General features: G+C 62.8%; 220 protein-coding genes and 1 riboswitch (1 of these 221 cut by a window edge). Of the genes, 109 read left to right on the forward strand and 111 right to left on the reverse strand.

Annotation, left to right across the window (positions count from 1 at the left end; genetic code table 11):
• Positions 1–504 carry the beginning of a glutamate decarboxylase gene (locus ACIQH5_RS06810; protein WP_400401443.1) on the reverse strand. 897 nt of this gene lie to the left of the window's left edge, so the window shows 504 of its 1,401 coding nt (coding positions 1–504); its start codon is at positions 502–504; the stop codon falls past the left edge of the window.
• 135 nt (positions 505–639) lie between these two features.
• Here ACIQH5_RS06810 and ACIQH5_RS06815 point away from each other — a divergent pair, with 135 nt between their 5' ends.
• The gene (locus ACIQH5_RS06815; protein ID WP_400401444.1) at positions 640–1,410 is read left to right on the forward strand and encodes an IclR family transcriptional regulator; all 771 of its coding nucleotides are present in this window, start codon (positions 640–642) and stop codon (positions 1,408–1,410) included.
• Between the two features lie 21 nt (positions 1,411–1,431).
• On the opposite strand, the gene ACIQH5_RS06820 is transcribed toward ACIQH5_RS06815, so the two are convergent.
• Genes ACIQH5_RS06820 through ACIQH5_RS06845 form a run of 6 tightly spaced genes read right to left on the reverse strand, consistent with a single transcriptional unit; the run spans position 1,432 to position 7,261 of the window.
• The gene (locus ACIQH5_RS06820; protein WP_400401445.1) at positions 1,432–2,385 is read right to left on the reverse strand and encodes a sugar kinase; all 954 of its coding nucleotides are present in this window, start codon (positions 2,383–2,385) and stop codon (positions 1,432–1,434) included.
• Entirely contained in the window at positions 2,382–3,062 is a 681-nt protein-coding gene (locus ACIQH5_RS06825) for a bifunctional 4-hydroxy-2-oxoglutarate aldolase/2-dehydro-3-deoxy-phosphogluconate aldolase (protein ID WP_400401446.1), read from the reverse strand. The genes ACIQH5_RS06820 and ACIQH5_RS06825 overlap by 4 nt, the downstream gene beginning before the upstream one ends.
• A complete protein-coding gene (locus ACIQH5_RS06830; protein ID WP_400401448.1) occupies positions 3,059–3,835 on the reverse strand; it encodes an SDR family oxidoreductase in 777 nt (258 codons plus the stop codon). The genes ACIQH5_RS06825 and ACIQH5_RS06830 overlap by 4 nt, the downstream gene beginning before the upstream one ends.
• Positions 3,832–4,896: a zinc-binding dehydrogenase gene (locus ACIQH5_RS06835; protein ID WP_400401449.1), complete on the reverse strand. Its 1,065-nt coding sequence runs from the start codon at positions 4,894–4,896 to the stop codon at positions 3,832–3,834. Before ACIQH5_RS06835 ends, ACIQH5_RS06830 begins: the two co-directional genes overlap by 4 nt.
• Positions 4,893–5,909, reverse strand: coding sequence for a C-terminal binding protein (locus ACIQH5_RS06840; RefSeq protein ID WP_400401450.1), 1,017 nt, complete (start codon positions 5,907–5,909; stop codon positions 4,893–4,895). The genes ACIQH5_RS06835 and ACIQH5_RS06840 overlap by 4 nt, the downstream gene beginning before the upstream one ends.
• Entirely contained in the window at positions 5,909–7,261 is a 1,353-nt protein-coding gene (locus tag ACIQH5_RS06845) for an MFS transporter (protein WP_400401452.1), read from the reverse strand. Before ACIQH5_RS06845 ends, ACIQH5_RS06840 begins: the two co-directional genes overlap by 1 nt.
• A 290-nt stretch (positions 7,262–7,551) precedes the next feature.
• On the opposite strand from ACIQH5_RS06845, the gene ACIQH5_RS06850 reads away from it, so the two are divergent.
• Complete coding sequence (locus ACIQH5_RS06850; protein WP_400401453.1) at positions 7,552–7,761, forward strand: hypothetical protein; 210 nt, start codon at positions 7,552–7,554, stop codon at positions 7,759–7,761.
• Here ACIQH5_RS06850 and ACIQH5_RS06855 read toward each other — a convergent pair.
• Positions 7,730–9,589 carry a glycoside hydrolase family 15 protein gene (locus tag ACIQH5_RS06855; RefSeq protein ID WP_400401454.1) on the reverse strand — a complete coding sequence of 620 codons (1,860 nt, stop codon included), beginning with the start codon at positions 9,587–9,589 and terminating at the stop codon, positions 7,730–7,732. The two genes, ACIQH5_RS06850 and ACIQH5_RS06855, sit on opposite strands and share 32 nt — an antisense overlap.
• A gap of 99 nt (positions 9,590–9,688) precedes the next feature.
• Entirely contained in the window at positions 9,689–10,354 is a 666-nt protein-coding gene (locus ACIQH5_RS06860; protein WP_400401456.1) for a TetR/AcrR family transcriptional regulator, read from the reverse strand.
• Between the two features lie 149 nt (positions 10,355–10,503).
• Between ACIQH5_RS06860 and ACIQH5_RS06865 the strand changes: the two genes are divergently transcribed.
• Complete coding sequence (locus ACIQH5_RS06865) at positions 10,504–11,556, forward strand: NAD(P)-dependent alcohol dehydrogenase (RefSeq protein WP_400401458.1); 1,053 nt, start codon at positions 10,504–10,506, stop codon at positions 11,554–11,556.
• Between the two features lie 69 nt (positions 11,557–11,625).
• Here the strand turns inward: ACIQH5_RS06865 and ACIQH5_RS06870 are convergent, their stop codons facing one another.
• Positions 11,626–12,555 (reverse strand): EamA family transporter, encoded by a 930-nt coding sequence (locus ACIQH5_RS06870; protein ID WP_400401460.1) that lies wholly within the window; start codon positions 12,553–12,555, stop codon positions 11,626–11,628.
• On the reverse strand, positions 12,552–13,154 hold the full coding sequence (locus tag ACIQH5_RS06875) for a helix-turn-helix domain-containing protein (RefSeq protein WP_400401462.1): 603 nt from the start codon (positions 13,152–13,154) through the stop codon (positions 12,552–12,554). The genes ACIQH5_RS06870 and ACIQH5_RS06875 overlap by 4 nt, the downstream gene beginning before the upstream one ends.
• Before the next feature lie 117 nt (positions 13,155–13,271).
• Between ACIQH5_RS06875 and ACIQH5_RS06880 the strand changes: the two genes are divergently transcribed.
• Together ACIQH5_RS06880 and ACIQH5_RS06885 are read left to right on the forward strand one after the other, a co-directional pair.
• Positions 13,272–14,168, forward strand: coding sequence for an SDR family oxidoreductase (locus ACIQH5_RS06880; protein WP_400401464.1), 897 nt, complete (start codon positions 13,272–13,274; stop codon positions 14,166–14,168).
• Positions 14,169–14,283: 115 nt separating this feature from the next.
• The gene (locus ACIQH5_RS06885) at positions 14,284–14,514 is read left to right on the forward strand and encodes a DUF6458 family protein (protein WP_400401466.1); all 231 of its coding nucleotides are present in this window, start codon (positions 14,284–14,286) and stop codon (positions 14,512–14,514) included.
• A 76-nt stretch (positions 14,515–14,590) separates the two neighbouring features.
• On the opposite strand, the gene ACIQH5_RS06890 is transcribed toward ACIQH5_RS06885, so the two are convergent.
• Positions 14,591–15,493: a carbon-nitrogen hydrolase family protein gene (locus ACIQH5_RS06890; protein ID WP_400401467.1), complete on the reverse strand. Its 903-nt coding sequence runs from the start codon at positions 15,491–15,493 to the stop codon at positions 14,591–14,593.
• Positions 15,494–17,062, reverse strand: coding sequence for an APC family permease (locus tag ACIQH5_RS06895; RefSeq protein ID WP_400401469.1), 1,569 nt, complete (start codon positions 17,060–17,062; stop codon positions 15,494–15,496). It abuts the gene before it with no gap.
• Positions 17,063–17,195: 133 nt separating this feature from the next.
• Here ACIQH5_RS06895 and ACIQH5_RS06900 point away from each other — a divergent pair, with 133 nt between their 5' ends.
• Together ACIQH5_RS06900 and ACIQH5_RS06905 are read left to right on the forward strand one after the other, a co-directional pair.
• Positions 17,196–17,840, forward strand: coding sequence for a TetR family transcriptional regulator (locus tag ACIQH5_RS06900; protein WP_400401471.1), 645 nt, complete (start codon positions 17,196–17,198; stop codon positions 17,838–17,840).
• Positions 17,841–17,857: 17 nt separating this feature from the next.
• Complete coding sequence (locus ACIQH5_RS06905) at positions 17,858–18,142, forward strand: hypothetical protein (protein ID WP_400401473.1); 285 nt, start codon at positions 17,858–17,860, stop codon at positions 18,140–18,142.
• Positions 18,143–18,208: 66 nt separating this feature from the next.
• Here the strand turns inward: ACIQH5_RS06905 and ACIQH5_RS06910 are convergent, their stop codons facing one another.
• The 5 genes from ACIQH5_RS06910 to ACIQH5_RS06930 all read right to left on the reverse strand — a co-directional run bounded on the left by ACIQH5_RS06910 (position 18,209) and on the right by ACIQH5_RS06930 (position 24,038).
• Complete coding sequence (locus ACIQH5_RS06910) at positions 18,209–18,928, reverse strand: hypothetical protein (protein WP_400401475.1); 720 nt, start codon at positions 18,926–18,928, stop codon at positions 18,209–18,211.
• A gap of 111 nt (positions 18,929–19,039) precedes the next feature.
• Entirely contained in the window at positions 19,040–19,633 is a 594-nt protein-coding gene (locus ACIQH5_RS06915) for a histidine phosphatase family protein (RefSeq protein ID WP_400401477.1), read from the reverse strand.
• Between the two features lie 108 nt (positions 19,634–19,741).
• The gene (locus ACIQH5_RS06920) at positions 19,742–21,361 is read right to left on the reverse strand and encodes an amidohydrolase (protein WP_400401479.1); all 1,620 of its coding nucleotides are present in this window, start codon (positions 21,359–21,361) and stop codon (positions 19,742–19,744) included.
• Positions 21,358–22,581, reverse strand: coding sequence for a serine hydrolase domain-containing protein (locus ACIQH5_RS06925; RefSeq protein WP_400401481.1), 1,224 nt, complete (start codon positions 22,579–22,581; stop codon positions 21,358–21,360). Before ACIQH5_RS06925 ends, ACIQH5_RS06920 begins: the two co-directional genes overlap by 4 nt.
• On the reverse strand, positions 22,578–24,038 hold the full coding sequence (locus ACIQH5_RS06930; RefSeq protein WP_400401483.1) for a purine-cytosine permease family protein: 1,461 nt from the start codon (positions 24,036–24,038) through the stop codon (positions 22,578–22,580). The genes ACIQH5_RS06925 and ACIQH5_RS06930 overlap by 4 nt, the downstream gene beginning before the upstream one ends.
• A gap of 112 nt (positions 24,039–24,150) precedes the next feature.
• Between ACIQH5_RS06930 and ACIQH5_RS06935 the strand changes: the two genes are divergently transcribed.
• Positions 24,151–24,792, forward strand: a complete 642-nt coding sequence (locus ACIQH5_RS06935) for a TetR/AcrR family transcriptional regulator (RefSeq protein WP_400401485.1) — start codon at positions 24,151–24,153, stop codon at positions 24,790–24,792.
• Between the two features lie 229 nt (positions 24,793–25,021).
• Complete coding sequence (locus ACIQH5_RS06940) at positions 25,022–26,452, forward strand: serine/threonine-protein kinase (RefSeq protein ID WP_400401487.1); 1,431 nt, start codon at positions 25,022–25,024, stop codon at positions 26,450–26,452.
• An 82-nt stretch (positions 26,453–26,534) separates the two neighbouring features.
• Here ACIQH5_RS06940 and ACIQH5_RS06945 read toward each other — a convergent pair whose 3' ends face one another.
• Positions 26,535–27,854 (reverse strand): polysaccharide deacetylase family protein, encoded by a 1,320-nt coding sequence (locus tag ACIQH5_RS06945; protein WP_400401489.1) that lies wholly within the window; start codon positions 27,852–27,854, stop codon positions 26,535–26,537.
• Between the two features lie 252 nt (positions 27,855–28,106).
• Positions 28,107–29,336, reverse strand: a complete 1,230-nt coding sequence (locus ACIQH5_RS06950) for an ATP-binding protein (RefSeq protein ID WP_400401491.1) — start codon at positions 29,334–29,336, stop codon at positions 28,107–28,109.
• 78 nt (positions 29,337–29,414) lie between these two features.
• Here ACIQH5_RS06950 and ACIQH5_RS06955 point away from each other — a divergent pair, with 78 nt between their 5' ends.
• Positions 29,415–30,830 (forward strand): MFS transporter, encoded by a 1,416-nt coding sequence (locus ACIQH5_RS06955; RefSeq protein WP_400401493.1) that lies wholly within the window; start codon positions 29,415–29,417, stop codon positions 30,828–30,830.
• 4 nt (positions 30,831–30,834) lie between these two features.
• Here ACIQH5_RS06955 and ACIQH5_RS06960 read toward each other — a convergent pair whose 3' ends face one another.
• Positions 30,835–31,473 carry an isochorismatase family protein gene (locus ACIQH5_RS06960; protein WP_400401495.1) on the reverse strand — a complete coding sequence of 213 codons (639 nt, stop codon included), beginning with the start codon at positions 31,471–31,473 and terminating at the stop codon, positions 30,835–30,837.
• Positions 31,474–31,585: 112 nt separating this feature from the next.
• Here ACIQH5_RS06960 and ACIQH5_RS06965 point away from each other — a divergent pair, with 112 nt between their 5' ends.
• From ACIQH5_RS06965 to ACIQH5_RS06975, 3 genes are all read left to right on the forward strand, one after another.
• Positions 31,586–32,548, forward strand: coding sequence for a GlxA family transcriptional regulator (locus ACIQH5_RS06965; protein ID WP_400401496.1), 963 nt, complete (start codon positions 31,586–31,588; stop codon positions 32,546–32,548).
• Between the two features lie 135 nt (positions 32,549–32,683).
• Positions 32,684–33,091 carry an STAS/SEC14 domain-containing protein gene (locus ACIQH5_RS06970; RefSeq protein WP_400401498.1) on the forward strand — a complete coding sequence of 136 codons (408 nt, stop codon included), beginning with the start codon at positions 32,684–32,686 and terminating at the stop codon, positions 33,089–33,091.
• A 51-nt stretch (positions 33,092–33,142) separates the two neighbouring features.
• A complete protein-coding gene (locus tag ACIQH5_RS06975; protein ID WP_400401500.1) occupies positions 33,143–33,640 on the forward strand; it encodes a hypothetical protein in 498 nt (165 codons plus the stop codon).
• Positions 33,641–33,689: 49 nt separating this feature from the next.
• Here ACIQH5_RS06975 and ACIQH5_RS06980 read toward each other — a convergent pair whose 3' ends face one another.
• The 9 genes from ACIQH5_RS06980 to ACIQH5_RS07020 form a co-directional block, all read right to left on the reverse strand.
• Positions 33,690–34,094, reverse strand: a complete 405-nt coding sequence (locus tag ACIQH5_RS06980; RefSeq protein ID WP_400401502.1) for a hypothetical protein — start codon at positions 34,092–34,094, stop codon at positions 33,690–33,692.
• Entirely contained in the window at positions 34,091–34,780 is a 690-nt protein-coding gene (locus ACIQH5_RS06985; RefSeq protein ID WP_400401504.1) for an Asp23/Gls24 family envelope stress response protein, read from the reverse strand. The genes ACIQH5_RS06980 and ACIQH5_RS06985 overlap by 4 nt, the downstream gene beginning before the upstream one ends.
• Positions 34,771–35,367, reverse strand: a complete 597-nt coding sequence (locus tag ACIQH5_RS06990) for an RNA polymerase sigma factor (protein WP_400401506.1) — start codon at positions 35,365–35,367, stop codon at positions 34,771–34,773. Before ACIQH5_RS06990 ends, ACIQH5_RS06985 begins: the two co-directional genes overlap by 10 nt.
• Positions 35,368–35,495: 128 nt before the next feature.
• A complete protein-coding gene (locus ACIQH5_RS06995; RefSeq protein WP_400401508.1) occupies positions 35,496–35,726 on the reverse strand; it encodes a CsbD family protein in 231 nt (76 codons plus the stop codon).
• Between the two features lie 71 nt (positions 35,727–35,797).
• A complete protein-coding gene (locus ACIQH5_RS07000) occupies positions 35,798–36,403 on the reverse strand; it encodes a hypothetical protein (protein WP_400401510.1) in 606 nt (201 codons plus the stop codon).
• Positions 36,400–36,981, reverse strand: a complete 582-nt coding sequence (locus ACIQH5_RS07005) for a hypothetical protein (protein ID WP_400401512.1) — start codon at positions 36,979–36,981, stop codon at positions 36,400–36,402. Before ACIQH5_RS07005 ends, ACIQH5_RS07000 begins: the two co-directional genes overlap by 4 nt.
• Entirely contained in the window at positions 36,978–37,352 is a 375-nt protein-coding gene (locus ACIQH5_RS07010; protein WP_400401514.1) for a hypothetical protein, read from the reverse strand. Before ACIQH5_RS07010 ends, ACIQH5_RS07005 begins: the two co-directional genes overlap by 4 nt.
• Positions 37,349–37,540 carry a DUF2273 domain-containing protein gene (locus ACIQH5_RS07015; RefSeq protein ID WP_062072541.1) on the reverse strand — a complete coding sequence of 64 codons (192 nt, stop codon included), beginning with the start codon at positions 37,538–37,540 and terminating at the stop codon, positions 37,349–37,351. The genes ACIQH5_RS07010 and ACIQH5_RS07015 overlap by 4 nt, the downstream gene beginning before the upstream one ends.
• Positions 37,537–38,019: an Asp23/Gls24 family envelope stress response protein gene (locus tag ACIQH5_RS07020; RefSeq protein WP_400401516.1), complete on the reverse strand. Its 483-nt coding sequence runs from the start codon at positions 38,017–38,019 to the stop codon at positions 37,537–37,539. Before ACIQH5_RS07020 ends, ACIQH5_RS07015 begins: the two co-directional genes overlap by 4 nt.
• 192 nt (positions 38,020–38,211) lie before the next feature.
• Between ACIQH5_RS07020 and ACIQH5_RS07025 the strand changes: the two genes are divergently transcribed.
• The 4 genes from ACIQH5_RS07025 to ACIQH5_RS07040 all read left to right on the forward strand — a co-directional run bounded on the left by ACIQH5_RS07025 (position 38,212) and on the right by ACIQH5_RS07040 (position 40,816).
• Positions 38,212–38,529 carry a hypothetical protein gene (locus ACIQH5_RS07025; RefSeq protein ID WP_400401518.1) on the forward strand — a complete coding sequence of 106 codons (318 nt, stop codon included), beginning with the start codon at positions 38,212–38,214 and terminating at the stop codon, positions 38,527–38,529.
• Positions 38,530–38,675: 146 nt separating this feature from the next.
• Positions 38,676–38,879 carry a hypothetical protein gene (locus tag ACIQH5_RS07030; RefSeq protein ID WP_400401520.1) on the forward strand — a complete coding sequence of 68 codons (204 nt, stop codon included), beginning with the start codon at positions 38,676–38,678 and terminating at the stop codon, positions 38,877–38,879.
• Between the two features lie 120 nt (positions 38,880–38,999).
• Positions 39,000–39,803: a DUF1206 domain-containing protein gene (locus ACIQH5_RS07035; protein ID WP_400401522.1), complete on the forward strand. Its 804-nt coding sequence runs from the start codon at positions 39,000–39,002 to the stop codon at positions 39,801–39,803.
• 77 nt (positions 39,804–39,880) lie between these two features.
• The gene (locus ACIQH5_RS07040) at positions 39,881–40,816 is read left to right on the forward strand and encodes an SDR family oxidoreductase (protein WP_400401524.1); all 936 of its coding nucleotides are present in this window, start codon (positions 39,881–39,883) and stop codon (positions 40,814–40,816) included.
• 50 nt (positions 40,817–40,866) lie between these two features.
• Here the strand turns inward: ACIQH5_RS07040 and ACIQH5_RS07045 are convergent, their stop codons facing one another.
• The 3 genes from ACIQH5_RS07045 to ACIQH5_RS07055 all read right to left on the reverse strand — a co-directional run bounded on the left by ACIQH5_RS07045 (position 40,867) and on the right by ACIQH5_RS07055 (position 42,486).
• Positions 40,867–41,730 (reverse strand): helix-turn-helix domain-containing protein, encoded by an 864-nt coding sequence (locus tag ACIQH5_RS07045; protein ID WP_400401865.1) that lies wholly within the window; start codon positions 41,728–41,730, stop codon positions 40,867–40,869.
• 233 nt (positions 41,731–41,963) lie between these two features.
• Positions 41,964–42,224: a hypothetical protein gene (locus ACIQH5_RS07050; RefSeq protein ID WP_400401526.1), complete on the reverse strand. Its 261-nt coding sequence runs from the start codon at positions 42,222–42,224 to the stop codon at positions 41,964–41,966.
• Entirely contained in the window at positions 42,217–42,486 is a 270-nt protein-coding gene (locus ACIQH5_RS07055; protein WP_309075078.1) for a GlsB/YeaQ/YmgE family stress response membrane protein, read from the reverse strand. Before ACIQH5_RS07055 ends, ACIQH5_RS07050 begins: the two co-directional genes overlap by 8 nt.
• A 594-nt stretch (positions 42,487–43,080) precedes the next feature.
• Here ACIQH5_RS07055 and ACIQH5_RS07060 point away from each other — a divergent pair.
• On the forward strand, positions 43,081–43,506 hold the full coding sequence (locus tag ACIQH5_RS07060) for a hypothetical protein (RefSeq protein ID WP_400401528.1): 426 nt from the start codon (positions 43,081–43,083) through the stop codon (positions 43,504–43,506).
• 107 nt (positions 43,507–43,613) lie between these two features.
• Here ACIQH5_RS07060 and ACIQH5_RS07065 read toward each other — a convergent pair whose 3' ends face one another.
• Positions 43,614–44,318: an alpha/beta fold hydrolase gene (locus ACIQH5_RS07065; protein WP_400401530.1), complete on the reverse strand. Its 705-nt coding sequence runs from the start codon at positions 44,316–44,318 to the stop codon at positions 43,614–43,616.
• 42 nt (positions 44,319–44,360) lie between these two features.
• Positions 44,361–44,930 carry a YdeI family protein gene (locus ACIQH5_RS07070; RefSeq protein ID WP_400401532.1) on the reverse strand — a complete coding sequence of 190 codons (570 nt, stop codon included), beginning with the start codon at positions 44,928–44,930 and terminating at the stop codon, positions 44,361–44,363.
• A gap of 196 nt (positions 44,931–45,126) precedes the next feature.
• On the opposite strand from ACIQH5_RS07070, the gene ACIQH5_RS07075 reads away from it, so the two are divergent.
• From ACIQH5_RS07075 to ACIQH5_RS07100, 6 genes are read left to right on the forward strand one after another with little or no spacing between them, the layout of a single operon-like run.
• The gene (locus ACIQH5_RS07075; RefSeq protein WP_400401868.1) at positions 45,127–46,599 is read left to right on the forward strand and encodes a fumarylacetoacetate hydrolase family protein; all 1,473 of its coding nucleotides are present in this window, start codon (positions 45,127–45,129) and stop codon (positions 46,597–46,599) included.
• Entirely contained in the window at positions 46,592–47,299 is a 708-nt protein-coding gene (locus ACIQH5_RS07080; RefSeq protein ID WP_400401534.1) for a GntR family transcriptional regulator, read from the forward strand. Before ACIQH5_RS07075 ends, ACIQH5_RS07080 begins: the two co-directional genes overlap by 8 nt.
• A gap of 48 nt (positions 47,300–47,347) precedes the next feature.
• Positions 47,348–48,859 (forward strand): 5-carboxymethyl-2-hydroxymuconate semialdehyde dehydrogenase, encoded by a 1,512-nt coding sequence (gene hpaE / locus ACIQH5_RS07085; RefSeq protein WP_062072561.1) that lies wholly within the window; start codon positions 47,348–47,350, stop codon positions 48,857–48,859.
• Between the two features lie 37 nt (positions 48,860–48,896).
• Positions 48,897–49,991, forward strand: coding sequence for a 3,4-dihydroxyphenylacetate 2,3-dioxygenase (hpaD, locus tag ACIQH5_RS07090; protein ID WP_062072563.1), 1,095 nt, complete (start codon positions 48,897–48,899; stop codon positions 49,989–49,991).
• A gap of 3 nt (positions 49,992–49,994) precedes the next feature.
• Complete coding sequence (gene hpaH, locus ACIQH5_RS07095; RefSeq protein ID WP_400401538.1) at positions 49,995–50,780, forward strand: 2-oxo-hept-4-ene-1,7-dioate hydratase; 786 nt, start codon at positions 49,995–49,997, stop codon at positions 50,778–50,780.
• A complete protein-coding gene (locus ACIQH5_RS07100; protein ID WP_400401541.1) occupies positions 50,765–51,568 on the forward strand; it encodes an aldolase/citrate lyase family protein in 804 nt (267 codons plus the stop codon). Before hpaH ends, ACIQH5_RS07100 begins: the two co-directional genes overlap by 16 nt.
• 57 nt (positions 51,569–51,625) lie before the next feature.
• Here the strand turns inward: ACIQH5_RS07100 and ACIQH5_RS07105 are convergent, their stop codons facing one another.
• Positions 51,626–51,997: a nuclear transport factor 2 family protein gene (locus ACIQH5_RS07105; RefSeq protein ID WP_400401544.1), complete on the reverse strand. Its 372-nt coding sequence runs from the start codon at positions 51,995–51,997 to the stop codon at positions 51,626–51,628.
• 53 nt (positions 51,998–52,050) lie between these two features.
• On the reverse strand, positions 52,051–52,593 hold the full coding sequence (locus ACIQH5_RS07110) for a hypothetical protein (protein WP_400401547.1): 543 nt from the start codon (positions 52,591–52,593) through the stop codon (positions 52,051–52,053).
• 307 nt (positions 52,594–52,900) lie between these two features.
• On the opposite strand from ACIQH5_RS07110, the gene ACIQH5_RS07115 reads away from it, so the two are divergent.
• Positions 52,901–54,109 (forward strand): aspartate transaminase, encoded by a 1,209-nt coding sequence (locus ACIQH5_RS07115; protein ID WP_400401550.1) that lies wholly within the window; start codon positions 52,901–52,903, stop codon positions 54,107–54,109.
• 26 nt (positions 54,110–54,135) lie between these two features.
• Positions 54,136–54,810 (forward strand): 4-carboxy-4-hydroxy-2-oxoadipate aldolase/oxaloacetate decarboxylase, encoded by a 675-nt coding sequence (locus tag ACIQH5_RS07120; RefSeq protein ID WP_400401552.1) that lies wholly within the window; start codon positions 54,136–54,138, stop codon positions 54,808–54,810.
• A 230-nt stretch (positions 54,811–55,040) separates the two neighbouring features.
• On the opposite strand, the gene ACIQH5_RS07125 is transcribed toward ACIQH5_RS07120, so the two are convergent.
• Positions 55,041–55,262 (reverse strand): hypothetical protein, encoded by a 222-nt coding sequence (locus tag ACIQH5_RS07125; RefSeq protein ID WP_024818582.1) that lies wholly within the window; start codon positions 55,260–55,262, stop codon positions 55,041–55,043.
• A gap of 124 nt (positions 55,263–55,386) precedes the next feature.
• Entirely contained in the window at positions 55,387–56,331 is a 945-nt protein-coding gene (locus tag ACIQH5_RS07130) for a LysR substrate-binding domain-containing protein (RefSeq protein WP_062072577.1), read from the reverse strand.
• Between the two features lie 300 nt (positions 56,332–56,631).
• Here ACIQH5_RS07130 and ACIQH5_RS07135 point away from each other — a divergent pair, with 300 nt between their 5' ends.
• The 6 genes from ACIQH5_RS07135 (at position 56,632) to ACIQH5_RS07160 (ending at position 61,796) form a co-directional block, all read left to right on the forward strand.
• On the forward strand, positions 56,632–57,420 hold the full coding sequence (locus tag ACIQH5_RS07135; protein WP_400401556.1) for a LamB/YcsF family protein: 789 nt from the start codon (positions 56,632–56,634) through the stop codon (positions 57,418–57,420).
• 1 nt (position 57,421) lies between these two features.
• Complete coding sequence (locus ACIQH5_RS07140) at positions 57,422–58,189, forward strand: allophanate hydrolase subunit 1 (protein ID WP_400401558.1); 768 nt, start codon at positions 57,422–57,424, stop codon at positions 58,187–58,189.
• On the forward strand, positions 58,186–59,199 hold the full coding sequence (locus tag ACIQH5_RS07145; RefSeq protein ID WP_400401561.1) for a biotin-dependent carboxyltransferase family protein: 1,014 nt from the start codon (positions 58,186–58,188) through the stop codon (positions 59,197–59,199). Before ACIQH5_RS07140 ends, ACIQH5_RS07145 begins: the two co-directional genes overlap by 4 nt.
• 56 nt (positions 59,200–59,255) lie before the next feature.
• Positions 59,256–60,596, forward strand: a complete 1,341-nt coding sequence (locus ACIQH5_RS07150) for an MFS transporter (protein WP_105692593.1) — start codon at positions 59,256–59,258, stop codon at positions 60,594–60,596.
• Positions 60,597–60,679: 83 nt separating this feature from the next.
• Positions 60,680–61,429, forward strand: coding sequence for an SDR family oxidoreductase (locus ACIQH5_RS07155; protein WP_024818576.1), 750 nt, complete (start codon positions 60,680–60,682; stop codon positions 61,427–61,429).
• 133 nt (positions 61,430–61,562) lie between these two features.
• Complete coding sequence (locus tag ACIQH5_RS07160) at positions 61,563–61,796, forward strand: hypothetical protein (protein ID WP_400401565.1); 234 nt, start codon at positions 61,563–61,565, stop codon at positions 61,794–61,796.
• Positions 61,797–61,819: 23 nt separating this feature from the next.
• On the opposite strand, the gene ACIQH5_RS07165 is transcribed toward ACIQH5_RS07160, so the two are convergent.
• The 4 genes from ACIQH5_RS07165 to purB form a co-directional block, all read right to left on the reverse strand.
• Positions 61,820–62,254 carry an acyl-CoA thioesterase gene (locus tag ACIQH5_RS07165; protein ID WP_011776502.1) on the reverse strand — a complete coding sequence of 145 codons (435 nt, stop codon included), beginning with the start codon at positions 62,252–62,254 and terminating at the stop codon, positions 61,820–61,822.
• A 70-nt stretch (positions 62,255–62,324) separates the two neighbouring features.
• Complete coding sequence (locus ACIQH5_RS07170; RefSeq protein WP_024818574.1) at positions 62,325–62,828, reverse strand: GNAT family N-acetyltransferase; 504 nt, start codon at positions 62,826–62,828, stop codon at positions 62,325–62,327.
• A gap of 257 nt (positions 62,829–63,085) precedes the next feature.
• Positions 63,086–63,742, reverse strand: a complete 657-nt coding sequence (locus ACIQH5_RS07175; RefSeq protein WP_400401569.1) for a histidine phosphatase family protein — start codon at positions 63,740–63,742, stop codon at positions 63,086–63,088.
• Between the two features lie 297 nt (positions 63,743–64,039).
• Positions 64,040–65,446 (reverse strand): adenylosuccinate lyase, encoded by a 1,407-nt coding sequence (gene purB, locus ACIQH5_RS07180; RefSeq protein ID WP_062072592.1) that lies wholly within the window; start codon positions 65,444–65,446, stop codon positions 64,040–64,042.
• Between the two features lie 575 nt (positions 65,447–66,021).
• Here purB and ACIQH5_RS07185 point away from each other — a divergent pair.
• On the forward strand, positions 66,022–67,266 hold the full coding sequence (locus ACIQH5_RS07185; protein ID WP_400401572.1) for a hypothetical protein: 1,245 nt from the start codon (positions 66,022–66,024) through the stop codon (positions 67,264–67,266).
• Positions 67,267–67,299: 33 nt separating this feature from the next.
• Here the strand turns inward: ACIQH5_RS07185 and ACIQH5_RS07190 are convergent, their stop codons facing one another.
• Complete coding sequence (locus ACIQH5_RS07190; RefSeq protein WP_142937549.1) at positions 67,300–67,728, reverse strand: phage holin family protein; 429 nt, start codon at positions 67,726–67,728, stop codon at positions 67,300–67,302.
• Positions 67,729–67,800: 72 nt separating this feature from the next.
• On the opposite strand from ACIQH5_RS07190, the gene ACIQH5_RS07195 reads away from it, so the two are divergent.
• The 5 genes from ACIQH5_RS07195 (at position 67,801) to ACIQH5_RS07215 (ending at position 73,643) form a co-directional block, all read left to right on the forward strand.
• Complete coding sequence (locus ACIQH5_RS07195; protein ID WP_400401576.1) at positions 67,801–68,919, forward strand: histidinol-phosphate transaminase; 1,119 nt, start codon at positions 67,801–67,803, stop codon at positions 68,917–68,919.
• 151 nt (positions 68,920–69,070) lie between these two features.
• Positions 69,071–70,264: a pyruvate dehydrogenase (acetyl-transferring) E1 component subunit alpha gene (gene pdhA / locus ACIQH5_RS07200; RefSeq protein ID WP_400401579.1), complete on the forward strand. Its 1,194-nt coding sequence runs from the start codon at positions 69,071–69,073 to the stop codon at positions 70,262–70,264.
• Positions 70,264–71,244 carry an alpha-ketoacid dehydrogenase subunit beta gene (locus ACIQH5_RS07205; RefSeq protein ID WP_062072602.1) on the forward strand — a complete coding sequence of 327 codons (981 nt, stop codon included), beginning with the start codon at positions 70,264–70,266 and terminating at the stop codon, positions 71,242–71,244. The genes pdhA and ACIQH5_RS07205 overlap by 1 nt, the downstream gene beginning before the upstream one ends.
• 100 nt (positions 71,245–71,344) lie before the next feature.
• Positions 71,345–72,925, forward strand: coding sequence for a 2-oxo acid dehydrogenase subunit E2 (locus ACIQH5_RS07210; protein ID WP_400401582.1), 1,581 nt, complete (start codon positions 71,345–71,347; stop codon positions 72,923–72,925).
• A 121-nt stretch (positions 72,926–73,046) separates the two neighbouring features.
• On the forward strand, positions 73,047–73,643 hold the full coding sequence (locus tag ACIQH5_RS07215; protein WP_400401872.1) for a phosphatidic acid phosphatase: 597 nt from the start codon (positions 73,047–73,049) through the stop codon (positions 73,641–73,643).
• 11 nt (positions 73,644–73,654) lie between these two features.
• Here ACIQH5_RS07215 and ACIQH5_RS07220 read toward each other — a convergent pair whose 3' ends face one another.
• Entirely contained in the window at positions 73,655–74,752 is a 1,098-nt protein-coding gene (locus ACIQH5_RS07220; RefSeq protein WP_400401585.1) for an amidohydrolase, read from the reverse strand.
• Positions 74,753–74,964: 212 nt separating this feature from the next.
• On the opposite strand from ACIQH5_RS07220, the gene ACIQH5_RS07225 reads away from it, so the two are divergent.
• Positions 74,965–76,395 (forward strand): APC family permease, encoded by a 1,431-nt coding sequence (locus ACIQH5_RS07225; RefSeq protein WP_400401588.1) that lies wholly within the window; start codon positions 74,965–74,967, stop codon positions 76,393–76,395.
• On the opposite strand, the gene ACIQH5_RS07230 is transcribed toward ACIQH5_RS07225, so the two are convergent.
• From ACIQH5_RS07230 to ACIQH5_RS07240, 3 genes are all read right to left on the reverse strand, one after another.
• A complete protein-coding gene (locus ACIQH5_RS07230; protein WP_400401874.1) occupies positions 76,376–76,687 on the reverse strand; it encodes a hypothetical protein in 312 nt (103 codons plus the stop codon). The genes ACIQH5_RS07225 and ACIQH5_RS07230 overlap by 20 nt on opposite strands.
• A gap of 173 nt (positions 76,688–76,860) precedes the next feature.
• On the reverse strand, positions 76,861–77,289 hold the full coding sequence (locus ACIQH5_RS07235; RefSeq protein WP_062072606.1) for a universal stress protein: 429 nt from the start codon (positions 77,287–77,289) through the stop codon (positions 76,861–76,863).
• Positions 77,286–78,593 (reverse strand): PLP-dependent aminotransferase family protein, encoded by a 1,308-nt coding sequence (locus ACIQH5_RS07240; RefSeq protein WP_400401591.1) that lies wholly within the window; start codon positions 78,591–78,593, stop codon positions 77,286–77,288. Before ACIQH5_RS07240 ends, ACIQH5_RS07235 begins: the two co-directional genes overlap by 4 nt.
• Positions 78,594–78,703: 110 nt before the next feature.
• Between ACIQH5_RS07240 and ACIQH5_RS07245 the strand changes: the two genes are divergently transcribed.
• The 3 genes from ACIQH5_RS07245 (at position 78,704) to ACIQH5_RS07255 (ending at position 81,262) form a co-directional block, all read left to right on the forward strand.
• Positions 78,704–79,552, forward strand: coding sequence for an isocitrate lyase/phosphoenolpyruvate mutase family protein (locus ACIQH5_RS07245; protein ID WP_400401594.1), 849 nt, complete (start codon positions 78,704–78,706; stop codon positions 79,550–79,552).
• Between the two features lie 101 nt (positions 79,553–79,653).
• Positions 79,654–80,742, forward strand: coding sequence for a hypothetical protein (locus ACIQH5_RS07250; protein WP_400401596.1), 1,089 nt, complete (start codon positions 79,654–79,656; stop codon positions 80,740–80,742).
• Positions 80,723–81,262: a hypothetical protein gene (locus ACIQH5_RS07255; protein WP_400401598.1), complete on the forward strand. Its 540-nt coding sequence runs from the start codon at positions 80,723–80,725 to the stop codon at positions 81,260–81,262. The genes ACIQH5_RS07250 and ACIQH5_RS07255 overlap by 20 nt, the downstream gene beginning before the upstream one ends.
• Before the next feature lie 30 nt (positions 81,263–81,292).
• On the opposite strand, the gene ACIQH5_RS07260 is transcribed toward ACIQH5_RS07255, so the two are convergent.
• Together ACIQH5_RS07260 and ACIQH5_RS07265 are read right to left on the reverse strand one after the other, a co-directional pair.
• Positions 81,293–81,991, reverse strand: a complete 699-nt coding sequence (locus ACIQH5_RS07260) for a GerMN domain-containing protein (RefSeq protein ID WP_400401600.1) — start codon at positions 81,989–81,991, stop codon at positions 81,293–81,295.
• 364 nt (positions 81,992–82,355) lie between these two features.
• Positions 82,356–82,925 carry an NAD(P)H-dependent oxidoreductase gene (locus tag ACIQH5_RS07265; RefSeq protein WP_400401603.1) on the reverse strand — a complete coding sequence of 190 codons (570 nt, stop codon included), beginning with the start codon at positions 82,923–82,925 and terminating at the stop codon, positions 82,356–82,358.
• Between the two features lie 123 nt (positions 82,926–83,048).
• Between ACIQH5_RS07265 and ACIQH5_RS07270 the strand changes: the two genes are divergently transcribed.
• From ACIQH5_RS07270 to ACIQH5_RS07295, 6 genes are all read left to right on the forward strand, one after another.
• Positions 83,049–83,654: a TetR/AcrR family transcriptional regulator gene (locus ACIQH5_RS07270; RefSeq protein ID WP_400401605.1), complete on the forward strand. Its 606-nt coding sequence runs from the start codon at positions 83,049–83,051 to the stop codon at positions 83,652–83,654.
• A gap of 334 nt (positions 83,655–83,988) precedes the next feature.
• Positions 83,989–84,972, forward strand: a complete 984-nt coding sequence (locus tag ACIQH5_RS07275; protein ID WP_400401607.1) for an ABC transporter permease — start codon at positions 83,989–83,991, stop codon at positions 84,970–84,972.
• Positions 84,972–85,931 (forward strand): ABC transporter permease, encoded by a 960-nt coding sequence (locus ACIQH5_RS07280; protein ID WP_400401608.1) that lies wholly within the window; start codon positions 84,972–84,974, stop codon positions 85,929–85,931. Before ACIQH5_RS07275 ends, ACIQH5_RS07280 begins: the two co-directional genes overlap by 1 nt.
• A complete protein-coding gene (locus ACIQH5_RS07285; protein WP_400401610.1) occupies positions 85,928–88,087 on the forward strand; it encodes a dipeptide ABC transporter ATP-binding protein in 2,160 nt (719 codons plus the stop codon). Before ACIQH5_RS07280 ends, ACIQH5_RS07285 begins: the two co-directional genes overlap by 4 nt.
• 79 nt (positions 88,088–88,166) lie before the next feature.
• Positions 88,167–89,894 carry an ABC transporter substrate-binding protein gene (locus ACIQH5_RS07290; protein WP_400401612.1) on the forward strand — a complete coding sequence of 576 codons (1,728 nt, stop codon included), beginning with the start codon at positions 88,167–88,169 and terminating at the stop codon, positions 89,892–89,894.
• Positions 89,895–90,129: 235 nt separating this feature from the next.
• On the forward strand, positions 90,130–91,176 hold the full coding sequence (locus ACIQH5_RS07295) for a Gfo/Idh/MocA family oxidoreductase (protein WP_400401614.1): 1,047 nt from the start codon (positions 90,130–90,132) through the stop codon (positions 91,174–91,176).
• On the opposite strand, the gene ACIQH5_RS07300 is transcribed toward ACIQH5_RS07295, so the two are convergent.
• Positions 91,160–91,642 (reverse strand): hypothetical protein, encoded by a 483-nt coding sequence (locus tag ACIQH5_RS07300; protein WP_400401616.1) that lies wholly within the window; start codon positions 91,640–91,642, stop codon positions 91,160–91,162. The two genes, ACIQH5_RS07295 and ACIQH5_RS07300, sit on opposite strands and share 17 nt — an antisense overlap.
• A gap of 33 nt (positions 91,643–91,675) precedes the next feature.
• Entirely contained in the window at positions 91,676–92,881 is a 1,206-nt protein-coding gene (locus ACIQH5_RS07305; protein ID WP_400401618.1) for a WXG100 family type VII secretion target, read from the reverse strand.
• A gap of 332 nt (positions 92,882–93,213) precedes the next feature.
• On the opposite strand from ACIQH5_RS07305, the gene ACIQH5_RS07310 reads away from it, so the two are divergent.
• From ACIQH5_RS07310 to ACIQH5_RS07320, 3 genes are all read left to right on the forward strand, one after another.
• Positions 93,214–93,924, forward strand: a complete 711-nt coding sequence (locus ACIQH5_RS07310; protein WP_400401620.1) for a hypothetical protein — start codon at positions 93,214–93,216, stop codon at positions 93,922–93,924.
• Between the two features lie 92 nt (positions 93,925–94,016).
• The gene (locus ACIQH5_RS07315) at positions 94,017–94,568 is read left to right on the forward strand and encodes an RNA polymerase sigma factor (protein ID WP_400401622.1); all 552 of its coding nucleotides are present in this window, start codon (positions 94,017–94,019) and stop codon (positions 94,566–94,568) included.
• Positions 94,565–95,434, forward strand: coding sequence for a hypothetical protein (locus tag ACIQH5_RS07320; RefSeq protein WP_400401624.1), 870 nt, complete (start codon positions 94,565–94,567; stop codon positions 95,432–95,434). Before ACIQH5_RS07315 ends, ACIQH5_RS07320 begins: the two co-directional genes overlap by 4 nt.
• A 138-nt stretch (positions 95,435–95,572) precedes the next feature.
• Here the strand turns inward: ACIQH5_RS07320 and ald are convergent, their stop codons facing one another.
• Positions 95,573–96,691: an alanine dehydrogenase gene (ald, locus tag ACIQH5_RS07325; RefSeq protein ID WP_400401626.1), complete on the reverse strand. Its 1,119-nt coding sequence runs from the start codon at positions 96,689–96,691 to the stop codon at positions 95,573–95,575.
• Between the two features lie 210 nt (positions 96,692–96,901).
• Here ald and ACIQH5_RS07330 point away from each other — a divergent pair, with 210 nt between their 5' ends.
• Positions 96,902–98,116, forward strand: coding sequence for a PucR family transcriptional regulator (locus tag ACIQH5_RS07330; protein ID WP_400401628.1), 1,215 nt, complete (start codon positions 96,902–96,904; stop codon positions 98,114–98,116).
• A 231-nt stretch (positions 98,117–98,347) separates the two neighbouring features.
• On the opposite strand, the gene ACIQH5_RS07335 is transcribed toward ACIQH5_RS07330, so the two are convergent.
• Both ACIQH5_RS07335 and ACIQH5_RS07340 read right to left on the reverse strand, forming a co-directional pair.
• Positions 98,348–99,664: a hypothetical protein gene (locus tag ACIQH5_RS07335; RefSeq protein ID WP_400401630.1), complete on the reverse strand. Its 1,317-nt coding sequence runs from the start codon at positions 99,662–99,664 to the stop codon at positions 98,348–98,350.
• A 2-nt stretch (positions 99,665–99,666) separates the two neighbouring features.
• Positions 99,667–99,813: riboswitch (cyclic di-AMP (ydaO/yuaA leader) on the reverse strand.
• A 129-nt stretch (positions 99,814–99,942) separates the two neighbouring features.
• Positions 99,943–100,176 carry a hypothetical protein gene (locus tag ACIQH5_RS07340; RefSeq protein ID WP_400401632.1) on the reverse strand — a complete coding sequence of 78 codons (234 nt, stop codon included), beginning with the start codon at positions 100,174–100,176 and terminating at the stop codon, positions 99,943–99,945.
• 45 nt (positions 100,177–100,221) lie between these two features.
• On the opposite strand from ACIQH5_RS07340, the gene ACIQH5_RS07345 reads away from it, so the two are divergent.
• Positions 100,222–101,292 carry an ATP-dependent DNA ligase gene (locus tag ACIQH5_RS07345; RefSeq protein ID WP_400401634.1) on the forward strand — a complete coding sequence of 357 codons (1,071 nt, stop codon included), beginning with the start codon at positions 100,222–100,224 and terminating at the stop codon, positions 101,290–101,292.
• Positions 101,293–101,353: 61 nt separating this feature from the next.
• Here ACIQH5_RS07345 and ACIQH5_RS07350 read toward each other — a convergent pair whose 3' ends face one another.
• The 6 genes from ACIQH5_RS07350 to ptsP all read right to left on the reverse strand — a co-directional run bounded on the left by ACIQH5_RS07350 (position 101,354) and on the right by ptsP (position 105,794).
• Positions 101,354–101,617 (reverse strand): DUF6480 family protein, encoded by a 264-nt coding sequence (locus ACIQH5_RS07350; RefSeq protein ID WP_024818537.1) that lies wholly within the window; start codon positions 101,615–101,617, stop codon positions 101,354–101,356.
• Between the two features lie 113 nt (positions 101,618–101,730).
• Complete coding sequence (locus tag ACIQH5_RS07355; protein ID WP_400401636.1) at positions 101,731–102,540, reverse strand: alpha/beta fold hydrolase; 810 nt, start codon at positions 102,538–102,540, stop codon at positions 101,731–101,733.
• A complete protein-coding gene (locus ACIQH5_RS07360) occupies positions 102,537–103,202 on the reverse strand; it encodes a maleylpyruvate isomerase family mycothiol-dependent enzyme (protein WP_400401638.1) in 666 nt (221 codons plus the stop codon). Before ACIQH5_RS07360 ends, ACIQH5_RS07355 begins: the two co-directional genes overlap by 4 nt.
• A gap of 17 nt (positions 103,203–103,219) precedes the next feature.
• Positions 103,220–103,642: a helix-turn-helix domain-containing protein gene (locus tag ACIQH5_RS07365; RefSeq protein WP_400401640.1), complete on the reverse strand. Its 423-nt coding sequence runs from the start codon at positions 103,640–103,642 to the stop codon at positions 103,220–103,222.
• Between the two features lie 142 nt (positions 103,643–103,784).
• Positions 103,785–104,063, reverse strand: a complete 279-nt coding sequence (locus ACIQH5_RS07370) for an HPr family phosphocarrier protein (RefSeq protein WP_089596564.1) — start codon at positions 104,061–104,063, stop codon at positions 103,785–103,787.
• A 30-nt stretch (positions 104,064–104,093) separates the two neighbouring features.
• Complete coding sequence (gene ptsP, locus ACIQH5_RS07375; RefSeq protein WP_400401642.1) at positions 104,094–105,794, reverse strand: phosphoenolpyruvate--protein phosphotransferase; 1,701 nt, start codon at positions 105,792–105,794, stop codon at positions 104,094–104,096.
• A gap of 129 nt (positions 105,795–105,923) precedes the next feature.
• Between ptsP and ACIQH5_RS07380 the strand changes: the two genes are divergently transcribed.
• The 8 genes from ACIQH5_RS07380 to ACIQH5_RS07415 all read left to right on the forward strand — a co-directional run bounded on the left by ACIQH5_RS07380 (position 105,924) and on the right by ACIQH5_RS07415 (position 118,096).
• On the forward strand, positions 105,924–106,646 hold the full coding sequence (locus tag ACIQH5_RS07380; protein ID WP_014923084.1) for a TetR/AcrR family transcriptional regulator: 723 nt from the start codon (positions 105,924–105,926) through the stop codon (positions 106,644–106,646).
• A gap of 64 nt (positions 106,647–106,710) precedes the next feature.
• The gene (locus ACIQH5_RS07385; RefSeq protein ID WP_400401644.1) at positions 106,711–108,774 is read left to right on the forward strand and encodes a PTS mannitol transporter subunit IICBA; all 2,064 of its coding nucleotides are present in this window, start codon (positions 106,711–106,713) and stop codon (positions 108,772–108,774) included.
• Complete coding sequence (locus ACIQH5_RS07390; RefSeq protein ID WP_400401646.1) at positions 108,774–109,922, forward strand: mannitol-1-phosphate 5-dehydrogenase; 1,149 nt, start codon at positions 108,774–108,776, stop codon at positions 109,920–109,922. Before ACIQH5_RS07385 ends, ACIQH5_RS07390 begins: the two co-directional genes overlap by 1 nt.
• A gap of 171 nt (positions 109,923–110,093) precedes the next feature.
• Positions 110,094–111,044 (forward strand): siderophore ABC transporter substrate-binding protein, encoded by a 951-nt coding sequence (locus ACIQH5_RS07395; RefSeq protein ID WP_400401648.1) that lies wholly within the window; start codon positions 110,094–110,096, stop codon positions 111,042–111,044.
• 26 nt (positions 111,045–111,070) lie between these two features.
• On the forward strand, positions 111,071–112,078 hold the full coding sequence (locus ACIQH5_RS07400) for an ABC transporter permease (RefSeq protein ID WP_400401650.1): 1,008 nt from the start codon (positions 111,071–111,073) through the stop codon (positions 112,076–112,078).
• Entirely contained in the window at positions 112,071–113,117 is a 1,047-nt protein-coding gene (locus ACIQH5_RS07405; RefSeq protein WP_400401652.1) for an iron chelate uptake ABC transporter family permease subunit, read from the forward strand. Before ACIQH5_RS07400 ends, ACIQH5_RS07405 begins: the two co-directional genes overlap by 8 nt.
• A gap of 25 nt (positions 113,118–113,142) precedes the next feature.
• Entirely contained in the window at positions 113,143–113,901 is a 759-nt protein-coding gene (locus ACIQH5_RS07410) for an ABC transporter ATP-binding protein (protein ID WP_400401654.1), read from the forward strand.
• A gap of 199 nt (positions 113,902–114,100) precedes the next feature.
• Positions 114,101–118,096, forward strand: a complete 3,996-nt coding sequence (locus tag ACIQH5_RS07415) for an LPXTG cell wall anchor domain-containing protein (protein ID WP_400401656.1) — start codon at positions 114,101–114,103, stop codon at positions 118,094–118,096.
• Positions 118,097–118,196: 100 nt separating this feature from the next.
• On the opposite strand, the gene cycA is transcribed toward ACIQH5_RS07415, so the two are convergent.
• From cycA to ACIQH5_RS07440, 5 genes are all read right to left on the reverse strand, one after another.
• A complete protein-coding gene (gene cycA / locus ACIQH5_RS07420; RefSeq protein ID WP_400401658.1) occupies positions 118,197–119,657 on the reverse strand; it encodes a D-serine/D-alanine/glycine transporter in 1,461 nt (486 codons plus the stop codon).
• 163 nt (positions 119,658–119,820) lie between these two features.
• The gene (locus tag ACIQH5_RS07425) at positions 119,821–120,582 is read right to left on the reverse strand and encodes an ABC transporter permease (protein WP_024818521.1); all 762 of its coding nucleotides are present in this window, start codon (positions 120,580–120,582) and stop codon (positions 119,821–119,823) included.
• Positions 120,579–121,388, reverse strand: coding sequence for an ABC transporter ATP-binding protein (locus tag ACIQH5_RS07430; protein ID WP_400401660.1), 810 nt, complete (start codon positions 121,386–121,388; stop codon positions 120,579–120,581). Before ACIQH5_RS07430 ends, ACIQH5_RS07425 begins: the two co-directional genes overlap by 4 nt.
• Complete coding sequence (locus tag ACIQH5_RS07435; RefSeq protein WP_400401662.1) at positions 121,385–121,750, reverse strand: DUF1048 domain-containing protein; 366 nt, start codon at positions 121,748–121,750, stop codon at positions 121,385–121,387. The genes ACIQH5_RS07430 and ACIQH5_RS07435 overlap by 4 nt, the downstream gene beginning before the upstream one ends.
• 1 nt (position 121,751) lies before the next feature.
• Positions 121,752–122,081 (reverse strand): PadR family transcriptional regulator, encoded by a 330-nt coding sequence (locus ACIQH5_RS07440; protein ID WP_400401664.1) that lies wholly within the window; start codon positions 122,079–122,081, stop codon positions 121,752–121,754.
• Positions 122,082–122,194: 113 nt separating this feature from the next.
• On the opposite strand from ACIQH5_RS07440, the gene ACIQH5_RS07445 reads away from it, so the two are divergent.
• The 3 genes from ACIQH5_RS07445 (at position 122,195) to ACIQH5_RS07455 (ending at position 124,526) form a co-directional block, all read left to right on the forward strand.
• Positions 122,195–122,701 carry a GNAT family N-acetyltransferase gene (locus ACIQH5_RS07445; RefSeq protein ID WP_400401667.1) on the forward strand — a complete coding sequence of 169 codons (507 nt, stop codon included), beginning with the start codon at positions 122,195–122,197 and terminating at the stop codon, positions 122,699–122,701.
• Positions 122,702–122,816: 115 nt separating this feature from the next.
• Positions 122,817–123,257: a MarR family winged helix-turn-helix transcriptional regulator gene (locus tag ACIQH5_RS07450; RefSeq protein WP_400401669.1), complete on the forward strand. Its 441-nt coding sequence runs from the start codon at positions 122,817–122,819 to the stop codon at positions 123,255–123,257.
• A 30-nt stretch (positions 123,258–123,287) separates the two neighbouring features.
• Entirely contained in the window at positions 123,288–124,526 is a 1,239-nt protein-coding gene (locus tag ACIQH5_RS07455) for an MFS transporter (RefSeq protein WP_024818515.1), read from the forward strand.
• 52 nt (positions 124,527–124,578) lie between these two features.
• Here ACIQH5_RS07455 and ACIQH5_RS07460 read toward each other — a convergent pair whose 3' ends face one another.
• The 3 genes from ACIQH5_RS07460 to rraA form a co-directional block, all read right to left on the reverse strand.
• Positions 124,579–126,048, reverse strand: coding sequence for a sugar porter family MFS transporter (locus ACIQH5_RS07460; RefSeq protein WP_400401672.1), 1,470 nt, complete (start codon positions 126,046–126,048; stop codon positions 124,579–124,581).
• Positions 126,049–126,399: 351 nt separating this feature from the next.
• Positions 126,400–128,052: an MDR family MFS transporter gene (locus tag ACIQH5_RS07465; protein WP_400401675.1), complete on the reverse strand. Its 1,653-nt coding sequence runs from the start codon at positions 128,050–128,052 to the stop codon at positions 126,400–126,402.
• A gap of 132 nt (positions 128,053–128,184) precedes the next feature.
• Positions 128,185–128,658 (reverse strand): ribonuclease E activity regulator RraA, encoded by a 474-nt coding sequence (gene rraA, locus ACIQH5_RS07470; RefSeq protein WP_400401678.1) that lies wholly within the window; start codon positions 128,656–128,658, stop codon positions 128,185–128,187.
• A 157-nt stretch (positions 128,659–128,815) separates the two neighbouring features.
• On the opposite strand from rraA, the gene ACIQH5_RS07475 reads away from it, so the two are divergent.
• Positions 128,816–130,120 carry an MFS transporter gene (locus tag ACIQH5_RS07475; protein ID WP_400401681.1) on the forward strand — a complete coding sequence of 435 codons (1,305 nt, stop codon included), beginning with the start codon at positions 128,816–128,818 and terminating at the stop codon, positions 130,118–130,120.
• Between the two features lie 2 nt (positions 130,121–130,122).
• On the opposite strand, the gene ACIQH5_RS07480 is transcribed toward ACIQH5_RS07475, so the two are convergent.
• The 6 genes from ACIQH5_RS07480 to ACIQH5_RS07505 form a co-directional block, all read right to left on the reverse strand.
• Positions 130,123–131,313, reverse strand: coding sequence for an FG-GAP-like repeat-containing protein (locus ACIQH5_RS07480; RefSeq protein WP_400401684.1), 1,191 nt, complete (start codon positions 131,311–131,313; stop codon positions 130,123–130,125).
• Between the two features lie 76 nt (positions 131,314–131,389).
• The gene (locus ACIQH5_RS07485) at positions 131,390–133,150 is read right to left on the reverse strand and encodes an FG-GAP repeat domain-containing protein (RefSeq protein WP_400401686.1); all 1,761 of its coding nucleotides are present in this window, start codon (positions 133,148–133,150) and stop codon (positions 131,390–131,392) included.
• Between the two features lie 121 nt (positions 133,151–133,271).
• Complete coding sequence (locus ACIQH5_RS07490) at positions 133,272–135,410, reverse strand: FG-GAP-like repeat-containing protein (protein WP_400401688.1); 2,139 nt, start codon at positions 135,408–135,410, stop codon at positions 133,272–133,274.
• Positions 135,411–135,647: 237 nt separating this feature from the next.
• Complete coding sequence (locus tag ACIQH5_RS07495; protein WP_400401690.1) at positions 135,648–137,507, reverse strand: FG-GAP-like repeat-containing protein; 1,860 nt, start codon at positions 137,505–137,507, stop codon at positions 135,648–135,650.
• 62 nt (positions 137,508–137,569) lie between these two features.
• Positions 137,570–138,718 carry an FG-GAP repeat domain-containing protein gene (locus ACIQH5_RS07500; RefSeq protein WP_400401693.1) on the reverse strand — a complete coding sequence of 383 codons (1,149 nt, stop codon included), beginning with the start codon at positions 138,716–138,718 and terminating at the stop codon, positions 137,570–137,572.
• Between the two features lie 50 nt (positions 138,719–138,768).
• On the reverse strand, positions 138,769–139,896 hold the full coding sequence (locus ACIQH5_RS07505; protein WP_400401696.1) for an FG-GAP repeat domain-containing protein: 1,128 nt from the start codon (positions 139,894–139,896) through the stop codon (positions 138,769–138,771).
• A 203-nt stretch (positions 139,897–140,099) separates the two neighbouring features.
• Between ACIQH5_RS07505 and ACIQH5_RS07510 the strand changes: the two genes are divergently transcribed.
• Together ACIQH5_RS07510 and ACIQH5_RS07515 are read left to right on the forward strand one after the other, a co-directional pair.
• Complete coding sequence (locus tag ACIQH5_RS07510) at positions 140,100–140,708, forward strand: TetR/AcrR family transcriptional regulator (RefSeq protein WP_400401698.1); 609 nt, start codon at positions 140,100–140,102, stop codon at positions 140,706–140,708.
• Between the two features lie 280 nt (positions 140,709–140,988).
• Positions 140,989–142,179, forward strand: a complete 1,191-nt coding sequence (locus tag ACIQH5_RS07515) for an NADP-dependent malic enzyme (RefSeq protein ID WP_400401700.1) — start codon at positions 140,989–140,991, stop codon at positions 142,177–142,179.
• A gap of 84 nt (positions 142,180–142,263) precedes the next feature.
• Here ACIQH5_RS07515 and ACIQH5_RS07520 read toward each other — a convergent pair whose 3' ends face one another.
• Positions 142,264–143,871 (reverse strand): alkaline phosphatase family protein, encoded by a 1,608-nt coding sequence (locus ACIQH5_RS07520; protein WP_400401702.1) that lies wholly within the window; start codon positions 143,869–143,871, stop codon positions 142,264–142,266.
• Positions 143,872–144,096: 225 nt separating this feature from the next.
• Here ACIQH5_RS07520 and ACIQH5_RS07525 point away from each other — a divergent pair, with 225 nt between their 5' ends.
• Positions 144,097–144,600, forward strand: a complete 504-nt coding sequence (locus ACIQH5_RS07525) for a DUF456 domain-containing protein (RefSeq protein ID WP_400401704.1) — start codon at positions 144,097–144,099, stop codon at positions 144,598–144,600.
• A 107-nt stretch (positions 144,601–144,707) separates the two neighbouring features.
• Here the strand turns inward: ACIQH5_RS07525 and ACIQH5_RS07530 are convergent, their stop codons facing one another.
• On the reverse strand, positions 144,708–145,655 hold the full coding sequence (locus ACIQH5_RS07530) for a polysaccharide deacetylase (protein ID WP_400401706.1): 948 nt from the start codon (positions 145,653–145,655) through the stop codon (positions 144,708–144,710).
• Positions 145,652–147,211, reverse strand: coding sequence for a purine-cytosine permease family protein (locus ACIQH5_RS07535; RefSeq protein ID WP_400401708.1), 1,560 nt, complete (start codon positions 147,209–147,211; stop codon positions 145,652–145,654). The genes ACIQH5_RS07530 and ACIQH5_RS07535 overlap by 4 nt, the downstream gene beginning before the upstream one ends.
• Before the next feature lie 108 nt (positions 147,212–147,319).
• Here ACIQH5_RS07535 and ACIQH5_RS07540 point away from each other — a divergent pair, with 108 nt between their 5' ends.
• Entirely contained in the window at positions 147,320–148,795 is a 1,476-nt protein-coding gene (locus ACIQH5_RS07540; protein ID WP_400401711.1) for a PucR family transcriptional regulator, read from the forward strand.
• A 95-nt stretch (positions 148,796–148,890) separates the two neighbouring features.
• Here ACIQH5_RS07540 and purU read toward each other — a convergent pair whose 3' ends face one another.
• The 7 genes from purU to glyA are packed head-to-tail and all read right to left on the reverse strand — an operon-like array spanning position 148,891 to position 157,808.
• The gene (purU, locus tag ACIQH5_RS07545) at positions 148,891–149,790 is read right to left on the reverse strand and encodes a formyltetrahydrofolate deformylase (RefSeq protein ID WP_400401713.1); all 900 of its coding nucleotides are present in this window, start codon (positions 149,788–149,790) and stop codon (positions 148,891–148,893) included.
• A 2-nt stretch (positions 149,791–149,792) separates the two neighbouring features.
• Positions 149,793–151,184: an L-serine ammonia-lyase gene (locus ACIQH5_RS07550; protein WP_400401715.1), complete on the reverse strand. Its 1,392-nt coding sequence runs from the start codon at positions 151,182–151,184 to the stop codon at positions 149,793–149,795.
• The gene (locus ACIQH5_RS07555) at positions 151,184–151,828 is read right to left on the reverse strand and encodes a sarcosine oxidase subunit gamma (RefSeq protein WP_400401717.1); all 645 of its coding nucleotides are present in this window, start codon (positions 151,826–151,828) and stop codon (positions 151,184–151,186) included. The genes ACIQH5_RS07550 and ACIQH5_RS07555 overlap by 1 nt, the downstream gene beginning before the upstream one ends.
• Positions 151,821–154,766 carry a sarcosine oxidase subunit alpha family protein gene (locus tag ACIQH5_RS07560; RefSeq protein WP_400401720.1) on the reverse strand — a complete coding sequence of 982 codons (2,946 nt, stop codon included), beginning with the start codon at positions 154,764–154,766 and terminating at the stop codon, positions 151,821–151,823. Before ACIQH5_RS07560 ends, ACIQH5_RS07555 begins: the two co-directional genes overlap by 8 nt.
• 2 nt (positions 154,767–154,768) lie before the next feature.
• A complete protein-coding gene (locus ACIQH5_RS07565) occupies positions 154,769–155,185 on the reverse strand; it encodes a sarcosine oxidase subunit delta (RefSeq protein ID WP_400401722.1) in 417 nt (138 codons plus the stop codon).
• Positions 155,186–155,202: 17 nt separating this feature from the next.
• A complete protein-coding gene (locus ACIQH5_RS07570) occupies positions 155,203–156,423 on the reverse strand; it encodes a sarcosine oxidase subunit beta family protein (protein ID WP_310207258.1) in 1,221 nt (406 codons plus the stop codon).
• Positions 156,420–157,808 (reverse strand): serine hydroxymethyltransferase, encoded by a 1,389-nt coding sequence (gene glyA / locus ACIQH5_RS07575; RefSeq protein WP_400401724.1) that lies wholly within the window; start codon positions 157,806–157,808, stop codon positions 156,420–156,422. Before glyA ends, ACIQH5_RS07570 begins: the two co-directional genes overlap by 4 nt.
• A 150-nt stretch (positions 157,809–157,958) precedes the next feature.
• Between glyA and ACIQH5_RS07580 the strand changes: the two genes are divergently transcribed.
• From ACIQH5_RS07580 to ACIQH5_RS07595, 4 genes are all read left to right on the forward strand, one after another.
• The gene (locus ACIQH5_RS07580) at positions 157,959–158,630 is read left to right on the forward strand and encodes a GntR family transcriptional regulator (RefSeq protein ID WP_091463598.1); all 672 of its coding nucleotides are present in this window, start codon (positions 157,959–157,961) and stop codon (positions 158,628–158,630) included.
• Between the two features lie 581 nt (positions 158,631–159,211).
• Positions 159,212–160,591 carry an MFS transporter gene (locus ACIQH5_RS07585; protein ID WP_400401728.1) on the forward strand — a complete coding sequence of 460 codons (1,380 nt, stop codon included), beginning with the start codon at positions 159,212–159,214 and terminating at the stop codon, positions 160,589–160,591.
• Positions 160,592–160,619: 28 nt separating this feature from the next.
• Complete coding sequence (locus ACIQH5_RS07590; RefSeq protein ID WP_400401731.1) at positions 160,620–161,876, forward strand: aminopeptidase P family protein; 1,257 nt, start codon at positions 160,620–160,622, stop codon at positions 161,874–161,876.
• A gap of 90 nt (positions 161,877–161,966) precedes the next feature.
• Positions 161,967–162,782 (forward strand): IclR family transcriptional regulator, encoded by an 816-nt coding sequence (locus ACIQH5_RS07595; RefSeq protein WP_400401734.1) that lies wholly within the window; start codon positions 161,967–161,969, stop codon positions 162,780–162,782.
• 158 nt (positions 162,783–162,940) lie between these two features.
• Here ACIQH5_RS07595 and ACIQH5_RS07600 read toward each other — a convergent pair whose 3' ends face one another.
• Positions 162,941–163,417 (reverse strand): DUF4383 domain-containing protein, encoded by a 477-nt coding sequence (locus tag ACIQH5_RS07600; protein ID WP_062072723.1) that lies wholly within the window; start codon positions 163,415–163,417, stop codon positions 162,941–162,943.
• Between the two features lie 156 nt (positions 163,418–163,573).
• Between ACIQH5_RS07600 and ACIQH5_RS07605 the strand changes: the two genes are divergently transcribed.
• From ACIQH5_RS07605 to ACIQH5_RS07615, 3 genes are all read left to right on the forward strand, one after another.
• Positions 163,574–164,545: a hypothetical protein gene (locus tag ACIQH5_RS07605; protein ID WP_400401736.1), complete on the forward strand. Its 972-nt coding sequence runs from the start codon at positions 163,574–163,576 to the stop codon at positions 164,543–164,545.
• A 109-nt stretch (positions 164,546–164,654) separates the two neighbouring features.
• Entirely contained in the window at positions 164,655–165,026 is a 372-nt protein-coding gene (locus tag ACIQH5_RS07610; RefSeq protein WP_400401738.1) for an ArsR/SmtB family transcription factor, read from the forward strand.
• Entirely contained in the window at positions 165,023–165,490 is a 468-nt protein-coding gene (locus ACIQH5_RS07615; protein WP_105692520.1) for an SRPBCC family protein, read from the forward strand. Before ACIQH5_RS07610 ends, ACIQH5_RS07615 begins: the two co-directional genes overlap by 4 nt.
• Here ACIQH5_RS07615 and ACIQH5_RS07620 read toward each other — a convergent pair.
• On the reverse strand, positions 165,487–166,134 hold the full coding sequence (locus tag ACIQH5_RS07620) for a LysE family translocator (protein WP_400401740.1): 648 nt from the start codon (positions 166,132–166,134) through the stop codon (positions 165,487–165,489). The genes ACIQH5_RS07615 and ACIQH5_RS07620 overlap by 4 nt on opposite strands.
• 103 nt (positions 166,135–166,237) lie before the next feature.
• Here ACIQH5_RS07620 and ACIQH5_RS07625 point away from each other — a divergent pair, with 103 nt between their 5' ends.
• The gene (locus ACIQH5_RS07625) at positions 166,238–166,693 is read left to right on the forward strand and encodes an Lrp/AsnC family transcriptional regulator (protein ID WP_400401742.1); all 456 of its coding nucleotides are present in this window, start codon (positions 166,238–166,240) and stop codon (positions 166,691–166,693) included.
• A 4-nt stretch (positions 166,694–166,697) separates the two neighbouring features.
• Here ACIQH5_RS07625 and ACIQH5_RS07630 read toward each other — a convergent pair whose 3' ends face one another.
• On the reverse strand, positions 166,698–167,156 hold the full coding sequence (locus ACIQH5_RS07630; RefSeq protein ID WP_400401877.1) for an Lrp/AsnC family transcriptional regulator: 459 nt from the start codon (positions 167,154–167,156) through the stop codon (positions 166,698–166,700).
• A gap of 365 nt (positions 167,157–167,521) precedes the next feature.
• Here ACIQH5_RS07630 and gluQRS point away from each other — a divergent pair, with 365 nt between their 5' ends.
• Together gluQRS and ACIQH5_RS07640 are read left to right on the forward strand one after the other, a co-directional pair.
• Positions 167,522–168,409 carry a tRNA glutamyl-Q(34) synthetase GluQRS gene (gene gluQRS / locus ACIQH5_RS07635; RefSeq protein ID WP_400401745.1) on the forward strand — a complete coding sequence of 296 codons (888 nt, stop codon included), beginning with the start codon at positions 167,522–167,524 and terminating at the stop codon, positions 168,407–168,409.
• A gap of 25 nt (positions 168,410–168,434) precedes the next feature.
• The gene (locus tag ACIQH5_RS07640; protein WP_400401748.1) at positions 168,435–169,553 is read left to right on the forward strand and encodes a serine hydrolase domain-containing protein; all 1,119 of its coding nucleotides are present in this window, start codon (positions 168,435–168,437) and stop codon (positions 169,551–169,553) included.
• Here ACIQH5_RS07640 and ACIQH5_RS07645 read toward each other — a convergent pair.
• A complete protein-coding gene (locus ACIQH5_RS07645) occupies positions 169,550–170,167 on the reverse strand; it encodes a TetR/AcrR family transcriptional regulator (RefSeq protein WP_400401750.1) in 618 nt (205 codons plus the stop codon). The genes ACIQH5_RS07640 and ACIQH5_RS07645 overlap by 4 nt on opposite strands.
• 102 nt (positions 170,168–170,269) lie before the next feature.
• Here ACIQH5_RS07645 and ACIQH5_RS07650 point away from each other — a divergent pair, with 102 nt between their 5' ends.
• Positions 170,270–171,061: an SDR family NAD(P)-dependent oxidoreductase gene (locus ACIQH5_RS07650; protein WP_400401753.1), complete on the forward strand. Its 792-nt coding sequence runs from the start codon at positions 170,270–170,272 to the stop codon at positions 171,059–171,061.
• Positions 171,062–171,172: 111 nt separating this feature from the next.
• Complete coding sequence (locus tag ACIQH5_RS07655) at positions 171,173–171,709, forward strand: HD domain-containing protein (RefSeq protein ID WP_400401756.1); 537 nt, start codon at positions 171,173–171,175, stop codon at positions 171,707–171,709.
• A 96-nt stretch (positions 171,710–171,805) separates the two neighbouring features.
• Here the strand turns inward: ACIQH5_RS07655 and ACIQH5_RS07660 are convergent, their stop codons facing one another.
• Positions 171,806–173,050, reverse strand: coding sequence for a low temperature requirement protein A (locus ACIQH5_RS07660; RefSeq protein WP_400401758.1), 1,245 nt, complete (start codon positions 173,048–173,050; stop codon positions 171,806–171,808).
• A gap of 114 nt (positions 173,051–173,164) precedes the next feature.
• Positions 173,165–174,463 carry an ATP-binding protein gene (locus tag ACIQH5_RS07665; protein ID WP_400401760.1) on the reverse strand — a complete coding sequence of 433 codons (1,299 nt, stop codon included), beginning with the start codon at positions 174,461–174,463 and terminating at the stop codon, positions 173,165–173,167.
• Positions 174,464–174,723: 260 nt separating this feature from the next.
• Between ACIQH5_RS07665 and ACIQH5_RS07670 the strand changes: the two genes are divergently transcribed.
• Positions 174,724–175,845: an FG-GAP-like repeat-containing protein gene (locus ACIQH5_RS07670; protein ID WP_400401762.1), complete on the forward strand. Its 1,122-nt coding sequence runs from the start codon at positions 174,724–174,726 to the stop codon at positions 175,843–175,845.
• An 18-nt stretch (positions 175,846–175,863) separates the two neighbouring features.
• Here ACIQH5_RS07670 and ACIQH5_RS07675 read toward each other — a convergent pair whose 3' ends face one another.
• Both ACIQH5_RS07675 and ACIQH5_RS07680 read right to left on the reverse strand, forming a co-directional pair.
• Entirely contained in the window at positions 175,864–176,625 is a 762-nt protein-coding gene (locus tag ACIQH5_RS07675; RefSeq protein ID WP_400401765.1) for an SDR family NAD(P)-dependent oxidoreductase, read from the reverse strand.
• A 7-nt stretch (positions 176,626–176,632) separates the two neighbouring features.
• On the reverse strand, positions 176,633–177,547 hold the full coding sequence (locus tag ACIQH5_RS07680) for a fumarylacetoacetate hydrolase family protein (protein WP_400401767.1): 915 nt from the start codon (positions 177,545–177,547) through the stop codon (positions 176,633–176,635).
• Positions 177,548–177,687: 140 nt separating this feature from the next.
• On the opposite strand from ACIQH5_RS07680, the gene ACIQH5_RS07685 reads away from it, so the two are divergent.
• From ACIQH5_RS07685 to ACIQH5_RS07705, 5 genes are read left to right on the forward strand one after another with little or no spacing between them, the layout of a single operon-like run.
• Positions 177,688–178,992 carry an L-fuconate dehydratase gene (locus ACIQH5_RS07685; RefSeq protein WP_400401769.1) on the forward strand — a complete coding sequence of 435 codons (1,305 nt, stop codon included), beginning with the start codon at positions 177,688–177,690 and terminating at the stop codon, positions 178,990–178,992.
• The gene (locus tag ACIQH5_RS07690) at positions 178,989–180,278 is read left to right on the forward strand and encodes an alpha-L-fucosidase (RefSeq protein ID WP_400401771.1); all 1,290 of its coding nucleotides are present in this window, start codon (positions 178,989–178,991) and stop codon (positions 180,276–180,278) included. Before ACIQH5_RS07685 ends, ACIQH5_RS07690 begins: the two co-directional genes overlap by 4 nt.
• Entirely contained in the window at positions 180,271–180,585 is a 315-nt protein-coding gene (locus ACIQH5_RS07695; RefSeq protein WP_400401773.1) for an L-rhamnose mutarotase, read from the forward strand. Before ACIQH5_RS07690 ends, ACIQH5_RS07695 begins: the two co-directional genes overlap by 8 nt.
• Positions 180,570–181,535, forward strand: coding sequence for an aldo/keto reductase (locus ACIQH5_RS07700; protein WP_400401775.1), 966 nt, complete (start codon positions 180,570–180,572; stop codon positions 181,533–181,535). The genes ACIQH5_RS07695 and ACIQH5_RS07700 overlap by 16 nt, the downstream gene beginning before the upstream one ends.
• Positions 181,532–182,401, forward strand: coding sequence for an amidohydrolase family protein (locus ACIQH5_RS07705; RefSeq protein WP_400401777.1), 870 nt, complete (start codon positions 181,532–181,534; stop codon positions 182,399–182,401). The genes ACIQH5_RS07700 and ACIQH5_RS07705 overlap by 4 nt, the downstream gene beginning before the upstream one ends.
• On the opposite strand, the gene ACIQH5_RS07710 is transcribed toward ACIQH5_RS07705, so the two are convergent.
• The 5 genes from ACIQH5_RS07710 to ACIQH5_RS07730 form a co-directional block, all read right to left on the reverse strand.
• A complete protein-coding gene (locus ACIQH5_RS07710; RefSeq protein ID WP_400401779.1) occupies positions 182,398–183,069 on the reverse strand; it encodes a FadR/GntR family transcriptional regulator in 672 nt (223 codons plus the stop codon). The genes ACIQH5_RS07705 and ACIQH5_RS07710 overlap by 4 nt on opposite strands.
• Positions 183,070–183,281: 212 nt before the next feature.
• Positions 183,282–184,790, reverse strand: a complete 1,509-nt coding sequence (locus tag ACIQH5_RS07715; protein ID WP_400401780.1) for an amino acid permease — start codon at positions 184,788–184,790, stop codon at positions 183,282–183,284.
• A gap of 138 nt (positions 184,791–184,928) precedes the next feature.
• Complete coding sequence (locus ACIQH5_RS07720; protein ID WP_400401782.1) at positions 184,929–186,344, reverse strand: aspartate ammonia-lyase; 1,416 nt, start codon at positions 186,342–186,344, stop codon at positions 184,929–184,931.
• Positions 186,345–186,357: 13 nt separating this feature from the next.
• A complete protein-coding gene (locus ACIQH5_RS07725) occupies positions 186,358–187,404 on the reverse strand; it encodes an asparaginase (protein ID WP_400401880.1) in 1,047 nt (348 codons plus the stop codon).
• 35 nt (positions 187,405–187,439) lie between these two features.
• Positions 187,440–188,159: a FadR/GntR family transcriptional regulator gene (locus tag ACIQH5_RS07730; RefSeq protein WP_400401784.1), complete on the reverse strand. Its 720-nt coding sequence runs from the start codon at positions 188,157–188,159 to the stop codon at positions 187,440–187,442.
• A 150-nt stretch (positions 188,160–188,309) separates the two neighbouring features.
• Between ACIQH5_RS07730 and ACIQH5_RS07735 the strand changes: the two genes are divergently transcribed.
• The 3 genes from ACIQH5_RS07735 to ACIQH5_RS07745 all read left to right on the forward strand — a co-directional run bounded on the left by ACIQH5_RS07735 (position 188,310) and on the right by ACIQH5_RS07745 (position 190,061).
• Positions 188,310–188,816 carry a hypothetical protein gene (locus ACIQH5_RS07735; RefSeq protein WP_400401786.1) on the forward strand — a complete coding sequence of 169 codons (507 nt, stop codon included), beginning with the start codon at positions 188,310–188,312 and terminating at the stop codon, positions 188,814–188,816.
• A 93-nt stretch (positions 188,817–188,909) separates the two neighbouring features.
• Complete coding sequence (locus ACIQH5_RS07740; RefSeq protein ID WP_400401789.1) at positions 188,910–189,515, forward strand: hypothetical protein; 606 nt, start codon at positions 188,910–188,912, stop codon at positions 189,513–189,515.
• A gap of 84 nt (positions 189,516–189,599) precedes the next feature.
• Positions 189,600–190,061 carry a DUF3817 domain-containing protein gene (locus ACIQH5_RS07745; protein WP_400401791.1) on the forward strand — a complete coding sequence of 154 codons (462 nt, stop codon included), beginning with the start codon at positions 189,600–189,602 and terminating at the stop codon, positions 190,059–190,061.
• A gap of 120 nt (positions 190,062–190,181) precedes the next feature.
• Here the strand turns inward: ACIQH5_RS07745 and ACIQH5_RS07750 are convergent, their stop codons facing one another.
• The 5 genes from ACIQH5_RS07750 to ACIQH5_RS07770 all read right to left on the reverse strand — a co-directional run bounded on the left by ACIQH5_RS07750 (position 190,182) and on the right by ACIQH5_RS07770 (position 194,733).
• The gene (locus tag ACIQH5_RS07750) at positions 190,182–191,132 is read right to left on the reverse strand and encodes a hypothetical protein (RefSeq protein WP_400401793.1); all 951 of its coding nucleotides are present in this window, start codon (positions 191,130–191,132) and stop codon (positions 190,182–190,184) included.
• A 2-nt stretch (positions 191,133–191,134) separates the two neighbouring features.
• Positions 191,135–191,743: a DUF6318 family protein gene (locus ACIQH5_RS07755; protein ID WP_400401796.1), complete on the reverse strand. Its 609-nt coding sequence runs from the start codon at positions 191,741–191,743 to the stop codon at positions 191,135–191,137.
• A gap of 171 nt (positions 191,744–191,914) precedes the next feature.
• A complete protein-coding gene (locus ACIQH5_RS07760; protein ID WP_214822049.1) occupies positions 191,915–192,292 on the reverse strand; it encodes an RNA-binding S4 domain-containing protein in 378 nt (125 codons plus the stop codon).
• A 138-nt stretch (positions 192,293–192,430) separates the two neighbouring features.
• Positions 192,431–193,534: a sulfite oxidase gene (locus tag ACIQH5_RS07765; protein WP_400401799.1), complete on the reverse strand. Its 1,104-nt coding sequence runs from the start codon at positions 193,532–193,534 to the stop codon at positions 192,431–192,433.
• A gap of 164 nt (positions 193,535–193,698) precedes the next feature.
• Positions 193,699–194,733 carry an aldo/keto reductase gene (locus tag ACIQH5_RS07770; RefSeq protein WP_400401802.1) on the reverse strand — a complete coding sequence of 345 codons (1,035 nt, stop codon included), beginning with the start codon at positions 194,731–194,733 and terminating at the stop codon, positions 193,699–193,701.
• 274 nt (positions 194,734–195,007) lie between these two features.
• On the opposite strand from ACIQH5_RS07770, the gene ACIQH5_RS07775 reads away from it, so the two are divergent.
• From ACIQH5_RS07775 to ACIQH5_RS07785, 3 genes are all read left to right on the forward strand, one after another.
• The gene (locus ACIQH5_RS07775) at positions 195,008–195,499 is read left to right on the forward strand and encodes a flavin reductase family protein (RefSeq protein ID WP_062072783.1); all 492 of its coding nucleotides are present in this window, start codon (positions 195,008–195,010) and stop codon (positions 195,497–195,499) included.
• A gap of 65 nt (positions 195,500–195,564) precedes the next feature.
• Positions 195,565–195,786 carry a hypothetical protein gene (locus ACIQH5_RS07780; RefSeq protein WP_400401804.1) on the forward strand — a complete coding sequence of 74 codons (222 nt, stop codon included), beginning with the start codon at positions 195,565–195,567 and terminating at the stop codon, positions 195,784–195,786.
• Positions 195,783–196,067 carry a hypothetical protein gene (locus ACIQH5_RS07785; RefSeq protein WP_400401807.1) on the forward strand — a complete coding sequence of 95 codons (285 nt, stop codon included), beginning with the start codon at positions 195,783–195,785 and terminating at the stop codon, positions 196,065–196,067. The genes ACIQH5_RS07780 and ACIQH5_RS07785 overlap by 4 nt, the downstream gene beginning before the upstream one ends.
• 7 nt (positions 196,068–196,074) lie before the next feature.
• Here ACIQH5_RS07785 and ACIQH5_RS07790 read toward each other — a convergent pair whose 3' ends face one another.
• The gene (locus ACIQH5_RS07790) at positions 196,075–196,935 is read right to left on the reverse strand and encodes a hypothetical protein (RefSeq protein ID WP_400401809.1); all 861 of its coding nucleotides are present in this window, start codon (positions 196,933–196,935) and stop codon (positions 196,075–196,077) included.
• 187 nt (positions 196,936–197,122) lie between these two features.
• On the opposite strand from ACIQH5_RS07790, the gene ACIQH5_RS07795 reads away from it, so the two are divergent.
• Positions 197,123–197,527 (forward strand): YchJ family protein, encoded by a 405-nt coding sequence (locus ACIQH5_RS07795; protein WP_400401812.1) that lies wholly within the window; start codon positions 197,123–197,125, stop codon positions 197,525–197,527.
• Between the two features lie 118 nt (positions 197,528–197,645).
• Here ACIQH5_RS07795 and ACIQH5_RS07800 read toward each other — a convergent pair whose 3' ends face one another.
• Positions 197,646–199,610, reverse strand: coding sequence for an acyl-CoA dehydrogenase family protein (locus tag ACIQH5_RS07800; RefSeq protein WP_400401815.1), 1,965 nt, complete (start codon positions 199,608–199,610; stop codon positions 197,646–197,648).
• A gap of 62 nt (positions 199,611–199,672) precedes the next feature.
• The gene (locus ACIQH5_RS07805; protein ID WP_024818444.1) at positions 199,673–199,975 is read right to left on the reverse strand and encodes a hypothetical protein; all 303 of its coding nucleotides are present in this window, start codon (positions 199,973–199,975) and stop codon (positions 199,673–199,675) included.
• Positions 199,976–200,290: 315 nt separating this feature from the next.
• Between ACIQH5_RS07805 and ACIQH5_RS07810 the strand changes: the two genes are divergently transcribed.
• The 3 genes from ACIQH5_RS07810 to ACIQH5_RS07820 are packed head-to-tail and all read left to right on the forward strand — an operon-like array spanning position 200,291 to position 206,155.
• Positions 200,291–201,748, forward strand: a complete 1,458-nt coding sequence (locus ACIQH5_RS07810; RefSeq protein WP_400401819.1) for a DUF3375 family protein — start codon at positions 200,291–200,293, stop codon at positions 201,746–201,748.
• Positions 201,741–202,682, forward strand: a complete 942-nt coding sequence (locus ACIQH5_RS07815; RefSeq protein ID WP_400401822.1) for a DUF4194 domain-containing protein — start codon at positions 201,741–201,743, stop codon at positions 202,680–202,682. Before ACIQH5_RS07810 ends, ACIQH5_RS07815 begins: the two co-directional genes overlap by 8 nt.
• Positions 202,679–206,155: an ATP-binding protein gene (locus ACIQH5_RS07820; protein WP_400401824.1), complete on the forward strand. Its 3,477-nt coding sequence runs from the start codon at positions 202,679–202,681 to the stop codon at positions 206,153–206,155. The genes ACIQH5_RS07815 and ACIQH5_RS07820 overlap by 4 nt, the downstream gene beginning before the upstream one ends.
• A gap of 100 nt (positions 206,156–206,255) precedes the next feature.
• Here ACIQH5_RS07820 and ACIQH5_RS07825 read toward each other — a convergent pair whose 3' ends face one another.
• Complete coding sequence (locus ACIQH5_RS07825; RefSeq protein ID WP_400401827.1) at positions 206,256–206,750, reverse strand: FBP domain-containing protein; 495 nt, start codon at positions 206,748–206,750, stop codon at positions 206,256–206,258.
• A gap of 491 nt (positions 206,751–207,241) precedes the next feature.
• Between ACIQH5_RS07825 and ACIQH5_RS07830 the strand changes: the two genes are divergently transcribed.
• The 7 genes from ACIQH5_RS07830 (at position 207,242) to ACIQH5_RS07860 (ending at position 214,360) form a co-directional block, all read left to right on the forward strand.
• Entirely contained in the window at positions 207,242–208,312 is a 1,071-nt protein-coding gene (locus ACIQH5_RS07830) for an iron-siderophore ABC transporter substrate-binding protein (RefSeq protein WP_400401830.1), read from the forward strand.
• 5 nt (positions 208,313–208,317) lie between these two features.
• Positions 208,318–209,433, forward strand: coding sequence for a FecCD family ABC transporter permease (locus ACIQH5_RS07835; protein WP_400401833.1), 1,116 nt, complete (start codon positions 208,318–208,320; stop codon positions 209,431–209,433).
• Complete coding sequence (locus ACIQH5_RS07840) at positions 209,430–210,539, forward strand: FecCD family ABC transporter permease (RefSeq protein ID WP_400401836.1); 1,110 nt, start codon at positions 209,430–209,432, stop codon at positions 210,537–210,539. The genes ACIQH5_RS07835 and ACIQH5_RS07840 overlap by 4 nt, the downstream gene beginning before the upstream one ends.
• A gap of 1 nt (position 210,540) precedes the next feature.
• The gene (locus tag ACIQH5_RS07845; RefSeq protein WP_024818436.1) at positions 210,541–211,365 is read left to right on the forward strand and encodes an ABC transporter ATP-binding protein; all 825 of its coding nucleotides are present in this window, start codon (positions 210,541–210,543) and stop codon (positions 211,363–211,365) included.
• Positions 211,362–212,417, forward strand: coding sequence for a siderophore-interacting protein (locus tag ACIQH5_RS07850; RefSeq protein ID WP_062072804.1), 1,056 nt, complete (start codon positions 211,362–211,364; stop codon positions 212,415–212,417). Before ACIQH5_RS07845 ends, ACIQH5_RS07850 begins: the two co-directional genes overlap by 4 nt.
• 273 nt (positions 212,418–212,690) lie before the next feature.
• Positions 212,691–213,521, forward strand: a complete 831-nt coding sequence (locus ACIQH5_RS07855; protein ID WP_400401839.1) for an SGNH/GDSL hydrolase family protein — start codon at positions 212,691–212,693, stop codon at positions 213,519–213,521.
• Positions 213,518–214,360, forward strand: coding sequence for an SGNH/GDSL hydrolase family protein (locus ACIQH5_RS07860; protein WP_400401842.1), 843 nt, complete (start codon positions 213,518–213,520; stop codon positions 214,358–214,360). The genes ACIQH5_RS07855 and ACIQH5_RS07860 overlap by 4 nt, the downstream gene beginning before the upstream one ends.
• Here ACIQH5_RS07860 and ACIQH5_RS07865 read toward each other — a convergent pair.
• Positions 214,336–214,623, reverse strand: a complete 288-nt coding sequence (locus tag ACIQH5_RS07865) for a YciI family protein (RefSeq protein ID WP_062072810.1) — start codon at positions 214,621–214,623, stop codon at positions 214,336–214,338. The two genes, ACIQH5_RS07860 and ACIQH5_RS07865, sit on opposite strands and share 25 nt — an antisense overlap.
• Before the next feature lie 68 nt (positions 214,624–214,691).
• Here ACIQH5_RS07865 and ACIQH5_RS07870 point away from each other — a divergent pair, with 68 nt between their 5' ends.
• Both ACIQH5_RS07870 and ACIQH5_RS07875 read left to right on the forward strand, forming a co-directional pair.
• Entirely contained in the window at positions 214,692–215,171 is a 480-nt protein-coding gene (locus ACIQH5_RS07870) for a MarR family winged helix-turn-helix transcriptional regulator (RefSeq protein WP_017198795.1), read from the forward strand.
• Positions 215,172–215,224: 53 nt separating this feature from the next.
• Positions 215,225–215,989, forward strand: coding sequence for an SGNH/GDSL hydrolase family protein (locus tag ACIQH5_RS07875; RefSeq protein WP_062072814.1), 765 nt, complete (start codon positions 215,225–215,227; stop codon positions 215,987–215,989).
• Here the strand turns inward: ACIQH5_RS07875 and ACIQH5_RS07880 are convergent.
• The 3 genes from ACIQH5_RS07880 to ACIQH5_RS07890 are packed head-to-tail and all read right to left on the reverse strand — an operon-like array spanning position 215,986 to position 218,778.
• Positions 215,986–216,726, reverse strand: coding sequence for an FAD:protein FMN transferase (locus ACIQH5_RS07880; RefSeq protein ID WP_400401847.1), 741 nt, complete (start codon positions 216,724–216,726; stop codon positions 215,986–215,988). The two genes, ACIQH5_RS07875 and ACIQH5_RS07880, sit on opposite strands and share 4 nt — an antisense overlap.
• A 34-nt stretch (positions 216,727–216,760) precedes the next feature.
• Complete coding sequence (locus tag ACIQH5_RS07885) at positions 216,761–217,279, reverse strand: FMN-binding protein (RefSeq protein ID WP_400401849.1); 519 nt, start codon at positions 217,277–217,279, stop codon at positions 216,761–216,763.
• Positions 217,280–217,293: 14 nt separating this feature from the next.
• Positions 217,294–218,778, reverse strand: coding sequence for a ferric reductase-like transmembrane domain-containing protein (locus tag ACIQH5_RS07890; RefSeq protein ID WP_400401852.1), 1,485 nt, complete (start codon positions 218,776–218,778; stop codon positions 217,294–217,296).
• Positions 218,779–219,173: 395 nt separating this feature from the next.
• Here ACIQH5_RS07890 and rpmB point away from each other — a divergent pair, with 395 nt between their 5' ends.
• The 3 genes from rpmB to rpsN are packed head-to-tail and all read left to right on the forward strand — an operon-like array spanning position 219,174 to position 219,887.
• Positions 219,174–219,410 carry a 50S ribosomal protein L28 gene (gene rpmB / locus ACIQH5_RS07895; RefSeq protein WP_011776361.1) on the forward strand — a complete coding sequence of 79 codons (237 nt, stop codon included), beginning with the start codon at positions 219,174–219,176 and terminating at the stop codon, positions 219,408–219,410.
• Positions 219,410–219,577, forward strand: coding sequence for a 50S ribosomal protein L33 (rpmG, locus tag ACIQH5_RS07900; RefSeq protein ID WP_003798558.1), 168 nt, complete (start codon positions 219,410–219,412; stop codon positions 219,575–219,577). Before rpmB ends, rpmG begins: the two co-directional genes overlap by 1 nt.
• A gap of 4 nt (positions 219,578–219,581) precedes the next feature.
• Positions 219,582–219,887, forward strand: coding sequence for a 30S ribosomal protein S14 (rpsN, locus tag ACIQH5_RS07905; protein ID WP_011776360.1), 306 nt, complete (start codon positions 219,582–219,584; stop codon positions 219,885–219,887).
• Positions 219,888–220,830 lie beyond the last annotated feature (943 nt).

The raw sequence follows: 220,830 nt of genomic DNA on the forward strand, positions 1-220,830 counted from the left end.
GCACACTTGGACCGCCGAGCTGAGGATGAGGTTGGGTTTCTCAGTGGACTTCCCGGCGGCGCGCCTTGAATGTTGCCAGCGCCGCTTCAACGCCAACCCGCCCAGCATGCAGGCCTCGGAGGAACCGATAGTAGAGGTGCCGACGCTCTTCGCGGGATCCGGCGCATTCCACAAGTCAGCGAGCATCCGCCAGCACCGGGTTTCAATGAGCGCCGTTTGGGGGTACTCGTCCTTGTCGATCATGTTCTTGTCGAACGTCTCGGCGTACAGCTTTGAGGCTTCCGTTTCCATCCACGTACCCACAAACGTGGCCAGGTTCAGCCGGGAATTGCCGTCCAGCATCGCTTCATCGTGGACAACCTGGTAGGCCGTGGCGGGCAGGGACTCGCCGTCGGGCAGGGTGAAACGGGGAAATATGGTGGATTCTCCGGGCCTGCTGAACAAAGGATTGAGTTCGACAGCGGTGTCCGGTTCATGCTGTGACGCTCGGTGGGACCTGCTCATGGGGCAACTCCTTGGGGATTGTCCGCTTGCGCGGGGGCGCAACCTGTCTGCGGCTCACGCTACCGGGCACGGGCCGCCCACCCAAGGCTTCCCATATATAGGGAGTCATTCCGGTTTCGTGGGAGAATCGGAGACATGGAAGCCACTACCGCCGGAGCCCGGACGCTTGAACGCGGACTCAGCCTGATTGACCACGTAGCGGCCGGCAACCATCGGCTCGAGGACATCACCAAAGCCGCAGGACTCAGCAGATCCGCCACCCACAGAATGCTGACCTCCTTGGTGGGAGCCAGGTACCTGAGCCAGGCGGAGGACCGCAGCTACCACCTGGGCGCGAAGCTCTTGGAATTGGGCACACAAGCCCAAACCAGCATCGACCTTCCCGGTGCCGTGCAGCAGATCCTGTCCGACATTGCCCGCATCACCTTGGACGCGACCCACTTGGGAATACTCTCCGGGGATGAAGTGGTCTATCTGGCTAAGGCCCGTGGGCACCGGGGATTCGAGATGACGTCCTATCCGGGTGTCCGGCGGATGGCCCAAACCACCGCGCTGGGCAAGGTGCTGCTGGCGGAGAAGGATGACTCTGAGGCCATCAAGGCCTTCAACCACACCATCACCCCAACGCCTCTCTCCATCAGGACTGCCGAAGATTTCCTGACCGCACTTCATCAGGCCAAGCAAAACGGTTACGCGATGGACGACCAGGAGAATGAGCTCGGAATCACGTGCCTGGCCATCGGGATACCTGACTTGAGCGGAGCCATGGCTGCCGCCGTCTCAGTCTCGGCACCCAGCGTCCACATGACCCCCGAGCGCATCCAATCCCTTGTTGCTTTGCTGCAGAAGTTCCAGCCAGAGCTCACCAGCTGCCTGCCGCCGGGATTTGAAAGGGCTTGGATCTAGGCTCAGCAGATCCAGCCCCGGCTACCGGGCCACGGGCTCCGAAGCATCCAGCAGACCCAACTCGCTCCGCCGCGGCATGCCTTCCCAATCGCCGGGCACCAAACAGGCGAAAGCGCCGGTTCGCACTGCCGTGAGCAGGCTGTCTCCCACGGAAGCTCCAGCGAGGAGGTCGGAGATATATCCGGCCACGAACGCGTCACCTGCGCCTACGGTGTCTACAGCGTTGATCCGGACTGCCTTCTGGCGATACTCGGCGCCGTCGATGACACCGACACAACCCAGCGGACCGTTCTTGATGATTACTTGCTCCGGCCCCAAGGCGGCGATCTTGTGTGCGAGATCGAGGGAATCCGCCGCGTGGCCCACAGCGATTGCGGCTTCGTCGTCGCCGGCAAAAACGATGTCCGCCAGTTCAATAAATTTGCGGAAGACCGGCCCGGCCTTGTCCTCCGTCCACAGTGCAGCCCGGTAGTTGAGGTCGAACGAGACCGTCACCCCGGCTTCGCGCGCCACGGACACAGCGAACATCGCCGCTTCGTAGGCTGACTCAGACAGGCCGGGAGTGATTCCCGTCAGGTGCAGGAGCTTCGCGTTCCGGATGGCATCCACGGGGACATCTTCCGGAGCCAAGCGTGAGCCCGCACTGGCGGAGCGGTAGTACCAGACTTTGAGGTGCTCCAAGGTGCGGCGTTCCTTGATCATGAGGCCAGTGGGCGCCTCTGCGTCACGGATCCCCAGCGTGGTGATGCCCTCGCCGGCCACCTCGCGGAGCACCAGGTCACCGAGGCTGTCTTGGCCTACCCGTCCGAGCCACGTCACGCTGGTACCCAGCCGTTTCAAGGCGATGGCGAAGTTGGTCTCGGCTCCGCCCATGCCCAGTCCCAGCGAACGTGCATGGGCCAAGGGGCCAGGCGTTTCGGCCTTCATCAGCGCCATGGTTTCGCCCATGGTCACCACGTCCGTATAGGTAGTCACTTGGCTGCCCTCGTTTCCATGGCGTCCGCCACCAGTCGGCTGAGTTTCTCTGCCCGCGCGGTGAGTTCCGTCAAGCTTCCGCCTGAGAAGGCATCGCGCAGGAGCGGACCGCCGAGACTGACGGCCAAGGCCCCGGCTGCGATCCACTCCGGAGCGTCGTCGATCCCGATGCCTCCGGACGGGACGATGCGCATATCCGGAAAGGGTCCCCGGAGCTGGCCGATGTACCCGGCGCCCACGGCCGAGGCCGGGAAAAGCTTCACCGCTGTGGCTCCGGCTTGCCAGCCCGCCAGCAGTTCAGTGGGCGTCAGCCCGCCCGGGAACACCGGGATGCCACGCTCGACGGCGGCGCTCACCACTGCGGTGACCATCGCCGGCGTGACGAGATAGTCCGCACCGCCGTCGAGGGCTTGCCGTGCCTGGCCCACGGTGGTGATGGTGCCGACGCCGATCTCGGCATCAGTTCCGAATTGTTCCTTGAGCAGCGGCAGTTCCTCGAAGACTCCCTGCGTGCTGAGGGTCAGCTCAATGGACCGGACGCCACCGCGCACCAGTGCATCAATCACCGGGGCGTACTCGCGGGCGTGGTGGGCTCGCATGACCGCCACCACGGGGTTGGCCTGCAGGATCGCCGAAGGGGCCGGGCGCTGAATGTTGCCTGGTTGAACGTCGCTCATCGGGCCAGCCACCCGCCGTCCACCGGAAGAACAACACCATGGACATAATCCGCGGCGGGCGAGGCAAGGAATACCACTGCCCCGGCCAGGTCGTTACCTGTTCCCCAGCGGGCGGCGGGGATCCGACTGGATATCTGCTCATTCCGCACGGAGTCGGCCAACAGGGCCTGATTCATGTCCGTGGCGATGTAGCCCGGGGCCACCGCATTGACGTTCACGCCTTGCGGGGCCCATTCGTTGCAGAGAGCCTTGGTCAGTTGGGCCACCGCACCCTTGGAAGCCGCGTAGGCGGGAACCCGTAACCCGCCTTGGAAGGTCAGGAGGGAAGCCATGTTGATGATTTTGCCCTGTCCGCGCTCAACCATGGCCTTTCCGAAGCCTTGACAGAGCTGGAAGACGGCCCGGGTATTGATGTTCATGACGGCGTCAAAGTCTTCCAGCGGGAACTCTACGGAGTCGTGGCGGATCTGGGTTCCGGCATTGTTCACCAGGATGTCGATCCGGTGCTTTGCCAGCGTTGTTTGGATGGCTGCGGCCACGGAATCCTGGCTCGACAGGTCGATTGCGACAGCCTCGGCAGTGAGGCCTGCCGCTGCCGCGGCACGGGTCAATTCCGGTGCGAGCGGTCCACGCTGCAGCGCAACCACGTTGGCGCCAGCCCGGATCAGGCCCAAGGCAATGCCCAAGCCGATACCCCTGGACGCTCCGGTGACGGCCGCCGTCGAGCCTGTCAGGTCAAAGGGCGCACGCAGCGCCGGTGCGATGTCAGTCATGCTTCTTCCTTGCCTGGGCCCACTGCAGTGGCGGGGCCCACGAATACTTTGAGGACCGCTCCGGCGGTCATGGCCTTGGTGAACGCGGCCAGGGTTTCTTCGAGCGGGAAGACCTCCACCGGGATACGGCCCAGCCCAAGGTCGCCGCCCTCGATCAGGCGGACGGCACGTTCGACGTCGGCCCGTGTGTAGACGCGGACGCCCACCACAGTGTTTTCGGCGAAGGTGAGTGCCTGCAGGTCCACCTCGACGGGCTTCTTATAGACACCCACCAGGACGATGGTGCCCAGGACACGGACAGCCTTCGGCAGGACTGCGGCCACGGAAGGGTGAGCAGCGGAATCAAAAACGATGTCTGCGCCGTCCCCGCCACTTGCCTCCAGGATGGCCTCGATAGGGTCTGCTCCGGAAGCAACGGTTTCGAAGCCAAGCTCTTCAGCCACCTTGCGGCGATCCTCGGAGGGCTCGGAAATCAGCACGCTGCCGGCCCCTTCGTGACGCGCAACAAGTGCCGTGAGGATGCCAATGGGACCGGCGCCGAACACCACGACGCGCTCGCCGCCCCGCAGGCCCGAGCGGGAAACGGCATGCACGGCGACGGCCAGTGGCTCCGCCAGAGCGGCCTCCAGGAGTGGAACTGCTGAGCTGATGGGGATCAACGTTTCCGCCGGCAGGGCAACGTATTCCGCCAGGGATCCCGCGACGTCGATCCCGTAGAGCTCCAGGCTGCGGCACACATGTGTGTCCCCCTGCCTGCAGGGGTGGCAGTTTCCGCAGTGGATCAAGGGCTCAACGATGACCCTGGTGCCCGTTGCCGGACCTTCCGGGGTGGCGATTTCCACGATGCCCGTGATCTCGTGGCCCATTACCACGGGTGCTTCGGCGCGGGGGTGGCTGCCGTGGAGGATGGAGAAGTCCGTGCCGCAAATACCGGTGAGCTCCGACCGGACCAAGGCCCAGCCCTCCGGCACCTCGGGGAGCGGCACGGTACGGTATTCGATGGTGTCCGGGCTGGTCCAGACGGCCGCGCTCATGGTCTTGACCTCAGTTTCGATGCTCATGAAGCCACGCTTCCCATCAGCACTTCATGGTTGAGGATGTTTCGCGGCGTGCGGCCAGCACATACCTCCACCACGTTTTCCACCGTGCGTCGCTTGAGTTCCGCATAGGACTCCTCGCTGTACCAGGCAGCGTGCGGTGTGAGGACCGCATTGTCCAGTTCGAGCAACGGACTGGTCCTGGGCAGGGGCTCAACTTCGAAGACGTCCAGGCCTGCAGCATGCAGCCGTCCGTCCTTGAGTGCCGCCGCCACAGCATCCGTATCCACTACTCCGCCGCGGCACGTATTTACCAGCACAGCGCCCGGCTTCACCCTGTCCAGGACATCACCGTTGATCAGATGGTGCGTGTATTGGTTGAGCGGCACATGGAGGGAGATCACATCGGCACGGGCAATGAGATCCTCGAAGCTGACCACGGTGATCCCGTCCTCCGTGACAACCCCGGGCGCCAGCAACGGATCGGAACCAATGACCTGGTAGCCCAGTCCCTTCGCCTTCCGGCCCGTGGCTGCACCAATCAAGCCCAACCCCACCACCCCGAACACGCGCTCGCTGATCCGGTGCAACGGCTGAACCGGCTGAAGGGAGTAATCGCCGCGGCGTAAACCGCGGTCCAACTGCGCTATCCCGCGCGCCAGGCTGACTGCCAGGGCAATCGCATGGTCGCTGACGTCTTCCGTGCCGTAGTCGGGGACGTTGCAGACGGCGACGCCGCGCGCGGTGGCGGCTTCGACGTCGAGCGTGTCAACCCCGACGCCGTAGCGACCGATCGCTTTCAGGCCAGGCAGTGCGTCCAAAACCTTGGCTGTGATGGGCGCGTATTGGACCACGATTGCGTCCGCTCCGGCAGCAGCTGAAATGACCTCTTCTTCGGTCCGGCATTGAGCCAACACCAGTTCGACGCCGGCTGCCTGGGCGACAGTGCGCTCTATGTCGATTGAGTCGTGGTCGCAGTCGGTGATGACGATTTTGGTGCGATTGTTGGGCGTTACGGGGATGGTGGGTTGTTGCATTACTTGGCGTCCTCTTCAAGGAGAAGGTCACGGTCGACCGTCTCCGGGGATTTGATGGTGGTGAACAAGCTGATGCCCATAATTGCCATCATGTAGATGGCAACGGGGATCCAGGATCCGCTGAATGCCGTGACTAAAGCGGAACAGATCAGCGGGGCGACGCCGCCGCCAAACACGGAGGAGAACTCGCGGCCAAGGGCAACACCGGCATAGCGGTAGCGTGCACCGAAGAGTTCAGGGAAGTACGCGGCCTGGACGCCTACGGATCCCTGCGCGGCAAAGATGAAGCCCAAGACGATGACCAGCGAAATCAGGAACAGATTGCCGGTGTTGATCAACAGGAAGGCCGGGATGGGGAAGATGAATAGGAAGGTGGTCACCACAAGGTACATGGAGCGGCGACCGAACCTGTCGGAGAGGTTGCCGAACACGTAGGCGGACACGCAGGCGAACAACGCACCAACCAGCAGTACCTTGGGGATGAATGTGGCGTCGATCTTGAGTTGGCTGATGAGGTAGGAGCCCAGGAAGACCTGGAACAGGTAGGAGTGGGCGTTGGTGCCAACGTTCATGAAGAACACGCGGAAGAGGTTCTTGCGGCCGTTCTTAACCACATCCGCTACGGGAGTGTCCTTCTTGCCGATCGCACCTTCCTGCTGAAGCTCCTGGAAAACAGGGGATTCCTTGAGCTTGCGGCGGATGACGTAAGCGGCGATCGTCACGAAGATCGACGAGAAGAAGACCAGTCGCCATCCGTAGGACTCCAGCGCTTCCTTGGGCATCATCTGGACGAGGATCCACACAACTGCGCCGAGAGCCGTTCCGGCCGCTGCCCCGACGAAGACCAGCGAGGCGTACTTGCCGCGCTGGCCCTTGGGGGCGGTTTCCGCGATGAGGACCACGCCGCCGGCTTGCTCAGCGCCGGCGCCGAAGCCCTGGAGGAACCTGCAAGCCACCAGGAGTGCCGGCGCCCAGAGCCCGGCTTGCTCGTAAGTGGGCAGCAGTCCGATGGCGAACGTCGCGATGCCCATGAGGAAGAGGGTGGCCACCAGCACCCACTTGCGGCCCAAGCGGTCGCCGTACTTGGAGAAGAAGAGTCCTCCCAGGGGCCGGGCGCCGAAGCCAACGGCATAGGCGCCGAAGGCTGCGAGGATGCCGATCGCAGGATCGACGTTGGGGAAGAAGATCGTGTTGAAGATGATCGCGGAGGCGGTTCCGTAGATCACAAAGTCGTACTGCTCCAGGGCGGTTCCGATGAGTCCTGCCCATGCTGCACGGCGGACGTTCTTCACCTCGGACGGGGTGCCGGTACCTGGCCGGCCGGCATTCTGAACAACGCTGTTCTCAGTCAATCTTGTCTCCAAGCGAGTGATGGCTAGAGGTAGTAGCCGTTTGGTGGGGGATATTTTTTTCAACATTCCGATTATCGGGATGCCATCCCGAAAACCGCTGGAGATAAATGTAGCCCATCTTCACCGCGTTAGAAAGCGATTTCTTGACGAGGGTGGAAAACAAGGACGCAAAAACTGCCCGACGGCGGTAATGGCCGTCGAGCAGTTTGTTTGAGTTAGCCGGTGGAGGAGAGGCCTGGTCCGGCGCAGGGAGGCTATCGCTGACGAACTGGTGATGGGACCATTGACGTATGGGCGAACAAGAGAATGTGCAGCCCGTCGAGGGCGCAGCATCATCAGGCAGCGCAATGTCAGAAGAACGGGGAGACCCCACCACGCAGCAGATGCGGACCGTTGGCCAGCGACGACGCGAAGCCGAACGCAAGCTGGACCTTCACTTGGAGGAAGCGAGCCACAAGGGCGAAGTGCCTACCGAAGGCGAGGATCATTCCGAAGCGTAGAACCGCTGGCCCGGCCCGGATGTTTGGGCCTGTGGAGCGGCGTGTCACTGCTGTGGGCTTCGCCCTGGTGAAGCTGCAGGGCGCTGTGAATCAGCGGGAAATGGCTGAAAGCTTGCGGAGTGTTGCCGAGGTGCCGTTGCGTCCGTGGATCCCACTCCTCGCTGAGCAGCCCCACATCATTGCGCAGGCTGAGCAGTCGTTCGAAGAGCTGGGTCGCTTCCCCGGTGCGGCCGATTCCCAGCAGCGCATCCACCAGCCAGAACGAGCAGGCAAGGAAAACCCCTTCATCGCCCGGAAGTCCATCGTGGCCGGACTGGGTGTGATACCGGAGGACCAGGCCATCGTCACTGAGTCCTTTCTGGATGGCGTCCACCGTCCCGGCAACCCGCGGATGCCGATGCGGCAGGAAGCCCACCCGTGGAATCAGGAGCAGGCTCGCGTCCAATTCCGTACTGCCGTAGGACTGTACAAAGGTGTTGAGTTTCTCGTCGAAGCCCTTGGTCATCACATCTGCGTGGATCTCGCTGCGAAGCGCCGCCCACCTGTCGGCAGGGCCCGGCAACCCGGATGTTCGGACGGCTTTGACCATACGGTCCGCAGCCACCCACGCCATGACCTTGGAATGGGTGAAGTGTTGCCTCGGTCCGCGCATTTCCCACAGACCGTTATCGGGCTGGTCCCACGCCCCCTCCAGGTACTCCATCAAGGCCACCTGAATATCCCAGGATGCGTCCACCGTGCTGTCGGGGGAAGCCGCCCGGGTGAGTGAGAGGCCATCCAGTACCTCGCCCCACACGTCCAACTGGAGCTGCGGGGCAGCGGCATTTCCGGTCCGCACTGGTTGTGAACCTTCGTAACCGGAGAGCCAGGGAATGTCTGCCTCCGGGAGTCTCCTGGCGCCGTCGAGCCCGTACACAATCTGAAGTTCCGAGGGGTCGCCGGCGACAGCGCGCAGCAGCCAATCCCGCCACGCGGAGGCCTCTTCGGTGTAGCCCGCGGCGAGCAGTGACTGCAAGGTCAGTGTGGCGTCGCGCAACCAGCAGTACCGGTAATCCCAGTTGCGTGGTCCACCCAGTTGCTCGGGCAGGGACGTGGTTGCGGCGGCCACGATGCCACCGGTAGGCGCGTACGTCAGGGCTTTGAGAGTGATCAAGGACCGCTCCACCGGCTCCTTGTACTTGCCCGTCATCTCGCTGCGGCCAATCCATTCCAGCCAGAACTTCTCCGTTCCGGACAACGCTCGGAACGGGTCGATCCGTCGCGGTTCCCGTTCGTGGCTTGGCGCCCATCGCAGCACGAAAGGCACGCGCTCGCCGGCCCTCACCGTGAATTCGCTGTAGGTGCGCTTGTCCCGGCCCTCCAAAGTGACGGGGGTGGTGAGGTAGGCCGAGTCGGGGCCGGCCACCGCGCTGATGCCGTGCTCGCTGTGCCGGACCCACGGCACCACGCGGCCGTAGTCGAAGCGCAGAACCAATTCCATCTGCATGGTGACCTCGCCGGACAGCCCCTCGACGATCCGCACCAGATCCACGGCGTCGTCGCGGACGGGCATGAAATCGATGACCCGGACTGAGCCTCCGTCAACTTCCCATTCCGTTTCCAGGATCAGCGTGTCCTCGCGGTATTGGCGGCGCGTGCAGTTGCCGCCATCTGGTGTCCCGGCGGGCGCGAGCAGCCAGCGGCCGGCGTCGGGGTTATGCAGCAGTGAGGCGAAGCAGGCCGGGGAATCGAAGCGCGGCAGGCACATCCAGTCAATGGAACCGCTGCGCCCCACCAGGGCGGCCGTGTTCAGGTCCCCGATGATGGCATAGTCCTCGATCCTCGCCATGAACAAAACTCCCTCAGTCGGCGTCGTCAGCTATGCCCGAACCGTACCCCGTGGGCCTGAGTGCCTCCAATGAGACTCGCGCGTCCTGCCGGAGGGCTTTTATTCGGTGCCGGCTTTCAAGCGCTGGAGGCCGTCAAGGATGAGGTCCAGGCCGAACATGAACTCGTCGCCAAAGTCGTAGCCGGGTTTGAGGACATGCTCGACGGCGATCTCCACCATGCGCGGATACTCACCTGTAGAGAAGCGCTCCATGATCGGTTTGGTGATTTCCGCCGCAGTGTCCCGGCCCTCGAACGGCAGGGCAGCTTCCTGGACGGCGAATCCGTAGATGTAGCTGTCCAGCAGGGCGTAGGCGTGGGCGGTCAGTTGCACTGAGAAGCCCGCAGCCCGCAAGGTGGCGAGGGTCGCTTCGTGGTGTCGGAGTGTGGCCGGTCCCGGGGCGGAGCGGCTTTCCACCAGCCCTACTGCCCAAGGATGCCGCTTAAGTGCCGCCCGCACCCCCGTTGCCCGCCGCTGCATCTCTTCGCGCCAATCGCCGTCGGACACCGGAAGGTCGATTTCGCTGAAGACGATGTCCACGATTCCATCCAGGATTTCGTCCTTGTTGGCTACGTAGTAGTAGAGCGACATGGGTTTGGTCCCCATGCTGTGGGCAAGCGTACGGATGGTCAGGGCAGCGAGCCCGGATTCGTCCGCGAGGGCAACGGCGCACTCCAGGACGCGTTCCCGGCTCAGGGGGAGGCGCTGGGGTGTTGCTGCGGTCACGGGATCTCCCTCGGCTCGGAACGGATTCTAGTACCTCTAGACCTTTAGTACAGTGTACGGTAACGTCATTAGTACATCGTACGAAAATCGCTGAAACTACCCTGCAACCCCGAAAGCATGCCCCAAAAAACACCCTGAAAGGTCCGGCCATGACCACTGGTCAGCAAGCCAAAGAATCACGTCATCACAAGCGGCGGTCCATGCCGGGTCCCTTCATGAGGGCCATCGTCCAGGAGGCCTATGGTTCCGCCGACGTCCTGCACGAGGCTCAGGTCCCGCGCCCGGCCATCGGGGAAAATGAAGTGCTGGTGAAGGTTAGGGCCGCCGGGTTGGACCGTGGGACATGGCACATCACCAGCGGCTTGCCCTATGCGCTGCGCCTGGTCTACGGTTTTCGCGCTCCCAAGCAGCCCGTTCCCGGGCTGGACCTCGCCGGTACCGTTGAGGCTGTCGGTTCCAAAGTGACGCGGTTTGTTGCGGGCGACCACGTCTTTGGGTCGGGCAAGGGATCGTTCGCGGAGTACGCCGCCGCCCATGAAAACCACCTTGCCCTCAAGCCCGCGAGCATCAGCTTCGAGCAGGCCGCGGCGGTGCCGGTTTCCGCCTGCACCGCTCTGATCGCGCTGCGTGCCGGCGGTATGGATCCGATGAAGGGCCTGGTGTCGAAAGGCCTCAAGGTCTTGACAACCGGCGCCTCCGGAGGTGTGGGCAGCTATGCGGTGCAGCTCGCCAAGGCGGCAGGTGCCCAGGTTACGGGTGTTGCCAGTACCGCCAAGGTGGACCTGGTTCGAGCGCTGGGCGCAGACCATGTCATTGACTACACCACGCAGGATTTTGCTGATGGCACGGAGCGCTACGACGTCATCATCGACATCGCTGGCAATCCGTCCGTTGCCCGTCTTCGGCGGTCCCTCACCCCCGAAGGCACTGCTGTGATCACCGGCGGCGAGGAAGGCGGCTCGTGGACGGGAAGCCTGGACCGCCAGCTGCGGGCGGTGGCACTCTCCCCCTTCATCAAGCAGCGGCTCGCCATGATCGTGGGCGTCCAGACGGCTGGAGACCTGGAATACCTTGCAGGGCTCTTGGATGAGGGAACCATCAGCCCCGCCATCGACCGCACGTATCCGCTGGCGCAGGTCCCCGAGGCCATGCGCTACTTCGACGCCGGTAACGCCCGCGGGAAGGTGGTCATCACCATCTGAGCCCGGCAGGATTCCGATTCTGGGCTCCAAGGATTCTTTGAGCAGCAGCCCAAGCCGTGTTCGAGCATCTCAGCTCTCGTTCCGCGGGGTGGTGGCTGGAAGGGCTTGGGCGAGGGGCGGTTCCAGGCCGGCTACGGGATCGTGCGATGCCGGGCGCCGGTCCCCGCCACGCTGGGCTGCGGCGCCCGCCACCACCACCAGCGTGATGCCGATGAACTGGATGATGGACGGTTGTTGATGTAACACCAGCAGCCCAAGGAGAACGCCAAACGCCGGCTCCAAGGACATCAGTGTGCCGAAAGCGGTGGACGTCATGCGCCGCAAAGCCATCATTTCCAGGATGAAGGGGAGCACTGGCATGAGCACGGCGACTCCGAGGGCGGCCAGCAGAACTTCCACACTGAGGTGTCCCGCGGCCTGCGGGACACCGACGATTGCCGCTGTAATAGCGGCCACCGGAACAGTGAGCGAGAGCGCTCCGGTTCCCGTGAAGCGATCGCCGATCCTTTGGGTCAGCAGGATGTAGGCACCCCAGCCGACGGCCGCGATGACTGCGAACATGACGCCCAGGGCATCGATCCGGCCATGCCAAGGTTCTGTTAAAAGGACGACGCCGGCCAGCGCCAATGCCGGCCAGGCAAGGGCTTTGCGGTTGTGGCTTCGGATTGCTGCCACTGTCAGCGGCCCCAGGAACTCGATGGCCACGGTGGTGCCCAAGGGAATCCGCTCAATCGCGGCGAGGAACATGATGGTCATGAGGCCGGTGGCGACACCGAGTCCGAGAAGGGGAAGAACGTCCGGACGGCGGACGGAGCGAAGCGGCGGGCGGGCAATGGCCAGGAAGATGATGGCCCCCATGCTCAACCTCAGCCACGCCGTACCTGCCGGGCCCACCTCGGCAATGAGATTAACCGAGAATGCGGAGCTCAGCTGGACGGAGATCATGGCCGCAACAGCAAGTCCCCATGGTGGAACAGGGGCGCGCTGAGGAGTCCTCATGATCCCGCCTCCTGCGCGTGTCCTGAGCCGACGCCAGGCTCGAAAACTGCCAGGGAGAACCGAGTTGGACCCGTGCCGAGGTTTGCGTAGGAATGGGCGATGTCGCCCGGAAAGGTCATGGAGTCGCCCACCTCAAGGATGCTCACCTGTCCGTCGACGTCCACGGTCAGGGAGCCCTGGAGAACCTGCAGAAGCTCCTTGGTTCCGGAGGCGTGGGCTTCGCTGGCGTGGTGGTCTCCCGGGCCCAAGGTCCAGTCCCATAGCTCCACCACATCCGGAGATTCGGTGCCAGCCACCAGGATGCCGCGTCCACCCCGCTCGCTGCTCCACAAGGTTGCGCCTTCGCCGCTGCGGGTGACGTTGATCGGCTTGGGGCGCGGGGACTCCACCAGTGCGGGAAGCCCGACGCCTAAGGCGTCGCTGATCCGCAGCAGTGTCCCGACGCTGGGGTTCGCGGCACCCTGCTCCACGTTGATAATCATCCTTCGGCTCACGCCGGCGGCCTCGGCCAGGTGATCCAGCGTCCAGCCGCGGGCTTGGCGCTCTTGCTTGACCCTGGCTCCGATGGCCAGTGAGAGGGCGGTGGTGCTTTCATCCATAAGTGCATCATAGTGCACTTTGAGTGCACTCTAAGCGTCCAGGCTAACCATGCCCTAGCCTGGAGCTCCCATCGCGTGCTACCACTGACCCTAGGAACAAACCCCTGAGGAGAAGCCGTGGCCGAAGACCTTCCTGTCCTTGTTGTTGGTGCAACAGGTTTTCTGGGCGGCCAAGTAGTGGACGAGCTTCTCAAGCGCGGCAAGAAAGTCCGCGCCTTGGTGAGGCCCAAGTCCAACGCCGCCAAACTTGAGGCCAAGGGCGTTGAGATCGCCCGCGGCGACATGCTGGATGCCGCCTCCTTGATCGCCGCGATGACCGGCGTTTCCGCGGCCATCTCCACGGCGGCCGGCTATACGCGCAATGACAAGAACGCCAAGGCAATAGACACCTTTGGCAACAGGAACCTGGCTGTCGCGGCCAAGCACGCTGGAGTGCCGCGCTTCGTGCTGATCAGCATCGTCACTTGCGACCAGACGCCCCAGATTCCCCATTTCTGGAACAAAAAGCTGGCCGAGGACACCTTCGAAGAGCTCGGCGTTCCGTTTGTGGCACTCAGGCCCGGCGCCTTCTTTGACCAGGCGGTGGGGATGGGAGGGGATCCCTTCGCCAAGGGCCGCTTTGTGTGGCTCGGTTCCAAGGATGCCCGGCTCACATTCGTCCTGGCCAGCGACGTCGCAGCGTACCTTGCGGAGGCTGTGGACGCCGACGTTGTTGATGGGGAGCGCATCGATATTGGGTGGAGCAGGCCCGTGAGCATCCATGAGGCAGCGGAAGTGGCTGGCCGCCGGGCCGGCAGGCAGATCAAGGTAATGTCCATACCCGCCGGCGCTATTGCGGGGCTCGGCAAGGTGACCGCGAAGGTCCTGCCGTTGGTGGGCGATATGGCCAGCATGGTGGCGTGGTTCGAGACCGGAAAATACGTCGCTGACGTCACTCGCCAGGAACAGGTGTTCGGTCCCGCGCCCACTCCCGAGGACGCAATTGTCCGGGTGGCTGAACGCTACGGCCACTAAACAACACGGACCAACGCGGCTCAACGACTGGCCGAAGACGAAGATCATAAGTATCCTGATGACACAGATTCGGTCGTAAGCCCTGACTGCGCCGAACAGACACGAGGAGCACGTTATGAGAATCGGTTCTTCCATTGCCCTGATTGCCGTTGGAGCTATTCTGGCCTTCGCGCTCGCCCCCGGACTTATCCCCTTCCTCGATCAAGTCCTGGTGGGCTACATCCTGATGGTGGTCGGCGTCATCGGACTCATCATTTCCATCGCCATGTCCAGCCGGACCCGCCGCACGGTGGTTGAACGACGCACCGCTCCCGAAACTGTTGTTGAGCGGCGCCGGGAAGTCTAGCAGCCGCAAGAAACGCAAGAAGCGCACGACGGCGACCATCGCCGTCGTGCGCTTCTTCCGTTAAGGGCTGGACCGCTTAAGCGGACGCGACTCCGCTGTGGTGGCCCGCGGTGCTCGAAGCGCTCCAATCCGGTGACTGGAAGTGCGCGCCGCCGAACATCGGGAAGGACAGCAGGCCCTCCTGGTCCCGGAGTTGAGCCCAGGGACGGTTGATGCCGTGGGTCCCGTAGCGGCGGAGCTGGGTGACGCGGTCAAGATCCAGGACGGCGAACAGGACCTCTTCCCCTCCCCGGGCCTGTTGCATGATGGTGCCCTCGGGGTCGACTATGACGCTTTCGCCTACGCCGGCAGGGTCAGCACCATTGACGTTCACCACGTATACCTGGTTGGCGAAGGCGTTGGCCTGGGACATGACGATCTCCATGGCCCTGTCGCGGGTGGTGGTGAGCGTGGGTTGGATGATGACTTCGGCTCCGAGCCATGCCAGTTGCCTCGCGACCTCGGGGAAGCTGCCATCGAAGCAGATGGCCAGGCCAATGCGTCCGCAGCCAGGGATGTCGAACGTGACAAAGGAGTCCCCGGGTGTGGTGGTTTCGAACGGGCGCCACGGGAAGAGCTTCCGGTAGCGGGCCACAATCTCGCCTTGAGGTGAGACGGCGATGGCCGTGTTGTAAGTGTTCCCGTTGTCCGTTTCCAGCAGCGAGCCGGGCACAAGCCACACGTTCAGCCTGCGGGCGAGCGCCGAGATGCGGTCCGTCAGTGGGCTGGGGATGGGCGCAGCGGAGCGGGTCTCGCCTTCCGGGTCCGGAAGCAGGAACTCGCCGGGTGCGGAAAGCAGCAGTTCCGGAACCACGATGACGTCAACGTCGGGCCCGAGCTTCTTGGCCGACTCAGCCTGTGCTTCGAATCGGGCCCACGTGCCTTCGAGGTCGTGGGGAACGGGGTTGGTCTGGATTGCTGCGATGGACAGGATGCGCATTTATGCCTCGGTTTCGTTGCTGAGAATTGTTGGAAGGTGGTGGCGGGTGGTGACGTTTCCGCGGGGGATGGCTTCGCCGGAGAAGAAGCGGCGCAGTTTGCTCCTCAGGATCGCGGTGACCAGTAAGCCCAAGCACAGCGCGCCGATCCCGATCCAGAACACCGAACCGATTCCCAGCCAGGAAAGTCCCGCGTATTCAGGGGACAGCATGTCCACGGCGCTGTAAGCGAACGCTCCGATCATCAGGAGTGCGCCGAGGCCAGGGAGGATGCCCTTCAGGATGAGCGCCGACACAGAAGTGCGCATTTGCGGGGCGAAGTACACCACGGAGGCCAGGGCTGTGGCCGCATAGTACGCAGCGATCATCAGGCCCACCGAGAGGATGGCCAGGCCGATGAAGTCCGCACTGATTGCCGTCAGCCCCAGGGTTATGGCCATGGTGATCATCGCCCACCAGGCAATGGACGTGGTGGGAGTTCCGCGTTTGGGGTGCATCCTTGTGGTCGCTTTGGGGAGGGCTCCGTATGTGCCCATGCTGAGCCAGGTCCGGGGCGTGCTGACAGCTACTGTCAACAACGCCGCCAACGCGGACAAGCCCACGGCAAGGACGATGACCTGGCCAAACACGCCACCTGTGGCCTGCGGCCCGAGGACCGAGAGGACATCCGAAACGGTCTCGGGATCGGTGATGCTGGCAGTTCCGGCAAATCCGACGGCGGCCGTAGCCGTCACCACGTAGAAGAACAGCAGGATGACGGTGGTGATCACCACGGCCTTGCCGGGTGTGCCTTGACGGTCCGTCGTTTCCTCATTCACCGCGATCAGGGCATCCCATCCCCAGTAAATGAACAGGCAGAGGATGACACCGGACACGAGCCCGGACATGTCGCCGGAAGCAAAGGGGTTGAACCAGTCCAGGCCCGGCTTTTCTGCGCCTTCTGTGGCATTACCCTTGGCCATGGCGGTGAAGGCTGCAATGCAGAATCCGCCGAGTGCCACCAGCTGGAGGCCAATCAGCGCGTACTGCACCCAGGCGGAGAGTTCGATTCCCCTCGCCGCGATCCAAGCGCTGAGGACGATCAGCCCACACGCGATGGCAGCAACGGCAAGGGGTTGGGCGGCGATCGATGCCAAGCCAAAGAAGGTGAGCAGATACGTGGTGGCGACTTGAGCCACGGCCGCGCCCGCAATGAAGGTGGCCATCTGTGGCACCCAGCCACCAAGGAACCACCCGGCAACCGGCCCGAAGACGCGGGTGATCCAGACGAAAACGCCGCCACAATCGGGCATCTCCTTATTGAGGTCCCTGAACGCCAGGGCGGTGAACAGGATGGGAACGAAGCCCAGGAGGAACGCTGCAGGGGTGCTCGCCCCTACAGCGAGGACCACGAAGCCGAGCGTCACGGCCAGGCTGTAGGCGGGTGCTACGGCTGCCAGGCCGAGCGCGACCGTGGGGCCGATGCCGATGGATCCGGCTTTCAGGCCTTTGGACGTGGGATCCCGTGGTGCTGCGGGGTCCTTTGGCGTTATGCCGTTCACGAGCGGGGTGGGGGAAGGGGGATGTGACACGGAGACTCCTCGTTGAATCTGTTATTGGTATCTCAAGTCAATTATTTGAATCACATTCAAATTTGAATGCCATTCAATACCGGTCTAGAGTCAATGTCAACAGAAATTTTCAAGAGTCCACGGGGGAGCGGCCATGGCAAAGGTAGACAAGAAGGAAATCCGGCGCCAGGAAATCGTGGCTGCAGCCCAGGCTGTGGCTGCCCGTGACGGCGCGGAGGGGGCCACGCTGCGCGCCATTGCAGCAGAGGCGGGCATGGCCGCCAACGCCGTGCTGTACTACTTCGGCAGCCACGCAGAGATCATCGCCGCCGCCGTGCAAGCTTCCTCCGGCAGGTTTCTTGAGAAGCTCGCCGAATCCGTTGACCCCGGCATGAGTCCGACGGCGCGGCTCGCCGCGGTTATCAGTGCGGGTACTACTGCCGGGCTGGACGATGACGTCTCCCGGATTCTCTACGAATACTGGCCCCACATGCTCCGCGATGCCGAGCAGCGCCGGATCCAGGAAGAGCTCACCCACGCACAGGAACGCGTTTACCGGGACATCATCGACGCCGGAACCCGCGCCGGCGAGTTCTCTCCCCTTCTGGAACCGGCCAAGATCGCCCGGACCCTGGTTGCGCAGGAAGATGGACTGGTGATGGACGTGCTGGCCGGAAGTGCCAGCAGCGAGTACGTGCTTGACCTGATGGGGAACCTCGCGGCTGCCCTCCTAGGCCTCAAAGCTGAGAACCTGCTGGAGCTCATAGTGGCCCGGGGCGTGTCAGCACCTGCCCGGTAACGGCGTAGGCTGCTGCCATGGAGAAGTCATTCGACATTGAACTGGTCAATCAGAACGAGTACCTGGTGCGATGGTCCTCGGAAGGCCAAAGCGGAGAGTCCTTGGTCCACACCAACCCGGATTTCCTGGCGGAGGTGGGCCTGGATGGCTTCGATGAGCAGCAGGTAGTTGAAGAAACCACCACGTACCTGGCCGAACACCAGCCCGTGATCGACTTCCCCCAGACCGTTGACCTCGAAGAGATCGCTGCCGCTTACACGGACTACGCGGAGCAACTGAAGGCGCGGCTCGGAGCACGGTAGTCCACTGGACCAGCAAAGGCCGTGAACCTCACCCGAGGATCACGGCCCTTGCCTCTGAAGCGCTAACTACTTGATCAGTGCTGCGGCCTGGTCCATCATTGCGCCGGCGGCTGAGACACCAGCTGCCTCGGCACCCTTTCCGGACGCGGTAGTGGAGATCATGACGCCGTCCTTGATGGCGTACGCCATGTACGTGGTTTGGGAAGAGCCGCTGGCGGAGGACATGGCGGTCTTGTACCCCAGGGTTCCGGGGACCGTGCTGATGCCTTCAAACTTTTCCGTGGAGACGGTCATGGATTGGCCGGACATAGACAACGTCATGGTGGCGCACTTGCTGGCCTGATCGGCGCTCTTGGCCATGCTGTCCTGCAGTTTCTGAACATCCACGCCGGACGTCAGGGTCACCATGGTCATAACACCGGTTTCGGCGTTCAAGTCTGCGCCGGCGGCCGTTGTGGAGCCCTCAAGAACTTCAGAACCACCCAGGGTTCCGAGGTCCTTGCACTCGGCAGGTTCAACGGTGAACATGCTCAGAAGAGCCTTGATGGGATTTTCCTGTGCGAGTTCTTCGCTCGAGACAACGGTGAGGTCTTTGCCCGACGGGCTCTTGATCTGCTTGACCATGGCCATGAGCTCGTCATTGGTGTAATGCTTGGCCACGGTGGGAGTTGCTGACGGGGATGCCGGCTCCGTGGAATCTGTGGATCCCGTGGACCCGCCACAGCCGGTCAAGGCCATCATTACCAGTGCCGATATTCCGGCACTTTGCAGCGCAAACTTCTTCACTTCATTCCCCCATCGGGTGCTACTTTTCGGGCCTGAGTCATTCTCAGCCGAGATAACCCTATCGGTCCCGGGCGTCCATGGTGACAGCCCTTGGAGAGGGGGAACGGAAGCTCAGGCCTGGACGTCCGCCGTGACGCGCTCGCCGTTGAAGCACTCCAGCTGCCAGCCGTCAGCCACGTGGTGATGGGCCAGATTGAGTGCCGCGTTCTGCACGCTGTCCAAGGTGCGTCCGATCGCCTGGCTCAGTGTCAGCCGGATCAACGTGCCGTGGGCAACCACCAGGACGCGCTTGCCGGCAAACTCTTCCGCCAACGATTCCAGGGCCGCAATACCGCGATCAGCAGCGGCCTTATCTGTTTCGGCGCCACGGAATCCACCCGGGATGCGCAGTGCCTCCAACTCGGGCCCCGCCTGGAGTCCTTCGGCAGGACCGAAGCTGCGCTCCGTGAGTTCAGGGACCAGCCGGGCAACCTTGAGGCCAAGACCCTCGGCGATGATCTCCGCTGTCTCGGCGGCGCGGCTCAGGGGCGAGGACACCACGGCGTCCCACTGCTGGTCCGACAGGAAGGTGACGGCGTCGCGCGCCTGGCCGCGGCCGACGTCGTTAAGCGGAATGTCAGTAGCCCCTTGCAACCTGCGCTCCGCGTTCCAATCGGTTTGGCCGTGGCGGACGAGGGCAAAAGTTGTGAGGGTCATGCCTTCCATTGTGCCTTGCAGGCGCTCAGCGCCGCAGTTTCCTACGTCACGTAACACCGTCACCGCACGGAAGAAGCGCCCGACGGCGGGAGGTCGCCGTCGGGCGTTCGGCTGCGGTTAGCGCGGATCAGCTGTGTAGACGGTGCGCCCGCCCACCACAGTCCGCAGCACCTTTGCTTCCAGGAGAGCTCCAGGGTCCTCTGTGGCGAAAACGTCGGTGTCAAGTACCACGAAGTCCGCGTACAGGCCAGCGGCGAGGCGACCAATCTCATGCTCAGCCCCGCACGTCCAGGCAGAATCGCGCGTTGCATGCTCGATGGAATCGGCCAGCGGCAGCGCGAACTCCGGCACGTTGGTTCCGGCTGACGCGTCCAAGGCCGAAGCGCGCGTGGTGGCCACATACATGTTGGGCAGTGGTGCGTGCGGGGAGGTGGGGGAGTCCGTGCCGAAAGCGAGGCGGGCGCCGGCGTCCGTGATCCAAGGCCACGCGAATCCGTGCTCCACGCGGTGGTCACCCAACTTGGCGGCCCAGTTCTCGCTGATAGCGGGATCGGCGTGGACCGGCTGCATGCTGGCGGTGATGCCCAGCGCGGCGAGGCGATCGACGTCGGCCCTGTCCACCAGCTCAAGATGCTCAATGCGGTGACGGCGTTCGCGGGGGCCGTTCTCCGCAACGGCGTGTTCCACGGCGCCGATCGCGATCCTCACCGATTCGTCGCCGATGGCGTGCATGGCAACCTTCAAACCGGCGGCATCTGCGGCGGCAACCACGGGCGCGAGTTCCTCAAGGCTCCAGATCGGCTCCGCATTCGAACCATCGGCGTACGGCATACCCAAGGTGGCCGTGCACCCGTCGATGGTGCCGTCAATGATGACTTTGATGCCCACTACGCGCAGGAACGGCGAACCATGGTCGACGGCGAGCGCGGCCGCCCGCTGGACCTGGGCGATGTTTTCCTCCGCCGATCCAGCGTTGTTGACGCGCCAGTAGGCGATGAGCCGGCTGGTCAGTGTGCCGTCTTTATCGGCACGGTTGAAGGCTTCGAGGTCGGTCTCGTTGAATCCCATATCGCAGGCAGTGGTCACGCCGGTCTCGCGGTAGGCCTGTTGGACGGCAGCGATGCTGGCCTCGTGCTCATCCTCGCTGACCTGCGCGTCGAGGAAGGGGAGCACGATGTCGTAGAACGCGTTTTCGTCGATGTAACCGGTGGCGTGCCCGTGGGAATCGCGCTTGATGGTGCCGCCGTGCGGATTCTGTGTGTGGTCATCGATCCCGAGTTCAGCCAGCGCCGCAGTGTTCACCCATGCTGAGTGGAAGTCGTAGGCGAAGGCATACACAGGCTTGTCCTGGACTACGGCATCGAGCATCCCCGCGTCCGGTACACCGCCCGGAATTGCTCCGTGCAGCCAGCCCGTAGCCAGGACCCGGTGGGCATCCGGGCGTTCGGTGGCCCTGGCTTTGATGCGCTGTTGGATCTCTTCCACGGACTTGGCTCCCCAGAGGCTCACTTGGCTGAGGGCTTCTCCAGTGCCGACGACGTGCGCGTGGCCGTCGACGAATCCGGGCACCAGCAAACGGCCCTCGAGGTCAATCCGCTCTGCGTCCGGGCGCAGGCGTTCGGCTGTGTGGGCGTCTCCCACGTAGAGGATGCGCTCCCCTTGGACGAGCATGGCCTCAGCCCAGCGGCGGGTATCGGAGGTGAAGATGCGGGCGTTGATGTAGAGCTGGGTTCTCACGCTGCGGTTTCCTTGCTTTCCTGGGCAGTTTCTTCTGTTGGTATCTCTTGTGATGCGACGGGCTGATCCAAGGAGCGGCTGACATCGAGGAGCAGCTGGTTCTGGAGCTCGTGGAGGCGGCCGCTATCCGGTTCAGGCCAGGTGGAGAGCTGGACCACCACGGTATCGGTGGAGGGATCGATCCAGAGGTACTGGCCGTAGATGCCGATTCCTGTCACGTAGCCTCGCTCGTTTCCCGTGCACCACCACTGGCGGGTGTAGGAGCCCTGGGGGTGTATGCCGGTGAAGGAAGCGTCGGCCATGGCTTCCCGGTCTCCGCCAGCGAGTATGCTGCGGACCCACCCCTCGGACACCACCCGGCCCGCCGGACCTACGCCGCCGTCGAGCATTAACCGGCCCACCCGCGCGAGGTCGCGGGCAGTACAGGAGACCCCGCCATTAGCGAAGCCGAAACCGCTGGAATCCACAGTGATGGTGGCGTCCCGGTCTGCGTCGAGCTTGGACCACAGGTACTTGGACAGGGCCTCTGAGTAGCGGAGCCCGGTCACGCGCTCGATAATCCAAGCCAGGACGTCCGTGTTCGCGGAGCAGTACTGGAAGCGGCCCACGGTTCCGTGGCCTGTGAGCGTGGTGAGGAACTCGTAGGTGTCCTCGGGGTCGCCATCCCGGCGGGTGCGCCAACCGGCGGAGCGGTCGTGGGTCTGCACCTCGGAAGTCGGATCCAGGTAGTCCTCGCTGTAGTTGAGGTGGAGAGCCATGTCCAGGACGTGTTGGACAGTGGGACCGTCGTAGACCGACCCGGCGAGTTCCGGGACGTAGTCAACCACGCGGGCGGACGTGACGATGTCTCCGGAATCCACCAAGGCCCCGACCACCAGGCCGCACATCGACTTCGAAATGCTCATGACCAGGTGCAGGTCATCGGGGGCGAAGCCAGGGCGGTAGTACTCCGCAATGACATCGTTGCGGTGCAGGACCAGGAATGCGTCGGTGTATGTTTCCTCAAGGCGCTGAGTCAGGCCGGGAACGGCAAGGGCAGCCAGCCGCTCAGTGGCCGCCGCCGGGGCGGCCGGGAAGCGGCGGGTGACTGACGCCGTCGGCAGCATTTCACCAAGGTGGGCGAAGGTCCACCGGTTATGCGGGCCTTCCTGCCAAGAGTCCACGGTGGGTTGGCCGGCGGCGCCGCCGTAACGCGGGGGATGGGCTCCGGTGGTGGTCATGCGGAGGCTCCTTCGATGGAGGGGATCGCGGTGGGGCGGCGTTTCGCGGCGAGGCGCGTCAGGGCGATGTAGACCCCGGCTGTCACCACCATGGACACCGGCACCGAGAGGTCCAGGAAGCCCATCGCCGCGGCGATAGGGCCGGTCCACACAGAGCTGGTGAGGAACAGGGAGGCCACGGCTGCGCCAAGGCCGATGGCGAGCAAACCGGGGACGTGCCAGCCGCCGGAGTACCAGAAGCGGCTGCCGGGCTGCTCGTCAAAGAGGTCATCGCCGCTGTAGCGGTTGCGTCGGAGGATGACGTCCGTGGCGAAGACGGTCATGGTGGGTCCTGAGATGAGGACCAAGAGCTGCAGCATGATGTTCACCGCGTCCAGCAGGCTGGTGGACATGACGAGATAGATGGTCAGCGCTGTGCCGATCGCTCCAACTACCACTGCCGAGGGGATGCGGCGGATGGGGACGCCGATGGACTGGAACGCCATGCTCGCCGTGTAGGTGGTCATGCCGTTGAGTGCGATGGTGTTGATGATGACGCCCACCACGAAGATGGGCCCGAGCCAGGCCGGGAGCAGGGCCAAGAGCGCCGATTCGATGCCAAGATCCATCGCTGCGGAGTTAATCCCTGTTGCGAGCAATGCGCCCACTGAGGTGAAGAAGATGGCTGGCAGGGCGCCACCGAGCGCTGTGGCCGCGATGATGTGCAAAGGCTTGGTGGATTTGGGAAGGTATCGCGCCAGGTCCGGGCTATTTGAGTAGGACAGGGGAGAGGAAGCGAGGATGGCGAATCCGATGGTCATCGCAGACCATAGCGGCAGACCCTCCAACGGTGCAGGAGCCGTGTAGCCCCACTGCACGTGCGGCAGGACGAAGGCCGTCACCAGAAGGAAGATGGCAAGCAACACCGAGGCAACCACGGGGTAGCTGCGCAGGATCAGGCTGTGGCCGAACACGGCCACCAGCACGGTGATGGCGGCAACAATAATGGTGACGAGCACCGGCACAAGGACGGGATCGGTGAAGCCAATCTGCGCCAGGAGCTCGGCGCCCATGAACGAGGACGCGAGCCAGTTGAGCGCCAGGAAAACGGCGGAAATGAACCAGCCAAAGAAGGCGACAACCACCCGGTTCCCGCGGATTCCGTAGATGGCCCTTGTGATGACGGAGCCGGAGGTGCCTGCTGCCGGGCCGCTGGTGGCCACGATGCCGGTGAGGATCCACGGGAGGCTGCCCGCGATGATGACCAGGAAGGCCTGCCAGAGCTCCATGCCCAGCAGGATGAGCGTGGCGCCCACCGTGAAGTTGAGGACGCTGACGTTTGGGGCGGCCCACACCGGGAAGAGGTCCCGGGCGCGGCCACGGCGTTCGGACGATTCGATGAGTTCAATGCCGCGTTTTTCGGGGTGGGCAAGGGGTTCGGGATAGCTGACCGCATCGGTCAAGTGGGGGTGGGACAACGCTGTTCCTCTCGGGCAAGGACCGGTTCGCAACGCTGGGATGCCGATCCATGGACGCTATTGGTCGCACGACCAATGAGCTATTGGTCACTAATCCAATAGACTGAACGGCATGGTGTCAAGCCCCACATCGCAACGCGTCCGAAAATTACCTGACGAGCGCCGCGCCGAGATCCTTTCCGAAGCCGCTTCCATCGCCTTGGGTGAGGGACTGGAGCGGATCACCCTCCGCGCCGTCGCCGACCGCCTGGGTGTGCGGCCCGGCCTGATCAGCCATTACTATCCGGCTGCTGAAGACTTGGTGATCGCCGCCTTTGTGCGCGCCGTTTCGGAGGAGCGGGAAGAGTTGTTTCCCGACGCCGGAACCCCACTCGAGCGCATGGCCCACCTGGTCTCGCGCAGTGAGGGTCATGAAACCTTGGCGCTCAGCCGGCTATGGCTCAATGCCCGGCACCTCTGCCGGTTTATTCCGGCATTGACCGAGGCGCTGCTGGGTCAGGAACACTTGGATCGCAACCGGCTGACCGCCCTCATTGAGGATGGCGTCGCCTCCGGCGACTTTGTGGTGGAGGACCCCTTTGCGGCGTGCGTCCGCATCTGGGTTGCCATTGACGGCGTAGGCTCCTACGTCAACAATGCCGAGCCCTTCGATTACGAGGCATTTACGCGGTTCATCACTGACGTGGCTGAATGGTCGCTGGGCGTTCCTGCGGGCGAGCTTCGCGCAGCCGTGGACAGGCTTCAGGCCGCCTGACGCCCGGGTGGTCGAGCCGTTGCATTACCCTTACGGCTGCTTAATCAGTATCCTGACTACTTATCTGGTAAACCGGATGATGCTGTTTGGGCTGTTTGCCTGGGCCGCACGTGGCTGAAGCAGTCGGCCGCGCGGCCATCGTGAAAGTTTGATCGACGGCATTGCCTGGGTGGCGCAAGGACAGTAGTTGGGTCCGTGACTCCGGGTATGTCTGAAGGACGTGACATTCGTGGGCAACAACTACGAGGCCGTAGACCCCCATCTCCCCACCTCCGGCACAACTGCGGAAACAGAAACAGGCGCCACTGAAACACTCGGCGGCCGCTACCAGCTGGGATCCCTGCTCGGCCGGGGCGCCATGTCCGCCGTGTACCAAGCGACGGACCTGCTGCTTAGCCGCGAGGTAGCCATCAAAATTTTCCTGCCCGGTTCAGGCGACGAGTCGTTCCGAGCCCGCCAGGACAACGAGATGCGACTCCTGGCCGCTTTTGACCACCCAGGACTCGTGGCCGCCTTCGACGCCGGGGTGGATACACGCAACCACGAAGAACGCGCGTATCTGGTCATGGAACTGGCCGAGGGCCGGGATTTGCGCGCCGTGCTCACCGATGGACCCCTTACCGTTCCGGAAACCGCGCGGATCGGAATCCGGCTCTCCGGGGCCCTGTCCCAGGTTCATGAACAGGGCGTGATCCACCGCGACATCAAGCCAGCCAACATCCTGGTATCCGACGACGACGGCCTGGGACAGCAGTCAGTGAAACTAGCGGACTTCGGCGTCGCGCTGGTCATGAACGACCACCGCCTCACCGCAACAGGCTTCACCGTGGGGACCGCCCAGTACCTCAGCCCCGAGCAGGCGCAGGGACTGGCGCTGACACCTGCCAGCGACATCTACTCGCTGGGCCTGGTACTCCTCGAATGCCTCACCGGAAAAGCTGAATACCCAGGAACTCCCATAGAGACCGCATCAGCCCGACTTCACCGCGCGCCGCAAATCCCCGTGGAATTGCCCCGTCCACTGCGCGAGCTACTCGAAGCCATGACGGACATGGACCCCGGAAAGCGCCCCACGGCACACGACGTGGAGCAGGCGCTCGCCGAGGAAGGGATCCAGTCCGGGCGAAGGACCGCGTTGCTGCCTGCCGCGCCGCTGCCTGCCGCGCCGTCGCGGCCGCCACTGCGCACGCCAACCAGGCGGCAGGCCACCGTCACCACCCTCAGGGACTTCAGCAAACGGCGGCCCAAGACCGTTCGTGGCGTGGCGGCGGCAGCGGTGACCATTCCGATCGCTCTGCTGATCCTCTCTCAGGGACTCACACCAACAGGCAACACGATGGATCCCTCCCAGCCCGCGGACACTGGCGTTTCCCAAGCGGAGCCGCAGCCGACTGTGCCGGTTGTCCCCTCTGTCCCGATTGCACCGGCGCCCGCTGACGCTGAGCCCGCCGACGCTGGTAACCCGGATGCCGGTACTGCAGGCGTGCAGCCTGGCGAGGTAGTCACTGTTCAGGACCCGGCGACCGCGCCAGTACAGGCGCCGGCCCCAGCCTCCGCTGTGGTGCCGGGCCACGACGTAGCAAACACAGCCAAGGACAAGAGCGGCGGCAAGAGCGAGAAAAAGCCCGAGAAGGCCAAGGGGTCCGGCGAGGGCAAGTAGCCCCAACCGCGCGGATTAACGCACGACGGCGACCTGCCGCCGTCGTGCCTTACGCCCTGCGATGTTCGGCCTGAGGCGAAGTTCAGCGTCCGGCGACGCACCCCGGGGCGGCGCCGCGACATTTGTACGATGCGCCCGGTTTCAGGTCGATTCCCTCGAAAAGCTGCGGGAGGGTGACCAGATAGAAGCCTTTGCCTTTGAGCTGGGTGATGAGTTCGCTCTGGCCGTCCACGGTGGAAGCGTGGACGTCGTGGAGGAGGATGATGGAGCCGGGTTTGACCAGGCCCATGATTCGGGGGAGGAAAGCTGCCTTGCTCTTCGATTGCCAATCCAAGGAGTCCACATCCCAGAGGATCTGGGGCAATCCGACCGAGGCAGCAACTGACGTATTGGTGGCTCCGTAGGGCGGCCGCACATAGGCTGGCACCACTCCCGTCGCTCTCTCAATGGCGTTCCGTGCCCCTTGGACTTCGTTCGCGATGCCCGCGGGCGGCAGTTTGGTGAGGTACGGATGGCTCATGGTGTGGTTTGCGATGGTGTGGCCCGCAGCCGCCACGGCCTTCGCCACCGCCGGGTTGGCTCTCACGTATCCGCCCTGCTGGAAGAACGTGGCAAAGACGTGGTGTTTTTCGAGAATCGCCAGAAGCCGGGTGGTTTGGGCGTTGGGTCCGTCGTCGTAGGTGAGTGCCGCGCAGGCCACGAGATCGCAGTTGATGTGAGCTGCGCCGCCGCGGTCTGGCTGGGGAGCATTGAAGGGTGCGCCGGTGATCACTGCGGTGCGAAGAGCCTCACCTGCTGGCGACACGACGTCGGCTGTTGCGTCGGCGTTCAACGTCACGGTGACGGGGTGGGGGAGAGTTGCGCCTGTTCCGGGGTCCCGGTGGAGGGTAACGCTGAGGAGCCCTTGGGTGGTGAAGGCGACGGCGGTGAGCAACCCGGCGTCATCAGCGGAAGGTGGTGCCGGTGCGGGCGTTGCGGGGGTCGTTGTAGTCGGGGCTGTGGTGAGGCTCGGGCTGATGGCTTCGGCGAGTAGTGCCCGCAAGGTGCCGGTCATCCCCGGGTTGATCAGGGCGGCACTGCCGGTGACAACGCCTGTGCTGAGGTCCTCATAGGTGATCTCGTCGATGAGACCGGTGCGGACGCCGTCGTTCATTGTTGTTTGCACAAATCTGGACCCAACGATGCTTCCGGTGGCCAGGATAATTTCATGAGTCACCGAGACGCCGTCGGCAAGGAGCGCGCCGGGGGTGGCCGGCAGCGCCGCGGGTTCGTGGCGTCCGCCGGCCCGGGCATCGAAAATACTGAGCAGCCGGTCATCGAGCTTGTTGTTTAAGGTCTGGGCCCCGTTGATGTATTGCCACGTCGCCACGGTAGGCGCTGCACCTGCCGTACGGGTCGTCATGTCAACGATTGTTCCCTGCAGGGCAATCCTGGACGGGGCCTCGCCGATTACCGCGATGGGTGCGGCGGTCTTTGGCTGATTTGGCAGGGGGACGCAGGCGGCCATGAGGAGCACGATGACGACGAGTGGGATCGTGAATGGTGAGCGGACTGGGGCGGGCCGCTGCATGGGTTCCCTACCGGCCGAACGAGGTAGCCATGCTCGAATGATGACAGTTCGAAAGGCTAAGGACCCGGCGACACCCCGGAGCGGCTAGAGGCCGGCGGGAAAACTGACTGCCACCGTAGTTCCGCCGCCGGGAGTTTCGGTCAAAGTGAGCTCGCCCCCATGTGCCTTGGCAATGCTGCTGCACGTGGCCAGGCCGAGTCCGGAACCCGGGCCGTCACCTTCCCGCCGCAGACGCACCAACGGCTCCAGGGCTTTGGCGCGGTCCTCGGGTTTGATGCCCTTGCCGTTGTCCGCCACAAAGATCGTGGCGCCCTGGTAGTTGGAAACCCCGCTGATCCGGACGCGGAGATCGCGTTCAGGACTGCGGTAGTTCATGGCGTTGGAGAGCACGTTTTGCAGCAATGTGCGGAGTTGACCACGGTCGGCATGGAGAGTCAGATCTTCAACTTCCACGATCCGGTGGTTCTCAATGCCCAAGTCACGGGCAACTTCTTCGGTGACCTGCCGAAGGGAAACCTGCGTGGGCTGGACTGCGCCGCCCACCCGGGAGTAGCTCAGGACGTCCTCCAGCATGCCCAGCATCCGCCGTCCGCTGGAGCCGATCCGGTCCAGGTAGCGCGCGGCGGTGCTGGTCGGTTCTACGTCGGGATCATCTTCCACCAGTTCCACATAGCCCAGGATGGTGGTGAGGGGAATGCGGAGATCGTGGCTGACGCGTCCGGCAAACCCTGCGAGCTTGGCGTTGCTGTCCTTCAGCTCGGCATAGGTGCGGTCCAGCTGTACGGTGCGGTGCTGCAGCTCCAACAACTCCACCACCTGCTTCGCCAGGACCTCCAGCAGGCTCACCTGTTCGGGGCGCAGATTCTTGGTTTTGTCCGAGAAGACGCACAAAGTTCCGGGGACGAAGCCGGATTCTGTCTGCAACGGGACCGATGCGTAAAAGCGGACGTTCCCAATTTCACCGGTGACGAAAGGATTGTCTGCGAAGCGCGGATCCTGCGACGCATCCGCCACCACGGTCCTTTCGCGGGAGAGGAACACCTTGGCGCACATGGAATCCTCACGTGAGCAAATGCCGGGGTCCACGCCCCAGGCGCCGATCTGGTGCTGGTACTCCGCGCTGATGATGTTGACCACGCCAAAGGGAGCACCGCAAAGCTCGGTGGCGAGCCGCACCAGGTTCTGCAGGGCACTCATCACGGCGGCATTGGGAAGAAGCGTGGAATCCACAGCAGGGTCCAGGCCGTATTCCTGCAACTCCAAGTCCCGGCTGATGTCATCAGTGAAGGACAGCTGCCCCTGAACTTCCGTCATGTTGTAACTCCCCCAAGCGTCATTAGGATTCCCTGCCGATACTACCGGGACGCTGGCGGCGGTGGTTTACTGGGACGCATGACCGAGCAGGAACCGGCCTCCGCCGCGTCTACTGATAGCATTGATCTCTCCGTACGCACTCCCGAGCAAAGATCCCGGACCTTCTACGGGATCCTGGTCAACACCGCCTTGGCGAACATCACTACCAGCTACCTGTGGTTCGCCCTGACGTTCTGGGTGTACTTGGAGACACGCAACGTCATTGCCACTGGAGTGATCGGCGGCGCGTACATGCTGCTGATTGCCCTCTCCAGCATCAGCTTCGGAACTTTCGTGGACCGATACCGGAAACTGGCTGTGATGCGTTTCGCCGCAGCCTTCACCATGGTGATGTTCGTCCTCTCAGGCGTCATGTTCCTACTGACCCCCGAGTCGGCACTGCTCGACCTGAATCAACCGTGGTTCTGGATTTTCACCATGATCATCCTGATCGGTGCGGTGGTGGAGAACATGCGGAACATTGCCCTGTCCACCACCGTCACCATCCTGATCGAACCCGATCGGCGGGCCAACGCCAACGGGTTGGTGGGCATGGTCCAAGGGCTCATGTTCATCGTCACCTCGGTCCTCTCCGGACTATCGGTGGGGCTGTTGGGTATGGGATGGACTGTTGTTGTAGCCCTGGTCCTGACGGCCCTCGCTTTCGCTCATTTGCTCACGCTCCGCCTCCCGGAAGAAGTGAAAGCAGCAGCCTCCGACGCTCAGGGCGGCTTCGACCTGCGGGGCTCGTGGGCTGCTGTCATGGCGATATCCGGGCTGTTCGCACTGATCCTTTTCTCCACGTTCAACAACTTCATCGGCGGTGTCTATATGGCGCTGATGGACCCTTACGGCCTGGAGATGTTCTCCGTGGAAATGTGGGGAGTCGTCTTTGCCATCGGTGCCACAGGCTTCATTTTGGGCGGTGCGCTGATAGGAAAGTTCGGTCTCGGCTCCAACCCCCTGCGGACCATGCTCATTGCAGTTGCGGTCATGGGACTCATCGGTGCAGTGTTCACTCTCCGCGAGTGGGCCTGGCTATACATTGTGGGAATCTGGCTCTACATGGCGCTGGTCCCCGTGGTGGAGGCGGCCGAGCAAACCGTCATTCAGAAGGTGGTTCCGCTGCCCAGGCAAGGCCGTGTGTTCGGCTTCGCCATGGCCTTCGAATCTGCAGCAGCGCCCATCACTGCCTTCCTCATTGCCCCGATCGCCCAATTTTGGATCATTCCCTACGCCCGTTCCACGGAAGGAGCGGCCAGCCTTGAACCGCTGCTGGGCGAGGGGATCTCCCGCGGCATCGCCCTGGTGTTCCTGGCCGCCGGCATCATCATGATCGTGGTGGCGTTGATCGCGTTCCTGACTCCCGTCTACCGCCGCGTGTCTGCCTCTTATGCGCAGACAGCGGCGGAAGAACAAGAGAGTGAAAGCGCGGACTCGCCGTCCTCGCACTAGGGTGTCAGGATGCTGCGTGCACGGCCGCTCCTGCCACTGCGGAGCTGCCCAGATCGCTCTTTTCCAGCGTCTGCCCCGCCTCAACGGCTTTGGCCCATGCTTCGGTGGAAGCAACCGCAGCCCAGGTGGAGTTCAGCAACGCCATCAAGGTGGTGTGCACGGTCTTCGCGTCAGCGGTGCCTGCGTCATTGCTGAGGTTGACGGCTCCCGTAGCATCTGAGAGAACTTCGGTACTGAAGCCGAGGAACTCCGCTTCAACGGCCGAGGCGAGGATGCAGTTGTTGGTCATGTAGCCCACCAAGGTGACGGTGTGGACGTCGTGCTCCCGCAGCCAAGCGGCAACGTCGGTGCCTGCGTAGACCGAGCCGTACTGCTTGACCACCGCTTTCCATGCGCCGGTCCTGCGGGCTTCCACCTCCGGGTGCAGCTCATATTCGGCGGTTCCCGGGGCGAAGGCGGGCGCGCCTTCACCTTCACTGTGCTGGATCACTGCGATGGGAAGGCCTGCAGCAGTAGCTGCATCGATCGCCTGGGTGATCCTGGGAAGCGACTCTTGGTGGTGCGGGTACTGAATTTCCCAGGCCCCGCTGAAGTACTGCTGCTGGACATCAACGAGGATCAAGGCGCGGCGGGTGGTGCTCATGGTGTTCTCCCGAAGTGGTTGCTGGGGCGTATTGCTGGTCCCTTCCATCTTTCGTCCAGGGGTCATGGGGCACCAGTGGCACGTATGCCCATATACGATTGATTTGGGCCAAATGAAGAAGAAGGAATTCAGCGTGAAGATCGCGGTGTATGCATTCAACGGCGTCACGATGTTTCACCTGGCCGTCCCCCAAATGGTGTTTGACGAAGTCTCACGCCAAGGATTGGCTGAGTGGACCACCGTCCTGTTCTCTGACCGGGCAGGCCACGTCCACACCGCTGAAGGCTACACACTGGGCGAGGTTCAAGGACTTTCGACGGCGGAACAGGCCGACGTCGTGGTGGTGCCATCATGGTTCGACGACGAACGCGAGACCAGCGAAGCCCTCAGCAAGGTCCTCAGGCAGGCCCACGGCAGGGGAGCGACCATTGTGGGGCTGTGCCTGGGCGCCATCCCCGTTGCAGACGCCGGACTCCTGAACGGACGTTCGGCCGTAACGCACTGGCAAGCATTTGATTCCCTCGCAGCCCGGCACCCCGGCGTTTCCCTCGACCAAACAGTGTTGTATATCGATCACGGCGACGTGCTGACCTCCGCCGGAACAGCGTCCGGACTCGATGCGTGCCTGCACGTTGTGAGGGGTCGGCTGGGGTCCGAGGCAGCCAATCAGGTGGCTCGAAGCCTGGTCATCGCTCCGCACCGGGAAGGCGGTCAGGCCCAGTACATAGAGCACCCCCTACCGCCACGCGCCGAAGGCGACCCCATGGCGCGGCTGCTTGAGTGGGCACTGGGCCGGCTGGGTGAACCCCTCAGCGTTGACCGGCTTGCGGCTCAAGCCCACATTAGCCGGCGAACCTTCGTCCGCGCCTTCCGCGCCTCCACCGGGACCACGCCGTCGGCCTGGATACGCACCCGCCGGCTGGATGCTGCACGCCGTCTGCTGGAAACCACCGACTTATCCATGGACCAGGTTGCCGCCGACTGCGGCTTCGGCAGTGCAGTGACTCTGCGGCAGAACTTTGCCGGCGCCTTCTCCACCTCACCCACGGACTACCGACGCCGGTTTACCGCCTGACAGGTCAGGGCCCAGGGTCCCACGCCAAAAATCACTCTTTTTGGATGAGACGGGATGATTGATGCGTGGTGCAGGGTGGAGTCAGCCCGTGGCGCACGGGCAATCCTGCGTTTCTGCAGAGATGGAGGCGGTTCCATGGCTGAGGCGGACCACATCGATTACACCCTCCAGCTTGAGCCGGACAATGTCCTTTTACTGGCATGGCACCCCGGTGTCCGTATTGAGGCCGACAACGCCCGGGCCGCCGTGGATGCGGTCAACAGATTCGCTGACGGCAATCGCTATCCCTTACTGGTCAGGATGGCCAATGCGAGCCACTTGAGCCGCGCCGCACGGGACGTTTTCATTGAACCCTGCGCAGCCTCCAAGATCGCGTTGCTGGGCGAAAATGCCGTTGACCGGATACTCGTCGACTACCAACTGGCCGCTCAACCGGCACCCTGCCCCACACGGTTCTTCACCTCCGAAGCGGAGGCAACAGCCTGGCTCTTGGAAGCGGATCTGCCAGCCCGTGACCCACTGCCCGGTGACCTCTTCGGGTGAGAACTCCGTGACGCTCTATACCTCGGACAGGAGGTGTGGAAGTATCGGCAAATGGACCAATATCTGTGGGTGTTGAAGCAAGGTCAACTTGATTTGATTCGCGAATTGGAGCCAGCCAGGCTTGAGCTCCTCGACGAGGAAGGGCTGCTCCAGCTCCATAAACGGGTGCGGAAAGCCCGGAACAAATACACCACCAACTACCGGCGCAAAGCAGCGGACGAGGTACTGGAGGCTGGTGGTCGCGGTGCCGCAGCCAACAAATCGGATAAAGCTCGTGCCCGCGCCCTGGTGTTCGAGGAAGCCCTGTCCGTTGTGAGTACCGAACTTGCCAGAGTGGCCCATGAGGCCGCAGAAGAGCTCAAGGACGAGCGGCTGGAACGCGCAGCCGCCGGCAAGTCCACCGGACCGGAGACCACGGGAACCGGTACCTCCTCCACCGGCAATTCGGGCCGGGCGCGATCCCACCAAAAGACCACCGGCGGGGTAAAGCGGGACGCCTCCAGCCGATCACAAGGCGCCCAACGCCAAGCCAAGAAGGACGCCCGCTAAAGCCAGCTGCGCCGAGATGCCATTAGGCGCCAACCACTGCCGTTAGCTCTCAACTCGCGGGGTGTACCTTCACCACAAAAACCTCGACGGCGGCAGGCCGGGGGAGCAGGTGATTGCGGACAGCTTCGGCTACTTTCCGCGCTACTTTGGGTGCGGGGAGGACGGTGCCCACGCCGATTCTGACTTTCACAGCCAGCGGATCTGCACCGCCGGAGACGGCCACCAGCGGAAGGCTTTCGCCGGTCACGGCAGCTATGGCCGCTCCTGCTATCGACTGCCACAAGGGTTGGGCCGGATACACGGCTGTGACTCCCTCCACGGCTTGGATAACCCGGAGCAGTTCCTCAGCCGCTGACGACGGAGCAATGGCATGGGGTTCAGCTGCGACGGGCGAGGCGTCCGACCGGGAGATGCTCCACGGTGAGGAGCTCGCGGGTTCCAGATGCTCGGTCATGGCAGGTCCTCCCTATCAGAGGGCACGGGCTCAGAAGGCTGAGGCTCAGAAGGCAAGGGCGTAGCCGCAGCCGTGGGGATGGTTGGTGTGGGCGTGGCAGGCAGTTCCAGGACGTCTGTCACCGTGATGTTGATGGCCTCAATGGTCAGCTCCGTCTGGAAGGCCAGCGTCTTGGCCAGTTCGCGGCGCAACTCAGCAGCTCGTTCCTCCATGGGGTGACCGTAGACCACTGCTATCTCCACATCCACAATGATCCCGGCTCCTGATGTGCTGCTCTCACCTCCGGTGAGATCGCCGTGCAACCGGCACTTGCCGGCCGCGGTGCCCGGGAGAGCATCGGCAACGGAACGGATAAGTGCCGTGATGGCTCCTTCAGTTTCCCAGAGGGTGTCATTCGGGTTCTCGGTCCGCAAGGGTATGTTCCTGCCGGGGCGCAATTCCAACCGAAGGTTATCCAGTATGGACTGCATCCAGTCGTCGTGGCCCGAGCCTGCGTCTGCCAGATCCGAGCTGAGCAGCTCACTGCCAAGTTCGGAGAGGTGGCGCAACGAGGCAAGACCAGCCTGGCATTCAGGGCAGGATCGGAGATGGGCGGGATCCGCGATCTCTCCGGTGTCCAGATAGGTGCTCAGCTCTGCAAGGCTGTGCCCGCATTCCAAGGCATCGCCGGGAGTGTTCATCGCCATTCCTCCATCGTGCGCGCAAGAGTGATCCGTGCCCGGGCCAAGCGGCCGCGAACACTTGCCGGGCTGATATTCAACGTCAGTGCGATCTCCTCGTAGCTCTGGTCATTGAACTCCTTAAGTACCCAACATCGGCGTTGTTCCTCAGGGAGCATGGCGAGCGCCGCTTTCAGGGCTTCCACGCGTGAGGTGTTAAGTGCGCTGTGTTCGGGGTCGATCGTCTGCGGTTTGCGGTGGTCTTCCACGTGGTTCTCCGCGCTGTTGTCCAGATCGTCCAAGCCCAGGTGATGTCGGCGTTTCCGGAGGTGGTCGATGCTGCGGCTGCCCACGATCCTCAGCAACCATCCTTTGACGGCTGCAGGGTCCCGAAGGTTGTCCAGTTGCTTCCAAGCCTGGACGAGGGTTTCCTGCACGACGTCGTCCGCGTCGGCCAGCGAGCCGGTCAATCGGCGGGCCGTGGCGCGCATCAAGGGGCCGTGGCGCCGGGCGAGTGCTTCGAAGGCTGCGGTGTCACCGTCTGCCGCCCTGCCAGCCAGCAGAGCATCGGGCACGAGGTCCAGTTGGTGCTGCGCTGCGGGTGAACCAGTCACGTTGTCTGCCTTCCCAATCCGCTGTGGTCGAGGGTCTTAGTGGTAATCGTCATGCACGGTGGTTATCGTCATGCACAGCGAACGTGCCGGGACGGTCCCGCCTGCCCGCGGAACCGTCCCGAAAGACGCTACTTTTTGGTGAAGCCTTCTTTGAGCTTCTGAGCCGCATCCTTGATGTTCTCGGTGATATCTGCGGCGGCGTCTTTGACCTTTTCGCCGGCCTGCTGGATCTTGGCCTGTGCTTGATCGTTCTGACCCTCGCGCTCCAGGGATTGGTCGCCAATGAGCTTTCCGGCGCCTTCCTTTGCGGCACCGAGGTGTTCGGTGGCGGCGTTGTTGATCTTGTCGTTGATTCCCATGGTGTTCCCTTTTCTCGTTGTGCGGGCTCTACGGAACCGCGCGTGTTTTCAATGAAAAATCTGAGAGCCGGTCACCGCGCACGCCGGGATCCGGCAAGCTGTGTGCGGGTGCCGCTGGTAATTCGGACCAGGGCGGGCAATGGATGTCCCAGCCACGCGTCTGTTTTCCGGAGAAGTTGGTCTACTGTGTCCGCGAGGTCCCTGGGGGATGCCCCTTTCCGTGCTTCCAAACGGATGTGGAGCGCGGTGCCGCGGCGGGATTCCCACGCCGAGACGGATGTTGACAGCACGTCCGTGTTCCCGCTGAGGGCTTCACGGATGGCGGTGGAAATCAGTCCGGAGTCTATGACCGTTCGTCCGGCCGTGCCTTCTGATTGCTCGGCCAGGCGGGGTGTTTTGCCGCCGCCTTGGCTTGCCAGCCAAGCGACGCTGAGGGCAGCGCCCACCAGGGGCACGGCAACTCCCAGCACCAGCCACCAGCTCCGAACGGGTTCGGGCAGGGGCGCCGTCCCGGCAAGGCTGCGGGCTTGCTCCCGCACGGAGGATGCCGTGGTGGCCCAAAGGTCCGCGAACCATGGGAGGGTTCCGGCCGCGATGAGTGCGGCACCGGTACCCAGCAGGACGATTCCCACCAGGGTCAGCAGAACGCGGTTGAGCGCCCGATTGGTGTTTCTCATTGCCCTACCGCTCCTTCCTTTAGAACCTGGACGCCGGACGTCACCCGGCGGTGCAGTCCGTAGGTGGCCAGTTCGCCGTCCACCACTTCCCGGACGTTCTCCACCTCAAGCGGTTGGCCCGACGTCGGCCGCACTTGTACGCGTACCGAGCGTCCACCCACGGTGGTGGTCGCCTGACCCGGCGCCAGGCCGGCAGCAAGCCGGACCCTGCCGGAAACGGCTGCGGCGATGACGTCGTCGTCCACCACTACTGCTGCACGCTCACTTTCGAGAGCACGGCGGTGCCGCCGTCCCCTCCCCACAGCAAGTCCGAGCAACAGCAAGCCCAGCACGGCCACGCCGATGCCGGCCGCGGTCATGCCCGCCGGGATGGTGTTTCCTGGAAGGTCCTGCAGCCACCGCAGCATCATGGCCGGGCTGGCGAGCAAGGGCTGATCCTTAAGCAACCACAACACGGACTCGAGCGTCAGCCACAGGAAGACAGCCAGCAGGATTGAAGCGGTCAGTATGGAGGCGACAGCGCGTGAAGAGTGCGTTTCCCGCCGGATCAAGCGTCGGATCTGTGGATCCTGGCTCATGTCACTCTCCTTTCCTTGGGCTGATCCTGCTTACCGCCCGTGAGGCGGATATCCACCCGGCCGATTTCCAGCCCGGTCAGTTCCGCTCCGCGGGAAGCGATCTCTGTGCGGGCGTGCTGCGCCAGTTCGAAGACGGTGCCTGTACCGTTTCGCGGCCCCAAAAGTGGGGGAAGCGTCAACTTGACGGAGACGCTGACCCCGAGCTTGCCGTCGTCGTCCTCCAAGGCGGCCGTCACGTTGTCTCTGCTCACGCGGAAGGCGCGGGCGGTGACGGCTTCAACGGTTTGCCGAATCGCGTGATGGGTGATCCGGTTGTGCCCCAGGGTCTCCCTGTCTGCGACGCGGTCCATGGTGGCGGTTGTCCCGCTCATGAGGATGAGCGCTTGCCCCGCAAGGCATCCAGCACCCCGCGAAGGTCAAGCTTTCCCTCGGCCGAGCGGCCCAGCACCGCTCCGATTCCCATGAACAGTGCTGTGAGCAGCAGGCCCCAGAAACCGAAGGCAAGACCCGCGAGGGCCAGCACTGCGCCTATGGCCAGGCCCGCGATGGTGGGGCTCACGCTACCCTCGGCTCACGCTCGGAATCTTCGGCGTCGGCGTCTTCGGAGGGTACGTGGATGTCAGTGATGGTGACGTTGACCTCTGTGACCTCCATGCCCACCAAGTCCTCGATCGCGGTGTAGACGGCGTCGCGTGCGTTGTCTGCGACCTCCTGAAGCGGGTGCGGGTATTCGACAACCAGAGTTACGTCCACAGCCACTTGGGTCTGTCCGACCTCCACGTTGACGCCCTGAGTAAGGTCCTTCTGGCCCACCTTTTCGCGGAGATTGCCGATTGCCCTGGCTGCCCCGCCACCGAGGGCATGTACGCCGGGAATTTCCTGGATGGCGATGCCGGCAATCTTTGCTACTACGCCGTCGGCCACTGTGGTGGCGCCGCGGCCGTCCTTACCCTTGTTCGGTGAGTCCAGCAGGGGTGCGGAAGTGCTCTGCGCGTTCTTGGCCGGAACGTCTGCGGGGGTGTGCGTTTGGATCGTCATGACGATCACTCCTCTCAGTTGGATGCGGCGCTTGTTGTGCGCCGTCATAGATAAGACGTACTGGCTTCGGCATTCCTCACGCTCAATATTCAGTGACGTGCATCACACCTTGTTCGGACATGGGTGGCGGATTTAGTTAGATTGTCATATAACTAGTTTTCCGAGACACATTCTTACATGGGAGGGCATCACATGACTGCAGTAGTTGTCAGGGCAGCGCGAAATGACGCTCTCCCCGGCGTGGCACTAGAAGCGGGCGCGGCACCAGAGGCAGGGGTGGCACCAGAGGTGGCTGTCGCCAATCCAGGGGCTTCGCAGAGGACCGGCTTGTTGGACGAGGTGTGGACGGCCTCCGCGCGCGTCGAGGGCCTCCAATGGGAGATGGACGAAGCCGAGGGCTCCTTGGCCGCGGCCATGCGAAAAGCTACTGCGGGCGGCGCGGGCCTTCCGGACCTTGCGATCGCATCGGGACTGAGTTTTGCCGAGATTGAGCGGCTTCTTGCTGCCTGACCCGGGCCGGGTGGATCCGGCCGAAAGCACCTGATGGAAATCTTGAGGGAATCTTGAGATGACCCGGCGTCCTTCTTGAGGAGCCCGTCCGATGGTTGAAACATCAGCCAATCAGCTGACGGGAACTTCCAGGAAGGACCACCGAAATGACTGACCAGATCTCCGCCAAGTCCGTGACTGCCGGCGCCGCCCACACGAAGTCCGATGCCCTCGCTGGCTCCGCGGACGCCGCTGGCCATGCCGGGGACGCTGCTGGCCAGGCCCGTGCAGTGGTGGTTATCCGTGAGCAGTTCAACCCCCTTGGCGCGGGTCTCCGGAGCATCTGGCCGCAGTCGGTCGTCGGATTCTAGGACGCTATAGCTTGTGATTCGGGCAGGAACCTTTCTCGTCGGGAAGGTACCTGCCCGACGTCGTTTAAGGGACGATGGAGTCCAGCGCAATACATAAGGAGGCTTGTCATCAAGGACGAGATGCGAAAGGCCGCCGGCGTGGCCGAGGAAGCCGCTAATTCGAAAACTTTCGCAGCTGTTGCCCGGGCGGGTTATGCCGTGAGCGGACTGCTGCACATACTCATCGGCGTCATCGCAATCCAACTCGCGGTGGGCCGTAGCGGCGAAGCTGATGTCAGCGGCGCGGTGACCGAGTTGGCCGGCAAGCCAGCAGGACCGGTCCTGCTCTGGGCATGTTTTGCGGCCTGTGCGGCGCTGGCCCTATGGCAACTGGGAAATGCCATCCTTGGCTACCGGAACGTCTCGGACAACAAACTGACCAAGAGGCTCTCTGCTCTGGGTCAGGCCTTGGTGTTCGCTACCCTGGCTGCCACCATCATGTCTTTTGTCCTAGGGCAGGGGAAGAACAGCCGGGAGTCCAGCAGCGACTTCACCGTGACTCTCATGAAGGCGCCGTTCGGAGTATTCCTGCTCATTGCCATCGGTGCCGGCATCGCCATTACGGGCATCGTGTTTGCGGTACGCGGCTTCCGGAAGAAATTCACCAAGGACCTCTCGTTGTCCTCCAACCAGTCCGTGCATAAGTTCCAGCTCTGGGTGGGTGTGGTGGGCTACATCGCCAAGGGGATCGCGCTGTTCCTGGTCGGACTGCTGGTGGTTATCGCCGCGGTCAGGGCCCAGCCCGAACAATCAACAGGGCTTGACGGAGGTCTCAAGGCCCTGAAGGAGCAGCCGTACGGACCTTATCTGTTGGCTGCAGTGGCGCTCGGTCTCATCGCGTACGGGCTGTTCCTTATGGTCAAAGCGAGGACGCTCCGAACCTGAGCTGCTGGGTTTAGGAGCTGGGGAGGCTGGGTACAGGGCAAAAGTACCGTTCATTGCTATCCGAAAGGGGCAGAACCATGACTCAAGGTGATCCGAACCCGGGCGACAAGCCGCAAACCGACGGGAACCGCCTCAGCTCCGCACCGTCGGATCCCCGCAGCGGGTACCACTCCGGCGAATTTCCGCGGCAGGAGCAGGAGCAGCCCGGCCTCACCAAGCCGCTGGATCCACAGCCGGACCACGGCGAGAAAAGCTATGTGGGGCACGGACGCCTCCAGGGTAAGACCGCCCTCATCACCGGCGGCGACTCCGGCATCGGCGCTGCAGTAGCCATCGCCTACGCGCGTGAAGGCGCCAACGTAGCCATCAGCTATCTTCCGGAGGAAGAAGAGGACGCGAGGTCGACGGCGGAATGGATCCGTGAGTGCGGATCGAAAGTCCTGTTGCTGCCCGGTGACGGACGGGATGAAAGCTTCGCGGCCCAGATCGTGGAACGTACAGTGCAGGAGCTTGGCGGGCTCAACGTGGTGGTGTTGAACGCGGCGTACCAGAAGAACCGCGAGGGACTGGAGACCATCCCCACTGAGGAGTTTGACCGAGTCTTCAAGACCAATCTGTACTCCCTTATCTGGACGGCGCAGGCAGCCATCCCGCATCTCCGCCCGGGCGCGTCCATCATTGTCACGGCCTCCATTCAGGCTTTCAATCCCTCCGCCCAATTGATCGACTACGCCATGACCAAAGCAGCCCAGGTGGCCTTTACCAAGGCCATGGCGGAGGAACTCGGCCCCAAGGGAATCCGCGTCAACGCTGTGGCGCCTGGCCCCATCTGGACTCCACTGATCCCTGCCACCGAATGGCCGGATAAGCTTCCCGCCTTCGGGCAGGACACGCCGCTGGGCCGTGCTGGCCAGCCGGCTGAGCTGGCACCCGCTTACGTCCTGCTGGCGTCCGACGAAGGATCCTATATTTCAGGGGCAGTCCTTCCTGTCACGGGTGGCAAGGGGCTCTGATCCGCGGTGGCGCGGCTCATTGGCGCCAGGTACTTCTCGGAACCGCTTTGTCAGCGCAGCTCTTCCCTTTCGACGGGAATCCACAACTGGCCGCGGCCGTGCGTGCCGCCCGGCTCTACCTGGACGCTGAGCATTTCCGGTCCCGGCGCCCATCGGTAAGGATTGGCGGGAAACCACTCGGTTGCGGCGTCGGCCCACATGCCCTGCAGGACTTCCGGAAATTTGCCCTCTGCTTCAAAGACCACCCATAAACCTGGTGGAACCTCGAGGGATTCAAAACCTTCCGGCACTGGTTTGGTTGAGGCCACAGCGTGCCAGTAGTCCAGCTCGCTACCCTCGGTGCGCTGCTCTTCGATGTTGTCTGTGATGGACAAGGGGCCGGCCGGCTCCATGTCAGCAAGCTCCAGCAGCCGCTTGGTCACAGCGGGATCCAATCCGCGCTGGAACTCGATGATGGCGTTGTTGGGTCCCTCGTGAACCAACGGGACGCGGGCTTTCAGGCCAATAATGCGGAAAGCCGGCTTGTCTTCTATGCGGTGCTTCATGTCGCTGTTTCCTTCGACTCGGAGATGGAACCTCAGCTGAGGTTGGGAATGGAGGACAGCGCCAGGAAGCCGTGCCTCGGAGGGACTCAGCCCGTGCATGGCTTTGAAGGCGCGGGTAAATGCTTCTGCTGACCCGTACCCGTAACGCACGGCTACGTCCAGCACGGTCCGGCCTTCCAGAATCTCCGCCGTGGCTGCCGTCAGGCGCCGCCTGCGGATGTACTCCGAGATGGGAATTCCAGCCAAGGAGGAGAACATCCGCCGGAAGTGGTACTCGGACGTCAAAGCAGCCCTGGCCAGGACCTGCACCTCGATGTCCGTAGTGAGGTCCTGCTCGATCAGCTCTATTGCCCGGTTCCAGCCCTGCATCATGTCCCCTTCCTGCACTGGGTCTCCCGATTGCCTTGGGTCTCCCTCTCGCATCTGTTTCCATTCTTTCCATCGACGCTACGCGGGCGTCACGGTGGATGCCCCAACAATCCATGCCCGAAAGTATCAGGCCGCGGAAACACAGGAACCCCCGGCAACACAAGAACCCCTGGCAACGCAAGAACCCGGAGGCTGCGGCTGCAGTTCTCCGGGTTCTTGGCTGTATTCAGATGTTACGGGCGACTGGAGCCTGATGCTTCTTCGTCCGGTTCGGAGGAGAAGGGTCGGTCCCCAGGGACGTCTTCCGTGTTCTTTTCGTCCAACTCGGCGTCCGCCGAAGGTACCGTCTTCTCGGCGTAGTCACCCTCGGTGTAGTCGCCTCCGGCGTCATCCTTCAGGGTTTCCGGAGACACTCCAGCGTCGCCGTAATCGCCTTCGGAGTACTGGCCTTCGAGTTCTTCACCCTTGGCATCGCGGTTCTGGTTATTAGCCATGGTGTGCCTTGCGGCCGGTGACCAGGCCGTAGATCAGCAGCACGATGATGGAGCCGCCGATGGCCAGGAGCCACGTGGTGAGGGAGAAGAATTCCTGCAGGCCCGTTCCGAAGATCAGCCCGCCGATCCAGCCACCCAGGAGTGCGCCGACGACGCCCAAGAGAAGGGTGACCAGCCAGCCGCCACCCTGGCGGCCCGGAAGAATAAGCTTTGCGATAGCGCCGGCCAAAAGACCGAGCAGAAGAAAACCAAAGAAACCCATTTTTGCTCCTACTTTCTTGTTGATGGAAATTCCATGAACGTGATGAAGCGAGTAATTTCACCGGGTGCCTGTTCCAAGATGTAGGCACCGTAATGGGGCCCCTGAAGGCCCTATGGAATGTGGGGAATTGGAACTAGTGTGAAACCCCGATGAATTTATTAGATGCAGCCAATAAAGCACTCCTGCCGATTGGGTCAGACTCGGTACTACATCAGTAACGCTAGCGGCTCCCGCGGCTGGTAGCAAGTAACCTGACTATTAGTTCGCCCTTGCTTGCGGGCCCATAATGCCGCGGATCCGCGGCCTGGTGCGACGTGAGGTAGTCCGCGACTCCCTTCAGGCCATCCTGCATTTTCGCGCCCGACCGCTCAAGTCTTGCCCTCGATTCCACGCCAACACCCCTGTCTCCAGGTCCTGGTGGTTTCGCCGGATGCGGTAGCCACCTGCGGATATCCGATGGTAGGCATAACGCTTTAGTCAGCAGGATTATTTCGGCAAATGCGTGTTAACCCACCCCGCCGTCAAAGTTCAGGTGACATGGCATGGCTTACAGGGCTAATGTCGAGGAATAACACCTCGGAAGGAGTGATTGCTGTGAAAGGGAAAGCATTGTTCGCCGTAGGCGTGGCTGTCGGCTACGTTTGGGGTTCGAAGTCCTGGCCGGAGGTGTATCGGCGGATCCGCGGAGGCACTGAAAAGCTGTGGAAGAACCCTGAGGTTCAAGAGAACGTGCATCAGGCCACGGAGGCCGTTCAAGAGTCCATGCCGGACATTCTGGACAACCTGTATGAGGCCGGCAAGAAGTTGATGGAGAAGGCGGAAGCGATGTTCCCAGGTATCAGTACACCGAAAACGGGGCAGAACTCCGACTCTACGTCCAGCAGCAAGCCCACCACGCCCACCATTAAGTCAGATGTTGTGTCCGATCCTGCCCTGGATGACACCACGGGAAGCGACTGGACCGGCGAGGGTGGCGCGGCGCCGGAAGGGCCGGCCACCAATACGCCGCCCAAGCACTGAATCCCTGAAGTAAACGGCTTCACACCGCAACGGCCGCCGCCCACTTGGCGGCGGCCGTTGCGTTTCGGTGCCGACGCCCGCCCCACGGTGAGCGCCGTCGTCGGGATCTATTGGGTGCGTCCCACCGCCGCCAGGATCGCCTCGCCCAGTTCCTTGGGCTTGGTGAACTGGGGCCAGTGACCGGTGGGAAGGTCGATGTACTGGACGTCCCGGATCCTGGCGAGTTCGGCCGTGAACGGGTGACCGGCATCTATCCATTCCTTGAGGAGCGACGACGGGAATTGGCAGGCGATGATGGTGGCCGGTACGTCGTAGCGGCGGACGTCGTTGAGGTGTTGCTGGTCAACGGCCACGCCCTTGGGTTGGGGGATAGCCCGGGCACGGAAGGCCTCTTTGAGGTTGTCGGTCAGGTCAATGAGGTCTTCTTCCTCGAATAGTTCCCACGGCGGCAGCGGGATATCGTCGCCGTCGTCGGGCAGTTCGTCATTGATGACCCCTCCCTCGCCGAGTGGTCCGCTGTCCACGTAGATGGCGCGCGCCACACGGTCCGGGCGGGAGTCGGCCACACCGTGAATGATGGCGCCACCACCTGAGTGGCCCACCACGACCACTTTGCCGTCCAGGGAGTCCACCTTCGCAGCCACGGCGTCTATATGGGTGCGGAGACCGATGCCGGCGCGTGAAGCATCCACCGACTCCAGTCCGGGCAATGTCAGTGGATGGACTGTGTGTCCGGCGGCCACCAGAGGAGGCGTCACCTCCTCCCACGACGACGCGTCCAACCAGAAACCGGGTACAAGGATGATGTCCATGCCGGTACCCTACGGGAGCCCACCGACAGTTTGTAAGAGTGGCTAGCTTCCCTTCGCCAACTTCTCCACAGCCTTCCCCAGGATGTTGGCGCGCGACTCCGGAGTGCGGGCTTTGAGGATCTGCAGGATGATGAGGTACTTCTCCGTCTTGCCGAGGCGATCGAAGGCTTGGCTGGCGGCGTCGTCGCCAGCGAGGGCTGCTTTCAGGTCTTCCGGAATCCGGACGTTGGCCTGCGAAACGTAGGCCGCTTCCCATCGACCGTCAGCCTTCGCGGCGTCTATCTCAGCGAAGCCCGCCGGCTGCATGCGTCCAGCCTGGATCAGGGCTTCCACCTTGCCTACGTTCACCTGCGACCATGAGCTCCGGGCGCGGCGACGCGAGTACCTCTGCAGGAAGGTCTTCTCGTCGTTTCCGCGCCGTTGGCCATCGATCCAGCCGAAGCAGAGGGCTCCGTCGAGGGCATCCTGGATCTCGATGAGGCCGGCACCCGAGTTCTTCTTGCCGATCACCAGCCAGGCTTCGGTCTCGGTGGCATGGTTGGCGGCGAGCCAGTGTTCCCATTCAAGGCCATTGGCAAACCTCATTAGCTCCGGCTCGTCCTTGTGCGCCATGCTTCTCCCTCGCCGCTGCTCCACACCCACGTACCCAGCATCCCCGAACTGCGACCTACTTGGGTTCAAAGAGGGGGTTGACGTGGATCACGTTCCCGGTTCATAGTTATCGTATACGATTTCGTACTTGATAAACGTTCGATCAGGAGGAGGCGCCGTGACACTGGAGTTCCGGACCCAGGAAGTCAGCCAGGACATGCTGGCCCGGACGCGCAAGGTCATTGCCGTCCACATCAACTACCCCAGCCGCGCGGCACAGCGCGGGCGTACTCCCGAGCAGCCGTCGTACTTCCTGAAGCCGTCCTCGTCTCTGGCCCTCGGCTCCGCGGATGCTCCCGGCACTGTTGAGCGCCCGGCCGGTTGCGAGCTACTCGGTTACGAGGGCGAGATCGCCCTGGTGATCGGCAAGTCAGCCCGCCGTGTCGGCCTCGAGGACGCCTGGAGCCACGTCGAAGGGGTCACCGCGTCCAACGACCTCGGCGTCTACGATCTCCGCTACGCGGACAAGGGCTCCAACGTCCGGTCCAAAGGCGGCGACGGTTTCACTCCCGTGGGACCGGCGCTGATTCCGGCCGACGCCGTGGACCCCACCCAGCTGCGGATCCGCACCTGGCACAACGGGGACCTCGTGCAGGATGACACCACCGAGGACCTGCTCTTCCCGTTCGCGCAGCTCGTCGCGGACCTCTCCCAACTGCTCACGCTCGAAGAGGGCGACATCATCCTCACCGGCACCCCGGCCGGCGCTTCGGTTGCCAAGCCGGGTGACGTCGTCGAAATTGAGGTCACCGGCGGCGACTTCAGCAGCGGCCGTTTGGCCACCAAAGTGATGGAAGGTACGACGCCGTTCGCGGACTTTGGTGCCCGGCCCAAGACCGATGACACCCAGCGGGAAGAGGCGTACGGATCGCGCGAAGCCGCCGGACTGCCTGCTCCCGACAATGCTTCGGTACTGACTCCGGATCTCAAGAAGAAGCTGGAATCCGTCGCCACCGCCACGTTGTCCTCCCAGCTACGCAAGCGCGGACTGAACAATGTGAGCATCGACGGACTGCAGGCCACCCGCCCGGACCGCAAAGTAGTGGGCCTGGCCCGGACCCTGCGTTATGTGCCCAACCGCGAGGACCTTTTCAAGTCCCATGGCGGCGGTTTCAATGCCCAGAAGCGCGCCATCGACTCCGTGAATGAGGGCGAAATCCTGGTGATGGAAGCCCGCGGCGAGAAGGGCACCGGCACTGTGGGGGACATCCTCGCTTTGCGTGCCCAGGTCCGCGGCGCTGCTGCCATCATTACCGACGGCGGCGTCCGCGACTACTCGGCCGTGGCTGATCTGGAGATGCCCACGTACTTCGCGAACCCGCACCCCGCAGTGCTGGGCCGGCGCCACATTCCGTGGGATACGGACATCACCATCGCCTGTGGTGGAGCCACCGTCCAGCCCGGCGACATTATCGTGGCCGATTCGGACGGCATCCTGGTGATCCCGCCCGCCATCGCCGAGGAACTGGTGGATGACTGCATCGCCCAGGAGAAGGAAGAGACGTTCATTTTCCAGATGGTCCAGGAAGGCAACAGCGTGGATGGGCTGTACCCCATGAACAAGGAATGGCAGGCGCGGTACGCGGAGTGGTCCGCCCAGCAAAGCCCGGAAGGAGCCCACGGTGACTGAAACCGCCGTCGGAAGTTCCGCCGTCGAGAGCGCCGCCGCCCTGAAGGCTAATCCTGAGAGCAAGTCCCAGCAGGCCTATGCGGCCGTGAAGGCGCGGATCGTGGAGGGCGCCTATACGCCGGGGTACCGGCTGGTGCTCGCCAAGATCGCCGAGGACCTGGGCTTCAGTGTGGTCCCCGTGCGGGAAGCGATCCGGCGATTGGAAGCTGAAGGGCTGGTGAAGTTCGAGCGGAACGTGGGTGCCACGGTGTCCGGGATCGACCCCACCGAGTACCTCTATACGATGCAGACGCTGAGCATCGTGGAGGGTGCTGCCACGGCGCTGTCCGCTCCGCTGATCGACTCGGTAGCCATTGCCCGGGCGCGTGCGGTGAACCAGGAGATGCGTGAATGCCTGGAGCACTTTGACCCCGTCAGGTTTACGGCGCTAAACCAGGACTTCCACAGCGTCCTGTTTGAGCACTGCCCCAATCCGAACATCCTGGACCTGGTCCACCGGGGCTGGAACAGGCTGGCCTCGCTGAGGTCCTCGACGTTCCGTTTTGTCCCCGGCCGCGCCCAGGAATCGGTGCGCGAACACGAGGCCCTGCTGCAGCTCATTGAGGGCGCGGCAGACGCCGACACCATTGAAAAAGCAGCCCGCCAACACCGCGCCGCCACCCTGGACGCTTACCTCGCACAAGCAAACCCTGATCACTAGCAAACCCTGATCACTAGCAAACCCTGATCACTAGTTAGGACTTCAACGATGACGACCTCCGTAGAGACCACCAAGCACTACATTCCCGAGAACCTGCCGTCCCACATCCAGCACTTCATCAACGGCGAGTTTGTTGACTCCGTTTCCGGTAAGACGTTCGACGTCCTGGACCCGGTATCCAACGGCAACTACGCCACCGCTGCTGCGGGCCAGAAGGAAGACATCGACCTCGCCGTTGCTGCGGCACGCGAAGCGTTCGTCAACGGTCCGTGGCCGAAGATGAAGCCGCGTGAACGTGCCCGGGTTCTAAACAAGATCGCCGATGCGGTGGAGGCTCAGGAAGCCCGCCTCGCCGAGCTCGAAACGTTCGATACCGGCCTGCCGATCACCCAGGCCAAGGGCCAGGCATTGCGCGCTGCCGAGAACTTCCGCTTCTTCGCGGACCTGATCGTGGCCCAGTTCGACGACGCCATGAAGGTCCCCGGTTCGCAGATCAACTACGTGAACCGCAAGCCGATCGGCGTCGCCGGCCTCATTACGCCGTGGAACACCCCGTTCATGCTGGAGTCGTGGAAGCTTGCCCCGGCTCTGGCCACCGGCAACACTGTGGTCCTCAAGCCTGCCGAGTTCACGCCATTGTCCGCCTCCTTGTGGGCGCAGATTTTCAAGGACGCAGGCTTGCCTGATGGCGTGTTCAACCTGGTCAACGGGCTGGGCGAGGAAGCCGGCGATGCCCTGGTGAAGCACCCCGACGTGCCGCTGATCTCCTTCACCGGCGAGACCACCACGGGCCAGACCATCTTCCGTAACGCTGCCGCCAACCTCAAGGGCCTGTCCATGGAGCTCGGCGGCAAGTCCCCGTGCGTCGTGTTCGCCGATGCGGACCTGGACGCCGCGATCGATTCGGCCCTGTTCGGGGTGTTCTCCCTCAACGGGGAACGCTGCACCGCCGGCTCCCGCATCCTGGTGGAGCGCGCCATCTACGACGAATTCTGCGAAAAGTACGCCGCCCGGGCCAAGAACATCGTGGTGGGCGACCCCCACGATCCCAAGACGCAGGTTGGTGCGCTCGTTCACCCGGAGCACTACAACAAGGTGGCTTCGTACGTGGAGATCGGCAAGTCCGAAGGCAGGCTCCTGGCCGGCGGCGGCAGGCCCGACCACCTCCCCGAAGGCAACTACATCGCACCCACGGTATTTGCCGACGTCGCGCCTGACGCCCGGATCTTCCAGGAGGAAATCTTCGGTCCCGTGGTGGCCATCACGCCCTTCGAGAACGACGACGAAGCCCTCGCCTTGGCGAACAACACCAAGTACGGCCTGGCGGCCTACATCTGGACCCAGAACCTGACCCGGGCCCACAACTTCTCCCAGAACGTGGAGGCCGGCATGGTGTGGCTCAACAGCCACAACGTCCGCGATCTCCGTACCCCGTTCGGTGGCGTCAAAGCTTCCGGCCTGGGCCACGAGGGCGGCTACCGCTCCATCGATTTCTACACGGACCAGCAGGCCGTGCACATCACGCTCGGCTCGGTCCACACGCCCAAATTCGGCGCCTAAAACTTCCCACCTACCCTTTCAACGAAGAGAGAATCCCATGAGCAACTTCACCGGCCCCATCCCCACGCCCACAGTCCCGGCACCGGACATTGTTCGCTGCGCCTACCTGGAACTCGTGGTCACGGACCTCGCCAAATCCCGCGCGTTCTACGTTGACCTCCTCGGCCTGCATGTCACTGAGGAGGACGAGAACACCATTTACCTGCGCTCCTTCGAGGAGTTCATCCACCACAACCTGGTCCTCCGCAAGGGACCGGTCGCTGCCGCTGCTGCCTTCGCGTACCGGGTGAAGTCCCCGGCCGAGGTGGACGCCGCCGAGGCGTACTACCGCGAGTTGGGCTGCCGAGTTGAGCGCCGCAAGGAAGGCTTCACCAAGGGCGTGGGCGACTCCGTCCGCGTGGAGGACCCGCTGGGCTTCCCGTACGAATTCTTCTACGACGTGGAGCACGTGGAACGCCTCACCCAGCGCTACGATCTCTACTCCGCCGGTGAGCTGGTCCGCCTGGACCACTTCAACCAGGTCACCCCTGACGTCCCCCGCGGCCGCAAGTACCTGGAGGACCTCGGCTTCCGAGTCTCCGAAGACATCAAAGATTCCGACGGCGTCACATACGCCGCGTGGATGCACCGCAAGCAGACTGTTCACGACACCGCCCTGACCGGTGGCAACGGACCCCGCCTGCACCACATCGCGTTCTCCACCCATGAGAAGCACAACATCATCCAGATCTGCGACAAGATGGGCGCCCTGCGCATCTCGGACAGGATTGAACGCGGCCCCGGACGCCATGGAGTGTCCAACGCTTTCTACCTCTACATCCTGGACCCGGACGGCCACCGCGTGGAGATCTACACCCAGGACTACTACACCGGTGATCCGGACAACCCCACGGTCACCTGGGATGTCCACGACAACCAGCGCCGCGACTGGTGGGGCAACCCGGTGGTCCCGTCCTGGTACACCGAGGCTTCACTGGTCCTGGACCTCGACGGTAATCCGCAACCCATCATCGAACGCGAGGACAAGTCCGAAATGGCCGTCACCGTGGGCGCCGACGGTTTCTCCTACACCCGCCCGGAAGGTGCGTCCGGCGAGGCGGCCGAGGGCTTCAAGCTGGGGGCGCAGGTCTAGGCCATGTTGGACGCGAAGACGATCGAAGCCATTGCCGACGAACTCCTCGAAGCCGGCCGTTCCCGTACGCCGGTTCCTCGGTTGACTGCCCGCTACCCCGACATGACGGTGGAGGATTCCTACGCCGTGCAGCAGTTGTGGATGCGGCGGAACGAGGAAGTCGGGCGCACGTTGGTGGGGCGGAAGATCGGCCTCACGTCCAAGGCCATGCAGGCTGCCACGGGCATCACGGAACCGGACTACGGTGCCATTTTTGATGACATGGTCTTGGACACCGGGTGCTCCGTTCAGTGGGACAAATACACGCACCCACGGGTTGAGGTGGAACTGGCATTCGTGCTCAAGTCGGGGCTCAAAGGCCCGGGCTGCACCATCTTCGATGTCCTCAACGCCACCGACTACGTGGTTCCGGCCCTCGAAATCCTGGACTCCAGGATTGAGATGGAGGGCCGGACCATCGTGGACACCATCTCGGACAACGCCGCGATGGGCGCCATGGTGGTGGGCGGCCGCCCGGTGAGGCCGGACGCCGTCGACCTCCGCTGGGTCTCCGCCATCCTGTACAAAAACCAGACCGTGGAAGAGACCGGCGTAGCAGCCGGGGTACTGGACCACCCCGCCAACGGTGTCCACTGGCTGGCCAACAAGATTGCCGCCCATGGTGACTCGATGAAGGCTGGCGACATCATCCTGGCGGGCTCGTTTACCCGCCCGATGTGGGTGTACAAAGGGGATACCGTGCACGCGGATTACGGACCGTTGGGAGTGGTGACATGCCAATTCGACTAAGCCCCACCTTCTATTCGGCCCTCTCCGAGGCAGGCAGGCCACTCGCCGGCATGTGGGTCTGCTCCGGCAGCCCACTGGTGGCGGAGATCTGCGCCGGATCCGGTCTGGACTGGGTGCTGATCGACGCCGAGCACAGTCCCAACGGACTCGAATCCATCCTCGCCCAACTCCATGCCGTCAGCGGTTACCCCGTGCAAGCCATGGTCCGGCCACCGGTCAACGACACCGTGGTCATCAAGCAGTACCTGGACCTCGGGGTACAGAACCTGATGATCCCCATGGTGAACTCGACAGCTGACGCCGCGTCCGCCGTCGCTGCTGTGAGGTATCCGCCGCACGGGGTCCGCGGCGTCGGTTCGGCACTGGCCCGATCCGCTCGCTGGAACCGCGTCCCGGACTACCTGGTTACCGCCTCGGAGACCATCAGCCTCACGGTCCAGATCGAATCCGAAGCTGCGGCGTCGGCGGTGGAGGAGATCCTGGCCGTCGACGGCGTGGACGGCATCTTCCTGGGCCCCTCGGACCTCGCGGCCTCCATGGGCCTGCTGGGACAGCAGGAAAATCCGTTGGTGAGGGCCGTCGTCGAGCATTGCCTTGAAGCCGCGAAGGCGGCAGGTAAGCCCGCCGGCGTGAACGCCTTCAACGAATCAACCGCCCGGGCCTATCTCGACGCCGGTGCCTCCTTTGTGCTGGTCGGTGCCGATGTTGCGGTGCTGGCCCGCGCGTCTGAAGGGTTCGCCTCAACGTTCATCCCCGTGTCCGAGACCGCGGAGCGCGACAGCTACTGACGGACCCAACTGAGTAGCAGATCAGGTCGTTGTGAGCGCTCAGAACGGCGTGAACTGCTACTCAGTTGGGGTGTTCTTCCGCGCCATGTACCACTCGGTGAATTCGCGGGCGCGTCCGTCCCCGGCGAAGCGGATGACCCACAGGTTGTCGTAGGTGGGGTCCCCGTTCAGGTACGTGGTCAGGCCTTGGACGAAAGCCGTGTCGCCGTCCTGGCCCAGAAGGTTCCACTCGAACGTCCAGTCCTCGGGCTTGTCGCCGGCGTCAGCCCACGCTTTGACGATCTCTTCGTGGCCCTTCCATGGTTTATCCGTGTTGGGTTTGTCGTAGTAGACGGCATCCTCGGTGAAGAGTGCCCGGACGTCCTCGGGCTCATTCGAGGTCCACGCGCGTTCGTACTTGTCCATCCAAGAATTCACGTCGTTGGTCATCTACCCGTTCTACCCTCCGGGGCCGGTGGGTTCAACGGTGAGGGCTAGGGAACTCAGGCCGGCCGGGCAATTCCCCGCGTTGACCGGCGGATGTGGTCCGGGGTGAGGCCGGTCAGTGAGGCGAGCTCCAGGTCGTCGCAGACCTGGTTGCGGAGGGCCATCACAATGAGGGCTTCGCGTCGTTCGATGATCTGGGCCCGATGACGTCCGGCGGCCCTGAGTTCGTCGCTCTTCTGCTTCAAGGCGGACAAATGGACAGTGCGGGGGAGCCCGCTCGGGTGGAGATCGTCATAAGCCAAAGCGATGGTTCGGACCGCCTTCATGTTCTCCCCTGTGACCGCCGAAACGGTGGCGATGGTGAGCCCATCCTCAATGGCCTGCCCAATCAGCTCGTTTCTAGCAGCGGTTAGGGTACGAATGGCGCTCGTTGCGTGGGACAGCAGCTGCCGATGCGTTCCGAGGGCATGCGCCAGCTTGGCGTGATCATTGTGATCCGTGGTCTGCGGACGCGGAGCCTTGGCCCGGTAGGTGTACCGTCCGGTGGCTGACCTGGCTTGGTGCGAAACCGCGGGCCCTGACCCTTGTTGGGTTGTCATTGGCTCCCTTTCAGTTTCGGAACAGCACTTCTGACCCCTCGAATCTAGGCAGTGTTCACCGGTCCAAGGAAATACCAATACAGCGTGAACCCATAAGCAAAGTGCATGGAAGAAGTGGCTCAGGGTGCGTTAATGCGGGTTCTGTGGCCGCTATGGGTTTTGAAACCCCATAAAGAGACCCGCGTCATAAGAGCGCCTTATAGATCCACGCACATTAGGTCTTATCCACAGGCCGCGCGAATCCCTAGTCTCGAAAAAGGGGATGCGCGAATCCGTGCGTCCTGAGTCCCACATTCCTGGAGGAGACATGTCGCACTACCTGCCGGCGTCGAGGGTCACCCGCATCAAGTCCTCAGCGAGCGTCGCCGCGGCCGCCCGTGTCCGCGAACTCAAAGCCGAAGGCATCCCGATCATCGACCTGACGGTCGGCGAGCCGGACTTCGATACCCCGGACCACATCAAGGCAGCCGCCATCGAGGCGATCAACAACGGAGAGACCAAATACACCTCGGTGACCGGTACGCCGGAGCTGCAGACCGCCATCCTGCGAAAGATCGAGGGCCACACCGGGCACCACTATGAGCGGAACCAGCTGACCATTGGCGGCGGGGCCAAGCAGGTCCTGTACGTAGCACTCATGGCGTCGCTCAATGAGGGCGACGAGGTGATTGTTCCCGCGCCGTACTGGGTTTCGTACCCGGACATGGTGCTCGCCAACGATGGCACCCCGGTGATCGTCGCCTGCGGTGAGGACACCGGCTTCAAGCTCACCCCGGCCGCCTTGGCAAAGGCCATCACCCCCAAGACCAAGTGGCTCATCCTCAACGCCCCGTCCAACCCGACCGGCGCCGTCTACACCCGCGAGGAACTGCAGGCACTCGGCGCTGTCCTCGAGGAAAACCCGCACGTCTTCATCCTTACCGATGAGATTTACGACGAAATCCACTTTGGCGACGGCCGTGTGACCAGCCTGGTCACGGCCGTCCCTGCGCTCAAAGACCGCATCCTGCTGGTCAACGGTGTTTCCAAGGCCTACGCGATGACTGGTTGGCGACTCGGCTATGGTGTGGGACCGGCGCCATTGATCGCGGCCATGAACAAGCTGCAGTCCCAGACGTCGTCGTGCCCGTCGTCCATCAGCCAAGCCGCCGCGGTGGCGGCGCTGAACGGCGATCAGTCCTTCGTCCGCGACAGCGTGGAGGTGTACCGCAAGCGCCGGGACGCCGCCGTCGAGGGCCTCAACGCCATCAACGGACTGTCCGTCGCGCCGGCGGAAGGTGCGTTTTACGCCTACGTGAACTGCAGCGGCGTGATCGGCAAGACAACGCAGTCCGGGTCCGTCATCGAGAACGACCAGGACTTCACCCTGTACCTCTTGGACACCGCCCGCGTGGCCGTCATCCAGGGTTCGGCCTACGGACTCGGCCCCTACTTCCGGATCTCCTTCGCCACCTCGCTGGAGACCATCAACGCGGGCGTGGACTCCATCCGCGATGCCGTCAACGCCCTCAACTAGCCTCCCCAAACTCAAGGAACCCGAAAATGATCCACGTCAAGACAAAGTTCGAGCGCCCCGACGCAGACGTCGTCAGCCGCCTTGCCGCCTTTTCCTCCGCCACAATCCACGAAGCACAGGGCCGCCGCGGCGCGTTGAGCTCCAAGATCAAGCCGATCGACCGCTCAATGTCCTTCTGCGGTCCGGCCGTGACTGTCGCCTGCGCTCCGCAGGACAACCTCATGCTCCAAGTCGCCATCCACTATGCACAGGCCGGCGACGTGGTCCTGGTTGGTGCGCAGGAAATGGCCGAAGCCGGTACGTTCGGCGACGTCCTGGGCAACGCCATGAAAGCCAAGGGCATCGCCGCGATGGTCACCGATTCCGGCGTCCGCGACACCCAGGACCTGATCGAACTTGGCCTGCCCGTCTTCTCAGGCAGCGTCAGCATCAAGGGCACGGTCAAGGAAACACTCGGGCCCATCAACCACCCGATCGTTTTCGGTGACGAGATCATTTACCCCGGGGACATCCTCCGCGGCGACGCTGACGGTGTGGTGGTGGTCCGCCGTGAAGAAGCCGAGGAAGTCATCGCCCTGTCCCAGGCGCGCGACGACCACGAGCGCGAACTCATCAAGCTGTACCACGACGGCGGCACCACCATCGAGCTCTGTGGCCTCACGGAGAAGCTCAAGGAAAAGGGCCTCCTGGTGGAGGACTAGTCGCATCTGTCAGGGCCGGTCATTCATCGTTGAAAGGCGAGGTGGCCGGCCATTGGCGTGCTCTTCTGCGGCGTGTTGTGGGCATGACAAAGGCGCCGTGCCCGGACTCTTAGGTCTCTACGGGCATGGCGCCTTAGATGTTGCAGCTTGCGGTGATGTACGACGACGGGTGGCCGGTTCTCGCGGGGCCGCTCCCGCCGGGCGAGTGGCTGGCGGCGGCAGTGGCTGGCTCAGTCCAGTCCGGAGTGTCCGGGCCGGGTGTCCACCAAGTGCCATTCGATGCTGTTTCCTGCGTGCGTGGGCATGAGGCTTCCTTCAAAGACGAACAGCGGCTCGCCGATCCCTCCGATCGGACGCCAAAAACCGTTCCGAGGGCAGTGGAATCCGGTCCTTGCGCTGACTGTTCCGCGGGTTGGATTCGATACCCATCCGGCTGTGCTGATCTTTTTCACCGTTGTTTCCTTTGAGCGTGCCCGCGGAATCCGTGAGCTGGTTTCGAATTGTTTGCTCATTCGATATTAGGAAATTAAAACGGTCTTGAATAAGACCAAAGCCGTCTGTCCGGATAAGGCTTTGTTATGGATGGGCCGGCAGTTGCACGGGGTCTGTCCCGTACTTGTTGATCAGTTGTTGATGCAGCATCTCTTTGACCACCAGCAACACGGCAGAGGCGGCCTCGGACAGGGGCTCGTGGTCCGGGGTGCAGAGGGCGATCTTGCTCTGCAGGCCGGGTTCCACGATCCGCAGCACCTTGAAGTCCTGGTCCGGGAAGAGCGCATCCGCAGCAGATTTGGGCAACACCGTGCCGCCGAGGTTGGCGCGGATGAGCCGGGTGAGCGAGGGGACGGATTCCACTTCGCCCACCAGTTTCAAGGGCAGATCCTGTTCTGCCAGGCCTTTCTCGATGAGCTGGCGCAGGGTGTGGTTCTTTTCCGGGAGGAACAGTCCCACGGTGCTGGCTTCGGCAAGGGTGACGGTGTCCTTGCCGTGGTTGATGTCCACATCAGGGTGCACTACCAGGTGAAGGTCTTCCACAATCATGGTGGTGAATTGAACCCCCCGGATCTTCCCGGGCTCGTAGATCAGTGCCATGTCCAAGCGGCCGTTCTTGATGGCCTCGCTCAATACGCCGCCAAAGATCTCCGTCAGATGGACCACGATGTCCGGGTAGCGCCGCCCCACTTCGCTGATGATCTGGGGCGTCAGGCTGGAGGCCATGCTGTACGGGGCGATCGCAATGGAGACGCGGCCTGAGGGTGCCGCTCCGGAGGAGGCGACGTCCTGCCGGGCCTGCTCCACAAGCCGCAGGATCGACTGCGCGTGACGGTAGAGCGTGTGCCCGGCCGCGGTGGGTTCCACACCCTGTTTGCTACGGATCAGCAGACGCTGCTTGAGGTCGTTCTCCAGCGCCGATACCTGCTGGCTCAAGGCCGGCTGTGCCACGTGGAGGGCGGCCGCCGCTTTGGTGATGCTGCCTGAGTCAACGATCTGCACGAAGTATGAGAGCTTGCGCGTATCCATCGGTCTGCCTTCCTGGAGGGCCACGTCCCCGGGTGGCATGCGTTAGGGAAATTCTATCCGGGCGCCTGTGGGACCCAAGCCACAGTACAGGGTGGTGCAGGTCATAACGGAGAGCTATCACGGGATAGCTATTAGGTCTTTGTGCAACGTGGTTGACCGGTGCGAGACTTTTGGAAAGACCTTCAGCCGACGCTTTGGGATTCCATCAGCGTTTGGCATTTACCGGAAATTCAACTCATCACTCTGAGGATAATTTGTGAATTCCCGGAATCCCAAGACAAACCATGGAAAGAGAACCACGTGAACCCGACAATTGATCTTGTAGCGGATCTTGGAGAGGGATTTGGCGCCTACACCATTGGCGACGATTCCGAACTCCTGGACATCGTTTCAAGCGCCAATATCGCATGCGGGTTCCATGCCGGTGACCCGGACATCATGGCTGCCACTGTTGCTGAATGCGTTCGCCGCGGAGTAGGCATCGGGGCTCATCCGAGCTTCCCGGACCTGCGTGGCTTCGGTCGACGCGACATGGGCCTCACTGCCACCGAAGTTCAAAACGATGTCCTGTACCAACTGGGTGCCCTGAACGGCTTCGCGTCTTTCCACGGCACCAAGGTCACGCACCTCGCTCCGCACGGCCGGCTCGGCAACCTCGTCGCAGTCCGCGCCGACTACGCCCAGGCTGTGGCTGACGCCGCGGACCGTGTGGACAACGAGCTGATCGTGGTGGCCCAGGAAGGCGAACTGGCCATTGCTGCACGCAATGCCGGTCTGGACGTTGCCATCGTTGGCATCGTGGACCGGGCCTACCAGGAGGACGGCACGTTGGTTCCCCGCAGCCAGCCTGGTGCTGTGCTGCACGATCCCGCAGAGATCGTGGACCGGACGCTTCGTATGGTGATTGACGGCAAGATCCGCTGCGCCAACGGCGTGGACATGGACATCGACGTCGACACCGTCCTCCTTCACGGAGACAACCCCGGCGCTGTTGAGCTGGCGCGCCGGATCCGCTCCGAACTCATCTCCGCCGGTGTCAGCATCGCACCGCTGGCCGAGGTCATGGATGCCAAGAGGAAGGCGGCCTGACATGTCCGTTCTTGCTGCGGCCCCTACAGAGATCCACGAATCCGGTGACTCCGCACTGCGTGTTGTCGCGATCTCCGAAGCTGGCGAACACAACTGGCTGACTGTCCACGGGCTGGCCGATTGGCTGGAAAACTGCGGCGCCGAAGGGCTGCATGGCGCAGTTCCCACCTATGACTCCTTGCTTGTTGAGTTTGATCCCATCCTCGTTTCCGCGCGCCAGGTGCGGGCGTTCGTCAAGCTGGGCCTCCTGGAACTCGGACGTTCCGCCGGGTCTGCGACGGCCCCGCGGAAGTTCGACGTTCCTGTGGTCTATGGAGGGGAATTCGGCCCGGACCTGGAACGAGTTGCCCAGCACCAGGGAATCTCCGTGGACGAGGTCATCCGCCTCCACACCGAAAAGACCTACACCGTTCGCTGCCTGGGTGCGCCCGCAGGCTCGCCCATGATGGACGGCCCGGCATTCCCCAAACCCGTGCCGCGGCTCAAGGACCCCCGGCTCAGCGTCCCCGCGGGTGCGGTGGCCGTAGCCGGCCGGCAGGCAGTCATCGCTCCGGCGGCGGCTCCCGGAGGCTGGTGCGTTATTGGACAGACCCCGTTATCAGTCCTGAATATCCGCCGCGAACCGTTGGTGCCCTACAAACCTGGCGACATCCTGCGGTTCCGGCAGATCCGAGCTGAAGACTTCGGCCAGTACAACGGTTTGGAATTGGAGCCGCAGGCACTGGCTTCGGCGGACGTGGACCTTGAGAAATCAGGGGCTCAGCCATGAGCGGCGAAATCCTGATCCAACAGCCCGGCAACTCCGTGGTCACAGACCTCGGCAGGACCCGCGGCCCCCGCTTCGGTCTTCCCGTCAACGGCGCACTGGACCAGTACTCGGCCCGTGCCGCCAACATCCTGGCAGGCAACCTGGACAACCACCCCTTGGTGGAGATCACGGCACTGGACTTCCGGATGAAAGCCACCACGAACATCCTGATCGCCGTCACCGGCGCTCCGCTCACCCTCACGGTTGGTGGCCGCCCGTCCAGCCAGTGGGAACCCGTCTCGGTCCGTGCAGGTGAAACAGTGTCCATCCGCGGAATCCACCGCGGCCTCCGCGCGTACCTGGCGATCCACGGCTCCATCGAGGCAGAAACCCTGCTGGGCAGTGTAGCTCCGGACACCGTGGTGGGCTTCGGGCTGCAACTCAAGGAAGGCACCCGCCTCCTGACCCGCAGGAGCGTTGGCCCCGTTCGTCAGCCGTACTTTGATCTTCCACTCTTCCGGCTGGGCCTTGACCGGCCCCGCATGGACTCAGACTTGTTGGTCGACGTGACCGACGGGCCGGACGTCGCCGAATTCGGCGAATCCGGTGAACTGCTCTTTACCTCGGAATACGCCGTCAGCGGCCGCAGCAACCACATCGGTTTACGGCTCGGCGGGGAACTTCCGGAAAGAACCTCAAGCGGCGAAGTTCTTTCCCGCGGAGTGCCAGTGGGCGCCGTCGAGGTTCCTTCAAGGGAAGAGCTGCTGGTACTGCACCGGGGACGCGGCGTCACCGCCGGGTACCCCGTACTCGCAGTAGTCACCAGCACCGGACTGGATGTCCTGGCCCAAGCAAGGCCAGGGGACAAAGTCCGTTTTCGGAAAACCACAGTGGCAGAAGCAACTGCCGCCCACAGGCGCTCGCGGGCCCACCTTGAAACCCTCCGCGAATCCGTCAACACCGTCTTCGGACTCCTCGGCATCGGATGCCGTCCCCAGTGGCAGGACCTACCAGTTGCGGCATGCAGCTAATAACCCTGTCGTCAGACCAGTAGGCGTTGCTACGCTCATCTCAGTAAGGAAAAGTCATGACCGCAAGCACCAACGCTGCGCCAGTGCAGCATGAGCGGCTCACCAGCCGCCAAACCCGCAAGGTTGTCACCGCAGGTTGTGTTGGCATCTTCGTGGAACTGTACGACAATGGCATTTTCGCCTTCATGGCGGGAACGCTGGCGCTCGTCTTCCTGGCCCCGGGCAACCCGGACAACGCCCTGCTCTTCGTGTTCGCCGGCTACGCGGTCTCGTTCTTCGTTCGTCCGCTCGGCGCTGTGGTGTGTGGCTACCTCGGAGACCGGATCGGCAGGCAAAAGCTACTGGTCTTTGTCATCCTCCTGATCAGTGTTGCCACCGCCGGCATCGGCCTGCTTCCCCCTTATGCGGCCATCGGCGTCGCGGCCCCCATCCTGCTGGTCCTCCTGCGACTCCTCCAGGGCTTCTCCGTGGGCGGCGAAGCTGCCGGCGCCATGACCTTCCTCGCCGAGCACGCCCCTGAAGGCAAGCGCGGCATCATCACCTCCTATGCCCAGATCGCCTCCTTCGCAGCACTGCTCACCGGTACTTTGGTGGCCTACTCCATGTCGCCGTGGCTCACCCAAGCAGCGATCGACGGCGGCGGCTTCGGCTCGTTCGCATGGCGCATCCCGTTCCTGGTTGCCATCCCCATGGGCATCATCGGCTGGTACATCCGCAAGGCCATCAGCGATACCCCCAACTTCGAGAAGCTGAAGGAAGAGGGCGGCCTCTCCAAGAACCCGCTCAAGGAAGCTTTCCAGTCCAAGGAACACCGCCGTGCCATGCTCCTGGCCCTCTTCATCCCGCTCATGAACGGCTCCGGCTACTACGTCCTGTTCTCCTACATGCCCACGTTCCTCAAGGGCAAGCAGCTGAACTTCACCATCGGCGAAGCCCTCCTGGTCACCGCGTGCAGCCTGGTGGTCATCTGCATCGCCATCCCGTTCATGGGAGCCCTGTCCGACCGCGTTGGCCGTAAGAAGGTCATTGCCGGTTCCGCGATCGCCATGGCAGTCCTCGGCATCCCGTCCTACGCCCTGATTGCCACCGGCCAAATGGGCTTGGCCATCTTGGGCGCCTGCATCATGGCCATCGTCTTTGCGGGCCACACCGCAGTGATCCACATCCTGATCGTTGAACTGTTCCCCACCCGTGTCCGCTATTCCGCATACGGCCTCGGCTACAACATCTCCTCGGCCCTGTTCGGCGGCACCGCCCCGCTGCTCATGACCTGGCTGATCGGCAGCACAGGCAACATCTACATGCCGGCCTTCTACGCAGTCATCACGGCGCTCGGCACGCTCATCGCGGTCAGCACGGTCAAGGACCGCGCCCACGAGCCACTGCGCGACGCCTAGCCTCCACCCACCTCCGGCAAGTGCGCAGGGTTTCACAACCCGGCGCACTCTGCCCACCGATTCCCCACCTTTTGGAGAACCACATGTCTTTTTCTGACTACACCACCGCACTCGTCACCGGAGCGTCAACCGGTATGGGTGCAGCCATTGCCGAGCGCCTCGCCAAGCGCGGACTGACAGTTCACGCCGTGGCCCGCAACGAGGAACGCCTTGCCGAGTTGGCCGACCGAACCGGAGCCATCCCGCACGTAGTGGACCTGACCGACACAGCCGCGCTGGCCGCCGTCGTGAATGACCTCAAGGTGGACGTCCTGGTGAACTGCGCCGGGGTTTCCCGGCCGGGCAACATCCTGGACTCGTCCGAAGAGGACATTGACGAACTGGTGGACGTGAATCTCCGCGGTCTCCTGCAGCTCACCCGACTGGTCCTGCCGGGCATGGTGGAGCGCGACCTCGGCCACGTCATCAACATCAGCTCGATCGCCGGTGTCTACAACTTCTACGGTCACACGGTCTATCACGCAACCAAGGCCGCCGTGCACCAGATCTCCCGCCAGCTCCGGAACGACACCGTCGGCAAGCGCATCCGTGTCACCGAAATCTGCCCGGGCCGCGTGGAGACCGAGATCTTCGGACGCAACATGGGCGGCACGCCGGAGGCCATGGAAGAGGCCTGGCAGACCTACTACGAGGGTTACGAGTCGCTGACCACGGACGACATCGTCAATGCCTTGGACTACGCCATCGAAACGCCGCGTCACGTGAACGTGGGCATGCTCGAACTCATGCCGACGTTCCAGGTGCCCGGTGGCCTGACGTTCGACCGGCGCTGACCCTTTCGGTTCAGGCGCCCCACAAGTTCCGGTGACACACACTCCCGTCACCGGATAAATAGGCTGGCGGCCGCGTTAATCGCGGCCGCCAGCACCCGTATAAGCGCTGTTTACTACTCGAAAGCCACAGCCGATGAGAAGGGCACTGTGCCTCGCTGACCGGAAAGACTGGGATGCCGAGGACTTCGATAACCTCGACGAATACTGGCAGGAGCCACGTAGGCAGCAGTTGGTCTGCCTGGCATGCGGGGGCAAGGCAATGTTCCGCTCAGCAGGAGTTGGCCGGAAGGCGACTTTCAGTGCACGGCATGCCGCCGACTGCTGCCTGAACTCCCGCACATGGACTGTGTTCCGGTATCTGCAGTAATAAAGCGCCCGACGGCGCGTGGTTCAGTCCTCGTCGAGCGTTTCCGTCAGGTGATGCGTGGGGATGCGGTCGCGGTCATACGTGATTTCCGTGTAGCCGTGCGGTTGCGGGCGGCCATCGGGCCCAAGATTCACGAAGACGATTTCCTCGATGGTCAGGATTGCCTCGCGGGTGATCATATTGCGGACCTCGGCGCGCATGGTCAAAGACGTGCGGCCGAAGCGCTTCGCGGTCAGGCCCATCTCCACCAAGTCACCCTGGACCGCGGAACTGACGAAGTTGATCTCGGAGATGTACTTGGTAACGGCACGGCCATTGCCCAGCTGGAGGATGGCGTAGATCGCGGCCTCTTCATCGATCCACTTCAGCAGGCTGCCACCAAAGAGTGTGCCGTTGGCATTGAGGTCCTCGGGCCGCACCCATTTGCGGGTGCGGAAGGTGATGTCTGCTTTTTCCATAATCCGAGATTATCGAACTGGCGCAACCTTGGCTTGATATTGTGCCTGAACTCTCAGCCGGTCCCCTCCGTTAGGCCATCGCCGTGTGGGAGGCGCTGTGTGAGTCGATTCGCTTTGAATAGCAATACGACCCGCTGGCACCGACGTACGGGCCGAAGTTTGGCACGGCGGCAAAGCCTGCGCTCTCGTAGAAGCTTCTGCCGTCCGATTGGGCTGATCCTGCCTCAGCTGCGATCACCGTGAACCCGTGGGAATGAGCCTGCGCCTCGAGCGCGGCGAGAATGGAGCTTGCCACTCCGGAGCCCCTGGCATAAGGGACCACGTAGAGCCTCTTGATCTCCGCGGTGTTTTCATCCAGCATCCGCAATCCGCCGCATCCCAAAGGTTGGCCAGAGCACTTCTCGTAGGCCACCACAAAAACTGCCGTGTCCGCTTCCGTCGGCGGGGGTCCAGGTTCGTGGTCCGTGGTTCCGAACCTCGCATCGAGTTCTGCCTGTTGTGCGGCGCGGAGGTCTGCGCCCACGGGGTTCGCCCAAGTTACCTGCCGGATGTTGAGCCGTGGGTTGGTCTGCATCATTGCCTCTTTTCGCCGGGTTTCGGGGAGGTGTTTATGCGTACTAAGCCTAGGGAGCTGCGGTTACCGCGGTGTTTCCTGCGCGTAAGCGTCGGGAGAATTGCAGGGCTTTTCCGCGTTGCAGGGCCTGCTTTGCGTTGTGTTGGGCGGGTTTGGGGCGCAAAGCGGGCCCTGCAAAGCATCCTGAACACGCGGGCAGGTGGCGCGCCAAACACGCAGGCAGATGAGGGGATGGAACAGGCGATGCGCGGGTGGGCCTAAAGGGACTCGCCCGTGGGGTCTTCCGCTGTTTGGTCTTCCAGCGCCATGCCCCCACTAGGAATTTGATCCCAATGCAGCACCCGCCAACCGGACTCGGGATCCCCTTCCAACGCAACAATGCCTGTATTGGGGAGTGCATGCGTTTCTGCGAACGCGGCGTCGATGTCCGTTGCCCTGCGCCCCGCCCAGCAACGGATGGCAGCACCGTGGCTGATGATTGCAGCTGTTTCATGCGCCGCCGCCGCCACTTGCTGGACGGAGGCATCGAATCTCTCGAAGAATTCGTGCCCACTGAATGCTCCCGGCATGCGAAGATCCAAGTCGCCATCCGTCCAGGCGAAGACCGTGCCCATATATCGACGATGCGATTCGTGGTCAGTTTTCTTCTCCAGTGCGCCGGCCTCGATTTCATGGACGCCGTCCAGGATTGTCGGCTCCAATCCTGTGGCCCTCGCCAAAGGTGCAACAGTCCGTTGGGTACGCAGCAAGGTTGAGGTGTAGAGGCTTTGAATCCCTTCAGTGGCCAAAGCCTCGGGCAGGGCGGACGCTTGGCGCTCCCCGAGCTCAGTTAGCCCCGGGCCCGGAAACGCGGTGTCCAACTGACCAGCGACGTTGCCTGGTGTTTGTCCATGCCTGATCAAAAGGAGCTTCATGGATGCTCCGCTCCTTACGTCGTGAATGATCCGGGGGGCTGGGCAGGCCAAGCTCATACCCCAGATTTCCAGCGCTCCTGCCCGGTTTGTTCCAGCCAATCAGTCGTCGCAGTCCAGGAACAGCCCGACACGCCGTGTTTCGAGTCCTCGGACGGGATGCCAAGCAAAGGAACTGGGAAGGAGCGCTCTTGCCCCCAACCGACCAAACGTTCACGTCGCATTAAACGCCGACGGCGGACCGGGGCACCCAGCCCTGGCCCGCCGTCGTCGAGCGTTCTGCACTACAACAGGTGTTCCTTACTGCAGGTGGTCCACCAGTTTGTCCGCGATGCCCGTGTACTTGCCCGGGGTCAGGGCGAGCAGGCGGGCTTCGGCGTCTGCGGAGAGGCCCAGACCTTGAACGAATTCCTGCATGCGGGCGCCATCCACGCGCTGGCCGCGGGTGAGGTCCTTGAGGCGCTCGTAGGGGTTTTCCATGCCTTCCACGCCGGCAATTGCCTCGGCACGCATGACCATCTGGATGGCCTCACCAAGGACTTCCCAGTTGGTGTTGAGGTCGCCCGCGAGGACTTCCTCTGCGACGTCGAGGGCCTTCAAACCCTTGGCTACATTGGAGATGGCGAGCAGCGAGTGACCGAAGGCGACGCCGATGTTTCGCTGGGAGGATGAGTCCGTGAGGTCGCGCTGCCAACGGGAGGTGACCAGCGTGGCGCCCAAGGTGTCCAGGAGGCCGTTGGAGATCTCCAGGTTGGCTTCGGCGTTCTCGAAGCGGATCGGGTTGACCTTGTGCGGCATGGTGGAGGAACCCGTGGCCCCTGCAACCGGAATCTGGCGGAAGTAGCCGATGGAGATGTAGCTCCAGATGTCAGTGCAGACGTTGTGCAGGATGCGGTTGAAGCGTGCAATGTCCGCGTACAGCTCGGCCTGCCAGTCGTGGCTCTCGATCTGCGTGGTGAGCGGGTTCCACGTGAGACCCAGGCCTTCCACGAAGGTCTTGGCAACGGCTTCCCAGTCGGCACTCGGGACTGAAGCCACGTGGGCCGCGTACGTTCCGGTGGCACCGTTGATCTTGCCGAGGTATTCAGTTTTGGCGATGCGCGCCAACTGGCGGTTCAAGCGGTGCGCAATGACAGCCAGTTCCTTGCCCAGCGTGGTGGGCGTGGCGGGCTGGCCGTGCGTACGGGACAGCATGGGCACGGAGCGGTTTGCTTCGGCCATGGCTTCGATCTGCTTCACGAGGGCGGTGGCGTTGGGCAGCCACACATCTTCCACAGCGCCCTTGATGCCCACAGCGTAGGAGAGGTTGTTGATGTCCTCGGATGTGCAACCGAAGTGGACCAGAGCCGTGAGGTTCTCAATGCCGATGGCAGGCAGCCGGCGTCCGATGTAGTACTCAACAGCTTTGACGTCGTGGACGGTGACGGCTTCGATTTCGGCGAGTTCATTAACGGACGCAGCATCGAACTCGGTAACGATGGCGCGCAGCCGGGCCACCTGTTCGTCGGACAGCGGGCCAGCACCCGGCAAAACTGACTGGCTGGTCAGGTGGATGAGCCACTCAACTTCAACGTGAACGCGATCGCGGTTAAGCGCAGCCTCGGACAGGTAGTCCACGAGGGGCGCGACGGCGGCACGGTAGCGGCCGTCAAGGGCGCCAAGGGCGAGGGGTTCGGAAGCGAGGGACACGCGGAGGGATTCAGCCATGAGGTCTATTCTTTCATGTTCCGCGCGGGGCCATGGAGTCGATGACAAGGCTATGTGGACGGCCGATCAGGTTATCCACATAGCCAACGGCGCCACTTCCGTCGGGTTCGGCTGCTCCGTAGCGTCGAGCCTATCCATCAGCAGAACAATCAATGGAGTACACAGACAATGAGCGTCGGCTTGATGCCTGCACCCAACCCGCCCACTTTTGATCCACTGGAGTGTGCTTCCCGGAGCCACGAAGTCCAAAGGCTTGCGTGGCGAATGCAATCGTGCGTGGACCACGTGGACTCGGTGCTTTCGTCCCTTCGGAGAGTGCAAGTGGAAGATTGGCTTTCTCCCGCGGGGAGGGCTTACAGGACCACCATTGCCCTGCAAGCTTCAGCACTGATGCGTGCACGCGAGTCGGTGGAGGCCGCCGTTGCTGTGGTGCTCCGTCACTCCCAAAGTGTCTCAGCCTCAAGCGAACGGGGTCCGTGATGGCAGACTCAGCTCCCGTTGGGGCCGGCGCAGCGCCTCAGCCATCCCATCCCGCGAATGACGGAATCCTCAGTATCAGGGGAGGGGTGGGAGGTATGTCTTTTCAGCTTGAGGAACTCCTCAGGGGAGCGGGAACCCTGGATGAACTTGTTCAGCAACTTGTAGGCATTGAAAACGAGGCCCGTCAGGTTCAAGACCTCCTGGAACTCTTTTTGTACGACTCCTATAGAACTGGCTGCGACGCCCTTAACGCTGTGGCCGAGAGCGCCAAGGAAGTGGGAAAAGTCCGGCAGGAATTGGTGGAGGTCGCCGGGGCAGTGCGGGCCAGTCACCGGGACTATGTGGAAGCGGAGGTCAGAAATGTTATCCCACGGTTCCCCACCCTTGACGAGATGAAGCCGGCTTGGCCGCCAACCAAGGATATGAGCAATTATCTGGCCTCGGCACTTCTTCCATATTGGACAACTCCACGGGACGTCGTTCATGACGTCTTGGAGATGCCTCAGCTTTCGGACATGAGGCCAAGGCCCGTAAGCATCGAAAAGATGGACGAATCGGTGGAGCAGATGGAACCGTCCATGGCGGTAAGCCTTCGTCGTCTCGAGAGACTCCACGCCCGGAACGACGGCGAGATTGAGGTTATCCGCCTCGACAACAACGGCTCGCCTTCGTGGATGGTGCTGATCCCGGGAACCCAGCCCGACTCACCCAGCGCAAACCCCTTCGACGAACAGGGAATCGGCGAAGCGCTGGGCTACGACTCCGAAGAAGTTGCACCTGCCGTCGGCCAGGCACTCCGTGAAGCCGGTGCTGAGGCGGGCGAGCCAGTAGTGGCAGTAGGACATAGCCAAGGTGGCATCCACGCCATGAACTTGAGCCGGAACAAAGCGTTTCTCAGCGAATTCGACCTCAAGTATGTGCTGACAGCCGGAGCTCCCGTGGGAGGCATCACCCCCGAGCCCGGCATCAGTTCACTGCATCTGGAGCATGTCCAAGACTGGGTTCCTGGAGCCGAAGGTCGGAATAACGTCGACACAAAGGACCGGGTAACTGTAACGCTGACTAATGAGGTCAAAACTCCCGAGGGGCAGGATCCCGGCATCGGCCCTGGCCATGATCAGGAAAACTATGCCGCAGGAGCAGCGCTGGTGACGGCAAGCCATGACGAGTCTCTGGCAGCGTCCACTGCCGTGTTCGCTGGTGTTGTCGGCGTGGGCGGGGTTGCCAAGGTGACTCGGTTCAAGCTGGAAAGAGCGCCGCTTCCGGTCCAACCACCGGCGCCACGTCCCGCCTCGCCACCTACTATCCAGGACACGAGGTCCGGAACAGCAACAAGGTAGAGCTACAAGTCACCTTTGTACGAGCAGGAAGTGTTACCGCTTCTTGGCGCCCGGAATCAGGCCCGCCACCATGGAAATGATGCTGATGATGATTGAGGCCAGGATTGCTGTCCAGAAGAAAGAATCGATGGTGAGGTGCACGGGTGTGAAGGTGCTCAGCCACGCAGTCAGGTACAGCATGGCTGCGTTGATCACTATGGTGAACAGGCCGAGCGTCAGAATGGTCACCGGAAGGGACAACAGCCTCACCAAAGGACGAACAAAGGCATTGACCACTCCGAAGATCAGGCCGATGAACAGATACGCCAAAATAATGCCGGCGGTGTCTGCGCCCTGGGTGAGTCCGGCGTTGGCTGCGGCAGACTCGGTGGCGCTGGTCGAAATATCCATGCCTTGCAGGAGCCAGGTTGCAACCCACAGGGCAAGCCCGTTGATCAGGACGCGAATGATGAAGGAACCCATGGGCCCATGCTTTCACACACGCCTATTAAAGAGCTCGGTGTCAGCCATAGATGGGCAAGTAGGCTTGAAGTCATGACTACTACTGACAACGTACCGGAGGGCGTACTCCCTCGTCCGGTCGTGGACAGGCTCCCCAAATATGCGGCCGGTAAACCACCCGCTGCGATTGAGGGCCTCACCAGCTACAAATTGTCGTCCAACGAAAACCCCCTGCCTCCGATTCCTGCAGTGTTGCAGGCAATCGCAGACCAGTCCGACATCAACCGCTACCCGGATCCGCTGGCCACCAAGCTGCGCAACGCTTTGGCTGGCTTCCTGGATGTTCCGGCTGACGATGTTGTCACAGGCGCCGGCAGCCTGGGGGCGCTGAACCAGATCCTGGCCACTTTCGCCGGGCAGAATGACGACGGTAAGCAGGACGAGGTGATTTACGCCTGGCGCTCCTTCGAGGCGTACCCCATCTGCGTAGGCCTCGCCGGGGCAGCCAGTGTGCAAATCCCCCTGCTGCCAGACGGGCGCCACGACCTCGAGACCATGGCTGCCGCCGTGACCGTCCGCACCAGAGTGATCCTCCTGTGCACGCCGAACAACCCCACCGGACCGATCCTCACGGCCGAGGAAACGGAACGCTTCATCCAAGCAGTGCCGCCCAACGTGGTGGTGGTCATCGATGAGGCTTACCAGGAATTTGTTCGGGATGCTGATGCTGTGGACGGCATCAAGCTCTACCGCAATTACCCCAATGTGGTGGTCCTGAGGACCTTCTCCAAAGCGCACGGCCTGGCTGGCCTGCGCGTTGGCTACAGTGTCTCCGGCCCTTTGCTTACCCAGCACCTCCGGGTGACGGCCACTCCCTTCGCCGTTTCCCAAATCGCGGAGCGAGCTGCCGTTACATCCATCGAGAATTTCGATCAGGTTGTGGAAAGGGTACAAAGCCTGGTGGATGAACGGGATCGCGTGACGGCTGGCCTGAGGGAACTCGGTTGGTTCGTTCCTGAGGCTCAAGGCAACTTCGTTTGGTTGAATCTTGGGGAGCATAGCGCGGAGTTTGCTGCCTTGGCGGCCGAGCAGGCTCTGTCTGTCCGGGCCTTTGGAAACGAGGGTGTCCGCGTCAGTATTGGTGAGGTGGAAGCCAACACCCGGTTCCTGGATCTCTGTGCAGGTTATACAAAGGCTCCGCAAGGTTCCTAGCGGTTAACAAATGCGCCAACGCTACTTACTGCCGATAAAGTAAGGGACGAAAGCCAAAATATATGCCCGTTCCGGAATGCATTCCGGAACGGGCATATATCCCAGCGACAGACATTGCCCGGCGCCCCGCCATGGCAAGCAAGGAGACGGAATGGGCTCGACACAACTGCCCCCCGGGACGGAAGAAACTCTCGCGGCAACCACCGCGGCAGCAGCCGCGCCAGGCGAACCAGTAGAAATGGTGCAGTTGCTCGGACCTGACGGGACGTTGGGTTCCGATCCTGTCTTCTCGGACTACGCCAAGCGGATTGATCCCGAGAAGCTCCGTGTCTTCTATACAGACATGGCGAGGATCCGGCGCTTCGACCAGGAGGCCACGGCGTTGCAACGCCAAGGTGAGCTCGCTTTGTGGGTGCCGCTGACCGGGCAAGAGGCCGCGCAGATCGGTTCGGCGCACGCAAGCCAGCCGCAGGACTACATTTTCCCCACCTACCGCGAACACGGCGTCGCCCTGGTCCGCAACGTTGACCTTGCCGAACTGCTCAAGCAGTTCCGTGGTGTCTCCAACGGAGGCTGGGACCCGAGGGAAAACAACTTCCACCTGTACACCTTGGTGCTGGCAGCCCAGACTCTCCACGCTGTTGGCTATGCCATGGGTATCCAGAGGGACCAGAAACTCGCCGCCGCCACCGACTCCACAGACCCCAAGGCCGCGGTTATTGCGTACTTCGGCGATGGCGCAAGCTCCGAAGGTGACGTCCATGAGTCCATGGTCTTCGCTGCGTCGTACAACGCTCCTGTTGTGTTCTTCTGCCAGAACAATCACTGGGCCATTTCGGTGCCCACCGAGGTTCAGACCAAGGTTCCGTTGGCCAACCGCGCCAAGGGCTACGGCTTCCCGGGTATCCGGGTGGACGGCAACGATGCAATCGCTGTCCATGCCGTGACGGAGTGGGCACTCGAACACGCCCGCGAGGGCCGGGGCCCTGTGCTCATTGAGGCCTACACCTACCGGGTAGGTGCACACACCACTGCCGATGACCCCACGAAGTACCGGGAATCCGCGGAAGAAGCTGCCTGGCGCGAGAAGGATCCGCTGGACCGCTTGGAGAAGTACCTGCGCACCGAAGGCCTGGCGGACGAAGCGTTCTTCGACCAAGTAAAGGCCGACGGCGATGAACTCGCCAAGTACGTCCGCAGCACAACACATGGCCTCGAGGTCCCGGACATCCGCGATGCTTTCGCCAGCGTGTATGCCGAACAACACCCGCTGATTGCGGAAGAACTTGCTTGGTTCGAGGAATACTCGGCCGGCTTTGAGAGCGACCAGGAGGCAGCTAACTGATGGCAACAATGACCATTGCGAAGGCCATCAATGAAGGTCTCCGGGCATCGCTGACGAACAACCCCAAGTCCTTGCTGATGGGCGAGGACATCGGACACCTGGGCGGTGTTTACCGTGTCACCGATGGCTTGATCAAAGAGTTCGGCGACGAACGCGTGGTGGACACCCCGTTGGCTGAATCGGGCATCGTCGGCACCGCCATTGGCTTGGCGCTGCGCGGATACTCGCCGGTGTGCGAGATCCAATTCGACGGCTTCGTTTACCCGGCCTTCAACCAGATCACCACCCAATTGGCCAAGATCCACTCCCGCAGCCTGGGCAAGTTGACCGTTCCAGTGGTCATCCGCATTCCGTACGGCGGAGGTATCGGCTCCATCGAGCATCACTCCGAGTCACCTGAGGCGCTGTTCGCCCACACTGCGGGTCTGCGCATCATTTCGCCGTCCAACGCCCATGACGCCTACTGGATGATCCAGAAGGCCATTGAGTGCCAGGATCCTGTCATCTTCTTCGAACCCAAGCGCCGTTACTGGCTCAAGGGCGAGGTGGATGTAGAGAATGCCGGCCTTTCCGAGGATCCCTTCAAAGCCCACGTAGTCCGCGAAGGCACGGATGCAACCATCGTGGCCTATGGCCCGCTGGTGCCGGTGGCTCTGGCGGCCGCGAACGCTGCCACGGAGGACGGGCGGAGCATTGAAGTCATCGATCTCCGTTCCATCTCACCTTTGGACTTCGACACCGTGGAAGCATCGGTCAAGAAGACGGGCCGCTTGATCGTGGCCCACGAGGCCCCTACTTTCGGTGGCATCGGCGGCGAGATCGCTGCCCGCATCAGTGAACGGGCCTTCTTGCACTTGGAGGCTCCTGTCATTCGAGTTGGCGGCTTCCACATGCCCTACCCCGTGGCCAAGGTGGAAGAGGACTACTTGCCGGATATCGACAAGATCCTTGAGGCGCTCGACCGCTCCTTGTCCTACTAGAACTGCCGGTTCCACCAGGACCGCTTGTTCACCGCCGTCCTACTAACCGCCCTGATCCAGCCCGGCTTCGCTGCCGGGTAACCGGAAATCGAGGACCACTGTGACTGTAAAGAAATTCAACCTGCCGGACGTTGGCGAAGGCCTGACCGAGGCCGAGGTAGTGGCTTGGAAAGTCAAGCCGGGCGATGTCGTTGCCATCAACGATGTCCTGTGCGAGATCGAGACCGCCAAGTCCCTCGTTGAGCTCCCTTCGCCATTCGCAGGCACTGTCACTGAGCTGCTGGTCGAGGAAGGCATCACGGTGGAGGTCGGCACGGCGATCATCGCTGTTTCTGAAGGACAGGATGGGGATGCCGCGCCGGTGACGCCGGTTGCCCCGGAGGCACCCGCCGTCGAGATGCCTCTCTACGGAAAGTTGCCGGCCGACGACGAAGGCGACGACAACCGTCCGGCCGGTGGACCGTTGGTCGGGTCCGGACCCAAAGCCGACGCCGTCAAGCGCCGTGCACGGAAACGTCCGGCGGGGTCGGCGGTCGAGGCAGCTACGGTCGCCGAGAATGCTGAAGGTACGGTCCAGGACCACCAAGCAGTACTGGAAGCCAAGGCAGCCGAAACTCGTGCCGCACACCGCACGACGTCGGCCCCCGCCAGCGTCGCGACCGTCACCCAGGCGCCCCTCACCCAAGCTCCTGTCGCTCAACCGCAACCCATCACGGCCGACGCACCGCAGGCTGCTGCCTCCCGCGGTGCCGCTATCAGCGGAACCATCAGTGGCCTGGTCAACAAGGTCCTTGCAAAGCCCCCTGTGCGCAAATTCGCCCGCGATCTGGGAATCGACCTCGCTGATGTGGTGGCTACCGGCCAACGCGGTGAAGTGACCCGCGAGGACCTGGTGAGCTACCAGGCCCAGCGGGATGCTGAGCATGACCAGGCGGACAGCTTCTGGGGTGCGTCCAAGAAGCCGCAGGATCAGCGCGTGGAGCGGCTGCCGGTCAAGGGAGTACGCAAGGCCACCGCCAAGGCCATGGTGGATTCAGCTTTCTCGGCTCCCCACGTCAGCATTTTTGTGGATGTGGATGCCAGCAGGACCATGGAGTTCGTCAAGCGGCTGAAGGTCTCACGCGACTTCGAAGGCATTAAGGTTTCGCCGCTGCTCATCCTTGCCAAAGCAGTGATTTGGGCCGCGGCACGCAACCCCAGTGTCAATGCGAGCTGGGTGGAAAACGCGGACGGCAAGGGTGGCGCGGAGATCCAGGTGAAGCACTACATGAACCTGGGCATTGCCGCCGCAACTCCGCGCGGTTTGATGGTGCCCAACATCAAGGATGCCCAGGATCTGTCCCTCAAGGAATTGGCTTTGGCCCTCAATGAGCTGGCGACCAAGGCCAGGGCAGGGAAGACGCAGCCGGCTGAGATGCAGGGTGGAAGCCTGACTGTCACCAACATCGGCGCACTCGGTATTGATACAGGAACGCCCATTATCAACCCGGGCGAAGTAGCCATCATTGCGTTCGGAACCATCAAGCAGAAGCCTTGGGTCTTGGACGGCGAGGTCATCCCGCGCTGGATCACCACTCTTGGCGGTTCCTTCGACCACCGCGTGGTGGACGGTGATTTGTCCGCGCGCTTCATGGCGGACGTGGCCTCCATTCTCGAAGAACCGGCGCTCCTGCTTGACTGACGAGAAAGCCCTGTCCGGCTCAGATAGCGGGCCAAGCGGCAGCGGGACTTCAACAGTCAGCGGGACGGGAACAGCGGGCGGGACGGCAACAGGGGAACCAGGCCACCTGCCCCCTCAGCTGGTGACGGGGCCGTGGCGCAAGGTTGCCCGCGTGCTGACGGAAGTTTTCCAGCCACCCGTTGTTGTACTGGTTCTTCTGCTGATCAGCCCTGCGACGGAACCCGGGTTCCCGGGGACCCTGTGGTTCGGGCTGCTCGCGGCGATGTTCGTCTGCGTCCTTCCGCTGGCGTATGTCCTGGTGATGGTGAAGCTGGGCAGGATCACGGACCACCATGTCAGTGACCGCCGTCAGCGGCCCGCGTTGCTTTTGATGACGCTGGTGTCAGTGCTGGTTGGTTTGCTGGTGCTGCACTTGCTCAATGGTCCCGTGGGTGTCACGGTGATGATCATCGCGCTCATAGGTGGGATCGGGGTACTGGCGGTTGTCAGCGCCTTCTGGAAAATGAGCGGGCATGCCTCGGCGCTTTCGGCTGCGGTGGTGATTGCCATCCTCATGTTCGGGCCGGCCTGGCTCCCTCTGCTGCTTCTCGTGCCGGCTGTTGGCTGGTCGCGGCTGGTACTGCGGGCACACACCCTTGCCCAGGTCATTGCAGGCTCGTTGTTTGGAGGCGTTGTGATTGCCGGGCTGTGGTGGCTGCTGCGGGAGTGGATGCTCTAACTGCCGTCCGATCAGGCTTGAAGGGCCACAGGCCGGCCACCCCGCACCACCCTCAGCGGAGCGGGTCGGTCAACTACCAGTTCCGGGATGGAGTTCGCGGCGAATTCGAGTCGGTCAACAGAGTTCGCGCCGGAGAAGTTTCTCACCTCGGCGGACCCAATGAGCTCCGCACCTGCTGACGTGGCAAGCCGGAAGCAGCGCTCCAACTCCGCATCGGTGGACGCTCCTGTGCGGTAACCCAGCAGGTGCGCGCGATCCATCATGCTGCCGGTGCCGAACGGAGACCAGGCATCGCGGACTCCGTCTGAGCCGACGGCAACCTTGACCCCATGCCGTTCCAAAAGGTCCAGATCCGGTACGGGATCGGCTCCAAGGGCGCAGGTAGCCATCCAGATTCCTGCCTCGGCCATGGCATCCAAGGTAGAGCCAAGATCAGGTTGTGAGGCATCGCAGAGTGCAAAACCGTGCCCGATGGTGACTCTTCCTTGCATGCCTTCGGCCACGGTGCGTTCAGCGATGACACGCAGCTGCGCCAACCCGTCTGCCCCGACGTCGTGCAGGTGGATGTCCACGTCCCTGTCGTGCTTGTTGGCCAGCGCATAGACGGCGTCCAGGTGTCCATGCAGGTCGCCGTCCACCGACTCCGGATCGATGCCACCCACGAGGTCTGCACCCTCCGCCAGGGAAGCCTCCATGAGGTCGAGTGTGCCGGGGTTGCTCAGCAGGCCGAACTGCGGGAAGGCAACCACCTGGACTTCCAGGAACGGAGCCAAACGCTCAGCGGCTGCGCGAACGCCGTGGATGTTCCTGAGGCCTATTTGCGGTGCAACGTCCACGTGCGCCCGCATGGCCATGGTCCCGTTGCGGACGGCGTGGCTCATCAAGGCATAGGCGCGGTCCTCGACGCTGTCCTGAAACGCGAGCTGCGCCCGGAGATCGTTTCCTATGAGGTCGGGCAGTGTTTGCGCTGGTTCGCGGGACAGCCAGCCGGAGCCCCAAGTGGTCTTGTCAGGGTGGATATGCGCGTCGACAAAACCCGGCGTAGTCAGCAGCCCCCGTCCATGGGGCGGCTCGCCCCTGCTGCCGATCGGTGACAGTGGTGCAGTCATCAGAGTCCTTTCGCGGTTTTCACCTTAGGTATACCAAACATCCAACACGCAGAGAAGTGTCCGTCATAAGTCTTGACTTTTAGGCCCATGCTTCAAAGGCAAAGCGTCTGCTGGAGACTTTTGGAATACCAAAGCTGTACAAGAACGCGGCGGAGCCCTACTCTAATGAACAACATTCATTTATGTGACCCGGATCGCATCGAGGAGAGCCCATGACCATCCCTGGAAATAGCGCACTGGACCGCCCGGCAGCGGCCCCCACGCTCAAACGCGTTATGGGCCTGCCGTCGCTCATCGCCTTTGGCCTGACCTCCATGGGCATACTGTCCGTGGTGGCTGTCTATGGCGCGGGGACCGAGATCAGCGACGGACATCTGCCGGCCGCTTACATCGCTGCCCTGGTGGCGATGCTATTCACCGCGCATAGTTATGGTCAGATGGCCAGGCACATCCCCGTGACCGGTGGCGCCTACGCCTATGCCTCCCGGGCGTTCGGCAGCCCAGTGGGGTTCCTGGTGGGTTGGGCCATGATGCTGGACTATTTGTTCCTGCCGATGGTGAACTTCCTGCTCTTCGGCCTGTACCTCAACAGTTTGGTGCCTGTCATAGCGCCGCAGCTCGCCGTCCTGCTCTGCCTCTTGGTGGTGGGGCTCTTCAGCGTGATCGGCGTTGCGTGGATCAAGAAGTTGAACATCGTGGTGGTGGCGGCCTCAGTTCTGGTGATCCTGGTGTTCCTTGTCCTGGCTGTGGTCAATGCCCCGGACCTGTCCTTCGACAACATTGCCCGGCCCCTGACCTTGGGGGAGGGCGGGATTGCGCCTGTGATGGCGGCCGCGGCCATTGTGGCCTTCGCCTTCCTGGGATTCGATGGCGTCTCCACCCTTTCCGAAGAGACGCGTAACCCCCAGCGCGATGTTCCGCGGGGCATCATCCTGTCCACGCTCTTTGCCGGCTTGGGCTACACCTTGTTTTCCGTGGCCGGTAGTCTCATCGCTCCAGAGTGGAGATCGATCGCCAACCTCGACGCCGCGGGAACCGAGCTCATGCAGCGCGCCGGAGGCGATGTGCTCATGGTGGTATTCGTGGTGGTGAACCTTGGCGGGCTGGTCCTTTGCGGTACTGCTGCCCAGATGAGCGTCAGTCGCGTCATCTACGCCATGGGCAGGGACGGGATCCTGCCCGGCGCTTTGGCGAGGTTGCACCCGCGGTTCCGGACTCCGTATTTCGCGGCACTGCTTGTCTCCGCGGTGTCCTTGGTCGCCCTCGTGATCACGCTGGAGCAGGCGGTGTACATGATCAACTTCGGAGCTCTGGTGGCCTTCGCCGTGGTGAACCTCGCCACCATCAAGGTGGTCTTTTTCGACCTGCGGAAGCGGGGGCCAGCAGGGACCCTGCGCAATCTGGTCATGCCGGTGCTGGGTTTCGCCTTCATCGCCTGGCTATGGACTTCACTGGCGTGGTTCACATACCTGCTGGGCGCCGTGTGGCTTGCAGTCGGAGCTGTCATCTTGCTGCTGCGCAGGCGGAAGTCGGGAGGACAGGTGACTCTCAGGTTCGACGACGGCAAGGTCGCCGGGGACACTGCGCTCCCCGCGGGAGCCGGGCCGTTAGAACGCGAAGGCGCTAGAACGCCGGGTAATTGACCAGCAGCGCCTGAAGCTCCGTCGTCGACATGTGGTTTGCCATCTCAACGCTGATGCCCATGGCGACGGCGGCCACGGTAACCATTGCCACGCACGCAACGGACAGGAAGCGCCAGTCCTTACGGAAGACGCTGCCGATTGTTTCGGGCATCTCAAGGCTGGGGGAGATCATGTTGGGGGCGCTGTCCCAGGAGCCGTCGTCGAGCATGGCGATGATGCGATCGCTGCTCCGGTCATAGCGCATGGTGCTGATGTGGTTGCCGTGGCGGGCAAGCAAAATGTCGTGTCCCACGCGCTGGCGCGGCTGCAAAGTAAGCAAGAAAATGATCCCCTGAAGTCAGTAAGTGGAGGTGGCACGCGCCATTGGGGGCATCTCGATTTTATAACGATGACTTCGGGGATCTTGCCCAAAAGACGCCAAATGCCGGGTGAGACTCCCCACCCGGCGGCGTGATTCAGCTCGCTTTACGGCTGGTCAGTCTTGGCAATGTAGACGTCGCAAGGCGCAGTGTGGGCAACTGTGTTGGCCACACTGCCCAGTACACGGCCCAAGCCCTGCATGCGCCGGTTGCCCACCACAATGAGGCGGGCGTCCTGGACTTCAGCTTCCTTGACCAGCGCTTCACCCGGCTTGCCGCGGGCGGCCGAGTAGGTCACCTCAAGGCGGTCATCAGTGAGCTTCTCTGCCACCGCGCGGGCCACCGCTTCAGCTTCGGCGGCATCGGAGACGATCCACTTGTCGGTGCCGATCTCTACAACCTCTGTCCGGTTGCTGTCGAAGGCGCTCACCACGCGGAGATTGGCTCCAAGTCCGATCGCCAACTGCTGGGCGGCCTTCGCTGCCCTCATTGCCGTCTCGCTGCCGTCTACTCCGACGATCACAACTCCGGTCATTGTGGTGCTCCTTCATTGGTGGCTTCGATGGCTTCCGCCAGGACAGGGGCCAAGCGGCGGACGCCTTCGGCTATCGTATCCGGCGGGACGGCGCTGAACGCGAGGCGGAGCTTGTTGGAAGGTCCGTCGGCCGGCGAGAAGGCTGCGCCGGGGATGAAGACCACCCCTGCGTCGATTGCCTTCCCGAGCAGGGGATACGTGTCCACGCCTTCAGGAAGGGTGACCCAGACGAAGAAGCCGCCATCCGGGCGTGTCCAGGTGAGTCCGGCAGGCATGTACTTATCCAGCGCGGACAGCAGTGCTTGACAGCGTTCCGCATACAGGGACCGATAAGTGTCGATCTGCCCTTGCCAGTCATAGTCGCGGAGGTATGCCGAGACGAGCATTTGATTCAGCGGCGGCGGGCAAAGGGTCACGGCCTCGGAGGCCAGGTAGAAGCGACGCTGCAGATGCGCGGGAACCAGGGCCCAGCCGATCCGGAGTCCGGGAGCGAAGATCTTGGAGAACGATCCCAAGTAGATGACGTCATCCGGGTTGGCGGCCCGCATGGGCGTGATCGGGTGGCCGTCGAAGCGGAGGAGTCCGTAGGGGTTGTCCTCGAGGACGATGATATTCGCAGTGCGGCATATATCGACGATGCGCTGCCTGCGTTCTTGGGCAAGGGTGATGCCGGAGGGGTTGTTGAAGTTGGGGATGGTGTAGAGGAACTTGATGTTCTTGCCCTCGGACTGGAGTGCCGCAATCCTGGACTCGAGCAGCTCCGGTACCAGGCCGTCGTCGTCCATTTCAATCGGTTCCACCTGGACCTGGTACGCCTCGAACGTGTTCAGGGCGCCCACGTAGGTGGGGTTCTCCACCAGGACAACATCCCCTGGGTTGCAGAAGACCTTGGTGGCAACATCCTGAGCCGACTGCGATCCCGCGGTAATAACAACATTTTCGGGGAGGGCATCGTGGATCCCCTCGGCCGCCATGATGGTGCAAATTTGCTCGCGGAGTTCCTCGGTTCCTTGGCCACCGCCGTATTGCAGGGCGGTCATGCCCTCCTCTGCGATGATGCGGGCGGCGGTCTGTCCTAGCTTTTCCAGCGGCAGTGACTGCAGGTAGGGGTTGCCGCCGGCGAGGGAGACAAGGCCTGGCTGCATGGAGATGTCGAAGACATCCCGGACGGCGGACTGTTTGATGTTGGCGGCCCGCGCGGAGAACAATTCCTCGTGCGGGTGAGCGGCCGTGGCGGCCCGCTCAATGGCGTCGATGGCTTCAGCGGGCAGCGTTGCGCCGGCATCCAATGTTTCGTGGGTCACAGTGACAGGATACTCCTCGATGTTGCTAAAGAGGCAACAGTTGTTTTCGAATTGGTTCATTTTCCGGGTCTATCCTTTACGCCGGGATCGGGAAGGGCTGGAATGTAGCTATGACAGCGCACCGGGGATCCGTGACCAAGGCCGAACACTTCCATAAACTTCACGACGCCGGGCCCACCCCATTGGTTCTGGTGAACGTTTGGGACGCAGCCTCAGCCCGGGTTGTGGAGGAGGCAGGTGCCACGGCAATTGCCACCTCAAGCTCGGCCGTTTCCTGGAGCCTGGGCTTCAGGGATGGCGACCACGTGCCATGGGGCTTGGCGATGGCTGCACTGGGTCGCATCGCAGGGGCCACCCGGCTGCCGGTGACGGCTGACATCGAGACCGGCTACGGGCGCACTGACGAGGAACTTCGTGCCACGGTCCATGCGGTCCTGGACGAGGGAGCTGTGGGAATCAACATTGAGGACTCCGGAACGGAGCCGCTCACGGAGCTGATGGAACAGTCGCGGCGGATCGCCTTGATCCGCGCCGCTGCCGACGAGCGCGGTATACCGCTGTTCATCAACGCCCGCACGGACACCTACTTGTCCGGTCAGTTTCCGGAGACCGCGTTTGAGGAGACCTTGCGGCGTGCCGAGGCATACCTCACGGCAGGCGCGGACGGAGTCTTTGTGCCCGGCGTTGTGGACCTGCATGTCCTGCACGAGTTGTCCAACAGAGTTCCCGCCCCGCTCAACGCTTTGGCGGGTGTCGGTGCGCCGTCGCCCCTGGAACTGCACGACGCCGGCGTGCGACGCGTCAGCATCGGTGGCAATACGGCCAAAGCGGCCTATGCAAAGGTGGCCCGCGTGGCGAAGGAAATCCTCGGCGACGGCAACTGGGCCGGGCTCGCAGGCACTCGCAGCCACGACGAGATGGATTCGCTGTTCGCGCCGGGGCCCAAATACAGCCTGTGACCTGGCGCTGTCCGCGAGCGGGTTGACGCACGACGGCGGCGCTCGGCTTTAATGTCGGACCTTGCCCATAGCGTGGGTCACGGAAGACGAGGGGAGAATCCATGGCACGGCGCAGTGTGCAGTTCTGGCGGATCGAGCAGTTGAACGGTGACGGGCTCAACCGCCCATTTCCAGCGCGCCGTGTGGCCGAGGTGCTGAAGAAGGCCCAGGATGCCGGGACGGACAGGCACTTCACCAGTGTTGACGGCACGGTGTTACTCGCGCAGGCCGTGGCGTCATCGCCGCATCCCGTGCTGCTTTTGGACCGGGTGCGGGATACCAACCTGCCAAGCGTCGGAGACGCCCTTGGCCGGCGCAAGCCCCTTCCGTTGGCGCCCGGTGACCACCTGTTGGAGACAACCTACTTTGCCTTTCTGAAGCGCAACGTCATCGCGGTGCTGACCAGTGGCAACGGACCCCGGGCGTCCAGGATGGGCGAGTATCTCGAGGGAATGCTGGGGCTGGAGCCAGTCCTGGTGCCGGTTGTCCGTGAGGATATCGAGGAAATCCTCACACGCCTGGAGGTGAGCCGATTCGAGTTCGCCCTTCCTGCCGAACGCCTGTCCGGGAAGCTCATGGAAGGCGAATGGGCTGACGTCCTGGACAGCGCCTCACGCCTTATGAACGAGGGGACGTTCCGGATTTCCTTGAGCGTGGGCAGATCCGGCAAAGCCGAGGATAAACAACGGATTCGTGACCGTATCCAACAGTTGATTGATCTCTTCCGCAGGGCCGGATCCGTGGAACATTTCGACTACGTGGTGGCTGAAGGCAAGGACTCCCTGACGGGTGACCGCGAGGTGGTGGACCTTCTCAAGGAGCGGTTCATCTCGCACATCGACGTGGACCCGGACGTGTTCAACGACCCCCAAAAATCCACTGCTGAAGCAATATCCATCCTCAACAAGCAGGCCCGGGACAACGAGGCCTTTTTCGCCAGGACCCTGCCGGACGTCAAGGGCTCGGCGGACTCGGCCCTGGTTCCGGACATGGTTGCGGGGGGAATGGCCGCTGTTCGGGCGGCTCTCGCAGCCGCGGAGAGCCCTGAAACGGCCGGTCGGGTGGGAAAGGCAGGCAAAGCATCCGAAAAAGCGGATCAATCGGCCGGGGAGAACCAAGGCGGTGCAGATCATGAGCTTGTACGAGGTTGATATCCAGCGGACCGGCCGCCGCAGGACTCTGTGGCGTTGGTTTCTGTTGCACCCCAGCGCCGACTTCGCTTGGGCTGCGCTTGCCGTGCTGATCTGGCTGGGAATCGCCCTGCTGGCACGTCAACCGCTGATGCTGGAGGCCGTGGATCCGGGTGCGCGGCGAACCTTGTTCCAAACGCTGGCCACCCTTGCCGGGGCCACCGCAGGGCTGACACTCACCAGTGTGTCCATGCTGATCAATGTGCTGGGAAAGAAAGCTGCGCCAGGTCAGCGGGAACTTCCCTTGGAGAAACTGTCCGCAGCACACAGGCGCCAGATCGGCGAGGTGTTCCTTTTTGCCATCCCTGGACTGGGCTTGCTGGTGGTCGTTGCCTTGGTGACAGTGGTTCTGGAAGGAGACTCCGTCACGGGCTTGTGGATCCCTGAAGTGCTGGTCTTCGTGCTGGCCTTCGCTTCCATTTTGGCCTTGCTGCGGGTGGCGTGGGCTCTCCGAAGGGTGCTGGCGATCGCGACGGCGTGAGGCCGGAAGCCATGGAACAGCAGCCCGCCATCATCGCACGCTCAGTGCCTCCGTCAGTGTCCGGCCATTCACGTAGATCTCGGCACGCGACGCACCACTGGCCTGCACTATGGTCTGCGTCAGTTGCGCCTGGATCCGCGGGATGTCGCACACGCCGCCGGGCCGCAGTGATCCGCTGAGGTTCACCACCACTGTTGCCCCGTTCATGTAGCCGGAGAGATAGCGCAGCGACGAATTGGCCAGTGCGTCATAGAGGGCTGCATCGCTGTCCACCGGCATTCCGGCGCCCAGTAGCCGGCCGAGCGCTACGGACAACGGATCGCCGGGGACGGCAACGCCCCTGACAGGTACCAGGCTGTCGTTGCAGCCGAAGCGCACGCCGCGCGCGCCGCCGTCGTCGATTGCCACGTAGTAGACCGCTGGTCCGGTGTTCGCCACATCCACGGGGATGACGGTAGGGATGGCTGTTGGTTCAGGCGCGCTGGTGCCCGGGCGGGGTGAAGGCTCGACGGCAGCGGCCGGCCGGGTCGGCGACGCCTGGGACGGAGCGTTCGAGGGCGCGGGAGTTGGTGCTGACGGCGAGGGCGGCGCGGCGGGGACGGCAACGGAGGGAAGGCCGGTGTTTGAAGCGGGAGGATCCGAAGGGGCAGGAGCCGACGCAGCAGGCCCCGAAGCAGGGGGCGCGGGAGCGGTGGGCGCGGTAGCCGTGGGCACAGTATTCGTGGGCACCCCGCTCGGTGATGGGGCCCGCGTGTCCACGGAAACCGTCGGTAGGGGAGGCGCGCTGTCTGGACCTGTTGATCCGGAAGGGGCGGTAGTGCAGCCTGCCACCCACAGACCGAAGACGAGGCAGGCAGCGGCGATCGTCGTCGTACTTTTTGGTCCCGGTCCGGCATGCATGACAGCCCCGCGCTCCTGTCCGTCCACCTGTACTTCCAACGGTAGGACGGGACGGCCGAACACAACATGCCGTTACGGTGACGGTTCGGACAAGAGTTGATCACGCCCGGCCGCGCCCGCCACTAAGAACAACTGGCACGCGAATGCCCCCGCCCCGCAGATCGCGGAACGGGGGCATCAAAAGCGAAAAAGCTTAGGCTGCTGCTTCTTCTTCATCCTGAACGGCAGTCAGCGGCTCGAAGATGCCCTTGATCTGCTCAACAACCTCGGCGTCGTCTTTCGGGTGCAGTTCAGCGAAGCGGATCATGGAACCCGGGACGGCCAGCTTGACGTCTTCGAGGACCTTGGCGCCGGCAATACCGGCGGCCTTACGGGCCTCATCCTGGGCCCACACGCCACCGAACTGGCCAAAAGCGGTTCCGACGACGGCGGTCGGCTTGCCGGAGAGGGCGCCGGCGCCGAACGGGCGGGACAGCCAGTCAATGGCGTTCTTCAAGGAGGCAGGCATGGTGCCGTTGTGCTCGGGGGTGACGAGCAGGATGGTGTCGGCGTCGGCTGCTGCAGCGCGGAGAGCGGCGGCTTCGGCAGGGACCTGGCCTTCGACGTCGATGTCCTCGTTATAGAAGGGGATGGTGCCCAGCGAGCCGTGGATCTGCACGTCAACGTTCTCCGGTGCGTTCAACTGGATGGCTTCGGCGAGTTTCCGGTTGTGGGAATCGGCGCGCAGGCTGCCGACGAGGGTAAGAACTGTGCTCTTGGACATGGTGTCTCCTTGTGTCTGGCCGGTGCCTTGCGGATCCGGCCTGCGTTGTGGGGGCTTTGTGGCCTTCATCGATACTAAACGGACTATGGTCCGCTTTCTATTCCCGGGGTCTAGAATATTTCTGTGAGCTCGATCCCCCTTCGACCGGACGTGCCCCTGGGTGCGCCCCATGAGCGCAGTGACGCAGCGAGAAATCGTGAGCGCCTCCTCAACGCTGCCCGGGATTTAGTGGCCGAGTTCGGCGCGGAGGCACTGACCATGGATGCGCTGGCCTGCAAGGCCAAGGTTGGCAAGGGGACGGTGTTCCGCCGCTTCGGGAGCCGGGCCGGGCTCATGATGACGCTGCTGAGCGACTCGGAGTCCGAATTCCAGGCCGGTTTCATGTTTGGACCCCCGCCCCTTGGCCCGGGCGCCGCACCAAGGGATCGCTTGGTGGCCTTCGGCGAGGGGCGCATCTACTTCGTCCTGGAAAACGGCGAACTCTTGAAGGCCGCCGGGGCCGCGACGCGCAACAGGTTCGATGTTCCCGCAACCAAACTGTCGCATCGACATATGGAGGTCCTGCTGCGGGAGGCGGGAATCGCGGATCCTTGGGTGATGGCGATGTCCCTGACTTACGCACTGGACCCTGAACGAATAGTCGACGACGTCCGTGTCCGCGGTATTTCTCCCACCCGGCTGGCGGATTCCTGGCGCGAGCTGATCACGCGGCTTTTGGATCCGGCTTAACCCGCGTCCCGCCCGGCTACCCGGCCCTTGGTTGCCCACCCGCGCGCTGCGCTGTGAGCGCGTTAGTACCGCCGTCGTCGTAAACATGACGCAACCTGCACATAACAATCTGGCTGCAGGAGCGAAACTGGACGCCGTGAAGCAAAACGTGAAGCAGTTATTGTGGTAGTTTCCTCTTGAATGTGACGCATGCCATACAGGGCTGGTGATCACTGAAGGGGTGCCGGGGGAGCCAACAACCCGCTGCGCCAATTCGTAGCTGACGCCGGCCACAGCCGGGAACCGCGGAAGGACGAGCATTGAGTTTTGCCACGATTCGGGGCAGCCGCCCGACATGCTGAAATATCTGATGAAGCGGTCAGGCATTTACCTGATCATGATCTTCCTGACCACCAGTGCAGGCTACTTCCTGGCAGTCTCGTCGCTGAAACCGGCAGTTCTGGAGCAGGAAAAAATCCCTCGGCCCACCCCCGAACAGGTAGCCGCGTCTTTCCGAGGACTGGGCCTTGACCCGGAGTTGAACCCCTGGGAACGGTACGTTCAATGGCTCGGCGGCATCGTCACCCGCTGGGACTGGGGCCGCAGCCCGAACGGCGCCTTCGTCAACGCCGAATTCGCTGACCGTGTGATGGTCTCCACCCGGCTGTTCATCGCCTCGATTATCCTCACCCTGATCATCGGCGTAGCCCTCGGTGTCTACTCCGCAGCCCGCCAGTACAAAGTCCAGGACCGCGTCATCACGTCCTACAGCTACCTGGTCCACATCCTGCCCGCCCCCATCGCCTACTTCCTAGTGCAGTTGGGCGCCATTGGCATCAACGAGGCTGTGGGGCAGCGCATTTTCTTCGTGACGGGAATTTCGACGCCGGGAATTGAGCCAGGCTGGCCGGCTTTCGTTGACCTTGTGGCCCACTACGCCGTGCCCACCTTCGCGATGACCATCTTCGGTTGGGCCGGTTACCAGATCGCCCAGCGGCAGTACCTCCTGGACAACGTGAATGCTGACTTCGTCCGCACCGCCCGGGCCAAGGGGCTTACCCGGAACCAGGCCATCCGGAAGCACGCCCTGCGGGTGTCCTTCATCCCGGTGGCCCAGAGCATCGCCTTCACCATCCCGGCGATCTTCACGGGAGGCTTCTTCGCCGAGGCGATCTTCGCCTGGCCGGGCATTGGTCTCTGGAGCATCCAGGCCATCAGCCTGCAGGACGTCAACGTCGCCACTGCCACGCTGGCTTATGGCTCAGTGATCTTCGCGATCGGCGCCATCCTTGCCGACTTCGCCACCACGCTGGTCGATCCACGAGTGAGGGTCCAGTAATGACCAACATCATTGATCCCATTGCGGAAATCGACGAAGCCCGGGTTGGTGACTCGGACGTCGTCATCGGCAAATCCCGCATCATCTTCCGTCGCTTCATGCGTAACCGGACCGCCGTCGCCGGCTTGTTTATTTTCCTCGCCTTGTTCCTCTTTTCGATCTTTGGCGGTTTCCTGACGTCGTGGGATAAGGACACCCTTGATCCGTTGAACATCGGCATGCCACCCTCGCCGGACCACTTGCTGGGGACCACGCAGGCCGGCATCGACCTCATGGCGCTCATTGTGGACGGCACCCGGACCTCCATTCTCATCGGCCTCATTGTGGGCGGCGTTTCGGTGCTGATCTCCGCGGTGTATGGCTGCACCATGGCATTCTTCGGGGGCAAGGTGGACGCCACCATGCTGTTCATCCTTGAGGCGCTCATCATGATGCCGGCCATTCTGGTGGTGGCCGTGGCAACCAGCGGCAGCGGTGGCCTGAAGGACCTTCCCAGCTGGCTCTTGCTTGTAGTGGTCCTGCTGTTCTTCAGCTGGATGGGAACTGCCCGCCTGGTGCGCTCGCTGTCCATGTCCCTCATGCAGCGCGACTACGTCAAAGCCGCCAAGTACATGGGAGTCCCTTCCCGCAGGATCGTGTGGCGTCACTTGGTTCCCAACATCGGCTCGCTGCTGGTGCTCGACTTCACCCGCGGCATCACCGGCGCGATCCTGGCCGAGGTTGCGTTCTCCTTCATTGGCATCGGCATCAAGCTTCCTGACGTCAGCCTCGGTGTCCTGATCGGCCAGGCCACCGGCCAGGTGTCGTCCTTCCCCTGGATGTTCTGGGTACCCCTGACTGTCATGTTCCTGCTGACGGGGTCACTGGCCATGATGAACGACGGCCTCCGTGACGCCTTCGACCCCAGCTCCAGCTCCATTGGACGGGCCAAGACCAAGACCGCAAAGGCTGCCAAATGAGCACCAACATCACTCCCGCTGAGCGTCTCCGCGACGCCGGGCTCTACGCCCCCGGCGACGCCGTCCTGAGCGTTCGCGACCTCAACGTCCGCTTCAACTCCGAGAACGGCGTGGTCCACGCAGTCCGCGGAGTGGACTTCGACCTCATGCCGGGCAAAACACTGGGCATCGTGGGTGAATCCGGTTCCGGTAAGTCCGTCACATCCATGGCCATCATGGGTTTGCTCCCGGAAACCGCGGACATCACCGGTTCCGTGCGCTTCAAGGGCAAAGAACTGCTAGGCCTCAGCGACAAAGCCATGTGCAAGCACCGCGGCAGCGACATCGCCATGGTGTTCCAGGACCCGCTCTCCTCACTGACCCCCGTCTACACGGTGGGACACCAGATCATCGAGGCGCTGACGGTCCACAACCCCACCATGAGCAAGCAGGCCAAAGAAACCCGCGCCGTCGACCTCTTGCGGATGGTGGGCATCCCGAGCCCCAAGGACCGGCTGAAAGCCTTCCCGCACGAATTTTCCGGCGGCATGCGCCAGCGCGTCATGATCGCGATCGCCATCGCCAACGATCCCAGGGTGCTCATCGCTGATGAACCCACGACGGCGCTCGACGTCACCATCCAGGCGCAGGTGCTGGAAGTACTGCACACCGCGCAGGAGGAGACCGGCGCCGCCGTCGTCATGATCACGCACGACCTCGGTGTCGTAGCCGGCATGGCCGACGACATCATGGTCATGTACGCAGGCAAACCGGTGGAAACCGGCACTGTTGAGGACATCTACTACAACCCGCGGATGCCGTACACGCTGGGCCTGCTTGGTGCTGTACCTCGGGTGGATACCGCCACCAAGCAGTCGCTGGTACCTATCGAAGGAACTCCGCCCAACCTCGCCCTGCCGGTGACTGGCTGCTCCTTCGCGGCCCGTTGCCCCTTGGTCAGCGACGCCTGCCTGCACGGCGAACCGGAACTGTTCCCGGTACCTGGCACGGAGGGGCAGACCCTGGGACACAAAGCCGCTTGCATCAAGGCTGGCGAACTGTCCGGTAACGCTGACGCTCACAAGATTTTCCATGCGCCGCCCAAGCCGGTGTCAAAGTTCGACGGCGTCGCCCGCGTCGAGCGCCAAAAGGTCCTGGAACTCAAGGACGTCAAAAAGCACTTCCCGCTGCTCAAGGGTGCCTTGATCAAGCGACGAATCGGCACGGTCAAGGCCGTGGATGGCCTGAGCTTTGATATCCGCGAAGGTGAGTGCGTTTCCATTGTGGGGGAGTCCGGCTGCGGCAAGACCACCACACTCCTGGAAATCATGGAGTTCCACCCGGACCAGGTGGGCGAAGTGGTCATCGGCGGCGTCAGCAACAAGGTGGCCACCGATCACAAGACCAAGATGGCCATGCGCAAGGAAATGCAGATGGTCTTCCAGGACCCCACGGGCGCCCTGGACCCGCGTTTCACCGTGTACGAAGTCCTGGCCGAACCGCTGGAAAACCTGGGCATGCCCAAGGCCGCCATCAAGAAACGCATCATGGAACTCATGAAGCTGGTGGGCTTGCAGCCGGACCACGTGAACCGCTTCCCCAACCAGTTCTCCGGCGGCCAGCGCCAGCGCATCGGCATCGCCCGTGCGCTCGCCGTGAATCCGAAGCTCGTTGTCCTGGACGAACCCATCTCCGCACTGGACGTATCCGTGCAAGCCGGTGTCATCAACCTGCTGGACAAGCTCCGTGCCGAACTGGGCCTGAGCTACCTCATGGTGGCCCACGACCTCTCGGTGGTCCGACACATCTCCGATCGCGTTGCCGTGATGTACCTCGGCAAGATTGTGGAAACCGGAGACGTGGATGATGTCTTCGACAACCCGCGCCACCCCTACACCCGGGCCCTGCTGTCCGCGATCCCGGTGCCGGACCCCAATCTGGAACGCACCCGCGAACGCATCATCCTGCAGGGGGACCTTCCCAGCCCGCTTGATGCTCCCAAGGGATGCAATTTCGCCACCCGCTGTCCCGTGTTTGCCGCACTACCTGCCGCGAAGCAGGAGAAGTGCCTTACTCTGGAGCCGCCATTGGCCTCGGAAAAGGAAGGCACACAGGATTTCGCGTGCTTCTTCCCCGATGGAGAGATAGATGCCGACATGCTGGTGGTGCATGCCTGACGACATATGACGCTTTTGAAATGAATCTCTGGTCTCAACTCGCAATTGAATTTCCAGTCGTAAACATGAAGGGCAAACCATGAAAAAGTACACGACGATCGGTGGCGTAGCGCTCGTAGCAACGCTTATGCTGACCGCTTGCGGCGGGGGAACGCCGTCGGGTCCGGCCTCTCAGAAGGCCGAAGAGAGCGGAGGCGATATCAGCAAGCTGATCAGCGTCAACGCCAAGGAAGCAAAAGACCTGGAGCAGGGCGGCACGCTCACGCTGGGTGTAGGCAGCATTGGGCCGGACTTCAACGGCTTCTCGAATGTGGGCAACAGCGCTGACAACTCAGCCCTGATGACTCCCGTCAACACTGCCTCCATCAACAGCGGTGGCATTGGCGGCTGCTGGAAGCTGGACTTCGATGGCAAGGCAGAGCCGAATAAAGACTTCTGCGAAGACGTCAAGAGCGAAGTCAAGGACGGCAAGCAGACCGTCACGATTAAGATCAACGACAAAGCGACGTGGAACGATGGCACGCCCATCGACGTCAAGACGTTCCAAAACACCTGGAACATGCTCAAGGGTGAAGACAAGTCAATCGACATCGTGACCGCAGGTGCTTACGCTTTCGTCGATTCAGTCAAGGCGGGTGCCAACGACAAGGAAGTCATTGTCACCACTACCCAGCCGGTCTTTCCGTTGGAAGGCCTCTTCTTTGGCTTGATCCACCCGGCCATCAATACCCCCGAGATCTTCAACACGGGATTTGCCGGCAACATGCACCCCGAATGGATGGCAGGGCCGTTCAAGGTGGAGAACTACGACACCACCGCCAAGACGGTCACCATGGTGCCCAACGACAAATGGTGGGGCCAGAAGCCGGTCCTCGAAAAGGTCATCTGGCGCCAAATGGAGCCGAGCGCAACTATCGCCGCCTTCAAGAATGGTGAGATCGACGCCGCCAACGGCCGTACGCTTGGCCGCTACAAGCAGCTCGAGGGAACCACCAACTCTGAGGTCCGCCGCGGTCAGCGCCTGTTTGCCGGTGGTCTGAACCTCAACGCCAAGCGCCCGGCCCTCACCGACGTCGCCGTGCGCAAGGCGATCTTCACCGCCGTGGACCGCAAGGCCATCCGCGATGTCCGCTTCAACGGCTTGAACTGGTCCGAAGAGAGCTCGGGCTCCATGATGCTGATGCCGTTCTCCGAGTACTACCAGGACAACTACCCCGTGAAGGACACCGGCGCGGACGCTGCCAAGAAGGTCCTGACGGATGCCGGTTACACGGCGAACGACAAGGGCATTATGGCCAAGGATGGCGTCCCCGTCTCCTTCAAGATCACCAACTTCGGTGACGACCCCACCACGGCTGCAACCTCGCAGACCCTGCAGAAGCAGCTCCAGGCGGCTGGCATGGATGTTTCCATCGACCAGCGTGGTGACGCTGACTTTGGCAAGGTCATCGGCGGACGCGAGTTCGACGTGACCATCTCCGGTTACACCGTGGGCCCGGACGCTACTGATGCGGTAAAGCAGTACTACGACTCCGCTACGAACGAAAACGGCTTGGGCGACGCTGAACTCGACGCGGAAATCAAACGTTTGGCAACCATCGCCGATGACACTGAGCGCAACAAGGCTGCCATGGAGGTTGAGAAGAAGCACATGGAGAAGTACTTCTCCATGGGTACTGTCCTCAACGGCCCGGAGATCCAGTTCGTGCGCACGGGCCTGGCCAATTACGGCCCGTCCCTGTTCAAGAGCCTGTCCAACGTTCCGGACTGGACCACCATCGGCTGGGAAAAGGGCGCCAAGAAGTAGCCCCTATTCTATAGTTTCCAAGGTGTAGTTTCCTGAAGGCCGGGAACCCCTGAGCTGATTCATCAGTGCGGGGAGGTTCCCGGCCTTCGCCGTCCCCACCCTCTCTCACATCCCGCGTGCTTCAGCTGATCCCTCTCTCACATCCCGCGTGCTTCAGCCGATCCCTCGCTCACCTGGTGATAGAGGGTCGGCGGGAAAGGGCTATTACCTGCGAGAGGGTCGGTAGCCTAGGCACATGACTTCCGATCCGATCCGTACCGCCGTCGCAGGTTTTGGCCTGTCGGGCAGCGTCTTCCACGCCCCCTTCATCGCGAGCAACCCTGCTTATGAGCTTGCCGTCATCGCAACGTCGGACGCCGGGAGGCAGGCGAAAGCGAAAGATCGCTACCCGGAAGCCACCATCGTCAACACCCCGGAGGACATCCTGGCCCTCGCTGACGCGCTGGACCTGATCGTTCTGGGCACTCCGCCCGCCACCCATTTCCCCCTTGCGAAAGCTGCGCTGGAAGCCGGGCTCGACGTCGTCGTGGATAAACCGTTCACGGTGCGCAGCGCCGAGGGCGAGGAACTGATCCAGCTGGCGGCAAAACTGGGGCGTGTCCTCACTGTCTACCAAAACCGGCGGTGGGATGGTGACTCGCTGACGGTGAAGAAACTGCTCGACGCCGGGACGCTGGGAACTGTGACCCGGTTTGAGGTGGGCATGGAACGCTGGGCGCCGGAGATTTCAAAGGCCTGGAAAGCCAGCGCCACGGCAGACGACGGCGGCGGTGTCCTGTTCGACCTCGGCACCCACGTCCTCGATCTCACTCTCCGATTCTTTGGGCCGGCAACCGTCACTTTCGCGGAAATACAGGCTCGTCGTCCTCAGGAAAGCGCCGATGACGACGTCTTTCTTGTGCTCAAGCACGAGTCGGGTGTGGTCAGCCATGTCACCATCAACCTCAACAGCCACCTCCCTGGCCCACGCTTCCGCATCCTCGGCACAGAGGGCGGCTTCGTGAAGTTCGGCACCGACCCGCAGGAGCCCTATGTGCTGGGTGGCGGCCTTCCGACAGACGCGGAGTACGGCGTCGAGCCTTCGCAAAACCATGGCACGCTTGAGTCAAACGGGCAGCGCATCACCATCCCCACAGAGCGCGGTGCGTACCCCGAGTTCTACAGGCTCCTCGCCGAAAAGCTCGACGACGGCGGCGCAGCCTCCGCGCTTCCGGCGCCAGTGGATCCGGCTGATTCCGTTGCGGTGCTGAAGCTGATTGAGCAGGCTAGGGCGCTGGCGTGACGCCCGCGCTGGCAACCAGCGAATAGATGGCCTTGAGGTCGTCATTGCCTTCGACCGGCTGGCAGCTCCCGGTCAGCTGGACCACGTCGGCGGCTACGTCCTGATGGACCACTGTGACGGCGGTGAACTGCGTCAGCGAGCCCGCCTGCGGGTGGGTGTAACGTGCCTCGCGCACGTGCCAATCCCGGCCATTGATCACCACGGGCTCTGTGGCGAGCAGGACTGCATCCGGCAAGGCATCCAGGAACGAGTCTACGGATGCGGCGATGTCCTGGAGCTGGTATCCGGGCAAGCGACGCGACACCGAGATGACCACATTGGCGGTGTACTTGCCCTCGGATGTGGGGGCCATGAAGGCGCCCACGGCATCGGGAACCACCTGCTGGGTCCAACCCTCCGGCGGCGTGAGCTTGATGGAGGGGTAGGCGGGAAAAGCTTCGGACGGGAAAACCTGTTGCGATGTCATGGGAGTCCTTCGGAGCAGTGTCTGTGCAGGAAGCTATTTATTGAGGAAGTCGACGAATCCGGTCACGGAATCCACAAATCCGGACGGGCTGAGGGTGATCTGGCCACCCGCACCCAGCCCCAGTTCCGCGGTGAGCTTGGCGCCGGCGCCGAGGGTGAGACCGTCTTCATCCATGGAAGCCGTGAAGAAGTGGCCCTCGCCAGCTCCGGCGGCCACCGTTGCGTTCAGTGTTAGTGTCTGGCCCAAAACTTCGACGTACCGGCTCCCGGTCAGTTCTGCTCCGGCACCTGCACTGAACGCTGTACCGGTGGTCTCGCGGCCCTTGACGTTGACTTCGCCTTCGCCGGCGCTTGCCCAAGCACCGGCGCGCAACTCCCCGCCCTGTCCCAGGGAGAACAAGCCACCAGCGAACTCCGTCTGGTTATCCATGGTGACCTTCTGGCCGGCGAAGCCCTCGCCGCCGGCCGAAAAGAGGAACGGGCTGCTGGCATTGGCGTGGGCGCTGGCCTCCACTCCTGTCATCATTCGCGTGGTGGAGGTGTTGGTGACCCAGCCGTCGAAGAAATCGGATCGTACGGTGGTCACGTTCTCTGCACCGGCAAACGCTTCGCCGTTGGCGTGGGCGGTGGGAAGTCCCAGCCCGAAGGGCACGGTGGCCCCGTACTCGCCGCTGGCGCGGGCACCCACAAAGGTTTCGTTGGTGACGGTCGTCTTGACGGGACCGAACTCTGAGCCCGCCTTCCAGGTCATGTCACCTCCGGTGGAGGCCTCGCCGGAGCCGCCAACATCAATGCCTGTGGGACCTAGGGATCCGTGCGTTTCGCCCGATGCTTTACTGTCGAAGGAGCCGTTGCCTTCAACCGTGAAGGGCCCATAGGTGGTGGGATCAAAGGTGAACTCCAGCGACCCCGGGGTTGCCCTGCCAGACCCGTTGGAAAGTCCTCCCTTGGATCCTCCGGCCGAACCACCCAAAGAGGCTTGTTCCTGCTGGTCTGCGTTGAGTTTCAGGGCGCGGGCGTTGGTCCGCAGGCAAACAGCTGCTGCTCCCAACCGTCCGTGAAGATCGCTTTGCCACCTGCTCCGGAACTGGTCAGCGTCATTTCCCTGCCAGTACGAACCCGCCTGGATCATCGCCGTGAGTTGCTGTTGAAGACTGGTGATCTTCTCAGCCTCAGCGTCCATGACAGCGGACAAACGCCGGAGATCCCCGACGTCCGCGCCTACCAGTCCCTGCCCCATCAGATGCTCAGCCCCATCACGTATCCCCCTGAACGTAGTGACATGTCGGTTCCCGGGCATTCACCATTCCCGGCGGTTTCCTGAGCATAGTTGGCTGCTGCCCAACCGGCCATGGGGACATCTAGCCAGTGTGGACAAGGAGCCGTATGTGGATAACGGCAGTACGGAGGAGAAGCAGGACCCAAGCCCTGAAAAAGAATTTTGAACAACGCGTAACCTCACCGCCGCCACGAACGATGTAGGGGGTGTGCGGGCCACGTCCGCACACTGATCATCCGGTCGCGACCCAACCGCGGCCGGGGCAATCCCAAAATCGTTTGTCGGAGGGTTTCATGTCCTTGTTCACTGTCCTTGCCACCAGCAAAGTCGCCGCGGGCGTCCTGGCTGCCGGAGCCGTAGCTGCCGGTGGAACCGGCGTCGCTGCCTTCAATGGCGCACTTCCAACCGAATTCCAGCAGACCGCCCACAACCTCGTTGGTGCGCCGGCCCCGGTAGCTGAGAAGGCCGCTGAAGCCGCCGATTCCGCAGTAGCCGACGCCACCGACGCCACCGAAGGCGCCAAGACCAACGCAACTGACGCCGCCGAGGCCGGCCAGGCCAAGGCTGCCGACGCAGTATCCGGTGCCAAGGCTGCGGCAGAGGACGCCACCTCCCCGGAGGCTTTCGGCCTCTGCACCGCTTTCCTCAATGGCGGCCTGAAGTCCGACACGAAGGTCCCGGGCTTCGAGTCCTTGACCATCGCTGCCGGTGGCGAAGCCAAGGTGGAGGCGCACTGCGAGTCCGTGGTGGAAGCCGGTAAGGCTGCCGGCCTGAAGGCTGACGGTTCGGCAAAGGCCGAGGCCGACGTCGACGCCGCAGTGACGTCCGAACTGCCTGCTACCCCTGCAGTACCGGCGGTTCCCGCAGTGCCGGGCGTTCCCTCTGTTCCCGCCACGCCGGCTGTCCCCGCAGTGCCTGCCGTTCCTGGAACTCCTGAGCTGCCCACCCAGGTTCCCACCGAGGTCCCGGCTGTTCCGGGTGCACCCCTCGATTCTGTCCGCTAAGCAAGCAGCGGTTACGGTTTAAGGGCGGGGCTCCTTGGCTTAGGACAAGGAGCCCCGCTACGTAATGTGGTGTGGGACGGGGGCATCCACGGGTGCTTAACCCTTTGGCTGATGAATACGTGCAGGCGGATCAGGACGATCCCGGCCTGCTCTTCACGGCTGCCTACAATAAGTTCGCCGGACCGGTCTTTGGCTACCTCCGGGCCCGCGGCGTAGACGACCCCGAAGCCGTGACGCAGGACGTTTTCCTGGCCCTGTATCCAAAGCTGGAAACGCTCCACGGCGGCCTTCAAGGGGCGAAGACATTGCTGTTCTCCATAGCGCATGCTCGGATGGTGGACCACTATCGCAAGCGCGAACGAACGCCCGATTCCACGCCATATGAAGCGGACCTGGACGCGCGGCGGTCACCATCGGCCGAAGACCAAGCCTTCGGACGTGGCGCAGGTTTGGGCGTCACCGAAATTTTGGAGGACCTGCCCGAGGATTATCGGGAGGTCCTGGCACTCCGGATCGTCGCCGATGTTTCGGTGGAAGACACTGCGGCGATCATGGGCAAGTCCCAGGGCGCCGTCAAACAACTACAGCGCAGGGCATTGGGTGCATTGAAGAAGCGTGCACTACTAAGGAACGGCACATCATGAGCGAACAATTTGCGCCTCGCGCACGCCGCGATCAGCAGGCTATCGACCACCTGCTGGCAGACTCCGGCCTCTCCGGCGACGACGCCCTCCGCACCGAACTTCTCGAGCTCCGATCACTGGCCAGCACTGCCCCTTTGCCGTCCGACGCAGTCCGCGCGCTCATGGTCAGCGCCCCGGTAACTGCCACCCAGCAGCTCACTGCCACCCAGCAACTCACTGCCACCCAGCAACTCACGACGACGGATGGACCGTCCGCGTCGTCGGGTGCACCGACGGCGGTACTCGCCACTGTTGCCCCCGTGGACGAACCTCCCGTGGACGAACTTGCCGCCCGGCGTCGTCAGAAGCGCCGTACGGCCATCGCAGGCCTTGCCGTTGCCGTGTCCTTGGCTGGCGGAGCTACCGCTGCCGCCGCGTCAGAGGGCGGATTGCCCGGTGCTTTCCAGCACTTTGGAGCAGCAATCGGTTCGGTGGTCTCGCAACTGAATCCCGGTTCCGGCAGCGCTCCCCAGCCCGTTGCCCCTGCTGGAACCACCCCCGCGCCGGTACCTGTCCCCGAAGCGCCGCAGCAAGGTCCTGCCACTGTTCAACCCGAGCCCGCGCCGGCCGCACCCGGCAGTCCTGCCGTTGCCGATCCTCAGCCGCAGCCCGGCGTCGAACCGTCGCAGCGCACACCCAAGGCGCCGTCGCACCAGGAGCCCGGACACGGCGTCATCCCCACGCCTCCGGCGTTGCCCGTGACCCCGCCGGGGATCGACCCCTCCGCGATCGATCCTGCAAAGGTCGATCCTTCAAAGCTTGGCCCCTCGGGCATACCTGTGCCGGTTCCGTCGGAGCTGATTCCCGAACTCCCCGCCAGGCCCTAACCGCCACCCCGCGAGTTGGCACTTGGTGACAATGTTTACGCCAAACATTGTCACTAAGTGCCAACTCGGCGCGCGTTAAACCACGACGGCGGGGTGCGGCTTCTCGTGGAAGCCGCACCCCGCCGCGAGAGGTCCTCGCTACGCGGAAACCAGCGTGTGCCAGTCGGTAACCAGGGGCAGGTTGTGCGCCTCGGAAACGGAGTGGTGTGCCACGTGGCCTGCAGCGATGTTGAGGCCTGAAGCCAGTGCGGGGTCACGGTCGAAGGCGGCCTTGACGCCCAGGTTGGCCAGGGCCACGGCGTAGCGCAGGGTGACGTTGGTCAGTGCGTACGTGGAGGTGTTCGGAACAGCGCCAGGCATGTTGGCAACGCAGTAGAAGATCGAGTTGTGGACCTTGTACGTCGGTTCCTGGTGGGTGGTGGGGTGCGTGTCCTCGAAGCAGCCGCCCTGGTCCACTGCGATGTCCACCAGGACCGAGCCCGGCTTCATGCGGGCAACCAGATCGTTGGTGACCAGCTTGGGTGCTTTGGCGCCCGGGATCAGGACGGAGCCGATCACGAGATCTGCGTCGATAACTGACTTCTCGATCTCGTAGGCGTTGGAGGCAACGGTCTTCAGGCGGCCCTGGTAGAGGGCATCGAGTTCGCGCAGCCGGTTGATGTTGATGTCCATGATGGTGACATCAGCACCGAGACCCAGCGCCATGGCAGCGGCATTGGTTCCCGCAACGCCGGCGCCGAGGACAACAACCTTGGCCGGACGGACGCCCGGTACGCCGCCCAGAAGGACGCCCTTGCCGCCGGCCGGAGCCATCAGCGAGGAAGCGCCCACAACTACGGAGAGGCGGCCCGCGACCTCGGACATCGGGGCGAGCAGGGGAAGGGTGCGGCCTTCCTGTACGGTTTCGTAGGCGATGGCCGTGACGCCTGAGTTGATGAGCTCTGCGGTGAGCTCGGGCTCTGCGGCGAGGTGCAGGTAGGTGAAGAGGATCAGGCCCTTGCGGAAGCGGTGGTACTCGGCCGCGATGGGTTCCTTGACCTTCATGACCATGTCCGCGCGGCCCCAGACGTCGTCGGCTTCGTTGACGATTTCGGCGCCGGCGATCGAGTATTCCTCGTCGGTGATGCCCGAGCCGAGGCCTGCGCCGCGCTCAACCAGAACGGTGTGTCCGTGGGTGCGGAACTCGTGGACGCCGGCGGCCGTGATGGCTACGCGGAACTCGTTGTTCTTGATTTCTTTGGGGACACCGATGATCATCTGTGGGCTCCATCGTTAGCGGCCTCTTCGGCCGAAAAGTGTGTTGCGGGCTGTGATTCCAGAATAAATCCGGCTGTGAGGCAGGCGACATGGACTCAGGACCGCCCACAGACGCAAACCCTGTGAATACAAGGATCTTGGCCGGGTGAGCTCGACATTTGTCGAGCACTGAAGCGTCAAGTGTCGCCTGCTGTTGGTACGCTTTGGAGGATGCAGCAGGACGTGGAACAGATCGTTGAACGGGTGGCCTTGAAGCTGGGCCGCGGGCTGTCCCTGGAAGACCTCGACGGCGTTCTGCTCGCCTACAGCTCCAATCAATCCCACGCCGACCGGGTCCGCGTGAACTTCCTTCTGAGCAAGCGGGTTCCCAGCGACGTCAGCGCCTGGCAGCTTGCTCACGGCATCTCCACTGCCGTGCGTCCCGTGGTGGTTCCCGCCAACGACGAACTCGGCATGTTGGGCCGCGTCTGCGTGCCACTCCTGGTCCGGGGCTTCCGTGTGGGGTACTTGTGGGTGCAGCTGGACCTTGAAGAACAGAGTGCGACGGCGATACTCGCCGAGCTGCCCGGCGTGCGTGACGAGCTGGATCTGTTGGCGGGCTTGCTCCTGGATTCCAACACGGCCGAATCGGAGTTTCGGAGAAGGCGTGAGCAGGAGTTCCTGTCAGCCTGCGGCGGCGAATCGAACGCCGTGGCCGCTGTGGCAGGCTGGAAGGAAATCCAAGGCCGCGGTCCGTGGCAACTGGTGACCATCCTCGACCCCGACGGCGCGAGGTCCGACGTCGACCCCATTGCCGCTACCCTGACGCATCGATCTGCGGCACTGCAGTCCACCATCGGCGTCAACGCGGCCCTGTTCAGCGCGGGAACGGAGACGCATTCGGTGGTCCTGTTCCGCGAGTCGGGCGGCCGGGCGGACCACGCCCAGGTGCTGGTGCACTACCAACTGGAGCTCGCGAAACGCGCAGGCCGCAAGGTGGACAGGGTGATCCTGGGAATCAGTGAGCCCTTCCAAGTCATCCGGCAGGTATCGGGCGCCTATCGGCAATCCAAGGTTGCTGCGCAAGCTGCATCGGTGGATCAGCCCCTGGGGGAGCTCGTGGATAGCCGGGCTGTTGGTGTGTATCAACTTTTTGATCGTCTGGTGGCACCGGGCGGGTGGGATGACACGGGATCGGTGCATTTCCGGGCACTTGAGGATCACGATAAGAACGGTGAGCTCCTGCCTGTCCTGGAACTGCTCTATGACAACGACGGCTCAGTTCAGGATGTCGCCGCCAAGCTTCACCTCCACAGGAGCAGCATTTACAACCGGCTCGGGCGGATCCGCCAGCTCATCGGTGCTGATCCGTTGAGTGGCGCGATCCGGCTCGAATTGCATGCCGCACTGAAGGCGCGCCGCTGGGCAGGGCGGCCGCGCATCTAAGGCCCTAAGCTCGCCCACATTACTACCGACTTAAACACCAGGAGGCGAGCACCCGGCCGGGTGCCCGCCTCCTCTTGTAAGTGCTCTGAAGGTATGTGGCGTTGCCTTAGGAGCGCCGCAAACGCTGACAACTCCAGCGTCCCATCCGCCGACGGAACGTGGCAGTCCGGCTGCTGCTGCAGTACCGGCTATGCCACCCCACGTGGGTGGAGGTTCGGGGCAGGCGCGTGCTCAACCGAGGACCTTCTGTGCCGCATCCAGGATGTCCTGAAGCGCCGACTCACTGGTTTGCGGTGCCGATGCGGCGGTCGGCTTTCCCGGCTTCGGCTTGGACGTCGGCGTTGCAGTATCCGTGGGCGTCGGAGTCGGTGTGGGAGTGCCAGTGGGGGTCGGCGTTGGCGTGGGAGTGACGGTTGGTGTCGGCGCAGGCGGTGTGGTGATGGTATCCGAGGGCACCTCGCTCGGCGCGGGTGCCGGCTGGCTGGGGGCGGGGGTGGCCGCACCGGGAACAGACGGGACTGCGGACGGCGCTGCTGACGGAACCCATACCGGGTCAGCGAGCGAAACTTGAGGGGTGGGAGCCGACGACGCCGGCACTGCCTCGGGTGCCTGGGCGACCGTCGCGGGCTGGCCGGCTTCCGAGGTCGCACTTGCCCCTGATGGCGTCGAGGCTGATGGAGATGACGCCGTGGTGTAGGAAGCCTTGGGCCCGGGCGACGCCGAACCTGAGCTGCGAGCATGGCCCCCGCTGGCTTCCTGCGCAGGGGTTTCCTGGCCGAAGAACGGAAGATCAAGGGCCGGTCCCAAAGCACCGGCTGTCAGTACCAGGCCAAAGGCGCCTGCGACCACGGCCATGCGCTGGCTCATGTGTTTGACCGAGGCTGCTTTTCGCAGGACGGTTTGTGGTTCACGACTAATAGAGGACGTGGAGCCGAAGCCGGACTTGGTGGGTGCAGCTGCCTGCTTCCGGGCATCCTTACGGCTTGCCAGCGATGCCGAGGCTGTTGCAGCAGCGGCAACCTGCGCCGGGGACTTGCCGCGCGGGGACTCAGCGGGTTCCGGCGTGCTCGCGGTTTCATCGAGGGCAGAGACCACGGGGATGGCCGCAGTTACGGGTTCCTGTGGTGCAGGCTGCACCAATGGAATAGCTGCCGTTGCGGGTTCCCGGGAGCTGTCATCCCGCGAATCTGCTTTCATGCCCGGCGGCACGATGGGAATGGCAGCAGTAGGGGGTCCCGGTGTGGTGGACTTCGGAGCTGCCGATGACTCAGGCGCAATCACAGCCTGAGCAGCGCGCTCACGTTCGGCCGCACGAAGTTCCGCACGTGTTGCGGGGGTCGCGATGGTGGGCGTGGCCGCCTTGGCGGGCTCCGGCGTCGTGCTTGTGCCTTCCAAATTTTCGGGGCGTGCCGGGTTCTGCGGCGAATCGGCGGAATCCGCCGGTGTGTTGTCAAGGAATCCGCTGGGTTGGGCCCGACGGCGTCCGGTTGGCTTGGTGCGCCCGTCCTCAGTGTGGGGGCGGCGCGGCTGATCCATGGTTGGGGACATGGTGGTTGCCTCTCAACGCCTTCGAGGTTAGCTGTCGGGTTCGGACGAGGCCGTCCGGCCGCCTGAGCGGCTTCACCCCAAGGACTTGGATACCAAGCCCGGGAACTCTGGGTCCCCCGCCTCTGCCGCGGGTCTGGCGGATCCCGGATTGCGGCAGAGCTCGGCGTCAATCCGGAAGCGGCCCAGCGGAGATATGGGTCGCCTTACGACGGTACATGAGCTGGAAAGTAAAGTCACATTAATGTAACGGGCGGTAGGCCTGACCAAGCGACAGGGTTCTATGACTTAGGCTTCGGGGCCGGTGCTGGAGCCGGCAACTCATGCTGAATCTTCTGGATCTGCACGGCCTGGTGTGTTTCCGGACGGAAGATTTCGTCGGCCACTCCCAGCATTCCGCCGGTGGCTCCGCGACGAACGTTCCCACGGTTGTTGTGCCGTGAGGACCAGTACCAAAGTCCCGCCACCAGGGCCGGGACGCCAAGTACCGCCGCCAACACGAGCAAGATATCCATGGCCTAACACTAGCTTCGCGCTGCACCGGCAGGTAGACATTGTCTATGGACCTGCCTGTGATGCCACCCGTCTCGCCCATGCTCGCCAAATCTGTTCCGACCATCCCTGATGTTGGGCATTACGAGCCCAAGTGGGACGGATTCCGGACCATCGTCTTCAAAGACGGTGATGAGATCATTCTGGGAAGCCGCAACGAGAAGCCGATGACGCGCTACTTCCCGGAAGTGGTTGAGGCGCTGCGAAAGAACCTTCCGGACAAATGCGTGCTCGACGGCGAGATCGTCCTGATCGAGGGCAATCGGCTCGAATTCGAGGTGCTTCAGCAGCGGATTCATCCCGCCGACAGCCGGGTGAGGATGCTCGCTGAGAAGACTCCGGCGTCCATGGTTGCGTTCGACATCCTTGCCCTTGGCGAGGAGAACCTGATGGCCAAACCGTTCTCCGAGCGCCGTGGCATCCTGGAACGCGCGCTCGCCAAAGCCGAGCCCCCTGTCTATGTGACTCCTGCGGTGAACGATCTTGAACGGGCGCAGGAGTGGTTCGTGCAGTTGGAAGGGGCGGGACTGGACGGCGTGCTATCCAAGCCGCTCGATGGCGCCTACCAGCCCAACAAGCGCGTGATGTTCAAGACGAAGCACGAGCGCACGGCGGATTGCGTCGTGGCGGGATTCCGCTGGCATAAGACCGCGAAAGTTGTGGGCTCAATGCTGCTTGGCCTCCACGATGACACCGGCCGCCTGCATCATGTGGGAGTGGTGGCATCGTTCCCCATGGCTAAGCGGGAGGCCTTGGTGGCAGAGCTTGAGCCGTACCAGATTGAACTCGGCGAGCACCCGTGGGGTGAGTGGGCCAAACAGGACGAGACTGCCGGAGGTTCGCGCATGCCCGGCGCCCAAAGCCGGTGGAGCGGGGGCAAGGATTTCTCCTTCGTACCCCTTCGCCCCGAACTCGTGATCGAAGTGGCGTACGACTATATGGAGGGGGACAGGTTCCGGCACACCACGCAGTTCCGCAGGTGGCGGCCGGACAGGACCCCTGAGAGCTGCACGTACTCTCAGTTGGAAGAGCCCGCTGCGTACGATCTCGGGGAGATCCTGAAGCTGCCCAACGCCTAGAACGTTGCGAACCCGCTGCTACGTCGCTGGCCAGCAACGTAACAGCGGGTTGGCAGCGGAGTTACTCCTCGTGCCCTTGGTCGCTGCTCATGCTGCCTTCCGCGGGCGGGGTTTCGCCCGGAGGCACTCCGCCGCCGGGCTCCAACCCTGTGACGTTGCCGTCCAGCGGGTCCGGGTTGGCGGAAGCTGCGGGGTCCTCGTCTTCGTCCTGGCGCATATCGGGATCGTCGTGGATGCTATCGGCATCAGAGGTCGTGTCGTAGGGTCCTGTGGCGCCCGTGGCACCGAAGCCCTGGGTCTCTTCATTCGAGTCTTTGTCAGTCACGATCAGCCCTTTCGTAAGCAAACTTACTAATACGCTTGCTTCGTCAGCCTAGCCGGGACCAGCCCACCCGACAAGCGGCACCCAAACCAGGCGCCGGCGTCGTGCTTCAGTGCTTAGCGGTGGGGAGTCGTGGCAGTGACGAAGCTCCGGATGGCATCCGCCACAGCCTTCGGTCTCATGTGTTGCGCCACGTGCCCGACGCCCGGAATCTCCACCAAACGCCCCTGCGCCACTGTCCTGGACAACCGCAGCGACCAATCCGGGCCCGCCACCTGATCGCGGCTACCGCGCAGCACCAGCACCGGCACGCCGACGCCCGCCAGCCGCTCTTCCGTCCGGTACGCCATCATGGCGCGAAGCTCGGCGAGATACCAGCGCGGCCCACACCGAAAGTAGTCCGAGGTGACGATCCAGTTGGACGACGGGCTCTCGCGGAGCAGCCCGTCCAGGAGTAGCGCCAGGGACTGCCGGCCAATGTTCTTGTGCCGCGAGTCCACTACCGGCCCCATCAGGACCAACTGCCTGATCTGCTCCGGAGAATGCAAAGCTGCTTCAATGGCGAACTGCGCTCCCATGGAATGACCCACCAACACATAGGAATCGATGCCACACGACGTGAGGGCTTCGGCTATGAATACGCCGTACTCCTCCACGGAGAGCTGATGGCCGGGCTTGGGCGTCCCGCCGAATCCGGGCAGGTCCAGCGAGTACGTCGGCGCGCTCGCAGCCAGGACTGCGTGCAGCCGCGCCATGTAGCGGTGGGATACGCCAATCCCATGGATCAAGATGTACGCGGGCTCGTTCCGGGGTTCAGCGGCCGGTTCAGGCGCGGGCGTGCCCTCTGCCCAGAGGATCCGTCCGGTCAGTCCCGCAGCGTGGACGTCAGCAGAACGCAAACCTGGGGTCTTGCCTGGCGCGCTCACGGGTTGACCAAACGCTGCAGGAACACCGGGGCGCCAGGTCCGCGCACTTCATCCCGACCGATCGGCCGCCCGGAAACCGCCAGCAGCAGGGCGATGGCGGTCCCCTCAACTGCCGGGCCAGTGCCGTGGTGGAACGGGGTGTCAGTGGCTACCAGGCTCCAGCCCTCCGCGATCTCCTTGCCGCCACCCATTTTGGTGGTGGTCCTGACCTGGTAGTTGAGTGCGGTGGCTACATGCTCGGCGGGGTAGTCGCGGCGGATGCCCAGCGGGCGCCTGATGTCCTCGCCATGAACGAAGGCCTCAACCAGGCGGGTGGCCAGGCTCGCCGGCGGGGTGGAGGTCCGCGAAAGCACAGCCCGCAGCCCGTTCAACGTCTGCGCGGGGTCAGCGGTTTTTTCGCGCCCGACCCCTACGGCGTTATCCCGGTCAAAGTCCATGCGGGAAGCAATCATCCGGCGAATGAAGGTCACCCGCGTGGTCTTGGCACTGTCAATCACATGGGCCAGGACGTCATGAATATCCCACCCGGCACACAGCGACGGGGTGTGCCATTGCTCGGCCGGCAGCGGCTCCAGATCCTGCAACAGGGCACGGCGTTCGTGGTGCACCACGGGCCAGACAATCGACGGGGAACGTGAAGGCATACCGCTATTCAACAGCATGCCCGGTTTTGGGGAGCTTAGGGTGTCGCGTCGTTCTCTTCCGCGTGGCTGTCAGCTTCCTCAGCATCGGCCTGCTTCTTCTTCTGTTTTTCCAGCCAAGCCATGATGGCAGCCTGCCGGATCCTTCGATGCGTTCCGCGGTACTCCACCGGGATTTCGCCGCGATCTGTCATGTTGCGCAGATAGGTGTGGGAGATGCCCGCGAGCTCCGCGGCCTGCGAGGTGGTGAGCATTTCCTCCACGCTGCTGACCGTCACGGTTTCGCCTCGGCTCAGTCTGGCCAAGAGGTCGACGACGGCGTCCCTCGCCTCGTTCGGCAGGCGGTGGACCGTGCCGTCCACGAACACGGTGATGTCGTTGCTGTCCTGGAGGGAGCGCGCCAGATTCCGGGCGTCGTCGGGGGGAAGGCCGGCTGTTGCGCGGGGAGCTATCAATGCCATGGCAGAAGCCTAGCCTGATGCCCGCCCGTGTCCGGCGTGCCCCGTGTTCCTGAGCTAGCGCGGCGGATTTCGGGGGTTCCCTGCTGAACATGCCGTGCGCACGGCACTGCTGGCAGGGAACCCCCGTAGTGGCCACGAGAAACTACTCCGCGTCCAGGTCCGTCTCCAGCAGCTTCACCAGTGCGTCCAGCGCAGCGTCGGCACCGTCGCCCTCGGCCCGCAGCACAACAACGTCGCCCTTAGCGGCGCCGAGCGTCATGAGCGAAAGGATGCTGGCGGCGTCGAGCGCGTCATCGGCGGGTTCGCCTTGCATGGCAATGGTGACCTCCACGGGCTGCTCGCCGGCTGCCTCGGCGAACAAGGCGGCGGGGCGGGCATGCAGGCCGGAGCGGCTGGCGATGGTGGCTGTGCGTTCGGGCATGGATTTCTCCTAAAAGTCGGAAGCGAAAAGTTAGAGGCCGAGTTCTTCGAGGACGGGGAGTTTGGCGCGCACCCAATCGCGGGCCTCAAGGGCGCTGGGAGCGGAGAGCGCCAGAGTAGCCAGTTCCTGCGCCTGCTCCAGCGTCACCGTTTTCAGGACGGTCCCGACGGCGGCCAGGGAGCGTGCGGTCATGGACAGTGTGGTGACGCCCAGTCCGGTCAGTACGACGGCGAGGGCCGGGTCAGCGGCTGCCTCACCACAGACGCCCACGGGCTTGGGGTCGCCTTCGCGGCCGGAGCCTTCCTGTGCCGCGCCTTCCACGGTGAGCTGCACGAGACGGAGAACGGCGGGCTGCCACGGTGTGTTGAGTTCGGCGAGGGGTCCGAGCTGACGGTCGGCGGCCATGGCGTACTGGGTGAGGTCGTTGGTGCCCAGGGAGGCGAACCCGACTTCGCGCAGGACGGTGGCGGCAGTCAACGCAGCAGAGGGAACTTCCACCATCACGCCCGGCGTCTGGATTCCGGCGGCAGCGCAGAGGGAGGCGAAGCGGCCGGCTTCGGCAGCGGTGGAGATCATGGGAGCCATGACCCACACGTCGGCGTCGGATTCCGAGGCTGCCCGCGCGATGGCTTCGAGCTGGCGCTCCAACACACCGGGCGTGGTGAAGTCGGTGCGGTAGCCGCGAACGCCCAGTGCAGGGTTGGGTTCGGTGGCATCGGTGAGGAACGGCAGGGGCTTATCGGCGCCGGCATCCAGGGTACGGAGGACAACCTTCTTGCCCGGGAACGCATCAAACACGGCCTTGTAGGCTGCGGCTTGCTCGTCCACAGAGGGCTCGGTGTCCCGTTCCAGGAAGCAGAACTCGGTGCGGAACAGACCAACACCCTGGGCGCCCAAAGCGGCAGCTGCCACGGCGTCCTTGGCGCCGCCAACGTTGGCGAGAAGCGGCACCAGGTGGCCGTCCGCCGTCGTGCCGTTGCCGTCGAATTCGGCGAGCGTCGCGGAGGTTTCCGCCCACGCCGTCGCTGCAGCGCGCTGCTCCTCAGAGGGTGAAACAGCGACGAACCCAGCCGCGCCGTCCACGTAGACCTCGGAGCCGTCGGCCACGGAGTCAACGCCGTGCGCGGCAACAACAGCGGGCAAACCGAGCGAGCGGGCAATGATGGCCGTGTGCGACTGCGGGCCGCCGCCGGAAGTCACCAGTGCCAGGACCACCGCGGGATTCAGCGTCGCAGTATCGGCCGGGGCGAGGTCTTCGGCCACCAGGATGAAGGGCGTGTCCGAGGCAGGAATACCGGGAGCAGGGACGCCACGGAGCTCGGCCACAATGCGGGCGCGGACATCCAGGACATCGGTGGCGCGCTCGGCCATATAGCCGCCCAGGTTGTGCAGCATTTCGGAGACGGACGCGCCGGCTTCCCAAATGGCCCGCTCGGCAGAGGAACCGGCGTTGATCAGCTTGGCCGCCGATTTCAGGAGCATGGTGTCCTTGGCCATGAGCGCAGTGGCCTCAAGGACGGCCTTGCCGTCGCCCGACGCGGTGTCCGCGCGACCCTTGAGCTCGTCATGGACCGCCTGCGCTGCCGCTTTCAAGCCCGCGACGGCGTCTTCCGCACTAACGTCCGCGCCCAAACGCTCTCCCGACGGCGGCTCACTCACCGGCTTGGGCATCTGGCGGACGGAACCAATGATGCGGCCAGGGCTTACCCCTACTCCTTGGAAATTCTGCACTGAATCCTCTGTTCCTGCTTGTTGGTTCAGGCCCGCCGGCGACGGCACCGGGAGCCTCGAAAACTAGCCTACAAAATTCCTTTGTGAGCCACTTCATATAGCAACGCTATAGGTGCTAGGGTAGCGGTTATGAGTTTCGATGACCAGCTTCCGCCCAAAATTCGGTTGCTTCGCGCAGCTGCCGAATTGCTGGCGAATTCGGAGGGGTCAGCGGTCTCAACGCGCCAGATCACCAAGCTTGCCGGGGTCACGGCGCCTACGCTCTACCACCACTTTGGCGACAAAGAAGGTCTGTTCGACGCCGTCGTATCAGCCGGATTTGAAGAATACGTGGCAGGCGAGCGGGATTTCGCACCGTCCGGGGAGCCCTTGGAAGACGTCCGGCGGATGTGGGATAACCACGTCCAGTTCGGGCTGAGCCAACCCCATCTGTATCTGGTGATGTTCGGCAACATCAGACCGGAAAGCCGCCCGGCAATCGTGGCCGATGCTGAAGCGCTTCTGGAAGAGATGCTGAACAAGGCCGCTATCTCCGGTCAGATCAATGTGCCGCCCCGCGAAGCGGCACGCAGCATTCTGGCGGCCAACGTGGGCGTCACGCTCATGCTGATCGCAGAACCGGTGGAAGAAAGGAACCTCGAGCTCTCAACGATGACCCGGGATTCCATGATTTTTGCTGTCTCCACGGACACCGCCCGTGGCGCCGCAGCGGACGACTCCGGTAAGTCGTCCGTGGTTGTTGCGGCAATCGCCCTGAATGCGGCACTGCAGGCCTCACATTCGGACCAACTTTCCAGCTCTGAATTGAAGCTTTTCCTCGAGTGGCTTCATCGCATTTCCAGCAGCTCCTAAGGCTGTTCTCTCGATCTATATCGACTGACCCCGCGCCGCAGCGGGACACACGTTAGGAATTCACATGGCAACAGAGACCGTTGCGAAGCCCCGCACCAGCGCACGCGTTGGTGTTCAAAAGTTCGGAACATTCCTGTCCGGCATGATCATGCCCAACATTGGCGCCTTCATCGCCTGGGGCCTCATCACTGCCCTGTTCATTGAAAAGGGCTGGATTCCAGTCGCTGAACTGGGCGGTTTTGGTACCGACGCCGAGGGCAAGCCAAATGTGGGCATCGTTGGCCCCATGGTCACGTACCTCCTTCCAATCCTGATCGCTTACACGGGCGGTCGGATGGTCTATGACGTCAGGGGCGGTGTTGTAGGCGCCATTGCCACCATGGGCGTGATTGCGGGTACGGACTCTCCCATGTTTATCGGCGCCATGATCATGGGCCCGCTGGGCGCCTGGACCATGAAGCAGATCGACCGCCTCTGGGACGGCAAGATTCGTCCGGGCTTTGAGATGCTGGTCAATAACTTCTCCGCCGGTATTTGGGGCGCAGCGTTGGCGTTGGGCGGCTTCTACGGTCTTTCGTACCTGGTTAAGTGGTTCACGGACCGCGCCGGGGAGGTAGTGGAGTTCCTGGTCAACAACGGCCTGTTGCCGCTGACCAGCATTTTCATTGAGCCCGCCAAGGTCCTCTTCCTCAACAACGCCATCAACCACGGTGTGCTCACCCCGCTGGGTATTCAGCAGTCGCTGGAACAAGGCAAGTCCATCCTGTTCCTGCTCGAAGCCAACCCTGGCCCCGGCTTGGGCATCCTTCTGGCCTACATGTTCTTCGGCCGTGGTGCTGCCAAGGCCTCAGCGCCGGGCGCAGCGATCATCCACTTCCTCGGCGGCATCCACGAGATCTACTTCCCGTACGTCCTGATGAAGCCCATCCTCATCCTCGCTGCGATTGGCGGCGGCATGACCGGCATCGCCACCATGGCCATCACCAATTCCGGGTTGGTAGCTCCTGCGGCGCCGGGTTCCATCATCGCCGTGCTGGCGCAGACCTCGCGTGACAGTTACGTCGGCGTGATCCTGGCAGTCATCCTGGCTACGGCCGTGTCCTTCCTCATCGCTGCGGTCATCCTGCGTACGTCCAAGAACAAGGGCGATGACGACCTTTCCGCAGCTACCTCCCGTATGGAAGCCATGAAGGGCAAGAAGAGCTCCGTCTCTTCAGCCCTGACCGGCGAGTCCAGCAGCGCCACACCTGGCACTGTCCTGACCCGCCCGGTCAAGAACATCGTGTTCGCTTGCGACGCCGGCATGGGTTCCAGCGCCATGGGTGCCTCGGTCCTGCGCAACAAGATCAAGGCTGCCGGTTTCCCGGACGTCAAGGTCACCAACTCGGCCATCGCCAACCTCAACGACAACTATGACGTTGTGGTCACTCACCAGGACCTGACCGAACGCGCCCAGCCGAGGACGGCCAGCGCCGTTCACTACTCGGTGGACAACTTCATGAACAGCCCGCGGTACGAGGAAATCGTCGAGTTGGTCCGGAGCAGCAACACTGAAGGCGCGGTTTCAGAGGCTGGCACGACGGCGACCCCCGCCGCCGGTACACAGCCCGCCGCAGCTGCCGCAACAGCAGCCCCCACCCATGGTGCGCATGCAGCCGAGCCGGCTACCGCCGTCGACGGTCAAGCCGCCGAAGGTAAAGGTGTCCTGCTCCGCGAAAGCGTGATCCTGAACGGCACATCCCGTGACCGTGACGCAGCGATCGACGAAGCCGGAAAGCTCCTGCTGGACCGCGGTGCCGTTGACGTCAGCTACGTTCATGCCATGCACGAGCGCGAGGAATCCGTGTCCACCTACATGGGCAGCTTCCTGGCGATCCCGCACGGCACCAACGATGCCAAGGAACACATCAACCACTCGGCAGTGTCCATCATCCGCTACCCCGAAGGCATTGACTGGGGCGGCAAGCAAGTGAAGTTTGTGGTGGGCGTGGCCGGTATTAACAACGAGCACCTCCATATCCTGTCCTCGATCGCCAAGATCTTCACCAACAAGGCGCAGGTTGCCCAGTTGGAGGAAGCAACCACGGTTGATGAAGTGTTGGAGCTGTTCGGAAAGGTCAACTCATAGTGAAGGCAGTCCATTTTGGGGCAGGCAACATCGGGCGTGGCTTCGTGGGGCTGCTGCTCCACGAGGCCGGCTATGAGGTGGTGTTCGCGGACGTAGCGGACGCCCTCATCAGCCAGCTCGCCGAGGCAAGCAGCTACGACGTGCACGAGGTAGGCGAAAACCCGGCGGTCAAGACTGTCACCGGCTTCCGGGCCCTCAACTCCGCGTCGCAGGAAGCCGCTGTTGTTGAGGAAATTTCGACGGCGGATGTGGTCACCACGGCTGTTGGGCCGCACATCCTGAAGTTCGTGGCCCCGGTGATCGCCCGTGGGTTGGCAGCGCGCCCCGCGGACTTGCCGCCCCTCCAGGTGATGGCCTGCGAGAACGCCATCAACGCCACGGATATCCTGCACTCGGAGATCCTGGCAGCCTGGGACGACTCCGCCGGCGACCTGGACGCCGTCGCGGTTTTTGCCAACACGGCTGTGGACCGCATTGTCCCCAACCAGGCGCCGGGTCAGGGCCTGGATGTCACGGTGGAGACGTTCTTCGAGTGGGTCATTGATCGGACTCCATTCGGCGGCAACGCGCCGGTGATTCCCGGGGCTACCTTCGTGGATGAGCTGGGCCCGTACATCGAGCGCAAGCTGTTCACGGTGAACACCGGCCACGCTTCGGCGGCGTACTTCGGTTACCAGGCCGGCCTGGAGAAGATCTCCGATGCCATGGCTGATCCCTCCGTGGCGGCGAAGGTCCGGGCTGTGCTGGAGGAAACCAAGGAGCTGTTGGTGGCCAAGCACGGATTCGTGGAGGCCGAGCAGGAAGCATACGTGCAGAAGATCCTGTCCCGCTTCACCAACCCGCACCTGCCGGACACCGTGAACCGTGTGGGCCGCGCGCCCTTGCGGAAACTCGGCCGGCACGAGCGCTTCGTTGGTCCAGCGGCCGAGCTTGCTGAGCGTGGGGTCACTCCTGTGGCACTCCTTGAAGCTATGTCGGCCGCCCTTCGCTTTGACGACGGTGCCGACGACGAAGCCGTAGAGCTCGCAAGGATGTTGTCCGAGCTGGACGCGGCTGCCGCCGTCGAACGCATTACGGAACTGACGCCGACGCACCCGCTGTTTCCCGCTCTGCAGAAGCTTGTGGAGGACCGGCAAGCCGAAGCGTAAGCACGCCGACTGATTGTCACAAAGGCTCTCCAGCGGGAGAAAAACCAGTGAGTTCGCTCACTTTCACCCGCTGGAGGGCCTTTCGGTTTTGAAGTTAGCCTCACCTTACTAATAGAGTCAAAGCGCAATTAGGCAACACATCTATGACTTATTAGTGAGTGGAGTACCGGCGTGAAAAAGAGGCTGTCGAGCTACATTGGGGCACTGGCTGCAGGCGCTGCCTTGCTGACCGTTACGGCGTGTGGAGGCGGCGCCACCGCGTCCTCGCAGCCGGAAGAGGCAAGCACCATCACCATCGAGCACGCACAGGGCTCCACCTCCAACGTCCCCGTGAACCCGGCCAAGGTTGTCACGTTCGACCTCGGCGTCCTCGACACCATGAGCGCGCTCGGCGTCGAGCCCACCGGCGTTCCCGAAGCCAGCTACCCGGAGGCGCTGAAGAAGTTCTCCGAAGCCAAGTACGCCAAGGTTGGCTCACTCAAGGAACCCGACTTCGAAGCTGTCAGCTCCGCCGCTCCGGACCTCATCATCATCTCCGGCCGCACCTCCGGGGCCTACGAAGAGCTGAGCAAGATCGCTCCCACCATCGACCTCTCCGTGGACGCTGCAAAGCCCATGGAAAGCTTCAAGGCCCAGACGGAGAAGCTCGGAAAGATCTTCAAGAAGGAAGACGAAGTCGCCTCCAAGCTCGCAGAGGTGGACAAGACGGTTGCCGACACCAAGGCCAAGGCAGCTACGGCCGGCAAGGGCTTGATCGTCCTCACCTCCGGCGGCGAAGTCACCGCTTACGGCGCCGGCTCCCGCTTCGGCATCATCCATGACGTCCTGGGCGTTCCGACGGCCGCTGAGGTCAAGTCCGAAGGCGCCCACGGCGAGGCCGTTTCCTTCGAATACATCAAGGAAACCAACCCGGACATCCTCTACGTCATCAACCGCGACACCGCAATCGGCACTGCCGGCTCCACGGCAAACCCCATCCTGGACAACGAGCTCGTGAAGTCCACCAACGCCGCCAAGAACAACAAGATCGTCAACCTCGATCCCGCCGGCTGGTACATCGTGGGCTACGGTCTGAACAACGTCCAGGCCATGGTCACCGCAGTGGCCGGCTCCGTCGCCTGACAGCCCGCATTACCTGAAATCCTGACGTGACAACTACAGCCGTGCGTCCCACGGCCGCAGCAAGCCGCAACCGGACTGGCGAAACCGCCCGCCTGGTTGCGGCTGCTGCCGTTGTGCTGGTGATCGCCGTGGGCAGCATTTTCGTAGGCGTCAGCGATGTTTCGCTGCCGGCGTTGTTGGCGAACGACGCCGGGGCCTGGGAAATCTTTTGGGTCTCCCGGGTGCCACGCACCTTGGCTGTGGTGCTGGCCGGGATGGCCGTTGCCGTTGCCGGTCTGATCATGCAACTCATGGCCCGCAACCGCTTTGTGGAGCCCTCCACCGTGGGAACAGTGGAATCAGCGACCCTCGGAATCCTGGTAGTGACAGTGCTGGCCCCGGAGTCTCCGATCCTCACCAGGATGCTGGTGGCTTCCGTGTTCGCCGTGCTGGGAACCGCGCTCTTCTTAGCGATCCTGCGCCGCCTCCCTGCCCGCAACACCCTGCTCATCCCGCTGGTGGGCATCATGCTGGGCGGCGTGATTGCTGCAGTCACCACATTCTTTGCCTACCGCTTCGACCTCCTCCAGACGCTCAGTAACTGGATGATCGGCGACTTCTCCGGAGTGCTGCGCGGCCGGTACGAGCTGCTGTGGATCGTCGCCGTCCTGGTCCTCGTGGGCCTCTTTGCCGCCGACCGCTTCACGGTGGCTGGCATGGGACAGGACTTCACCACCAACCTGGGCCTCAACTATGCACGCACCATGCGGCTGGGTCTGATGATCGTTTCCTTGATCTCGGCCGTTGTTGTGACCACCGTGGGTGCTGTGCCGTTCCTTGGCCTGGTGGTTCCCAACATCGTTTCCTTATTGTTCGGCGACAACCTGCGCCGGGCCGTGCCGTGGACCGCGCTTTTTGGGGCGGCGTTCGTGCTGGTTTGCGACATCATTGGCCGGACCATCCGATTCCCTTATGAAGTGCCCGTGGGCATGGTCATGTCCGTTGTGGGCGCCATCCTGTTCCTCTTCCTGCTTTTGAGGAAACGCAATGCCTGAAACTCCTGTGTCCACGGCGCCCGCCGCCGCTCCCGTTTCCCCCGGAAAGCGCTGGTCCATGCCAGGTAGGTGGCGCGATGCCATCCGCAGCACCCCACCGGGACTGGTGATCGGCATCCTGGCGATTGCCGCCGTCGTGCTTGTTGCTGTTTTCCTGACGATCGACCTCAAGGGAAACATCGCCTACATCCTGCCGCGCCGGGCCATCAAGGTGTCCGCCATGCTGTTGGTGGCCGTGGCGGTGGGAGTGTCCACGCTGCTGTTCCAGACCGTGACGGCCAACCGGATCCTGACACCGTCCATCATGGGCTTCGACTCGCTGTACATTCTGGTGCAGACGGCCCTGGCGTTCGTGGCCGGTGCCGCCACGCTGGCCACGGCGCCGTCAACGCTGAAGTTCGGGCTGGAGATCCTGCTGATGGTTGGCTTCAGCGCGTTCCTGTACCGCTGGATGTTCACCGGAGCCACACGCTCGCTGCACCTGCTGTTGCTCGTCGGGATCGTCCTGGGAACCCTGTTTCGCGGCTTTTCCTCGCTCCTGCAGCGGCTGATGGAACCCAGCGAATTCATCATTCTGCAGGACTTGTTCTTCGCCAGCTTCAACAACGTGGATCCGGGCCTGCTGGGTGTTTCCGCCGTGCTGGTGGCCCTGGTATGCGTCGGCGTGTGGCGCACGAGGCACACCCTGGACGTCCTGGCGCTGGGCCGCGAAGTGGCCATCAACGTAGGCGTCGACCACAAGCGCGTGGTGATGCGGGTTTTGCTTGCGTGCTCGCTGCTGGTGGCAATTTCCACAGCGCTGGTGGGTCCGGTGACGTTCTTCGGGCTCTTGGTTGTGAGCCTCGGATACCAGCTCTGCCGCGGGTTCCGGCATGCCTGGCTGCTGCCGATGGTGGTACTCATCGGTGCGATTGCGCTGGTGGGCGGTCAGTTGCTCCTGGAGCGCGTGTTCGGTTTCGCCACTGCCCTGAGCGTGATTATCGAATTCACTGGCGGCATCCTCTTCCTTTACCTGTTGCTGAAAGGCTCACTGAAATGACCGCTGCAATGAGCGGAGTCCGCCCATGATTACTGTCCGCAACGTGACAAAGCGCTACGGTGGCACCACCGTGCTGGACGACGTCAGCTGCGAGATCCCCCGCGGCGGCATCACGTCCATCATTGGCCCCAACGGCGCCGGCAAGTCCACACTGCTCTCCCTGATCAGCCGCCTGCAGCCCATGGACGCAGGGGGAGTATCCGTGGCCGGCTTGGATGTCACAGCGACACCCAGCAGGGAACTGGCCAAGACCATGGCCATCCTTCGGCAGGAAAACCACCTGACCATGCGGTTGACCGTTCGCGATCTTGTGGCGTTTGGGCGCTTCCCGCACAGTGGTGGCCGGCCAACAGTTCAGGATCTTGAGCACGTTGACGAAGCCATCCGGCAGCTGGACCTCACCTCCATGGCGGACAAGTTCGTGGATGAGCTCTCCGGTGGCCAGCGCCAGCGTGCCTACATTGCCATGGTCCTGGCCCAGGACACCGAGTACCTGTTGCTCGACGAGCCCCTGAACAACCTGGACATGAAGCATTCCGTGGAAATGATGCGACTGTTGCGGCGCTTGGCCGACGAACTCGGGAAGACCATTGTCCTGGTGGTCCACGACATCAACTTCGCATCCTGCTACTCGGACACCATCCTGGCCATGAAAGACGGCCGCCTCATCCATCAGGGCACTCCCTCGGACATCATGCGTGCGGGAATGCTGTACGACGTCTACGACATCGATATCCGCATTGAGGAAATCGACGGCAACCGCATAGGTGTCTACTTCGCCTGACACTCATCGGCTCCTGTTCCGGAGTTATCAACATATGGCTACGGGCGGAAAAGTCGACGTCACGTTTACGGGACCGCCCTCACTAGATAAGAGAAAGAGAGCGAACGCTCACTTTTTCAAACCTGAGTTGTCCCGCCCTTGCGCACCCTGTTGTGTGCACCCCGGGCGGTGTGGCCCGGGACTAGCGAGGGAGCTATGAATGTCTGTATTACAGTCATGGGGCCGTTTCGGCCGACATGAAAAGACGCCTGGGTCGCGGAAGGATTCCAATGCCAGGCCCCGGATACCACCGTCGCGGAGGCGTTCCATCCTGCAGATTCCGGCTGCAGCCCTGGCCGTAGCGGTCAGTGCAGGTTCGCTGATGCTCGGTGTTGCCCCGGCCATGGCAGCCGCCGGGGACTTCACCATCTCGCTCTCCGCCCCGGAAACGGTCCCGCTGAGCCAGAACTACAATTACACGGCCACCGTTGATTTCAGCGGCGTTGATTCTTCCCATCCGGCAACCGGTGTGGAAATGACCACAACGCTTCCGGAGGGTACTACCTTCGCGGGGCTGCCCACCGGGGGCTCCTCGCCCGTATTGAGCCACAGTTACGATCCCACTACCCGGGTGCTGAGCATGATCCTCGATGAAACCACGGAGGACCTGGTCAGCGTTGTGTACACGGTGTCGCAGGTGGACAACGAGCACAAATATGAGGGCTTTCCGCTGAATACCGTGATGACCGGTACGGGCGGACCCGGTGGCCAAGTAACCTCCGGGCCCGTCACGTCAAAAGTCACCGGCCCCCATGACTACCGGGCTCAGAAGACGGCTACCACCATCACCGGCTCCACCCACCGCGAGGTGACGTACCGGTTCAACGTGTGCTCGGAGGAAAGCTACCTGAGTTTCTCCACCTATGCGCAGAAACTCTCGGACGTCTTCCCCGCCGGCGCCGAGTTTGCTTCTGCCTCTACTGGCTTGGGCACCTGGGACACGAGCGCCTGGCCCCAAGCCACCTGGACCAATGACGAACGATACGACCACACGGGTTATTGCCTGGACCGTACCAATACCGGCATTTGGCTGACTGTCCGGTACCCGGAAGCAGTTGTTGGCTGGGAAGACGGCCAGCGGCCTCCGGTCAACACTGTGACTCTGGAGACCACGGACGCCAACGGTGTGGTGAGAGCAGGTGCACCCGCCGCTGCGCAGGGCCCTGCCTTTGCTGATGCCGGTGGCGTGACGATGGCCATTGAGAAATCTTCAGGAGGCCAGACCTCCGCCGGCATGATCGCCAGAAACACCTATGTCAATGGCTCTTACCTCGGGCCGCGGAACAGCCCCAGGGCCGACGACCTCGTTGTCACCGACAGCGGTACAGCCGGTGGCCCGTCCGAGGAGTGGTTTCACCACAACGATGTCACCGCTATCAACGTGGCCTTCAGCCCGGTGTTGGCTACGGAAGACCTGCCCTACAGCTTTGAGTACCAGACTGATTACTCCGATGCGTGGCAGACTCTCGCGGCCGCCGATCCCTCCACGAGTACCAATATGGCGCTGACCGTCCAGAACACGGGATCAAGCGGCTGGGAGACTTTCAACGGGAACAATACGCTCAACCTGCCGCCGGGCTCCGTTCTGACAGGATGGCGCATCTCCGTTGCACCTGGCAGTGAATCAGTGCCCGTTAGCTCGGAAGTACGTGTCACTGTGGGAAGTGTGCCGGTCTTCCGCGATCTCACCGAGGGTGTGCTCGCTTCGAACAGCCCTGCAGGTGTTGCGCCAGGACCCGTGAACAACACGGCCACACTCAAGGCAGGTGACCTGACAGGCGAGGCATCTGACGTCTTTACCCCTGTGGATTCGGTGTACCTGACCACCAACGTCACCGTTCCGTCGGTCCTGAGCGTGGGTGACACCGGAACCATCAGGGCCGGTATCGTCAACCAAAACCCATCGGAAACCTACACGGACGCCTCGATGTCCGTGGTGCTTCCCTGCGGCGTCCAGTACGATCCCACGAAGACCATCACGCCCATCACGGACCTCTCAGTGGGCGTGGAGCCAATCCCAACAATCGGCAACGGTGTGACGGTGGATTCCACCGAGCGGGTCACTGATGCAGATGGTTGTGAACTGCAGGTCATTACCTTCACTTACGATCACATCAGCCCCATGCGGGATCCGAAGGAACCTTCTGACCGCCGGGTTGAGTACACCGGATGGCAGTACGACATTCCTGTCACTGTCCTGGCCAAGGCCTACGACCCCGCTACCTCTTCCGTTGTGGTCGAATCGTATGCCTCCACAGGAGACCCCCGTTTCATCGGAATTGCTGACGGCGGCACCGCCGAGCAGACTGTGCCGATGATTGGCTACGCGCCGTTCTTCAGCGACGACATCTACAATTTCGACGCCGCACGGGCAAGTGTCGCCAAAGACGTTGGCCGCGTGTCGATCAATATCGCCGGTGGTTTGCTGCTCGATAAGCTGTCCAGCTCCTCGGCAACAGGTCCGTGGTCCTTGGCCACCACCGTTGACGACGCCGCGTTCTGGCAGGTCTACGTCAACAACGTCCTGCCAAACCCGGTGACCGGCGCCACTCTCTTTGACCGATTGCCGGCGGTAGCAACGGGCGACGATTTCGACGTCATCCTGTCGGGGCCAGTGACTGGCGCGCCGGCGGGGGCCAAGATCGAATACTCCACCGACGCCACGGATGCCACCTCGGGCAGCTGGACCACTGATCCGGTCAACGCCACAGCCTTCCGGATGTTCGTTGACGTCCTGGCAACCGGGGATGATTTCACTTTGGTGGTTCCCAGCAAAGTTCCGGGTCAGCCCGGGTTCGGACAGAAGGCAACCAACGTACTTGTCGCAACGGGAACCTATAACGGGGAAACGGTACAGTTCGCCACTAATGAGGCGGCCGTGGATGTGGTCGGGACCCCTGCGCTGGGAATCGTGAAGAAGACCAACGGAACCTCCTACTCGTCAGCTCCCGGTGCCATCGTGGCCAACGGATCGGACGTGACCTGGACCTACGAGGTAACCAACACGGGCAACACCCCGCTCACAAACGTGGCAGTTTCAGATGCCTTCTCGGCAGGGGATGGCAGCACGGGCACACTTGCTCCCACGTCCAGTGACACAGGCGCGCTGGCTCCCGGCGACACCCGTGTCTTCACCACCCATGGTGCCGCCGTGCCAGGTCAGTACCACAACACGGCCACAGCCACGGCTACTGCTACTGACACAGGAGGGACCCCTCTGGCTCAGCAGCCTGTACCAGTCACCGCTGAGTCCTGGTATCTCAGCGGCAACGCCGGGTTGTCCGTTGTGAAGACGACAAATGGTGAGGATGTTGAGGCTGCTCCGGGGCCGCAGGTGGTTCCCGGCAGTGATGTGGAGTGGACGTACACCGTGAGGAACACTGGCGACTTTGCTCTGACGGATGTCCTGGTGGTGGATAAGGACAGTGCTGGCAAGGAGGTATTTTCCGGGACGATTCCTTCATTGGCGCCGGGTGCCTCTGTTGAGCTGTCGGCTCACGGCAAGGCTGTTGAAGGTCAGTACAAGAACACTGTGACGGCCTCGGCTGCAAGCCCGCACGGCGGTCCTGAGCTCAACGCCACTGACGATTCGTACTACTTCGGGGCCATCCCCGGGTTGAAGGTGGACAAGCTCGTCTCCACCAACCGGGACGGGCCCTGGAGCGAGTCTGTCACCATCAATCCGGCTGAGACTGTCTACTGGCAACTCAGCGTGACCAACACCGGCAATACGGTACTTACGGATGTCCGATTCGATGACCCCGCATTGGGGTCCATCGAGCCGGTTGACTCTCTCGCTCCGGGCCAGACAGCCAGCCGGGTCATAGCCCAAAGCAATGTCACGCAGTCCTACATCAACGTAGTGGTTGCCTCTGGCATCGGGCCTGGGGGCGACGAGTCCACTGGGACTGACTCCAGTGAGGTGGTAGTGAAGCCGGTGGTGGTTGTGCCGCCGGCTGAGACGGCAACCGAACCGCCTGCTGCCACAGCTACTGAACCACCCGCTCCGACGGCCACTGAGCCGCCTGCCCCGACGTCGGGAGAACTTCCTGACACCGGTGCCAGCGGAATCATGGTTGGACTCGGGATCGCTGTAGCGCTTCTGATTGCTGGAGGCTTGGCACTCATTGCCAGCCGACGGCGGCGGACCGCTTAGCCGCAGGGAATGAAGTGAAGTAGAAACAGCGACGTCGGCACCCAAGCCAGGGTGCCGACGTCGTGCTTTCCGGGCAAAGACTTAGTTTCCGGGCTAAGACTTAGCGCGTTGCCGTGGTTTCGGCTTCAGCCATCGCCTTCCACTCAGCCACACGGGCTTGGTGCAGGGGTGATCTCCGGACAACCGCGTAGGCCACTCCAAGGATGGCGAACCAGATGGGCGTCACCAGCAAGGCGGTGAGCGTGTCCGGCTGGGTGGTCAGCGCCCAGACGAGGAATGCGAAGAACGCGAAAACCACCCACACCATGGGGATGCCGCCGGGCATCTTGAACGGTGAGGCCGCGTGCTGTTCGGGGCGGCGCTTGCGGTACACAAGGTAACTGGCCAGGATGATGGACCATACGAACATGAAGCAGACGGCGGACACGGTGGTCACCATGTCGAACGCCACGCCCACATCCTTGCCTGCGTAGAGAAGTGCGACGCCGGCCAGCAGCAGGACGCAGGACAGGAACAGTGCGTTTTGGGGTACTTGGCGGCTGGAGAGACGGCCGAAGAGCTTGGGTGCGTCGCCGTCGTTGGCCAGGCCGTAGACCATGCGCGACGTCGAGTAGATGCCCGAGTTGGCGGAGGACATGGCCGAGGTGAGGACCACGAGGTTCACCACGGTAGCTGCCATTCCCAGGCCCGCCAGGGAGAACATGGCAATGAACGGGCTCTGGCCGGCTCTGAACTCGGTCCACGGGGTGACGGACATGAGGATGATCAGGGCGCCTACGTAGAAGAGCATGACGCGCAGGGGGATTGCGTTGATGGCGCGGGGGAGGTTGTGCTCAGGGTTCTTGGTTTCGGCGGCGGCCGTACCCACCAGCTCGATGCCCACGAATGCGAAGACAGCGATTTGGAAGCCGGCTACGAAGCCCATGAATTCTTTGGGGAAGAAGCCGCCGTGGCTCCAGAGGTTGGTGACGCTCGCCGTTCCTGCGTTGGACTGGAAGCCGGTGAAGATCATCACCAGGCCCACAACGATCAGTGCCACGATGGCAATGATCTTGATGAGGGCGAACCAGAACTCTGTCTCACCGAAGGCCTTCACGGTGGGCAGGTTCAGGAGGAGCAGGATGATGATGGTGGCCAGGCCCGGGATCCAGAGCTGGATTCCCGGCCAGAGTTCGTCGGCGTAGCCCGCGATGGCGATGACGTCTGCCACGCCGGTGACTACCCAACAGAACCAGTAGGTCCAACCGGTGAAGAAGCCTGCCCAGGGTCCAAGGAGGTCGCCCGCGAAGTCGCTGAAGGACTTGTAGTTCAGGTTGGAAAGGAGCAACTGGCCCATGGCGCGCATGACGAAGAACAGCATGAAGCCGATGATCATGTACACGAAGATCACGGAGGGGCCGGCTACCGAGATGGTCTTGCCGGAGCCCATGAAGAGGCCGGTTCCAATGGCGCCGCCGATGGCCAGGAGCTGGATGTGGCGGTTACTGAGCGAGCGTGACAGGTGAGGTTCGCTGTCCCTGCTGGAGACGTGGAGCTTCCCCTGTGTTGTCTGGTCGGACATTAGTTCAAGAACCCTTCGAAGGACCCGCCACAATGGTGACGGCCGTTACAAATCTGTTCGATAAAGCTATAGCTAATGTCTGACCAATGGCGAATCGGTCTGCATGGCGAAAGCTCCTCTGTGGAAAAGAGGAGCTTTAGCCGTTGTTGTGGCTGGGTGGAACCTAGGCGATCTGGCGCTTGTAGGCGGCTGTAGCGAAGGCATAGGAGACGATGAGGATCCCGAGGCACCAGGCCAGGGCCACCCAGATGTCGCCACCCACAGGACGCTGGGCGAGCAGATCCTGGATGGTGTTCACAATGGAGGTCACTGGCTGGTTTTCAGCGAACCACCGGACCGGGCCTGGCATGGTTTCCGTCGGCACGAAGGCCGAGCTGATAAACGGAAGGAAGATCAGCGGGTAGGAGAACCCGCCCGCGCCGTCAACGGACTTTGCCGAGAGGCCCGCGATGATCGCGATCCAGGTTAGCGCCAGCGTGAAGAGTGCCAGGATGCCAGCCACGGCCAGCCAGTCCAGGACATTGGCGGAACTGCGGAATCCCATGAGCAATGCCACTAACACGATGATCACCAGCGAAAGTCCGTTGGCCACCAATGAGGTCAAGACGTGCGCCCAGAGCACCGACGAGCGTGCGATCGGCATGGAGTGGAACCGTTCAAAGATGCCGCTCTGCATGTCCGTGAACAGCCGGACTGCGGTGTAGGCAATACCGGATGCAATGGCGATCAGCATGATCCCCGGAAGCAGGTAGTTGACGTAATTCTCTGTGTCGGTCCTGATGGCCCCTCCGAAGACGTAGACGAACAGCAGCATCAGGGCGATCGGGGTGATCGCGGTGGTGATGATGGTGTCAACGCTCCGGAAGATGTGCCGCATGGACCGGCCCAGCAGGACCGAGGTGTCTGCGAAGAAGTGGGTGTTCATGACCTGTCCTTTACTGACTCGTTGTTACCGGCGGCAGTGTTGCCGGCAGCAGTGTTGCCGCTGCCCACCAGAGCAAGGAAGATGTCCTCCAGGCTCGGCTGCTTTTCGACGTATTCGATCTTGGCCGGCGGAAGCAATTGCTTGAGTTCAGCCAAGGTGCCGTTGGCGATGATCCGGCCTTCATGAAGGATGGCGATCCGGTCCGCCAGTTGTTCAGCTTCGTCGAGGTACTGCGTGGTGAGCAGAACCGTGGTCCCTTGCTTGGCAAGGTTCTTGACGATGTGCCACACCTCAAGGCGGGCTTCGGGATCGAGGCCTGTGGTGGGCTCGTCCAGGAAAATCACCTGAGGGTTGCCGATCAGACTCATCGCAATGTCCAGGCGACGACGCATGCCGCCTGAGTAGCTCGCTACCTTGCGGGACCCGGCCTCGGTGAGGCTGAACTGCGCGAGCAAATCATCGGCGATGTCACCGGGATTCTTCAAATGGCGCAGCTTCGCCACCAGCACCAAGTTCTCTTTGCCGGAGAGAACCTCGTCCACTGCCGCGAACTGCCCGGTGAGGCTGATGGATTGCCTCACCTTGAGCGACTCGGTGGCCACATCAAAGCCTTCGACGGTGGCCGAGCCCGCATCCGCTTTAAGCAGGGTGGACAGGATTTTCACTATGGTGGTCTTGCCCGCCCCGTTGGAACCAAGCAGCGCGAAAATACTGCCTGACGCTACCTCGAAGTCCACGCCCCGGAGTACGTGGAGGTCCTTGTACGACTTTTCAATGCCCTCTACTCGGATTGCTGCAGCGGTCATGATTCCGCCTCCTTCGCTTTATTGATTGCCTTGTTGAGGCGCTCGCGTTCTTTGTCGATCCAGCGCTTTCCGCCGTAGGCCTGGGCGAAGGATTCGGCGAACTCCACCGGATCTTCGCCCACGATCTCGCTGACTGGAGTGCCGTCTACTGCGGCGCGTTCCCACAGGTCTGCGAAGTCCGTGAGCATCTGGACCATGGTGTCGCCCTCGGTGACGCCGCCGTAGTACATCAGGTACCGGTTGAAGGCTGTTGCTACGGTGAGGTACGGCTCAGGCAGGGCATCGAGCCGGGCCTTTGCCTGCTTGTACTGCTTCTTCTGTTCGAGCGATCCGGTGACCAGTTCGATCCATTTTGCGGCCATGTTATTTTCCTTCCTTGCGGAGCTCTTCAATCCGTCCGGACAAGAAGCTCCAGGTGTTCCAGAAGTCGTTCAGTTCTTTTTCGCCCTGCGTGTTGAGCGTGTATACCTTGCGGGGCGGCCCTTTTTCGGACGGACGCTTCTCAACGTCCACCAGCCCCTTTTGCTCGATCCTGACCAGCAGCGCGTACACGGTGCCTTCAGCGATCTCAGTAAATCCCTGCTCCCGGAGCAGCGTGGTGATCTCGTATCCGTACGCTGCCTTCCCGGTGAGGAGGGCCAGAACGATGCCCTCCAATGTGCCTTTGAGCATCTCCGTCATTTGCTTGCCCATCGGACACCTCCCTCGCTACTCAGTATTACTAGCTACCACTACATAGTAGAACTAAGTACCGGTACTTAGCAATACTGAGTTCCGAAGAATATCGGACGGAGTGGCATGCTGGGGTGGTGACTACTGAAGCCGGCGCCGAACCCGCCCTGCTGACTGCCGCCGTCGAGCATGGAATCTTTACCCTCCGGCGCGCCCGCAAGGGCGACCTGCCGCGCATCCTCGCGTTGCTCGCAGATGACCAGTTGGGTGCCACTCGTGAGAATGCCGACGATTTAGCGCCCTACGAGCAGGCTTTTGAAGCGATCGACGCCGACCCCGCGCACCTTTTGGTGGTGGGTGAACTGGGCAGGGAAGTGGTTGCGACGTTCCAGCTCAGCTATATCCCGGGCTTGTCACGCAGGGGATCCTGGCGTGCGCAGATCGAGGCTGTTCGAGTGTCTGGTTCGCTTCGGGGGCAGGGTGTTGGTGCGTTGATGATTCAGTGGGCGATTGATCAGGCCCGGGAGCGTGGCTGTTCGCTGATGCAGCTCACTACGGACAAGTCCAGGATTGCAGCCCATCGCTTCTATGAGCGCCTGGGATTCGTCGCGAGCCACGAAGGCATGAAGCTCACCTTCTGACCCAACTGAGTAGCAGATCAGGTCGTTCCCAGCCCTGGGAACGACCTGATCTGCGACCTACTTGGGTGCATCTGCCGTTGACATTTAGGTACCCTAACTATTAGGCTACCTAAATATGAACACCTTTGATCCTCGGCTGCTGGACCTCGCCCAGGAATTCCGCGAATCGCTTCGGCTCGGCGTCTACATGTTCCGCCGCCTGGATCCCGAGGGTGAACTCACCGCCGCGCAACTCAGCCTGCTGTCCATGATTTCCGACGGCGGCCTCCGCGTGGGGGATATCGCCAGGAACCTGGGCATCAAAGTCCCCAGCGCCACGGAGCAGATCATCAAGCTTGAGCGGGCGGGCTTGGTCACCCGACAACCTGACCCTGACGACTCACGGGCCGTTCAGGTGGCAATCACCCGAGCCGGAACGGCCGCCGTCGAATCCGCCAATCAGCGGCGAAACGCCATGGTGGCCGAACTGCTCCAAGACCTCAGCAGCGACGAAATCGAGCATCTCGCGTCCGCGTTGCCCGTGATCGCCAAGCTCAACAGCTCGTTCCAGAACTAAACAGAAAAAGCACCGACAAGGAGCAATTGAATGTCACGCCAGTTGGCTGACGCTTCAGCAAGCGCCGAAACAACCATCGAAACCACCTTGGAAGCCGAGAAGGCTTCCCTCCTCAAGCAGCCCAAAGCGGTGTGGGCCACTGCGCTCGCGGCCGTTTTCGCGTTTATGGGCATCGGACTCGTAGACCCGATCCTCCCCGCCATTGCCAAGAATCTTGAGGCATCCACCAGTGAAGTCTCGTTGCTCTTCACCAGCTATTTCCTGGTCACGGCAATCGCCATGTTGATCAGCGGATTCGTGTCCTCAAGGATTGGTGGAAAGAAGACGCTGCTGATCGGCTTGGCCATCATTGTGGTGTTCGCATCGTTGTCTGGTCTCTCCGGCAGCGTTGAACAGCTGGTGGGATTCCGGGCAGGCTGGGGTCTTGGTAACGCGTTGTTCGTTGCAACGGCACTTGCAGTGATCGTCGGCGTCGCCAGTGGCGGAACCGGGACGGCCATCATCCTCTACGAAGCAGCGCTCGGCCTGGGTATCTCCCTCGGCCCGTTGCTGGGTGCCCTCCTGGGTGGCTGGCAGTGGCGTGCCCCGTTCTTCGGCACCGCAGTCCTCATGGCCGCCGCTTTCATCGCGCTGCTGGCGTTGCTTCCCAAAACACCGGCCCCTGCTGAAAAGTCCCGCCTCCGGGATCCGTTGCTGGCACTGGGTCACAAGGGCCTCCGGACAACCGCCGCCAGCGCGCTGTTCTACAACTACGGCTTCTTCACCATCCTCGCCTTCACACCCTTCATCCTGGGCATGGACGCCTACGGGATCGGGGGAGTGTTCTTCGGCTGGGGTGTTGCAGTGGCCGTCTTCTCGGTGTTCGTGGCTCCCGTCCTCCAGAAGCGGTTTGGCGCCGTAAAAGTCCTTACCGGCACCTTGGCCGCACTCATGCTCGACCTGATCGGGCTGGGACTGGCCGCCGGGCATTCGGTGACGGCCGTCGTCGTGCTTGTCATCGTGGCCGGTGCGCTGCTGGGCATCAACAACACGGTCTATACGGAACTGGCCATGGGCGTTTCTGATTCGCCCCGACCCGTTGCTTCCGCCGGTTACAACTTTGTGCGCTGGATGGGTGGCGCGCTGGCACCGTTCGCGGCGGCCCAGCTCGGCGAGCACTTCGGCCCGCAGGTGCCGTTCTTCGCTGGCGCGGTGGCCATGGTTATCGCCATCCTTGTTGCTTTCGGGGGCCGCGGCTACCTGAAATCCCACGAGCCGCACCTGGTCTAAATCTCCCGAAAACACGAAAAGCCCGGCGGAATCCGCCGGGCTTTTTTGTGCGCTACTTCGCTTCGTCCCTGGTGACTGGCAGGGGTGCCACCGGGGCTCCCTTGGGAACGAACAGGGTTTCGGCCTGTTCCAAGGACATGCCGTTGGTCTCCGGAACCTTGAACATGACAAAGAAGAACGACGCCGCAGCGAACGCCGCGTACATGGCGTACGTCAGCGGCAGCGAACCAGCCGCCATGATGGGGAAGCTGAGCGTGATGGCAAAGTTCGCGATCCACTGAGCCGCTGCGGCCAAGCCGAGGGCCCGGGCGCGGATCCGGGACGGGAAGATTTCGCCCAGCAGCACCCATACAAGCGGACCCCACGAGGCACCGAAGCTGATCACGAAGACGTTGGCTGCCACCAGTGCTACCGGCCCCCACGCGCCCGGGAGGCTGATCTCGGAGCCCGTACCAACTGCGGAGGAGAAGGCCAGGGCCATGACGCCGAGCGACGCGGCCATGCCGATGGAACCGGTGAGCAGGATGGGACGGCGGCCAATACGGTCCACCAGGGCGATGGCGACGAGGGTCACCAGGATGTTCGTGACGGAGGTGGCCACGGAGATGGTCAACGAGTCCTTTTCCTGGAACCCGACGGCCTTCCACAGGGTAGTGGAGTAGTAGAAGATCACGTTGATGCCGACGAACTGCTGCAGGACGGAGAGGATGATGCCGATCCACACCACCGGAAGAAGGCCGAACCTGTTGCCGCGGAGGGAGCCCTTCTTGGTGGAGAGCTTTTCCTCCTGGATGGATTCGCGGATCTCGCGGATGTGCCGCTCGATGTCGTCACCCGGGATGATCTTGTTGAAGATACTGCGGGCCTGGTCTTCCTTGCCGTTGAGTACCAGGAAGTGCGGGGACTCCGGCAGGCGGAAAGCGATCCAGCCATACACCGTGGCGGGCACGGCGCAGGCGATGAACATCCAGCGCCAGGCTTCAATGCCCAGCCACAACGTGCCACCGGCGCCGCCGGCCGAGTTGGCCAGCACCGCGTCGGAGAGAAGCGCTGCGAAGATTCCCGTGGTGATGGCGAGCTGCTGGAGCGAAGCCAAACGGCCACGTACGTGCCGGGGCGAGATTTCAGAGATATAGGCCGGGGCAATAACGGAGGCAAGCCCGATGCCCAAGCCGCCCACCAAGCGCCAGAAGATGAGGTCCCACACACCAAAAGCGAGGCCCGTTCCCACAGCGCTCACCAGGAACAGCAGCGCGCCGATCTTCATGGCGGGAATGCGTCCATAGCGGTCGGCGATCTTGCCGGCGAAGTAGGCGCCGGCCGCACAGCCCAGCAAGGCCACGGCTACGGCGAAGCCTGTGACCGCCTCGCTCATGACGAACTCGTCAGCCATCGCATCCACGGCACCATTGACCACGGACGAATCGAAGCCGAAGAGGAATCCTCCCACCGCGCCGGCGACGGCCAGGCCGATCACCTTCCGTGAAACTGGGGGCGCGCCTTCGGTGCTGGAACTGGACATGGGTCTCCCTTAGGGAATGTGGGTTTGGAAGCGATGTGCGGGACGTCGTCGGCTGCCCGACGGGGACGCCGGTGCACTCGCGCTACACAGTGTGGCACGTCATATCGCTCCAGTTCCAGTCAAGTGACCGACGTGACATGCATTCACGTTGTTAACGTATTTGTGCCTGTTTGTTGGCTGTGAGCTCGCTGGGTGTGGCCTCCGCATCGCTTTGGGTGGGTGAAATGACAATTATGGCGGAACTACTTGAACGCAAAGAACGGCAGGCAGTCCGGGGACTGCCTGCCGTTCTCGTGTAGTCAGCTAACTCGTTTAAACAGCTGGCAAGTGACCAGCCCTTTGCGAGCAGGCTCAATGCGCAGGAACGGATTCCTTTGCTGCGGCCTTAGGATCCGTGAGCTTCTTGTTGGGCAATGCGAAGCTGATCAGGAAGGCAATGATCATGAGTCCGGCGGCCGTCAGCATCACGATGTCGATTGCTTGGGCAAAGCCTTCGGTAATGGGCCTCGTGAGCGTGCTGTTGGCCGTGTGAAGCCAGCTGGTGTCGTTCAGGGATTCGTTGTTGGCGCCGTTCTTGAAGAAGTCGAAGAGCTTGGCGTTGGCCGGATCGGAAGCCACAGCCGGGTCCTTCATAACCGCCTGGTAGTCCGGATTGGCAGCGGCAGTCTTCATGCCGTCGGCGATCTTGTCAGCCGCCGTGCTGAAGAGCATGGAGATGAAGACGGCCGTGCCTACTGCTCCACCCATGGAACGGAAGAACGCGGCTGTTGAGGTGCCCACTCCCATATCCTTCGGCGGAACGGAAACCTGCATGGCAAGTGTCAGCGGCTGCATGCAGAAGCCCAAACCGACGCCGAAGAACACAGCGATCAGGCCGGGAACCCACAGCCCAGTATCGACGCCGAGGACCAGGCCCATCACGGTGGCGGCGGCAGCCAGCACTGCCGTGCCCATGATGGGGAAGATCCGGTATACCCCTGATGAGGAAATGGTCCGGCCGGCAGAGATGGAGCCGAAGAGGATGCCCACAGTGAACGTGATCATCATCAGGCCGGCCTCGGTGGGAGTAAGCCCCTTCACGAGCTGCAAGTACATGGGCAGCATGGCAATGGCGCCGAACATGCCGATGCCGATGATGAAGTTCAGCAGCGATGACAGCCCGAATGTCATGTTCTTGAAGAGGCGCAGCGGAATCAGTGCGTAGTCCCCGGCTCGTTTCTCGGCCAGGAGGAAGGCCACGATGCCGATGACGCCAAGGCCGTAGCAGAGCCAGGATGCGCCGGAAGCCCAGCCCCACGTGCGGCCCTGTTCTGCGACCAGCAGCAGCGGAACAATTGCGAGGGTGATCGCAGCGGCGCCCCAGTAGTCGATCTTTTGCTTGACATGCCGCGCCGGGAGGTGGAGGTACATGAAGACCACCACAAGGGCGGCGAGCCCAATGGGGAGGTTGATGAAGAAGACCCAACGCCAGCCGTCAAAGCCCAGGATGTTTGCCGAGCCCGCAAAGGCGCCGCCAATCACCGGACCGAGGACGGAGGAAATGCCGAAGACGGACATGAAGTAGCCCTGGTACTTCGCTCGGTCCTTCAGCGCCACGATGTCACCGATGATGGTCAGAGCCAAGGCCAGCAAACCGCCGGCGCCGAGGCCCTGGATGCCGCGTGCAATGGCAAGCTCGGTCATCGAGTGGACAGACCCCGCGTAGAGGGAGCCGGCAAGGAAGATCACGATTGCCACGAGGTATAGCGGGCGGCGGCCGAAGATGTCGCTGAGCTTGCCGTAGAGCGGGGTGCTGACCGTGGAGGTGATGAGGTACGCCGTGGTGGCCCACGCCTGGAGGGACAGGCCGTCGAGGTCGTTGGCGATGGTGTAGATGGAGGTGGACACGATGGTTTGGTCCAGCGAGGACAGGAACATGCCGAGCATGAGCCCCACCATGACCGTGAGTGTCTGACGATGCGTCAGGACCTCTCCGGCAGCCCGTACAGGCGCAGTTTTGGACATATCTTCTCCAGAGGTGGCAGAAAAGTGGATTAAGCAGGATAGTTGCTTTCAGTAACTATCTTACAGCCCGGTTGATTCCCGAAGGGAGAATATTTCTTCCACTTTCCCTCTAAGTCGGCAGCACCGGAAGGATCAGCGCTCGATCAAAATCCCGTCCGGATCGCAGAAGATCATCACGCCCGGCTGGATGCGGACGCGATCGATGACCAGCTGAACATCCGCCTCGCCCACGCCGGTCTTGGCGCTCTTCTTTGGGTTGCTGCCGAGTGCCTTAACGCCCAGAGGCAAGCGGGCAATCGCCTCGCGGTCTCGAATGGCGCCGTTGATCACTACGCCTGCCCAGCCGTTAGCCACAGCGCTTTCCGCAATCATGTCTCCCATGAGTGCGGTCCTCAGCGACCCCTGTCCATCGATGACCAGAACGGCACCTTCGCCGGGTGTATTGAGGATGGTCTTGACCAAGGCGTTGTCCTCGAAACACCGAATAGTGCGGACAGGCCCGCTGAAATGCGTGCGTCCGCCCAGGCTTTGAAACTGGATGGCGATGGATTCGAGTTCCTCGCCGCGCTCGTCGTAGAGATCGGCGGTATTTACTTGCTCGCTCACAATGCTGCTCCTCTATCGGTTTGAGGCCACACTAACCCTTGCTTCAGGGCCAGGGCAGGACATGTTTCGGCCTATGTGGATAAAAATCCCGACGGCGGTTCAGCGTCGCTCCGTCGCGCTAGGCTGAATCCAAACATTGAATGAGGGGGAACCTGCTATGAGCTTGTCCGATCTACCGGGCCCGGTGCCGGATCCAGCCGTAGTCAGTGGTGGAACCACCACGGCCCTTGCCGAGCCTGTTACCCGTGTCCGGCCGATCTGGGTCACTGGCGTGGTGCTGGTCAACCTGGGCATCAACGCAGCGTTCTTTGGCCCCCTCCAAGTGCTCTTGGGCCTGCAGGCAGCTCACTTTGACGAAGGCCAGAAGGAAGCGATCCTTGCTCTGGTCACAGGCTGCGGTGCGGCCGTCTCCATGGTGGCAAACCCGCTCTTCGGGGCATTCAGCGATCGCACTACCTCCAGGTTTGGTCGCCGTGTTCCCTGGGTCCTGATGGGCGCCATCCTGGGAGCCGTTGCGCTCGTCGCTTTGGCCGGTGCTCCCAACGTTGCGGCAATGACTTTGCTGTGGTGCCTTGTGCAGGCGGGAGCCAACGCCATGTACGCCGCTATTACGGCCGCCATACCTGATCGTGTTCCGGTTCCACAGCGCGGGACTGTCGGTGGCTTGGCCGCCATGGGACAGACTGTAGGCATTCTGATCGGAGCCGTGATCGCTGCGGTGGTTGTTGGAAACTTTGCCGCCGGTTACTGGCTGTGCGCTGCAGCGCTGCTCGCCGGCGTCGTGGTTTATCTCTTTAAGAATGACGACCAGCAGCTTCCGCCAAGCGAGCGACCACCGTTCAAGATGGCGAAATTCCTCAAAGGCTTCTGGGTCTCGCCCAAGCGCTACCCGGATTTCGCGTGGGCTTGGCTAACTCGCCTTCTGGTAAGCACCGGCAACCACATGGTCACGTTGTATCTGTTGTTCTTCCTGAGTGATGCTGTGCGTCTCAAGGAAACCGAGGGAATCGATCCGTCGTTTGGTGTCCTCATTCTTACCGGGCTTTACGCGGTCTCGGTCATTGTCACCAGCGTGCTCGGGGGCAGGCTGAGCGACAGGATGGGCAAGCGGAAGCCCCTGGTGATCGCTTCGTCGGTGATCATTGCGCTTGCGTCACTGATCCTTGCCTTCGCGCCGACGTGGATCGGCGGGCTTGCCGGTGCGGTGGTGTTGGGGATTGGATTCGGAGCGTATCTCGCCGTTGACTTCGCACTCATCACGCAGGTCCTTCCCACTGGGATGGACCGCGGCCGGGATTTGGGCGTTATCAACATCGCCAACTCCTTGCCCCAGGTGATCGCGCCCTTGATCGCGTCGCCGTTTGTCCTTTTCTGGGGCGGCTACGTCTCGCTGTACGTAGCCGCCGCAGTCATTGGGCTCTTGGGCGCTGTGTTCGTGGTGAAGATCAAGAGCGTGGACTAGGCCTAAAAGACGGCGGTGAATCCACCCCAGCCCCAGCCGACGACGGATTGTCCGTACCATCGGATGTCTGGTCGGCCGCTGGTCAGGTAATCGGAACCGTTGCCGTAGTACATGGTCAGCTGGCCTGCGGCATTGATGCTGTAAGCATCGATCTTGCCGTCCCCGTTGAAGTCGCCGGCTGAGCTCACAGTCGTCATGCCGCCAAACCCGGTACCGATGTGTTCTGTACCGTCAAACCACCCGTTACGGGAGGAGGTATGGAGCACTAGATCACCGTAGATGGTCCGGGAGACCACACCCAGTTTGTTCTTGCCGCCGAAGTGGCCAATGGCGAACACAGGATCCCGATTGATCCAGTAGGTATCCACACCGTACGGCTGGAGGAATCCGCCCCGGCCGTTGCCTGGGTACAGAATCGCTTGATGCCAGCGATCAACAACAATCAGGTCATTGCTCCCATCGCCGTTGAAGTCGCCCGCAGCTGAGACGGTCTTGAAGTCCTGCCAGCCCTGGCCGATCTGCAAGGCCTCCTTCCAGCCGCCTGTTCCGTTGCCCTGATACAGGAAGAGCCGCCCTTGTGCGTCCCTGCCGATGACGTCCACTGTGCCGTCGCCATCGAAATCTCCGGGTGAGAACAGAATGTTGAAAACGTTCCAGCCTGTGCCAAGAACTTGCGGCGGGCGCCAATTGCCTCGGCCATCAGTCGGGTAAAGAAGAAGCCGTCCGGCCGCGTCGCGGGCAAAGATGTCCAGGGTGTCATCGCCGTTGAAGCCTCGAGCCCGCGGTTTCGCAGCGATTCGCAGCGGATAGTCCGCTTGCAGCGTCAGCCGTGATTCGGCGTCGTACGAAACGGTGACGAGAACGGCGATTACCCGGCCGAGGTCCCCAGCCGTAGCCCGGTACGTTGAGCCCGTGGCACCGGGTATTGACTGGCCGTCACGGGTCCATGTGTAGCTGAAGACCGGAGTTCCGCCTGCGGGAACCACAAATGGTGCGTAGCCTCCCAACTCCGCGCTGAGCAGGCCTCCCACAGTGGGATCGCCGCTGAGCTGCGGCTGGCCCATGAACACCTGCCGGGGCGAGGCTGCCACGAGGGAAGCCGCCTGGGCCGGAGCGGCTGAGGGAGCAGCGATGGCCGGTCCGGCTGCAACGGGAGTGGCCAAGGTTCCGGCAAGCACCGATGTTGTCAGCAATACAAAGATGCGGCGCCGCCGGCTTGTCGCGGACGGTCGCTGGATATTTATATGGTCCAAAGTTTCCCCCAAGTGGTTAGAAGACGGCGGTGAGGTAGCCCCATCCGGTGCCGATCTGGTACGACTGCCGGTAGGAGTACCCTTCAGTACTCATTTCCTCCACGCGGAAATCGCCTTGGTCCGTCACCGCGAAGAAGTAGTTGTACATCTCTGCTGAGCTGAAACTGCCCAAGGGACCCATGTACCGGTTCGAAGCGTAGTTTCCTTGCAGGACCCGTGAGGAAGACCATCCCCCCTTGCCGTCGGGATAGTAAGCGTTCAACCGTCCGTCCGTTCCTCTGGCAAGAATGTCGGAGACGCCATCGCCACTGAAATCGCCCGGGGTAAATACTTTGTTGAAGATATTCCACCCCTGCCCCACCTGCGATGCCGGAAGCCATCCACCACGGCCGTTACCGGGGTAGAGGAAGAGCCCGCCTTGGGCGTCGCGGGCCAGAATGTCGCTGGTACCGTCGCCGTTGAAGTCACTGGCGGGAATGATCTCGCTGAAGACACCCCACCCGGTACCAATGACTGAGGAGCCCAGCCATCCGCCGCGTCCGTTGCCCCGGTAGAGCCACAGCTGTCCTGAGGTATCGCGGGCCAGGACGTCCATGAAGCCATCGCCGTCAAAGTCGCCGGGAGATGAAAGGGAGGTGAATCCGGCCCAGCCCCACCCAATGTCCTTGCTTCCGCTCGCGAAACCTCCGGGGGCTCCGGAAAACAGCGTCAGGGTGCCATTCGGCTTTCTGGTGATCACATCCGGCTGTGAGTCACCGTCGAAGTCGCGCAGCAGCGAGTGCATCTTGACCGTCGGGTCTGATGAGCTACGGAAGATACCCACCACACTGCCGCCGTAACTGACCACCGCCGCGACGCCAAGCTGCTTACCGACCTCATAGGGTTTGGGGACGTACGTGTCACCGGTGGCCCCCGCTACGGGCTTAACCCTGTCCACCAGCCACTGGTAGCTGACCGCTGGTTTGGCTCCTACCGGCAGTCCTTTGATGGTTGAGGCATCGAAGACTGCTTTGGTGGGAGTGCGGACCGAGACATTGGGAGTCAGGAACGGTTCGGTGGCATCTACCAGATAGAAGGGTGCAGTTTCCACGGTTTCGGGAAGGCGTCCCGGTGCCATGGCTGTGAGCTTCAGGGTCAGGCCGGACCCCGTTCCGGCATAAGAGTCCGGAACGTAGAAGTCCCCGGCGTTAGCGTTCTGCCGGACTCCATCCCTGAACCACTCGTAGCTGTACGACGACGGCGGAGCCGACCATGTCCCATGATCAACTGAGAAGGACGAGTAGGAGTACCCAGCCTCTTTGCGGATGCCAAGTCTTGGTGGAACCAGATTGGCATTGGGGAGCAGGACACTGCCGGGGTTGTTCACGGTGAAGTCAAGGCTCTCCCATGACACCGGCAGGGTGGGTTGAATGGTGGAACCGCGGTAGTACGCCAAGGTGTCGGACCCGTAGTAGATGACCACGCTCTGCAGCTTGTGCAGCCCATGGGAGAAAGCGCCGGCCGTGACAGGAGCTGATGCGGTTGCCGTGAGAGGACCGGCAGCCGGCGCGCCGGTCCATTCAAGGCGGTTTTCAGTGGCCAGGGATCCGTCTTTGTAAACGAAGACCACCCGCTGGGCGCGCTGGGCCAGAGTGAAGTTGAACTGAAGTGTGGAGCCGGGGGAAACGGTTTCAGGCGAAGTCCATTTCACGGCGGTGACCTGCGGCGCCGGCTGATCGGCCGCCATGGCCGGCGAGCCCGACAACACGAGTCCTGGTGCCAACAGGACTGCGGTCATTGCCAACCCCGTGAGGAGTCTATGAAGCCGATGCCCTGAACGTTTACGTCCAGCCTGCGGTGGGGTGGTTATGGTCAAGTGATCCCCCGGGGATGAGAAGTTGATGTGGGCTGGTGGTGGGTTAGAACACTGAGTTGAAGGCGTTCCAGCCCCAACCGATGGTGGCTTGGCGTTTCAAAGCGATGTGGCCCAGCCCGTAGAACATGGTGAGCCGTCCATCCGGGTGAATTCCGAAGACTTCCGGAACGCCATCGCTGTCGAAGTCACCGGGCGCGCCAATGCGGCTGAAGCCTCCCCAGCCATAACCCGCGTAAGCACTGAAGGCATTGGGTGTCCACCCGTTGTCAGCGAAGTATCCATTGCCGGCTCCCGAGTACTTCCTGAGGTTGCCGTCGCGGTCACGGGCGAAAATGGAGCTGGTTGATGGCGAGATGAACGCGTTGAACTCACCCCATCCGCCACTGAGCGTGTAGGGAGTGAGGAAACCTCCCCGACCGTTTCCGGGGTACATCACCATGGTGTTGGAAGCATCCCTGACAATGAGATCGGCCGTTCCGTCGCCGTTGAAGTCGCCGGGGGCCACGATGTCTTTCACGGCGCCCCACCCTTGGCCAATCTGGTAAGAGCGAAGCCAGCCTCCTTGGCCGTTTCCTTGGTAGAGGAAGAGCTTTCCGGCGCTGTCCCTCGCCATGACATCAACGTTCCCGTCGCCGTCGAAGTCGCCTGGCGAGAGCAGGGACGTGAAGCCGCCCCATCCCACGCCGATTTTCTGCGCCGACAACCATCCGCCGCTTCCATTACTGGGATACAGCCAGAGATCGCCGCCGGCGTCACGCGCGAAAATGTCGCCAGTGCCGTCCGCGTTGAAGCCCTTGCCGCGGGTCTTGTCTGCGACGAGACCCCTGAGATCCACCACTTCGGTGACCACAGTGCCTGCGTCGAAGCGTGCTGTGACCCCGGCTGTGATGATGACGCCCTTGTCCTCCAGCGTGGGCTTGTACTCCCTGGAGGTTGCTCCGGGAATGGGTGTTCCGTTGCGCTTCCAGACGTAGGTGTAGCTGGGCTGTCCGCCAACGGGGTCAACACCGGCGGGCCCATGATCCAGCCTCAGCAGTCCGCCAACAGATGCATCGCCGTTGATGTTCAAATTACCCACCCAGGCACGGCGCGGCATGGGTCCAACGGGGCTCAAGGAGACCACGGTGGGTAGATACCCGGCCGCTCGGGCGGTGAATCGCACCCAGATCATGCTTCCTGGGTCCACGGTCATATTGGACTGGTAGGTGTCCCGGATGCCGTAGTCGATGGGATCGCCATTCCTGTACCACTGGTACTCGGAGAGGGCAGTTTCCACCGGCCACGTCCCGGGACTAATGCCGAGGACCGTGTTGTAGACCAAAGCTCCACTGATGCTGGGGGCCACGGTAGGAGTGAGTTTTTGCAGTACCTTGGCCGGGTTGCTGACTGCGAAATTACATCCAGCGAGTTCTGCGCGGCTCACAGTGCCCGTGGGCACAGCTGATGTCCGCTCCAAGGATCCGTCACGGTGGTAGGTGTCCTTAGCCAGCCCGTCGAAATACGTGATCTCCACGCGTTCCAGAGTGTAGGCACCTGCAGCCTGTGCGGCCGTGACCGCCGCTGTTGCCGTCACCGTTTGCGGGCCCGGCGCTGGATTCCCTGCCCACGCCAACTCGAAGGTGGTTACCTCGGATGCATCGCGGAACACCAGCTTCACAGCCTGGGCAAGCTGCGAGAGCTTGACCTGTACTTGAGCCGTCTGCCCGGGAGCGAACGTGGCCTTTAGGGGAACCAGGGAAACGGGAACCGGTGTCACATAGGGGAGCAGTGGGTTCTCCATTTTGAAGTCCTGCGCGGCTGGATCCCCGAAGGGCGTGGTTCCTGTGCCGGGCGGATAAATGCTGCCGCCCCGGTAATAGACCTGGGAGGCGCCCGCTGTCGTAATTACCTGGACGTAGCTGACCTCGATCGCCCCCGATGGCCATGAGGAAGCAGAAGCCACGCCTGACACCAGACCCTCCTGGGCGCCCGTCGGTTCAACCCATGTAAGGGTGTGGCTGCCGGCTGCGCTCCGCAACCCGACTTCCACCCGTTTCAGGGGCACAGAGGCGGCGAAGCTGAAGGTCACAGGAGCGCCGGCATCCACGGTGGCCGCCGACGTCCGCGCGAAGGCGGAGAGAACGGGACCGGCCGCGTGCGCAGGCGGTACCGGTGTCAACAAGAGCGCGGTCAGGGTGACCATCAGGGCGATCAGCAGAGTACGGGCTGATGTGGGCGCAGAATGAGAGCGCGCAGCACTAAATTGCGCAGCAGGATAAGACCCCAAAGATTCCCCCAGAAGTACAGGCCAACACGGCCTGTAGAGGCCAATTGAAATGAGGATACAGCCACGCGGTCCGGGGAAACGCAGATGAGAGTGAAATACCGAAATTGACATCAATGTGACGCACGTCAAGCGGGAAATGCAACCGAAATCGGCTTAGAAGACGGCCGTGAACCCGCCCCATCCCCAGCCGACAACTCCAGCGCCCTTCCATCCTCCGGCACCGTTGCCGTAGTACATGGTCAGTTGTCCGGCGGAGTCGATGGCGAAGACGTCATGGAATCCGTCCCCGTTGAAGTCGCCGGAACCCCCGATTCTGGACATCACGTTCCACCCGGTCCCTATGCCCTTGGCAGTGGTCCAGCCGCCCTGGCCGTTGCCGCCGTAGAGCCGGAGGTTCCCGGCCGCATCCCGGCCCATGACATCCGGGTTCCCATCGCCGTCAAAGTCGCCGGGGGAGAAAATGTTGTTCAGTGCTTCCCAGCCTTGGCCCACTGCTCCGGGGGCCTTGAAGCCGCCAACGCCGTTGCCCGGGTACAGCACCAGTGCGCCCGCGGGAGTCCGTGCCAGGAGATCGTTGTTGCCGTCGCCGGAAAAGTCGCCGGCAGCAATGATGGAGTCGAAAACGTCCCAACCCCAGCCAATTTCCTTTCGGGGCAGCCAACCGCCGGTCCCGTTGCCGGGGTACAGGTAGAGGGTCCCGGCATCGTCCCGGGCCACGACGTCGTTGAAGCCGTCGCCGTTGAAGTCACCGGCGGAAAATACCAGGTCAAAAACATCCCAGCCGTAGCCGATCGTCCTTGCTGCCTGCCATCGGCCGGCGCCGTCAGTCGGGTACAAAAGAAGGTTTGCCGACGCATTCCGAGCGAACAGGTCCAAGGAGGTACCGGCGTCGAATCCTGCTGTGTGGGCCTTGTTCCTCACCACCGACTGGCTGAAGGCGGTGTATGGCCGGGTAGCGGTGACCGGCTCACCGGCCTGGATCACCGCGCGGAAGCCGACGACGGCGCCACGGTCCGCCGCGGTCAACATGTAGTTTTTGTCGGTGGCACCGCTGATCACGGTTCCGTTCCGCACCCATTCGTACCTGACACTGGTGGGACCGCCGGCTGTTCCTGAGGAAATGCTTCCCTCGTTGAAGACGCCCGTGAGCTTCTCGCCAACCGTCAGCTTCCCCGAAAGCGTGGGGGCTGTGGCGGTGATGGGGGAGGTTGGCGTCAGGGGCAGGGAGGATGCCGAGACTGCCCGGTACCCGGCACGGGTGGCCGTGACCTTCACCGATAGGGTCTGGTCGAGGTCCGCTTCGGCAACCCGATAGTTGTTGGTGGTGGCGTTGGCGATCGGTTGGCCGTTCCGCAGCCACTGGTAGGCGTACCCGGTGGGAGTGTAGGTCCACGCTCCGTTGTCGGTGGTGAGGATCTGGTCATAACGTGCCACTCCGGAGACCACGGGGGCTTTGGTGTTGGGGTTGTCCACCAGCGGGAAGTTCGGGTTGTTGACGGCGAAGTCCACGCCGTCCAAGGCGCCAGGCCGCTGGGTGGGAGCGCTGAGCCCGGGGCTGAGGAACGTGACGTTGCCATCCCGTTCGTAGCGCACTGTCCCTTGGCCGGAGACGAGCACGATGCTGACGGAAAGGAGCTTGTACCTGCCCGTATTCTTGAACGCGCTTCCGTTCACGGGCACCGTTGCCTGGGCGGAGTATGGGCCTGCGGCTTGGCTTGTGGGGCCGTACAGCGTGGCCTGCTCCAGGGTGTCCTCATTGACGAAGGTGAAGCCCACTTCCTGGGCGGGGCCGCTGAGGGTGAAGGACAAGGAAATGGTGTTGCCCGGGCCCACTGTGGCAGGGGACGTCCTGGCTACCACGGTGGGGAGGGGGACGTCCGGGCCGGCGGCAAATGAGGGCGGGGGAGGATTAGCCAGGAACAGGGCAGAGCAAAGGATTGCCGCTACGAGAAACCTCAGCGGATTCCTTGCTTGCAGCTTTTTTGTCCTGAGTTGTGCTGAGAATGTTGCCACGCTAGCCCCCAAACCTTGGATCTGCACCACCGAACGGTTCCGTGGAACCGTATGCCCCCTCGTTAGAACAGGCCGTTGAACCCGCCCCAGCCCCAACCGACGGCTGCGGCACCGTTCCATCCGCCGTCGCCATCGCCGTAATATGCCAGCAGCTGCCCGGAGCCATCCACCGCGTAGACGTCCACATTGCCGTTGTTGTCAATGTCGCCCGCAGCGCCGATGGCGGTCATGCCGGCCCAACCTTGGCCGACGACGGCAGTCCCGGACCAGCCACCCGCTCCGTCGCCGCTGTAGAGCCGCAGGGCTCCGGAAGTATCCCGTGCCAGGAGGTCCACGTGGTTGTCACCGTTGAAGTCGCCGGGGGTGATGATCTTGTTGACAACATCCCATCCTGTTCCGACCAGCGACCGGTTGAGCCAGCCTCCTAGGCCATTACCCGGGTAGAGGTACAGGCGGCCCCCGGCGTCCCGGGCCAGGATGTCGTTGTGGCCATCGCCGTTGAAGTCGCCGGGGGAGACCATGGTGTTGAAGGCATTCCAGCCGCTGCCAATCTGTCTGGCCGCGTAGAAACCGCCGTTGCCGTTGCCTGCATAGAGGAAAAGGTTCCCGGCCGCGTCCTTGGCCAAGATGTCGTTGGTGCCATCGGAGGTGAAGTCGCCAGGGGAAAGTACGGTGCTGAAGCCGTTCCATCCGGGGCCGACAGTCCGGGGTGACTCCCACGCATCGGACAAGCGAGGGTACAGCATGAGAGTGCCGTCGGAGCGGCGCGCAAGTAGCTCGAAGTTGCCACGGCCGGTAAATCCGTTGGCCCGGTTGGATGCTGAGATAGGGGCGGTTTCTTCACTGCTGACTTCCAGCGGCTCGCACCCGTTTTGGCTTGCTTGGACGTGGGCAGCGATGGTCTTGCCGCGATCTGATTCATCGAGCTCGTAAGTCCACCAAGCCCAATGGTCGTCGGCCCGAACGCCATCCCGCGTCCAATAGATGCTGTAGTCCGGGCCGGCAGCGGCGCCGCAGCCACGGTAGGAAGCAGGATCTATCTCAAGCGTGAGTGTTGAGCCTACAAAGGGCGCGCCGTGAACCACGGGATCCGAGGGGTCCATGGTGGCCATGGCAGGCGCTGGCGCGATGGCGATGGCTGCAACCACTGCCGCTGCCAGTCCTGCAACCATTCGGCGCACACCGGACGTAGGGCGCATTGGTGCATTCATGATGTCCTCCCCAGACTTTATGGGGCAATTCTAGCGCGGCTGGGCTTTCCCTAGAAGATCGCTGTGAAATTGCCCCAGCCGTTTCCGGTCACTTCCGTGCCACGCCAACCTGTGCGCCCGTCACCGTAATAGATCACCAGCCGTCCTTGCTGATCTACGCCGTACACATCGTTGAAGCCGTCACTGTTAAAGTCGCCGGCGGCGCCTGTTGCTTTCAGCACGTTCCACCCGACCCCCACCAGCCAGGACCTTGTCCAGCCGCCAGCGCCGTTTCCGCCGTAAAAGTACAGGTTGCCGCTGCGGTCCCGGGCAAGGACGTCAACGTTGCCGTCGCCGTTGAGGTCGCCGGGCGTCAGCAATGCGTCCATCACGTTCCAGCCGGTTCCGACGGCGGTGCGTGCAAGCCAGCCTCCGGAACCATCGCCGGGGTACAGGTACAAGGCCCCGCCGGGCTCGCGGGCCAGGATGTCATTGTGTCCGTCGCCATTGAAGTCCCCGGGGCTGACGATGGCGTCGAAGACGTTCCATCCCTTGCCAATGGTCTGCGCGGGTTTCCATCCACCCGTTCCATCACCCGCGTAGAGATACAAGCTCCCGGACGCATCCCGTGCAATGACATCGCTTTTGCCGTCGCCGTTGAAGTCTCCGGGAGCGAGGACCAGAGTGAAGCCGTTCCACCCCCAGCCCACCGTCCGGGCAGGGTCCCAGCCATTTCCGGTCCGCCCATACAAGAGCAGGGAGCCATCGTTGGTGCGAGTCAGCAATTCAAAGCTTCGGCCTGTGAAACCCGCAGCCCGGTTCACATCTCCCACGGGCTTGGTCTCGGCGCTGTGCAACGTTTCCGCGGTGCAGGCCGTCTTGCTGGCGGTAACGTGGACAGCCATCCGCGCCCCTGCGTCCTCGGGTTCCAGGATGTAGGTCAGGGCTGTTTCGCCGGCTACAAGGAAGCCATCCCGGGTCCAGTAGACGGTGAAGTCAGGACCCTTGCCGCCTCCGCAGCCGTAGAACGTGTAGGGGCCGATGTCCGCGGTCAGCGTCTTCCCCACAAACGCTTCACCGTTGAGTATCGGGTCCGGGCCGCTGCTGGGAGCGGCCGACGCCGGCAGGGGGCTAAGTGCCACCGCCGCCACTGTGGCGGCCAGCAGCGTCGCTGCAATCCGGCGTCGTAATGTCCCCATGCGTGTTCCTCCTGAGTGGCTTCCAAACCTGCATGAAGTGTATGTCTGCAGGCCCGGATAGGCGGCAAAGGCGTGGCTTGTGGAAGCAAAGCGAGCTCTCAGGAAACGGTCATTTTGCTCCCGTATCATGGATGCGATCGGCCAGCCGCGGTCTTTGACCCAGCGGGCCGTTTCCTTGTCAGCCTGCCAAGAGATCGCCGGAAATGCCCGCATCAAACTCACTGGAACCTTACTCCCTTGACCTGACCACGGGGCTGCCCCGTATGGCTGCCGCGCCCACCACACCGCGGCAGCAGTTGCGCTATGCCCGCATCCTGAAAACGGCGGCCGGTTTTGCCCAGCGGCAATTCGACACCCTGAGCCTTTCCGACGTCGCGGCGCGGGCTGACATTCCGCTCGGCACGCTCTACCGCTACTTTCCCTCCACAGCGCATCTCATGCTGGCGGTCTACAGGCAACAGTTGCGCGAACTCCGCGACGGCGTCCGGCTGCGGGAAGGCAAAGGCCACGCCCTCGCTGGTTTGATGATGGAGATTTTCCACCTGCGGGTCATGCAGCCGGGTGTGGAACACTGCCTTATCCGTCCTGCCGGCAAGGACGATGACACGGCTCAGCTGCTGCGTGAGATTGACGCCCTGTCCGAGGAAGTAGTGGGCTCGTTGAGTAAGGACCCCGGAAAGGACACCGTCAGGGCCCGCATCCTGTTGCACCTGGTGAGCGGGTTGGTGCAGGCGGTCCGCTGCCGCCGGCTGTCCCTGTTTGAGGCGGAGAAGGATCTGAAGAAAGCGTGCACGCTGCTCACCGGGGAGTAACAAAGCACGTGCTGGTCTAGACCGATGGGCCCTCGGAACACCGTTTTTGGCATGACGCGGATCACACTTTGGCTTGGTTGAACGTTTTACTCTCGAATCGTCTCTGTTGGTATTGAATCTTGTACCCTCAATGCTTCCCTAGGCTGGAAACACCGAAGCGGCTAGCAGCCCCCTATCTGCAGAAGCAATGCCGGACCAGTCACCCTTGGCCCGCACCAGCAGTTCTGTTCCTGCCCGAAATCGTGCCGTGGGTCCACGGCTAGCCTGAGGAGACAAAGACGTGTCCATTGAGACAATTGCAACTGATAACGAAGCGTTGGTACTGAGCGAAGAAGAGATCTTCGCAGCCCACGAAGGCGGCAAGCTGACCATTTCCAGCACCGTTCCGCTCAACAACAAGCGCGACCTTTCCATCGCATACACCCCGGGCGTTGCCCAGGTCAGCCGTGCGATCCACGCCAACCCCGAGCTTGCCCGCACCCACACCTGGGCCGAACGCCTGGTTGTTGTGGTCAGCGATGGCACCGCGGTGCTGGGGCTCGGCAATATTGGTCCGAGCGCTTCCTTGCCGGTCATGGAAGGCAAGTCCGCCCTCTTCAAGTCCTTCGGTGACTTGGACTCCATCCCGCTGGTCCTCAACACCACCAACGTGGACGAGATCATCGAGACCCTGGTCCGCCTCCGCCCGAGCTTCGGCGCCGTAAACCTCGAGGACATTTCGGCTCCGCGCTGCTTCGAACTCGAAGAGCGCCTCATTGAAGCCCTCGATTGCCCCGTCATGCACGACGACCAGCACGGCACCGCCGTGGTGGTTCTCGCCGCCCTGACCAACGCAGCCAAGGTGACCCAACGTGAACTCGCCGGCCTCAAGGTTGTTGTTTCCGGCGCAGGTGCCGCTGGCATCGCCATTGCCGAGATTCTTCTCGCCGTAGGCATCAAGGACGTCATCCTGCTCGACTCCAAGGGCGTGGTCAACGCCGATCGTGCCGATCTCGTGGCAGATCCGGGCAGCGTCAAAGCCCGCATGGCCCAGCGCACCAACCCCCGCGGCATCAGCGGCGGTCCGGGTGAGGGACTGACCGGCGCCGACGTCTTTGTTGGCGTCTCCTCTTCCAAGCTGGATGAAGAACACCTGAAGCTCATGAGCGATCAGTCGATCGTCTTCGCCCTGTCCAACCCGGACCCGGAAGTTCTGCCTGAGGTAGCCCAGAAGTACGCAGCCGTTGTCGCCACCGGCCGCAGCGACTTCCCCAACCAGATCAACAACGTGCTGGCCTTCCCCGGAATCTTCCGTGGCGCACTCGATGCCAAGGCCCGCCGCATCACGCCCGCCATGAAGATCGCCGCGGCCAATGCCATTGCTGAGCTCGCGGCAGAAGACCTCTCGGCCGACTACATCGTGCCGAGCCCGCTGGACGCCCGAGTGGCGCCGGCAGTCACCGCGGCAGTTGCTGCCGCCGTTACCGAGTAGCGGCTACTTACGCAAGACTGACGACGGCGACGCCTCCCGTGCAGGGGAGCGTCGCCGTCGTTCTTGCTTGAGGCGCGTAACGGGCTAGCGGTCCAGCGTTACCTGGTCAACGGTCCAGAAGGCGCTGTTGGTCCCGGTGTAGCGGAAGCTGACTTTCGCCTTCTTTGCGCCCTTGGGGACTTCCAAGGCCAAGTTTTCAAAACCGTTGAAGTTGGCGGTGTAGGACTTCACCAGCTGTGGGGCTGCGCCGTCGTAGCTGACCAGGACTTCGCCGCTCTGGGGCCCGTCAATCCTGTAGTTCGAGGCGAAGGAGAGCGTTGCGGTCTTGCCGCCCTTCACCTTGAACTCGGGGCTGATGAGGGTGGAATCGAACTGCCCGGCGGCGTGCACCTTGTCATCCCATTCGTCCGAGTCGGCCACGGCGAACACGTTGCGGTTGCGCACGGAGGTTTCGCGGCCCTGATTGCGGTCCACGTTGGTCCAGAACTCGTCAGTGGCGAACGACCACCCGCGCCATTCGGTCACACCGCCGGCCGGCAAGGCGGAGTTGTCGATGGTCCAGCCTTCGGGTGCGGCGCTGGTCCAACCCTTCACGTCGGCTGCAGGGGCGGTCTCATCAACGCGGGTCTGCAGCTTGTCGCGGAGGGAATCGAACGCATCCGGCTCGATATCGCTGAAGGCCTGTCCGTCCAGGTTCCAAGCGTCTTCTGCCTTGACGCCCTCGTGCTTGAGCACAGTGGGTGCGATGTCAGTGATTTTGACGTCGTTGCGGACGGTGCCCGGCTCGATGCCTTTGCCTTGGGCGATCACGAAGGTCTGGCGCTCGGCCGGGGTGCTGCCACCATGGCCGCCGGTGGGGGTGTGCCCGTGGTCGGCAGTGAGGACCACCAGCCAATCCTCGGATTTATAGTTTCGGCGGTTCTTCACAGCGTTGAGAATCTCGCCCACTTGACCGTCCACCTTGCGGAGCGCAGCGAGGTACTCCTCCCGCTCTGTGCCGTAGGAGTGGCCGGCACCGTCAACTTCGTCCAGGTGGATGAACGTGCTGTCCGGGTTGCCGTTGGACAAATAGTCCACGGCCTTGGCCGTGGTGCCGGCGTCGTTGCCGCCGGCAATTCTCAGGTCAACGTTTTCACCAAAGACCGTCTCGGGGATGGGCGCCCACGTGCCCACAACCAGCGTGGACGCGTTGGGCCGGGCCGTTTCGAGGCGGCTCAAGTAGTCGGGGTACTGGCCGTAGTTGGGGGCCGTGAAGTTGTTGTCCACCACGTTGTGCTTATCCGGCCATACTCCCGTGGCGATACTCGACCAGCCTGCTCCTGACACTGTGGGGGCCATCGGGTTGGCGAACAGGTTGCTCTTGGCGGTCATGCCGGAGTCCATGATTCCCTGCACGTTGGGCATGCCCGCAGTGCCGAATTTGGCGATCGATGCGCCGTCGATGCCAATCACCAGCGTCTTCTTGCGCTTGGTGCCATCGGGAAGGCCTGCGTAAGGCGCTTGGGCCGGACGGCTGGTGGCGTCCGATGCGCTTGGTTCTGCGGGTGCCGCGATAGCGGCTGAGGGAAGCACGGCGGCGGCTGCGAGCGTCAGCGCGGCCGTTGCCAAGGCTCTGCGGAAAGGACGGGCGTTGTCCAAAGGTATCTCCATGTTCGGGTCCGAATGGGAGCCGTTGGCACAGTGCGTGCCCACGGCCTGACTCCTCAACCCTGTCGCTTCACCTGCCAGCAAGCAACGGAAATCGCTACTTGTCTATACAAGTTATCTGGACGTTAATCTCTCGTTTTCTTAGTCTTCGAGGGCCCGCACCGCTCTGCTCTGTTTGTTGCCGCCCAGTTGTTCATACAACGATTCTCCGCAGGGCCCGCTCTGCAAGCCAGCGCTTGCTCTTCACGGAGCCCACCTAGACTGAGGACCATGAACGCCGAACTTATCGTGACCATCGTCTGCGGCCTGGCCATTGCGGTAGGTGTCGCCGGGACCATCATTCCTGTACTCCCGGGCAGTATCCTCATTGGCGCCAGCCTGCTGGCTTGGGCTATCTGGGGAGGTGCCGGTCCGCTCGGCTGGGTGATCTTCGCCGTCGGAATGGTGTTTGTGGTGGCGGGAATGGCCGCCAGCGCCGTGCTCACCGGACGCAAGTTGAAACAACACGGCATCCCGAACAGGTCGGTGCTGATCGGCGTGGTCCTGGGCGTAGTGGGAATGTTCGTTATCCCTGTAGTGGGGCTCTTTGTGGGGTTCGCCGTGGGTCTTCTCCTCAGCGAAGTCCAGCGGACCCGTGACTTCCGGGTTGCTGTCCGCTCCAGCGGTGCGGCGCTGAAAGCGACCGGAATCGGCATCCTGGTGGAGTTCGGGCTCGCGTGTGCCGCTGCCAGTACATGGATCATCGGAGTGTGGATCAACGCCGTGAATGGCTAAGGAGCTCACAATCCACCGCGAGATGGCAAAAGATGACAATCCCGGGCCCCGGGATTGTCATCTTTTGCCATCTCGGCGGAGGTGGGTGGACTGGCGCGGCGGAAGGGCTAGTGCAGCGAGGGAACCTTGACCTGCGCCGGGCGGAAGCTTGCGCCGGCCCCTGGGAACATGGGGACGTCAATCCGGGCGTGCGTGTGGATTTCATGAACAGTGGACTTGGTGTGCTGCGCGATCTCGGCCAAGGTGGTCACCCACATTCCGTCCAGGTTCTTGACCCGCTCAATCAGCTGCTCAAGCGCCACGGCGCGGGAGGGCCGGCCTGAGATGAAGGGGTGGTTGGTCAGGACAAAACAGCTGCCTTGGGAATGGTGCGCCTGGGCTTCAAGTGTCCACATTTCCAGGGCCTTCGCGGGACTCTCGATCACTCCGCTGCCAGTGACTCCGGGGTAGAAGCCGTACTGCTCCCAATCATCCAGCGCCCAGTCCACGGGGATCTCCACGATGTCCCGGGAATCGCCGTCGGCCACGGCCATCCGGTAGGGGGCATCGCCGTCGAGCAGGCTCGAATCGTAAAGGAAACCACGATCCGCCAGCAGGGCGGGCGACTGCCAGTTCAGCTCCCACCATGGCGCCCGGTAACCCACCGGCCGGATTCCCGCCACGCTGGCCAGTGCTTCAAGGCCTCGGTCCAGGTAGCTTGCCTCGGTGGCTGCGTCGATTCCCTGCATGGGCTCATGAAGGTATCCGTGGTGGGCGATCTCGTGCCCGGCATCAGCGATCCTGCGGACCACGTCCGGGTAGCTCTCCGCCGTGAAGCCCGGAATGAAGAACGTTGCCTTGATGTTCTGGCGGTCCAGGATCTGAAGCAAGCGCGGCACAGCGATCCTGGGGCCGTACGACTGGTGGCTCATGAGGGACATCCGCCGGGTGCTGGACGGATCATGGGCGACGGTGCAGGACTCGGCATCGACGTCGAAGGTGAAGGACGCTGCGGCCTGGTAGCCCTCAGGCCATGTGATCTGGTGAAGCGAATCGGCGAAAGCGGGCTGGTTCATGCTGTGGTCCTTTCGGGAACTGCGGGGGCGGCCGGAGTGGACGTGGCAGCCTGCTGGTTTGCCGACACATGGTTTGAGTCCGCCAGGAGATATTTCTTGTGGGCCCGCGGGCCGAGTAGTGCGTAGCTTGCCGCGCTGGTCAGTCCACCAGCCAGCCACGAGAGGTCCCAGCCGCCCAAGGCCACGGCGACGGGGCCCTGCATGGCGGGAACCAACCCGTACATGAACAGCCAAGTGGAGAAGATGCCCACCAGCAGGGACACGATGCCGGCCCAATTGATGACTGGCAAACGGTGAGTTCCAACGGGGTCGAAGAGGCGGTCCACCTTGGCTGGCCAGCGCTTTTCGAGCCAGAAGTAGTGCACCAGCATGACCCCACCCCAGGCGGCAACCCAAGCGACCAAGCCGATCAGCCAGGCATCGAGAACCGCTGCGAAGTCCTCTTGGAAGATGAAGAACACCACGGCGATGAGTGAGAAGACGCCGACAAACAGGTTCAGCTTGCGGCGGCTGATCTTGATATCCAGGGCCTGCGTGGCTACGGAGAAAGTGTAGATGTTCAAGATGTTGGTGGCGATGGGGCCGTGCAGGACCATGAGGAGGACCGGGAGGGCCAGGACTCCGAAGTTCTGCACGATCAGTTTGCCGGGGTCGATCTCGCCGCTGTTGGTGGCGAGGCTTGCGCCGAGGACGCCGAGCCACACAACGGGGATGAACTGGCCGAGGACCGAAGCGAGATAAACCTTGCGCTTGGGAACCGACGTGCTGACGAAGCGGGAGTAGTCGGCGGCGTAGGTGAACCAAGTGATGCCCCAGCCGATGCCGATTGCTGTCATCACTGCGCTCATGGCGGCAATGCGCTCGGAGCCTTCAAGAATGTTGCCGGCGGGTCCTGCGTAGCCCCAGTCAATCTTCATTCCGAACCAGGCCACGCATGACATGACGGCCAGGATGATGATGGTTGGCGGCACGGTCCATTTTTCAAAGGCCGCAATGGCCTTGTAGCCGAACCAGGCGATGGCAACCTGGGCCGCCATGATGGCTGTGGCGACGCCGATCTTCCAGGCGTAGTTCTTGGCTTCCGGATCTACCCAGCCAAGGGTTCCGAAGAGCGCCATGACCAAGTCCAGGATGATCCACGTGTTGACGGCGCACCAGCCGATCACCAGGAGCGCTTGGATGGCGGCAGGGAGGTAGTTGCCTCGACGCCCGAAGGCTGCGCGGGCCAACACCATGCCCGTGGCGCCGGTCTTCTGGCCGAGGAGGACAAAGCAGCCGAAAAGCAGCATGCCGATCAGGTTTCCCAGGACCAGCACGATCACCGTGTCGGCGAAACCGAGGCCAAGGTGGATGCCGAGGGCGCCGAGCACCCAGTTGATTGGTGCAAGATTGGCGCCTGCCCAGATCCAGAACTGTCCGGAAACTTTGCGGGTGCGGTCTGCTTCGGGGATGGGCTGAAGCCAGGCTTCACTGTCATGACCCGGCGCCGTTGCCGGACCTGACTGCGATGCACCTGAAGGTGGGCTTGAAGGCGTGGGGGAGAGGTTGTCTTGCATGGGGAGAGCCTCCGTGGTTGAAAGGGACTCTTTCAGCGTATGTGCCGTGGATCACAGCAACAAGATACGATGTGTATAAGCAAATATCCGCTAACCATACGGAGTGTCATGTCCATCCTTCTGGGCGCGGCTTTGGAGTATCAAAGCCTCACATCAGCAGAACCCCGATTACTCAACAACGTGCCTGACGCACTCACCCGGGCCGTCCGGTGGGTGCACTCCAGCGAGGTCCTGGACATAGCGCCGCTCCTCAGTGGCGGCGAATTGCTGCTGAGCGGGGGTCAAGCGCTCGCCGGTGTCACGGCCGATCGGCAGGCCGAATACGTCCGTGAACTGGCAACACGGGGGATCGCGGCGTTGGCCCTGGAAACCGGTCCCGCCTTGCCCGAAGTGCCTGCGGGAATGCTGGAGATAGCGGAGGCTGCCGGGTTGCCGGTGATCGAGCTGCGTCACGTGGTTCCGTTCGTCGGGGTCATGCAGGAGATCAATTCGCTCTTGGTCAGCGAATCCGTGGAGCACCTCCAGCATGGCGACCAGGCCAGCCATGCAATGGCCGCCGAACTTGCCCACGGTGGCGGGCTCGACCAACTCCTGGCTGTCTTGTCCGAGCGGACAGGTGCCAGCGCGCGGCTGGTCTCGCCGTCAGGCCTCACCCTCGGCGCCGCCGGTTCGTTCGACGACGACGGCACGGTCACCACGGTGGATGTGCCGGTGCGCGGCGTCCTGGCCGCGCGCCTTGAGCTGGAAACTCACGACGGCGCCGACGGTGGGCTAGCGCGCGTGGCCGGCGAACGTTCCGTGGACATTCTGGGCCTGGCGTTGCTGCAGCGGATGCCTCCCGGACTGAAAGAATTGGCGGGCATCGAACTCATGCGTGCCATCAATGCAGGAGGCCAGCACTGGCAGCTCCAGCAACTCGGACCAGCGTCGGGCTTCCCGGTGAACGGCCTGGTTGCCGCCGTCGTGGTTCGGTCAACCGGCGCAGGGCATTTGCGTCCGGCTGTGGACGCGTTGCTCCGGGAGCGTGTGCCGCACAGCGCGAGTTACGCCAACAACGCTGAACTGATCGCACTGGCGTCCTTGGACGGCGCATCGCTGGCTGGGGGTGCTGCCGCCCGCCGGGAATTGATGGAGGCGCTGCGTCAGTTAGAAGTGCCAGCCGGATCCTTGGTGGCCGTCGGGCCGCTGGGCCGCGGTATTGCTGAGGCACCGTGGTCCCTGGCGGAGGCGCGCAGGGCACTTGATCTGACCCCGGCTGGCAACGGTGTTGTGGATGCAGACACGCTTGCAGTGGAGCTCCTTGCCCAGGAGTCGCTGGAACCGGGCACCCGTGAAGGGTTCGTGCAGCGGCAGCTGGGTGCCGTCGTCGAGCATGATCGCCTGAAGAAGTCAGAACTCATGAGGACGCTGACCGTATGGCTGGATACCGGCTGCAACACGGCCCAGGCTGCACGTGAGCTGCACTTGGAACGGCAGTCACTGCATCACCGGCTCCAGCGAATCTTCGAGCTATGCGGCGGTGACCCGCGGGGTAACGGCCGGCTGGCAGCGCTGCATCTGGCTACGAGGCTGGCCCGGGTGTAGCTCCTGTTAAACGCCAATTCGATGGTTCCCTGCACACAGTGCCGTTCGCAACAGCGTATGCGCAGGGAACCATCGAAATGGGTGCTTGCAGAGCCCTACTTCAACACGATCGTCCTGTTCCCATTCAGGATGATCCGCCCCTCGCAGTGCCAGCGAACGGCGTTGCTGAGGGCCTTGCATTCGGTGTCCCGGCCGGCGGCTACGAGATCGTCCGGCCCGAACGTGTGGTCCACTTCCACTACCTGCTGGGCGATGATGGGACCTTCGTCCAACTCGCCGTTCACGTAGTGGGCTGTGGCGCCCACAGTTTTCACACCACGTGCGTATGCCTGGTGGTAGGGCTTGGCGCCCTTGAAACTTGGCAGGAACGAGTGGTGGATGTTGATGGCGCGGCCATCGAGTTTGCGGGCCAGGTCGTCACTGAGCACCTGCATGTAGCGGGCCAGCACAATGAGTTCCACGTCCAGCTCGTCAATGATCTCCAGCAAGCGCCCCTCGGCGGCAGGTTTGGTGGCTGCGGTGACAGGGATGTGGAAGAACGGGATCCCATGCCACTCCGCCAAACCCTGGTGGTCGGTGTGATTGGACACTACGCCCACAACGTCGATGGGCAGCTCGCCAATCCGTGCCCGGAACAGGAGGTCGTTCAGGCAGTGCCCAAACTTGGAGACCATGATCAGCACGCGTCGCTTGTGTCCCTGGCGTTCCAGTTGCCAGTTCATGCCGTACTTTTCGCCAACGGGGGAGAAAGCGGAACGCAGCGCTTCCACGGTGGATTCGTCGCCGGAGGAGGCGAAATGCACCCGCATGAAGAAGTGGCCTTCGGCGCGGTCACCGAACTGCTTGTTGTCGATGATGTCGCAGCCGTGGTCCAACAGGAACCCGGACACAGCGTGCACAATTCCGGGACCTTCGGGGCAGTCAAGGGTGAGGACGTGTTCCACTGTGGTCTCCGCGGAGGAGGCGGCAGCGGTTTCGGTTTGGATGGCAGTCATGGCTAGCACTCCACTACGTTGACGGCGAGGCCCCCACGGGAGGTCTCTTTGTACTTGGATTTCATGTCTGCGCCTGTCTCGCGCATGGTTTTGATGGCTTTGTCGAGGGAAACTTTGTGGCTGCCATCGCCGTGCAGGGCAAGACGGGCGGCGTTGATGGCTTTGACGCTGGCGATCGCGTTGCGTTCGATGCAGGGGATCTGCACCAGCCCGCCCACGGGATCGCACGTGAGGCCCAGGTTGTGTTCAATGCCAACTTCGGCGGCATTTTCCACTTGCTCGGGCGTTCCACCCAGGACTTCGCAGAGGCCGGCCGCAGCCATGGAGCAGGCGGAACCCACTTCACCCTGGCAGCCCACCTCGGCACCGGAAATGGACGCGTTGATTTTGAACAAGATTCCGACGGCGGCCGCCGCCAGCAGGAAGCGCACGACGCCGTCGTCGTTAGCTCCCGGAACAAACTTGGTGTAATAGTGCAGCACTGCCGGGACAATTCCGGCCGCGCCATTGGTGGGCGCAGTGACGATCCTGCCGCCCGCAGCGTTTTCCTCATTCACTGCCAAGGCGAAGAGGTTGACCCATTCCATGGCGAGGAGCGGGTCCGCTGAGATACTACCGTTCAGGTCGGCGTCGGTTTCGGAAAGCTTTTTGAACAACGACGGCGCCCGTCGCCTGACCTTCAGGCCTCCCGGCAGGATTCCCTCGGCAGAGCAGCCGTTGTCCACGCACTCCTGCATGACAGCCCAGATGCCCAGCAACTTCTCACGCAGTTCCTCCTCGGAACGCCACACGAGCTCGTTGGCCAGCATGATGTCCGAGATGGACTTGCCCTCGCGGAGGCAGATGGCAAGGAGTTCGTCTGCTGTGGTGAAGGGGTAGGGGAGAACGGTGTCGTCGGCTACCACTTTGTCTGCGCCGGAGACGTCCCCGTCCACCACAAAGCCGCCACCGATGGAGTAGTAGCTGCGTTCCCGGAGCACGCCGCCCGTGTGGTCCAACGCGCGGAACGTCATGCCGTTGGGGTGTGCAGGCAGCGACTTGCGACGGTGCAGGACCACGTCCTCGTCCCAGTTGAAGTCCACCCGGTGGTTGCCGCCCAGGCGCAGTTCGGCGTCGAGGGCTGCAGCTGCAACCTGGTCGTCAGCGGTATGTGTGTTAACAGTTTCGGGGGAGTGGCCTTGCAGCCCCAGCACCACGGCTTTGTCTGAGCCGTGGCCCCGGCCGGTGGCGCCCAGCGAGCCGAAGAGCTCAGCCTGGACGCGCACCGTGGCCGGAAGCTGGCCGGACGATTCAAGACCGTCCGTGAACTGCTTTGCCGCGCGCATGGGGCCAACCGTGTGTGAAGACGACGGCCCGATGCCAACAGAAAACAGATCAAGCACACTCAGTGCCATTAGGGGACCTCAGGTGAGGCGTACTCCCGCATGGCGTCCAGGAGCCAACGTCCCAGGAAATCGGCAAACGAGGCCCGGGGAAAGATCCGGTAGGACTCCTCCGAGGTCTTCCAGAGCATCACCGGGATGTGGGCGAGTTCCGTGGAGACAGCCGTGCCGGCCTTGAAGACGCGCGGGTGCAAGTCCAAAGCGCAGGTCTTCTCCAGCACTGCGCGGGCGTGGCTGCCGGAGAGCTCGAATGTGGTGCGGTTGGCGGACAAGTCCACCACCTGCCCGGAGTCGCCGCCCAGGGCTGCGGTCAGATCGCTGACCAGGGAGCCGCCCAAGGAGTCGTGGGCTTCTTCCGGTGCCACCACCATGAACTCGGTGGGGCCGAGCCACAGGGTATGAACGGAACCGCTGCCCGTCACTTCACCGCAAGCGGCTGGCAAGCCGCCGGTCACGGACGCAACGCGGGCACCGGCGTCGGACGTTCGGTCCACCCGAATCCCCACCATGGCCTGGTACGGAATCTCGGTGATAGTCACCGTGCCCGGCACGGAGCCGGAGGTGAAAGCGTCAGCCAGGTGCTCGGCCGGGCTGCGGCGGGCGCCCCGGACGCGGTCGACGTGTGCGGTTTCTGCTGGTGTTGCTGTTTCAGCCATCTTTGCGGGTCCCTTCAGCATCGAAAAGTACGGTTTCGCCAACAACCACGTCCACCAATTGGTCTCCCAGCGAGGCCACCAGGGTCTCGCCGATGCGGTTGCGGCCGTTTTGAATGAGAGCCAGGGCGAAGGAACGGCCCAGCGCGGCGCTGTGGTAGCTGGAGGTCACGAAGCCCTCCATGGGGACGGGTCCGTTGGCCGGGTTGACCGGGATGCCCTTTTCCACCAGCTGCGTGCCTTCGGGCAAACGGAGCGAGTGGTCCACGGGAAGGACACTGACCAAGTGCTTGCGGTCCTCGCGGCTTGCATCCTGCCGAAGGTAGGAGCGCTTGCCGATGAAGTCCTTGGCCTTGGAGACAATCCAGTCCATGCCGGCGTCCTGCGGGGTGACCGTGCCGTCGGTGTCCTGCCCCACGATCGGGTAGCCCTTTTCGGCGCGGAGCACGTGCATGGTTTCCGTGCCGTACGGGGTGATGTTGAACTCGGCGCCGGCGGCAGCAACTGCTTCCCAGGTGTTGAGTCCGTACCAGGACGGGATGTTGATTTCGTAGGCGAGTTCACCGGAGAAGGAGATGCGGCAAACGCGGGCCTGAACTCCGGAGGCCAGTGTGGTTTCGCGGAAGGTCATGAACGGGAAGTTCTCTGCCTCCAGGCCACCGTTTTCGGCGAGCTGGGGTGCAACCTTGGCGATCACTGCACGGGACTTCGGGCCAACTACGGCGATGGTGCTCCACTGTTCCGTGACGGACGTGCAGACCACATCGAGTTCCGGCCACTCTGTCTGGTGCCACTCTTCCAGCCAGTCCAGTACCTTGGCTGCGCCGCCGGTGGTGGTGGTCATGAAGTAGCGGTCATCGTCCAAGCGCAGGGTCACGCCGTCGTCGAAGATCATGCCGTCCAAGGTGCACATCACGCCGTAGCGGGCGGATCCCGGGGCGAGCTTCTTGAACGCGTTGGTGTACACGCGGTTCAGGAATTCGCCTGCGTCCTTGCCGCGGATCTCGATCTTGCCCAGCGTGGTGGCGTCCATGAAGCCCACGGAATCGCGGACCGCTGCGCATTCGCGCAGGACTGCCGTGTCCATGTCCTCACTGCCCTGCGGGTAGTACCAGGGGCGCTTCCACTGTCCAACATCTTCGAACAGTGCGCCTTGGGCCACGTGCCACGGGTGGATGGAGGTGACGCGGGCGGGGTCGAACAACTCGCCGCGCTGGCGACCGGCCAGGGCTGCGAAGGCGACGGGGGTGAACGGTGCACGGTACGCCGTGGTTCCGATCTCGCCGACGCCCGGGATGCTCTCTGCGCCGCCGAACTTCAGTGCTGCGGCAATGACGCCGATCGCGTTGACGCCTGACGTCTTGCCCTGATCGTTGGCCGTGCTGATGGAGGTGTACCGCTTGACGTGCTCCACGGACCGCATGCCTGCTCCGGTGGAGCGAAGGACGTCGGCCACGGACTGGTCGCGCTGGAAGTCCACAAAGTGGTGGTGCCACTCGCCCGGCTCACCGGTCTGGCCGGGAACCAGCCAGAGCTGGCGGCTCGGCGCGCTTGCCACGGGTTCCTGGAGCACCGCCGGGGTGGTTGCGGACTCGAAGCCGGCAGCGATGGATGCGGCCGCTCCGGCGGAGATGCCCTCTGCCAGGCAGTCCTGGAGTTCGTAGCTGCCACGGCCTGCGCCAACAACCTGCTGGTCGCGGACCGGCTTGGTGGGGATGAAAGCAGCGAGCTCGTCATCCCAACGCAGCTTGCCCTGGCGCTGGCTGTGGAGGTGGACCACGGGGCTCCAACCACCGGAAACTGCAAGGAGATCGGCAGCCAGCTGTTCGACGCCCGAGGTGAGTTCGCCGTCGTCGTTAATACTGCGGACGGTGACGCCGCTCAGGCGGCCATTCTCATCTGCGGAGGTATCCGCAACGGCGCTGCCGACGAGCACCCGGATACCGGACTCGACGGCGGCAGCGGCCTTCGCGCTGATCTGCGGACGGGCATCGACGACGGCGGCAACCGCCACGCCTGCTGCCTTCAGATCCGCGGCAAGAGCGTAAGCGGAATCGTTGGTGGTGCTGATGACCACGCGGGATCCTGCTGCCACGGCATAACGGTTCAGGTAGGTGCGGGCTGCCGAGGCGAGCATGATGCCCGGGCGGTCGTTGTTCTCGAAGACCAGCGGACGCTCGTGGGCGCCCGGAGCCAGGACAACCTGCTTGGCACGGATGTGCCAAATACGCTGGCGGGAGACACCCGACGCCGCAGGAACGCTCAAGTGGTCCGTGCGGTTCTGGGCTGCGATGAAGTAGTTGGAGTCGTAGGAGCCGAATGCGGTGGTGCGGTTCAGCACCGTGCATTCTGCAGCGGAAACCAGCTCGGCCTCCACGTCAGCAACCCATTCCAGGGCCGGCTTGCCTTCAATCTGCTCGGCCAGTTCGGGGACGGTGGAACCGGAGAGCAAGGAGCCACCGAGTTCGGGCTGGTCATCGATGAGGATGACGCGGGCGCCGGTGCGGACAGCTTCGCGGGCCGCGGCAAGGCCTGCGATACCGCCGCCGACCACCAGGACGTCCGTGTGGACGTACTTCTTGTCGTACTCAGCCTTATCCTCGTTGGGATCGAGCTTGCCCAGGCCGGACAGGAGTTCAATGTTCATGCCATCCACCAGCGATACGGCGGTGGCGGGAAGCATGGACTCGGCAACGTGTCCACGGAACCGGGGTGCGATCTTGACCAGGGCGTTGGACTCTTCCACGCCGGCGGCCATGATGCCGCGGGGGCGGTCCTCGTAGAGGGAGTTACCGGCGTTGATGTGGCCATTGGCCAGCAGCGCCGAAGCGATGGTGTCACCCGGGTGGCCGGTGAATTCCTGGCCGTCCACGGTGAAGCGCCAAGAGATGCTGCGATCGATGCGTCCGCCGGTGGCGAGGCGTGCGTTCTTGCTGGTCACTTCTAGACTCCTTCCGAGGAGATGGGGGTGGTGGCCGTAGGTGAGGCGGCGCCGGGGGCGAGGCCTGGTTCGCCGGCTTGGCCGAACTCGCCAGCCTGGGTGAACTCGCCTGGCTGGTCCGGTTCGCTTCTTTGGCCGGGGGCTTTGATGTCCGGCCGGGGCTGGCCCATCCCGTAGATGGAGTGAATCTCGTAGCTCACGGTGTCGCGGAGCATGTTGAACCACTGGCGGCATCCGGTGCTGTGGACCCACCGTTCGGCGAAGGTTCCCTTGGTGTTCTCGCGGTAGAACAGGTATTCAGCCCATTGGCGGTCCGTGAGGTCATTCGGGCTCTCCGGGTAGGCGACGTGTGCCTGGCCGCCGTAGTGGAATTCGGTTTCGTCGCGAGGCCCGCAGTTGGGGCATGAAATGAGGAGCATGTCTTGTCCTGTCCTGGCTAGTGGGCTACGGCTGCGGCGCCGTGTTCGTCGATCAAGGCGCCGGTCTCGAAGCGCTCCAGTGCGAAGGGCTTGTTTAGCTCGTGCGGAGCGCCCGTGGCAATGGTGTGCGCGAACGTCAGGCCTGCCGCCGGAGTGCCCTTGAAGCCGCCGGTTCCCCAACCACAGTTGACGAACATGTTCTCCACCGGGGAGAGGCCGACGATCGGCGAGGCATCCAAGGTGGTGTCCACAATGCCGCCCCAGGTCCGGAGCACGTGTGCCCTGGCGAAAATCGGGAAGAGCTCCACGGCTGCTGCCATCTGCTCCTCGATCACGTGGAAGGAGCCGCGCTGGCCGTAGCCGTTGTAGGAATCGACGCCGGCGCCCATCACCAGTTCGCCCTTGTGTGCTTGGGAGACGTACACGTGGACGTGGTTGGACATGACCACCGTGGGGTGGACGGGTTCGTGCAGTTCGGACACCAGTGCCTGGAGCGGGTGACTCTGGATCGGCAGGCGGAAGCCGGCCATTTCTGCCAGGACCGAGCTGTGGCCGGCGGCGCAAAGACCAACTTTTTCGGTGTTGATGGTGCCTCGGGTGGTCTGGACGCCGGTGACCCGGTTGCCGTCCTTGATGAAGCCGGTGACTTCGCAGTTCTGGATGATGTCCACGCCCAGTTCATCGCACTTGCGGGCGAAGGCCCACGCCACATGGTCGTGCTTGGCGATGCCTGCTCGCGGCTGGTACGTGGCGCCCATGACGGGGTAGCGGATATTGTCGCTGATGTTCAGGATGGGGCAGAGTTCCTTGACCTGCTGCGGGTCAAGCCATTCGGCGTCCACGCCGTTGAGCCTGTTGGCGCCCACGCGACGAACGCTTTCGCGGACGTCGCCCAAGGTGTGGGCGAGGTTCATGACGCCGCGCTGGCTGAAGAGGAAGTCGTACTCAAGTTCCTCGGGCAGGATTTCCCAGAGCTTCAGCGCGTGCTCGTAGATGGCTGCGCTCTCGTCCCAGAGGTAGTTGGAACGGATGATGGTGGTGTTGCGGGCCATGTTTCCACCGGCCAGCCAGCCCTTTTCCAAGATGGCGATATTGGTCATGCCGTGGTTCTTCGCCAGGAAGTACGCGGTGGCCAAGCCGTGCCCGCCGCCGCCCACAATCACGGCGTCGTAGCTTTTCTTCGGGTCCGGGTTGCGCCAGAGGAAGTCCGGGTGTTCGGGGAGGTGGTCTGCACTCACTTGGCTGCTCCAATCAGTTCTGCTTCGGTTGCGGTTGCGGCGCCATTGCCGTTATTGGAAAGGTGCGGGTACAGCGGGAACTTCTCTGCCAGGGCGGTGACGCGGCGGCGGAGTTCGACGGCGGTGGCGTCGTCCAGGGTCACGTCACCTTCGGTGCCTGCTTCGGTGCCGCTGGTGGTTCCGCTATTCGCTGCGGCGATCAACGCCGTCGCAATGATGTCCGAGACTTCAGTGAAGTCCTCAGCCTTGAAACCGCGTGCGGCGAGGGCGGGGGTGCCGATGCGCAGGCCCGAGGAGACCATCGGCGGGCGGGGGTCGAAGGGGACGGCGTTGCGGTTGACGGTGATGCCGATGCGGTGCAGGGTGTCTTCAGCCTGCTGACCGTTAAGTACTGAATTGCGGAGGTCGGCGAGCACCAGGTGGACATCAGTTCCTCCGCTGACAACGGAGATGCCGGCTGCGGCCACGTCTTCTTGGAGGAGGCGCTGGGCGAGGATCTTGGAGCCTTCAAGGACGCGGACCTGGCGTTCCTGGAACTCGGGCTCGGCAGCCATCTTGAAGGCCACGGCCTTGGCGGCGATGACGTGTTCCAGTGGACCACCCTGCTGGCCGGGGAACACCGCGGAGTTCACCTTCTTGGCGATGTCGGCGTCGTTGGTGAGGATCACGCCGCCGCGGGGGCCGCCGAGGGTTTTGTGGGTTGTGCTGGTGACAATGTGCGCGTGCGGGACCGGGCTCGGGTGGAGTCCTGCAGCCACAAGACCTGCGAAGTGGGCCATGTCCACCATGAGGTAGGCGCCCACCAGGTCCGCGATGCGGCGGAATTCAGCGAAGTCCAGCTGGCGGGAGTATGCGGACCAGCCGGCGACGATCAGCTGTGGCTTGCTCTCCAGTGCCAGGCGCTCAACTTCGGCCATGTCCACGGTGTGGGTATCCTCGCGAACTCCGTAAGGAACAACCTTGTACAGCTTGCCGGAGAAGTTGATGCGCATGCCGTGGGTCAGGTGCCCGCCGTGTGCGAGGTTCAGGCCCATGATGGTGTCGCCCGGGGTGATCAGTGCGTGCATGGCCGAGGCGTTGGCCTGGGCGCCGGAGTGGGGCTGGACGTTCGCGAACTCTGCGCCGAACAGGGCCTTCAGGCGGTCAATGGCGAGCTGTTCGATCACGTCAACGTGTTCGCAGCCGCCGTAGTAGCGCTTGCCGGGGTAGCCCTCGGCGTACTTGTTGGTCAGTACCGAGCCCTGTGCCTCCATGACGGCCGTGGGAGCGAAGTTCTCAGAGGCGATCATTTCCAGCGTGGACTGCTGGCGGATGAGTTCCTGGGCGATCGCCTGATCGACCTCCGGGTCCGCCTGTGCAAGCGGGCGGATCAGCGGTTCAACCATGGTGTTCTCCTTCAAAGGCTTGTCTAGTGGCCGACTGTTAGGCAACTGATATATTAGAACTATTGCCATAGTATGTTGAAGATCACATGGTCGTCAACAGGTCCGGGAAACTCATCCGTGGGACCGTGGTTGTGACAACGGGAGAGAGCAATGAGCGCAGCACTGGAAGCACTGGAGTCAGCTCCGCAGGGCACGTCCCTCGCAGAGAACGCCTACCTGCTGCTGCGCGACAGGCTCATCATGCTGGACGTCAAACCCGGCGACCCCATCAACGACGGACAAATCGCCGCCGAACTGGGAATCGGGCGCACTCCCGTCCGCGAAGCCATCAAACGCCTCGAAAGCGACCACCTTGTGGTGTCCTACCCCCGGCGCGGCACGTTCGCCACCGGCGTGGACATCACCCAGCTCGCCGAAGTCTCCGAAATCCGTGAACTGCTGGAACCGCTCGCTTCCAGGAAAGCTGCCCGCATGGCCAGCCCCGCCATGCGTTCCGAGCTCCGCGCCGTCGCCGCCGCGATCCGGGATCTTGAAGGTCAGGACAATTCCTCCCAGGAACTGATGCGCTACGACATCCAGGTGCACAGGCTCATCTACAAAGCCTCCGCCAATGCGCATCTTGAAGACGTCCTCATCCGCTACGACAACCTGGCCACCCGCATCTGGTGCCACATGCTCGAGAAGATGCCCTCCGTGTCCGGGCACATCTCCGAACACGCAGACCTCCTCACCGCCATTGCCGACGGCGACGAAGACCGCGCCGCCGAGCTCGCCCTGCACCACGTGGTCAGCTTCGAAGAGACCATCCGCAAGGTCCTCTAGGCTTCCTGTTCCGCCGCACTCCCGCCTTCCGGCGGCGGGCTCATCCTCTGCGCGCTCGGTCGTTCCTCCCTTAGACGCGCGCTGCCGGATAACCCCACCCCCCCGATCCTCTCTCACGTCCCTCGTGCTTGGGCGTGATCCTCTCTCACGTCCCTCGGGTTTGGGCGTGATCCTCTCTCACATCCCTCGGGTATGAGCCCGACCCTCCTCTCCTTTTGGGTGTCTTTCGGGTGCTTACTCAATCGCCCGTGTGCACTTGGGCTGAGGCGTCGATGCTGCCGGTGCCTAACGACGGCGAACTTTCTTCAAGGAAGTGAGAGAGCGATTGGTTGAAGGGCTAGGGACGTGAGAGAGCGGTTGGTTGAAGGGTTGGGGAAGTGAGAGAGCGTCGGGGGGTGTAGATGCGGTAGGCGCAACGTCGATGCGTTCATTACAACAAACTTCGTTCGCACTCTTAGTGCCTGTCCAGCGCAAGTAACTTCCGGAATCTCTCAAAACAACCCTTGACCGTGGCGCCGCTCACACATACTCTGGTGCAACAGCGTTGCGTTGAATGCAACCCCAATGATTTTGGTGGACACATGAGCAATGAATCCTCTGTGGCAGCCGAGCAAGGCACAGCACCTGCTTCCGGCGCCAGCCACAACCACAGCCACAACAGCCAAACCCCCAGCCCCAACCACACAGTCAGCAAGGACACTCGACGGCGAGTGGTCACTGCCAGCTTCATCGGCAACTTTGTTGAGTGGTTCGACTACGCCGTTTACGGCTACCTGGCCGGCATCATATCTACAGTTTTCTTTCCGGAGTCGGACCGGCAGACAGCTCTCCTGGCAACCTTCGGTGTCTTCGCCATCAGCTTCTTCGTGAGGCCGCTTGGTGGGTTCATCTGGGGCCATATCGGTGATCGCCTCGGACGAAAGCGGGCGCTCTCCCTCTCGATCGTGCTGATGTCAGTGGCCACGTTCTGCATCGCACTGATACCGGGCTACGCCACCATCGGCGTGATGGCGCCGATTCTGCTCCTGCTCGTCAGAGTCGTCCAAGGTTTCTCCGCGGCCGGCGAGTACGCAGGGGCGTCCGCCTTCCTGGTGGAATATGCGCCGGCGAACCGGCGCGGACTCTATGCCGCCGTCGTGCCTGCCAGTACCGCAGCGGGACTGCTGCTGGGATCCCTCCTGGCTGCCCTGCTGAGTTCAGTCCTGACGGCGGAGCAGCTCAACGAGTGGGGCTGGCGGCTGCCCTTCCTGCTGGCGGCGCCGATGGGCCTGATTGGCCGGTACATCCGGACAAAGCTGGAGGACACCCCGGCGTTCCGGGAACTGGCCGAGAAGGACGACGGCGTCAAGGCTCCCGCGCTGGCCATGTTCAGGACGTACCGGAAGCAGCTCATCATCGCTACGGGCGCGGTGCTGCTTAATGCGGTGGGCTTCTACGTGATCCTCAGTTACATGCCCACGTACTTGTCGGAAGAGTTGGGCTTCGGTGCAACGGAATCGTTCCTGGCCACCACCATTGCCCTGGCCAGCTACATCGGATTCATCTTCCTGACGGGCATCGCCTCGGACAAGTTTGGCCGCAAACGCATGCTGATCACCGCGTCGGTCCTCTTCATACTGCTGACGGTGCCGGCGTTCATGCTCCTGGACACCCGCAACTTCCTGGTGATCGTCCTGGTTCAGATCCTTCTGGGCGGCATGCTCACCCTCAACGATGGCACCCTGCCCAGTTTCCTCGCCGAACTCTTCCCAACGAAGGTCCGGTACACGGGCTTTGCCGTCAGCTTCAACCTCTCGAACGCCTTGTTCGGCGGCACCGCGCCGTTCATGGCAACCCTCCTGATCGGTATGACCGCCAGCAAGCTGGCACCCGGCTGGTACCTCGTGGCCGCCGCCGTAGTTTCCCTCATCGCAGTCCTGTTCGCCGCCGAGACTTCCAAGAAGCCTCTGCTGCAGGACTAGTACAACCCACCCATTGAAAGGAACCACCATGACCATCACCCAGAACGAGGCCGTCAACGATGTGGCCAAGCTCGAGCGCACCAAGGTCCTCAACAATGGCGACAAAGTTTCGCTGACCTTCTCCGATGCGGAGTTCGAGCGCCGCCTCGCCGGCCTCCGCCGGATCATGGCCGAGAAGGACCTCGACGCCGTGGTCCTCACCAGCTACCACTCCATCAAGTACTACTCCGATTTCCTCTTCACCTACTTCGGTCGCTCCTACGGCATGGTGGTCACCAAAGATGACACGGTGACCATTACGGCAAACATCGACGCCGGTATGCCTTGGCGGCGCAGCTACGGCGACAACCTGGTGTACACGGACTGGCGCCGGGACAACTACATCCACGCCATCCAGGAAGTCCTGCGGACCCGCGGCATCAACCCGCGCCGCATCGGCGTCGAAGATGACTCGCTGCCCCTGGACAACCGCAACAAGATCCAGGCAGCCTTCTCCGGAGCGACGCTGGTTGACGTCGCGCAGGCGGCGATGCGTCAGCGCATGATCAAGTCGGATGAGGAGATCGCGGTTATTAAGCACGGCGCCCGCATCGGCGACTTGGGCGGTGAGGCCATCCGCAACGCCATCACGGCAGGCATTACCGAGTACGAGGTTGCGTTGATCGGCACCGAAGCCATGGTTCACGAGATCGCCCGCACGTTCCCGGACTCCGAAATCCGCGACACGTGGGTCTGGTTCCAGTCGGGCATCAACACCGACGGCGCCCACAACTGGGCCACCACCCGGAAGATCCAGGAACACGACATCCTGTCCCTGAACTGTTTCCCCATGACCAGCGGCTACTACACGGCGCTGGAGCGGACCCTGTTCTACGGCGAACCGGATGCCCGCTCCCTGGAACTGTGGAACATCAACGTGGAGGTCCACAAGCGCGGCCTTGAACTCATCAAACCCGGCGCCGTCTGCAAGGACATCGCTGCCGAGCTCAACGAGATCTACGTCAGCCACGGCTTGCTGGCCAACCGCACGTTCGGATACGGCCACTCCTTCGGTGTGCTGAGCCACTACTACGGACGCGAAGCCGGCCTGGAACTGCGCGAGGACATCGACACCGTGTTGGAGCCGGGCATGGTGGTTTCCATGGAACCGATGATCACCGTGCTGGACGGGCAGCCGGGAGCCGGCGGTTACCGCGAGCACGACATCCTGGTGGTGGGCGAGGACGGTGCGGAGAACATCACCAAGTTCCCGTTCGGTCCCGAGTACAACATCATCGGAGCCTAGTGGTCCGGCCGGTGGACACAGCGTAGTGTCCACCGGCCGCACGTCCCTTCCCCAGCAAAATCCCGTGCCCCGGCGAAATATAGTGAACCCATGACTCCCACTGAATCCAGCGAAGCTCCTGATACCAGCAACGGCAACGGCGACAGCAAAAACACCTCCGTCATCGTCAACGCCATTGCCGTGTTGAGGAGCTTTACAGCCGATGAACCGCTTCTGGGAGTCACCGAAATCGCTGGGCGGATCGGCCTGCACAAGAGCACCGTCAGCCGCATCCTGGCGACGCTGGAACAGGAAAACCTTGTAGAGCGCGACGTCGATTCGCGCAGGTTCCGCTTGGGCTTGGGGATGATCGCCATGGCGGGCCCCCTCCTGGCGGAACTCGAAGAGCGCCGCGTGGCCTACCCGGTACTGCGCGAACTTACTGAGCGGACGGGGGAGACCAGCGCACTCATGGTGTGGAATGGCAACGAGTCCATGTGCGTGGAACAGATTCCCAGCCGTCACCAGGTCAAGCACCTCACCCCCTTGGGTGCCCGGTACAACGAAGCACTGAGCTCCTCGGTGCAGGTGTTCCTTGGCTCGGAGAACGAGGACCGTGTGCGTCAGTTGTTGCGCAGCGGTTCCATCACCCTTCCCGGTCTGGACGAGGACGCTATTGAGGCATATCTCGCCCGGGTGGGGGAGTCCATGAAGCGCGGCTGGGCCGTGAACTTCGGGGAGACGTCCATTGAGGAAGTTGGCGTCGCCTCGCCCGTTTACGATCACCGCGGCGACATCGTTGCGTCCGTCCTTATTCCGGCGCCGAAATTCCGTGTTTCGGAGGACACCCTGAACAGCCTCGGTGAAGCCTGCGCCGCAGCTGCGGCCAAGGTCACCACACGGCTGGGTGGCCGCGCGCCGCGCTAAGCCGCAAACCGCCGTCGAGTTGGCATTTGATGACAATCCCGGGCGCGAACATTGTCATTACGTGGCATCTCGGCGTCAGGGGGACGCCGAACAAAGCGGCGGCCGTCCCCTCACAGGGACAGCCGCCGTCGTTGTTCTATAGGGCGTGCGGAAGGGGCTTAAATCTTCCGTCGCGCTGGGGTTTCGTCCATGGCATCCCTGCCCAACCAGGCGCCCAGACCGATCATGGCAACACCAAGGATGAGGTGCAGCCAGTTGTCAGCCGTGTTGAACGGGACAAAGTTGGCACCTGTTTCCTGGTTGATGACCAGGCCATAGATCCAAAGAACGATGTATACGGCGCCGCCGCCCAACAGGAACAGGCGGGCCATGCGTGCGTTCCTTGCCATGGCCAAGCCGGCCACGCCAAACAGCAGATGAACGATGTTGTGGAGTACGGACACTTGGAAGACTCCAAGCAGCATGGCGCCGGATTCATGTCCCGCAAAGGTCATGGCGCCGAAATTGGTGGTGATCCCCGGGATGAAGCCCAGGACGCCTACCAGCAGAAATACAATGCCAACGCCCATGGCGGTGTTGTGAAGTGTCAACCCCATCATGTGGTGGTGTTCGGCGGGGTGCGAAGCGGTGGTCATCAAGTCCTCCCTTTCACGCTGTTACCCGGCTCTTCTCATGGAGAGCCGACCTGCGGCAAGGGGTGTGGCAAAACCTTGCCGACGCCGCCATAATACTCCTGAAATGGCTCCGATAGCAGGGGATGTGCCCAGTTCAGCGGCGGTTAGCATGGATTTATGAGCCAAGCTCCCAACGGACGTGTGCACACGATCTTCCATGACACCCGGGATTTGACGCCTTTCCGCGAGGGCTATGTTCGTACGCCTGTGCGCGGACTGGCTGACGGCATGAATGACGTGCTTTCCGGCGTGCTCGGTGGTCGTGACCATGCGCGGCTCTCCCTGGTGGGAAATGTCCCGCGGTTGAAGATGTTGTCCTCCAAGACGGTGAAGTCCATGCACGAGGCCGTGTTTACGTCCACCGAACCCGATCCTCTGTTGGCTTTCGGCCGCATGAATCCCGGATGGGCGGGGCTGTGCCACGTCATGGCGGGCCTGCTCGCCTACAAACACGGCGGGTTCCTGCGCGCTTCCGAGCTGCTGCAGCGCGGTTTAACAACAAGGATCGACGACGACGCCAGCCAGTTCTCGGCGATGTACCTTGGGCAGGTGGTCACCCGGGTTGAGGTGACCGAGCGCATTGAGGTTCCGGTCCTGTTCAGCGAGGAGTCCGTGTTCTTGGCCTTGTCCCATTGCCTCCGCGAAATGGGCATGACCCAGGCGGCGTTGGAAGCGGTGGTGACGTTGCCGCCGTCGTTGCCTTCTGCGTTGGCGCGTTGCACGGCGGCGTTCGCTGTGGAGCGCCACCGCGACGTGGTGCTGTGGACGGAGGGTTTGCTGAACACGGACGATCTCTCGGCGGCGCTTCTGTTAATACGTGCGCGGTCACAGCGGGCGAGGGGTGACTTCGAGTCGGCCCAGGTGGCCTTGAAAGAAGTACTCCGGCGCAGGAAGACCAATCTGGCGTTGAAGAATGACGCGTTGACTGACCGGGCGTTGTTAGCCCTTGACCAGGGCCGCCGTACTCTGACTCCGCGGTCCAAGCGGCAGGTCCCGCCTGCTGAGTTGGAGACCTTGGAAGTGATCCGCAAGGACGCTGAGATGCGGCGTCTTTGGGAGAACGACTTCCGGAATCTGGGCGGCGAGTAGAAAAGCCATTGTGCCTTTCATGGGAGAGGCGTAGTCTCTTAATCAACCAATCAGTTGATCAACGATTTAGTTGATTACGGATTGATTGCTATGAAAGGCGAACGCGGCAATGGAATCAGATACTCAGGGCCCGGACACCCTGGACAGGGCGTTCATGGCTTTGGCGGATCCGGTGAGGCGGGCCATGGTGGCCCGGCTGTCCCGGGGGGACGCCACGGTCAACGAGCTCGCTGAACCATTCGCCATCACCAAGCAGGCGGTTTCCAAACACATACAGGTCCTTGAGCACGCAGGATTGGTCACCCGATCGCGGGACGCCCAGCGCAGGCCTGTCCATCTGGATGCAGCCGCCTTGGAGCGGTTGACCGCCTGGATTGACCAGTACCGGCTGATTGCCGAGTCCCGCTTCCGGCAGCTGGACGAGCTGCTGGGTGCAGGCATCCCGCACGAGGAACAAACAAGGAAAGAGGAACCGAAATGAGCAATCCAACAACCATCACCGCTGATAGTGGCGTGCCGTTCGTTGACACGGTCCGCGAATTCGACGCTCCCGTCAGTGCAGTTTTCAAAGCCCATGTTGACCCGGACCTCCTGGCCAAGTGGCTGGGCCCGCGCAGCACGACGACCAAAATTACCGAGTACAACGCCTCCACAGGCGGCAGTTGGCGCTACGAAAGCGGTGACGACAGCGGGATGTACGGCTTCCGCGGCGTTTTCCACACCGTTGAATCCGACGCCCTGATCATTCAGACCATCGAGTTCGAGGGCGCACCCAACCAGGTGGTCATCAGCACCACCACCTTCGAGGAAATCGATGGCAGGACGCGGATGTCAGCCCACGAGGTCTACCCCTCCGTTGAAGCTCGGGACATGGCTTTGGCCACGGGGATGGACTACGGCGTGATCGAAGGATACGAGCGGTTGGATGAACTGCTTGCCGCCTAAGCTCCCGCCGGCTGTAGAAGCGGTAGGAGTTGCTCCGACAGCAGCACTGTCCCCAACCCGATCATGATGATCCCGCTGACCAGGGTCACCACGCGGGCGGCGCCGGGCCGGGAAGCCAGCAGCTTCCTGGACGTCAATGCGACGGCCGTGTAGACCACCCCTGCAAGGACAACGAAAGTCAGGCCCAATAGGCCCGACTGGACCGGAACGGGCAGTGCTGCCTCGGGGCTCACGAACTGTGGCACCAGCGCCACGAAGAAAAGCAGGCCCTTGGGATTGATACCGCTGGTGCCCATGCCCTGAAGGAACGTGCGGAGCTGGTTATCGGACTGCACGACGCCGCCGTCCGCACTGAAGCTCGCGCCTCGCCAGGAGCGGATGGTAGCCACGCCGAGCCACAGCAGGTAGGCGGCTCCCGCGATGGTCAGCCACCCCAGCAGTCCCGGAACTCCAGCAAGCAGGGCCGCCAACCCAGCCGCCATCAGCAAGGTGTGGATCACGTACCCGCTGCACAGGCCGGCGACGGCGGGGACGAAGCTGCGTTGCTTGAGCCCGGCTGAGATCGAGTAGGCCCAGTCGACGCCGGGCGTGCACGCCAAGCTGACGGCAACAATCATGAAGGCCAGGAACAGCTGCGGGTTCACGTTTTCTCTCCAGGGCTAGATGGTAGGAAAACTCTAGGGAAAATCAGCCCATAAGTGTTCCCATATTTAGCCCGCTATCCGCTGTTCTGGGTAGGATTATTGCGTGATTGACGGAATCGACAGAAGTATTTTGCGCCACCTCCGAGAAGATGGCCGGATGACTGCCACGGCTCTTGCCTCGAAGGTGGGTTTGACGGTGGCTCCATGCCATCGGCGTCTCCGTGATCTGGAGTCCTCGGGGGTGATTCGCGGCTACCGTGCGGACATCGATCCCGCGGCTGTGGGGCTGGGTTTTGAAGCGATTGTTTTTGTCACCCTCAAGCAGGTGGAACGCACCATCATGGCGGAGTTTGAGGAGCGTGTGGCAAACAGCCCCAACATCGTGGAAGCCCAGCGCCTTTTCGGATCCCCGGATTACCTGCTCAAGGTCATCGCGGCGGACCTGCCCGCGTACCAGCGGTTCTACGACGACGAACTTGCGGCTCTTCCCGCGGTGGAGCGCCTCACGTCAACGCTGGTGATGAAGAATTTGAAAACCAACGTCGGACCTCCGGTCTAAGGCACTACTCCGCGAGCAAGCCAGTGGTCCGGTATGGGATCACTTCCCGGAGGAACATGCTGGTGGATGTGCGCACTATCCCGGGGCACAGGCGAATCTCTTCGGAGACCCGGTAAAGATCGTCCGGACTTTTGGCCACCACTCTGATGATGAGGTCGGTATCTCCAGCGGGGGCGTGGCATTCAAGGACTTCGGGGATTTCCCGCAGGGCCGCGATGGCCTCGTTCAAGTGGCTTTGGTCCAGTTCGGCGCTGACAGCTGCAGCCACACCACGCCCCAAGGCCGAGGGCAGGACCCGGCTGCTGTTGGGGCGCAGGGCTTCGGACGCAGTCATTCGTTCCAGGCGCGACTGAACTGTTCCGCGAGCGAGGTGCAGCTTCTGGGCCAGCACCATGATGGGCACGCGGGGATCCTCGTCCAAAGCAGCGAGGATCCGGCGGTCCGTGGCGTCGAGTTCCTGCAATGTGACCACTCCCTGACTAAGTTTTCGCACCAGACTGGTCAGATCGACCAATGATTGTGATGTCCGTTGCACCAACTGTATGTCTCCTGCTCAAATGGTGACAACGAAGCAGGACGAGGCTACCGCCGAAACCCGCAGGCGCCAGGACCCCGGAACACCACCCGGAGCCCTGCACAGGTTTCCCGCAAGGAAGCAGCCGCTGATTGACTCTTGTTCACAGCATTGTCATTCTGCACCCGCCCCTTCACCCGGGCATCACAGCAAGAGCCCCTGAGCTACCGGATCGTTGCGGTAGCTGAGGGGCTCTTGTGGTTTCTCAGGACCCGTTCGCCGGCCTCTTCTGCCCCGCCGCATAGGCTTGGATCATGACTTCTGCTGGCCGCTTCGCCCCGAGCCCTTCCGGCGAATTGCACGTCGGCAACCTTCGCACAGCAATTCTCGCCTGGCTGTTCGCGAAGTCCAGTGGCCGGGACTTCCTGCTGCGCGTCGAGGACCTGGACCGTGCCCGGTCCGGCGCTGAGGCGGAGCAGCTCCGCGATCTGCAGGCTGTGGACGTCAGGTGGGACGCCGCCGTCGTACGCCAGACCGAGCGCGCGGACTTGTACGCCGCGGCGATTGAGCGTCTTACCGCTGAAGGCAGGACCTATGAGTGCTTCTGCACGCGTCGCGAGATCCAGGAAGCGCCGTCCGCGCCGCATGCGCCGCAGGGCGCCTACCCCGGGACGTGCCGGCGACTTTCGCACGCCGAACGCGAGATCCGGCGATCGACGCGCCCGGCATCCATCCGCCTGCGGTCCGACGTTTCAGAATGGGCTGTTGAGGATCAGTTGCGCGGCCAATATGTGGGCGTCGTGGACGACTTTGTCCTGCGGAGAAATGACGGCGTCACGGCCTACAACCTCGCTGTAGTTGTTGACGATGCCGCCCAAGGAATTGACCAGGTGGTGCGGGGCGATGACCTCCTCCCGTCCACCCCGCGGCAGGCATATTTGGCGCAGCTCCTCGGGCTGCCGGCACCGGAATATGCCCACGTTCCGCTGGTGGTGAACCACGACGGCGTCAGGCTGGCAAAGCGCGACGGTGCCGTCACGCTGAGCGACCTCGCCGCCGTCGGAATTCCCGCCGAGCGCGTGCGTGACCTGATCCTTGAGTCCCTCCGCTTGCCTGCCGGAACACTGGAAGAGGCCTTGCCGCGATTCCGCCCACAGGAGCTCCCCGGAGAGCCTTGGGTGTGGAAAACTCCCCGGGTCTGAACCCGCTGCGGCGTAGGCTGTCTGGATGCAGTCACAGCTGATCGCCCCAGGTTTCGAACCCGTCGCCGAGCTCTTCGGCCGTTTTCTCGAGCAGGATCCGGAATACTCCGCGCAAGTCGCGGCGTACCACCGCGGCGTGAAGGTGGTGGACCTCAGCGGCGGTCCGCACATCCGACCTGATTCGGTCACGGGCGTCTTTTCGTGTTCCAAAGGCATGGCCGGACTGGTCATGGCGTTGCTGGTTCAGGACGGCCAGTTGGATCTTGAAGCGGAAGTGGTTAAGTACTGGCCAGAATTCGGCGCTGAGGGCAAGTCTTCCGTGACGGTTGCCCAGCTTCTTTCGCATCAGGCCGGGCTCCTTGGCGTGGAAGGCGGCCTGACCCTCCATGAGGTCAACAACTCCGAGCTCGCAGCCGCCAAGCTCGCCCAACTGCCGCCGCTGTGGAAGCCCGGCGCCGCGTTCGGATACCACGCGCTGACCATCGGCATCTTCATGGAAGAGCTGTGCCGCCGCATCACTGGTTCCACGCTGCAGGAAGTCTTCGAGCAGCGGATCCGTGCCGTGACCGGCGCTCACTTCTACCTTGGCCTGCCCGATTCCGAGGAGGCCCGCTTTGAGCCGTTCCGCTGGGCGGCTGATCCCTCGTGGCCATGGGTGGACCCGGCCAGCCACGTGGGCATGGCTGCCAACGCGGCCGTGGGCGACATCCTTGATCTTCCTAACATCCGTGAAGTCCGGGCTGCCGGCATGAGTTCGGTGGCCGGCGTGGCCAGCGCGGAAGGCATGGCGAGGATCTATGCGGCGGCCCTGACCGGTTTGGAGGGCGAATCCGCCATGCCTCCCCTTCTGACGGAGGAGACCATTCGGAGCGTTTCCGCTGAGCAGGTCTTCGGCATCGACCGCGTGTTTGGCGAGACGGGCTGCTTCGGCACCGTTTTCATGAAGTCCCACTCGCGGATGCCGTTTGGCAGTTACCGCGCATTCGGGCACGACGGCGCCAGCGCATCTCTGGGGTTCGCGGACCCTGTGTATGAACTCGGCTTTGGGTACGTGCCGCAGGCGGCGGAGCCCGGTGGATTGGGGTGCCGAAACTTCCAGCTGAGCTCGGCCGTCAGGGAAGTGATTGCTGGCTTCGGGGCTTAGTGGAGCTGGCGCTGTGCGGCCGGGACTCCGGACGCCATTCCTGCCCACAAGGTGTCGGTGGTAGCGGTGATGACGTCCTCCACTGAATTTCCGTCCAACTGCCCGCCAGCCGCAAGAAGGGCTGTGCCATGGAGGCTCACGAAGCACACCATGGCCAGTGTTTCGGGGTTGCCGGCGGCCAGGGCACCGGCTTCCTGCGCCTCGGCGATCATGGCTTGGGCAACGTGTATTCCTTGTACTCCGGTGTTCCGCAGCTCATCGCTGGAGTCTGGGTGGTGCTTGGTGGAGTACATCACCGTCAGCAGGGCGGGGTGTTCAACGGCGAAGTGAACGTAGGCCTTCCCAACGCTGACGAAACGGCCGCGGAGGTCTTCGCCCGACTGGGCGGCGTCCTGGATGAGGCGGTTCATTGACTCGAAGCCAGCCAGTGCCACGGCGTCGATCAGGGCCTGCTTGTCGCGGAAGTGCTTGGCCGGGGCGCCGTGGCTGACGTTCACGTCGCGGGCCAGCTGCCTCAGGGAGAGTCCATCCACGCCAGCTTCTTCGATGGTTTCCATGGCGCGTTCCAGGAGGGCTTCCCGGAGTTTGCCGTGGTGGTATGGCTGGTCAGTCATGGCTCAAGTCTAGGCCAATGTAGTCATTGACAACAAAGTAGACACTGCCTACCATGTAGACAGCGACTACATCAGGTACGCCTCAACCGATGGGATCCACCAATGACCATGACCTACGCAGGTACCACTGCACTCATCACCGGTGCCAGCTCCGGCCTCGGCGCCGAATTCGCCGGACAATTTGCTGCCCGGGGCTCCAACCTTGTCCTGGTAGCCAGGCGTGCAGACCGTCTTGAGGAGTTGGCTCAGGACTTGCGCTCCAGGCACGGTGTCACCATTACTGTCCTTCCCCTGGACCTGGGCCGGGCCGGTGCCGGACGCGAGCTCTTCAGCGAACTGTCCGGGCGGGGAATCACCGTGGACACCTTGATCAACAACGCGGGTTTCGGAACCCATGGTCCGTTGGTGGAGGAAGACCCGGACACCATTGCCTCTGAGATCTCGCTGAATGTGGCCGCCCTCGTGGATATTACGCGTGCATTCCTGCCAGATCTGCTCGCCTCCGGAAAGGGTGCGCTGGTGAATGTCGCCAGTACCGCTGCTTTCCAACCCATTCCCGGCATGGCCGTGTACGGCGCCACCAAGGCCTTCGTCCTGAGCTTCACCGAAGCCGTGGCCCACGAAACCAGAAACTCCGGGCTCAACGTCCTGGCCCTTTGCCCGGGTGCGACGCGCACCGAGTTCTTCGACGTCCTTGGCGGCGACTCAGCAGCCGTGGGCAAGATGCAGACCTCTGCGCAGGTTGTGGGAACAGCGCTCAAGGCGTTGGATCGCAAGGACACCCCCGGCAGCGTGGTCTCCGGTTGGGTCAACCGCGTCGCTGCCGGCTTCGCGCAGCGTTTGCCCAGGGCCGTCACCGTGGCCATCGCTGCGCGCGCCGTTCAGGACTGGTAGGGCTGGCGGACCGGTCAAGACGGGCAGTCCGGTGTTTCGGGTTCCGGAACAGCGGATAGCCTGAAGGGGAGGACCGATCCCCGACGGTCCCTCTTCAAGCCGGAGGCCAGCATGACCGAACCACGCTTTACCGTAGAGACAGCCCAGGTTTTGGCCGAGGTGGCTCACAACCGGCAGAAGGACAAGCTCAAACGGCCGTATCGGGAACACGTTCTGGCCGTGGGTGATGCGCTCGCCGACTTTGATGAAGACATCCAGATCGCCGGCTACCTTCACGACATCGCCGAAGACACACCCATCACCCGGCAAGCCCTGCTGGAAATGGGGGTGTCCGAGCGTGCGGTAGACATCATTGAGCGCGTCACCCGCCGCTTCCATGATGATCCGGACGATTACGACGCCGGTATCCGCTTCGTTGCGGAGGACCACGACGCAACGTTGGTGAAGATCGCGGACAACGCCCACAACTCCCTGCCCGAGAGGGTCAAAGCGCTTGCCGAAAAGTGGCCGGACAAGCCTCCGGTAACCCGCTACGCCGATGCCCGCCCTGTGCTGTACACGGCCGTTCCGCGCGAAGAGGTCCGGATGATCCTGGAGCGGATCAACCCGTACCTGATCCCGGAGCTGGACGAGATCGTTCCCGAGTAGCCTTAGTTGCCCTCAGCCGCCCGTTGTGGGGCCTGTTTTGCGTGTTTGAGGGGGGATTTGGGGCGTAGAGCGGGCCCCGCAACGCAGGGGAATGGCTTAGCCCGCGGCGGTTTCCAGCCGACGGAGTGCCGCCGCCCTGCCTTTGTGCCCGCGTCGTTCGTCGTAGGCGATGGACAGGCCCAGGACCAGCATCATTGCCAGCATGCAGATCGGCACGGAGGCGCCCGCAGCTGCCATGGCGATGCTTGAAGCCAGGCCCAGAACCACCAGCGTGGAGCTCCAGAGGTGCTCGCGGTCCGGTCCGAGCATGATGCCGTACAGCGTACTCAGCGAAACCTTGAACAGAATGATGGGGATGGCGATGGATGCTACTGCCGCCGCTGCGGAGATATGCGCTTCGTGATCGATGAAGTACGCAGCAACGTGGAGCCCGGCGCCCGTCGCCGCGATGGCAGCGAAGATGAAGATGTGCCCGTATCCAAACACCCAAGAGCGGTGCCTTTGGAGATGGAGCGCAGTGCCTGAAGGCAGGATGAAGTAGATCCACCACATGGCAAAGGCCAAGCCTGTGCCGCTCAGGCCAACCAATGCTGCGTCAAGTGTCCACCCGTGCAAGGCAACGATCGCCCGCAGGGTTTCAATGGCTCCGATCAAGCACTCACCCAGGGCAATGATCGCCAGAAGGCCGTACCGTTCAGCGATGTGATGCGCGTGCCAGGGAGTGCGGATCTTCCGTTCCGCGAAGTACGGTGCTGCCATTTCCATGACGAACAGGGGTGTGGCCATGAGGAACGTGGTGAGGACGCTCGCGTCCACCAGCAACACAACAACCCAGCCCACTTGGACGATCGCCACGTACTTGGCGTAACGCAAACAGGTTTCACGGCGCTCGGGATCCTGCCGGGCTGCGCGTAGCCATTGGAAGATCAGGGCCACCCGCATCACGATGTAGCCGAGCACCATGGTGACGTTGTCCACGTGCTTTCCCTCGATAATCGAGTGGAATACCGGCTCAATGCCCATGGCCAGGACCAGGACGCCCACCATCTGCACCATGGTGACGACGCGGAACACCCAGTCATCGGTGTCATAGGCGCTGGCAAACCAGGTGAAGTTAATCCAGGCCCAGATGACTGCGAACATGGCGAAGGAAAAGGCGAGGAGACCCGGCCAGAAATGCGCTTCCGCCACAGCGTGGGCGAACTGGTTGCCGGCAACACCGAAGGCGATAACGAAGGTCAGGTCGAAGAAGAGCTCCAGTGGAGTCGCGGTGCGGTGCTTTTCATGGGGATCACGGCCACCCATGCGGGAGAGCGCATGGCGAAGGGGATTCGAGGACATGGCTCAAAGATTACCGCTGACCATGTCTCCTCGCCGAGACCGCCGGAATGCGTCGAGACCGCTGGATAGTTCCGGCGATCTGACACTGTTCCGGCGAACTCGCGGAGGGGAACCCTATACACGCCCCAGAACGTCAATGTCTTCCAGGAAATCCTGATGCACCTCAGGACTCACCGTCGTGCGGGTGTCGCCGATTGCGTCGAGGTAGTCCTGCGTGACCGGCCCCTTCCGCCCGTTGGACGCGAGACCTGAGCCGTCGTCGTCGTACACGGCTTTTTCCAAAGCCCGTTGGGAGGCGCTGCGGGCGGCGAACTCGATGTCCGCGGGTGAGAAGCCCTCGGTCCGTTCCACCAGCTGGGCAATATCAACCGAGTCCACCACGGAGGCAGGGATGAATCGCTGCCACATGGCTTCGCGGGCATGGACGTCCGGGAGGCCGATGGGGATGACGTAATCGAACCGGCCGTGGCGCAGGAACGCGGTGTCCAGCGCGCGGATGAAGTTGGTGGCGCACACCAGCAATCGGCCGGGTTGTTCGCGGAAGGCCGGGATGATCTTGAGGAGCTCGTTGGTGACGCCCTGCAACGGTGACGGCGGATCACCGGCACGTTGGGACGCGATCTCCTCCACCTCGTCGATGAACACTACGGCGTGTTCCAGCTCGGCGATTTCCAGGAATGTCTCTCGCAGCGCACCCGCCAGGCCCTTGGGATCGGCGGCCAGGCGCGACGGGAATACCTCAACGAACGGCCACTCCAAGCGGGAAGCGATGGCCTTGGCGAACGTGGTCTTGCCCGTGCCCGGAGGGCCGAAAAGCACCACGGCCCGGGGTGGAACCACACCGTATTCGTCGGCGAGGTCTGCCTCTGCCAGGGGGAGTACCAGGCGACGTTCCAGGAGTTCCTTCTCGCGGCGCATGCCTGCCACGTTCTCCCAGAGATCGCGGGCAAGGATGCGTCCGCCGAGCAGCCCCAAGGCTCCGAGTTCCTGCCTTTGCACCGGGATGGTCCGCTCGAAGTAGCGCAGGTTTTTCTTCACCACGAATCCGCGGCCCAGGAACGCTTCCACCCGCGTTTCCGTTTCCGGCATGAGCGCGGAGAGTTTATTGAGTCCGTGCGGGGCCATACGATTCTCGACGGCGGACAGCAGCGAGGTGCCGATGCCGCGGCCGCGGAACTCGGTGAGGGTGGCCAGGAAGACGATCCAGCCTTGGTCGTGCGCGGCGCGTCCGACGGCGGCGCCCACCACCTGCTCGCCCTGCACCGCCACCACGGCATGGTCCTTTTCGCAGGACGCCAGGACCTCCGACAACGCGTACACAGGCTCCACGCCGTCTGCCTTGAGTGACTCCCAGAGGTGCAGGATGCCGTCCAAATCGGACGAGTGAAAGTCCCTGATGCGCCAGTTGCTCATGGCTGTATCTCCTGAGTCTGCTAAGTGAGTCGCCGTTGATCTCTTGGAGTTGAGCATAGGCGAAGCACCGCTGCAGGAGGTTGCGGGCCCGTTGCGTTACGCAACGGAGGCCGTCTTGGGCAATAACGCACGACGACGGCCTGTCGCCGCCCGCGTTCGTCCCACCGTCGGGCGGGCCTCCTAGGATGGGCCCATATGGCACTTTTCGAGGGAGAAACGTGGGCCTGTTATCCGGGAGAAGAATCAGCGCGGCGGGAGTAATGGCTGCGTTGCTAGTGGGCGCAACGTTGGCGCCGGCCGCGCAAGCACCGGCCGCTCATGCGGCGGACGCGCAGGACGTGACGGTCTATGGCCACCCGATCGTGGGTGCGGTCCTGTCCGTGGAAGGGGCTCCGGCCTACTTCGCCAACTGCGGCGGTAGTGGCGAGCCCAGCTATTCCATTCAGTGGCTCCGGGACGGCGAACCTGTGGAGACCAGCCCGCCCTATTCCCCATACCTCTACTCCCTGGAAGCTGATGACCTCGGCGGCCGGATCTCTGCGATCGCCACGGGGTCGCCCACCAACTGTGCCGGCCAGGAAGTGGTCACCGGCGAGTCGGAGGAGATCCGCAAAGAACCCATGCGGGCAGAGGGCTTTACCGGCAGGGGTGTCTTCGAACTGATGGCCCGGAAGCATGACGGAACACTCATGATGTATCTGGGAAGGGACCAGGTCCAGGGTTGGCAGGAAACCCGGCAGGTGGGACCCGGTTGGGACGTGTTCACCAGAATTTTTGCCGCGGGTGACTTCACCACGGATGGCATCAGCGATCTCATGGCCACGGACACTTCGGGCACGCTCTACCGCTTCCAGGGAACAGGCGACGGCGGGTTCTACACCTTCCGCCATGCCGTGGGCTGGGGGTGGAACAGCATCGACAAAGTGGTGGGTCCCGGCGACTTCGACGGTGATGGCCTCAACGATCTCCTGGGCAGCGAGGCGAACGGGGACCTCTACGTCTTCCCCTCTCACCCGTGGGGAGGTTGGAGTCCCAGGATGAAGGTGGGCCACGGCTGGGACGTCATGGATCTCCTGATCGGTCCCGGCGACTTTGACGGCGATGGCAACGTGGACGTCCTGGCCAAGGACAAAGCCGGACGACTTTATTTCTACGGCGGCGATGGTGCCGGTGGATGGACCAGCTCACGCCAAATTGGCCAGGGCTGGAATGCCCTGACCAGCATCGGGAGCGCCGGAGACTTTAACCGCGACGGCGTTAATGACGTTCACGGTGTCAACGCCGCCGGGGATCTGGTGATGTACTACGGCGACGGGCACGGCGGCTGGAAGGGCGTCGAAACCGTGGGCTGGGGGTGGAACATCTTCAACGGGCTCTACTGATTCACCCCCACCCACCGGCTACTGAACCGGGCGGAGGCGCAATCCTTGCATGCCGCCGTCGACCGCCAGTGAGGTCCCCGACGTCGAACCGGACAGCGGGCTCGCCAGGTAAGCGACGGCGCCGGCCACCTCAGCAGGGTCCACCATCCGGCCGTGCGGTTGGCGGGCGTTAAGGGCAGCGCGCTCGCCGGCGGGGTCGGCTGCGGAGTTGAGCAACCGGCCAACCCACGGAGTATCCACGGTGCCGGGGTTCACGCAATTCACGCGGATGCCCTCACGGACGTGGTCCGCGGCCATGGCGAGCGTCAGCGACAACACTGCACCTTTCGATGCCGAGTACAGGGCACGCTGCGGGAGTCCGGCCGTCGCCGCGATGGAGCAGGTGTTCACGATCGCCGCCGCCGGGGATCTGCGCAGGTACGGCAGGGCTGCCCGGCTGACGCGCGCTATGCCCACCACGTTGACGTTGAGGACACGCAGCCATTCGTCGTCATCGTTGGCCGAGATGTCGCCTTGCGCTCCGATGCCCGCATTGTTGATCACGATGTCCAGGCCACCGAAGTGCTGCACTACGTGCTCGACGGCGGTACGCACCGACGAGTCGTCGGCTACGTTGCACTGCACTCCGAAATGCGGGCTGCTTTCGGGCGCGAGGTCCAGGACCGCAACCTGTGCACCCCCGGCGGCGAGGCGGTCCGCGATGGCTGCCCCGATTCCGGAGGCGCCGCCGGTAACAAGTGCTGTCAGTCCGTGGAACTCGTTGCCCGCCGAGGGTGCCATGGCGGGCTCAGGCGTTGATGCTGACGGGAGCGGTTGCCCCGGATCGGGAGCCGGCCTGTGCGCGGAAGTACTCCTGCCGCTGGCGTCCCAGTCCTTCAATTTCCAGCTCCACCACATCGCCGGGCTGAATGAAGGGGAAACGGCCGGACATTGCCACGCCCTCCGGGGTGCCGGTGATGATCACGTCGCCCGGTTCCAGGACCATGTATTGGCTGAGGTGGTGGACGATCGTGGCGGGGTCGAAGATCATGTCCGTGGTACTGGAGTCCTGGCGGCCCTCGCCGTTGACCAGTGTCTTGAGGCGCAGGCTGCTGGCGTCGACGTCGGCAGCTGGAACCAGCCACGGGCCCAGGGGAGTGGAGCCGGGGAGGGATTTGCCCTTGGTCCACTGTCCTGCAGCGCCAGGAATCTGGTAGTCGCGCTCCGAGAGGTCGTTGGCCACGGCGTAGCCCGCGATGCAGTCTTCGGCGTCGGAGACGGAGGAAAGGTATGACGCTTCCCGGCCGATCACGATCGCCAATTCCACTTCCCAGTCGTACTTTTCCGACGACGGCGGGATGGGGGCGGCGTCGAAAGGGCCAGCGACGGTGTTGCTCGGCTTCAGGAATACCACGGGAACTTCGGGCGGGGTCGCGCCGGATTCGGCGGCGTGGGCCGTGTAGTTGAGGCCGATGGCTACCACGGCGCCGGGACGTGCCACGGGCGCGCCGATGCGCAGGCCCTCCGGTGAGATTTCGGGAAGTTCCCCTTTGTCCAGGGCTTCGCGGGCCCTTCCGATGCCGTCGGAGGCGAGGAAACCGCCGTCGATGTCGGTAGTCAGGGCAGAAAGGCTGAAGTACTTCTCGGTGCCGTCGGCGTCCTGGGCAATGACGGCCGGTTGTTCGTTTCCGGCTGTACCCAGCCTGGCGAATTTCAAGGTCATGGCTTCCTCCGTGCGTTCGGGACTAACATCCGAGCTCTAGTGTGGTGTTTTCCCCCATAATACGGAAATGTGACCCATTGACAAGGTAGACATCGGATGTTTAGGCTCGGTGAAGAATCGTGACGCACTTCAGGAGCCGCATGAGCACCATCACCGCCATGGATACGTTCGATATCCGCTTCCCAACATCCCTTGAATTGGACGGCTCGGATGCCATGAATCCGGACCCGGACTATTCCGCCGCGTATCTGATCATCCGCACCGATGCCGGCGATCACCTCGAAGGCCATGGCTTCGTGTTTACCATCGGACGCGGCAACGAGGTGGAAACCGCAGCGATCGATGCTTTGCGCGGTCACATGCTCGGCCGGTCAGTTGAGGCGCTGCTCAGTGACATGGGCGCCACCTGGAAGCTGCTGGCGCACGACTCCCAACTCAGGTGGCTGGGGCCCGAGAAGGGCGTCATGCACATGGCAATCGGCGCCGTGGTGAATGCGCTGTGGGATTTGAAAGCCAAGCGTGCAGGACTGCCCTTGTGGGAGTTGCTGGCCGGAATGACACCGGAGGAGCTCGTAGCCCTGGTGGACTTCCGCTACCTCACGGACGCGCTTACTCCGAACGAAGCGCTGAACATCCTTCGCGCCGCCGAGCCCGGCAGGGAAGCGCGCAAAGCGGCACTTCGCGCTGAGGGCTACCCCGCATACACCACGACGCCGGGATGGCTTGGTTACAGCGACGAGAAACTGACGCGGCTGGCCAAGGAAGCCGTGGCTGACGGATTTGCCCAGATCAAGCTGAAAGTGGGCGCCTCCCTGGAGGACGACATCCGCCGCGTCCGGGCAGCCCGTGAAGCCGTGGGGCCAGACGTCAAGATCGCAGTGGACGCCAACCAGCGCTGGGATGTCCAGGACGCCATTGACTGGATGGCCCACCTTGCCCCCTACGACATCGCCTGGATCGAGGAACCCACCAGCCCGGACGACATCCTGGGCCATGCCGCCATCGCACGGGGAGTGGCGCCAATCCCCGTGGCAACCGGCGAGCACGTCCAGAACCGGGTGGTGTTCAAGCAAATGCTCCAGGCAGGCTCACTCCAGGTCCTCCAGATCGATGCCGCCCGCGTTGCTGGAGTGAACGAGAACGTTGCCATCCTCCTGCTCGCAGCCAAGTTTGGCGTGCCCGTGTGTCCGCATGCCGGTGGCGTTGGGCTATGCGAGGCCGTACAGCATTTGTCCATGTTTGATTTTGTTGCCGTGTCCGGAACCAAAGAGGACCGCATGATTGAGTTTGTGGACCACCTCCACCAACACTTCACCACTCCCGTGGTGGTCCACGACGGCGCGTACTGGGCGCCGTCGAACCCTGGCGCTGGAAACGAAATGCTCCGTGAAACACTGGCCGCGTACAGCTTTCCCCACGGCCCCGTCTGGAAGGAATCCCGTTGATCCGGCACGCACCTTGGTTTGAAGAAGCACGCCTTGGCATGTTCGTGCATTGGGGCCTCTACGCGCTCCCGGCACGGCACGAGTGGGTGATGAACCAGGAAGAAACCACTGTGGAGGAGTACTCCAAGTACTTCCAACGCTTTGATCCGGACCTCTATGATCCCCGCGAATGGGCTCGTGCTGCCCGGGACGCCGGCATGAAGTACGTAGTCCTCACCACCAAGCACCACGACGGCTTCTGCCTCTGGGATTCCGCGCTGACGGACTACAAAGCCACCAACACGCCCGCCGGCCGTGACCTGATCGCACCCTATGTGGAGGCACTCCGCGCCGAAGGGCTCAGAGTGGGCTTCTATCACTCGCTGATCGACTGGCACCACCCGGACTTCACCATTGACGGGGTACATCCGCAACGGAACAGCGCCGACGTCGAAAGCCTGAATGCCGGGCGCGATATGGCACGCTACCGCGAGTACCTGCACGGTCAGGTACGGGAACTCCTGAGCAACTACGGAACCATCGACTACCTGTTCTTCGACTTCTCCTACGCCGACACCAGGATCGCCGAATTTTGGGGCGGCAAGGGCAGCGATGACTGGGACTCCGAGAAGCTGCAGGCGATGGTACGGGAACTTCAACCCGGGATCGTGGTCAACGATCGCCTGGGTATCCCGGGGGATGTGGTCACACCTGAGCAGTACCAGCCCACCGAACCCATGATGCTCGACGGCGAAGCGGTCACCTGGGAGGCCTGCCAAACGCTGAACGGGAGCTGGGGGTACCACCGCGACAACCTCAACTACAAGACCGTGGACCTGCTCATCCGCATGCTGGTTGACGGGGTCTCCAACGGCGGGAACCTGCTGCTCAACATCGGACCCACGGGACGCGGGAGCATCGATCCGCGTGCGCTGGCCTCTCTGGAGGGCATCGGGGAGTGGATGAAATTGCACTCCCGCTCCATCTACGGAGCCGGTCCCGCCCAGTTCATCGCTCCGCCGGATGCCCGGTACACGCAGCGGGGAAACCGGCTCTACGTCCACCTGTTCGCCTGGCCCTTCGAGTACATTCACCTCCCCGGGCTCGCAGGGAAGGTGGAATACGCCCAACTCCTCAACGACGCATCCGAGGTGTTCCTCAAGGAAGTCGACCCGGACCAGGAAGCCTTCAACACCATTCCCGGGGGCCAACCGCCGGGCACCCTCACCGTGAAACTCCCCGTTCAACGGCCGGATGTGGCGGTTCCCGTCTTGGAGCTCTACCTCAAGGACGCGGCTCGTGACTGAAAGCATCGCCCTCCACACCCGCCTGAAGGCAGGAACGGAGGCGGAGTACGCCGACGCCCACGCCAACATTCCCCCTGAACTGGTAGCAGCGCTCAAGGAAGCCGGCGTACGGAACTGGCGGATCTGGCGCAGCGGACTCCATCTCTTCCATGTGGTGGACGTGGACGACTACCAAGCGATGCGGCATGCCCTCGCCCACCATCCGGCCAACGTGCCGTGGCAAGCGCGAATGGCTGAACTTTTGGAGGTCCAGGACGATTACTCAGGGGAGGATGCGGGTATCCAGAAAGTATGGGAACTGCCATGAACTCACACGACCACGGCAAGCTCGGCAAGCTCGGCAAGCTCGGCTTCGGCGGGGCGGGCATAGGAAACCTCTACCGGGCCATCCCCGACGGAGAGGCGCTCGCAACTGTGCTGGCAGCCTGGGACGCCGGAATCCGCTACTTCGATACCGCGCCCCACTACGGCCTGGGGTTGTCGGAGCAAAGATTGGGTGCCGTTCTCCGGGACAAGCCCCGCGAGGAATTCATCATCTCCACCAAGGTAGGCAGGATTCTGGAACCCAACGCCAGTGGTGGACAGGACTCCGAAGGATTCGACGTCCCCGCCGCCACCCGGCGTGTATGGGACTTTTCCGAAGCGGGCATCCGGCGCAGCATCGAGGACTCCTTGGAACGGCTCGGTTTGAACCAGGTGGACATCGCCTACCTCCACGATCCCGACGTCCACGATCTCCACGCCGGAATCTCTCAGGGCCTTCCTGCTCTGGAGAAGCTGCGCTCCGAGGGATTGGTCCGGGCCATTGGTGTCGGCATCAACTCCGCCGAGGCTGCCCTGGAATGCGTCGAAGCCGCCGATCTGGACCTCGTGATGCTCGCCGGACGGTACACGCTGCTTGAGCAGCCCGACGTCCCGCTGCTTGAACGCTGTCTGGAGCGCCGCACCGGCGTCGTCAGCGTTGGCGCCTACAATTCCGGCCTCCTGGCCAGGCCCGACGTCCCCGAAGACGCCCATTACAACTATGATCAGGCCCCGCCGGAGGTACTGGAACGGGCGCGTGCGCTCGCGGCCCTCTGCCGCGATTTCGGCGTGGAACTCCCGACGGCGGCACTTCAGTTCCCGTTGCGGCATCCGGCAGTGGTGAACGTGACAGCCGGGGCGACTTCCCCTGAACAGGTGGCCGCGAACTCGGCCCGTATGGAGGTGCCCGTACCGGAAGGGCTGTGGGAGGCTTTGGAGCGTGTTGGGCGGTGATTGATTCGCACCTCCACTTGTGGACCCTGAACTCTTTCGTCACCGGCGGTGTGCGGCACTATTCGTGGCTTGGTCCGCAGCATGGTGCTCTCTTCCGCAGTTTCGGCGAAGAGGAGGCGCGCGAGGCGTTGGACGCTGCCGGGGTCAGGGGAGCCGTACTGGTGCAGGCCGACGACACCGTTGCCGATACCGAGAGCATGCTGGCCATTGCCGCGCGGAATCCCTGGGTGTTTGGAGTGGTTGGCTGGATCAGGTTGGATGCGCCGGCCGAAGCTGCGGAGCAGCTGCACCGGTTCTCTGCTCACCCGGTTTTCAAGGGAGTGCGGCACCTGCTCCACGATGATCCGCGAAGCGACTTTCTGGATCTTCCCGCTGTCCGGGATTCCCTGGTGTTGGTGGCTCAGCGCGGGCTCACCCTGGACATCCCGGATGCGTTCCCCAGGCATCTTGGTTCGGCGGTTCGGCTCGCCCGCGAGATGCCGGAACTGACCGTTGTGCTGGACCACTTGGGTAAGCCGCCGCTGGCTGATCCTGACCTCATGGACTCGTGGCGCGCGGACTTCACGTCGCTTGGACGGGAACCGAACTCGGTGGCCAAGCTTTCCGGACTGCACCTGCCCGGAGTTGAGTACACCCCGGATGCGTTGCGGCCCCTGTTCGAATCAGCGTTGGAGGCTTTCGGGCCTGAACGCTTGATGATTGGCTGCGACTGGCCAGTGAGTACGTTGGGTGCACCCTATGGCCGGACGCTGGATGTGCTGCTGGAACTGGTGTCCTCGCTGAGTCCCTCGGAGCAGGAGCTGATTCTGGAGGAGACGGCCATCCGGACCTACGGCTTGGGAGTCACCCTTTTGGCCCAGGGTTAGAGCGACTGCCGCAGCCAGTTCTCCACGCCGCTGATGTGCACGGTCACCAGGGCTCGCACCAGTTCGGCGTCGCCTCGTTCCAGGGCGTCCGCGATCGCGTGGTGTTCGGCCAAGGTGTGCGCCACCGCTTTTTCCTGCGTCAGCCCACGCCAGATCCGGGCCCGCACGGTGCTGCTGGACAGGGCTTCCAGGAGGCTCCCGAGGTAGTCGTTTCCCGCGGCCTCGGTGATGATGCTGTGAAAGCGCAGGTCATGGGCCACGAGCTCCTCGACGTCCGTGTTCTCGTCGATGCCGTCCATGGTGCTTCTCAGCGCCAGCAACTCGACCGGCGTGATTTTGCTTGCCGCCAAGTGGGCGGTTGCGGGTTCCAGGATTCGCCGGACCTCAAAGAGTTCCAAGATGGAGCGGTCCTGGTGCAGGTCCACCACAAAGGCCACGGCTTCGTTGAGCAGCTTCGCGTCGAGGCTGGTCACGTAGGTGCCGTCGCCGCGGCGAACATCCAACACGCGTATCAGCTCGAGGGCTTTCACGGCCTCGCGCAACGAACTCCTTGAAAGACCGAGCCGTTCGCTCAGTTCCTTTTCCGGCGGAAGTCGATCGCCGGCCTTGAGTTCGCCGCGGATCAGCATGTCTTTGATCTTGCTGATCGCCTCGTCTGTGACAGCCATGGACCAATAGTAGCCACGAATGATCGGATGTCTGTTTCCGACGCCTCCGCACCCAACTGAGTCGCAGTTGAGGTCGTTCTCAGCGCTGGGAACGACCTGATCTGCTACTCAGTTGGGGGCGTTAACGCACGACGGCGGCACCTGGGTTCCGATTGTTACGGAACCCGGGTGCCGCCGTCGTTCGCTACTCGGGGCTTAGCTTATTGCAGCTGTTACTTGTCGCCACCGGGCATCGGACGGTTGGCAATCACCGGCGCGCTGCCCGTGTAACCGTCGCGGGTGGCGGCAATCTCGTGAATTTGCTTGCGGCACAGGTACCAGCCCCACACCATGAGCCCGCAGGCAACCGCGGTGACCAGCATGGTGAGCGGCGATTCGATGAATACCATGATCAGGACGGCCAGCAGGAAGACCAAGGACAGCCAGCCCGTGTACGGGGCGCCGAACATCCGGAAGGAGGGGCGCTTCACCCAGCCTTTGTCGGACCAGCGTTTGAGCTGCATCTGGCACAGGACGATGGTGGCCCAGGTGACGATGATGCCCACTGATGCGACGTTCAGGACGATTTCGAAGGCGTCGGACGGGACCAGGTAGTTCAACGGGACACCGAGCAGGGAGACGCCGGCCGTGATGGCGATGCCGCCGTACGGAACGCCGGCCTTGTTCATGCGCTGGGCGAACTTCGGGGCCGAACCGGCCACGGACATGGAGCGGAGGATGCGGCCGGTGGAGTAGAGGCCGGCGTTCAACGAGGACAGCGCCGCGGTGAGCACCACGAGGTTCATGATGACATCCACGCCCTCAACACCAATGGAACCAAAGAACGTCACGAAGGGGCTCACGCCCTTTTCGTAAGCGGTGTACGGGAGGAGGAGCGCCAGCAGGATGACGGAACCAACGTAGAAGACGGCGATGCGGAAGACCACGGAGTTGATGGCCTTGGGCATGATCTTCTCAGGATTGGCAGTTTCACCAGCAGCGGTTCCCACCAGTTCGATCGAAGCGTACGCGAACAGAACACCCTGCATCAGGATGATCATGGGCAGAATGCCGTTGGGGAAGATGCCGCCGTTGTCCGAGATGAGGCTGAAGCCCACTTCCTGTCCATCCACCGGGGTGCCGAAGATGACGAAGTACGTGCCAACCAGGAGGAAGGCCACCAGGGCGGCCACCTTGATCAGCGCGAACCAGAACTCCATTTCGCCGAAGACCTTCACGGAAACCAGGTTGAGGCAGAGGACTACCACCAGAGCAATGAGCGCCCAGGCCCACTGCGGAACGGCACCCATCCAGGCGATGTATTTGCCGAAGAAGTTCATGTACAGGGCCACCGCGGTGATGTCCACGATGGTGGTGGTGGCCCAGTTGATCCAGTAGAACCAGCCCGAGACGAACGCGGCCTTCTCGCCGTAGAACTCGCGGGCATAGGAAACGAAGGATCCCGACGACGGGCGGTGCAGAACCAGTTCACCGAGGGCGCGGAGGATCAGGAAGGCGAAGAAGCCACAGACTGCGTAGGCGATGACAAGGGAAGGACCAGCTGCGTTGAGTCGGCCACCGGCGCCAAGGAACAGCCCGGTGCCGATCGCGCCGCCGATCGCAATCATCTGGATCTGGCGGGGCTTGAGGTCCTTGTGGTAGCCGGAGTCCTCCTTGTGGAGGGCTTTCTCGCTGGCGTGCGCTTGGGCCGGGACCGTGTGGTCCGTGATGGGGTTGGTCATTGGAATCCTTAAGGGTGTCCTGTTGGGGGTGTCCTGGGCGCGTCCGGGGAAGGATTCGGGCACGCAGAACTAAGCCTCGTGGGGGTATGCCTCATGGGGCGGGACGGCTGGTCGGTGCGCTTACAGGCTAGTTTCGGCCTATTTGCTGAGATTTGCCAGACGTTCGGGGCTCAGCAGTTCTTCAAGCTGGGCGGCGGTCAGGAGACCGTGCTCCAACACAAGTTCTGCAACGCCCTTGCCCGTTGCCAGCGCTTCCTGGGCGATAGCGGTGGCGGAGGCGTAGCCGATATGCGGGTTCAATGCCGTGACGAGACCGATCGACTGCTCCACGGTAAGCCGTAGCCGTTCGGTGTTTGCTGTGATGCCCCGGACGCAGCGTGCCGTAAGGGTGCGGCACGCTGCTTCCAGGTGGGAGATGCTCTTGTGCAGGCTGTGCACAATGATCGGTTCGAAGGCATTCAGCTGAAGCTGGCCTGCCTCCGCGGCCATGGTGACGGTGACATCGTTGCCGATGACTTCGTACGCCACCTGGCTGACCACTTCCGGGATCACCGGATTGATCTTGCCGGGCATGATCGACGAACCGGACTGAACGGCCGGAAGGTTGATCTCACCCAAACCCGCACGCGGTCCGGAGGACAGCAAGCGGAGGTCGTTACAAATCTTGGAGAGTTTCACTGCCACGCGCTTCAGCACACCGGACAGGTGGACGAACGCGCCCACGTCCTGGGTGGCCTCAATGAGGTCAGCAGCAGTGAGAAGGGGCAGGCCCGTGATGTCGGCCAGGTGGCGGCACGCGGCTTCCGCGTATCCGGCCGGCGCATTCAGGCCCGTGCCGATTGCCGTGGCACCAAGGTTGATCTCGTGGATCAGCATGTGGGATTCGTCCAGGCGTGCGCGGTCCTCACCGATGGTCACGGCGTACCCGCCGAACTCCTGGCCGAGAGTCATGGGAACCGCGTCCTGCAACTGCGTGCGCCCCATCTTCACTACGGTCCGGAACTCCCGGCCCTTCTCAGCGAAGGCCAGCTCGAGTTCTTCGAGGGCCTCAAGGAGTTCCTTCACGGAGAAGATCGTGGCCAGGTTCACCGCCGTCGGGTAGACGTCGTTGGTGGACTGGCTGAGGTTGACGTGGTCATTCGGGTGAAGCTTGGAGTAATCGCCCTTGGGGTGACCCAGGATCTCCAGGGCACGGTTGGCGATCACCTCGTTGGCGTTCATGTTGGAACTGGTACCGGCGCCGCCCTGGATCACGTCCACCATGAACTGCTCGTGAAGCATGCCGTCCATGATGTCCTGGCATGCCTGTTCAATGGCACCTGCCTTTTCGGCGTCCAGCAAGCCAAGCTCGTGGTTAGTGCGTGCGGCTGCCTGCTTCACGGCGGCCAGACCCCTGACCAGGTGCTTGTTGGTGGAGAGGGGCTGCCCGGTGATCGGAAAGTTCTCGATGGCGCGGAGGGTATGGACGCCCCAGTAGGCATCCGCGGGTACATTGCGGTCGCCCAAAAGGTCGTGTTCGGAACGGAGGGGGATCGCCTGATCGACGGTGGTCATAGCTGTCCTTGGTTTAGTTGCTGAAAATTTGGGCTGCGCGGAGCTCGCCGACCGGAAGGCCGCCGCCCAGCACAGGTGGGCTCTGAAGCGTGTCCAGGCTGCCGCCGTCGACGCCCAACCGGCGAAGAACCTCAACGGTGATGGGCATGCGGGCGCGATCGCCGCCGTCGGAAATCTTCACCGCGACGCCGGTGCCGTCCGGGAGGCCAACCAGCTGGAGGCCTTCGAAGCCGTCCTTCGCGAGCAGGCCGGGAACGGCACGCATGAGGGCGGTGATGTCTCGGCCTTCACCTGCCACCATCTCCGGGAATCGGCGCATGGCGTGGGCAACTTTGCCTTCGTCGGTGTTTTCGTCGGCAGCGGCGAGACGGCCATAAGCGCGCGCCATGCCATGCAGGGTGTGGGCGAAGAGAGGCGTTCCGCAGCCGTCCGTGCTGACAGCAGCGGCTTCCTCGCCTGTGAGGTCAGTGATGGTGTCGCGGACCAGGACCTGCAGCGGGTGCTCGGGGTGCAAGTACCTCTCCACAGGCCAGCCGTTGATGACGCAGACGGCGGTCATGGACGCGTGCTTGCCGGAGCAGTTCTGCGCGACTTGGGTGGGGCCGTTGCCGGCGCGCAGCCAATCCTCGCGCTCCTTCACTCCATAGGGGAGGTCCGTGCTGTTGCCCAAGGCCGCTTCGGTGAGGCCGTGCAGTTTCAGGATCTCAGCGGCACCGTCGCGGTGCATCGGTGCGCCGGAGTGGCTGGCAGCGGTGAGGGCAAGGAGGTTTTGGGGGAGATCCAGGCCCGCCTTGAGCAGGGCTACAGCCTGCAACGGCTTGAGGCTTGAACGCGGGTACATCGGCGCATCCGGTTCGCCGGCCTCGACGGCAGTGCCGCCGTCTTTGTGGAGGGCGATCAGCGATCCATAGTGGATGCTCTCCACCAAGCCGTCGCGGGTTACCTCTACGAGCGGGACGTGGTGGGGCGTTTTCAGGCCCTGTGCTGTTGCGGGCGCGGCTGCTTCGGGCGTGGCTTCTCCGGGCGCGGCCTTGTGGACCGGTGCTTCGGGGACGGGCATGGTGGCGGTGACTGGCATGCTTTCCTTTGGATGTGTCATTTGCTGAGGATCGTGTCCAGTGCCACGCTGACGGCCTGCAGGTGAGCGGCCATAGCTTTGCTTGCGGCTTCGGAGTCGCCCGCTTCGATGGCGTTAAGTACGGCGACGTGTTCCTCATCCGAGCGGTGTTGCCGGTCTGCGACGAGGTTCAAGGTTTCGGACTGGTGGGCCAATGCCTCACGGATATCCGAGACGACGCTGGCAAACACCCGGTTTCCGCTGGCGCGGGCAACGGCCGAATGGAAGCTGGCGTCCAGGTTCACCCAAGCTTCGGGATCGTTCTCGGTGAGCATCTCCTGAACGATGTCCTTCAGGTGCTCCAGTTCTTCCTCGGTCCTTCTTTGAGCCGCAAGTCCCGCTGCCGGGATCTCGATGTGAGGACGTGCTTCGTTAAGATCACGTGCACTGTACTGACCCAAGGTAAGGTCATTAGCAACCTTGTTGGCCACAATGAATGTGCCCTTGCCGGTCTTGGTCACGGTGAGGCCCAAGGTGTTACAAGACCTCAGCGCTTCACGTATTACCGAGCGGCTCACGCCGTACTGGCCTGCAAGCGTTGCCTCGGAACTCAGCTTGGTGCCGATATCGAACTGGCCGCCTTCAATGGCGCGTCGAAGTGCCGCAAAGACCGCCTCCGCTGCGGAAATGCGAGAGATGGGCGTATGCCCACCCTTGGGATCTTGCTGTCCGGCTGTCCGGCTGTCTGACAGGTTCACGCTTTGAATATGGCACGGGTCACAAGTGCGTGTCAACGCTGAAAGAGTCGCTTCACGCTTTGGGGTCACTGGCCGCTCTTTGGCCAGTCTTTGGGCCGCCCGTTGCGTCGGTCTTTGGGCCGGGCGATGCGCGGTCCCGCACAATGGACCATGCTCTTCACCAAAAAGTCCCTCACGGAGGACGGGTTCACTGGATTCCGGCCGATCGACGAACTCGATCCCATGAGGATTCCCCAAGGCCCCGGCATCTTCGCGATCCTTCGTGCCGCCGATTTTGAGCCCGTGTTCCTCAGCAAGAGCAGTGCTGGCACGTTCAAGAAAAAGGACCCCTCGCTCAAGCGCGAAGCCCTGGAATCCGAATGGGTGCCCGACGCTTCTGTGCTGTACGTAGGTAAAGCCAGCGCCGGAAGCCAAGGCAACCGCGGGCTCCGCAAGCAGATCCAAGAGTTCCTGGACTACGGCCGCGGACGGCCCACCGTCGTGTGGGACGCACGGCTCATCTGGCAACTCCGTGACGCGATGGACCTCATCATCGCGTGGAAGGAATTCCCGGCTTCCGAGGTAAATTCTGCCGAGGCCGCCTACCATGCAGTCTTTGTTGCCACTCATGGACGCCTACCTTTCGCCAACCTGGTCCAGGCCCGCTCCAAGAAGTAGAACCCGGCACAACGCCGAAAGCAGTACGACGGCGGCGGCCGGGTTCCGCCGTCGGCCTCCCGCTCGCAGGGCGTTCGGCGCATAATGGCAACCATGACGGGCAGCAATGCCACTGCAGGCAAACCGCATGGACCTCGGATCACTGTTGAGGTGCCCGTCCTGCGCGTGGGTGCAGGTCCTTCGGAGTACGAGGGGCTGAACCGGTTCGTCGACTCCCTGCGGAAGCCTCAGGGCTTGCACTTGACCCTTATGCACGTCGGCATTTTCGAAGACTTGGGCGGGGACATTGCTGCCTGGACCAAGGGGTTGTCTCCTCCGGAGAAGACACTTCCGGAGATCGCCAGTTGGTTGACGGAGTTGCCGGTGTTGCAGGGCTTTTTGGGGAAATCGGACAAACTGATCCCTCTGGGCGGTGGACGTCTGATGGGACTCGAAGTGGACGTGCCGCAGGAAGTGCACGACTACCAAGCGCTTTTGGTGCAAGGGCTGCACATACTCTTTGACGATCTGGGCTTGGACAACATTGACGACTTCATCCTGAGCTCACCCGCACTCGGCTACAGGTCACCCCGGTGGTTGCCCCACATCGCGGTGGGCAAGGCCCGCACCCGCCACGAGCCGGAGATGGAGATCGCTCCCGTGGCCATTGAATTTGGAGACTCGCGGATCCGCAACCGGGAGGCGCTCCCAGTGTCGTAATGACTCGGTTCCTGACGCGACGCCTTTTAAGTTCTACAGCCGGTAAAATAGTATGTGTCTCCCGTTTTCTACCTGAGGACCTCCATGCAGCCCCGCACCCTGTTTCGTACCGTAGCTTTTGCCGAGGCCGTGACATGGACGCTGCTGTTGATCGGGCTGTTCCTCAAGTACGTCACACGCACCACGGACGTTGGTGTGAGTATTGCCGGAGGCATCCACGGCTTCGTGTTCCTCTGCTACGCCGCGACGGCCGCCTTCACCTGGATCAACCAGAAGTGGTCCACCCGGACGGGCCTGCTCGCCATTGGTTCAGCAGTTATCCCCTACGCCACCATCCCCACGGAGAAGTCGCTCGACCGCCGCGGTCTCCTTGACGGCGGATGGCGTTTGGCTGCCGGAGGCGAGAAGCCTCAAGGGGGCTTCGAGGAAGCCCAGGCTTGGGTTCTGCGGAACCCGGTTCTTGCCGTAGTTGTCACCCTCGTTGCAGTCGGAGCCGTCTTTAGCTTCCTGTTGTTCATGGGCCCTCCAGGTACCTGGTTCTCCTAGGGTTCGGCAGGCGAAAAAGAATCGGCTCTTCGGAACTGGTTCTTTTTTCACTTAAGGCGAGGGATCCCTGCCTTCATGGTCCGTCGCCGCCCACTTTGACTCATGGGTGGTGCCGTCTGTCTATCTGCTCTCTGCTCCGGGGCAGCCCCAAGAGTTGGGGTTTTCTTGGCAGGTGTCGGCGACGAGTGCTTTTTCTGTTTTCCAGACGTGGATGGTTTTGGTGGGTGTGGTGATGTCGAGGGTGCCGTTGATGGGTAGTGGTGGGCCGTTGTTGACGGAGTAGGTGCCGGTGAAGCTGGTGGTGATGGTTGCTGGGTAGTTGCCGGTGTTGGTGTAGCTGTGGCTGGTGCGTGTTTCGGTGGTGAGCCATTCGGTTTCGGGGATGGGGTAGCCGGCGGCTGGTGTCGGTCCGAGGGTGGTGCCGTCGCCGAAGGTGTAGCTGTAGTTGGCGGGTGTGGCGGTGAGGTGGACTGCTTGGCCGAGGATGGTGAGGTCGAAGGTTTGTTCGTTGGTGGTGGTGTAGAAGTTGGTGGGTCCGCCTTTGAGGGTGTGGGGGAAGGGTTGGGCTTCGAAGGTTCCGGGGTTGATGGGTAGTTGTCGGAAGTCGTTGAGGATTCGGGCGGCGATGTTGGCCAGGACGTTCTCGGGTTGGGGGTCGTAGAGGCAGGTGGGTCCGCTGACTGCTGGGTAGTCGGTCCAGGTGGGGTTTGTGATGGATTTCGGGGCTTGCCGCCAGATCACGGGGGTGCCTTCTTCTCCGTCAGGTGTTTTGGCCGGGCATTCCATGGTGAGGCAGCCCCTATCTGGCGTGTCCGTTCCGCCGGACCGGCAATGAACATCGGCCATGTACTGATTCGGGTCCTCAGCACCCGTGCTGCTGCCTTCAACGAACGGTATAAAACTGCCGGTGGCGGGGTCTCTTGTCCACTGGGTCGCACTGAGGTTCAGCCCATTGTCGACATACCCAATATCTATCTTTGGGTCTTTGGCACTGGCGATTCCCCATTGCATCGCCAAGGCCATGAATGTGGAGGCGAGGAGAGCGGCGGTGACACGCTTGAAAGTCTGCATAGCTAACGGATCAAACCCAGGTCAGTTAGTACCCACCGCTGATTCTCGAACGTCAGGGCTGCTCGACTTGCTGAATTCGTTGCCGCGGTGGGGTCCTGATAAAGCGATCCGCCAGGCATCCTAATTTCAATAGGTTCTTGGATGACCTGCACGACGGCGACCTGGGTGGAAATCGATGGATCGAAGTCAGCCTCAATGGTCGCTGACTTGATAGTTGCCCCGGCGATCCACCGCCCGTCCAGCCAAGCGCTCTCCACACCCTTGCGGAGGGACGCGCATAAGACGCAAGTCGTACTACTCAGCGCCCTCAGTTGTTCGGTAGAACCCGTCTCGTAGCTGTAGCTCAGTTGCGCGTACCAGTACCCGATAAACGCCTCCAGCCCGGCCTTTGAGTTCTCTTTCGCCAGCTCCGGCATCACGGGAACGGGGACGTTCTGTGCCTTCCCCGTCGCGTCGGCGGGCTTGTATACAGGGGAGGCAGCCGGAGTAGCCGAAGCCGCCGGAGACGAAGCGCTCACGGTGGGCGACGCCGTCGTCGAGCTGGTCTCTGACGGTGGGCTGCTCGGTGCGGAGCCACCCTGGCAGCCGCTGAGGAGGACGACAGCGGTCAAACAAAATACTGCTGTTCGGGCGTGAACAAAAGGAAAAGTGGCAAACGAAAGGCGTGACATGACGAAGCTCCCCAGCAGCTGTTTGGCGGTGTGCCGGTCAGTCTAGGCCGGGGTCGGGCAACTATTCATGTCGGAAAACGAGACCTGTGGATAACCGCCATTAGGACCGGCCTAGCCCCGCAGCTTCTCCATATCCCGGCGGTCCTTCTTGGTGGGCCGGCCGGCGCCGCGGTCGCGCTGGGGGAGTCCGAGCTTCGGGGCAACGGGGCGCGGGGGAGTGTGGTCAGTAAAGCAGTGCGAGGCCGCTTCGGCGCCTACGCGCTTGGCGATGAGCCGCCGGACCTCCAGGATCCGTTCCCAGCCGGATTCCCGGACGCGGATGGTGTCTCCGATGATCACGCTCTGCGATGCCTTGACCGGGTTCCCGTTGACGCGGATGTGCCCGGCCCGGCAGGCGGCCGTGGCAGCGGAGCGGGTCTTGTACGCGCGGATTGCCCACAGCCAAGCGTCGACGCGGACGTTGGCCGGGGATGAAGGCGGGATACTCATGATTGGAACGAGTCTAACCGGGGCGGGGCGGGCTGGCGAGAACGCGGGAAGCCTCCGAGAACGCGGGGAAGCTGCCGAAATCGCTGGAGACTTCCGGCGATCACGCACCGTTCCAGCGATCTCGGCGAGCCCACCAAACTACCGCACCGTCACCTCAACCACCTGCGCCATGTTGTTCCCGATGCCCTGGTAATTCCACACCTGTTCAGTGGGCTGGAGCGCGCCTGACGAATCCATGGCCCGGCACCGCAACACATGCTCACCGGGGCTCGCCACCCACACCATTGACCACGAGCGCCAGGCAAAGTCGCCCGGAGCAGGCTCGAGGTGCGCCGGCATCCACTCGCCGTCGATCCCCACCTCCACGCGATCCACCTCACCGTGCCCGGACCAGGCGCGCCCGTGCAGCATCACGGGCCCAGCATCCACCACACGACGCCGAGTGTAGAAGTCTGGAATTCCGGGCGGAATCATCAGGGAGCGGACGCGAATGTGGGACACAGGCAGGCCCGGCCCATCGGGTCCTTGGAGATAGTGGTACGCGACGGCCTGCTGGAAACCCATGAATCGCGACGTCACAGCTTCGATCGACGTCAACCACTTCACACTCGCCATGCCATACCAGCCCGGCACCAGCAACCTGAGCGGAAAGCCGTGCTGGATAGGCAGCGGACTGCCGTTCATGGCGTAGACCAGCATGACTTCGGGATGCATGGCTTCCGCCACCGAAAGGCTGCGCGCGTACGGTTCTTCGACGCCCCCTTGGATGCCGTTGTCGGCACCGGTAAAGACAAGTTCGACGGCGTCACTCGCCAAGCCTGCTTCCTCCAGCAAGGGTGCCAACGGGGTTCCGGTCCACTCTGCCGTGCCCACCGCACCGAGAACCCAGGGTTGGCTGACGGGACGTGGCTGCAGGAGCGACCGTCCGTTTCCTGCGCATTCAAGGGTGACGGGCATGGTGACTGAGGGCCGCGCTTTGATGTCCTCGAGACTCAGCTCGAGGCTCCGGTCAACGGCGCCGCCCAGCCGAAGCCGCCACGTCTCAGCGGCAACATGCGGGATGTCGAAGTGGATCAGCAGGTAATGCAGCCCGGCCGGCGTGATGTCGTCGTGGAGGGCCTCAAGCGGCATGGAGTGGTTCCGCCCGGAGAGTTGCAGTTCTTCGTGAGTCAGCGGACCTTGGGTTGGCTGCCCTGGGTTGGCTGCTTTCGTTGCTCTTTGTTTGACGTGGTGCTTGGACATGGGACGGCGGCGTTCTACTGGAAGCTAAACGCTGCGGAGTGCCGCAGCACTTAGGTCAAGGATCACGCCGCGGCCGAACCCGCGTCAATACCTTGTTGCGGGGCCCGCTCTGCGCGCCAAACCGGGCGCGAGGGACGCAGAGGAGGCCTCGCAACTGAAGGTGGCTACCGGCGTCGTAGTTCCGGGTATTCAAGGTGGGGTGCAACTGTGCCGGCGTCGCGCTCCAGGAAGTTCACGGCCGGGGCCACGATGTCGTCGATTTCGTCAAGGATCGTTTCGCTGAGCACCACATCTGCGGCTTTCAAGTAATCGGTGAGGTGATCCTCGGTCCGCGGTCCAATGACCACGCTGGTGACCGCCGGGTGGTTCAGGGCGAAGGCGACGGCCAGCTGTATCAGGGTCAACCCATGGCGTGATGCAAGCTGCGCGAGGGCATCAGCGGCGTGCAGCTTGCCCTGGTTAAAGGGCGCGTTCACATCGAATCGGCCCGGAACCGCTGCCGATCGCGAACTCTCCGGCTGGCCCCCGCCGACGCGATAACCGCCGGCCAGCCAGCCGCCGTCGAGCGGGCCGTAACTCAGAACCCCGACGCCGTATTGCTGGGTGATGGGGAAAACGTCGCGTTCGTTGGCGCGCACCAGCAGGGAATAGGGAACCTGATCCACCACGGGCGGCGTGAGGTGGTTGGTGTTGGCGATCCACTGGGCCTCAACAAGCTGGGCCGGGCTGAACACGGACGTGCCGTAATAGAGGATTTTGCCCTGCCGGATGAGGTCGTTGAGCGCGGTGATGGTCTCAAGGAGATCGGTGTTGTAGTCCGGACGGTGCGCTTGGTAGAGGTCGATCCTGTCCGTGTTCAGCCGCCGCAAGCTGTCCTCAACAGCCCGGACGATCCACCGGCGTGAGTTGCCGGCGTGTGCCGGGTTGGATCCCATCTGGCCGTGGAACTTTGTGGCCAGGAAAACGTCGTCGCGCCGGCTGTGGATGGCCTGGCCAACCACGGTCTCAGCTTCGCCCTGGGAGTAGATGTCTGCGGTGTCAACGCTGGTGATACCGGCGTCGAGGGCGGTCTTGATGATGCGGATGCTCTCGGCCGGGCCCGTGGGTGCGGCGCCGGTGCCGAAATTCAGGGTGCCCAGCGTGAGGGGGCTGATCAGGGCGCCAGTGCGTCCAAGCGTTCGTAGCTCGTTGAGGCTCATGTCGGCTTCCTGTGGTGGGACAGTGCTGATGTCCAGGCCTGAGTCGGTGGCCGTGGATGTTCAATCGAGGCTACACACGCCCGCCGGAGGCATAAACGCAAGCGGTAGAACTTCTTCGTTTTTCGTCTTGCGAGGTAATGGAACAGGCCTTACTTCGCGATATTTCTTGACACGCAGCAACACAAATGTCTTGTGAATCAACAAATATTGCCGTTCCCGGAAGCAGGTGAATTATGGGGAGGGAACTCAAGCAACGCACGAAGGGGACAGCGGAATGACACAGACCACAGTGGAAGAAACGGCGGCCATCAAGGCAGCATTTGCGCAGTTCCCATCCGGAGTTGCTGCCTTCAGCGCGATGGTGGATTTCACGCCGGAAGCGTTGGTGGCATCTTCCTTCACGGTGGGCGTATCACTGGAGCCGCCGTTGGTGATGTTCGCGGTGCAGAACTCCTCCACCACCTGGCCGAAGCTCCGCCAAGCCCAGCGCTTGGGTGTTTCGGTGCTGGCCGAGGGACAGGAAGGGGCAGCACTCCAGCTGGCCTCCAAGACCCGTGATCGTTTTGCTGGCCTGGACACCAGCGTGAGCGATTCAGGTGCGGTGCTGATTGACGGCGCCGTGCTGGGCTTCGAATGCGAAGTTGTGTCGGAGACGCCTGCCGGGGATCACGCCATCGTCGTTCTGGAGGTCAAGGCGACCACCATCAACCTTGAATCCAAGCCGTTGATCTACCACGGTGCCGCGTTCCGGCAGTTGGCTGCCTGAGTGGTCTCGCGACTCTTGGCATAGCCCTATGGTGTCCTGATGGGCAGCTATTTAGAGTTGACCCCATGGAGACCGATCGTTCGCCTTCTCTACTGAAGATGGTGGTGATCCTGCCACTGGCCGCCGGCATTATTGTCGCTGCGGCGGTGGCCATGGCGTCCCGCCTTCAGCTGCCCGAGGGGCGTCCAGGGGTGCTCATGGTGACCGTTCCTGTGCCGGCGCTCGTCTTCTGCTGGTCGCCTTGGTTTCGGCTTTCACGGCTCGATCCTTCCGCCTTGGACTCTTGACCGGCCTCTGGGCCCTCGCCGCCAGCTCTGTAGCTTTGCTGGCCGTGCTCGCCGTTGAGGGGCCGGTCTGGATGGACCGCCACGGCGTGTTCATGCTCGACGGCGACCCGCCCCGGAATTCTGCCAGCACCGTTGAGGTGGTTATGGACATTTTCTCCACGGGGATGTGGAGTGGCCACTTGATTCTGTGGGTCCCGGCAGTCCTGATGGGCGCTGCGCTGGGTGCTTGGATCGGCGGACGCCGGTCGTCGCTGGGCCGGGCCCGGCAGCTGGCTGCCTAGCCGGGAACTACGAGTTGCGGCTTGCGCCGCTCAGGGAGCCTTTTCGAATCGGGCTCGGAGACTTTCCAGTCTTGGAAGTGTTCGGGCCTGGCTTCTTGGCCCCGTTGCCCGAGGCAGTGCTGTTGGCATCGCCGGCCTGTGAGGGTCCGTGATCCGGCCTCTTGGGTGGGAAATCCGGACGCTTGGGAGACGGAGTTTGGCCATTGGAGGATGGCGTTGGCTCGTCAAGGTCGCGGACAGTGACCTTGATGGCCGGCGGCTGTTGCGCTTTGGCGCGTGCGGCCGCACGTTCGTCTGCCTCTGCCACGGCGTCCGCCCAGTCCTTCGCGAGGACGGGCGGTTCCTTGGCAGCAGCAACAACGATCGGGTGGTGCGCCGTCTGATGTTCCACCACTGACTTGACCTCAGCAGGTTTCGGCAGGTTGCGCGGGTCTACTTTTGCCTTCCACGAGCCTTCCTTCAGCGCAGAAGTTGCACCCGAGAGTCGTCGTCGGGCGCCTCCCAGGAAGTCTCGCTTGGGCGCAGCCGGCGTAGCAACATCAGCGGGAGCGGAAACAGCAGCCGGTGCAGCAACAGCAGCCGGCGCCGCAACAGCAGCAGGCTCCGGCAGTGCGGACGGCTCGAATTCGTCGCCAGCAGCGGGATCAGGCACGCGTGCAGGGTGCTGAGGGAGGTGAACGATGGGGGTGGTGGCCTTCTTGGGGAAAATTCCCACCATGGCCAAGAGGATGATGGAGAGTAGCCGTCCAACTCCGGCGATCACCAGCGTGATGATGACGATCAACATCAGACCCAGGAACATCAGGACCGCGAGTCCCAGTGTCCCCAAATACGTCAGGTTGATGGCGAGTGTTGTCGGATCCTCCACGTTAGCCTCCCCTGGCCGTCGTTTTGTGATGCGCCCATTGCCCACCCAGCTTGCTTATATAGCCTAAGGTCCAGCACCGACGGAATCACGCCCCGCCCCACCCTCTGGCGGGGTTGTTTCGAAGCTGTTATATGACGTGGGAAAATATGTTGCCCAGCTCTCATTTTCAGCCTCAGATTGGGACCCCGTGACCCCTGAATTAGCCCGACTCCGCAACGGCGCCTGCCCCTGCCTCTCCGGGGAGCAGTACCACGATTGCTGCGGATGCTTCCACCGCGGCGACGCCCATGCGCCTACCGCTGAGCAGCTGATGCGCTCCAGGTATTCGGCCTTCGTGCTTCTGGACCCGGCGTACCTGCTGCGCACGTGGCACAGTTCTACCCGTCCCACGTCCATGGACCTGGATTCGGGCATGCAATGGCGGAGGTTGGACATCATTTCCACAGTGAACGGTGGCCCCTTGGACACGACGGGAACCGTGGAGTTCGCTGCGCACTACAGGCTCGACGGCGAACGCGGCCTCCAGCGCGAAATCAGCCGCTTCGTCCGCGAAGACAAGCGATGGTTCTACGTGGACGGGGACGTTCGCTGAACGCGCTCCTTCCCACTTGCCTCCAACTTTCCGGCCGCGATTAAGGAAGTTCCGCTGACACACGTGTGGTCCTCACGTTGTTCTCGGGACTAACCGGGAGGGAACGCAGCGGAAGCCCTCACCGGTAGCTGCGGTGCAGGTTCTCCTTGGTTGAAGCGCCGGGGGAGGCATCGCCGATCCATGGGCCGGTGCCTTCGGATTGATCCAGCACTCCGGCCTCCAGCCAGGCGTAGTCACCGGCCAGGACCTTCCGCGAAAGGTGGTGATCGCCGTCGTCGGTATTCCTCCACAGTTGGTCGAAGTATTCGTCCACCCGCACGCGTGCCTGCTCACAGAACGCTTCGGCGAGCTCGAAGGCGGCCGCGCCTTGTTCGGGATGGGTGCGGAGCAGCATTTCGGCCCGCGAGCAGCACGCTGCCATGGCGAACAGCTCTGCCCCAATGTCCACAATCCTGCCGAGGAAGGCCTGCTTGTGCTCGAGCTTCGCTTGCCACCGCCCCATGCCGTAGAACGTCTGCCGGGCCAGCCGCCGCGACGAGCGTTCAACGAACCGCAGCTGCTTGGCCAAACGGCCGAATTCCGCGTAGGAACGCGGATCCATGCCCGCGCCGGCCACCAGTTTGGGCAACCAGCGGGCGTAGAAGCCAGAGGCCCCGACGGCGGCCCTCGCCTTATCCTGCAGGCTCGCGTCCGCTGAGGCGAGGTCGCCCGCGGCGGCAAGGTGGGCATCCACGGCCTCCCGGGCAATCAGGAGTTTCATGATCTCGCTGGAGCCCTCGAAGATCCGGTTGATGCGGAGGTCCCGGAGAAGTTGCTCGGCCGGTACTGCCCGTTCGCCCCGGGCTTCCAGGGAATCTGCAGTCTCGAAGCCCCGGCCTCCACGGATTTGGACAAGTTCGTCGGCGATCCGGCAGCTCAGTTCCGTGGACCACAGCTTGGCAAGCGCAGCTTCGATGCGGATGTCCTTCAGCCCGGCGTCGGCCATCTCGGCGGACAGTTCAAAGACGGCCTCCAGCGCAAACGTGGTGGCGGCGATGAACGCGATCTTCTTGCCCACGGCTTCGTGTTTGCCCACCGGACGGCCCCATTGCGTCCTCGCGTTGGACCATTCTCGGGAGATCTTCAGGCTCCACTTGCCGGCGGCCACGCACAGGCCCGGGATGGAGAGCCGCCCCGTGTTGAGGGTGGTGAGGGCGATTTTGAGTCCTTGGCCCTCGCGGCCCAGCCGGTTGGCCGCGGGCACCCGTACCTGGTGGAAACGGGTCACGCCGTTCTCAATCCCGCGCAGGCCCATGAAGGCGTTGCGGTTCTCCACCGTGATGCCGGGGGAATTCATCTCCACCACAAAAGCGGAGATGCCACCCTTGTGTTCGGTCCCGTCAGCGTCGGTATGGGAAGGAACCCTTGCCATGACCACTACCAGTTCGGCGATCACACCGTTGGTGGTCCACAGTTTCACGCCGTCTAAAAGGTAGGAGTCGCCGTCGTCGGACGGTACGGCAGTGGCGCCCATGCGCGCAGGGTCGCTGCCGACGTCGGGTTCTGTCAGCAGGAAGGCGGTAATCGCGCCGGCGGCGCAACGCGGCAAGTATTCGTGTTTCTGCTCTGGCGTGCCGAATTCCTTGACGGGCTCGGGAACGCCGATGGACTGGTGGGCGGAAATCAGGGCACCGAGGCTCGGGTGGACCGATCCCAGCAGGGCAAGCGCGCGGCCGTAGTAAACCAGGGACAGGCCCAGGCCGCCGTATTCGCGAGGAATTTTCATGCCGAAAACACCGAGGTCGGCGAGCCCTTTAAGGTATTCGTCGGGAATCCTGGCGTCGCGTTCAATCACGCGGCCGGACATGGTCTTGGCGAACACCAGCAAGCGGGCCATGAACTCTTCGCCGCGCTCAACATCCTCGGTTTTGGCTTGTGGCCACGGGTGGATCAGGCTGAGGTCGAAACTGCCCAGGTAAAGGCCTTTGGCGAAGCTTGGCCGGTTCCATTCAGTTTCGCGGGCGGCCTCAGCGACGGCGCGGGCTTCTTCTGCGGTGGCATTGACGCTGGCGGCAGCGAGACTGTTGTCAGTGGCGGACGTCATGGGAGAACTCCTCTAGCCGGTTGTGCCGGATGGAGCCAGGGTCCGCCTTGGGTGGGAACCCTTCAGCTGTCCCTCAATGCTACCCGCGAGTAGCTACCCGTGCTAGGGGAAATCTGAGGCTGGAATTCGGCCGGGATTTCCACCTGTCCTGCGTGGTGGACCAGGCGGTCCCACGCGAAGTTAATGCCGTGGACAAGGCCGCCCAGAACACCTTTGGCGGTGTACCAGACCAAGCCCATGGCTCCAATAAGAATGATTGTTGCCAGTGCTGCGGCGGCAATGAATGCCACCAGAATTGCAGCGAAGACCAGTGTTCCAATGAATACGTAAGTGGCTGTATCGAGCGCAGAGAAGTCGAAATTCATGGTTCCCCCCGGGGCGACGGTGCGTGGGTTGACGCGGCGTGGCTGCGTCGATGCTCTGACACTAGGGGCGGCTGTGGTTTCCGGCCAGTGCAGAAACGCGTAGGGACAGCGTTGATATGGGATCGAAATCATACCGGGCGGTAGGTTACGGAATGGTTGCGGCGGGGCGCGCTCGGACGGGCTCGACGGCGGTGCTCAAGGCGCGCTCAGCCGCGGCGCTTCCGCCCGTCGGTCGCCCAGGCGACGCTCTGCGTTAACCTTGTACGGGGCAGTTTTCGCTGCCAGCCAGGTTTCGCAGCAGCTGAAGGAGAGTAGTTGTCCCGTTCAGCCATGTCCTCCGCCGACGCCATTGGCGCGCGGCTCCGTGACCTCGAACAGCTGACCAAAGGCCCTGCGTGGGCTCTGACACGGTCGGCTCCGTGGGTGATCGCCGTGCTGCAGGCCTCCTTTACCCGCACCCGGCCGCAGCTTCCGCTCGAAGAGCTCCATGCCGACGTCGACGCTTTCCTGGAGCAGCTCCGCCGCCAGGATCCGGCGCTCGGCGGCCAGCAAAACGGCAAACTCTTCGGCGACGAATGGACCCGCAAGCAGTTCCTGACGCGTCGTAACCAGTCCGGCCAGATCGTCTACGAAGTCACCGAGCCGGCTGCACGCGTTCTGGCGTTCCTGGACAGTCTTTCCAGTGAGCGTTCCACGCTGAACGGTTCGCGGCTCGGCACATTGTTGGGCGATGTTGAGAAACTCGCCAACGAGACCAACCCTGACCAGAGCGCGCGCTTGGAAGCCCTTGAAGAGGAAATCCACGAGCGCCAGCAGCTGGTGGAAGACATCAGCTCCGGGGAGTTCGATGGGCTTTTGGACGATGAGGAAGCAGTTGAAGCGGCCGGCAACATCCTGGACCTCGCGGCCAGCCTGCCAGCCGACTACAAAAAGATGCGTGACCGGATCGAAGAACTGGTAGGCGAGCTCCGCAACCAGATCATCGAGGAATCTCTGAGCAAGGGCGCCACCATGGCCCAGGTTTTGGAAGCCGACAAACGCCTGCGGCAAAGCCCGGAAGGCCGCACCTTCCGCTCCTTCACGGCCTTCCTCGAGGATCCGCAGCAGCAGCTGCGGTTCCGTTCGGCGATCGGCGAGGTGCTAAGCCGACAATTCGCTGACGACCTCTCGCACGAGGACCGCGAAACGCTGAAAAACCTGGTGGCAGAACTGCGCACACAGCACAGCCACATCCAGCGGATCTACGGCAAGCTCTCCGAAAGCCTGAACACTTACATCCAGAGCGACGACGTCAGGCAGTCCGTCAGCCTGCGTAAGGTGCTGGCCGAGGCGGAGCAAGCCATCCGGTCCTTGCCGTACGAACGCGACCGCCCAAGCCTGGTGCGCGGACCGGTCCTGTTCAACGCCGGGTTTGAGTCGTTGGCCATGGTCAAACTCTTCGATCCCGACGAATTTGCAACACCCCCGCGCCTGGCCGATCCCATCGCCTTCAGCGACTCGGACCGTGTACGGTCGGCACGCACCGGAAAGGCCAAGCCCGCTGTCATCCGGACAGCCATGGCCGGTGCATCCACTCTGGGCGACGCATGGGAAAACCTGCCCGCTGAAGAACGTCACATCAACACCGTGCGCACCCTGTTGTCCATGGCGCTTCAGTCGGGCGCTGCCTTCGACAGGGCTGCCTGGGAACACATCGACTTCGAACAAATCGACGGCAGCATCCGCACGGCGTACCTGCCTGTCGTCACGCTGAATGAGGATTCTGATGACTGAAGAAATTACGACGACGGACGTCACCGACGCGGACGGCGTCACTGACGCGGGCGGCGTCACTGACGCGGGCGGCGTCACTGACGCGGGCGGCGTCGACGAAGAGATGACCGAAGACGGCGTTGAGGTGGAAGCCCCCGAACCCGAGGCTGAGCCGGCTGCTGACGTCAGCCACGCTGACCCGTTCCGGGTGACTCCGCGGGATACCTTCGTGGATGGCGCGGCGTTGTTCCCGGGCGACACCGGAGTGATTCCCATGAAGGTCCGCCATGCTTTGGTGAAGCTGCTGAAAGGCCCGTACATTGACGGGGGCCGCGACGAGAAACTTTGGACTACGCTGCTGGACAACCAGCTGATCCTTCGCAGCCGCCTCTCCGAGCTGTTCCTCACCCTGCAGCTCGATCACGACCGCAAAATCGCGGTCCTCCGGCCCGTCGATCCGGAAGTCATCGGCGCGAGCTCCCGCTCCAGCATCCTGCGTCCGCAGCGGGCCCTGAGCCGAGTGGAAACCATCGTCCTGCTGCGCCTGCGCCTCCTTCTGGACCGCCATGTCACAGCCCAAACGGACCCCACCATCACCCGCGAAGAGATCTCGGACCTCGTTGCCAACTACACACCCGCCGGCCAGCAAGATGCCCTGCGCGATTCTGATGTAGTCACCCGCACCATCACCAAACTCCTGGCCCGCCAACTCATCCTCCCCACACCGTTGGATGACACGTACACCATCAGCAACGCCCTCCCCCTGGCCCTCCCGTTTGAAAACATCGGAGACATCCCGGCCCAAATAGAGGCCCTGATAGCAGTAGCAGCCGACGAATCAGGAACAGAACCCCTCCTGGACCTGGACTCCGACTCCAGTCGGGAAGATGGCGATGACGACGCCGATGCCGCCCCCGCAGCGGACGGAACCAACGCTGAAGGGATCACAAAGTGACCATCGCAAGCATGCTCCCGCTCGGCGAGCTGACGAACCCGGGCCAGATGCGATTGGCGTTGGTGCAGGTGGTCAACTGGGGCACGTTCCACGGCGCCCACACCATGCATGTGGACCGCAAGGGCACCCTCCTCACGGGTAACTCGGGCGTGGGCAAGTCAACGCTCTTTGATGCGATGCTCCGCGTTTTTGATGCCCGTCCGCGATCGAACGAGGCTGCTGCCCAGCGGTCCGGCGGCGCTGTGGAGGACAAGAGGACCACGTTCACCTACATGCGCGGCAAAGTGGGTGATAAGGCGGTGGGCGATAGTTCGGCCAGTGCCTTCCAACGCCCTGGTGCCACATGGTCCGCCGTCGCGCTGACGTTTGATAACGCGGCTGGCACGAAGGTGACGGTTTCGGCGCTGTTCGACCTGCCGAAAAACGGCACGGAGTCCAGTGTCGGGCGTTTTTACGTGATCGACAGCAAACCGTTGGACCTTGAAGCGATCGAGGGCATTGCCCAGAAGCGCTTTACCAAGGGTGCGCTGGAGTCGATCTTCCCTGAGGGCCAGGTCTTTGATGTGCATAAGGCGTTCGCCGAACGCTTCCGGCGGCTGCTGGGCATCAACTCGGACCAGGCGCTTCCGCTGCTTCGCGTGATCCAGGCCGGCAAGGGCTTGGGCGGCAGCGTGAACACGTTCTTCCGCGACCAGGTGCTTGATGCTCCGGCCACGTTGGCTGCCGCGGATGACGTGGTGGAAGAGTTCAGCAACCTGATGTCCATCCGGCAGCGGTTGGAGGACGTGCGGCAACAGCGCGACCAGTTGGCTCCGGTTCCGGGGCTGAACAAGGAGTACGCGCAGGCATTGCTGGACGCGAACCGTCTCCGGGAGTTGGCTGGCGAAGAGTTTGAAGCATACAAGCAGCAGTTGGCGGTCACGGTCCACGCCAAGACGCTGGCCCGGTTCAAGGAATTGGCTCAGTCCAAAGCCCAGGAGCTGGCCGCCGAGCGCACGGTGCGGGACGGCTTGTCCAAGGAACTCCGCGACCTTGAACTGGATTACAACAACCGCGGCGGTAACGCGATTTCGGCGATTGAGCAGTCGTTGGAGAACGCGAAGGTTGGCTTGAAGCTGCGGCAGCAGGTGGAGGATTCGGCCAGGAAGGCTTTGGCCGACGCCGGGCTGAACCTTGAGTGGTCCGCCGAGGGGTGGGACCAGGCTCACGAGCAGGCAGCAGCCCGTTCAGCAGAGCTGAAGGACGATTCGGAGGCTTTGAAGGAGCTTCGGTTCGAGGCTTTCGACGGCCACGCAACCAAGAAGCGCGAGCTTGCCGCGGCTCAGCAGGAGCTGCTGTCCCTGCGGTCCCGCAAGTCCCTGCTGCCGCCGTCGAGCATTGAAAACCGTGCCGCCATCGCGGCGGCCACGGGCATTCCGGAAGAGCGGATGCCGTTTGGTGGCGAACTGATCGATCTCGCCGAGGGGCAGGATCAGTGGCGCCCGGCGGCCGAGCGCGCGCTGCGTAACCTCGCCACCACGTTGCTGGTTCCTGGCGAGCACTTCGCGGCGGTCACCCGTTATTTGAATGACAACACCGTCCGCGGCGCCCTTCGCGCCGTTGATGTCTCAAAGCCGCTCGCCGGGGGCGCCCTGGCTGTGGAGGACGTGTCCGACGGCGACCTCTTGACGAAGTTGAGCATCCTCACCTCGGGCGCCAACGCCGACGCCGGTGAATGGATTCGCGAGCGGATCGCCTTGGACTTTGCGTATCCGTGCGTCGAGGATCCGGACGAGCTTGCTTCGATGGACAAGGGCCTGAGCCTGGGTGGTGTGGTCAAGCGCAACCGCCACACCGTGGAGAAGGACGACCGTTTCACGAGCCGCCAGGATTACGTCCTCGGTTTCGATAACGCTTCAAAGCTCGAGCTGGTTGCAGCGCGGGTGGGCGAGCTGGAAAACGAGCTCGTGAAGGCTGCGGAACTTGCCCAGAGCCGCGAGGATTCGCACCAGGGAATGGCCCGTCAGCTCGAGGCACTGCGCCGGGTTGCTGAAGATGAGCGGCCTTGGGAGCAAGTGTCCGCAGCCGTCGCTGCGGATGAGCTTGCCAGGATCGAGCAGCGCCTGACGGATGCTTTGGCGGCTCAGGCAGACCTGGAGCCGTTGCGTGCCAGCATCGAAACCGTGCGGGAAAAGCACCAGTCCTCCACAGGTACGGCCGCCGTTCTCCAGAGCGAATACAAGGCGCTGGACCACAAGATGACCACGGCGGACGGCCTTCTCGATGCCGCGAGGCTGAAGCTGGAGCAAGCACCGCCGTCGGCTTCCACTATTACGGCGCTGGAGCCGTACTTCGACGGCGCCGCCGACGTATCGGAACTCTACGAACTCGACAATCTGGCCAACAGCGTCCGCAACAAGTTGCTCGACGAACTGCATGCTGCGGAATCGCGCGGGCAGGCGACCGCCGAGCGGTTGACCCGCATGTTTGAAGCGTTCGTGCGTGACTGGGGAAGTGCCATCAGCGCCGATCATGGCACGTCGATCGGCGCCGCCGGGGACTTCGAATCCCGGTACCACGCGATCGTCAGCGATGGCTTGCCCGCCCAGGAGGCCGAGTTCCGGCTGTTCTTCAACCAGCGGACACACGAATCGTTCAGCACGCTCCTGCACTTGCTGGACGAGGAACGCCGCAGCATCACCAGCCGCATCCTGCCCCTCAACGGCATCCTGTCCCAAGTCAACTTCCATGAGGGCAGCTTCCTGGAACTGGATATCAAACAGACGCTTCCGGCCACGGCCAAACAGTTCAAGGACGCGATCCAGAACGCGCTCAAGGCGAAACACACGCGGCCGTCACGCGGCGCTGCTGCTGGTTCACCAGCAGAAATCGACGACGACGCCGAACTCACGGCGCGCTATAAATCGCTGGAAACCCTGGTGAAGCGACTCGGATCGCAGACGCCGGAGGACCGGCGCTGGCGGGCTGAGGTGCTGGACGTCCGCGGGCACCTGTTTATTCAGTGCAAGGAACACCGCGAGGTGGCTTCGAAGTCGAATAAAGCCGGCACCGGCAAAGCCGCCAAGCGGAAGACCGAAGTCTTCATGCATGCCGATACCGGCTCCATGTCCGGTGGTGAACGCCAGCGATTCACAGCGTTCATCATGGCTGCGGCGTTGAGCTACCAGTTGGGCATCGCCGAGCAAGGGTTCACCACCTACGGCACCGTGATGATGGACGAGGCGTTCGTGTTGGCTTCGGAGGAATTTGCGGGCGCCGGCATCAAGGCGCTTCACGAATTCGGATTCCAATTGCTCCTCGCGGCTCCGGAAAACGTGATCGACCTTTCGAGGCACCTTGGATCCGTCACCGAAATCCTCCGCGACAAGCGAACCAACCGCTCGGGAGTGCTCACGGCTCCGGTGATTGCCGGACCCGGCGAGCCGGGGGCGTGGCGTTCCGAGGCCAACCCGGTGGACATCGTCCTGCGCTAGGGTCACCTTTCGCCCCGCTACCCAAGTAGGTAGCAGTTAAAGCCGTTCTGACGCTCCACAACGGCCTGTGCTGCTACCTACTTGGGCGGGTTCGGGAACGCTACTTAGCCTTGACCCGGTCCAGGAACTGTTCGGTCCTGGACTCCAGTCCTGCGATGTTCCGGACCACGACGACGGCCGGGTCCGGGTTGATCTCGTTGACAGGTGGCTCCTTGCGGACGTTGGTGCTGCAGCCGAACTCGGCGCAGATCAAGGTCCCCACGGTGTTCCCGTCTTTGCCCGATTGTCCGGCCTTCTTGGCGACCCACAGGTAAACATCGTCCTTCGAGAAAACATCGCGGCAGAGTTCGCAGAGGACCACGCGCCGCTTCCCGGAGCCGCCTTCAGGAGCGCGGAGCAGGATCCCGGTGAGCTTGCCCCGGTGCGAAACCACAAGGTAACCGCGTTGGGGCATTTTCTCGTCACGCCAACCGAGGAACTCCAGGTTGTCCCAGTCGAGGGTTTCGAAGTCGCGGGGCAGGTTGACCTTGGCGGCCTCGGACCTGCTGGCGTTGATAAAAGACGAACGGATTTGTTGGGCAGTGATTTTCTGCATGGCAAAGCTTCTTTCGGAAATGGTCGACGTCCGTGCGCAGAATGTGGGCGCGCGGGAAATGGCAGAGGTCGTCGGTCATCTGAGAAAGCGGGCGCAGCAAAGAGACCCGGAAAAGGGGTGCGCGGCTAAGAGCCTAAGAAGATGCCGACGTGAGGGGGAGTGCCAAGCAGGCCAATGCGGCCACCTCGCCAACCATGGCGGCAGCAGCTGAATCAGTGCGCACGCTCATCCCCTCGTTCGATTCCGTAAGAAGCGGTAGTCCGCTGCCGCCAATACTTTCAAGACTCCGGGCAGATGTCCACTGAGAGAGGGTCCGGCTGAAGGGCTTGGGATGTGAGAGAGGGTCCGGCTGAAGGGCTTGGGATGTGAGAGAGGGTGTGATCTACATCCCATTCCGCTCGTGAGGGGGATTAGGTGACGCAAACGTTTCTTAATTATCGGCAGGCTAGGCTAGCCTTACTTAGGTTCGCATCACTTACTTAAGGAGTACCGTGGCATCCCTTCTCCCACGCCGCGCCCTGCTGAAGACAGCAGGAACCGCGACGGCCGCTCTGGCCGCCGTCGCTCTTTCCCTCACCGGCTGCTCCACTGGTCCGGCAACGTCCGCACCGGCCTCTGAGCAGGCAGCATCATCAGCTTTCCCCGTCACCATCAAGAATGTCTTTGGTGAGACCACTATCAAGGAACAGCCCAAGCGCGTAGTCACCGTCTCGTGGGTCAATGACGACGTCGCGATCGCACTGGGCGTTGTTCCCGTGGGTGTCCCGAAGAACGAGTGGGGCAACAACGACAAGGGCTCCACTCCTTGGAAGGATGCAGCGCTGGAGAAGCTCGGCGCCGGCTTTGGCACCGACAAGGCTCCGGTCCAGTACTCCGAGGCAGATGGCATCAACTTCACCGAGATCGCCAAGCTCAACCCGGACGTTATCCTGGCCGCCTATTCCGGCCTTGAAGAGGCCGACTACAAGAAGCTCACCGAAATCGCTCCCGTTGTGGCGCAGCCGGAGCTCGCCTACGGCACCCCGTGGCAGGAAAGCACCACCCTGATCGGCAAGGCACTGGGCAAGGAAGCCGAAGCCAAGAAGCTGATCGAGGACACCGAAACCACTGTCAAGGACAAGGTTTCCAAGTTCCCGCAGATCAAGGACAAGACCTTCATCTACGGCAATCTTGAACCCGCCAAGGGCGATGGCGCCAACGTTTACACGGCCATCGACAACCGCCCCCGCTTCCTTTCCGAAATCGGCATGAAGCTGGCCCCGGTGGTTACTGAGAACACCAAGAGCAACACGGAATTCTTCATCCCGTGGTCTGCTGAAAAGGCCAACGAGCTCGAATCCGACGTTTTCGTCACCTGGGTTCCGGACGCCACCACCGCTGACGCCATCAAGGCTGACCCGCTGCTTGGTCAGATCCCGGCCATCAAGAAGGGCGCCCTGGTTGCTGATTCGGACCAGACGCTGACGCTCTCCATCTCCGCCTCTTCGCCGCTGAGCCTGCCGTGGGCGCTGGACACGTTCCTGCCGCAGCTGGGTAAGGCCGCGGACGCAGCGGGCAAGTAACTGCAATGAAACTGAGTACGACGACGGCAGTCCAGGGACGGGGCAGCGGCACTTTGGTGTCGGCTGGCCCGGGAGGCATCGCCCCTGAAGCTGCTGGAACCGGAGGGGGAACCGTCTCCCGCAGCATGGCAGGCAAGCGCACCGCTTGGCTGCTGGCGGCCGTCGTCGTACTCGCCGCAGTCTGCGCCGCATCCTTGGCGATCGGCGCACGCGGACTTCCCCTCAACACCGTGTGGGAAGCACTCACCAACTTCAATCCGGAAGACGGTAACCACGCTGTGGTCATCGCCCGGATTCCCCGCACCGTGCTGGGCTTGCTTGCCGGAGCCGCACTGGGCCTGGCCGGTGCAGCCATGCAAGGCGTCGCCCGCAACCCGCTTGCGGATCCGGGCATCCTGGGCCTCAACGCCGGTGCCGCTCTCGCAGTGGTCGTCGGGATCTACGTTTTTGGCATCGGCTCGCTGTCCGGCTACATCTGGTTCGCCTTCTTCGGTGCTGCGGCGGCCGCCGTCGTGGTTTATGCCGTCGCTTCCCTGGGACGGGACGGCGCGACGCCGGTCAAGCTCGCCCTCGCAGGTGCAGCCCTGAGCGCAGGCCTGTTTTCCCTGATGAACGTCATCCTGGTTTCAAGCCAAGACACCTTTGACCGTTTCCGCTTCTGGCAGGTGGGCACCATTGGTGGGCGAGACTGGTCCGTCCTGGTGCCGGCGCTGCCGTTCCTGGCCGTCGGGGCCGTGATTGTCCTGGCCGGCGGCCGCATCCTGAACAGCCTTGCCCTGGGCGACGATATTGCCCGAGGCCTCGGCCAGAACGTCACTCTGGCCCGCAGCATCACCGGTCTGGGGATCGTCTTGCTCTGTGGCTCCGCAACTGCCGTGGCCGGACCGATCGCCTTCCTGGGCCTCGTCATTCCGCACGCTGTCCGCTCGCTGACGGGGCCGGACTACCGCTGGATCCTGCCGTTCTCCGCGGTGGCGGCCCCCATCCTGCTGATCATCGCCGACATCGTTGGCCGCGTCATCTTGCTTCCCGGTGAAGTCCCCGCAGGCATCATGACCGCAATCATTGGTGCCCCCGTCTTCGTCTGGCTTATCCGACACGGTAAGGGGGCCGGACTGTGAGCACCGTCCACAAACTCCCCACCGAGTTGGCACTTAATGACAATGTTTCCCCCAAACATCATCATCAAATGTCCCTTCGGCGAGTGCTGAGCCCCACGTTCTTCCTCGGGCTGGCGCTCCTGGTCATGTTCGCGGTGTACGTGCTCCTGGGCAGCTACACGGTGACCATCCCGGACTTCTTCACCATTGTCATCAACCACCTAACTGGCGGCGAGAAAATCCCCGGGGCGAGCTTCATCGTGATGGAGCACAAGCTGCCCAGAGCAGTTGTGGGAACCATGATCGGCATCGCCTTCGGCCTGGCCGGCGCACTGTTCCAGACCATGCTGCGCAATCCGCTGGCCAGCCCGGACATTATCGGCATCAGTTATGGCGCCAGCGCTGCTGCCGTGACGGCAATCGTGATCTTCGGCGCTTCCGGAGCCGTGGTTTCCGGGGCTGCCCTCGGTGGAGCGCTCGGCGTTGCGGCCATCATCTACGCGATCTCCCGCGGTGGTTCCGGCGCGGGCGGAGGCAGCCGCGGCAACGCTGCAGGCAACCGCCTCATCCTTGCCGGCGTTGGCATCGCCGCTGCTCTGCACGCAGTGGTCAACTTCCTCATGACCCGCGCGGATATCCGCACCGCCGCGGATGCCCTGATCTGGCTCAACGGCTCCCTGAACTCCGCCACCTGGGACCGCGCAGGTGTCCTCGCAGTGTCCTTGCTGGTCCTGATCCCCGCCGTCATTGCCCTCGCCGGTCCGTTGCGCATCCTCGAACTCGGAGACGACGCAGCCGCCGGCCTCGGCATCAAGGTCAACGCCGCCCGGCTGGGACTGGTGCTGACCGCCGTCGGGCTTGCCGCCGTCGCAACTGCCGCCGCCGGCCCGGTAGCCTTCGTCGCCTTCCTCGCCGGACCCATCGCCCGTCGTATCGTCCGCAAACCCAGCCTCCCGGCGTCGGCCCTCACCGGTGCCCTGATCGTGCTGCTCGCCGACTTCTTCGCTTCCAACATCGCTCCCGTCATCCTGGACGGAACCGTCCTCCCGGTGGGCGTCATCACCGGCGCCCTCGGCGCACCCTTCCTCCTGTGGCTGCTGGTCACGTCGAACCGAAAGGAGGCCTGACATGGCCATCCTTAATGCCAAGGACCTCACGCTCCAGTACGAGGCACGCAAGGTAGTGGAGGGACTCACCACTGAGATCCCCGAAGGTAAAGTGACCATGATCGTGGGCGCCAACGCCTGCGGCAAGTCCACGCTCCTGCGCGGTTTGTCCCGGCTGCTCAAACCCGCCGGCGGCTCTGTGACCCTCGACGGCAAGGACATCCACACCCGGCCCGCCCGCGAACTTGCGCGCACTCTCGGCCTGCTCCCGCAGCACCCCACCGCCCCTGACGGCATCACCGTGCGCGACCTCGTGGGCCGCGGCCGCTACCCGCACCAAGGCTTCTTCCGCAGCTGGTCAGCCGCCGACGACGCCGCGGTGCAGCGCGCGCTCGACGCCACCTCCACGCTGGAACTCGCTGACCGCAGCATCGACGAACTGTCCGGCGGGCAGCGCCAGCGAGTCTGGATCGCCATGGCCCTCGCCCAGGAAACCGACGTCCTGCTGCTCGACGAACCCACCACCTACCTTGACCTGGCACACCAAGTGGAAGTCCTGGACCTGATCACGGACCTCAACCGAAGCCGCGGCACCACAGTGGCAATCGTGCTCCACGACCTCAACCTCGCAGCCCGCTACGCGGACCACGTCATTGCCATGAAAGGCGGGTGCATCGTGGCCGAAGGGCCAGCACCCAGAGTGGTCACGGAAGAACTCGTTTTCAACGTGTTCGGCCTGGAATCCCGTGTGGTTCCGGACCCCATCTCAGGCACCCCGCTCATCGTCCCCATCGGACGCCACCACGCACAGCCCGCTTCAACCAACGAACTGGAGATCGCCTCATGAGTGCACAACCGACCCAGGCAAAAGCAAGCGCCGCCGTGGAGCCCATGACCCTCGCCTTCGACGTCACCGTGACGGCCGTGCAGGAGCTCAGCCCCAGCTTCCGCCGCATCACCTTTGGCGGCTACTCCCTGCGTGACTTTGGCGTTGCCGGAGACACCCTGGACCTCCGCGTGAAGCTGATGATCCCGTCCCGCGACGCATCCGGCAACGTCATTCCGCTGCCTGTTTTCAAGATGGAAGAATCCGGGTGGTACCAGGAATGGTTGGCCATGGACCCGTCCGTCCGCGGTGACATGCGCACGTACACCGTCCGCTCCGAGCGCCTCGACGCCGTGTATCCCGAGATCGACATCGACTTCGTCATGCACTTCGACGACGCCGGACACGGCGGACCCGCAGCCAACTGGGCTCTTGCCGCGAAACCTGGAGACGCCCTCACCATCATCGGCCCCAACAACCGCGCAGCCCAGTGCACCACTGCCGGAGCCTACGGCGGCATCGAATGGCGCCCGGGCCTGGCCCAGCGCGTGCTCCTGGCCGGCGACGAAACCGCAGTCCCCGCCATCAGCGCCATCCTCGAAAGCATGCCCGCCGACATGACCGGCCACGCCTTCCTCGAAGTACCCGAAGCCGGCGACTTCCAGGACATCGTCACCCCGGCCGATATCGAAATCACCTGGCTTGCACGCGGTGCCGCGATCGGACGCTCCCGTCCCCACGGCGAACTCCTCAAGGAAGCCGTCGCCAAGGCCGTTCCCGTGCCGGGCTGGGTGGGCATCAAAGGCACGGAGACCGCAGCCGGTCCCGAGCCGGAAGACGTCAACGTGGACCAGGAAATCCTCTGGGAAACCCCGCAGCGCATGGACACTGCAGCCATCGAAGCCAGCAAGAACCCCACGCTGCCGGCCGGTGCCCTGCCGTTCTACGCCTGGATCGCCGGTGAAGCGTTCGTCATCAAGGAAATGCGGCGGTACCTGGTGCGTGATGTTGGCATCGATCGCAAGCAAGTGGCCTTCATGGGCTACTGGCGGCGAGGCAAGGCGGAGGGCTAAGCCCCTTCCGTTAGTCCGCCGAAGCGCCGTGCGACCGCTTGGCGGCCATCCTCGGCGTGCTGCTCCTTCGTCGCTTTGACGCACGCTGCCGGATACCCGCCAACCGTCCGTGCGCGCGTCACCTTCCGACGCTCTCTCACTTCCCTCGTGCTTGGGGCGGTCGCTCTCTCACTTCCCTCGTGCTTGGGGCGGTCGCTCTCTCACTTCCCTCGGGTTTGGGGAGTTCACTTGGGGTTGGTTCGGGCTTAACCGGGGGCGGGTAGGGTCGCTGGGGTGCGGGAGGAACTCGGGGACCGAAGTGATGTTCGACGGCGGTTTGTCGCCATCGGGGATTCCTTCACCGAAGGCGTGGGGGACCCCAGCAAGGTCCTGCCGAACGGGGTCCGCGGATGGGCGGACAGGGTGGCTGAGAAGTTGGCTAAGGCCGAGCCGGGGTGGGAGTACGCCAACCTGGCCGTTCGCAGTAAAAGACTCCGGCACATCATTGATGAACAACTCGAGCCGGCCCTCGCAATGGAGCCGACGCTCATCACGCTGTATGCCGGCGGCAACGACATCCTCGACTTCGGCACCGATATGGATGCGCTTCTCAATGATTACGAGTTGCTGGTTGCGCGCCTGAGCGAAACCGGGGCCACTCTGGTCCTGTTCACCGGCTTCGACGTGAAAGTTTCGGCCGTCCTGGAGCCGTTCAAGAAGCGCAACACCCTCTACAACCAAAGAGTCCGCCATATTGCCCGAAAATATGAGGCCGTTCTGGTGGACTACTGGTGCTTCGACGCTTATAAGGACTCGCGGATGTGGGCGCCTGACCGGCTGCATATGTCCAAGGCCGGCCACAAGTACTTGGCCGCCCAAGTCTTGGACCACCTCAACGTCCCCCACAAGATCTCGCCGAAGGAATGGGGCCCGCCCACCCGCATGTCCGTGCGCGAATGGGAACGCCGGCAGCGCCGATGGGTCAATGACTGGGTGGTGCCGCTGTTCGGGCGCAAACTGCGGGGCGTCACTCTCGGCGACACGTTGAGCCCCCGCTGGCCTGAGCCCGTGAAGGTGCCACGCAAAGGCGGTTTGAAGAAGCTCATGGAAGAGGCGTTGAAATGACGGAACGGACCAGGTTTGTGGCCCTCGGTGATTCCTTCACCGAGGGCGTAGGCGACAACGATTTGCGGCTGCCCAACAACTGCCGGGGCTGGGCAGACCGCGTGGCCGAAGAACTGGCACGGCACGATCCAACCGTCCAATACGCCAACTTGGCCATCCGGGGCCGGCGCCTTCAACGCATCATCGACGAACAAATTGAGCCGGCCCTTGCCATGAAGCCCACGCTGGTCAGTTTCTACGCCGGCGGCAACGACCTCCTCATGGCACGGCTCAACATGGCCAAACTCATGCGCGATTACGAAGAAGCAGTGAGGCGGCTCAAGGCCAGTGGCGCCACAGTCCTCTTATTCACCGGCTACAACGTTCCCCTGTCGCCGTTGCTCGAACCGCTCAAGTTGCGCACGGCAATTTACAACCGCGCCATCCGGCGGATTGCGGCGCAGTACCAGACGTTGCTGGTGGATTATTGGTGTTTCGAGAAGTTCCAGGATCCGCGCATGTGGGCTCCTGACCGCCTCCACATGGCAACTCCGGGCCACAGCTACATGGCCAAGAAAGTCCTTGAGGTCCTCAGGGCCCCGCACACGCTCCAATCGCCAACGCTGGCAGCTCCACGTCCGCGGACCCTCACCGAAAACATCGCCGACGACGTCGCCTGGCTGAGGCGCGACGTCGGGCCTTGGTTTGCGCGGCGGCTCCGCGGAGTCTCGAGCGGGGACCGCCTGGGAGCGCGCTGGCCGGAGCTCATGCCGGTGGTGCTGCCGGAGCGGCTGGGCACCGCGAGGGCACTCGCAACAGCAACAACCCCGGCGCCTCAGCTGTCGAGCAGGTTCTCGTAACCCTCAGCCACGCTGGTGGCCGTGAATTCGATGATCTCGAACTCAGCCACTCCATTGCTGTAGAAGGGGTCCTCGGCCAACGAGGCATCGAGCGTGGCCCTGTCCACCTTGGAGAGCAGAACACCGCCGGTGGCTGGGACCCTGCGTCCGGACGCAAGGAAAGTCCCGGCGTCGAACGCTTCCTTCAGCCAGGCCATATGGCCCGGGCGGTGGAAGTCGACAATTTCGTCGGGAACCTTGTAGGTCAATGAGACGACAAACATGCCGTCAGCCTATCGCCTGAGCCGGGGACCGGACCTAAGAAAGTAGCTAATTCTCCTAAGATGGTTTCATGACTCAACCCCGCTGGCTGAACGCCGACGAACGCCGTGCCTGGCTGGCCCTCCTGAGCATTAACACCTTGCTCCCCTCGGCCTTGGACACCCAGCTCCAATCCGCCGGAAAACTGTCCCTGTTCGACTACAACGTCCTGGCTATGCTCTCCGAAACAGAGGGCCGATACCTCCCCATGAGTGAGCTCGCCGCACGCACCAGTGCCTCCTTGTCGCGCCTTTCCCACGTGGTCACCAAACTGCAGAAACGCGGCTGGGTGGAACGGCAGGCTCACCCCGGCGACGCCCGTGTGACCGTAGCGCACCTGACCGACGCCGGCATGTCCACCATCGTGTCCCTCGCCCCGGGACATGTGGAATCCGTGCGGACGCTGATGCTCGATTCGCTCAGCCCGGACGACGTCGCGGATCTTGCCCGCATCGGCGAGAAAATCGTGGCCCGCTTGGACAACAACCACTGGATCCTCCGTGACTCCTAACCCTCACATCGGGTGCTTTGTGGCCTCGAGCGCTGAAGTGGCAGACTGACGGCATGGATTTTTCTGCCCGTTATGTTGCCCTGGGGGACTCCTTCACTGAGGGAGTTGGAGATGACGATCCCGCACGCCCCAACGGTGTTCGCGGCTGGGCCGACGTCGTCGCCGGGCAGCTGGCCCACAGCAACGAGGACTTTGGCTACGCCAACCTGGCCATTCGCGGCAAGAAGCTCCGGCAGATCATGGCTGAACAGGTTGATGCCGCCGTGGCCATGAAGCCCACGCTGGTGACCTTGTATGCGGGCGCGAACGACATCCTGCGGCCCAAGATCGACATTGACTCGCTGTTGGAGGAGTACGACGCCGGCATTGCCAAGTTGAGTGCGTCGGGCGCCACCGTGGTCCTCTTCACGGGCTTTGACGCGAAAGGCTCCAAGGTTTTCAGCGCGATGCGCGGACGCACGGCGATCTACAACGAGCTGGTGCGCGAAATCGCGGAAAACCATGGTGCCCTGCTGGTGGACTACTGGCGGTTCGATGAATACGACGACTGGCGGCTCTGGGGTGAGGACCGGATGCACATGTCCACCGCCGGTCACGTCAACATGGCAAAGCGCGTCCTGGATGTCCTTGAGCACCAGCATGTGATCGAAGTTCCCGAGCTGGCGCCGGTTCGCCTGATGAATCGTGTAGAGGCTTTGAAAGCCAACGCACGCTGGTTCCGGGAATCTGCGGCTCCGTGGGTTGCCCGCCGCGTGCGGGGAGTGTCCTCCGGCGACGGTTTGAGCCCCAAGTACCCCGAGCTGATCCGGCCGCTCTAGGCTGCGTTCCGGAACTCCGGCGTAGCCAGCAGGGTGCCGTCCCGGCGTACCGCCAAAACGTCCGCGCCCCACTTTTCAACGGCCTGGTCCAAGGTCCGGGTGCCACCAGCGACGATGGCTGTGGCAAGGACATCGGCAGTGACGATGTCGCTGGCCCCCACCGAGACCTGAGCAAACTCCGGTGGTGCGCCCCCGATTGCCCAGATATGTTCTCCCCGCTCGGCTGAACCCGACGTGGCCAAAGCATTCATGGATGCCAACGGGAACGCCCCCAGCAATGACCGGCGATCCAAGGGGTCAACGACGCCGGCCAGCCACGGTTCATGAGCGGTGGGCCCAGGTGACCCGCTCGCCAACACATCCCCTCCCGCGTTCAGGCACCAGTTCCCCAGCCCAAGCGCGCGGAGCGACAACGCAGCCTCACGCATCGCATGGGCCTTGACGATCCCGGAAAGGTCCAAGATGCCGTCCGGACGCTCTGCCGTGAAGGCGCCTTCCGTTGCCAACCGCCATTCGGATGCCTCTGCGTAGAGTTCCTGCATGGTCTCCGATGTGTACGCCAGCGTGATCTCCCCGCGCGCCAGCCGGCTCGCTTCCGAGCCTGTCCGGTACAGGCTGAACGTCAGGTCAAGATGCGCGAAAATACCTTCAACAACCTCGACGGCGGATTCGAGTTCATCCACGGCTGTTTGAGCATAGATGCTGCTCGCCACCGTCAGGCTCACTACGGTGCCCATGCTGCGGAATGTTCGGGCACGGAGCTGTTGGCCGCTAGAAATTGGCTGCATCGAGGGCTGCCTGGAGTGAGGTGAGGTAGGCGTCGCTGGTAACTGTTGCCCCACCGATGGTCTGGACCTTGGCTGACTGGGCCTGAAGCACTTCGGACCTCAACACCGGAGCTGCGCGGCTGCTGATCTGCGCGGACTTCCGCTCGGCATCTGTGAGCTGGAGCGGTGTGACCTCCGTGATTTTGCCGTCCTGGATGGTCACTTGCACCTGGACTGTACCGAAGCGGGTCTGGACTGACGCGCCGTCGTACGTTGCCGGCGTCGTGCTTCCCGACGCCGAGCTGCCGCCGGAACCGGTGGTGCCGCCGCTCGTGCCTGAACTGCTGGAGCCGGTGCTGCCGGAACCGGTGCTGCCGGAACCTGTGGTGCCACCGGCAGCTGATCCGCCGGTTGTGGCACTGCTGCTCAGGCTGGTGGTGGTTGATGGGCCTGTTTCGGCAACGTGCGAACCGGATTGCCAGCCGGCCAGCAGGATGCCCGCAGATGCCAGGGCTGTTGCCATTGCTGCTCTGATCCTCACCAGTCAAACCTTTCGTAGTGGAGTTGTTCGGCCGGGACGCCCGCGGACTGCACATCCCGGATGACGGAGGCAGCCCACGGAGTTGGGCCGCAGACGTAAACATCGGCGTCGGCGACGTTCGGTGCGTAGGAGCTGAGCGTGAACCCGGCTGCCGCCGCCGACTGGGGGAGCCAGGTGTGATTTCCGCTGGATCGAGGACCGGTCAGGTGGAAGAGCGTGGCGCCCCGTGCCTGGCACAAGGCCATGATTTCCTGCCCCAGGAAGAGCTCGGACTCGTCGTGACCGCGGATGAGGACGGTGGCCCGGCCGGGTTCGAACGGTGTGGATTCAAGGAGCGACCGCAGCGGAGTAATGCCGATGCCGGCGCCGATCATCACCACCTTGTTGCGGGTTCTGGCCGCCGTACCGAACATTCCGTAGGGTCCTTCAATGGCCACTTTGGTGCCGGGCTTGATCCTGGCAAGGCGGGCTGAGCCGTCGCCGAGGTTCCGGACCGTGATGCGAAGTTTGCCTTGGCTCGCCGATCCATGACCTGTTGACTGTGGACCTGCTGACATGGCCGGTTCCGCGGACAAGCTGAACGGGTGGGCCTGCCACCAGTGCCCGGCGGCGAGGAACCTCCAGAAGAAGAAGCGTCCGCCGGATCCGGCCAGCCGTTCAAGGTGCCGGCCCGTCATTTCAATACTGAAAACGTCCGGTGCCACCCGGACCACACGGCTCACGGTGAGCTGATGCCGGGAGCTTGCGGCCAGCGGCTGATACACGCGGTAAAACAGGAGGGCTGCGCCCGTCGCGACGCAGAGCGCGAGCCAATACCAACGTTGCCAGGTACCTTCGGCGAACGGCCCACCCACGCTGAACTGATGGGGGATCGCGGTGGCAACAGCCGCATACGTCAGCACATGGATTGCGTACCAGAACTCATAGGGAAAGCGGCGGCGAACAGCCACCAGCGAGGTGACCACCACGGCGATGAACAGTGCCATGGACACGAAAGCGAGCCACATGTCAGGCACATTGACCCACAGGGAGACCGACTCACTGATGGGGTCCAGTCCCTCCGCTGCCCCGTATCCAATGGCTATGAAGAGACCGTGGGCCAAGAGCAAGTAGAGCGCCGGCTTGCCCAATGTCTTGTGGATTTCGAGCGCGCGGTCGTGCCCGATTGTGTTGTCGATGAACGGAATTCTGGCCGCAAGCAAGAGCATCAGCAGGACCAAGTTCATGCCGATGAGGCCAGCCACAATGCCCAGCGCAGTCATGGTCCCGGCAAAAGAAGCAAAGCCCCTGCCGCCGCCGTCGGCCAGCCACAGTGCCACCGCCACTACACCGGACAACCACCCCAGTGCACCGAGAAAATCGGCCCGGGCCAGCCGCCGTCGGGCTTGCGGACGGAAACGTTCGACGCCGGTTGGCGGCGTTTGCCGCGCCGGAACCGGACTGCTTTCCACCGGAGTATCAGGGGTCAGTAACGAGGTCATGACCTAAGACTCGCCAAGCATCCTTTCGTTCTGCTGTGAAAGAGCTTTAGTGGGCGTATGATGCCTGATTGGTCTTAATTTGCCTTGGCCCGTAGAATAGTTAGGCGCTAGGTAGTGCGGATCGTGTGCAATTGCTCCGGTTAGTGGTGACTGTTGGTTTACTGACGTCCCGGTGGCCGGTAGTTAGGGGCTCAAGTTGCGTGCATTCCTGTATTCGCCCGGTATCCCAGGATCTGTCTCAGTGATTTTCACTGCCCGGCCCTGAGGCCAACCTCCTTCGCCGTACTTGCTGCGGAAACTACCGAAATGGTTTGGACCCGGATGCGGACGCTGCCTGTCGCACGGTAACGCAGGAACATCTGCACGCCGTTACATTCAATCTTTGGAGGAGAGTCATGGCAGCACACTGCCAAGTGACCGGAGCCGAGCCGGGCTTTGGACACAGCATTTCGCACTCGCACCGTCGCAACAAGCGTCGGTTCGACCCGAACATTCAGAAGAAGCGCTACTGGGTTCCGTCCCTGCGCCGTAACGTCACGCTGACCCTGTCAGCCCGTGGCATCAAGACAATCGACGTACGCGGCATCGACTCAGTCGTTGCTGACATCCTGGCACGAGGAGTAAAGCTCTAATGGCAAAGGACAAGGACGTACGTCCGATCATCAAGCTGAAGTCCACTGCGGGCACCGGTTACACCTACGTAACCCGCAAGAACCGTCGTAACGATCCGGACCGTCTGGTCCTGAAGAAGTACGACCCCAAGATCCGCCAGCACGTCGAATTCCGAGAGGAGCGCTAAACACATGGCAAAGAAGTCAAAGATTGCTCGCAACGAGCAGCGCAAGGTCATTGTTGAGCGTTACGCTGCCAAGCGTCTCGAACTGAAGAAGACCCTGGTTGACCCCAACGCGACTGACGAAGCACGCGAAGCTGCACGCCTCGGCCTGCAGAAGCTGCCCCGCAACGCCTCCCCGATCCGTCTGCGTAACCGCGACCAGATCGACGGCCGTCCCCGTGGCACGCTCCAGAAGTTCGGTATCTCCCGTGTTCGCTTCCGCGACATGGCTCACCGTGGTGAGCTCCCGGGCATCACCAAGTCTTCCTGGTAATCACGAAGCTCTGAAAGGGTCGGCAACCGTTATGGTTGCCGGCCCTTTTTGTGTTTAAGCGTGCCCCTCCGACGCTCTCTCATGTCCCTCGGGTTTGGGGCCGGCGCTCTCTCACGTCCCTCGGGTTTGGGGCCGGCGCTCTCTCACGTCCCTCGGGTTTGGGGCCGGCGCTCTCTCACGTCCCTCGGGTTTGGGCGCCTCGCTCTCTCATGTCCCTCGGGTTTGGGCGCCTCGCTCTCTCACGTCCCTCGACGGCGGCAACTCCAGTACGCGTTTGGGTGGTCGCCCCCTCAGATCCCGGCCGGCTTCGCGTTCGCAATCAAGGTGTGATGGGCTTCACTTGGTTTGATTTCGGTCGATTCAAGGTGAATCGACTGTGCTGTAGGGCTGGTTGGCCTGTGTTTGCGGGGTTTTGGGTGGCGGAGACGTGGATTTGTGCCCGGGGCGGTGGGCGTGTAATGTCTTCTGAGTCGCCGCGAGTGAGACAGCCTGGAGCTGAGAACCGCGGAGGCCGACCCCCTTGATAACAGCCTGAAAAATGGTTCGCTTTTGAGCGTGCCATCGTCGGGTGGGGCTGGAGATTGGATCGAAGATCGCGGAAACGCTGATTTGCGAAGATCTGATTGATCGGGTAAGTTTGAAAAGTTGCTCCGGAGCGATTCCGGGACCTGTGAGGGTTCTGGTTGGTGCCGGGTGTGTCTGTTGTTTGAGAACTCAATAGTGTGCCAAGTTTGTTGATGCCGATTGTTTTATTGATTGGTTGAAATTTATGCCGGATTGTCATGCACCCCCGTGTGTGGTGGTCTGGTTTTCAGCTGGTTTCGAATTTTGTGCAGCCGCGTCCCGCCGTTATTTCCGGTGGGTGTGGTTGTGTCTGTTTGATTTGTTTTACTTCAACGGAGAGTTTGATCCTGGCTCAGGATGAACGCTGGCGGCGTGCTTA

The organism is Paenarthrobacter sp. NPDC091711, from assembly GCF_044756605.1.
Classification (GTDB): Bacteria; Actinomycetota; Actinomycetes; order Actinomycetales; family Micrococcaceae; genus Arthrobacter.

Excerpts from the sequence above, each read along its gene's own strand:
- ACIQH5_RS07615 (WP_105692520.1), top strand. The coding sequence starts at position 165,023 with ATGAGCAATCCAACAACCATCACCGCTGATAGTGGCGTGCCGTTCGTT.
- ACIQH5_RS07460 (WP_400401672.1), bottom strand. The coding sequence starts at position 126,048 with ATGTCCAGTTCCAGCACCGAAGGCGCGCCCCCAGTTTCACGGAAGGTG.
- ACIQH5_RS07710 (WP_400401779.1), bottom strand. The coding sequence starts at position 183,069 with ATGGCTGTCACAGACGAGGCGATCAGCAAGATCAAAGACATGCTGATC.
- ACIQH5_RS07770 (WP_400401802.1), bottom strand. The coding sequence starts at position 194,733 with ATGAGCCTCAACGAGCTACGAACGCTTGGACGCACTGGCGCCCTGATC.
- ACIQH5_RS07465 (WP_400401675.1), bottom strand. The coding sequence starts at position 128,052 with ATGTCCAAAACTGCGCCTGTACGGGCTGCCGGAGAGGTCCTGACGCAT.
- ACIQH5_RS06835 (WP_400401449.1), bottom strand. The coding sequence starts at position 4,896 with ATGAGCATCGAAACTGAGGTCAAGACCATGAGCGCGGCCGTCTGGACC.
- ACIQH5_RS06925 (WP_400401481.1), bottom strand. The coding sequence starts at position 22,581 with ATGACCACCACCGGAGCCCATCCCCCGCGTTACGGCGGCGCCGCCGGC.
- ACIQH5_RS06855 (WP_400401454.1), bottom strand. The coding sequence starts at position 9,589 with ATGGCGAGGATCGAGGACTATGCCATCATCGGGGACCTGAACACGGCC.
- ACIQH5_RS07235 (WP_062072606.1), bottom strand. The coding sequence starts at position 77,289 with ATGACCGGAGTTGTGATCGTCGGAGTAGACGGCAGCGAGACGGCAATG.
- ACIQH5_RS07580 (WP_091463598.1), top strand. The coding sequence starts at position 157,959 with ATGAGCGCAGCACTGGAAGCACTGGAGTCAGCTCCGCAGGGCACGTCC.
- ACIQH5_RS07160 (WP_400401565.1), top strand. The coding sequence starts at position 61,563 with ATGAGAAGGGCACTGTGCCTCGCTGACCGGAAAGACTGGGATGCCGAG.
- ACIQH5_RS07035 (WP_400401522.1), top strand. The coding sequence starts at position 39,000 with ATGCGAAAGGCCGCCGGCGTGGCCGAGGAAGCCGCTAATTCGAAAACT.
- ACIQH5_RS07405 (WP_400401652.1), top strand. The coding sequence starts at position 112,071 with ATGCCTGAAACTCCTGTGTCCACGGCGCCCGCCGCCGCTCCCGTTTCC.
- ACIQH5_RS07525 (WP_400401704.1), top strand. The coding sequence starts at position 144,097 with ATGAACGCCGAACTTATCGTGACCATCGTCTGCGGCCTGGCCATTGCG.
- ACIQH5_RS07220 (WP_400401585.1), bottom strand. The coding sequence starts at position 74,752 with ATGACTGCACCACTGTCACCGATCGGCAGCAGGGGCGAGCCGCCCCAT.
- ACIQH5_RS06980 (WP_400401502.1), bottom strand. The coding sequence starts at position 34,094 with ATGACCGAGCATCTGGAACCCGCGAGCTCCTCACCGTGGAGCATCTCC.
- ACIQH5_RS07805 (WP_024818444.1), bottom strand. The coding sequence starts at position 199,975 with ATGAATTTCGACTTCTCTGCGCTCGATACAGCCACTTACGTATTCATT.
- ACIQH5_RS07825 (WP_400401827.1), bottom strand. The coding sequence starts at position 206,750 with ATGCAGAAAATCACTGCCCAACAAATCCGTTCGTCTTTTATCAACGCC.
- ACIQH5_RS06970 (WP_400401498.1), top strand. The coding sequence starts at position 32,684 with ATGGCTGAGGCGGACCACATCGATTACACCCTCCAGCTTGAGCCGGAC.
- hpaE (WP_062072561.1), top strand. The coding sequence starts at position 47,348 with ATGACGACCTCCGTAGAGACCACCAAGCACTACATTCCCGAGAACCTG.
- ACIQH5_RS07285 (WP_400401610.1), top strand. The coding sequence starts at position 85,928 with ATGAGCACCAACATCACTCCCGCTGAGCGTCTCCGCGACGCCGGGCTC.
- rpmB (WP_011776361.1), top strand. The coding sequence starts at position 219,174 with ATGGCAGCACACTGCCAAGTGACCGGAGCCGAGCCGGGCTTTGGACAC.
- ACIQH5_RS07760 (WP_214822049.1), bottom strand. The coding sequence starts at position 192,292 with ATGAGTATCCCGCCTTCATCCCCGGCCAACGTCCGCGTCGACGCTTGG.
- ACIQH5_RS06950 (WP_400401491.1), bottom strand. The coding sequence starts at position 29,336 with ATGACGGAAGTTCAGGGGCAGCTGTCCTTCACTGATGACATCAGCCGG.
- ACIQH5_RS06995 (WP_400401508.1), bottom strand. The coding sequence starts at position 35,726 with ATGGGAATCAACGACAAGATCAACAACGCCGCCACCGAACACCTCGGT.
- ACIQH5_RS07360 (WP_400401638.1), bottom strand. The coding sequence starts at position 103,202 with ATGCTGTTGAATAGCGGTATGCCTTCACGTTCCCCGTCGATTGTCTGG.
- ACIQH5_RS07245 (WP_400401594.1), top strand. The coding sequence starts at position 78,704 with ATGACAGCGCACCGGGGATCCGTGACCAAGGCCGAACACTTCCATAAA.
- ACIQH5_RS07765 (WP_400401799.1), bottom strand. The coding sequence starts at position 193,534 with ATGTCCAAGCACCACGTCAAACAAAGAGCAACGAAAGCAGCCAACCCA.
- ACIQH5_RS07675 (WP_400401765.1), bottom strand. The coding sequence starts at position 176,625 with ATGGCACCCTCGGCGGGCAACGAGTTCCACGGACTGACAGCACTTGTT.
- ACIQH5_RS06875 (WP_400401462.1), bottom strand. The coding sequence starts at position 13,154 with ATGGATGAAAGCACCACCGCCCTCTCACTGGCCATCGGAGCCAGGGTC.
- ACIQH5_RS07450 (WP_400401669.1), top strand. The coding sequence starts at position 122,817 with ATGAACACCTTTGATCCTCGGCTGCTGGACCTCGCCCAGGAATTCCGC.
- ACIQH5_RS07055 (WP_309075078.1), bottom strand. The coding sequence starts at position 42,486 with ATGGGTTTCTTTGGTTTTCTTCTGCTCGGTCTTTTGGCCGGCGCTATC.
- ACIQH5_RS07000 (WP_400401510.1), bottom strand. The coding sequence starts at position 36,403 with ATGAGAAACACCAATCGGGCGCTCAACCGCGTTCTGCTGACCCTGGTG.
- ACIQH5_RS06850 (WP_400401453.1), top strand. The coding sequence starts at position 7,552 with ATGGGCGAACAAGAGAATGTGCAGCCCGTCGAGGGCGCAGCATCATCA.
- ACIQH5_RS07040 (WP_400401524.1), top strand. The coding sequence starts at position 39,881 with ATGACTCAAGGTGATCCGAACCCGGGCGACAAGCCGCAAACCGACGGG.
- ACIQH5_RS06945 (WP_400401489.1), bottom strand. The coding sequence starts at position 27,854 with ATGACGACCCGTACGGCAGGTGCAGCGCCTACCGTGGCGACGTGGCAA.
- ACIQH5_RS07665 (WP_400401760.1), bottom strand. The coding sequence starts at position 174,463 with ATGAGCAACTGGCGCATCAGGGACTTTCACTCGTCCGATTTGGACGGC.
- ACIQH5_RS07005 (WP_400401512.1), bottom strand. The coding sequence starts at position 36,981 with ATGAGCCAGGATCCACAGATCCGACGCTTGATCCGGCGGGAAACGCAC.
- ACIQH5_RS07595 (WP_400401734.1), top strand. The coding sequence starts at position 161,967 with ATGACTCCCACTGAATCCAGCGAAGCTCCTGATACCAGCAACGGCAAC.
- ACIQH5_RS07490 (WP_400401688.1), bottom strand. The coding sequence starts at position 135,410 with ATGGTCACCCTGACCGCGCTCTTGTTGACACCGGTACCGCCTGCGCAC.
- ACIQH5_RS07455 (WP_024818515.1), top strand. The coding sequence starts at position 123,288 with ATGTCACGCCAGTTGGCTGACGCTTCAGCAAGCGCCGAAACAACCATC.
- ACIQH5_RS06815 (WP_400401444.1), top strand. The coding sequence starts at position 640 with ATGGAAGCCACTACCGCCGGAGCCCGGACGCTTGAACGCGGACTCAGC.
- ACIQH5_RS07280 (WP_400401608.1), top strand. The coding sequence starts at position 84,972 with ATGACCAACATCATTGATCCCATTGCGGAAATCGACGAAGCCCGGGTT.
- ACIQH5_RS07300 (WP_400401616.1), bottom strand. The coding sequence starts at position 91,642 with ATGACATCGCAACAGGTTTTCCCGTCCGAAGCTTTTCCCGCCTACCCC.
- ACIQH5_RS07170 (WP_024818574.1), bottom strand. The coding sequence starts at position 62,828 with ATGCAGACCAACCCACGGCTCAACATCCGGCAGGTAACTTGGGCGAAC.
- ACIQH5_RS07550 (WP_400401715.1), bottom strand. The coding sequence starts at position 151,184 with ATGGCACTGAGTGTGCTTGATCTGTTTTCTGTTGGCATCGGGCCGTCG.
- ACIQH5_RS07565 (WP_400401722.1), bottom strand. The coding sequence starts at position 155,185 with ATGCTCCTCATTTCATGCCCCAACTGCGGGCCTCGCGACGAAACCGAA.
- ACIQH5_RS07310 (WP_400401620.1), top strand. The coding sequence starts at position 93,214 with ATGTCCTTGTTCACTGTCCTTGCCACCAGCAAAGTCGCCGCGGGCGTC.
- ACIQH5_RS07130 (WP_062072577.1), bottom strand. The coding sequence starts at position 56,331 with ATGGATACGCGCAAGCTCTCATACTTCGTGCAGATCGTTGACTCAGGC.
- ACIQH5_RS07880 (WP_400401847.1), bottom strand. The coding sequence starts at position 216,726 with ATGGGCACCGTAGTGAGCCTGACGGTGGCGAGCAGCATCTATGCTCAA.
- cycA (WP_400401658.1), bottom strand. The coding sequence starts at position 119,657 with ATGTCCGACCAGACAACACAGGGGAAGCTCCACGTCTCCAGCAGGGAC.
- hpaH (WP_400401538.1), top strand. The coding sequence starts at position 49,995 with ATGTTGGACGCGAAGACGATCGAAGCCATTGCCGACGAACTCCTCGAA.
- ACIQH5_RS07330 (WP_400401628.1), top strand. The coding sequence starts at position 96,902 with ATGCAGCAGGACGTGGAACAGATCGTTGAACGGGTGGCCTTGAAGCTG.
- ACIQH5_RS07255 (WP_400401598.1), top strand. The coding sequence starts at position 80,723 with ATGAGCTTGTACGAGGTTGATATCCAGCGGACCGGCCGCCGCAGGACT.
- ACIQH5_RS07175 (WP_400401569.1), bottom strand. The coding sequence starts at position 63,742 with ATGAAGCTCCTTTTGATCAGGCATGGACAAACACCAGGCAACGTCGCT.
- ACIQH5_RS07435 (WP_400401662.1), bottom strand. The coding sequence starts at position 121,750 with ATGGCCGCAAAATGGATCGAACTGGTCACCGGATCGCTCGAACAGAAG.
- ald (WP_400401626.1), bottom strand. The coding sequence starts at position 96,691 with ATGATCATCGGTGTCCCCAAAGAAATCAAGAACAACGAGTTCCGCGTA.
- ACIQH5_RS06955 (WP_400401493.1), top strand. The coding sequence starts at position 29,415 with ATGACCGAGCAGGAACCGGCCTCCGCCGCGTCTACTGATAGCATTGAT.
- ACIQH5_RS06960 (WP_400401495.1), bottom strand. The coding sequence starts at position 31,473 with ATGAGCACCACCCGCCGCGCCTTGATCCTCGTTGATGTCCAGCAGCAG.
- ACIQH5_RS07505 (WP_400401696.1), bottom strand. The coding sequence starts at position 139,896 with ATGGGGACATTACGACGCCGGATTGCAGCGACGCTGCTGGCCGCCACA.
- ACIQH5_RS07500 (WP_400401693.1), bottom strand. The coding sequence starts at position 138,718 with ATGAATGCACCAATGCGCCCTACGTCCGGTGTGCGCCGAATGGTTGCA.
- ACIQH5_RS07610 (WP_400401738.1), top strand. The coding sequence starts at position 164,655 with ATGGAATCAGATACTCAGGGCCCGGACACCCTGGACAGGGCGTTCATG.
- ACIQH5_RS07555 (WP_400401717.1), bottom strand. The coding sequence starts at position 151,828 with ATGGCTGAAACAGCAACACCAGCAGAAACCGCACACGTCGACCGCGTC.
- ACIQH5_RS07385 (WP_400401644.1), top strand. The coding sequence starts at position 106,711 with ATGGCAACAGAGACCGTTGCGAAGCCCCGCACCAGCGCACGCGTTGGT.
- ACIQH5_RS07010 (WP_400401514.1), bottom strand. The coding sequence starts at position 37,352 with ATGAGCGGGACAACCGCCACCATGGACCGCGTCGCAGACAGGGAGACC.
- ACIQH5_RS07885 (WP_400401849.1), bottom strand. The coding sequence starts at position 217,279 with ATGGCAACAGCCCTGGCATCTGCGGGCATCCTGCTGGCCGGCTGGCAA.
- ACIQH5_RS07860 (WP_400401842.1), top strand. The coding sequence starts at position 213,518 with ATGACGGAACGGACCAGGTTTGTGGCCCTCGGTGATTCCTTCACCGAG.
- ACIQH5_RS07250 (WP_400401596.1), top strand. The coding sequence starts at position 79,654 with ATGGCACGGCGCAGTGTGCAGTTCTGGCGGATCGAGCAGTTGAACGGT.
- ACIQH5_RS06890 (WP_400401467.1), bottom strand. The coding sequence starts at position 15,493 with ATGCGCATCCTGTCCATCGCAGCAATCCAGACCAACCCCGTTCCCCAC.
- ACIQH5_RS07020 (WP_400401516.1), bottom strand. The coding sequence starts at position 38,019 with ATGACGATCCAAACGCACACCCCCGCAGACGTTCCGGCCAAGAACGCG.
- ACIQH5_RS07845 (WP_024818436.1), top strand. The coding sequence starts at position 210,541 with ATGGCCATCCTTAATGCCAAGGACCTCACGCTCCAGTACGAGGCACGC.
- purU (WP_400401713.1), bottom strand. The coding sequence starts at position 149,790 with ATGACTGCCATCCAAACCGAAACCGCTGCCGCCTCCTCCGCGGAGACC.
- ACIQH5_RS07670 (WP_400401762.1), top strand. The coding sequence starts at position 174,724 with ATGGCTGCGTTGCTAGTGGGCGCAACGTTGGCGCCGGCCGCGCAAGCA.
- ACIQH5_RS07485 (WP_400401686.1), bottom strand. The coding sequence starts at position 133,150 with ATGACCGCAGTCCTGTTGGCACCAGGACTCGTGTTGTCGGGCTCGCCG.
- ACIQH5_RS07100 (WP_400401541.1), top strand. The coding sequence starts at position 50,765 with ATGCCAATTCGACTAAGCCCCACCTTCTATTCGGCCCTCTCCGAGGCA.
- ACIQH5_RS07835 (WP_400401833.1), top strand. The coding sequence starts at position 208,318 with ATGAAACTGAGTACGACGACGGCAGTCCAGGGACGGGGCAGCGGCACT.
- ACIQH5_RS07685 (WP_400401769.1), top strand. The coding sequence starts at position 177,688 with ATGAGCACCATCACCGCCATGGATACGTTCGATATCCGCTTCCCAACA.
- ACIQH5_RS07775 (WP_062072783.1), top strand. The coding sequence starts at position 195,008 with ATGACACAGACCACAGTGGAAGAAACGGCGGCCATCAAGGCAGCATTT.
- ACIQH5_RS07800 (WP_400401815.1), bottom strand. The coding sequence starts at position 199,610 with ATGACGTCCGCCACTGACAACAGTCTCGCTGCCGCCAGCGTCAATGCC.
- ACIQH5_RS07365 (WP_400401640.1), bottom strand. The coding sequence starts at position 103,642 with ATGGCATTGATAGCTCCCCGCGCAACAGCCGGCCTTCCCCCCGACGAC.
- ACIQH5_RS07205 (WP_062072602.1), top strand. The coding sequence starts at position 70,264 with ATGGCAACAATGACCATTGCGAAGGCCATCAATGAAGGTCTCCGGGCA.
- ACIQH5_RS07225 (WP_400401588.1), top strand. The coding sequence starts at position 74,965 with ATGACCATCCCTGGAAATAGCGCACTGGACCGCCCGGCAGCGGCCCCC.
- ACIQH5_RS07660 (WP_400401758.1), bottom strand. The coding sequence starts at position 173,050 with ATGTCCTCGAATCCCCTTCGCCATGCGCTCTCCCGCATGGGTGGCCGT.
- ACIQH5_RS07475 (WP_400401681.1), top strand. The coding sequence starts at position 128,816 with ATGAGCTTGTCCGATCTACCGGGCCCGGTGCCGGATCCAGCCGTAGTC.
- ACIQH5_RS07050 (WP_400401526.1), bottom strand. The coding sequence starts at position 42,224 with ATGGCTAATAACCAGAACCGCGATGCCAAGGGTGAAGAACTCGAAGGC.
- ACIQH5_RS06915 (WP_400401477.1), bottom strand. The coding sequence starts at position 19,633 with ATGGAAGGCATGACCCTCACAACTTTTGCCCTCGTCCGCCACGGCCAA.
- ACIQH5_RS07535 (WP_400401708.1), bottom strand. The coding sequence starts at position 147,211 with ATGCAAGACAACCTCTCCCCCACGCCTTCAAGCCCACCTTCAGGTGCA.
- pdhA (WP_400401579.1), top strand. The coding sequence starts at position 69,071 with ATGGGCTCGACACAACTGCCCCCCGGGACGGAAGAAACTCTCGCGGCA.
- ACIQH5_RS07650 (WP_400401753.1), top strand. The coding sequence starts at position 170,270 with ATGACCATGACCTACGCAGGTACCACTGCACTCATCACCGGTGCCAGC.
- purB (WP_062072592.1), bottom strand. The coding sequence starts at position 65,446 with ATGGCTGAATCCCTCCGCGTGTCCCTCGCTTCCGAACCCCTCGCCCTT.
- ACIQH5_RS07750 (WP_400401793.1), bottom strand. The coding sequence starts at position 191,132 with ATGCAGACTTTCAAGCGTGTCACCGCCGCTCTCCTCGCCTCCACATTC.
- ACIQH5_RS07320 (WP_400401624.1), top strand. The coding sequence starts at position 94,565 with ATGAGCGAACAATTTGCGCCTCGCGCACGCCGCGATCAGCAGGCTATC.
- ACIQH5_RS07735 (WP_400401786.1), top strand. The coding sequence starts at position 188,310 with ATGCTCTTCACCAAAAAGTCCCTCACGGAGGACGGGTTCACTGGATTC.
- ACIQH5_RS07540 (WP_400401711.1), top strand. The coding sequence starts at position 147,320 with ATGTCCATCCTTCTGGGCGCGGCTTTGGAGTATCAAAGCCTCACATCA.
- ACIQH5_RS07875 (WP_062072814.1), top strand. The coding sequence starts at position 215,225 with ATGGATTTTTCTGCCCGTTATGTTGCCCTGGGGGACTCCTTCACTGAG.
- ACIQH5_RS07340 (WP_400401632.1), bottom strand. The coding sequence starts at position 100,176 with ATGGATATCTTGCTCGTGTTGGCGGCGGTACTTGGCGTCCCGGCCCTG.
- ACIQH5_RS07190 (WP_142937549.1), bottom strand. The coding sequence starts at position 67,728 with ATGGGTTCCTTCATCATTCGCGTCCTGATCAACGGGCTTGCCCTGTGG.
- ACIQH5_RS07335 (WP_400401630.1), bottom strand. The coding sequence starts at position 99,664 with ATGTCCCCAACCATGGATCAGCCGCGCCGCCCCCACACTGAGGACGGG.
- ACIQH5_RS07155 (WP_024818576.1), top strand. The coding sequence starts at position 60,680 with ATGTCTTTTTCTGACTACACCACCGCACTCGTCACCGGAGCGTCAACC.
- ACIQH5_RS07585 (WP_400401728.1), top strand. The coding sequence starts at position 159,212 with ATGAGCAATGAATCCTCTGTGGCAGCCGAGCAAGGCACAGCACCTGCT.
- ACIQH5_RS07185 (WP_400401572.1), top strand. The coding sequence starts at position 66,022 with ATGTCTTTTCAGCTTGAGGAACTCCTCAGGGGAGCGGGAACCCTGGAT.
- ACIQH5_RS07680 (WP_400401767.1), bottom strand. The coding sequence starts at position 177,547 with ATGACCTTGAAATTCGCCAGGCTGGGTACAGCCGGAAACGAACAACCG.
- ACIQH5_RS07440 (WP_400401664.1), bottom strand. The coding sequence starts at position 122,081 with ATGGGCAAGCAAATGACGGAGATGCTCAAAGGCACATTGGAGGGCATC.
- ACIQH5_RS07655 (WP_400401756.1), top strand. The coding sequence starts at position 171,173 with ATGACCGAACCACGCTTTACCGTAGAGACAGCCCAGGTTTTGGCCGAG.
- hpaD (WP_062072563.1), top strand. The coding sequence starts at position 48,897 with ATGAGCAACTTCACCGGCCCCATCCCCACGCCCACAGTCCCGGCACCG.
- ACIQH5_RS07815 (WP_400401822.1), top strand. The coding sequence starts at position 201,741 with ATGACTGAAGAAATTACGACGACGGACGTCACCGACGCGGACGGCGTC.
- ACIQH5_RS07275 (WP_400401607.1), top strand. The coding sequence starts at position 83,989 with ATGCTGAAATATCTGATGAAGCGGTCAGGCATTTACCTGATCATGATC.
- ACIQH5_RS07890 (WP_400401852.1), bottom strand. The coding sequence starts at position 218,778 with ATGACCTCGTTACTGACCCCTGATACTCCGGTGGAAAGCAGTCCGGTT.
- ACIQH5_RS07740 (WP_400401789.1), top strand. The coding sequence starts at position 188,910 with ATGACGGGCAGCAATGCCACTGCAGGCAAACCGCATGGACCTCGGATC.
- ACIQH5_RS07870 (WP_017198795.1), top strand. The coding sequence starts at position 214,692 with ATGACTCAACCCCGCTGGCTGAACGCCGACGAACGCCGTGCCTGGCTG.
- ACIQH5_RS07645 (WP_400401750.1), bottom strand. The coding sequence starts at position 170,167 with ATGACTGACCAGCCATACCACCACGGCAAACTCCGGGAAGCCCTCCTG.
- ACIQH5_RS07725 (WP_400401880.1), bottom strand. The coding sequence starts at position 187,404 with ATGCCCGTCCCCGAAGCACCGGTCCACAAGGCCGCGCCCGGAGAAGCC.
- ACIQH5_RS07305 (WP_400401618.1), bottom strand. The coding sequence starts at position 92,881 with ATGGGGCAGGGACTGGTAGGCGCGGACGTCGGGGATCTCCGGCGTTTG.
- ACIQH5_RS06885 (WP_400401466.1), top strand. The coding sequence starts at position 14,284 with ATGAGAATCGGTTCTTCCATTGCCCTGATTGCCGTTGGAGCTATTCTG.
- ACIQH5_RS07530 (WP_400401706.1), bottom strand. The coding sequence starts at position 145,655 with ATGAACCAGCCCGCTTTCGCCGATTCGCTTCACCAGATCACATGGCCT.
- ACIQH5_RS07410 (WP_400401654.1), top strand. The coding sequence starts at position 113,143 with ATGATTACTGTCCGCAACGTGACAAAGCGCTACGGTGGCACCACCGTG.
- ACIQH5_RS07025 (WP_400401518.1), top strand. The coding sequence starts at position 38,212 with ATGACTGCAGTAGTTGTCAGGGCAGCGCGAAATGACGCTCTCCCCGGC.
- ACIQH5_RS07265 (WP_400401603.1), bottom strand. The coding sequence starts at position 82,925 with ATGTCCAAGAGCACAGTTCTTACCCTCGTCGGCAGCCTGCGCGCCGAT.
- ACIQH5_RS07110 (WP_400401547.1), bottom strand. The coding sequence starts at position 52,593 with ATGACAACCCAACAAGGGTCAGGGCCCGCGGTTTCGCACCAAGCCAGG.
- ACIQH5_RS07865 (WP_062072810.1), bottom strand. The coding sequence starts at position 214,623 with ATGTTTGTCGTCTCATTGACCTACAAGGTTCCCGACGAAATTGTCGAC.
- ACIQH5_RS07380 (WP_014923084.1), top strand. The coding sequence starts at position 105,924 with ATGAGTTTCGATGACCAGCTTCCGCCCAAAATTCGGTTGCTTCGCGCA.
- ACIQH5_RS06935 (WP_400401485.1), top strand. The coding sequence starts at position 24,151 with ATGGTGTCAAGCCCCACATCGCAACGCGTCCGAAAATTACCTGACGAG.
- ACIQH5_RS07290 (WP_400401612.1), top strand. The coding sequence starts at position 88,167 with ATGAAAAAGTACACGACGATCGGTGGCGTAGCGCTCGTAGCAACGCTT.
- ACIQH5_RS06870 (WP_400401460.1), bottom strand. The coding sequence starts at position 12,555 with ATGAGGACTCCTCAGCGCGCCCCTGTTCCACCATGGGGACTTGCTGTT.
- ACIQH5_RS07415 (WP_400401656.1), top strand. The coding sequence starts at position 114,101 with ATGTCTGTATTACAGTCATGGGGCCGTTTCGGCCGACATGAAAAGACG.
- rpsN (WP_011776360.1), top strand. The coding sequence starts at position 219,582 with ATGGCAAAGAAGTCAAAGATTGCTCGCAACGAGCAGCGCAAGGTCATT.
- ACIQH5_RS07850 (WP_062072804.1), top strand. The coding sequence starts at position 211,362 with ATGAGTGCACAACCGACCCAGGCAAAAGCAAGCGCCGCCGTGGAGCCC.
- glyA (WP_400401724.1), bottom strand. The coding sequence starts at position 157,808 with ATGGTTGAACCGCTGATCCGCCCGCTTGCACAGGCGGACCCGGAGGTC.
- ACIQH5_RS07045 (WP_400401865.1), bottom strand. The coding sequence starts at position 41,730 with ATGCAGGGCTGGAACCGGGCAATAGAGCTGATCGAGCAGGACCTCACT.
- ACIQH5_RS06975 (WP_400401500.1), top strand. The coding sequence starts at position 33,143 with ATGGACCAATATCTGTGGGTGTTGAAGCAAGGTCAACTTGATTTGATT.
- ACIQH5_RS07120 (WP_400401552.1), top strand. The coding sequence starts at position 54,136 with ATGATCCACGTCAAGACAAAGTTCGAGCGCCCCGACGCAGACGTCGTC.
- ACIQH5_RS07070 (WP_400401532.1), bottom strand. The coding sequence starts at position 44,930 with ATGGCGCACAAGGACGAGCCGGAGCTAATGAGGTTTGCCAATGGCCTT.
- ACIQH5_RS07145 (WP_400401561.1), top strand. The coding sequence starts at position 58,186 with ATGAGCGGCGAAATCCTGATCCAACAGCCCGGCAACTCCGTGGTCACA.
- ACIQH5_RS07345 (WP_400401634.1), top strand. The coding sequence starts at position 100,222 with ATGGACCTGCCTGTGATGCCACCCGTCTCGCCCATGCTCGCCAAATCT.
- rpmG (WP_003798558.1), top strand. The coding sequence starts at position 219,410 with ATGGCAAAGGACAAGGACGTACGTCCGATCATCAAGCTGAAGTCCACT.
- ACIQH5_RS07510 (WP_400401698.1), top strand. The coding sequence starts at position 140,100 with ATGCCCGCATCAAACTCACTGGAACCTTACTCCCTTGACCTGACCACG.
- ACIQH5_RS07105 (WP_400401544.1), bottom strand. The coding sequence starts at position 51,997 with ATGACCAACGACGTGAATTCTTGGATGGACAAGTACGAACGCGCGTGG.
- ACIQH5_RS07590 (WP_400401731.1), top strand. The coding sequence starts at position 160,620 with ATGACCATCACCCAGAACGAGGCCGTCAACGATGTGGCCAAGCTCGAG.
- ACIQH5_RS07140 (WP_400401558.1), top strand. The coding sequence starts at position 57,422 with ATGTCCGTTCTTGCTGCGGCCCCTACAGAGATCCACGAATCCGGTGAC.
- gluQRS (WP_400401745.1), top strand. The coding sequence starts at position 167,522 with ATGACTTCTGCTGGCCGCTTCGCCCCGAGCCCTTCCGGCGAATTGCAC.
- ACIQH5_RS06900 (WP_400401471.1), top strand. The coding sequence starts at position 17,196 with ATGGCAAAGGTAGACAAGAAGGAAATCCGGCGCCAGGAAATCGTGGCT.
- ACIQH5_RS06965 (WP_400401496.1), top strand. The coding sequence starts at position 31,586 with ATGAAGAAGAAGGAATTCAGCGTGAAGATCGCGGTGTATGCATTCAAC.
- ACIQH5_RS07195 (WP_400401576.1), top strand. The coding sequence starts at position 67,801 with ATGACTACTACTGACAACGTACCGGAGGGCGTACTCCCTCGTCCGGTC.
- ACIQH5_RS06865 (WP_400401458.1), top strand. The coding sequence starts at position 10,504 with ATGACCACTGGTCAGCAAGCCAAAGAATCACGTCATCACAAGCGGCGG.
- ACIQH5_RS06825 (WP_400401446.1), bottom strand. The coding sequence starts at position 3,062 with ATGAGCGACGTTCAACCAGGCAACATTCAGCGCCCGGCCCCTTCGGCG.
- ACIQH5_RS06830 (WP_400401448.1), bottom strand. The coding sequence starts at position 3,835 with ATGACTGACATCGCACCGGCGCTGCGTGCGCCCTTTGACCTGACAGGC.
- ACIQH5_RS07370 (WP_089596564.1), bottom strand. The coding sequence starts at position 104,063 with ATGCCCGAACGCACAGCCACCATCGCCAGCCGCTCCGGCCTGCATGCC.
- ACIQH5_RS07165 (WP_011776502.1), bottom strand. The coding sequence starts at position 62,254 with ATGGAAAAAGCAGACATCACCTTCCGCACCCGCAAATGGGTGCGGCCC.
- ACIQH5_RS07150 (WP_105692593.1), top strand. The coding sequence starts at position 59,256 with ATGACCGCAAGCACCAACGCTGCGCCAGTGCAGCATGAGCGGCTCACC.
- ACIQH5_RS07715 (WP_400401780.1), bottom strand. The coding sequence starts at position 184,790 with ATGACCAACCCCATCACGGACCACACGGTCCCGGCCCAAGCGCACGCC.
- ACIQH5_RS07600 (WP_062072723.1), bottom strand. The coding sequence starts at position 163,417 with ATGACCACCGCTTCGCACCCCGCCGAACACCACCACATGATGGGGTTG.
- ACIQH5_RS07780 (WP_400401804.1), top strand. The coding sequence starts at position 195,565 with ATGGAGACCGATCGTTCGCCTTCTCTACTGAAGATGGTGGTGATCCTG.
- ACIQH5_RS07640 (WP_400401748.1), top strand. The coding sequence starts at position 168,435 with ATGCAGTCACAGCTGATCGCCCCAGGTTTCGAACCCGTCGCCGAGCTC.
- ACIQH5_RS07065 (WP_400401530.1), bottom strand. The coding sequence starts at position 44,318 with ATGGACATCATCCTTGTACCCGGTTTCTGGTTGGACGCGTCGTCGTGG.
- ACIQH5_RS07700 (WP_400401775.1), top strand. The coding sequence starts at position 180,570 with ATGGGAACTGCCATGAACTCACACGACCACGGCAAGCTCGGCAAGCTC.
- ACIQH5_RS07075 (WP_400401868.1), top strand. The coding sequence starts at position 45,127 with ATGCTGGCCCGGACGCGCAAGGTCATTGCCGTCCACATCAACTACCCC.
- ACIQH5_RS07430 (WP_400401660.1), bottom strand. The coding sequence starts at position 121,388 with ATGACCGCTGCAGCAATCCGAGTAGAGGGCATTGAAAAGTCGTACAAG.
- ACIQH5_RS06905 (WP_400401473.1), top strand. The coding sequence starts at position 17,858 with ATGGAGAAGTCATTCGACATTGAACTGGTCAATCAGAACGAGTACCTG.
- ACIQH5_RS07425 (WP_024818521.1), bottom strand. The coding sequence starts at position 120,582 with ATGAACACCCACTTCTTCGCAGACACCTCGGTCCTGCTGGGCCGGTCC.
- ACIQH5_RS06840 (WP_400401450.1), bottom strand. The coding sequence starts at position 5,909 with ATGCAACAACCCACCATCCCCGTAACGCCCAACAATCGCACCAAAATC.
- ACIQH5_RS07295 (WP_400401614.1), top strand. The coding sequence starts at position 90,130 with ATGACTTCCGATCCGATCCGTACCGCCGTCGCAGGTTTTGGCCTGTCG.
- ACIQH5_RS07745 (WP_400401791.1), top strand. The coding sequence starts at position 189,600 with ATGCAGCCCCGCACCCTGTTTCGTACCGTAGCTTTTGCCGAGGCCGTG.
- ACIQH5_RS06985 (WP_400401504.1), bottom strand. The coding sequence starts at position 34,780 with ATGGCGATGAACACTCCCGGCGATGCCTTGGAATGCGGGCACAGCCTT.
- ACIQH5_RS07720 (WP_400401782.1), bottom strand. The coding sequence starts at position 186,344 with ATGACCACCGTCGATCAGGCGATCCCCCTCCGTTCCGAACACGACCTT.
- ACIQH5_RS07115 (WP_400401550.1), top strand. The coding sequence starts at position 52,901 with ATGTCGCACTACCTGCCGGCGTCGAGGGTCACCCGCATCAAGTCCTCA.
- ACIQH5_RS07605 (WP_400401736.1), top strand. The coding sequence starts at position 163,574 with ATGAGCCAAGCTCCCAACGGACGTGTGCACACGATCTTCCATGACACC.
- ACIQH5_RS07030 (WP_400401520.1), top strand. The coding sequence starts at position 38,676 with ATGACTGACCAGATCTCCGCCAAGTCCGTGACTGCCGGCGCCGCCCAC.